Raw genomic sequence first — 176,680 nt, 5'->3', positions numbered from 1 at the left:
GGACCAATCGAACGCAACCTCTTGGCCGTTGCGCCCGTCTTAAGGAATTCCGGGTGGGTGGCGGTAAATGCAGTAAATACGGCCGCGGAAATGAAGCCTTCGGCCGTATACGGAAGGGGGACCGGAGGACGTCCCTCCGTATTGTTCCAGCCTGTGACGGTGGTGTTCACCACCTCGGGGGTCCCCGTCACGTCACGGTGGCGTTCGCCACTCTGGCCGGCCCCTCGCCGTCCCACCGGGCGTCCGCCAGGCGATATCGGCACGCGCCGGCGGGCCGCACTGCCGTAGATTGCGCCCGTAGGGACGTGTACGGGACGGTCGGGGACCACCCGTACGGCGGCCGGGAAACAGGCGAGCAGTACAGGGGTACAGCAGGTGGCAGGCGCAAGGCAGGACGTCGCTCACGCCCGGCGGATCGTGGTGAAGGTGGGCTCGTCCTCACTGACCACGGCCGCCGGCGGACTGGACGCGGACCGGGTCGACGCGCTGGTGGACGTGCTGGCCAAGCACCAGGACAAGGAGATCGTGCTGGTCTCCTCCGGTGCCATCGCGGCCGGCCTGGCCCCCCTGGGCCTGGACCGGCGGCCGCGCGACCTGGCCCGCCAGCAGGCCGCCGCCAGCGTCGGCCAGGGCCTGCTGGTCGCCCGCTACACCGCCTCCTTCGCCCGCTACGGCCGGCGCGTCGGCCAGGTCCTGCTGACCTCCGACGACACCAGCCGCCGGGCCCACTACCGCAACGCCTACCGGACCCTGGACCAGCTGCTGGCCATGGGCGCCGTGCCGATCGTCAACGAGAACGACACGGTCGCCACCGACGAGATCCGCTTCGGCGACAACGACCGGCTGGCCGCGCTGGTCGCCCACCTCGTCCGCGCCGACCTGCTGATCCTGCTGTCCGACGTGGACGGCCTCTACGACGGCGACCCGGCCACCCCGGGCACCTCGCGGATAGCCGAGGTCCGTGGTCCCGAAGACCTCGAAGGCGTCTCCATCGGGAGCGCGGGCAAGGCCGGCGTGGGCACCGGCGGCATGGTCACCAAGGTCGAGGCGGCCCGGATCGCCGCCGCGGCAGGCATCCCGGTCATCCTGACCTCCGCCGTGCACGCCGCGGAAGCGCTGGCCGGGGGGCCCACGGGCACGCACTTCCTGCGGACCGGGCGCCGCTCCGCCGACCGGCTGCTGTGGCTCGCGCACGCCTCCACACCGCGCGGCGCCCTCGTCCTGGACGACGGGGCGGTCCAGGCCGTCGTGGAGCGGCACTCCTCGCTGCTGCCCGCCGGTATCGCGGCGGTGGAGGGCGAGTTCACGGCCGGCGACCCGGTCGAGCTGCGGGACGGCGGGGGCCGGGCGATCGCCCGCGGACTCGTCAATTTCGACGCCCGGGAAATCCCCCGATTGATTGGCCGTTCGACCCGCGATCTCGCCCGTGAGCTGGGACCCGCCTACGAGCGGGAGGTCGTGCACCGCGACGATCTGGTGCTGCTCCACCACTGACGCCGCCGGAGCCCCGCCGACGCCCGTCGCGGCACCGGCACACCGCCCCGCCCGCGGTGCACCGGCCGGTCTTTTCCCGCGAGAGCTTCGCAAAAACGCCCCCGCGACGGCCCGCGGACTGGTCAACTTTGTTGCGGGGCGCCACAGGGGAGGGGTGCCCACCGCGCGCAAGCGCACCCGTCGACGTACCACCCAGTCGGCCCCGCAACCGCCCGGGGCCGAGCAATTCGCCACACAGGAGGCCGCCGGTGAGACGAGGGCGCCCAGGGGCACCGCCCCGAGGGACGGCGGAGCGCACACTGACCAGCGTCGGACCCGGGCCGGCCGCCGGCCGGCCCGAGGACGAGGACCTGGGGGAGCGCAGCGGGACCGCGCGGCCAACCGCGGAGAGCGACCGCGAAGAGGCGTCCCGGCTCTGGCACATCACCCTCAGCGTCTCGGGGGCCGAGGCCCCGCTGCGGGAGGTCCGGCGGGCGCTGGAGCAGCTCGCGCACGACCACCCCTTCCTGCTGACCAGCCGCTACGCCAACGACCACGCCGAGATTCGCTACTGGGAGGAGGCCCGCGACCTGCACGACGCCGCGGCGGTCGCCCTGCGGCTCTGGGGCGAGCACCGTTCGACGGCCAAGCTGCCCCCGTGGGAGATCGTCGGCCTGGAGGTCATCGACCGTGAGACGTACCACCAGCGCATCGCCGAGGGTTACGGACCGCCACCGGCCGCACCCGTAGGCGTACACCCCTTCTGACGGGCGGCCCGATGCGTTCCGCGCTGTGAGATGGACCCTGGCCGCGGTCTGCCCGCCCGATAGGCTGCGGCCATGACCAGCAGCGCATCGCAGACCTCGCCCGTCCTCGACACCGCCCGCCGTGCGCGGGAGGCGGCCGCCGTCCTGGCGCCACTGCCGCGGACGGCCCGCGACGCCGCGCTGCTCGCCATCGCCGACGCCCTGGTGGAGCGGACCGGGGAGATCGTCGCCGCCAACGCCCGGGACGTCGCCAAGGCCCGCGAGGCCGGCACCGCCGAGTCGATCGTGGACCGGCTCACCCTCACCCCGGAGCGGATCGCGGCGATCGCCGCGGACGTCCGGCAGGTCGTGGCGCTGCCCGACCCGGTCGGCGAGGTGGTCCGCGGCTCGACCCTGCCCAACGGCCTCGACCTGCGCCAGGTCCGGGTCCCGCTCGGCGTGATCGGCATCATCTACGAGGCCCGGCCCAATGTGACGGTGGACGCCGCCGCCCTCTGCCTGAAGTCCGGCAACGCCGTGCTGCTGCGCGGCTCGTCCTCCGCCTACGCCTCCAACAGCGCCCTGGTGGACGTGCTGCGCGACGCGGTCCAGAGCGCCGGGCTGCCCGCCGACGCCGTCCAGCTGGTGCCCGGTGAGAGCCGCGACTCGGTGCGCGAGCTGATGCGCGCCCGCGGCCTGGTCGACGTGCTGATCCCGCGTGGCGGCGCCTCGCTGATCCGTACGGTCGTCGAGGAGTCCACCGTCCCGGTGATCGAGACCGGCACCGGCAACTGCCACGTCTACGTCGACGAGGCCGCCGACCTCGACATGGCGATCGACATCCTGATCAACTCCAAGGCCCAGCGGCCCAGCGTCTGCAACGCCGCCGAGACCGTGCTGGTGCACGCCGGGATCGCCGAGAAGTTCCTGCCGCGCGCCCTGGAGGCGCTCACCGAGGCCGGGGTGGTCGTGCACGGCGACGCCGCCTGGCAGCAGGCCGGACCCGGGCTGGTCGCCCCCGCCACCGACGAGGACTGGGCCACGGAGTACCTCTCGTACGACATCGCGGCCGCCGTGGTGCCCGACCTGGAGGCGGCGGTCGCGCACATCCGGCGCTGGACCTCCGGGCACACCGAGGCGATCGTCACCACCTCGCAGGCCGCGGCCCGCCGGTTCACCCAGTTGGTGGATTCCACCACCGTCGCGGTCAACGCCTCGACCCGCTTCACGGACGGCGGCCAGTTCGGTTTCGGTGCCGAGATCGGCATCTCCACCCAGAAGCTGCACGCCCGCGGCCCCATGGGCCTACCGGAACTGACCTCCACCAAATACATCGTCACCGGCGACGGCCACACCCGCTGACGCCGATCGCGGATCTCCCGTCCCCGCAGCCCCGTTCTCTGTGCTTTCTCCCTGCCCAAAATGGTCCCCCGGGGCTAACCTGGACGGGTGCCGGACGACGTGGGGGGCACGCCGTTCCCGGACGGCGAAGAGCCCGACGAGCACCACCACGGGAGCCACGGAAAAGCGGATGAGGAATTCGCTTCCGTGGTCTTCGACGAGGAATTCGTCCGGTCCGCGCGGATCCACGAGCCCTCGGCGGTCGAGCGGATGCTGGCCGCCGCCGAGGCGCGCGCCGAGGCCGAAGCGGCCCGCTCGGCCCCCGGTTTCGGCCCCGACGGCGACGGCCCGGACGACCCCGACGCATACGGCGACCCGCGGCGGCACGGTGCGTACGGCGGGTACGAGGACGAGTACGACGACCGGCCGCACGGCCCGTACGGCCCCTACGGCGGCTCGCTGCGGCCCTACCGCGGCAGTACCCGCTGGCACCGGCCGGTGGCCTGGGTGCTGGCCGTGGTCATGGGCATCGGGCTGGTCGCGCTGGCCTTCACCGCCGTCTTCCGCGGTGCGTCCGGGCGCAACCAGAGCCCGGCGCCGGCCCCCACCTCCAGCGGTGTCGACGCCCCGGCCACCGGCGGCGCGGACAGCGTCCGCACGGCCCGCCCCGGCCTGCCGTCGCTGCCGTCCGCCGAGACCGTGCGCCCGTCGTTCTCCGCCGGCACCCGGGCACAATGACGCCGTCGCGCGCTGCCCGCATCCGGGGCGCCCGAAACGGAACGGTGCGCTGAAGTTGCCCGCCGCCCCGGCGTTTACCTTCGCCCCGGCCGACCTACTCTTGTTGTATGACCGGGCCTGGTGACCCTCCCGAAGGGACGCCCAACGGCGCCCCGGGAGGCGGTGAGGACGAGTACCGATCCGTCGTCTTCGACGAATCGTTTGTGCGCGCTGCGCGGCTGCAGGAATTCTCCGCCGACGAACGGCTCGGCGAGCACCATGCACCCGCGGTGAAGACCCGCCGCGCCTGGATGCGGCTGGGGGGCTCCCGGCAGGCGATCCTCCTGGTGCTGCTGATCGTGCTGGCCTTCGGCACCGCCGTCTACATGGGCATCCGGCACCCCTACAAGACCCCGGAACCGCCCCGGGTGCAGCCGCTGCGGTCGGCCGTCGTGCCGCTCGCGCCGAGCGGCGAGGTGCCCGGCGGCACGCCCGAGGACCTCTTCGCGCACAGTCCCGCGGCGACTTACCGGATCGGCGCCGCGGGCGTGAACCTGCCCACGGTCTCCCGCACCGACCACTTCTCCGACGGCCAGATCGTCTCCGCGCTGACCATCGCCAAGGACTACCTCGTCCGCTCCTCGCTGGACCCGAACACCCTCACCGGCGGTTCCGTGCGGCCGCTGCGGCTGCTGCTCGACACCGGCCAACTCGACCAGTTCGACCGCAGCTTGGCGCACCCGGACGACAACGGCCGGAACGCCGCCACCGGCTGGCTGGTCCGCTTCGACCCGAAGCAGACCCGGCTCGCCGACCGGAACGTACGGGTCGACGGCACGCTGTCCGCCGCGGAGTTGAGCCCGGACGCGCTGGAGGTCACCGCGGACTACACCTTCGTCTACGCCGTCCGGCCCGCCCCCGGCACGCAGCAGGCCGCGGCCGGCCAGGACGTCGGCAAGGCCACCCCGGGCGCCGCCTCGCTGGTCACCGTGCGGCGCGAGATGCACTTCCGGCTGGGCCGCGACGACCTGACCGACCACCGCCTGGAGGTGCTGCAGAGCAGCCTGCAGGCCGGGCCGCTGGCCTGCTCCTCGCAGTCGGCCGACGCGCTGCACCCGCTCTTCGCGGGACAGCACGCCGGCAGCGACCGCCCGGCCGGCACCGACCCCTACGCCAGGGACCGGGCCAACCCCTCGCTGTGCGGTCAGCTGGCGCCGTCCGCCGAGCCGAAGCCGGCCCACCCGATCCGCTAGGCGTCCCAGGGCCCGCCGGGCGTGCGAGCCGCTCCGCCGGGCGTGGTGTGTGTCCTTCCCTCAGGCTTCCGAACCGTTGGTCCGGTCCGTGCCGTTGGCGCCGCCCTGGCCGCCGCGCGCGCCGCCGCTGCCGAAGACCGTGTCCCGCAGCTTGCCGCCCAAGTCGCCCGCCCCGCCCGCGATATCGCGGACCAGGCCCATCAGCGGGTCCTTGCTGTTGCGGACCGACTCGGCGTAGTGCGCCGCCGAGTCCCGGAACGAGTCGGACACCGAGGCGTCCTTGTCCTCGTCGCGGCGGGGGTAGTGGCCGTCCATGATCCGCTGGTAGTCGCGGCTGGCCGCCCACTTCTTCAGCTCGGCCGCCCGCACGGTCGTGAACGGGTGGCTGCGCGGCAGGAGGTTGAGGATCTTCAGCACGGAGTCGCGCAGATCGCCGCCCGACTCGTACTCGTCGGCCTGCTTGAGGAAGGCGTCGACGTTCATCTCGTGCAGATGATTGCCGCCCGCCAGCTTCATCAGGCCGCGCATCGAGGCCTGCAGGTCCTGCCCGACCAGCAGCCCGGCGCGGTCCGCCGACAGCTCGGACTTGCGGAACCACTCGCGCAGCGCCGTCACGATCGCCATGATCGCGACGTTGCCCAGCGGGATCCAGGCGACCTTCATGGCGAGGTTGGTCAGGAACAGCAGGATCGTGCGGTAGACCGCGTGCCCGGAGAGGGCGTGGCCGACCTCGTGGCCGACGACCGCCCGCATCTCCTCCTCGTCGAGCAGCTCGACCAGACCGGTCGTCACCACGATGATCGGCTCGTCCAGACCGATGCACATGGCGTTGGGCTGCGGGTCCTGATTGACGTACATCGGCGGGACCTTCTCCAGGTCCAGGATGTAGCAGGCGTCGCGCAGCATGTCGTTCAGGTGCGAGAACTGCTGGTCGCTGACGCGCACCGAGTCCGACAGGAACAGCAGCCGGAGGCTGCGCTCCGGCAACAGGCCGCTGAGCGTCTTGAAGACGGTGTCGAACCCGCTGAGCTTGCGCAGGGCGACCAGCGCCGAGCGGTCCGCGGGGTGCTCGTACGACCGCGAGGAGATTCCGGGGAATCGCCGCCGGTCCCGGCTCGGTACACGCGCGCTGCCGTCTGGGCTCTCCGTCATTGGGGCCTCCCCCTCTTCGACTGCGTGAGTTTCAGACTAGAGGACGCCACTGACAGGCGAATGGATGCTCGGGCGTACGCTGGCGATCGCACCAATGACCGCACAGGCCCGTACAAAAGACCCGCCGGGCCGTACCCGAGGAGCGCCGCCATGCCGCATCCGAGCCTGCTGCTCGCCGCAGCCGAGGAGACCGCCAGGGACGGCGGCCCCGGATGGATCCTGCGCACCGTGATCATCGTAGGCGTGCTCGGCGCTGTCCTGCTCGCGTGGTTCCTGCTGCGCGGCTACGGACAGGACTGACCGGCCGGGACCGGCCGGCCGGGACCGCGTCCTGTCGGGCGTGCGGACGCGGCCGGGCGCATCCGGGTGGAGTCGCCGTGAGCCCGCAGTGGGCCGACGCATACGATGTGGTGGAAGTCTCTGCCCGCACCCGAGCCCGGATTGGTCCTGCTGACGATGAGCCTGCACACCACCGCACAGTCCCTGGTTTCCCTCGCCGCCGAACCCGGCCACGAGGGCGGTCACGCCAGCCTCAGCCCTTTCGTGACCGGCGGCGGTGCCCTGTTTGTCCTGCTCCTCCTGCTGTGGGTCACGACCCGCTTCAACCGGGACCGCTGAGCGCCGGCACCCGGCCCCCGGCATCGCGCGCCGCCCAGTAGGGTCTGCACGCATGGGAGAGCACACAGGGCCCGTGAAGCGGCGACTCGGAGTGATGGGCGGGACGTTCGACCCGATCCACCACGGACACCTGGTCGCCGCCAGCGAGGTGGCCAGCCAGTTCCACCTCGACGAGGTCATCTTCGTGCCGACCGGACAGCCGTGGCAGAAGAGCCACAAGAAGGTGTCCCCGGCCGAGGACCGGTATCTGATGACGGTCATCGCGACCGCGTCGAACCCGCAGTTCTCCGTCAGCCGCATCGACATCGACCGCGGCGGCAAGACGTACACGATAGACACGCTGCGTGATCTGCGCGCGGAGCACCGTGACGCGGATCTGTTCTTCATCACCGGCGCCGACGCGCTCAGTCAGATCCTGACCTGGCACGATGCCGCGGAGCTGGTGTCGCTCGCCCACTTCATCGGGGTGACCAGGCCCGGCCACGTCCTCGCGGACCCCGGGCTGCCCGAGGGGGCGGTGTCCCTGGTCGAGGTGCCCGCGCTGGCCATCTCCTCGACCGACTGCCGGGCGCGCGTCGCCCAGGGGGATCCGGTCTGGTACCTGGTGCCGGACGGTGTGGTGCGCTACATCGACAAAAAGCAGCTGTACCGCAACGACCGCTGACGGGGCTGACGGAAAGGGGCACCGGTGAGCGACCGACACGATCCGTACGGGCCGCAGGACCCGTATGCCCGCGACCCTTACGCCCAGGAGCAACAAGGGCAGCAGGGACAGCCGGGCTACACCTACGACGCCTACGGGCAGCCGGTCTACCACGACGCCGCCCGGCCGCCGTACGAACAGCACCACGACCCGTACGGCGGGCACTCCGCCCCGCCCGCCTACGAGGGCTACGACCCGTACGGCACGGCGCAGGGCCACCAGGCGCAGCAGGCCTACCAAGGTGACCAAGCACACCAGGGGCACCAGGGACAGCAGACCGGCGCGGACTACGGCTACGACCCGTACGGCCGCGGCCAGGTCCAGGCCGAACCCGGCTACCCCCAGCAGTACGACCCGTACGGCCGGCCGCAGCAGGCAGCCCCCCAGCAGGCGCCCCCGCAGCAGGTCCCCCCGCAGGAGTGGATCCCTCAGCAGACCCAGCAGTCGCCCTACGAGCAGCTCTCCTACGAGGAGCAGCGCCACGGCGCGCCGGCGCCTGGTGGCCGCGAGGACGGCCGGCAGCCGGGCGACGGGCGCCGCGCTCCCTCGGGCGGCCCGGCGGCGGAGACGGCGAACGACCCGGCCGACCGGGCCGGCGGTGCCTCTTCCGACGACCCGGACTACCGCACCGAACAGTTCTCCTTCATCGAGGAGCCCGACGAGGACTCCGAAGACGTCATCGACTGGCTGAAGTTCACCGAGAGCCGCACCGAGCGGCGCGAGGAGGCCAAGCGGCGCGGCCGCAGCCGGATCATCGCGCTGTCGGTCGTTCTGGTCCTCCTGGTGGCCGGTGGTGCCGGCTATCTGTGGTGGGCGGGCAAGCTGCCCGGACTGGCCGGGCCGGGCACCGGCCCGGCCGCCGCGGCCGGCGGCCAGAAGCGCGACGTCCTCGTCGTGCACCTGCGGGACACCAAGACGGGCAACAGCTCGACCGCGCTCCTGGTGGACAACGAGACCACCCACAAGGGCACCACCGTCCTGCTGCCCAACAGCCTCGTGGTCCCCAAGGACGACGGCAGCGCCACCACGCTCGGCAAGTCCGTGAAGGCCGACGGCGCCGAGCCCACCCGGGACGCCCTCAACAGCCTCCTGGGCGCCGACCTGAAGGCCACCTGGCGGCTGGACACCCCCTACCTGGAGAACCTCGTCGAGACGGTCGGCGGGATCACCCTCGACACCGACGCCACCGTGCCCGGCGCCAAGAAGGGCGCCTCCCCGGTGGTCAAGCAGGGCCGTGCCCAGGACCTGGGCGGCCAGGCGGCCGTCGCCTACGCCACCTACCAGGCGCCCGGTGAGCCGCAGACCCGGCAGCTGCAACGCTTCGGCCAGGTCATGCAGGCGACGCTGAAGAAGGTCTCCAGCGATTCGGACGGCGCCACCGCCACCGTCAAGGCCCTCCTCCAGGTCCTCGACCCGCCGCTCACCGAGGCCCAGCTGGGCAGCTCGCTGGCGCAGCGCGCAGAACTGGCGAAAACCGGCGCCTACCGCACGACCCTGCTGCCCGTACTGGCCGACGGCACGCTCAGCCAGACCACCGCGGCCGGCGTCGTCAAGGACGTGCTCGGCGGCACGGTCAAGAAGACCGCCCCCGACACCACCGCCCGGGTGGCCGTCCGCAACGCCACCGGCAACAAGGCGGCGACCGGAAAGGCGCAGGTCGCCCTGCTCAACGGCGGCTACACCTTCGTCGACGACGGCACCCAGGGCGCGGCCCGGGCCGCCTCCCAGGTCACGTACGCGGACGCCGCCTCCAAGGCGAAGGCCACCGAGGTCGCCAAGACGCTGGGCCTGCCGGCGGGCGCGGTCCGGCAGGGCAAGGGCGCCGGGAACGCCGACATCACGGTGGTCCTCGGCCAGGACTACAAGGGCTGACGGGAGGGGCGGGCGGTCCGCCGCAGGACCGGCCCGCCCCCTCCGTCACCGGCGGCCCGGAGCCGCCGCCACCGCTCTGACCTGCCCGGATGCGCGATCTGACCCGCTGGTTCGAAAACCCTGCCGGGAGTGTCGGTGGTCCGTGAGACCCTTGAGGGGTACCTGACCGCCGATCCGGTTGCCGACGGGGACCGCGGCGCGCGCCGCGGCGGGGCCCAGCCCCCCGCCCCGTGACCGGCCGGAGAAGCAGCCCTCGACCCGGAAAGCCGCTTGTGACCGCCACGGACCGCTCCATCGAGCTCATCAACGCCGCAGCCCAGGCCGCGGCCGACAAGCTCGCGCACGACATCATCGCGTACGACGTCAGTGACGTCCTCTCGATCACCGATGCCTTCCTGCTGGCCTCGGCCCCCAGCGACCGCCAGGTGAAGTCGATCGTCGACGAGATCGAGGAACGCCTCGCCAAGGAGCTCGGCGCCAAGCCGGTCCGCCGCGAGGGCGACCGCGAGGCCCGCTGGGTGCTGCTCGACTACGTCGACATCGTCGTGCACGTTCAGCACAGTGAGGAGCGCGTGTTCTACGCGCTCGAGCGGCTGTGGAAGGACTGCCCGGAGATCGGCCTCCCCGAGGACGCCGAGGCCACCCGCGGCAAGGCTGCCGCGCACGCCGAGGCCGCAGCGGGCCGGCAGGACGGAGAGCTGCTCTGAACGGCGCGAAGCGGGTGCCGGGCCGCCGCATCGTCCTGTGGCGGCACGGCCAGACGGCCTGGAATCTGGAGCGCCGCTTCCAGGGCTCCACGGACATCGAGCTGACGGACGCGGGGCTGGCCCAGGCCCGGCGCTCGGCCCGGCTGCTCGCCGCCCTGCGGCCGGACGCGATCATCGCCTCCGACCTCAGCCGCGCGGCCGCCACGGCGAACGAGCTCGCCGCGCTCACCCGGCTCGACGTGACCCACGACGCGGCCCTGCGCGAGACGTACGCGGGCTCCTGGCAGGGGCTGACCCACGAGGAGATCGTCGCGCGCTACGGCGAGGAGTACACCGCCTGGAAGCGCGGTGAGCCGGTGCGGCGCGGCGGCGGCGAGCTGGAGACCGAGGTGGCCGACCGGGCCGCCCCCGTGGTGCTCAACCACGCCGACAAGCTGCCCGAGAACGGCACCCTGGTCGTCGTCAGCCACGGCGGCACGATCCGCACCACCATCGGGCGGCTGCTCGGCCTGGAGGCCCACCACTGGGAGGGCCTGGGCGGTCTGTCGAACTGCTGCTGGTCCGTGCTCGGCGAGGGCGCCCGCGGCTGGCGCCTGTTGGAGCACAACGCCGGCACCCTGCCGGAGCCGGTGCTCGGCGACGACGTCTGACCCCGCCGGCGGCCCGGGCGGACCCGGATTTCACATCTGGGCAGGTCGCAGGCTAAAGTTCTTCTTGTTCGCGGCGCCGCCGGGGAAAACCCGGAGGAGCGGAACAAGACCCGGGGCTATAGCTCAGTTGGTAGAGCGCCTGCATGGCATGCAGGAGGTCAGGAGTTCAATTCTCCTTAGCTCCACAACCCGGATGATCCCGCCTCCAGATGGAGGCGGGATCATTGCGTATGTGCGTAACCCGCGCAGGGCCCGGCCCGCTGTGAAGACGGACCTGACCTGGTGGGCCGTCCGTGGCAGAATCGGACGGCGCCGCCAGGGGAGGAGAAACAGCGATGCCCACGAGCATCCTCGGGGAGGTCGACGACCTGCTCGACGTCTCTGCGGCGGGCGCCTGCTACGGCTCTGCCCTGCAGTGCCCCTCGTGCGGGTCGTCGCACGTCGCCCAGGTGCTGGGCGACAACGGCGGCATCTCCTTCGTTTGTACGGCCTGCGGCCACAGTTGGAGCTGATGGATGGGCGCCCACAGCAGGAAATGTGACTGGTGCGGCAGCGGAACGCCGATCGTGCGCGACATGGAACCGGTCAACACCGACTACCAGTACTGGTGCGAGGAATGCGCCCGCGCCCTGGTCATAAAGGGCGACCCGATCGAGACCTACCGGGAGCTCGACGGGGAGCCGATCTACGGGCGGCTGCTCGACGAGCACTGCACGCTCAAGCGCTTCTACTCGTTCGCCACGGCCTGACCGGCGTCGCCCGCCAACTGGCGCCCGTTCCGTCCACCTTGGGACGGATGAGCGCGACGTCCTGACCTCCTTCCGGGCATCTCCGGAGGCTTCCGGGCACTTCCGTGCGGTTCCGGTCGGTTCCGGTCGGTTCCGGTCGGACGGAACTGCCGTGGGCTCGCCCGGCGTTGGACGGGTCGACGGCGTACCGACCGGCGCCCCGGCCGCGTCAATCGCGGGTGGCGGGGGCGCGGTTGGCCCGCCACAGCCGGGTCCCGGCCAGCGCCAGCACGGCCAGCCCGGCGAGCGGATAGACGTCGGAGAGCAGCATCTGGAGGCCGTTCTGGTGCAGTTCCTGATGCTGGTGCCAGCGGTGCGGTACCCACCACAGCGCGAAGGAGCAGAAGAGGAGGCCGAGCGTGACGGTGATCACCCACCAGCGGCGTGCGCCGGTGCCGGTCCGGTCGAGCGCCTCGGATCCGAGCAGGACCAGCATCGGCACGCACCACACCCAGTGGTGGGACCAGGAGACCGGGCTGATGAGGAGGGCGGTCGCGGCACAGGCGACGGCCGCCCAGGCGCGCCCGCCGTCGACCGGGGCGGCCTGTGGCCCGCGCAGCAGGGCTCCGGCGGCCAGGACCAGGCCCGCGAGTGCGGTCAGCCCGGCCAGTACGGCCCAGGAGGCGCCGGGGTCATGGGTGTGCAGCAGCCGGGCGAGCGCGCCGCGCAGCGACTGGTTCGCGGTGATCTCCACCTCACCGACCCGGTCGGCGGCGAACACGATCCCGGTCCAGAAGCGGTGCGAGTCGCGGGGCAGTGCGAGGGCGGAGAGGAGGGCGGTGGCGAGGAAGGTCGCGACCGCGACGGCGGCCTGCCGCAGCCAGGGGTTCCAGGCGGCGCGTGGACCGGCGCCGGAGCGCAGGCGCTGCCCGGCCCGTACGGCGCCGGCCACGGCCAGGAAGACGGCGAACAGTGCCGGTGTGAGCTTGATGCCGGCCGCGATACCGATGCCGATACCGGCGAACCGGTGGCTGTCCTTGCGGGTCAGGTCCCACAGCACGAGCGCGGCGAGCAGCAGGTTGATCTGGCCGTAGCGCAGCGTCGTCCACACCGGTTCGCACCACACCAGCAGCGCCGAGACGGCCAGGGTGGCGGCCGGCCGGGGCAGCCGGCGGGGCCGGTCCGCCAGGCGCAGCGAGAAGCCGACGACGGCGACGAGCAGCAGCAGGTTCCCGGCGGTGGCCAGGGTGCGCATCGCCGGGACGCCGAGGAGGGTCAGCGGGGTGAAGAGCAGTGCCGCGAAGGGCGGGTAGGTGTTGGGCAGGTGGGCCGAGGTGGCCACCATGTCGTAGAGGGACTCGCCGTTGCGGACGGTCAGCCCTTCGGCCCGGTAGACCATGAGGTCGATCATCGTGACGTGCGCGAGCCGCTGGGCGATCCAGAAGGCGGTGAAGGAGACCAGGCAGGCCAGCGCCGCCGCGGCCGTCGGGTGGCGGCGCAGGACGCCCTTGCCGGGGTGCGGGCCGCCGGGGTCGGTGGGCTGTTCCAGCTCCAGCGCGGTCACGGCGTACGGCTCCCCAGGACGAATCGGGCACGGCCTGCCGACAGTACCGCGCGCCCCCTCCGCGGGCCCTCGGGAGAACGATTTGGCAGAAGGCGGGGAGGTCCGTGTAATGTAGGCGATGCCGCAGCGGGGAACCGGGCGGAAAACAAAATCTGGGGCTATAGCTCAGTTGGTAGAGCGCCTGCATGGCATGCAGGAGGTCAGGAGTTCAATTCTCCTTAGCTCCACAAATACAGAGCAGGCCGTCCATTGCGGACGGCCTGCTCTGCTGTGTGCACCCGACTCCCGGATGGGGCGAGTACTCGACATCCGGAGTGACGGTCGGTCAAGTACCTGTCCGCTATGGCGGATTCAGTGTTCGCCGGATGGTCATTCCTGACCAGTCCTTGTCATTCCTTGGCCTCTTCTTGGTGATCACATTCCCCTGACATGAACAGTTCACCGAAAGAGTGGCGACTCGCGTGAGCGTCACATCCACCGCATGCACCGCTCGTGAGGTGCCGCGCATCGGCGCATCGGCGCACCGCGTCACCCCGCAGCGCAGCGCATCGCCACAGCAGGGGGTTACATGAGATCAAGCCACACCGGATCACCGCGCGTCCGCGCCGGTCTGGCCTGGGCAGCCGCGCTGCCCCTGGTCGCCGGCGCGCTCGCACTCGGCGCGCCCGCCGCCGACGCCGCGGGCCACGACGGTGGCCGGCACGCACTGCTGGGCACCAAGCCGCTCTGGGCCACCCAGAAGGCCGACCAGGGCGCCACCGCGGACTCCGCGGCCGTCAACGCCCGGGTCTACCTCGCCGGCCGCGACGCCAAGGGCCTGGCCGCCTACGCCCGGGCCGTGTCCGACCCGCACTCGGCCGCGTACGGGAAGTACCTGAGCCCCGCCCAGACGCGGGCGCGCTTCGGTGCCACCCGTGACCAGATAGCCAAGGTGACCGACTGGCTGACGAAGTCCGGCCTGAAGGTCACCGGCTCCACCAACCGCTACCTCACGGTGCAGGGCGACGCGGCCGCCGCCGAGCAGGCCTTCGCCACCGACCTGCACAACTACCGCAAGGGCGGGCACACTTACCACGCCCCGTCGACCACCGCCTCCGCGCCCGCCACGCTGGCCGACGCGGTGCTGACGGTCACCGGCCTGGACAACGCGCCGAAGCTCGCCAAGCACCACTCCGGCGAACTGCCGCCCCCGGAGGGCGTCTTCCGGAACTCCGGCCCGTTCTCCTCGTACTACGGCTCCCGCACCAACAAGGACCTGCCGTCCGCCTACGGGAGCAAGGCGCCGTACGCGGTCAAGGGCTACACGGGCAAGCAGCTGCGGGCCGCCTACGGGGCGAAGAAGTGGACCGGCAAGGGCGTCACCGTCGCGATCACCGACGCCTTCGCCTCGCCGACGATCTCCAAGGACGCCGCCACGTACGCCGCCCGCAACGGCGACGCCGCGTACCGCCGCGGCCAGCTCTCCCAGGTGCTGCCCAACAAGTACACGCACATCGACGAGTGCGGCGCGGCCGGCTGGTACGGCGAGGAGACCCTCGACGTCGAGGCCGTCCACGCGGTCGCCCCGGCCTCCGACGTCGTCTACGTCGGCGCCTCGTCCTGCATGGACGACGACCTGATCGACTCGCTCGGCAAGATCGTCGACGGTCACCTCGCCGACATCGTCTCCAACTCCTGGGGCGACATCGAGGCGAACGAGACCCCGGACGTGGCCGCCGCCTACGACCAGCTCTTCCAGCAGGGCGCGGTCCAGGGCATCGGCTTCTACTTCTCCTCCGGCGACAACGGTGACGAGGTCGCCAACACCGGCAGCAAGCAGGTCGACACCCCGGCGAACTCCGCCTGGGTGACCGCCGTCGGCGGCACCTCCCTGGCCGTCGGCAAGCACGACAAGTACCAGTGGGAGACCGGCTGGGGCACCCAGAAGGCGCTGCTCTCCAAGGACGGCAGCAGCTGGGCCGGCTTCCCCGGCGCCTTCAACGGCGGGGCCGGCGGCGGCGTCAGCAAGACCGTGGCGCAGCCCTTCTACCAGCGCGGAGTCGTCCCGGACTCGCTGTCCAACACCCTGCTGAAGGGCCGGATGCGCACCGTTCCGGACATCTCGGCGGTCGCCGACCCCAACACCGGCTTCCTGGTGGGCCAGACCCAGACCCTGCCCGGCGGCAAGCTCGGCTACGACGAGTACCGCATCGGCGGCACCTCCCTGGCCGCCCCGGTCATCGCCGGCGTCCAGGCGCTCGCCCAGCAGGCCCGGCACGGTGTGGCCATCGGCTTCGCCAACCCCGGCATCTACCAGCGCTACGGCACGTCCGCCTACCACGACGTCACCGACCACCCGCTGGGCGCCGGCCGTGACCTCGCCGTCGTCCGCGTGGACTACGTCAACGGCACGGACAGCAGCGCGGGCACCACGACGTCGCTGCGCAGCCTCGGCAAGGACAGCTCCCTGCACGCCGTCGTCGGCTACGACGACGTCACCGGCGTGGGCAGCCCCAGCGCCGGCTACGTGAGCTCCTACCGTCCCTGACGGACCGGCGTGGCCCGCGCCGGGGGCAATCCTCGGCGCGGGCCCCGTACGCCCTGCGGTACCCTGGCGCCATGCGTGCCGTACGCCTTCTGCTTAGCGGGCCGCGCTGATCAGTGCCGACGGATGACAGACCCGTCGGAATCGGCGCGGCGTCCCCTCCTGTGCGAGGGGTCTTTTTGTTTCCGGAGTTCCGGGGACAAGGTCCGGGACAAGGCGCGTTTCCGCAGGCAGAGACGATCGATGGAGCTTTGAGACGATGAGCGAGACGACCACCGCTGCCGAGGTGGCAGCGCCGCACCGCTATACGGCCGCGCTGGCCGCCGACATCGAGGCACGCTGGCAGGACTTCTGGGAGAAGGACGGGACCTACGAGGCCCCGAACCCGAGCGGGGATCTGGCCGGCGACCCGGAGCTGGTGGCCCGCCCCAAGAAGTTCATCATGGACATGTTCCCCTACCCGTCGGGCGCCGGCCTGCACGTCGGCCACCCCCTGGGGTTCATCGCCACCGACGTCTACGCCCGCCACCAGCGCATGACGGGCCACAACGTCCTGCACACCCTGGGCTTCGACGCCTTCGGCCTGCCCGCCGAGCAGTACGCCGTCCAGACCGGCACCCACCCGCGGGTCTCCACCGAGGCCAACATCGTCAACATGCGCCGCCAGCTGCGCCGGCTGGGGCTGGGCCACGACCCGCGCCGCTCGGTCGAGACGATCGACCCGGCGTACTACAAGTGGACCCAGTGGATCTTCCTGCAGATCTTCAACTCCTGGTACGACCCGGAGGCGGACGCCGCCCGCCCGATCGACACCCTGGTCGCCCAGTTCGAGGCCGGCACCCGCCCGACCCCCGACGGCCGCCCCTGGGCCGAGCTGAGCATCACCGAGCGCGCCGACATCCTGGGTGAGTACCGCCTGGCGTACGCCTCGGACGCGCCGGTCAACTGGTGCCCCGGCCTGGGCACCGTACTGGCCAACGAGGAGGTCACCGCCGAGGGCCGTTCCGAGCGCGGCAACTACCCGGTCTTCAAGGCCAAGCTGCGCCAGTGGAACATGCGCATCACCGCCTACGCCGACCGGCTGCTGCGCGACCTGGACGCGCTGGACTGGCCGGAGGCCATCAAGCTGCAGCAGCGCAACTGGATCGGCCGCTCCGAGGGCGCCCGGGTCGACTTCCCGGTGGGCGACGACAAGATCACCGTCTTCACCACCCGTCAGGACACCCTCTTCGGCGCCACCTACATGGTGCTGGCCCCCGAGCACCCGCTGATCGCCGGCTCCGAGGACGGCGACATCACCGGCACCCTCGTCCCCGGCGCCTGGCCCGAGGGCACCCACGACGTGTGGACCGGCGGCCACGCCACCCCGCGTGAGGCCGTCGCCGCCTACCGCAAGCAGGCCGCCGCCAAGTCCGACCTGGAGCGGCAGGCCGAGGCCAAGGACAAGACCGGCGTCTTCACCGGTGTCTTCGCCACCAACCCGGTCAGCGGCGAGCAGGTCCCGGTCTTCATCGCCGACTACGTCCTGATGGGCTACGGCACCGGCGCGATCATGGCCGTGCCCGCGCACGACACCCGCGACTTCGCCTTCGCCCGCGCCTTCGAGCTGCCCATGCGCTGCGTCGTCGAGCCGACGGACGGCCGCGGCACCGACCCCGCCACCTGGGACGACGCCTTCGCCTCGTACGACGCCAAGATCATCAATTCGTCCGGCGACGGCATCTCGCTGGACGGCTTGGGCGTCACCGAGGCCAAGGCGAAGATCACCGACTGGCTGGCCGAGCGCGGCATCGGCGAGGGCACCGTCAACTTCCGGCTGCGCGACTGGCTGTTCAGCCGCCAGCGCTACTGGGGCGAGCCGTTCCCGATCGTCTACGACGAGGACGGCGTGGCGCACGCGCTGCCCGAGTCGATGCTGCCGCTGGAACTGCCCGAGGTCGAGGACTACTCCCCGCGCACCTTCGACCCGGACGACGCCGACACCCAGCCCGAGACCCCGCTGTCCCGCAACGAGGACTGGGTCAACGTCGAGCTGGACCTGGGCGACGGCCGGGGCGTCCGGCGCTACCGCCGCGAGACCAACACCATGCCCAACTGGGCGGGTTCCTGCTGGTACGAGCTGCGCTACCTGGACCCCCGCAACGACGACGCGCTGGTCGACCCGGCCGTCGAGCAGTACTGGATGGGACCGCGCGACGGACAGCCGGCCGGCGGTGTCGACCTGTACGTGGGCGGCGCCGAACACGCCGTGCTGCACCTGCTGTACGCCCGTTTCTGGTCCAAGGTGCTGCACGACCTGGGGCACGTCTCGTCCTCCGAGCCGTTCCACAAGCTGTACAACCAGGGCATGATCCAGGCCTTCGTCTACCGGGACAGCCGCGGCATCGCCGTCCCGGCCGCCGAGGTCGAGGAGCGGGACGGCGCCTACTACTACCAGGGCGACAAGGTCAGCCGCCTGCTGGGCAAGATGGGCAAGTCCCTGAAGAACGCCGTCACCCCCGACGAGATCTGCGCCGAATACGGTGCGGACACCCTGCGCCTGTACGAGATGGCGATGGGCCCGCTGGACGTGTCGCGGCCGTGGGACACCCGGGCGGTCGTCGGCCAGTACCGCCTGCTGCAGCGCCTGTGGCGCAACGTCGTCGACGAGGCGACCGGCGAGGTCACCGTCGTGGACGTGCCCGAGTCGGACATCGACGTGGACACCCTGCGCGCCCTGCACAAGGCCATCGACGGGGTCGGCCAGGACCTGGCGAACCTGCGCTTCAACACCGCCATCGCCAAGGTCACCGAGCTGAACAACCACCTGACCAAGACGGGCGGCCCGGTCCCGCGCACGGTCGCGGAGCGGCTGGTCCTGCTGATCGCCCCGCTGGCCCCGCACATCGCCGAGGAGCTGTGGCGCAAGCTGGGCCACACCGACTCGGTGGTGCACGCGGACTTCCCGGTCGCGGACCCGGCGTACGTCGTGGACGAGACCGTGACCTGCGTCGTCCAGATCAAGGGCAAGGTCAAGGCCCGCCTGGAGGTCGCCCCGTCGATCTCCGACGCCGACCTGGAGGCGACCGCACTGGCCGAGCCGGCGGTGGTCGCGGCGCTGAACGGCGCGGACATCCGCAAGGTCATCGTCCGCGCCCCGAAGCTGGTGAACATCGTCCCGGCGTGAGCCACCGACGGCCTGCCGGTCCGTGAGGGCGTGAGCTGGCGACGGCGCCTGCCGACCCGTGGGGAACGGAGCGGCGGGCGCCGGCCGGGGCGGGCAGCAGGCCGGATGAACGCGGCATAGGGGTTTTCCCCTACGGGCAGGTTGGGGGTTCTTCAGGAACCCGCAACCTGCCCTTTCCGTTTACGGTGGAAGGACAGGGCGCGGGCGAAAGTCCGGCGCCACCGACACGCCTGGGGGAGATCCCATGGAAGCCGCCGCCGCCATCATCGGACTGCTCTTCGTGCTGTTCGTCCTGGCCGGTGTGCTCCTGACGGTCAAGGCGGTGAAGGCGACCAAGCGCGGCGTGGACCGTACGGTCGCCCAGGCGCGCAGAAGGGTCGAGGACACCACCCTCCGGGCCCGGCAGCTCGCCCAGCCCGGCGTGGTCGGCGAGCTGGCCCAGCTGCGGCTGTCGCTGCGAACGTCCATGCGGGCCACGCAGGACGTGCTGTACGGGGGCCCTCCGGACGATGCCTCCCTGAGCGAGGCGATCGGTCTGTTCGAGCGGCTGAGCGCCCATGGGCACGAGTTGGACGCCGACCTCAAACGCCTGGAACGGGAGCCCGACCGGGCCACCATCGCCGCCCGCCTCCCGGAGCTGAGGGAGCGCATGGAGCGGATCACGCACTCCGCCGAGTCGCTCCGCTGGGCCGCCCGCGACCGGGCACGCAAGTTCGCCGACGACGACCTCGCGTCCCTGACCGACCAGATCGACGTCGAGGCGGGCGCCTTGCGCCACTGGACCCAGGCTCCCGAGGAGCCGGGGAGAGATCGGGACGGCCGGGGTGGGGACTGGGGTCGCTCCGGGGACGTTCAGGGGGCGGGGCAGGCGGCGTCGTCCGACGGTCACCGCCCGTGGGGGCCGGATGGCGAGGACGAGCAGCAGCGGGCGATCACCGCGCGCGACGGCCGCACCCGGCCGACGTACCCGTGGGAGAAGGCCCCGCGGGCGGAAGGCATGGCGACTCCGCGGCCGGAGGGCAGGGGCGGGAGCGGGGGTACGGGAGGGGGCACCGGTACCGGTACGGGCGCGGGCAGCGGTACGACCAGGGGCACCGGTACGACCAAGACTTGAGCGATGAGTGGTGGAGGAGGTGGGTGGGGGCGGGGCGGGGCCCCGGGGGCGGCCTAGCCCACCCGCGGCCATAGCAGGGCACTTGGCAGAGCCTTGGGGAAACCTGGAAGATCTTGGGGACGGACCCGCACTGTGCGACGTCCCGATCCCCGGATAATCTCCCAGTCATGTCCCGCCATGTCGCGATCGTCACCGATTCCACGGCCTACTTGCCGCGGACGGCCGTCGAGCGCCACCGCATCACGGCCGTACCGCTGACCGTCGTCCTGGGGGACCAGGCCCTCGAAGAGGGCACCGAGATCTCCGCGAGATCCGTCGCCCAGGCCCTGCAGAAGCGGCGCAGCGTGACGACGTCCCGGCCCAGCCCGGCCACCTTCGCGGACACCTACCGCGAGGTGGCGGCGGCCGGAGCGACCGGCATCGTCTCCCTCCACCTCTCCTCGGAATTCTCCGGCACCTACGATGCGGCCGTGATGGCCGCCAAGGACGCCCCGGTCCCGGTGCACGTCGTGGACACCGGGATGGTCGCCATGGCCCTCGGGTTCTGTGCCCTCGCCGCCGCTGAGACCGCGGAAGCCGGCGGCGACGTGGACGAAGCGGTCGCCGCGGCGGAGAAGCGGGCCTCGGGAACCTCCGCCTACTTCTATGTCGACACCCTGGACTATCTCCGCCGCGGTGGCCGGATCGGCGCGGCCCAGGCCCTGCTCGGCTCGGCGCTGGCCGTCAAACCGCTTCTCCAGCTGGCGGACGGACGGATCGAGCTGCTGGAGAAGGTCCGTACGGCGTCCAAGGCCATCGCACGGCTTGAGGAGATCGCCGTGGAACGGGCGGGCGAGGGCCAGATCGACATCGCGGTGCACCACCTCGCCGCCGCGGAACGCGCGGACGCGCTCGCCCAGCGGCTCCGTGAGCGGATCCCGGGGCTGAACGAGCTCCATGTGAGCGAGGTCGGCGCGGTGATCGGCGCACACACCGGGCCGGGGCTGCTGGGGGTCGTGGTGTCACCGCGCTGAGCGAGGCGCGAGGGGCATGGCAGGACACGTGTGGGTGACGAAGTTATCCACAACTGCGGGGTTGTCCACGGGATTTGACGCCGCTCAGCAGACTCTGCCTCGGTCACTTAGCGTCATGAGCTATGAACTCCTCGCAGACTGCTCGACTCGACTCGCCCGTATCCGTCTCCACGTGGGCCGCGCCGCCTGACGGCCCTTCCTCGACTCCGGAAGCCTCTGCCGAACGTTCCGGCTGGCCATGGGCGTCCGACTCAACAGCCCCGTACGAGCAAGACGGACGGTCTGATACTCCATCTCCTCCTGACGCTCCGGCTCGTCCTGATACACCACCTCGTCCTGACGCTCCGTCCAGTTCTGGCTCGTCATCCCTTTCCGGCTCATCACTCACTCCAGACTCCGTGGGCGCATCTGTGGCGCCCTCGCCAGAGCTGGTGGGTGAAGCTGTGCCGCCCTCGCCGGAACCTGTGCGCGAACCCGTGGCTCCTTCTCGTGCGAGGGCGCGTGAGGGGCGGGAGCGTGAGCGGGTACGGGCCCGGGTGGCGGCGATCTTCGGCGATACGGAGCGGGCGTCCGCGATCACCGGACCCCTACCACCCGGACACGATCCCCCGCCCCAGCCCCAGCCACAGCCGCAGCTCCCGCGCCCGCGCCGCGTGGAGCGGGGGTGGCTGGCGGTGCGTGAACGACTCCCGCTGTGGCTGCAGTCACGCTGCGGTACCGACCCCAGGGCGTTGGCTGCCCTGGCATTGGTGCTGATCGTGGCGGTGGCGTTCGCGGTGCACCACTTCTGGATCGGGCGCCCGGAACCGGTACGCGCCCCGGCCGTCGAACGGTCCGCCACGGGTCCGGACGACCAGCACCACGGACCTGGCGCGGCCGCCGGCCGGCACTCGTCCGCACTCCCGTCACCCGCATCCTCGTCGACCTCCTCGACGGGCGCGACCGGTTCATCGGGTGGCGTCGGGCGCCAGTTGGTCGTTGATGTCACGGGCAAGGTCCGGCATCCCGGCATTCACCGGATGCCGCCGGGCTCACGAGTGATCGACGCACTGCGGGCCGCGGGCGGCGTACTGCACGGGGCGGATACCAGCGGGCTCAATCGGGCGCGGCTGCTGACCGACGGCGAACAGATCGCGGTCGGCGTGCCGGGCGCCGCGGCCGGGAGCGGTGCCGGCACCGGTGGTGCCGGGACCGGTGGTACGGGCAGCGGGACGGCGGGCGGCGGAACCGGTCCGGGCGGGCCGGTGAGCCTCAGCACGGCGACGGAGCAGCAGCTCGACGCCTTGCCGGGGGTCGGGCCCGTACTGGCGCGTCACATCATCGAATTCCGTACCCAGCACGGCGGCTTCTCCTCGGTGGAGCAGCTTCGGCAGGTGACCGGTATCGGCGACCGTCGCTTCGCCGATCTCCGGCCCTTGGTGGAGCCATGACCACCACCCGGCCCTCGGTGCACGCCACGGCCCCCTCGCCGCGCGGCGCTTCGGACCCGCATCAGGAAGGGCCGCCCGATCTGCGCCTGGCCGGACCGGCATTGGCGGCCTGGGCCGCCGCGGCGATCGGATTGGGCGCATCCGGCGGGGGCGTGGCGGTGGCCTGTGCCGTGGGGGTGGCGCTCGCGGCACTCGCGCTACGGGTGGCTGTCCTACGGCGCCGAGCGGAACGCGGGGGAGGCGGGGAGTGCGAGGGGACGGAGGAGTACCAGCGGACGGAGGAGTACGAGCAGTACAAGGAGGAGGAGGGGCACGGGGAGGATGAGGAGGGCAGGGAAGGCAGGCAGAGCGGGGCAGGCCCGGGTGGTGAGGCGGCGGGCGGGGACGGGGGCGCTCGCGGCGGCGAAGCGGGTCGCGTGCGCCGGTCCGGCTCCTCCCGTCGATGGTCCTCCGGGGCGTGGGTGGCGCTGGCCGCCGTGCTGCTGGGTGCTGTCGCAGGGGCGGCGTCCGCGGCGTTGCATGCGGCGGACGTCCGGCGTGGTCCGCTGCCTGACCTGGCGGACCGCTATGCACGGGTGACGGTGGAGCTGGAGGTGACGGATGATCCTCGGCTGACCCGGCCCCGGGTGCGTGGATCCCAACGGACGCCTGCGGCCGTGGCGTTCCACGCCGATGCCGTGCGGGTGACCGCTCCGGACGGCGCGGTCACCGCCGTGCGTACCCCGACTCTGGTCCTCGTACGGCAGGGCGGAAGGGACGAAGGCGCGCCGTCCGACGGCGGCGGAGGCGAGGGGAGAGGTGAAGGGAAGGGCACCGGTGCCGGGGCCGACGGTACCGACGGCGAGGGCTCCGGCGGTGAGCGGAACCGGCAGGGCGGGCCCTCGGCGTCAGCGGCCTCGTCGCTGTCGGAGGCTTGGCGCGGACTGTTGCCGTCGACGCGGATCCGGGTCGTGGCGCGGGCCGTAACGCCGCTCCTGCCGGGTGATCAGGTCGCCGCGGTGCTGCGGGTCGACGCCGACGCGCCGCCGGTCAAGGTCGGTGGCCCGTCCGTGTTGCAGCGGGTGGCTGGCCGCGTGCGGGCCGGGTTGCGTGAGGCCACGGACGGGCTCCGGCCTGACGCCCGTGCGCTGCTGCCCGGTCTGGTCGTAGGGGATACCTCGCGCGTGCCACCGGATCTGGACGAAGCCTTCCGGGCCACCGATCTGACGCACCTGCTCGCTGTCTCCGGCAGCAATCTCACGATCGTCCTCGCCCTGCTGATCGGCCCGCCGCACCTCGCCACGCGTGCCGAACGGCGTGGGCTGGCGCCCCACCTGAGGCTGTCGTTGCGCGGCACCGCCGTCATCGGGGGCACGCTGGCGCTGGCCTTCGTGGTCGTGTGCCGCCCGGACCCGAGCGTGCTGCGGGCTGCCGCCTGCGGCCTGATCACCCTGTTGGCGATCGGCACCGGCCGCCGCCGTTCGCTGCTCCCCGCGCTGGCCGCCGCGGTGCTGCTCCTGGTGCTCTACGACCCTTGGCTCGCGCAACGGTACGGCTTCCTGCTCTCCGTACTGGCCACCGGCGCACTGTTGTTGCTCGCACCGCGCTGGAGCGCCGCCCTCCAGCGGCGCCGGGTGCCACCCCGGCTCGCCGAAGTGCTCGCCGCCGCTGCGGCGGCACAGGCGGTCTGTGCGCCCGTCGTCGTGGTGCTCGCCGCCCGCGTGGGCCTGGTGGCGGTGCCGTGCAATCTGCTGGCGGAGCTGGCGGTGGGCCCGGCCACGGTCCTCGGGTTCGCCGCGCTCGTCACCGCCCCGTTCGCCCTGCCGGTAGCCAAGGCGCTGGCGTGGTGTGCCGGCTGGCCCACCGAGTGGATCGCCGGTGTCGCCCGTACGGGTGCGGCGTTGCCCGGAGCCGAGATCGGCTGGCCCGGCGGCTGGGTGGGTGCGCTGGTGCTGGCGGCCGTCATGGTGGCGCTGGTGCCGGTCGGGCGACGCGTGGTGCGCCGGCCCTGGCTCTGCGTCCTGTGTGCGTTCGCCGTGTTGCTGGCGGTGTGCCGTCCCGCTCCGTTCACCCGGGTCATCACCGGCTGGCCGCCGCCCGGGTGGCGTGCCGTGGTCTGCGACGTGGGGCAGGGCGACGGCCTGGTGCTGGCCGCCGGCGACGGTACGGCTCTGGTGGTGGACACCGGCCCCGAACCGCGCGCCATCGACCGCTGCCTCACGGAGCTGGGGATCCGCCGGATCCCTCTGCTCGTCCTCACCCACTTCCATGCCGACCACGTGGACGGACTTCCCGGCGTGCTCCGTGGCCGGTCGGTCGGCGCGATCGAGACCACGACCCTGCAAGATCCGCCGGGTCAGGCCCAGTTCGTACGGGAGACGGCCGCCCGGGCCCGGATTCCGCTCGTGCGCGCCGTTCCGGGGGAGCGGCGGCGCCTCGGCCCGCTCAGCTGGGAAGTGCTCTGGCCTCCGGCCGTGTCGTTCGCCCCGGTGCTCGACGGGCCCAACGACGCCAGCGTGACCCTGCTCGTACGGACCGGCGGGCTGACGTTCCTGCTTCTCGGTGATCTCGAACCGCCTGCTCAGCAGGCGCTGCTGGCGGCGCATCCGGAGCTGGCCGGGGTCGACGTCCTGAAGGTGGCGCACCACGGTTCCGCACACCAGGACCCGCCGCTGATGCACCGGCTGGCGCCGCGCCTTGCGCTGATCTCGTGCGGCACCGGAAACCCCTACGGCCATCCGGCACCGCGGACGATCGCCGCGCTACGGGCCCAGGGCGCCCGGGTGCTGCGTACCGACACCGACGGTGCGATCGCGATCCTCGGCACTCCGGGCAAACTCGCCGCCACCGTGACCGGCCGTCGGACGGGGGCCCGCCCGCCGGGCGGCCGAGGCGGTGGGCGCGGCCGGGGGAGGCGGCGCGGCCGGCGCATACGCAGCCGAGCGCCGGCCGGTCGGCAGAGGCCGGTCCGCCGGCCCGCGGAACACACCCGACAGACGTTTGCGGACCGCCCGAGCCGCCGGTTCGCCAGTTCCTCTCGGGCGCTTCGGTTGCCCGCGGGCGGTTTCACGGTTGGGCTCGTCGCGGCCGTCGTCGCCCTTGCTCTCCCGTTTCGGCCGGTCCTGGCTCTGTAGGCTCCGGAATGAGGCCCGGAATAAGGCCCACCGGTGGGGAGGGCAGCGCTGCATGGCGGCATGGCGGCATGGCGGTGCAGAGATACGGGATGAGCGGAGGCGGGGTAGATGGACGAGGCGGCGGCCGATGCCTATCTGGAGCGCATCGGGGCGGTACGGCCCGGGACCCCTGACGCGAGGGCGTTGGCTGCGCTGCACCTCAGGCATCTGAGGGCGGTGCCGTTCGAGAACCTCGCCATCCACCTCGGTGAGGAGATCGTGCTGGCGGAGCAGCCGTTGCTGGACAAGATGGTCGGGGCCCGGCGCGGTGGGTTCTGTTACGAACTCAACGGGGCATTCGCCGGGCTGCTCCGGGCCCTCGGGTACGAGGTCGAGTTGTTGTCGGCGCGCGTGTTCGGTGCCGAGGGGCGCCTCGGCATCCCGTACGACCACCTTGCGCTGCGGGTCCACACGCCGAGCGGGCCGTGGCTGGCGGATGTCGGCTTCGGCCGGCACAGCCACCTTCCGCTGCGCTGGGACAGCCGCGAGGAGCAGGCCGATCCCGGCGGGACCTTCCGGCTGCAGGAGACGGCGGAGGGGGACGTGGACGTATTGAGGGACGGTTCGCCGCAGTACCGGCTCGAACAACGGCCGCGTGCGCTGGCGGACTTCGAGGTCGGCTGCTGGTGGAACCGCACTTCGCCGACCTCCCACTGCACCCGTTCCCTGGTGTGCTCACGGCTGACCGGGACCGGCCGGATCACGCTCTCCGGCCGCACACTCGTGATCACCGGGGCGAGCGGTGTGCGGGAGGAACGTGAGCTGGCGGCGGGGGAGGTACTGGCCGCCTACCGGGAGCACTTCGGGGTGGTGCTGGACCGGGAGCCGGTGGTGGGAGCCGCGGCAGGGTGAGAGCCTCCCTCGGCCGCCTCGCCCGCTTCACTCGCTCCAGGCGCCTCGGCTGCCTGAGGATGGGCGGGGTGGGACCGTAGGAGCGCGTCGGCCGGAGCAGTGAGCCCTGGCCAGCCGTGGAGCAGGCCGGTGGCCGCCGGGGGGCTTACTCGGCCTCGCGCCAGCCCTCGAACTCCGCCGCGAGGTCGTTCAACCGTGCCGGGTCATGGCGGGCGTCCGGGTCTTCGACCACCACCAGCCACTGGGCGTCCTCGGCGTCGTCCTCGCCGGCCAAGGCGTCCCGTACGAGCTGGGGCTCCTCGGTGACGCCGAAGCGTTCGACGAGGGCCTCGGCGACCTCCTCCGCGGCGTCGCGGTCGGGCAGGACCAGGACGTGGCGCACCTGCCCGGGGGAGGGAGCCGGGGCGGAGGGAGAGGCGTGGTGCTCGTGGTGAGCGCGGTGCCGGGGCGCGGCGGCGTGGTCGTTCATCAGGCCATTGTCCCCGTTCGAGAACCCGGCTCTCGGTGCTCGGGTCCGTACGTCACGCCGAGCCCTCGACGCCAGGGCCGTAGCGACGTCAGGGCGGAGCGACGTGAAGGCCGTGGTGACGTCAGGGCCGTGGCGAGGTGAAGACCGTAATGACGTCAGGGTCGTAGCGACGCCAAGGCCGTAGCGACGTCAGAGCAGTGGGGGAGCGGGCGTAGGTGGTCCGGCCGGAGGTGGTCCGGGCGGCGTTGTCGGTGGGGCGTGGGATGCTGGATCGCGATGGCCAGGAAGACAGCTAACGACGATTTGCTTGCCCCCGTGACGATCGCGGTCGGGCAGGAAGACCTGCTGCTGGAGCGTGCGATGCAGCAGGTGGTGGCGGCTGCCCGCGCGGCCGATGCGGACACCGATGTGCGCGACCTCACCCCCGACCAGCTCCAGCCCGGCACCCTCGCCGAGCTGACCAGTCCCTCGCTGTTCGCCGAGCGCAAGGTCGTGGTGGTGCGCTCGGCCCATGACCTGTCCGCGGACACGATCAAGGACGTCAAGGCGTACCTCGGCTCGCCCGCGGAGGAGATCACGCTCGTGCTGCTGCATGCCGGCGGCGCCAAGGGCAAGGGGCTGCTCGACGCCGCCCGTAAGGCCGGGGCGCGGGAAGTGGCCTGTCCCAAGATGACCAAGCCGGCCGACCGGCTGGCGTTCGTGCGGGGGGAGTTCCGTACGGTCGGGCGGTCGGCGACGCCGGAGGCGTGCCAGTCGCTGGTCGATGCGATCGGCAGCGATCTGCGGGAGTTGGCCTCGGCGTGTGCGCAGCTCGCCGCCGACATCGAGGGCACGATCGACGAGGCGATCGTCGGGCGGTACTACACGGGTCGGGCCGAGGCGTCGAGCTTCACCGTCGCGGACCGTGCCGTCGAGGGCCGGGCCGCCGAGGCCCTGGAGGCGCTGCGCTGGGCGATCGCGACCGGTGTCGCGCCCGTCATGATCACCAGCGCGCTCGCCCAGGGCGTCCGGGCCATCGGCAAGCTGGCCTCCGCACCGCGCGGCGCCCGCCCCGGCGACCTCGCCCGCGAACTCGGCATGCCGCCGTGGAAGATCGACCGGGTGCGGCAGCAGATGCGAGGCTGGTCGGCGGACGGTGTGGCGACGGCGCTGCGTGCGGTGGCGGCGGCCGATGCGGGGGTCAAGGGCGGTGGGGACGATCCCGAGTACGCCCTGGAGAAGGCGGTCGTGACGATTGCCCGGGCGGCGCGGTCCCGCTGAGGCGCGTACGGCTACGGCCGGGCCTGCTCAGGCGTGGTCCTGCTCAGGCACGGTCCCGCTGGGTCGTGATCCCGCTGAGGTCCGGAGCTTGGGCTTGCGCCAGGGGAATTCCGTTCGTCTTCCATCAGCCCAGGCCGACCGACTCCGCTGGCCCAGCCCAGCCCAGCCCAGCCCAGCCCAGCCCGGTCGAGCCCTGGTCCCGCCCATCCCAGCCCTGCCGCGCCCGGTCCGCTCCCACTCGGCTCAGCGTGCGTTCTGCAGGCGTCTGAGGGTCTCCGTCGCGCTGGTTTTGAGCATCGTTGCGACCTCGTCTGCGGTGGGCTGCTTGCCGCCCGAGCTGCTGCTTGAGGTGTAGCTCGACCACGTCGACTGGAAGGTCATCCAGCCGTCCCGCACCCCGAGGATCACGTAGGAACCGCTGTCGCTGCTCGTGTCGTTCCGCGTCACCAGGTAGGCCTCGTCGCCGATGCCGGGAACGGATTCGACCTTGTAGCTGACGGAGGTCTCCTGCTTCTCGTACGCGCGGTAGTTGTCGGCGAATTCCGGTGCGGGGTCGGCCTTCCGGTGCAACGTGGCGCTGGTGTAGAGCCAGGTCGAGGAGTAGGCGGCGGAGCTCGCGTTCTCCTGCTCCAGTGAAACGTTGCACCACATGGTGTCCATCGACTTCTGCCGGGCCCCGCTGTGCTGGGGGTTGGCGTCCTTCGAGGAGGAGCCGGTGTTCGCCTTGGTCTTGTAGTGGGCGTTCTCGAAGGGCGTCATCGAGGTGGCCGCGCACAGGTCATCGGTGTAGGCGTAGCCCGCGAGGTCGGGGCTGGGCTCGGAGGAGAAAGCACCGGTGGCGAACAGCAGCGAACCCCAGACCGCGGAGGCGGCGACCGCGCCACCGATCGCCCACAGCCAGCCCGAGGCACCGCGGCCGCTGCCGCCACTGCCGGTGGGGCTGCCGCCGGGGGCACCGCCCGTCCCGGCGGGTGCACCGGGCGCGCCCATGCCTGCCGGCGGGTAGCCGTAGTGGCCGACGGGTGGCTGCGACGGTGGGGGCACCGGCGGCTGCATCGGCGCCGGCTGCCCGGCGGCCGGACCCGGTGGCCCGGGCGCGGGATTCTGCTGCGCGTACGGATTCTGCTGCGCCGGCACCGGATTCTGCGGTGGTGCGGGGACCTGGCCGTAGGGGTTGGGCTGCGGCAGGCCGTATGGCTGAGAGGGCTCCCCCGGGGTGGACATGGCCGCAGAGTAGCGGACCGGTCGCACACGAGCCCCGGTCGGCGGACGCCCCTACGACGAATAACCCCACGACAGCGGAGATGCGTCTGCACACGTCGCTACGACGAGGTGACCCCGACTCTTCGGCGGGTCGAGCCCGGTTCTGCGACGGGCTGAGGCCGACTCTTCGACGGGCCGTCCCCGGCTCTCCGACGGGTCGTTCCCGGCTCGGAGCCCGCTCAGCCGAATGACGGGTGGCCCCCGCTCTACGACGGCCCCCGGCCCAACGCCACGGCCCCCGGCCCAAGCCACGGCCCCCGGCCCAACGCCACGGCCCCTGGCCCAACGCCACGACCCCCGGCCCAACGCCACGGCCCCCGGCCCAACGACAGGGCCCCTAACTGCACAACCACAACACCCCAACAACCCCAACCCCAGCAACTACAACAACCCCAGCAACCCCAACAACACGACAAAGGCCCCCCACCCCGGGGAAGGGGGCGGAAGGGCCTTGTCTTGGAAAGGTGGGCTCGGTCGGCGGCGGAGGCCGCCGGTGAGCCGGGGGCGCCGCACCCGCGTGGCGAACGCAGGCCGCGTGCGGCGCGGTGGTGCACCGGTCAGGGAGCGGTGAGAGGGGCCGCTGGATCCCTGTCGGCAGGGTCGTGCAGTGGTGCAGGTGCAAGTGCAGAGGCAGCGGAGCTGCGCAACTGCGGGGTGCGGGGGAAGATCCCCGCGGAGGTCGGGTCAGCCCTTGAGGGTCGCGACCTTCTTCGCCAGCGCCGACTTCTTGTTGGCGGCGGCGTTCTTGTGGATGACACCCTTGCTGACGGCCTTGTCGAGCTTCTTGGCCGCCTCGGCCTGGGCAACGGTGGCCTTCTGCAGGTCGCCGGCCTCGATGGCCTCACGGGTGCGACGGATCGAGGTCTTCAGAGCCGACTTGACAGCCTTGTTGCGCTGACGAGCCTTCTCGTTGGTCTTGATCCGCTTCATCTGGGACTTGATGTTCGCCACGAAAGAGCCTTTTCAGGTTCGTTGGAGTTTCGAGTTGCGCCGCGCACCAGAGAGGGCACGAAGCGCAGTGGACCAGGCTACCAGCAGGGTCTACGGCCTCCCAAACCGGACCGGAGCTCCGCCCCGACGCCCCCGCCTGGAGCTCCTCCCCACGGGGCAGACCCGCCCGAACCGGACCGTGGCCGTCGCGCATGGGACCATGGGGGGAGACGTCACATACCCGAGTCCTGCCTACCCGCGTTCACTGAATGGACCCTGCGTGCCCGCGACCCCTACGAACGTGCCGGAGCCGAGCCGTACCGATCCGGCCCTCCTCCGTAACTTCTGCATCATCGCGCACATCGACCACGGCAAGTCGACGCTCGCCGACCGGATGCTCCAGCTCACCGGTGTCGTCGACCAGCGGCAGATGCGCGCGCAGTACCTCGACCGCATGGACATCGAGCGCGAGCGCGGCATCACGATCAAGTCCCAGGCGGTCCGGCTGCCCTGGGCCCCTTCCGAGGGCGAAGAGGGAAGTGGCACGACCCACATCCTCAACATGATCGACACCCCGGGCCACGTCGACTTCACGTACGAGGTGTCGCGCTCCCTCGCCGCGTGCGAGGGGTGCATCCTCCTGGTCGACGCCGCCCAGGGCATCGAGGCGCAGACCCTCGCCAACCTCTACCTGGCGATGGAGCACGACCTCACGATCATCCCGGTCCTCAACAAGATCGACCTGCCGGCCGCGCAGCCCGAGAAGTTCGCCGCCGAGCTGGCCAATCTGGTCGGCTGCGAGCCCGAGGACGTGCTGAAGGTCTCCGCCAAGACCGGCGTCGGCGTGCCCGAGCTGCTGGACAAGGTCGTCCGGGAGGTGCCGGCCCCGGTCGGCGTCAAGGACGCCCCCGCCCGCGCGATGATCTTCGACTCCGTCTACGACGCCTACCGCGGCGTGGTGACGTACGTGAAGGTCGTCGACGGCACGCTGGGCAAGCGCGAGCGCATCAAGATGATGTCCACCGGCGCCGCGCACGAGCTGCTGGAGATCGGGACGAACTCGCCGGAGATGAAGCCGGCCGACGGTCTCTCGGTGGGTGAGGTGGGTTACCTCATCACCGGCGTGAAGGACGTCCGGCAGTCCAAGGTGGGTGACACGATCACCCAGCTCGCCAAGGGGGCGGAGGAGCCGCTCGGCGGTTACAAGGACCCCAAGCCGATGGTGTTCTCGGGGCTGTACCCGCTCGACGGTTCGGACTACCCCGAGCTGCGCGACGCCCTCGACAAGCTCCAGCTCAACGACGCGGCGCTGGTCTACGAGCCGGAGACCTCCGCGGCGCTCGGCTTCGGCTTCCGCGTCGGCTTCCTGGGGCTGCTGCACCTGGAGGTCATCCGGGAGCGCCTGGAGCGCGAGTTCGGCCTCGACCTGATCGCCACCGCCCCCAACGTGGTCTACCGCGTGGACATGGAGGACGGCGCCGAGCACGAGGTCACCAACCCGAGCGAGTTCCCGACGGGCAAGATCGACAAGGTGCACGAGCCGGTCGTCCGGGCCACGATCCTGGCGCCCAGCGAGTTCATCGGCGCGATCATGGAGCTGTGCCAGAACCGCCGCGGTGCGCTGCTGGGCATGGACTACCTCTCCGAGGACCGCGTCGAGATCCGCTACACCCTGCCGCTCGCCGAGGTCGTCTTCGACTTCTTCGACCAGCTCAAGTCCAAGACCCGTGGCTACGCCTCGCTGGACTACGAGCCGACCGGCGAGCAGGTCGCCGACCTGGTGAAGGTCGACATCCTGCTGCACGGCGACAAGGTCGATGCGTTCTCCGCGATCACCCACAAGGACAAGGCGTACGCCTACGGTGTGCGGCTGGTCGCCAAGCTGCGCGAGCTGATCCCGCGGCAGAGCTTCGAGGTGCCGATCCAGGCCGCCATCGGCAGCCGGGTCATCGCCCGTGAGACGGTCCGCGCCATCCGCAAGGACGTCCTCGCCAAGTGCTACGGCGGTGACATCTCGCGTAAGCGGAAGCTGCTGGAGAAGCAGAAGGAAGGCAAGAAGCGGATGAAGATGGTCGGCAGCGTGGAGGTCCCGCAGGAGGCCTTCATCGCGGTGCTGTCCTCGGACTCCGACGGCGACGCCAAGGCGAAGAAGTGACCGCCGGGCAGTAGCCGTAGCCGGCGGCACACGAAGAAGACGAAGCGGCGAGGGGCGCCGGGTCCGGTACGGGACCCGGCGCCCCTCGCCGTCTCCGCGGCCGCGGGCCCCTCATCAGCCGCGGAGCCCTCATCGGGATGAATGCGGAGCGTGGCGTTCCGCGAGGGCGGCAGCCGGGGGCGCCGGGTGTGGTCTCGTGGGGGCGATCGGCGCGGCTCGCAATCGGGCGATGCGCGTGCTACGTACACCTATCGCACTGGTCACATCGCGAACCAGTCGGTCGTAGCCCCTTACGCGTCGGCGCAACGCGCTCTAGTCTGATCTCTGCTCAAAGGTTACTCGCGAGTCACCAGCAATGAAGCGGGCCCCGGAGGACGCCGTGACGGACACCCACACGCTGATCGAAAACCGGCCGCCTTCGGTGGCTCACCTCTTCCTGGAGCGGGTCGCGGCCACTCCCGACATCGAGGCCTATCGCTATCCCGTCCCCGCTGTCGCCGGCCAGGGGCCGGACGACTGGAAGGCGATCAGCTGGGCCGAGGCCGCCGACCGGGTCTACGCCGTGGCCGCCGGGCTGATCGCACTGGGCGTACGGCCCGAGGAGCGGGTCGCGCTGGCCGCCAACACCCGCGTGGAGTGGATCCTCGCCGACCTCGGGGTGCTGTGCTCCGGCGCCGCCACCACCACGGTCTACCCCAGCACCAACGCCGAGGAGACCGCGTACATCCTGGCCGACTCCGGCAGCCGGGTGCTGATCGCCGAGGACGCCGGCCAGCTCGCCAAGGCCCGGGAGCGCCGCGCCGAGCTGCCCGACCTGGCGCATGTCGTCGTCATCGACGCGGCCGCCGCCGAGGCGTCCCCCGATGACCCCGAGGGGTGGGTGCTCAGCCTCGCGGACCTGGAGAAGCGCGGTCACGCCTATCTGGAGAAGCACCCGGAGTGCGTCAAGGAGCGGGTCGCCGGGCTGCGCGCCGACCAGCTGGCGACGCTGATCTACACCTCCGGCACCACCGGCCGGCCCAAGGGCGTACGGCTGCCGCACGACTGCTGGGCGTACATGGCCCGCGCGATCCAGGCCACCGGAATGGTCGCCGAGGAGGACGTGCAGTACCTCTGGCTGCCGCTGGCGCACGTCTTCGGGAAGGTGCTGACCGCCGGGCAGATCTCGGTCGGGCATGTGATCGCGGTGGACGGCCGGGTCGACAAGATCATCGAGAATCTGCCGGTCGTCCGGCCCACCTACATGGCCGCCGTCCCGCGGATCTTCGAGAAGGTCTACAACGGCGTCGCGGCCAAGGCGCGCGCGGGCGGCGGGGCCAAGTACAAGATCTTCCAGTGGGCGGCCGGGGTGGCCCGCGAGTACGCCAAGACCTCGCAGGACAACTTCCGGCGCACCGGCAACGCCTCCGTGCCGTTCGCGCTCGGCGCCAAGCACAAGATCGCCGACGCCCTCGTCTACGCCAAGCTGCGCGACGCGTTCGGCGGCCGGCTGCGCGCCGCGGTCTCCGGCTCGGCCGCGCTCTCCCCGGAGATCGGCTACTTCTTCTCCGGCGCCGGCATCCACATCCTGGAGGGCTACGGCCTGACGGAGTCCAGTGCGGCCAGCTTCGTCAACCCCGGCGAGGCGTACCGCACCGGCACGGTCGGCAAGCCGCTGCCCGGCACCGAGGTCCGGATCGCCGAGGACGGCGAGATCCTGCTGCGCGGCCCCGGCATCATGCAGGGCTACCACGGCCTGCCGGAGAAGACCGCCGAGGTCCTGGAGGAGGACGGCTGGTTCCACACCGGCGACATCGGCGAGCTCTCCCCGGACGGCTATCTGCGGATCACCGACCGCAAGAAGGACCTGATCAAGACCTCGGGCGGCAAGTACATCGCACCGGCCGAGGTGGAGGGCCAGTTCAAGGCGGTCTGTCCGTTCGTCTCCAACGTCCTGGTGCACGGTGCCAACCGGAACTTCTGCACCGCGCTGATCGCCCTCGACGAGCCGACGATCATGGGCTGGGCCGCGGAACACGGCCTGGCCGGCAAGACGTACGCCGAGGTCGTCGCGACCGACCAGGTCCGCGAGCTGATCGACGGCTATGTCGAGCGGGTCAACGAGGGGCTGCAGCGCTGGCAGCAGATCCGCAAGTTCCGGCTGCTGCCGCGCGACCTGGACATCGAGCACGGTGAGGTGACCCCGAGCCTCAAGATCAAGCGGCCGGTGGTGGAGCGGGCGTTCAAGGACCTGCTGGACGACATGTACGCGGGGACGCGGGAGTCGTGACCGCCCGCCGCACCGTCCTTGGGTGAGCGTGCGGGGTGGGCCGCCGGGCCTGCCCCGCACCGCTACTGCCGCGCGCCGCGGCATTCCGGCGCGACACCCCGGCGCCGTGACCGCCCCGCCGCCCCGTTCGGCCAACTCCTCCGGCGTGTCAGCCCAATTGGCTGCTTCGACCGCCCACTTCCGTGACTCACTGCTTATGACTGCGCCCTTTCTGTCACTCTGTCGGTGGCGCATCCGGCGCTGCAGCGGAGCTGTTCGGGAGTTGCTCAATGAGGACGACAACTTCGTCTCCACGGGACGACGTCAGGGCGACGCGCGCGACGACGGCCGGCCCCGGGCTCCCCGCCGCCCGCACCCGGCGGGCCGGTCTGCCCGGGGACCCGCAGGCCGCGGTCGCCGCCCGGCGGTTCGTCCGGTCCGCCTTCGCCGAGTGGGCGGACCGGCGGCTGCCCGGCACCGAGCGGTTCACCGACCGGCTCACTGACGAAGCGGTTCTGCTGGTCAGCGAGTTGGTGACGAACGCGGTGGTGCACGCGGGCACCACCATCGAGCTGAGCTGCCGGCTGGACCCCGCCGCGGAACCGGACCCGGGCGCCGGGCCGGACCCGGACGACGCCCCCGCGCCCGCCGTCGTCATCGAGGTCTCCGACCGCCACCCCACCCAGCCGATCCGCGCCCGCGACGAGACCGCCCGGAACGACAGCGGCGGCCACGGCCTCCAGCTGATCAGCGCGGTCGCCGAATCCTGGGGCATCACCTATCGCCGCGACCTGAAGACCGTGTGGTTCCGGCTCCCGCTGCCGGCCCCGGAGGTCGCCGCCCGCCCGCTGCCGGAGACCGCGTACGACGAGAGGCCGTACGAGGGGGCGCGGTACGAGGGGGCGCACAACGAGGGGGCGCGCCCTGAGGGAGCGCCGTACGGCACCCCGCACGCGCACGCCCCCGACGGCCCCGCGGGCCCGTACGACGCCGCCGGCCCGGCCGCGTACGACGACGCAGCGGCCGCGTACGCCGACGAGGTGCTCCAGCGCGGGCTGCGGGCCGCCGAACTCCTCGCCCCGGCACCCCGCCGCGCCGACCGCCGGGAACTCGACGCCGACCGGGTCGACAACGGCGCGCTGTCCTTCCTCGCCGAGGCCTCCGACCTGCTCTCCGGTCAGCTCGACGCCGATCAGGTCGCCGCGCTCGCCGCTCAGCTGATCGTGCCGCGGCTCGCCGACTGGTGCGCGGTGTGGCTGCACGACGGCGACGGCGGCGCCCCCGGCCGGGGCATCGCGACCGGCGGCGACGAACAGCGGCTGGCCCGCGTCTGGCACAGCTCCGAGAGCCGCATCGACACCCTGCGCGCCACTCTGGAAAAACAGGCGCCGGACTTCTGGGGCGACGTCCCGCCGGGCGCCGCACCCGCCGCCGTCCCCTGGCCCTGGCCGCACGACCCGGACGGCGAGGACCAGGACCACGAGCACCCGGCCCACGACCCGGACGGCGTGCACCCGGGCGGCGATCCCCTGGGCGGGCACGGCCGGCCGGAGCTGCCGGGTCAGGCTCCGCCGGACGTGCCGGGTCACGCCCTGCCGGCCTACGCCCTCCCGGGCGGTGACCGCCCCGACGGCGACGAGCCGGGCGGTGCCGCCCTCGCCTGCCCCCTGGTCGCCGGTGGCCGCCGGCTCGGCACGCTGCTGCTCGGCCGCGGCGGCCTGCCGCGCTTCCCCGACGAGGTCGTCGGGCTGATCGAGGACCTGGGCCGCCGGGTCGCCCGCGCGGTGGCCACCGCCCGCGCCTACAGCCGCCAGGAGCGCATCAGCCAGGTCCTGCAGCGCCGGCTGCTGCCCCGGGGCCGGGCGCAGGTGCCCGGCGTGGCGTCCGCGGTGGTCTACGAGCCGCGCGAGGGCGCCTGGGCGGGCGGCGACTTCTGGGACCTCTTCAACGCCGGCGACGGCCGCTGGTGCTTCGCGCTCGGCGACGTCTGCGGCAGCGGCCCGGAGGCGGCCGCGGTGACCGGGCTGGCCCGGCCGGTGCTGCGGCTGCTGGCCCGGGACGGCTTCGGCGTCGCCGCGGTGCTCGACCGGCTCAACAAGACCATGGCCCGGGAGGCCGCGGACTCGGTCGCGGCGGTCGCCGCGGCGGTCGCGGCGGCCGGCGCCGGGGCCGAGGCACCCGTGGAGATCCGCGAGGAGGGCGAACAGGCCCGCTTCCTCTCCCTGCTCTACGGCGAGATCGTCCCGTACCCGGGCGGGGCCGGCGGCGCCCGCTGCACCCTCGCCAGCGCCGGCCACCCGCTGCCGCTGGTGCTGGGCACGGACGGCACGGTCCGCACGGTCGCGGCACCGCAGATGCTGCTGGGGGTCGTCGAGGACGCGGCGTACGTGAGCGAATCGTTCGACCTGCGTCCGGGGGAGACGCTGCTGTGCGTCACCGACGGGGTCACCGAGCGGCGCTCGGGCCACCGGCTGTTCGACGACGAGGACGGCCTGGCCACCGCCCTCGCCGCCGGTGCCGGGCTGGGCGCCACCGCCCTCGCCGAGCACCTGCGCACCACCGTGCACGCCTTCGCCCCGGACCCGCCCGACGACGACCTGGCCCTGCTCGTCCTCCAGGCGGCGGGCGGCCCGGCGTGAGGCACCCCCGGGCCGCACCGCCCGGGCGGGGGCCGCGCAGCCCGGGGCCATGCGGACGCCGGGCTTCCCGCCGCCCGCGCGCACCGCGTTGTCGGTGCGATGACGGACAATGGTTCCCATGCCTTCCGCACTGCCTGATGGTGAGCCGATGCCCGACGACGGGGCGCTGCCCGGTCCTGCGCTGGCGGCGGCGGCCGGCCGGCCCCTCGGCTTCTATCTGCACGTGCCGTACTGCGCCACCCGCTGCGGCTACTGCGACTTCAACACCTACACCGCGAGCGAGCTGCGCGGCTCCGGCGGGGCACTGGCCTCCCGTGACAACTACGCCGACACCGTCGTGGAGGAGATCCGGCTGGCCCGCAAGGTGCTGGGCGACGACCCCCGCCCGGTCGAGACGGTCTTCGTCGGCGGCGGCACGCCGACCCTGCTCCCGGCCGCCGACCTGGGCCGGATGCTCGCCGCCGTCCGGGAGGAATTCGGCCTGGCACCCGGCGCCGAGATCACCACCGAGGCCAACCCCGACTCCGTCGACCCGCGCTACCTCTCCGAGCTGCGCGCGGCCGGCTACAACCGGGTCTCCTTCGGCATGCAGAGCGCCCGGCAGCACGTCCTGAAGATCCTCGACCGTACGCACACCCCCGGCCGCCCCCAGGCCTGCGTCGGCGAGGCCCGCGCCGCCGGTTTCGAGCACGTCAACCTCGACCTGATCTACGGCACCCCCGGCGAGTCCGACGACGACTGGCGGGCCTCGCTCGACGCCGCGCTCGGCGCCGGCCCCGACCACATCTCCGCCTACGCCCTGATCGTCGAGGAGGGCACCCAGCTGGCCCGCCGGATCCGCCGCGGCGAGGTCCCGATGACCGACGACGACGTGCACGCCGACCGCTACCTCATCGCCGAGGAGCGGCTCACCGCGGCCGGCTTCTCCTGGTACGAGGTCTCCAACTGGGCCACCACCGAAGCCGCCCGCTGCCGCCACAACGAGCTGTACTGGACCGGCGCCGACTGGTGGGGCGCCGGCCCCGGGGCGCACAGCCACGTCGGCGGCGTCCGCTGGTGGAACGTGAAGCACCCCGGCGCGTACGCCCAGGCCCTGGGCGAGGGCCGCTCCCCGGGCGCGGGCCGCGAGATCCTCGCCGACGAGGACCGCCGGGTGGAACGCATCCTGCTGGAACTCCGCCTCGCGGACGGCTGCCCCCTGGACCTGCTCGCCCCGGCGGGCGCCCGGGCGGCCGAGCGGGCGCTGGCGGACGGGCTGCTGGAGACCGGGCCGTACGCGGCCGGCCGGGCCGTTCTGACACTCCGGGGGCGGCTGCTGGCCGACGCGGTGGTGCGGGATCTGGTGGACTGATCATCACTCGACGGGGTGACCACCTCTCGGGATCCGTTTGCCGGATCGCGCCCGCTCCTAGGCTGTCGACAACCCCTCGGCAGGCAGCGGAAGTTGGGCGGTTGTCGCAGTGCGCGATCAAGGCATCGAGGAGTACTTCGCGGAGTTCGAGCCTCCGGAGGGGTTCAAGGCGGAGCTGCTGCGCCGCGAGATCGTGCTCTCGGGTGGGGAGGACATCGTCCACAACCTCATCGTTTCTGACGTGGCGGACCAGATTCCGCGTGGCGGCTGGCATGCATTCGCCACGCAGCACATTTCGATCGACGGAGAACTGAGCAAGCCCCGGCCCGACCTCGTGGTCTTCGAGCGCGGAGGGGATGACCGCTCCGGATGGCTCGTACCGGCATCGGACGTGGCGCTGCTGCTGGAGGTGGTCTCCGTGCGCAGCGCCGACCGCGACTACGGGCTGAAGCGTTCCGTCTACGCGGCCGGGAGCATCCCCGCGTACCTGATCGTGGACCCGTACGACGCCCGCTGCGTACTGCTCACGGAGCCATACGGCGCGGGCGAGGACGCCGAGTACGAGGTGCGGCGCACCGTTCCCTTCGGCACGCCCCTCCGCCTCGACATCCTCGGCATCACACTCGACACCACCGAATTCGGCACCCTCCCCGCCATCAAACGGCACCGCCGACCGTAACAAAGTCGATCAACTCCTCCACCCGCCCCAGGAGTTGCGGCTCCAGGTCCTTGTAGGACCGCACGCACGACAGGATCCGCTGCCACGCCGCGCCGGTGTTCTCCGGCCAGCCCAGCGCCCGGCACACGCCCGTCTTCCAGTCCTGCCCGCGCGGCACGGACGGCCAGGCCGGAATCCCCACCGAGGACGGCTTCACCGCCTCCCACACGTCGATGTACGGATGGCCGACCACGAGCACATGCTCGCCCGTCACCTCCGCCGCGATGCGCGACTCCTTCGAGCCCGGTACGAGGTGGTCCACCAGTACCCCCAGCCGGGCGTCCGGCCCGGGTGCGAAGCCGCCTACGATCGCCGGGAGGTCGTCGATGCCCTCCAGGTACTCCACGACGACGCCCTCGATGCGCAGATCGTCGCCCCAGACCCGCTCGACGAGTTCGGCGTCGTGCCGCCCCTCCACGTAAATGCGCCCGGCGCGCGCGACCCGGGCGCGGGCGCCGGGGACGGCGAGTGAACCCGATGCCGTACGGGCCGGGCCGCTCGGGGCCGGCCGGTTCTGCGGCCGGACGAGCGTGACGACCTTGCCCTCCAGGAGGAAGCCGCGCGGGACCATCGGGAAGACCCGGTGTTTGCCGAAGCGGTCCTCCAGCGTGACCGCCGGGCCCTCGGCGGTCTTCTCACAGCGGATCACCGCACCGCAGAAGCCCGTCGCGACCTCCTCGACGACGAGATCGGGCTCGGCCGGGACCTCCGGCGCGGGCCGCTGCTTCTTCCAGGGCGGGGTGAGGTCGGGGCTGTAGCGCTTGCTCTGCATGGGCCCTTTTCTATCCGGTTCCCTCCGGTCCCACCCGGAAACGAGCGGGGGTCCGGTCAGGACGACGGCGGAACGCCGTAGCGGGCGGCCAGGGCGTCCCGCTGGGCGCGGACGAAGGCGGCGTCCACCACGGCGCCGTGGCCGGGTACGTACCGCGCGTCGTCGCCGCCGAGGGCCAGCAGCCGGTCCAGCGCGGCGGGCCACTGCCGGGGCAGCGCGTCGGGGCCGGCGCTCGGTTCGCCGGACTCCTCGACCAGGTCGCCGCAGAAGACGATCTCCGCCTCGCCGTGCCGGCCCGGCACCAGGACGGCCAGGTCGTGGGCGGTGTGGCCGGGCCCGACGTTGGCGAGCAGCACCTGCCGGTCGCCGAGCTCGACGGTCAGCTGGCCGTGGACGGGGTGGTGCGGCACGACCAGCAGGTCGGCGGCCTCCGCGGCCGCGTCCCGGTCGACGCCGTGCCGGACGGCGTCGTGCCGCAGCGCGTCCTTGTCACGGCGGAACAACTCGGCGAGACCGGCCGCGCCGAACACCGCGACCCCGGCGAAGGCGGCGGTGCCCAGCACATGATCGAAGTGCGGATGGGTGAGCGCGACATGCGTCACTTCCCGGCCCAGCACACCGCGGATCGACCGGCGCAGGTCCGCGCCGTCGCGCAGGGTCGCGCCGGTGTCGACGATCATGACCCCGGCCGACCCGGCGATCACCCCCACGGTCTCGTCCCAGCCCGGCATACGGCGCCTGGCGACACCGTCACCGAGCCGTTCCCACCCGGCCTCTTCCCAAGCTGTGCGCATACCGAGACGCTAGCTCCATCGCGATAGCGTTGCCCGGCAGATCGCCCGAAGAAGGTCATCGGGTGCGTGCTCCGCGCGGCCACCCTTGCCGTGGTCGTGCTACCCGGCCGTACACTGGCTCAGGGTCTGGCACTCGGCCCGGGTGAGTGCCAGGAGAGCAACGAGACGGCGACTGCCGGCTGGAGGTGCGCGGGATGCTCAGTGAACGCAGGCTCGAAGTGCTGCGCGCCATCGTCCAGGACTACGTCGGGACGGAGGAGCCGGTCGGCTCCAAGGCACTCACGGAGCGCCATCAGCTCGGGGTGTCCCCGGCGACGGTCCGCAACGACATGGCGGCCCTGGAGGAAGAGGGCTTCATCGCCCAGCCGCACACCAGCGCCGGGCGGATCCCGACGGACAAGGGCTACCGCCTCTTCGTCGACAAGCTGGCCGGCGTGAAGCCGCTGTCCAGCCCCGAGCGGCGGGCGATCCAGAACTTCCTCGACGGCGCGGTCGACCTCGACGACGTGGTGGGGCGCACGGTCCGGCTGCTGGCGCAGCTGACCCGGCAGGTCGCGGTCGTGCAGTACCCGTCCCTGACGCGGTCCACGGTCCGGCACGTCGAGCTGCTGGCGCTGGCCCCGGCCCGGCTGATGCTCGTCCTGATCACCGACACCGGACGGGTCGAGCAGCGGCTCATCGACTGCCAGACGCCGTTCTCCGAGACCTCGCTGGCGGACCTGCGGGCGCGGCTGAACAGCCGGGTCGTGGGACGCCGTTTCGCGGATGTGCCCCAGTTGGTGCAGGATCTCCCGGAGTCCTTCGAGCAGGACGACCGCGGCACGGTCTCGACAGTGCTGTCGGTGTTGCTGGAAACTCTGGTGGAAGAGACCGAAGAGCGGCTGATGATCGGCGGCACCGCCAATCTCACGCGCTTCGGGCACGACTTCCCCCTGACCATCCGTCCCGTGCTGGAGGCGCTGGAGGAGCACGTGGTGCTGCTCAAGCTCCTCGGCGAAGCCAAGGACTCGGGCATGACCGTACGTATCGGGCATGAGAATGCCCATGAAGGCCTGACGTCCACATCGGTCGTCACGGTCGGCTACGGTTCGGGCGACGAGGCAGTCGCCAAACTCGGCGTGGTCGGACCGACCCGCATGGACTACCCCGGAACGATGGGAGCGGTACGCGCAGTGGCACGTTACGTCGGACAAATCCTCGCGGAGTCGTAAGTGGCCACGGATTACTACTCGGTCCTCGGCATCAGCCGTGACGCCTCGCAGGACCAGATCAAGAAGGCCTTCCGTCGGCTGGCGCGCGAGCTGCACCCGGACGTGAACCCGGACCCGAAGACCCAGGAGCGGTTCAAGGAGATCAACGCCGCTTACGAGGTCCTGTCGGATCCGCAGAAAAAGCAGGTCTACGACCTGGGCGGCGACCCGCTCTCGCAGGCCGGCGGCGGTGGCGCGGGCGGCTTCGGGGCCGGCTTCGGCAACTTCTCCGACATCATGGACGCGTTCTTCGGCACGGCGTCGCAGCGCGGTCCGCGCTCGCGCACCCGTCGCGGCCAGGACGCCATGATCCGGCTCGACATCGAGCTGAACGAGGCGGCCTTCGGCACGACCAAGGACATCCAGGTCGACACCGCCGTGGTCTGCACGACCTGCAGCGGCGAGGGCGCCGCCCCCGGCACCTCGGCGCAGACCTGTGACATGTGCCGCGGCCGCGGTGAGGTCTCGCAGGTCACCCGGTCCTTCCTGGGCCAGGTCATGACGTCCCGCCCGTGCCCGCAGTGCCAGGGCTTCGGCACGGTCGTGCCGACGCCGTGCCCGGAGTGCGCGGGCGACGGCCGGATCCGCTCCCGCCGCACGCTGACCGTCAAGATCCCGGCCGGTGTCGACAACGGCACCCGGATCCAGCTCGCCGGCGAGGGCGAGGTCGGCCCCGGCGGCGGCCCGGCCGGCGATCTCTACGTCGAGATCCACGAGCTGCCGCACCCGGTCTTCCAGCGGCGCGGCGACGATCTGCACTGCACGGTCACCATCCCGATGACAGCGGCGTCGCTGGGCACGAAATGCCCGCTGGAGACGCTGGACGGGGTGGAGGAGATCGATGTCCGGCCCGGTACGCAGTCCGGCCAGTCGATCCCGCTGCACCAGCGCGGTGTGACCCATCTGCGCGGCAACGGCCGGGGCGACCTGATCGTCCACGTCGAGGTCCAGACGCCGACCAAGCTCGACCCGGAGCAGGAGGAGCTGCTGCGGCGGCTCGCCAAGCTGCGCGGCGAGGAACGCCCGACGGGCCAGTTCCAGCCGGGTCAGCAGGGGCTGTTCTCGCGCCTGAAGGACGCGTTCAACGGGCGGTAGGCGGTCGGCGGCCGGCCACGCGTGAGCGGGCGGCAGGCCGTACGCGAGCAGGAACGCGTCAGAGCGTGAGGTGCCGGGCGGGATACGGAATACCCGCCCGGCACCTCGACGTTGTGGCCCCGCAGGGGGGCCTCGCATCCCCTAGGGGATCTGTTCGATCACCCCCTACGGGCCCCGGCCCCGGCCCCGTCCCCCCGCCGAGCCCCTGATGCGGGGTGCCGGGGCGTCCCGTGACACGATGTGGTCATGCCCAGCGCACTGACCGATCTCTGCCGCTGTCCGATCGTGCAGGCCCCCATGGCGGGCGGCGGCTCGGGACCCGAACTGGCCGCCGCCGTCTGCGGCGCCGGCGGTCTCGGCTTCCTCGCCGCCGGCTACAAAACCGCCGACGGCATGTACCAAGAGATCAAACAGCTGCGGTCGCTGACCGACCGGCCGTTCGGCGTCAACCTCTTCATGCCGCAGCCGTCGCTCGCCGACCACTCCGCCGTCGAGGCGTACCGCGAACAGCTCGCCGGCGAGGCCACCTGGTACGAGACCGAGCTCGGCGACACCGAAGGGCCCACCGACGACGGCTACGAGGCCAAGCTCGCGATCCTGCGCGAGGACCCGGTGCCGGTGGTGTCGTTCACCTTCGGCTGCCCCTCGCGCGCGGTCCTCGACGCCTTCGCCAGGGTGGGCACGTACACCATCGTCACGGCCACCACGGCGGCCGAGGCACAGGCCGCGCAGTGGTCGGGTGCGGACGCCGTCTGTGTGCAGGGCGTGGAGGCGGGCGGCCACCAGGGCACCCACCGCGACGACCCGCACGCCGACGGGACCGGCGCGGGGCTGGGCCTGCTGGCGCTGCTCGGGCAGGTCCGGGAGGCCGTGCAGATCCCGGTGATCGCCGCGGGCGGGCTGATGCGCGGGGCGCAGATCGCGGCGGTGCTGGCCGCCGGGGCGACCATGGCGCAGCTCGGCACCGCCTTCCTCGCCACCCCGGAGTCGGGCGCCAACCCGCTGCACAAGCAGGCGCTGACCAACCCCCTCTTCACCCACACCGAGCTGACCCGGGCGTTCTCCGGGCGGCCGGCCCGCGGCCTGGTGAACCGTTTCCTGCGGGAGCACGGCCCGTACGCACCGGCCGCCTACCCCGCCGTGCACTACCTCACCTCCACGGTGCGCAAGGCGGCCGCCAAGGCCGGCGACGCCCAGGGCCTGAACCTGTGGGCGGGGCAGGGGCACCGGCTGGCCCGGGAGATGCCGGCCGCCCGGCTGGTCGAGGTCCTCACGGCCGAACTCGACGCGGCGCGCGCCGGGTTGAGCCGCACCGGGACCGGGACTGCGGACACCTGGGCCGGAAGCGCGGAATCCGGCGACTCACCGGCTGCCGGGGGCACCGCATGACCGCGCCCGTGTTCCTCGTCGAGTCGCTCGCGCACGTACGGGCGGGCGGCACGGTCACCGTCGACGGGCCGGAGGGCCGGCACGCGGTGTCGGTGCGCCGGCTGCGGGTCGGCGAGGAGGTCGTACTGACGGACGGTCAGGGCACCGGCGCCCACGGCACGGTGGCCGCCGCCGAGGGCAAGGACCGGCTGACCGTCGCGGTCGCCGAACTGCGCACCGAGGAGGCGCCGGACCCGACCATCACGGTCGTCCAGGCGCTCCCCAAGGGCGACCGGGGCGAGCTGGCCGTCGAGACCATGACCGAGACCGGGGTGGATGCCGTCGTGCCCTGGCCGGCGGCGCGTTGCGTCACCCAGTGGAAGGGCGAACGGGCCGCCAAGGCGCTGGGCAAGTGGCGGGCCACGGCCCGTGAGGCGGGCAAGCAGTCCCGCCGGCTGATCTTCCCGGAGGTCGCGGACCCGCTGTCCACCAAGCAGGTGGCCGCCCTGCTCGCCGACGCCGACTTCGCGGCCGTGCTCCATGAGGAGGGCAGCACCCCGCTCGCCACCGCGGAACTCCCGGCCACCGGCCGGATCGTGCTGGTCGTGGGGCCCGAGGGCGGTGTCTCCCCGGAGGAGCTGGCCCTCTTCGCGGAGGCCGGCGCCAAGCCGTACCGCCTGGGCCGGACCGTCCTGCGCACCTCCACGGCCGGCACCGCGGCCACCGCTCTCCTGCTGGGCCGTACGGGACGCTGGAGCTGAGCCCCGCCCGCCCTCAGCGGCTCACTTGCCGCTGTCCTCGGCGAGGGTGTGGGCCACCAGGGCGTTGGCGTGGCCGTGGCCGAGGCCGTGCTCGGTCTTGAGCCAGGTGACGAGTTCCCCGTGCTTGGCCGGCGGCGCGGCGCGGATGAGCTCCTTCCATTCGGCTATCGGGCGGCCGTACTTCTTCTCGATGGAGGGGAAGTAGCTGGCGGGGCCCTTGACGGCGTCGGTCATGTGACGGTCTCCGTTCTTCTGCCGGGGTGCGTAGGGTTCGCTCGGGGTGTGTCAGGACGGCAGGTTCGCCGGCCGGTGGCGCAGCAGGACCACCTGGGAGTCGAAGGTCCTGGATTCGACAAGGCTCAGGCTCATCCGCTCCTGCGGCGTGCTGAAGACGGGCCGGCCGCCGCCCAGCACGACCGGGTGGACGAAGATCTGGTACTCGTCGATCAGCCCGTGCCGGGTGAGGAAGCCGGCGAGGTCCGAGCCGCCGAACAGCAGCAGGCGGGCCCCGCTCCGCTTGAGGGCGGTGAGTTCCTCGATGACGTTCGTGCCGATCACGCGGGTGTTCCAGTCGGCCTTCTCCAGCGTCGAGGAGACGACGATCTTCGGTGCGCTGCGCCATACGGGGGCGAAGGCCAGGTCGTGCGCGTCGGTGGAGTACTCCTCCGCCCGGGGCCAGAAGCCGGACATCATGTCCCAGACCTTGCGGCCGTACAGGAACTGGTCGGCCTCGGTGGTCAGTTGGAGTGAGTGGGCGGAGAGGTCGGGGCCCATGAGGGGCCAGTCGAAGGCGCCGTCGGGGCCTTCGATGTAGCCGTCCAGTGACTGGTGCACGAAGTGGGTGATCTTGCCCATGGGGTTCTCCTGGTCGTGACCGGCCGTCAGCGGGCCGCAGCGGGGGCGGTGGCGGGAGCGTACGTGAGGACCTGCGCGCCGCTGCGGAAGGTGGTGGTACCGAGCGGCCGGAGTGTCTTCTTCGGGGAGCTCTCGGTGAACAGGCGCTTGCCGGTGCCTTCGACGACCGGGTGCGTCCACAGGCGGAGTTCGTCGATCAGGTCGTGCGCCAGGAGGGTGTTGACGAGCCCGCCGCTGCCGTAGACGAGCAGGTCCTGGCCGTCCTGCTGCTTCAGTCCGGCGACGGCGGTGGCGAGGTCGCCGGTGAGGAAGGTGGCGTTCCACTCCGGTGTGTCGAGCGTCGTGGTGGCGACGTACTTGGGCAGGGCGTTCATCCGCTCGGCGAAACCGTCCTCGTCGGTCATCGACGGCCAGGCGGCGGCGAATCCCTGGTAGGTCACCCGGCCCAGCAGGAGGGCGTCGGCGGCGAAGAGCTGGCCGCGGGCGAACGCGGCGGCTTCCTCGTCGAAGAACGGGGCCGTCCAGGCCGGGTTCTCCACGACCCCGTCGAGCGTGATGTAGAGCGATGCGATGACCTTGCGCATGCGAGGCTCCCCCTTGATTGCGGGCCCGGAACTGCCCATGTGTACGATGTCCACAAATGGGGAACGCGGCGATCCGCGGCCCCCGTTCGATCATGCGGAAGCCTAGACGAGCTAAGTGGATGCTGTCCACATTGGATGCCCCCTCTGATGTCCACACCGGAGGGGCGTCCCCATGGACGTCCACGTTGGAGGGGTAATGGCGGCGGAGAGCGGCAGGACGAAGCGGACCACCTACCGCCACGGCGATCTCCGTAACGCCCTCGTCGAGGCCGGACTCGAACTGGCCCGGGAGGGCGGTCCCGAGGCGGTGGTGCTGCGCGCCACGACCCGTCAGGCGGGCGTCGTGCCCAACGCCGCCTACCGGCACTTCGCCGACCGCGGCGCCCTGCTGCACGCCGTCTCGCAGGCCGCCATGGCCCGGCTCGCCCGCACCATGGAGGCCGAGCAGTCCGCGCTGCCGCCGGCCCCGGACGCCGCGGCCGCCGCACGGGCCCGCTTCCGGGCGGTGGGCACCGGCTATCTGCGCTTCGCCCAGGAGGAACCGGGCCTGTTCCGCACCGCGTTCCACGTCCCCGGCGACATGACGTACGCCGCCGACGACACCGCCGCGGGCGGCAGCGGCAAAACCCCCTTCGAGCTTCTGGGCGCGGCCCTCGACGACCTCGTGGAGAACGGTCTGCTGCCCGAGGACCGGCGCCCCGGGGCGGAGTTCCTCGCCTGGTCGGCCGTCCACGGCCTCGCCGCACTCCTCATCGACGGGCCCCTGCGCGGCCTGTTGCCCTCCCAGGCCCACGACGCGGGTCAGCACGTCATCGACATGCTCGAGCGGGGCATCTGAGCCCGCCGCATCGCGCCCGCCCCTCATGCAACGGTGCGCCGACCGGCCTCAACGACCGTTCGGCGCACCGCAGTTCACGAAAAGGAAGACCGGCCGCCCGTCAGCTCAGCAGCTCGGCCGTCAGCGTGATGTTCTTGACGCCGGCCAGCGCCTGGCTCACCGGGCAGTTCTTCTTGGCGTCCTCGGCCGCGGCCTGGAAGTCCTCCTCGGAGAGGCCGGGGACCCGGGCCTTGACGGTCAGCGCGATCGCGGTGATGCCCTCACCGGGCTGGAAGGTGACGTCGGCCTGGGTGTCCAGGGCCTCGACGGTGTGGCCCTTGCCCGCCAGGCCGTGCGAGAAGGCCATGGAGTAGCAGGACGAGTGGGCCGCCGCGATCAGCTCCTCGGGGCTGGTCACGCCGTTCGGCTGCTCCGCACGGGCGGGCCAGTTCACGTCGTACGTACCGACCTTGGAGGACTCCAGGGCGACGGTGCCCTTGCCCTCCAGGAGGTTGCCTTCCCAGTGGGTCTTGGCGGTGCGCGTGGTTGCCATGGTGCATAACTCCCGGTTGTGGGCGAAAGCGATCAAGGCCAGCTTAGTGATCCCGGTCCCCCCGTCGCTGCGACGCCCCACACGGCTCGCCCGGTAGCATCCGAGGCCGTGCGCACCGTGCGTACGAGGGACGAGCCGGGAGGACCAACGGTGGCGGGAGAACCGCAGGCCGATTGCCTGTTCTGCAAGATCGTGGCCGGGGAGGTGCCGGCGACCATCGTCCGCGAGACCGCGACCACCGTCGCGTTCCGCGACATCAACCCCCAGGCCCCGACGCACGTCCTGATCATCCCCAAGGTGCACCACCCGGACGCCGCGGCCCTCGCCGCCGCCGAACCGCAGGTCATCGCCGACATACTGCGCGAGGCCCGGGAGGTCGCCGCCGGGGACGGGGTCGAGGACACCGGCTACCGGGTGGTCTTCAACACCGGCTCCGGCGCGGGCCAGACCGTCTTCCACGCCCATCTGCACGTCCTCGGCGGCCGCGGCCTCCAGTGGCCCCCCGGATAACCAGCCATGTCCGTACGTGAACTGGTCGTCCTCGGCACCGCCAGCCAGGTCCCCACCCGGCACCGCAACCACAACGGCTATCTGCTGCGGTGGGACGGCCAGGGGCTGCTCTTCGACCCCGGCGAGGGGACGCAGCGCCAGATGCTGCGCGCCGGGGTCGCGGCCCACGACCTCAACCGGATCTGCATCACCCACTTCCACGGCGACCACTCGCTCGGACTCGCCGGGGTGATCCAGCGGATCAACCTCGACCGGGTGCCCCACCCGGTCACCGCCCACTTCCCGGCCAGCGGTCAGCACTTCTTCGAGCGGCTGCGCTACGCGACCGCCTACCGCGAGACCGTCCGGCTGGTCGAGCGGCCGGTCGCGGCCGACGGGGAGCTGGACCGCTGCGCCTCGTACACCCTTCAGGCGCGGCGGCTGTCGCACCCGGTCGAGTCGTACGGCTACCGGCTCGTGGAGCCGGACGCGCGCCGGATGCTGCCGGAGCGGCTGGCGGCGCACGGCATCACCGGGCCGGACGTCGGGCGCCTGGCGCGGGAGGGGGAGCTGAACGGCGTCACCCTCGACGAGGTGAGCGAGCACCGGCCCGGCCAGCGGTTCGCGTTCGTGATGGACACCCGGATGTGCGAGGGCGTCGAGGCGCTCGCGGAGGGCGCGGACATGCTCGTCATCGAGTCCACGTTCCTGGACGATGATGCTCAACTCGCTGCCGATCACGGGCACTTGACGGCGGGGCAGGCCGGCGGGGTGGCGGTGCGGGCCGGGGTGCGGCATCTGGTGCTGACGCACTTCTCGCAGCGGTACGACGACCCCGCGGAGTTCGCGCGGCAGGCCCGTGCGGCGGGGTACGACGGTGAGCTGACGATCGCCAGGGACCTCATGCGCGTGCCCGTGCCCAAGCGACGCTGAGCACGGGCACGAGGCCCCGGCCCCTGCGGTGACGACAGGCGCCCCGGCCCGTCGTCACGGCAGGCCCCGGCCGTCGTTACGGCAGGTAGTACATCGGGTTCGGCATCTTGAACGTCCGGTGGGCGTAGCCGCCCTCCAGGTCGCTGTACTGGTCGCCGAAGTTGGCGACGATGTCGTAGCCCAGGGACTCGATGTGCTTGCGGGTGCCCGACTTGTACTCGACGGTCGTGCAGGTGCTGCCGCAGGGCAGGTAGGCCGGCGGGTGCTCCTTGTCCTTCAGGTAGACGTGCGTCCGGTCCAGCGGGACGCCGTAGCCCACGTTCTTGAGGTTGCGCACGCTCCAGTCGCGCTGGGCCTCCTTGCGGCCGGTGATGAAGAAGACCTCGGCGCCCTTGGCGCGGGCCTGGTTGACGAGCCGGTTCATGCCGAAGACCGGGTCCATGTCGGTGTGCTCCAGGTACGCGTCCTGGCTCTGCGGGGTGAAGGCGAAGCCGACCCGGAGCTCGTAGTTGTACGTGAGCAGGGTGGTGTCGTCCATGTCGAGGACGATCGCGGGCCTGGTCTTCTTGCCGGCCCGGGCCTGGCGGGCGAGCGCCTTGTCCAGGTAGGTGCGGGCCTTGGCCTCGATGCCGCGGACCTGGCGGGCGTAGTTGCTGTGCGGGGAGGCGTAGTGCTCGCCGTCGGCCGTGACCGTGTCGCCGTAGTACGCCTTGATCTTGCCCTGGACCTGCGTGAGGTTGGGGATCTCCTTGTCGGTCCGCGGGACGGAGTGCTCGGCGGTGGCCTGACCGATGCCGAAGACGGCGGTGCCGGCGACGAGGGCGGCGACCGTCGTGGCACCGAGGCGGGCGCGGCGCGACAGGGCGGGGCGGAGGCGACCGGAACGGAAGCGGTCGGGACGGGGCATGCGCGGCTCCTCTGGGAGAAATGGGGGGTGGGTCCCAGGACTTGAGCGGCTGACGGCCCCTCATTCCTTGGTCTACGCGCGCAGATTCAACCCTTGGCGCGAAGTTCCCGCAAGAGGCGAGGTCTTGACGGTCCGCAGGGGCCTCCGTAGCCTCCACCTGCATGCATGGACACTGTTTATATGTGTGAATAGCGTGTTGCCGCTGACCACGCCACCGGCCCTGTCACCGACCGTGCCACCGATCCGGCCGCGGGCCGGTCGTACCCCGTAGGAGCCCCGGATGACCGACGACCCGCACCCCCTCACCATCGCCGAGGTCCGGCTCACCCCGGTCCTGGTGGCCGACCCGCCGCTGCTCAACACCCAGGGCGTACACCAGCCGTACACCCCGCGGCTGATCATCGAGCTGGTCACCGAGGAGGGGGTCACCGGGCTCGGCGAGACCTACGGGGACACCGGCTATCTGGACCTGGCCCGGCCGCTGGCCACGGCGCTGATCGGCCGACGGGTCACGGATCTGAACGGGCTGCCCGCGCTCGCCGCCGAGGTGTGCGGGGAGTCACCGGCCGCCACCGACGCCGACACGGTGCACGCCGGCGGGCTGCGCGGCGTCCGGACCGCCGAAAAGCTACGGCTGTCGGTCCTCTCCGGCTTCGAGGTCGCCTGCCTGGACGCCTGGGGCAGGGCCACCGGACTGCCGGTCCACGCCCTGCTCGGCGGCAAGGTCCGGGACCGTGTCGAGTACGGCGCGTACCTCTTCCACCGGTGGGCCGAACACCCCGGCGGCCGCGGCGAACGGGACGACTGGGGCGCGGCGCTCGACCCGGCCGGGGTGGTGGCCCAGGCCCGCCGGTTCGCCGACACCTACGGCTTCACGTCCTTCAAGCTCAAGGGCGGCGTCTTCGAGCCCGCGCGGGAGGTCGCCGCGATCCGCGCGCTGGCCGCCGCGTTCCCCGGGCGGCCGCTGCGGCTCGACCCCAACGGCGCCTGGAGCGTGGCCACTTCGCTGCAGGTCGCGGACGAGCTGGCGGACGTGCTGGAGTACCTGGAGGACCCGGCCGGCGGGACCGCGCGGATGGCGGAGGTGGCGGCCGGCACCCGCCTGCCGCTGGCCACCAACATGTGCGTGACGACCTTCGACGAGATCGCCGAGGCGTTCCGCCGCCGCGCCGTGCAGGTGGTGCTCTGCGACCACCACTACTGGGGCGGACTGCGCGCCACCCGCGAACTCGCCGCCGTCTGCCGCACCTTCGGCGTCGGCCTGGCCATGCACTCCAACACCCACCTGGGCATCAGCCTGGCCGCGATGACCCAGGTGGCGGCGACCGTGCCGGACCTCCACCACGCCTGCGACACCCACTACCCCTGGCAGACCGAGGACGTCCTCACCGAGCGGATCGCGATCCGCGACGGCAGGGTGGCGGTCGGCGACGCCCCCGGCCTCGGAGTCACCCTCGACCGGGACCGGCTCGCCGCGCTGCACCACCGCTGGCTGGCCGACGACGGGGGCCTGCGCGACCGCGACGACGCCGCCGCGATGCGTGACGCCGACCCGGACTGGACCGTCCCGGCCGTCCCGCGCTGGTGACCGCGGCCGGCGGCGGACACCGGCCGGACCCGGCCGCCGCCCGCCGGGGATCATGAACCCGGCCGTGGTCCTGTGCGCGGTCGCCCGGCACGCGTACGGTGAGGCACGGCTCAGTGGCAGCGCGCCACAGTGGTCCCGTAGTGATCTTTGAAAGGGGCTGTTCCGATGGCACAGGAAGTGCGCGGCGTGATCGCGCCGGGGAAGAACGAACCGGTCCGGCTGGAGACGATCCTGGTGCCGGACCCGGGTCCCGGCGAGGCCGTGGTGAAGGTCCAGGCGTGCGGGGTGTGCCACACCGATCTGCACTACAAGCAGGGCGGTATCAACGACGAGTTCCCGTTCCTGCTCGGCCACGAGGCGTCCGGCGTCGTGGAGTCGGTCGGCGCCGGGGTCACCGACGTCGCGCCGGGGGACTTCGTCATCCTCAACTGGCGTGCGGTGTGCGGCCAGTGCCGGGCCTGTCTGCGCGGCCGCCCCCAATACTGCTTCGACACCCACAACGCCCGCCAGAAGATGACGCTGAAGGACGGCACGGAGCTGACGCCGGCGCTGGGCATCGGTGCGTTCGCCGACAAGACGCTGGTCGCCGCGGGGCAGTGCACCAAGGTCGACCCGGAGGTGTCGCCCGCGGTGGCCGGTCTGCTGGGCTGCGGGGTGATGGCCGGTATCGGCGCGGCGATCAACACCGGCGGGGTCACCCGCGGGGACTCGGTCGCGGTCATCGGCTGCGGCGGGGTCGGCGACGCGGCCGTGGCCGGCGCCCGGCTGGCCGGCGCGGCCCGGATCATCGCCGTCGACATCGACGACCGCAAACTGGACCTCGCACGCACCATGGGCGCCACCCACACCGTCAACTCCCGCACCACCGACCCCGTCGAAGCGATCCGCGAACTGACCGGCGGGTTCGGCGCGGACGTCGTCATCGAGGCGGTCGGCCGCCCCGAGACGTACAAACAGGCCTTCTACGCCCGCGATCTGGCCGGCACGGTCGTCCTGGTGGGCGTGCCCACCCCGGACATGACCCTCGAACTGCCCCTCCTGGACGTGTTCGGCCGCGGCGGCGCGCTCAAGTCCTCCTGGTACGGCGACTGCCTGCCGTCCCGCGACTTCCCGATGCTGATCGACCTGCACCAGCAGGGCCGGATCGACCTCTCCGCGTTCGTCACCGAAACCATCGGCATCGACGACGTCGAGCGGGCCTTCGACCGGATGCACGCGGGCGACGTGCTGCGTTCGGTGGTGACGCTCTGATGGCGGCGCGGATCGACCACCTCGTCACCTCGGGGACGTTCTCGCTCGACGGCGGCACCTGGGACGTCGACAACAACGTGTGGATCGTCGGGAACGACGACGAGGCGATCGTCATCGACGCCGCGCACGACGCCGACGCCATCTTCGAGGCGCTGGCCGGCCGGACGCTGCGCGCGATCATCTGTACCCACGCGCACAACGACCACATCGACGCCGCCCCGGCGCTGGCCGCCCGCACCGGCGCCCGGATCCACCTGCACCCGGCCGACCTGCCGCTGTGGAAGATGACCCACCCCGGTACGGTGCCGGACGCGGACCTCGCCGACGGCCAGGTCCTGACCATCGCCGGTACGGACCTGACCGTGCTGCACACGCCCGGTCACGCCCCCGGCGCGGTCTGCCTGTACGCCCCCGACCTGCGCACCGTCTTCACCGGCGACACCCTCTTCCAGGGCGGCCCCGGCGCCACCGGACGGTCCTTCTCGGACTTCCCGACGATCGTCGCCTCGATCCGGGACCGGCTGCTGACCCTGCCACCGGAGACGGCGGTACGCACCGGGCACGGCGACCCCACGACGATCGGGGACGAGGCGCCGCACCTGGACGAGTGGGTCACGCGGGGGCACTGAGGGCGGGGTGGGTCCCTGTGGGCGCGGACCCGTAGGGGGCGGTCGAACAGATCCCGTAGGGGATACGCGGGCCCCCTGCGGGGCCACAACGCCGCGCGGGCGAGGGGTATTCCGCGCGCGGTGGGCGTTCCGGCCCGGGAGGCCGGTGCGTCGGAGGCCGGTGCGTCGGAGGCCGGCCGTGCGTCGGAGGCCGGTGCGTCGGAGGCCGGCCGTGCGTCGGAGGCCGGGGCGGCACCTCAGTCCTCCTTGGCCGCCCGTTCCAGGATGCGGGCGGCCACCGCGGGGGAGTCCACTAGGGGGTGCAGCGCCAGGGCGCGCAGGGCCGCGCCGCGGTCCTTGCGGGTGGCGGCCACCACCGCCGCCCGTTCGACCGCCTTGACCTGGAGCATCAGCCCCAACTGGTCCTCCCGCAGCGGGGCGCAGGGCAGCGGCCGGGCGCCGTGCGCGGTCACCTCGCACACCGTCTCCACGATCGCGTCCGGCGCCAGTTGGGGCACCGTCGTGCCGTTGCGGACGTTCAGGATCAGCCGGGTGCCACTGTTGCGCACGATGGCGTGCATCAGCGCCAGCGCCACCCGGTCGTAGCCGCCGCCCTCCAGGTCGTGGCTGTCGCGCTGCCAGCCGCCGGTGGCCTCCCGGCTGTGCGCCATGTACGTCTCCTCGCGCTCCAGCCGGGTCCGCTCCCACAGTGCGTACACCGCGTCCGGACCGCCGGCCGCCGAGGCCCGCTCGAAGAAGCCGCCCTGCTGCTGGTCGAGGAACTCGCCGCGGGTCTCCCGGGTGTCCCGGAGGGAGTCGAGGGTCTCGCGGCGGAAGTAGTAGTAGTGCAGGTACTCGTTCGGGAGCGCGCCCAGGGTCTGCAGCCATTCCGCGCCGAACAGCCGGCCCTCCTCGAAGGAGGCCAGCGCGGAGTCGTCGGCCAGCAGGCGCGGCAGCAGTTCGGAGCCCTCGAACGTCAACGACCGCAGCCAGCCGAGGTGGTTGAGGCCGACGTAGTCGTAGCCGACCCGGCCGCTCTCGAAGGCCGCCGGTCCCAGGCCCGCCGCCCGCGCGGCCCGGCGCACCAGCCCGACCGGGGAGTCGCAGATCCCGATGACGCGGTCGCCGAGCACCTGGGACATCGCCTCGGTCACCATGCCCGCGGGATTGGTGAAGTTGATGACCCAGGCCGCCGGCGCGAGCTGGGCGACCCGCTCGGCGATGTGCAGCGCCACCGGGATCGTCCGCAGGCCGTACAGGACCCCGCCCGCGCCCACCGTCTCCTGGCCCAGCACGCCCTCGGCCAGCGGGATCCGTTCGTCGCGTATCCGGCCGGCGGTGCCGCCCACCCGGATCGCCGAGAACACGAAGTCCGCCCCGGCCAGCGCCTCGTCCAGGCTCTGCGCGACCCGGACCGGTACCGGTGCCGGATGCCCCTCGCCCAGCCGCGTCAGCACCTCGGCGATGACCGCCACCCGCCGGCTGTCGGTGTCGTGCAGCACCACCTCGGAGACGGAGTCCGCCGGGTCGGCCAGGAGCGCGCGGTAGACCAGCGGCACCCGGAAGCCGCCACCGCCGAGAATCGTGAGCCTCATGGGGCGGAACGTACCGCAGCATCAGGCACACTGGCGGCACGTGCCGATACGAGAGGGGCGTGCACGGTGACCAGCCGACGTGATGTCCACCCGCCCACGGGCCCGGCCGGGACGCCACCGGGCCTCGACCCGCTGGCCGAGGTACGGGCGGACGGCGATCCGCGCACCGACGTCTACCTCACCGGCACGGTCTTCCTCGACATCATCTTCACCGGCCTGGACTCCGCACCGGTCCGCGGCACCGAATCCTGGGCCCGCGGCATGGGTTCCAGCCCCGGCGGCGTCGCCAACATGGCCACCGCCCTGGCCCGGCTCGGGCTGCGCACCTCCCTGGCCGCCGCCTTCGGCGACGACAAGTACGGCGAGTACTGCTGGGAGGCGCTCGAACAGGGCGAGGGCATCGACCTGGCGCTGTCACGCACCGTCCCCGGCTGGCACTCCCCGGTCACCGTCTCCATGGCGTACGAGGGCGAGCGCACGATGGTCTCGCACGGACATCAGGCGCCGCCCCCCGACTTCACCTTCGACGGCCGGCACGCGCCGGGCTGCCCGCCGCCGTCCCGGGCCTGTGTCGCCTCGCTCGTGCCCGGCCGGCGGGAGCCCTGGCTGGAGTGCGCGGCCGGCCGCGGCAGCCGGATCTTCGCGGACGTCGGCTGGGACGACAGCGGCCGCTGGGACCCGGCCGACCTCGCCGACCTCGAACACTGCGAGGCGTTCCTGCCCAACGCCGAGGAGGCGATGCGCTACACCCGCACGACCTGCCCGCGCGCGGCCGCCCGCAAGCTGGCCGACCGGGTGCCGCTGGCCGTCGTCACGCTGGGCTCACAGGGCGCGTACGCGGTGGACGGGCGGACCGGCGAGACCGCCGAGGTGCCCGCGATCGCGGTGGAGGCGCTGGACCCGACCGGCGCCGGCGACGTCTTCGTCGCGGGCTTCGTCACCGGCACCCTGGCCGACTGGCCGTTGACCGACCGGCTGGCGTTCGCGGGGCTGAGCGCCGCGCTGTCGGTGCAGGAGTTCGGCGGGTCGCTGTCCGCGCCGGGCTGGGCGGAGATCGCCGCCTGGTGGCAGCAGGTGCGGCTGTGCGAGGCGGGTGCCCCGGGCGCGCTGCGCCGGCAGTACGCCTTCCTCGACGAGGTGCTGCCCGCGGCCTACCGTCCGGCGCCGCTGGCCCGCGCGGTCCCCACGATCGGCTTCCGCCGCCCGGCCTGAGCCCCGCGCCGGGTCCCCGAAGCGGCATCGGAAGCGGTTCCGGACCGACTGCCGTCCCTCGGCGAACACCCAGGTCAGGGCGGCCGCCGGGAAAAGCTCTCGGGCCTGTCGGTGCCCCGTCGTACTCTTGTATCGCAAGGAGGCCGTGCCGGCAGGCACCTCCTCGGCACGTCTTCATGAGCAAAGGATGGGGGTTGAGCAGGCCACCGAGCCGCCCTATGACGCAGACACCCATGGAACCGCAGGCGAGCGCCCAGTTCACCGTCCCGGCCAAGCACCCGATGGTGACGGTCCTGGGGTCCGGCGACTCGCTCCTGCGAGTGATCGAAAAAGCCTTCCCGGCGACCGACATCCACGTCCGGGGCAACGAAGTCAGCGCGGTCGGCGACGCCCGGGAAGTGGCCCTCGTCCAGCGCCTTTTCGACGAGATGATGCTGGTGCTCCGCACCGGACAACCGATGACGGAGGACGCGGTGGAACGCTCGATCGCCATGCTGCGCGCGGCGGAGAACGGCGAGGGCGCCGGGAGCGAGACGCCCGCCGAGGTGCTCACCCAGAACATCCTGTCCAACCGCGGCCGGACGATCCGTCCCAAGACCCTCAACCAGAAGCGCTACGTCGACGCCATCGACAAGCACACCGTCGTCTTCGGCATCGGCCCGGCCGGTACCGGCAAGACGTATCTCGCGATGGCCAAGGCCGTCCAGGCGCTCCAGGCCAAGCAGGTCAACCGCATCATCCTGACCCGCCCCGCGGTCGAGGCCGGCGAGCGGCTGGGCTTCCTGCCCGGCACCCTCTACGAGAAGATCGACCCGTATCTGCGCCCGCTCTACGACGCGCTGCACGACATGCTCGACCCCGACTCCATCCCGCGCCTGATGGCCGCGGGCACGATCGAGGTCGCGCCGCTGGCGTACATGCGCGGCCGGACGCTGAACGACGCGTTCATCATCCTCGACGAGGCGCAGAACACGAACCCCGAGCAGATGAAGATGTTCCTCACCCGCCTCGGGTTCGAGTCGAAGATCGTCGTCACCGGTGACGTCACCCAGGTCGACCTCCCCGGCGGCACCAAGAGCGGTCTGCGTCAGGTCAGGGAAATCCTGGAGGGCGTCGACGACGTGCACTTCTCCCTGCTCACCAGCCAGGATGTGGTCCGGCACAAGCTCGTGGGCCGTATCGTCGACGCCTACGAGAAGTACGACAGCCGCAACGGCCAGTGAGCCGGACGCACCGCGCGAACGAGAAGCGAGACGCAACGCCCCATGTCCATCGACGTCAACAACGAATCCGGCACGGAGGTCGACGAGCAGGCGATCCTGGACGTCGCCCGCTACGCCCTCGGCCGGATGCGCATCCACCCGCTCTCCGAGCTGTCCGTGATCGTCGTGGACGCCGAGGCCATGGAGCAGCTCCATCTGCAGTGGATGGACCTGCCCGGACCGACCGATGTCATGTCCTTCCCGATGGACGAGCTGCGTCCGCCGGCCAAGGACGACGAGGAGCCCCCGCAGGGCCTGCTCGGTGACATCGTGCTCTGCCCGGAGGTCGCCAAGAAGCAGGGCGAGGAGGCGCCGACCGCGCACAGCATGGACGAGGAGCTCCAGCTGCTGACCGTGCACGGCGTCCTCCACCTCCTCGGTTACGACCACGAGGAGCCCGACGAGAAGGCCGAGATGTTCGGCCTCCAGGCGGCGATCGTCGACGGCTGGCGCGGTGAGCGGGGTCTGACCGGCCCCTCGCCCGCGCCCACCGTGACCTGACGGGCGTCCGCCATGACCACCCAGCTGATCGCGGTCGCGGTCCTGCTCGTCGTGATCGCCTGGCTCGCGGCCTGCGCGGAGGCCGGCCTGGCCCGTACGACGAGTTTCCGCGCCGAGGAGGCCGTCCGTTCCGGCCGCCGCGGCAGCGCCAAGCTCGCCCAGGTCGCCGCCGACCCCACCCGCTACCTCAATGTCGCCCTGCTGGTGCGGGTCGGCTGCGAGATGGCCGCCGGCGCCCTGGTCACCTACGCCTGCCTGCGCTCGTTCCACGAGACCTGGCAGGCGCTGACCGTCGCCATCGCCGTGATGGTGCTGGTCAGTTATGTCGCGGTCGGCGTCTCGCCGCGGACGATCGGCCGCCAGCACCCGCTGAACACCGCCACCGCGGCCGCCTACGTCCTGCTGCCGCTGGCCCGCGTCATGGGCCCGATCCCGCAGCTGCTGATCCTCATCGGCAACGCCCTCACCCCCGGCAAGGGCTTCCGCAAGGGCCCCTTCGCCTCCGAGGCCGAGCTGCGCTCGCTGGTCGACCTCGCGGAGAAGGAGTCGCTGATCGAGGACGACGAGCGCCGGATGGTGCACTCCGTCTTCCAGCTCGGCGACACCCTCGTCCGCGAGGTCATGGTGCCGCGCACCGACCTGGTCTCCGTCGAGCGGTTCAAGACCATCCGGCAGGCGCTGACCCTCGCCCTGCGCTCCGGCTTCTCCCGTATCCCGGTGACCGGCGAGAACGAGGACGACATCGTCGGCGTGGTCTATCTGAAGGACCTGGCCCGCAAGGTCCACATCAGCCGCGACGCGGAGACCGAGCTGGTCTCCACGGCCATGCGGCCCGCGGTCTTCGTGCCCGACACCAAGAATGCCGGTGATCTGCTGCGCGAAATGCAGCAGGACCGCAATCACGTCGCGGTGGTCATCGACGAATACGGCGGCACCGCCGGAATCGTCACCATCGAGGACATTCTCGAAGAGATCGTCGGCGAGATCACCGACGAATACGACCGGGAATTGCCGCCGGTCGAGGACCTCGGTGACGGCCGCTACCGCGTCACCGCCCGCCTCGACATCGGCGACCTCGGCGAGCTCTACGGCCTGGCGGAGCTGGACGACGAGGACGTCGAGACGGTCGGCGGGCTGCTGGCCAAGCTGCTCGGCCGGGTCCCGATCGCCGGCGCCACGGCCGAGGTCGACCTCTCCGACACGGCCGCCGACCCCGAACTGAAGGGGCTGCGGCTGACCGCCGAATCACCGGCCGGCCGCCGGAACAAGATCGTCACGGTGCTCTGCGAGCCGGTGCGGGCCACGGACGCCGGAGAGCTCTCCGCATAATTCCGGCACATCCGGGAAATGACCCGACGAGACCCCACGGGACAACGCCGCGCTCCCCCTTTCCGGCGTTAGTTATCTCCAGTGCAGCAGAAATGTTCTGGAAGCCATTTCCGGTGGGGCTGGATTCTTTGCGACGGGCCATGGAAGGATCTTCGGGCGGTCGCCGAAAGGCGGCCGTCCTGCGGGAGAGAAATCGTCCGAGAAATCTTGCCGCGCAGGTTGCCCCGGCCACGGGGGACCGGGGCAGCCACCTTCTTCCTCACGTCGCGGGGCCGGCGCATATGCTCGCCGGTATGACCGACGCCGCACCGCTGGACCCCGAAGACCGCAAGATCATCACGCTCGCGCGCTCGGCGCGGGCCCGTAACGGCGTGCCCGAGGGCGCCGCCGTACGCGACGAGACCGGCCGCACGTATGTCGCCGGCACCGTCGCGCTGGACTCGTTGCAGCTCAGCGCCCTGCAGACGGCCGTGGCGATGGCCGTCGCCAGCGGCGCCACGTCCCTGGAGGCGGCAGCCGTGGTCACCGACGCCGAGCGCGCCACGGACGCGGACCGCGCGGCCGTCCGGGACCTCGGTGGCCCCGGGACGCCGGTCCTCGTCGCGGGCCTCGACGGCACCCTGCGCACCACCGTCCCGGCGGGCGAGGCGTAAACCGGGCGCACCGGACCGTGGGGGGGCGGGCTCCCGCCCCCACTCCCTGCGGCAGGCCATCTCGCCATCGGCGCTCCATAACCATCGGCTATCACCACGCGTCTTGGACGGGTCCGGGCCGGGTCGGCAAAGATCATGGGTATCAGCAGCCGTCGCCGGCCCCGCCGCCGGCCCGCGCCCACCAGGAGCCCGCCGTGACCGCCGCACCCGCCCTCCCCGCCCGCACCCTGGGCGGCCTCACCAGCTCCGCCATCGGCTTCGGCGCGATGGTCCTCTCGCCCGGCGTCTACGGCGAGACCGACGAGCAGCGCGGCACCACCGCCCTGCTCTCCGCCCTCGACGGGGGCGCCACCCTGATCGACACCGCGGACGGCTACGGCCCCGACGGCCACAACGAGCAGCTGATCGGCCGGGCGCTGCGCGGCCGCCGCGACGAGGTCGTGCTCGCGACCAAGTTCGGCTTCCGGCTCCCCGAGGGCGTCGCACCGCACCCCTTCCCGGTCAACTACGGCTTCGGCGAACTGGCCGTGAACGCCGACCCCCGCCACGTACGCGGCTACGCCGAGGCATCGCTGCGCAATCTGCGGACCGACGTCATCGACCTGTACTACCCGCACTACCCGGACCCGCAGGTTCCGTTCGAGGACACCGTCGGTGCCGTCGCCGAGCTGATCGACGCCGGTCTGGTCCGTCACCTGGGCCTGTCCAACGTGACCGCCGACCAGCTGCGGCGCGCGCACGCGGTCCGCCCGGTGGCCGCGGTCCAGGTCCAGTGGTCGATGTGGCAGCCGATCGACGCCGAGCTGCTCGCCACCGCCCGCGAGCTGGGCGTGGGCGTCGTCGCCTGGAGCCCGCTGGGCAGCGGATTCCTCACCGGCACCGTCCAGCAGGTCGCCGGGGACGACTTCCGCCGTCATCTGCCGCGCTTCGACGCCGCCAACCTCAAGGCCAACCAGGACCGCTTCGCGCCGGTCCGGGGCCTCGCCGAGGACCTCGGCATCTCCTCCGGCCAGCTGGCGCTGGCCTGGCTGCTGCACCAGGACGAGCACGTCGTGCCGATCCCCGGCAGCCGCACCCCGGCGCACATCGCGGAGAACCTCGCCGCCGCCCGGATCACCCTGTCCGCCGACGCCCTCGCCCGGATCGACGCCGCGCTGCAGGACACCACCTTCGAGGGCACGGCGGCGGTCGTCGACTGAGCGTCCGGCCCGGATGGTCGGAGCGGCGGCCGGGATCGGGGAGAATGGGCGCCATGAGTGTTCGTACAGACTCCTCCGCCGCCCACCGGGCCGGCTTCGCCTGCTTCGTCGGCCGCCCCAACGCGGGCAAGTCGACCCTGACGAACGCTCTCGTGGGTACGAAGGTGGCGATCACCTCCAACCGCCCGCAGACCACCCGGCACACGGTCCGCGGCATCGTGCACCGCCCCGACGCCCAGCTGGTCCTCGTCGACACCCCGGGCCTGCACAAGCCGCGCACTCTGCTCGGCGAGCGGCTCAACGACGTCGTCCGCACCACTTGGTCCGAGGTCGACGTGATCGGCTTCTGCCTGCCGGCGGACCAGAAGATCGGCCCCGGCGACCGGTACATCGCCGGTGAGCTGGCCGAGATCAAGAAGACGCCCAAGGTCGCCATCGTCACCAAGACCGACCTGGTCGACTCCAAGACGCTGGCCGCCCAGCTGATCGCCATCGACCAGCTCGGCAAGGAACTGGGCATCGAGTGGGCCGAGATCATCCCGGTCTCGGCCGTGGGCGACACCCAGGTCTCCCTGCTCGCCGATCTGCTGGTGCCGCTGCTCCCCGAGGGCCCGGCGCTCTACCCGGAGGGCGACCTCACCGACGAGCCCGAGCAGGTCATGGTCGCCGAGCTGATCCGCGAGGCCGCGCTGGAGGGCGTCCGCGACGAGCTGCCGCACTCCATCGCCGTCGTCGTCGAGGAGATGCTCCCGCGCGCGGACCGCCCCGCCGACAAGCCGCTCCTGGACGTGCACGCCAACGTCTACATCGAGCGCCCCAGCCAGAAGGGCATCATCATCGGCCCCAAGGGCAAGCGCCTGAAGGAGGTCGGCACCAAGTCGCGCAAGCACATCGAGGCACTGCTCGGCACGCCGGTCTTCCTCGACCTGCACGTCAAGGTCGCCAAGGACTGGCAACGCGACCCGAAGCAACTGCGGAAGCTGGGCTTCTAGTTCGTCGTGCGACGCGGCCGCCGAATCCGATGCCGAGCAGCGCCGCGGCGCACAGTGCGCCCGGCCAGGTCTGCCAGACGGCGAGCAGCGCGGTGGCCACCGTCATGATCACCCCGGCGCCCAGGACGAACGGCTGCCGTCGCCCGACCCGGTCGGACCAGATCCCGCCGACGACGACCGTGGTCAGCAGCATCACGCCGTTCACGGCGGTGAGCACCAGCACCCCGCCGTCCGGGTCCGCCCGCCGCAGCACATCGCGCAGGTAGTACAGCAGGTACAGCAGCACCAGCGCGTTGCCCAGGTTGATCAGGAACCGGGTCAGCCAGGCCCAGCCCAGGTCCGGATGGCGCCGCGGGCTGATCCAGAAGCCGCTGACCAGGGCCCGCCAGGACAGCTCCGGCCGCCGCTCGGCCGGCAGCACCGCGTCCCGGTGCCCCAGCACGTACGGCAGGGTGCCCAGCACCACGAACCCGGCGCAGGCCGGATAGCCGGCCCCCGGCCCGCCCGCGACGGTCGCCAGGCCGGTACCCGCCACGACCCCCAGGATCTGCGCGGCGCCCAGCCAGCCACCCACCGCTCCCCGCTGCCGGTGCGGCACCCGGTCGGGCACGGCCGCGGTGATCGCCGCGAACGCCGCGTTGAGCGCGAGCTGTACGGCACCCCAGGCCAGCGCCATCGCCAGGACCGTACGGGCCGTCGCCAGTGCCGCCAGCGCGGCGGCGCCTGCGACAACTCCCATAAGGATCCAGGGGGTTCGGCGCCCGTAGCGGGAGGTCGTGCGGTCCGACAGCGCGCCGAAGAGGGGATTGGCGACCAGGGAGACCGCGGCTCCCACGCCGGTCACCCAGGCCAGCACGGATTCCTTGGGCATCCCGGCGGCCGGTGCCGCCACCTCCGCCGCCTGCCACGCGAGCAGTATTTGCAGCGGCCCGTACCAGCCCGCCCAGATCGCCCCGTTGGCCACCGCCAGGGACGCGGTCCACCCGGACCCGACCGGCGCGGAGGGCTCGGCCAGCGGATCCGGCGCCGCGACCCGGTCCTGCCACCGGCCCGCCCCCGTGGCCCGGCTCACCCGCCCGCCTGCTCCCGGAGCACCTCGCGGAACCAGCGGTACGAGGATTTCGGCGTCCGCGTCAGCGTCGCGTAGTCGACGTGGACGAGCCCGAAGCGCCGCGCGTACCCCTCCGCCCATTCGAAGTTGTCCAGCAAGGACCAGACGAAATATCCCCGGACGTCCACGCCCGCCGTCATGGCGGCGTGCAGGGCCCGCAGATGTCCGTCCAGATAGGCGATCCGCTCCCCGTCCTCGATGCCCTCGTACGAGCAGCCGTTCTCGGTGATCACGATCGGTGGCAGCCGCTTTCCGTACCGTTCGCGGAAACCGACCAGCAATTCGGTCAGTCCCTCCGGAATCACCGCCCATCCGAAATCGGTCCGGGGACATCCCTCGATGTCACGGGGTGCGAAAGGCAGCCCCTCGGGTATGCGCGTTCCGCCGACTTCCGTCGCCTCGCCCTTCGGCCGCCCCACCAGCGACGGCTGGTAGTAATTGATCCCGTACCAGTCCAGCGGCGCGGAGATCACCTTCAGGTCGTCGTCGACGTTTCCCGGCAGCAGTTCCGCCACGTCGTCGTCCGGATAGCGGCCCAGCAGGACCGGCTCCGCGAACAGCCGGTTCAGCAGCAGGTCGTAGAGATCCGCCGCCGTACGGTCTTCTTCCGCGTCGGACGCGGCCCAGGTCGGCCCGTGGGAATTCGCGATCCCGATGGACCGGGCGTCCCGGGCCCGCAGTGCCTGTACCGCCAGGCCGTGCCCCAGCAGCTGGTGATGTGCTGCCGGTAACGCGCCGAACAGCAATTCCCGCCCCGGCGCGTGCTGCCCCAGCCCGTAGCCCAGCAGCGTCAGTTCCGCCGGCTCATTGAGCGTGATCCACCGCTCCACCCGGTCCCCGAGCCGGGCCGCCACGGCATCCGCATACGCGGCGAACCACTGTGCCGTGTCCCGTACGAGCCAGCCCCCGCCGTCCTCCACGACCTGCGGGGTGTCCCAGTGGAAAAGCGTCGGCACCGGTGCGATTCCGGCCGCCAGCAAGGCGTCGACCAGCCGGTCGTAGAAATCCAGCCCGGCCGCGTTCACCGCCCCGCGGCCGTCCGGCACCACCCGCGGCCACGCCACCGAAAACCGGTACGCGCCGACCCCGAGTTCCTTGAGCAGCCGTACGTCCTCCGGATAGCGGTGGTAATGGTCGGTCGCCACCCGCGCGTTCGACCCGTCCTTGATCCGCCCGCTCTCCGCGGCGAAGACGTCCCACGTCGAGGTGGCGCGCCCCCCTTCTTCCACCGCGCCTTCGATCTGTGCGGCGGACGTCGACACCCCCCACAGGAAATCCTTCGGGAAGCGCGGCAGGGGCCTGGGGAACTCCGGCACGGCAGTCATGCCGGGATCTTTGTAACCGGCGGTAACAGTGTCAAGGGGCAGAATACGTACGGAAGTTGGCGGGCAGCCGGCGATGCGCCGCCGCCACGGCCCCGCTGTGCCCTCTGACGGCTTACGCCCCTTCCTTCATCACCTTCGTGATCAAGGTCCGCTGGTCGTCCGTGAGGCGGGGGTCGGAGAGGTACACCGTGCGGCCGTCGACGGTGATCTGGTAGCTGAAGCCGTCGGGGACGCCGACGGGGGGTTCGGTGCGGGCGGTGGCGAGGGCGCGTTCCGTGAGGGACTGCCACTCGGCGGAGTCGTCGCGCCCCGCGGTGTCGATCTCGGCCCGGCGGTCGATGGCCGCGAAGCCGCCGGTACGGTGAACGTAAATGCGCATAACGGGCTCCTCCGACGTCCTGCGACGGACTTCTTCCCCGTTTGGGGGGGCCATATGGCCACGGTAGCCGGGGGCGGGGGGTGGGCGCCTGCTGGTCGCCGACGCCCGTACACCGCCCCCGTTCTTTCGGGTAACCGGCACACCCCCGAGGTACGCCGGTCACTTTCCGCCGTGCTGAGGAACCACGTCCTACGTCGTCACTTCGCCGAGATGCCGACCTGCGACCAGGCCTTGACCACGGCCTCGTGTTCGTCGCCGGTGCCGAAGCGGGCCTGGGCGGCCTTGATCGTGAGCTTGGCGAAGTCGGCGAACGTGGCGGTCTGGGGCAGTTCACCGCCGGTCAGGACGTCGTACCAGACCTGGCCGGCCCGCTCCCACGCCTTGCCGCCGAGCTTGCTGGCGACGAGGTAGAAGGCGTGGTTGGGGATGCCGGAGTTGATGTGGACGCCGCCGTTGTCGCTGGGGGTCTTGACGTAGCCCTCCATCGTGGCCGGCTGCGGGTCCTTGCCCAGGACGTCGTCGTCATAGGCCGTTCCGGGGGCCTTCATGGAGCGCAGGGCCTTGCCGGTGACGTTGGGGCCGAGCAGGTCGGCGCCGATCAGCCAGTCGGCCTGGTCGGCGGTCTGGCCGAGGGCGTACTGCTTGATCAGGGAGCCGAAGACGTCGGAGACGGACTCGTTGAGGGCGCCGGACTGGCCCTGGTAGGCCAGGTTGGCGGTGTACTGGGTGACGCCGTGGGTCAGCTCGTGGCCGATGACGTCGACGGAGATGGTGAAGTCCTTGAAGAGGTCGCCGTCGCCGTCGCCGAAGACCATCCGCTCGCCGTCCCAGAAGGCGTTGTCGTACTTCCGGCCGTAGTGGACGGTCGCGTCGAGGGCCAGGCCGGCGCCGTCGATGGACTTGCGGTGGAACGCCTTCAGGTAGAAGTCGAAGGTCGCGCCCAGTCCGGCGTGGGCGCGGGTGACCGAGGCGTCCTTGGAGGGGCCGTCGGACTCGGAGTGGACCTTGGTGCCGGGAAGGTTCTCCTGGTGGCCGGCGTCGTAGATGGTGCGGTGGGGCTTGTTGGCGGAGGTCCGGGCCTCCTGCGGGGCGACGGCCTGGGCGGCCCGGGTCATGCGGCGGACGCGGTGGGCGCCGTCGTGCCCCAGGGTGCGGCGGGCCGGCTCGAAATGGGCCGGGTCCTCCGACCGGGCGAGGTTGTCGAGGATGTGCGGCGGGACGATCGTGCAGAAGACGGGGTGGTCGGGGGCGGTCGGACCGGACGCCTTGCGGTTCCGGTCGCTGCTGAGGTCCGAGTTGAGGTCCATGGACAAACGGTGGCACTGTGTAGTGCGGCTGTCACTGCCTGCGGTGGAGATTCCTGCATATGTGTGGTTCGTCGCATTTAGGGCGTAACGTCCGCCCCGGTCCCGCATACTGATACGCGACCGCCACTCAGGGCGTACCTCGGTTAGGGTGCTGAGCATCATGCGTTACGGGCTGCTTCTCCTTAGCTGCCGCGGCGAGGGCCTGTAGTCGAGGCCGACCCCCTCCCCGCGGAGTCCGGTGTTGCCCACCGTCGGCCGTCGAAAGCCTTCGACAGGAGCCCCGCGCAATGACCTCCGAAATCTCCGTCGGTCGCCCCACGCCGATCACCGCCGCGACCGTCACCCAGCGGCCCTCCGGGATGCCGATCCACAAGTACGGCCCGTACGAGGCCGTGGACCTGCCGGACCGGACCTGGCCGGACAAGCGGATCACCAAGGCGCCGCGCTGGCTCTCCACCGACCTGCGGGACGGCAACCAGGCGCTGATCGACCCCATGTCGCCGGCCCGCAAGCGCGAGATGTTCGACCTGCTGGTGCGCATGGGCTACAAGGAGATCGAGGTCGGGTTCCCGTCGTCCGGCGAGACCGACTTCAACTTCGTCCGGTCGATCATCGAAGAGGGCGCCATCCCCGACGACGTCACGATCTCGGTGCTGACGCAGGCCCGCGAGGATCTGATCGAGCGGACCGTCGAGTCGCTGCGCGGCGCCAAGCGCGCCACCGTCCACCTGTACAACGCGACCGCGCCGACCTTCCGCCGGGTGGTCTTCCGCGGCTCCAAGGACGACATCAAGCAGATCGCGGTGGACGGCACCCGGCTGGTGATGGAGTACGCGGAGAAGATCCTCGGCGACGAGACGGTCTTCGGCTACCAGTACAGCCCGGAGATCTTCACCGACACCGAGCTGGACTTCGCCCTGGAGGTCTGCGAGGCGGTCTGCGACGTCTGGCGCCCCGAGGAGGGCCGCGAGATCATCCTCAACCTGCCCGCCACGGTGGAGCGTTCGACGCCGTCCACGCACGCGGACCGGTTCGAGTGGATGGGGCGCCACCTGACCCGGCGCGAGTACGTGTGCCTGAGCGTCCACCCGCACAACGACCGGGGTACGGCCGTGGCCGCCGCCGAGCTGGCGATCATGGCGGGCGCCGACCGCATCGAGGGCTGCCTGTTCGGGCAGGGCGAGCGCACCGGCAACGTCGACCTGGTGACCCTGGGCATGAACCTCTTCAGCCAGGGCGTCGACCCGCAGATCGACTTCTCGCAGATCGACGAGATTCGCCGGACCAGCGAGTACTGCAACCAGATGGAGGTCCACCCGCGCCACCCCTACGCGGGCGACCTGGTCTACACCGCCTTCTCCGGCTCCCACCAGGACGCCATCAAGAAGGGCTTCGACGCCATGGAGGCCGAGGCGGCCGCCGCCGGCAAGACCGTGGACGACATCGAGTGGGCGGTGCCGTACCTGCCCATCGACCCGAAGGACGTCGGCCGCTCCTACGAGGCCGTCATCCGGGTCAACTCGCAGTCCGGCAAGGGCGGTATCGCCTACGTCCTGAAGAACGACCACAAGCTGGACCTGCCGCGCCGGATGCAGATCGAGTTCTCCCGAATCATCCAGGAGAAGACCGACGCCGAGGGCGGCGAGGTCACGCCGGCCGCCATCTGGTCCGCCTTCCAGGACGAGTACCTGCCCAACCCCGAGAACCCGTGGGGCCGCATCCAGGTCAAGAACGGCCAGACCACGACGGACCGGGACGGCATCGACGCGCTGACCGTCGAGGCGGTCGTCGACGGCCGGGACACCGTGCTGACCGGTTCCGGCAACGGCCCGATCTCCGCGTTCTTCGACGCCCTGCAGGGCATCGGCGTGGACGTACGGCTGCTGGACTACCAGGAGCACACGATGAGCGAGGGCGCCTCCGCGCAGGCCGCCTCGTACATCGAGTGCGCGATCGGTGACAAGGTCCTGTGGGGCATCGGCATCGACGCGAACACCACCCGCGCCTCGCTGAAGGCCGTGGTCTCGGCCGTCAATCGCGCCGGCCGCTGAGCCTCCGGGCCGCCACGGCCCCGGCCCCCGCGATTTCGGCCATATCGGCGGCACGCCAGTGCTCCTGGCGTGCCGCCGAGCCGTAGTTGTCCGATACCAGGTGCTGACGGCGCATCAATGATGTGGCTAACATCACGTCCAACACGGCGACGGTGGCGTGGGGGTCTCTCCTGGGCCTGGACGGCAACGGGGAGTTACGGAGGCTGACGGAATGCACAAGGTGTGTGTGATGGGAGTGCGCACGTCCTGGCGTACCGTCGCCGACGGCGAGTTCTTCTGTCCGGGCTGCGGCGGCGACCGCAACTACCTCCGACGCACCGGCCACCGCCGCCTCACCCTCCTCGGCCTCCCGCTCCTCTCCCGCGGCCGCACCGGCCCGGTGCTGGAGTGCTCCGCCTGCCACGGCCGCTTCGGCCTGGACGCCCTCGACCACCCCACCACCGTCCGCTTCTCCGCGATGCTGCGGGACGCCGTCCACACCGTCACGCTCGCGCTGCTGGCCGCCGGCGGGACCTCGTCCCGCGCGGTCCGGGAGACCGCCGTGGACGCCGTCCGGGCGGCCGGCTTCCCGGACTGTTCCGAGGACCAGCTGCTGACCCTCCTCGCCGCCCTCGCCGCCGACACCGGGCGGCTCACCGGCACCTACGACGCGGTGACCGGCGGGCACTGCGGCCACGCCGGCCTCGACCCGTGCGGCACCGCGCTGGCCATAGAGCTGCACGAGGCCCTGGAGCCGCTCGCCGCGCATCTCGCGCCGGCCGGGCGGGAGTCGCTGCTCCTCCAGGGCGCCCGGATCGCCCTCGCGGACGGCGCCTACACGCCCGCGGAGCGCGAGGTGCTCACCACGGTCGGCGGTGCGCTGACCCTCGGCCCGGCGGACACCGAGCGGCTGCTCGCCGCGGCGGCGCGTACGCCCTCGTAGAGCCCGGGCCCTCCCGCCGTTCCTAGCGGGTGCCCTTCGCGGTGATCTTGATCGCATAGGACTTCGGTGCCGAGACGCCGCACCTGCCGTGGCCGTCGCAGAAGGTGGCGAGGGCGGTGAGGGTGGCACGACTGCCGGGACGGGCGCCCGCCGTGAGCTTCAGGCGCATGGGCTTGCTCAGGTGCTCGCCCGGCATGAGGTCGGCGTAGCGGAGGAACCGGCCCTTGTGCAGGTCGACGGTGTGCCAGGTGCCGCCCGCCGCGTTGTCGAGGAACTGGACGGTGACCGGCGCGGTGCCGGTGAGCGAGAGGGTGACGGCCGGCAGCGTGCCGTCCGTGGTGTTGCGGACGGAATCGGCGAAGCCGTGCCAGACGGAGCCGACGGCCACGGTGCGGGGGAGGTCCAGGAGTTCGGTGCCGACCCCCGGCGTGCCGGTCGCGGCCGCGGCCGGGGTGGTCGGCAGGGCGGCGGGCGCCAGCAGGGCGGCGGCGAGGACGGCCGGCAGGGCGCGGCGGAGCTTCATCGGGAAGGTCCCTCTCGGTCGGAAGGCGGTTGCCGTTACCGACCGGTGAGGGGGCGAGAAGGTTGCGGCCCCCGTCGCTGCCGGGGCGGTGACGGGGGCCGGACCCGCTGGGCGCCGCCGGGCGGTTACGCGCCCGCCGGAGCCGGAGCCGTCGTCGGGGCCTCGGCCGGCGTCAGGCGCACCGGAAGCCCCCGCAGGCCGCCCGAGATGAAGCCGCCCGCGGGCTGCAACTCCTCGGCGGATACGGCCAGTTGGAGGTCCGGGAAGCGGGCGAAGAGCGCCGGGAGGGCGATCCGGGCCTCCATGCGGGCCAGCGGGGCACCGAGGCAGTGGTGCACGCCGTGGCCGAAGGCCAGGTGCTCCTGGACGCCGCGCCGGACGTCGAACGTGTCCGCCCCGGGGCCGTGGAACTCCGGGTCGCGGCCGGCGCCGGCGTACCCGGGGAGGATCGCGTCGCCCTTGCGGATGGTGATCCCGTCCGGCAGCTCGATGTCCTCCACCGCGAAGCGCAGCGGCAGGCTCGCGATGCTGGGGGCCCAGCGCAGCGTCTCCTCGATCACGTCGCTCCACGGCACCTGGCCCGACAGCACCAGCTCCCGTTGGTCGGGGTGGGTGAGCAGCGCCGTCACCGCGTTGCCGATGAGGTCGACGGTGGTCTCGTGACCGGCGCCGATGACCAGCAGCAGGGTGTCCAGGAGCTCCTGCTCGGTCATCCGCTCGCCGTCGTCGTCCCGTGCGGAGACCATCAGGCTGGTGAGGTCGTCCGCCGGCGCCTCGCGCTTGGCGGTGACCAGACCGGTCAGCAGGGCGTGCACGGCCGCGGCGGTGGCGCCGGCCTGTTCCGGCGTGGCGGTGGTGTCCATGATCGCCTCGACCAGCCGGGCCAGTTCGGCGCGCGGCTCGCCCTCCGGGAAGCCGAAGAGCTCGCAGATGACCTGCATGGGGAGCGGGTGGGTGAACACCTCGCGCAGGTCCACGACCGAGCCGGCCGGGCGGCCGGCGAGATCGTCCAGCAATGCCTGGGTGATCCGCTCGACGCGCGGCAGCATGGCGTCCGTACGGCGGGCCGTGAACGCCGGCGCGATCAGCTTGCGCAGCCGCCGGTGGTCCGGGCCGTACGCGGTGAACATGTTGGAGACGCCGATCCACGACTGCAGCCAGCTGCTGCGGATCTCCTCGCGCTGCCAGGCCGGCCAGTGCTCCCGGGGGTTCTTGGAGACCCGGTCGTCGGTCAGCAGCGACTTGAGCAGGGCATGGCCGGTGACCGCCCACGCCTCGATGCCGCCGGGCAGCTCGATCCGGGCCGCCGGACCTATCGCGCGGAGGCGGGCTGCCTCTCCGTGGATGTCGCTTCCGACCGGGTCGATGACGTAGGGCTGCTGTCCCTGTTGTGCCATGGAGTGGCTCCTGCCTGGTCGGGGGTGATGGGGGAGAAGCGGGCCGGCAGTGCGACCAGGGCCCGGTGGAAGGCGCCGTGCCGCCACTCCAACTCCTCGGTGGGCACGGCGAGTTCGATGTCGGAGAGCCACGCCGTGAGCCGCTCGATCGCGGTGGTGGCGATCAGCAGTGCGTGCCGCTTCACGGGGCAGGCGTGCGGGCCGGCCGACCAGGACAGGTGCGAACCGCCGCCCGAGCCCGGCACGTCCAGCGAGGTGGTGTCGAACTGGCTGTTGGCGGCCGCGTACGACACCATCACCAACTGCCCCCGGCGCACCCAGGTGCCGTGGAAGAAGACGTCCCGGACCGGGAAGTGGGCGGAGTAGTTGGTCAGCGGCGGGTCGTTCCACAGCACCTCGTTGATGGCGTCCTGAGCGGTCAGGGCGCCACCTGTGAGGGTGTTGTAGTAGCGGTCGTCGGAGAGCATCCGGGACAGCGCGTTGCCGATGAGGTTGGCGAGCGGCTCGTTGCCGGCGCCCATCACCAGGATGATGTTGTGGATCAGTTCCTCGTCGGACAGCCCGTTGGGATGGTCCATGAACCACGAGGTCAGGTCCGCGCCGCGCTGCGCCTTCTTCGAGCCGACCAGCTCCATGATGTACGCGGTGTACGCCTCGTTGGCGGCCGCCGCCTCCTCGGGCGAGGTGCCCTCGATCATCCCGGCGAGGGCCTCGACGAGCCGGTCGCTGTAGGAGTCGGGCAGCCCGAAGAGGTTGTTGAACATCAGCAGCGGGATCAGCCGCGCGTAGTCGGCGATCAGATCGACCTCACCGCGGGCGCCGAACCGCTGGATCAGGGTGTCCGCGGCGTGGTGCACGCGGGCCCGCAGCTCGTGCGGTTCCACCAGCTTGAAGCTGTCGACGATGACGTCCCGGTAGCGGACGTGCGCCGGCCCGTCGCTGTAGAAGACGTTCGGCCGCCAGCCGAGCATCGGCAGGATCGGCGAGTCCGGCGGGACGGTCTGCATCCACTCCCGGGAGTCCTTCGACCAGGTCGAGTCGTCGTGCAGCAGGTCGAGCGCCGCGCGGTAGTCGGTGACCAGCATCGCGGTCACGTCGGGCGCGATCTCGACCGGCGCCAGCGCGCCGTACTGCCGCAGCCGGCCGTAGACGCAGCCCGGGTCGGCGGCGAACTCCGGTCCGTAGAGCTTCACCGGCTCGTGCGCGTCGGGCCGGGCCTGCGGGTACCCCATGGCCTGCTGCGGCGGAGCGGAGTGGGCCGGGCAGCCCGGTGGCGGCGCGGCGCCCTGCTGCGGCAGCGTCCCCGCGCTCTCGGCTTCGCTGGAGCGGGGGAGACCCCATTCTTCCGGCTGGTGCGGGGAAGTCACGGGTTCGGGTTCTCCTCGGGAGTGTGGGCCAGAACGTGGCCGACGAGCGCGATCAGCGCATCGACGGACTGGTCGCGGTCGCGGGCGTCGCACAGCACCAGCGGTGTCTCGGGGTGCAGGTCGAGCGCCTCGCGGAGCTTCTCGACGGAGTACTGGGGCGCGTCGGGGAAGGTGTTGACCGCGACCGCGTAGCGCAGCCCGGCCTCCTCGACGATGTCCATCACCTCGAAGGAGTCCGCCAGCCGGCGGGTGTCCGCGAGGACCAGGGCGCCCAGCGCACCGCGGGCGATGTCCTGCCACAGGGGCCGGAAGCGCTTCTGCCCGGGCGTGCCGAACAGGTAGAGCACCAGGTCCCCGGGCAGCGTCAGCCGCCCGAAGTCGATCGCGACGGTGGTGGTGGTCTTCTCCCGTACGCCGGCGAGATCGTCGACGATCGCGCCGGACTGGGTCATGACCTCTTCGGTGTGCAGCGGCGGGGTCTCCGACAGCGCCCGGATGAGCGTCGTCTTGCCGACCCCGAACGGACCCGCGACCAGCAGTTTGACCAGGGTCTGGTGCTCGCCGGAGAGGTACATGTTGCCGGTGCCGGTGCCGGTACCCGTACCGGTCGCGCTGCTAGGACTTGAGAGAGCGGAGTCCATCGAGAACCCTCTCCAGAATCTGCCGGTCGAATTGCTCGGCTTCGGGGATGGGGACACGGGCGTGCAGCCGCCCGGCATCGACAAGGTCGGCCACCAGCACCTTCACCACGCTGACGGGGAGGTGAAGGTGGGCGGCGACCTCGGCCAGAGACAGCGCCCCGGGCTGCAGCAGCTCCAGGATGCGGTGCTCTTCCGGGCGTACCTCACTGGTGATCGGCATCCCCACGCTGTGCAGCAGGGTGAGCCGGTCCAACGTGTTGCGGCTGGGGCGGGCGCGTCCGCCGGTGGCCAGGTAGGCCGGGACGAGGCGCCTGCCGCTGCTCTGGCGGGGCGTCATGCCGGGTTACCGAGGTCCCGGGCCGGGCTGTTCATCACCTTGCTGCCCAGCGTCGTCACCTGGATCTGCATGTGGTGTGCGACGACTCCCATGTTCACCTCCGGGTCGGCGAAGACGGCCAGGCAGGTGTTCTCGCCGGCCGGTATCGCGAAGACGAAGCCCTCGTCGGACTCGATGACGGTCTGCCGCAGCCGGGTGTCGTCCTTCTCGGCGAACGCGGCGGTGACGGCGCGCGCGGCGCCCTGCAGTGCGGACATCATCGCGGCGACACCCTCGCCGGCCTCCCGGGTCAGGCCCGGCGAGGCACCCTCGATGAAGCCGTCACCGGAGATCACGGCTGCGTGGATAACATGCGGCAACTCCAAGAGCGGCGCCAGCACCCAGGACTTGTCCTCGGCGACACGGCGGCGGGCGGGGTTGTTCATGACTGGGCGTTCCCTTCGGGACTGCGAGGGGGTTCTGACTGGGCGGCTGCCCGGCCGGATTCGGTGCCGCGCTGGAGGGCGGCCCAGCGGGATCCGGTCTCCTCCGGGGAGCGCGGGGGAATCGGTTCGGTGCGCGGGGCCTGTTCGGCCTCCGACGCGGGCTTGCGGCGGCGCCGGCGCGGCAGTTCGCCCTCGGTGGCCGGCGCGTCGTACGAGGCGTGCACGGCAGGCGCTGTGGGCGCCGCGGGGGCGGCCGGCGCGGCCGGGGCCGGAGCCGGCTGACCGGCGGAGGACGGTGCCGAGGAGGGCGCCGCCCCGGTCGGCAGGGCGGAGGAGGATCGTTCCGTCATTCCGGAACGGTGCGGCAGCGGAGCCATCACGGACATGGGCTGGGCGCTCTCGTCGAGGACGGTGAGGAGGGGGTCACCCGGCATGTACACCACGGCCCGCACGCCGCCGTACGGCGACGGCTCGACGTGCACTCCGAAGCCGTACTGGCGCACCAGCTGCCCGGCCGCGGCGAAACCGGACCGCGGCGGGTCGCCGAGCTGGGTCAGCAGCAGATCGCCGTCGCCGGCCAGCAGCTCCATCGCCGCCTTGATCTCGTCGTCGTGCATGCCGACGCCGTAGTCGTCGATGATCACCGAGGCGCCGCGGTTGCCCTGCTGGAGGGTGATGGTGACCGGCAGCTCCCGGTGCGAGTGGTGCAGCGCGTTGGCCAGCAGCTCGGTGACGGTGATCGCGATCGGCTCGACGGCCCGCGCGACGACCGCGATCGGGTCGCGCAGCTGGTTGCTGATCTGGACGCGCTCGTAGCCGCGCAGCCGGGACATGGCGCCCACGACCAGCTCGGCCAGGTACGAGTCCTCGCGGGTCAGGCCCGGCCAGGCGCCGCAGACCACGCCGGTGGCCTGCACGCGCCGCAGCGCCTGCTCGTTGAGGAAGTCCGCGTTCAGCAGGTCCTGCGCGATCTCCGGGTCGTCGTAGCGGTGCTGCATCTCCTGCAGCGCCGTCTGCAGCCGGTAGAGCAGCGCCTGGATGGTCGTGGTCGCGCCGCGGAGCGCCGACTGCGCGGCCGCGTCGACCCGCGTGCGCTCCTTGGTGATGGCGTCGCCGACCTGCTCCAGTACGGCGGTGAGCGCCTCGTCGGTCTCCGACCCGGCGAACCGCGCGTCGAGCAGACCGCGCACCGGCACGTGCGGATGGGCCAGCGCCATGGTCAGGTCCGGGAGCCGGGTATCGGCCAGGTGCCGGATCTCGGCCTCGGTGGCGCGCAGCCGGGCCGACAGCTCCGTATTGCTGTGGAGCGTGGCGCTGTTCTGTTCCTCAGCGGCGGTCAGGCGCGCTCTCAGGGCCTTGCGTTGTCCGCTGGCCCGGACGGAGAACGCCGCCAGGACCACGGCGGCGGCCGTACCTGCGCTGAGGCACCACAACAGCGCCTCCGGTATGGATGTCATCGAGATCCTCATGTGGGGTACTGACTTCGTCGGCCGGCCTTCACGGCTACGAACGTGTTGCCGAGCATCACGGGATGCTACCGGGCAGTTGACGAGCCGTGAGGGCCGATCCCAAGGGGCGACTGAGAAGTGCGGAAGGTCGTATTCCCCCCGCGATGACCGGACCATAACGTGATGTGGCCCCGTCATCCAGGCGAGATGACGGGGCCGTGTGTGCCTGTTGTAGGCACTTGGTGAAGCTCGGTCAGGCAGCGACGAACCGCGCGTTCTTGACGGCGTCGACGAAAGCGGACCAGGCGGGCGCCTGAATCACCAGGGCGGGGCCCTGGGGGGCCTTGCTGTCACGGACGGGGACGACGCCGGGGTGGCCGTCGGCGACTTCGAGGCAGTCGCCGTTGTTGTGGTCGCTGTAGCTGCTCTTACGCCAGGTGGCGGCGCCGGGGAAGTCTTGGGCGACCTCAACGCAGCTGCCACCGTTGGTGTCGCTGTAGCTGCTCTTACGCCACTGAGCAGCGCTCAGGTCGTACTCGCGCATCGTCTGAAGTCCTCTGCCGTCGATTCGATCAAGGCCAGGGACGCCTCCCGCGACAGCGCGGCGGCCCTGACCAGATCGTAGTCCTGCTGTACGCGCTTCACTTCGGCCGGTTCGTCCAGCAGATTCCCCGAATAGACGCCTTCGGTATAGGCGGTTGGCGGCGCGTCCTGGAATTCCATGAGGGTCAGCATCTTGCCGATGAGAGGGTGCGCACCTGCTGCGAAGGGGAGGACCTGCACCAGGATCTTCCGTTCGCGGGCGAGTCGTGCGATGTGCTCCAGCTGCTCTGCCATTACGGACGGTCCCCCTACGGGAACCCGTAGCACGGCCTCGTGCAGCACGGCCCAATACACGGGACGTGCAGTGTCCTTGAGGATGAGGGATCGGTCCAGGCGAGCACGGACCTTCTCCTCGATGTACTCGTCCGATGCGAGTGGGTTCCCCGCGAGCATGAGCGCTTTCGCATACGGGGCCGTCTGCAACAGCCCGGGCACGATCATCGGCTCAAAGTCGCAGATCCTCGTCGCCAGCCGCTCCAGCTCCGCCGCTGCCGCGAAATAGTGCGGGTACCGCTTGTCGTCGATCAGCTTTCGCCACGTGCGCTCGAAAAAACCGTCGGTTTGCAGTACCTCGTCGATCCGGATCGCGACATCCAGCTGTGGCTTGCGGATCGCCTGCTCGAACTGTCCGATGTACGCGCCGGACACGAACACCATTCTCCCCAGCGCATCCTGGGTCAGCTTGGTGTCCTCGCGCCGTCGCTTGAGTTCCGTTCCCCAGAATTCCCACGCTGCCTGTCGCGAGGCGTTGGCCATGACCTAACTCCCTTGTGCTGCCCGGCAGTTGTAGTGCCGACGTACCGCCGATCTCCTTGCTCAGCGTAGTTCCGCAGCGTCACGCTCTGCATGCAATCAGTGAAACCCCTCACGGAAGGTGCGGACGATGATGCAGCAGTTTCAGGAAGTGGAGACCGTGACGACGGAATTGCGGGAGGCGCTCGCCCGGGCCGGGGTCGTGCTGCCCTCCCTCCGGCCCGACCCCGTATCGATCGCGCACCGGTACATGCCGCCGCTCGTGGAGCTGGGGCGGTGCTCGATGGAGGTGGCCCGGCAGCTGACCGCCGCGCTGGCCGAGCCCTCCCGGGGGGAGCGGCCCTGATATCGGCCGGGGGAACGGCGCCCCGCCGCGATGCGCGAGAATGGGCGCCATGAGTCTGTTCCGCGACGACGGCATCGTGCTGCGCACCCAGAAGCTGGGTGAGGCGGACCGGATCATCACGCTGCTCACCCGTGGCCACGGCCGGGTCCGTGCCGTGGCCCGGGGCGTGCGGCGGACGAAGTCGAAGTTCGGGGCGCGGCTGGAGCCGTTCTCCCATGTGGACGTGCAGTTCTACGCCCGCGGCAGCGAGCTCGTCGGGCGCGGCCTGCCGCTCTGTACGCAGAGCGAGACGATCGCCGCGTACGGCGGTGGCATCGTCACGGACTACGCCCGCTACACCGCCGGTACGGCCATGCTGGAGACCGCCGAGCGGTTCACCGACCACGAGGGCGAGCCGGCGGTGCAGCAGTACCTGCTGCTGGTCGGCGGGCTGCGGACGCTCGCCCGCGGGGAGCACGCGCCGCATCTCGTGCTCGACGCGTTCCTGCTGCGCTCGCTGGCCGTGAACGGTTACGCGCCGAGTTTCGACAGCTGCGCGCGGTGCGGGCTGCCGGGCCCCAACAGGTTCTTCTCGGTCGCGTCCGGTGGCGTCATATGCGGTGACTGCCGGGTGCCCGGGAGCGTCGTACCCTCCTCAGAGGCCATCGGGCTCCTCAGCGCGCTGCTGACCGGCGACTGGGAGACCGCGGACGCCTGCGAGGCCCGTCACGCCCGGGAGGGCAGCGGACTGGTCACGGCGTATCTGCACTGGCATCTGGAGCGGGGCCTGCGCTCCCTCCGGTACGTAGAGCAATAGCAGCGAAGCAGAAGCACACCCTGATACATAGGAGACGTGGGCCGCATGGCACGACGCGGAATTCTGGGCCGTAACCGACGCGAGTACGTCACGCCCGAGCCGCACCCTTCCGGCGCGCGGCCGCCGAAGATCCCCGGGGAGCTCGTCCCGAACCATGTGGCCGTGGTCATGGACGGCAACGGCCGGTGGGCGAAGGAGCGGGGCCTGCCGCGCACCGAGGGTCACAAGGTCGGCGAGGGCGTCGTGCTGGACGTCCTCAAAGGCTGCATCGAAATGGGCGTGAAGAACCTTTCGCTCTACGCCTTTTCCACCGAGAACTGGAAGCGGTCGCCGGACGAGGTGAAGTTCCTGATGAACTTCAACCGCGATGTCATCCGGCGGCGGCGTGACGAAATGGATGCGCTGGGTATTCGCATCCGGTGGGTCGGGCGGATGCCGAAGCTGTGGAAGTCCGTGGTGCAGGAGCTCCAGATCGCCCAGGAGCAGACCAAGAACAATGACGCGATGACGCTGTATTTCTGCGTGAATTACGGAGGCCGGGCGGAGATCGCGGACGCCGCGGCGGCGATCGCCCGGGACGTACGGGCCGGGAAGCTGGACCCGTCGAAGGTCAACGAGAAGACCGTCGCGAAGTACATGTACTACCCGGACATGCCGGACGTGGATCTCTTCGTCCGGCCGTCCGGTGAGCAGCGCACCTCGAACTACCTGATCTGGCAGAGCGCGTACGCCGAGATGGTCTTCCAGGACATCCTGTGGCCGGATTTCGACCGGCGGAACCTGTGGGCCGCGTGCCTGGAGTACGCCAAGCGGGACCGGCGGTTCGGTGCCGCGCCGGTGGCGGAGGGCGAGTCCGCGACCTGACGGCCAAAGGACGGTCGGCCCGGCTTCCTGTGCGCCAGGAAGCCGGGCCGTTCCCTCCCGTGTGCGCACCAGGGGGAGAAGCCCCCTGTCGGGCCCCTAGAGGCCGTTGCGGCGGTAGGGCACGTACGGCTGGCCGATCGACCGCTCGTGCGCCGCGTCGCCCGAGTAGTACGGGTACGGGATGACGTGCGAGACGGTGCCCTGGGAGCCGTTGTCCTCCAGGGCGATGTACTTGGTGTGGGCCTCGTCGGCCCAGCCGCCGAAGAGGACGGTGTGGTCGCCGGCGATCAGGGCGTCGCCCGGCTGCAGGTCGTCCTTGGTGATGACGTGGGCGGTGTTGCCGCCCATCAGGCCGTACGTGTTCAGGCCGGGGGGTTCCAGGCCCCAGGCGGCGGAGACGAAGCCCGAGCAGTCGTCGCGGTAGCCGTTGGTGGTGGCCGACTGGCTGTAGCCGATGCGGTGGTTCACCCGCTCCAGGGCCCGGTCGATGATGTCCTTGCGCTCCTTGGGGAGCCCGGAGGTGTCGGGGGCGTCCTGCACGCCGGCGCCGGTGGTGGTGTGGTGCTTGCCCGGCGACCAGGCGTCCCAGTCGCCCTTCGTCTCCCACTTGCCGTCGCCGTGGCCCTGGGAGGGGGCCGGACCGCCGGCGCCGCCGCCACCGCCGTGCCCGCCGCCGCTGGCACCGCCGCCGCCACCACCGCCACCGCCACCGCCTCCGGAGCCGGATCCGGCGCCGTGCGAGCCGGTCTGCGGTGACTTGGGCGTGTCGTGGTGCTTGCCGTCCTTGATCTTCTTGAGGTCTTCCTCGATCTTCTTTTCGTTGGCCTCGTACTCGGCCTTGACCTGCTTGATCTTGTCGGCGTCCGCCGCGAGCCCGTCGAGCAGCTGGGACTTGGCCGCGGCGAGGCGCCGGCTCACCTCGGCGATCTCCTCGACGTCGGCCTGCACCTGGTAGGCGATGCCGAAGCCGGGAAGGGACGCGAGCGGCGCGGTCGCGAGGTCGATGCTCGCCGCGGCGGCCATGGTGTCCTTGACCTCGCACAGCCGCCGGTGCAGCTCCAGCATCTTCTCGGCGGCCGAGCGCCAGTCCTTCTCGATGGTGTTGAGCTCCGCCATCTCGACACCGAACGTGTCGCCTGCCATCCGTACAACCCCCGTGTCGTCGTGGCTCGTCAGTAGACCTGGGACGTGGCTCGTCAGTAGACCTGGGACAGCCGGGTGACGGCCTGGCCCAGCGTGGTGAGATCGTCGGAGATCTTGTTCATCTCCTTGACGCGGCCGTGCGCGACGGCGACGAAGGCGTCGGAGGCGGGGCCGTGCCAGGTCAGCTTTCCGAGCGCGGTATTGACCTCCTGGGTCAATCCGTCCAGCTCCTTGCTGAGCTTGGCCAGTTCGGCCGCGATCTTCTGCAGGTCCGCGTCGCCGCCGCCGAACATCTGGGTCAGCACCCAGTGCGCGATCTCGGCGGGCGCCATCATGACGTCCTTGCCGACCTCGACCACGTCGCCGACGAGCTGCTTGCCGTCTTCCCAGAGATCCCCGAGACCCATTTACTACCCCCCGTGTGGGCGCGAGCACAGCGCCGATAGCCCACCGAGGCTACCACCAGCGTGTACCTGTCATATATGCGCTGTTCCGCCGGGCACACCAGCCGGCACACGGGCCGGGCATACGAAGGGCCGCCCCGATCAACTCGGCGGCGGCCCGGCGTACTTGCTGCTCCTGCGGCTACTTCTCCTCGGCGGTCCGCTCCGCGCACTCGCCGCAGGTCCCGAAGATCTCGATGGTGTGCGCCACGTCCCGGAAGCCGTGTTCGGCGGCGATCTGGTCGGCCCACTTCTCCACCGCGGGACCCTCGACCTCGACGGCCTTGCCGCAGCTCCGGCAGACGAGGTGGTGGTGATGGTCGTCGGTGCTGCACCGGCGGTAGACCGCCTCGCCCTCGCTGGTGCGCAGCACATCGACCTCGCCGGCGTCGGCGAGCGACTGCAGCGTCCGGTAGACGGTGGTCAGTCCGACCGAGTCGCCCCGGTGCTTGAGCATGTCGTGCAGCTCCTGGGCACTGCGGAACTCGTCCACCTCGTCGAGTGCGGCGGACACCGCGGTCCGCTGCCGCGTCGACCGGCCGCGTACCGGAGATCCCGCGCTCGTCGCCACCGTTGCCTCCCTTAGGACGTCAGGTCTTCCCCCTGCGCATGCGTCCCGCCATTGTGCCAGGTGATGACCGGCGCCCTGGGGGGACGCTTACCGGCGTGCGGCTATCCGGCCACGCTCACATCGTCCGGGGCGGTGCGACCGGCGGGTACCTCCAGGGTGCACCCCGCACCGGGCTGTGCGGCAGCCCTGGCGCGCTTTTTCGCGAGCGGCGTGGCGAGCGCGGTCAGCACGACGAACAGGCCGATGGCGAAGAGCACGATCGTGGCACCGGACGGGACGTCCACGTAGTACGAGGTGGTGGTGCCCGTAAGGGTGACCGCGACACCGATGGCGACGGCCACCGAGAAGGTGACGGCGAAGCTGCGGCTGATCTGCTGGGCGGCCGCGACCGGGATCACCATCAGGGCGCTGACCAGCAGCAGGCCGACCACCCGCATGGCGACGGTGACGGTGACCGCGGCGGTGACCGCGATCAGCAGGTTCAGCAGCCGGACCGGCAGGCCGGTCACCCGTGCGAACTCCTCGTCCTGGCAGACCGCGAACAGCTGGCGGCGCAGCCCGACGGTGATCGCCAGGACCAGCGCGGCGAGCACGTAGATCGTCGTCATGTCCTGCGGGGAGACGGTCGTGATCGAGCCGAAGAGGTAGGTGCCGAGGTTGGCGTTGGAGCCGGCGTCGGAGAGGTTCATCAGCATCACGCCGCCCGCCATACCGCCGTAGAACAGCATGGCCAGCGCGAGGTCGCCGCGGGTCTTGCCGTACCAGCGGATCAGCTCCATGACGACCGAGCCGGCGACGGCGACGGCGGTGGCGACCCAGACCGGGCTCTGGTTGAGCAGGAAGCCCAGTCCGACGCCGGTGAGCGCGACATGGCCGATTCCGTCGCCCATCAGGGCCTGGCGGCGCTGGACGAGGTAGATGCCGATGGCGGGGGCGGTGATGCCGACGATCAGGGCGGCGATCAGGGCCCGCTGCATGAAGGCGTAGGTCAGGATGTCCATCAGGTGAGCAACCCCGTCCGGATCGGTTCCGCGGCCGCGTCGGCGTGCGGGTGGACATGGTCGTGGCCGGGGAGGGCGTGCTGGCCCACGGCCTCGGGCGGCGGGCCGTCGTGGACGACGCAGCCGTCGCGCAGCACCACCGCGCGGTCGATCAGCGGCTCCAGCGGGCCGAGCTCGTGCAGCACGAGCAGGACGGTGGTGCCGCGGGCGACCTGCTCGCGCAGGGCGGCGGCGAGCACTTCCTGGCTGGCGAGGTCGACGCCGGCCATCGGCTCGTCCATGATCAGCAGTTCCGGTTCGCCGGCCAGCGCCCGGGCTATCAGCACCCGCTGATGCTGTCCGCCGGAGAGCGCGTTGACCGAGTCCTTGGCGCGGTCGGCCATGCCGACCAGCTCCAGTGCGCGGTGCACCGCGGCCCGGTCGGCCTTGCGCAGCACGCCCAGCTTCGTACGGGCCAGCCGGCCGGCCGTGACGACCTCGCGGACGGTGGCGGGCACCCCGCCGGCCGCGGTGGTGCGCTGCGGGACGTATCCGATGCGGGCCCAGTTCCTGAAGCGGCGGAACTCCGTGCCGAACAGCGACAGCGAGCCGCCGCTGAGCGGGACCTGGCCGATCACCGACCGGACGGCGGTGGACTTGCCGGAGCCGTTCGCGCCGAGCAGCGCGACGACCTCGCCGGAGCGCACCGTCAGGTCGACGCCGCGCAGCACGGGGCGGGCGCCCAGCGATGCGGTGGCGCCGCGCAGGTCGATGACCGGCTCGGGGAGCGGTTCTTTCACGGTGACCTCCGTGGGGTGCGGGGCGGGCTGGCCGGTGCGGTTCACGTGCTGCTCACTTGCTGCCGAGCGCCTTCTGCAGCGCCGCGAGGTTGGCGCGCTGCACGCCGAAGTAGTCCCTGCCGCGGGACTTGGCGGTGATCCCTTCGAGCGGGTCCAGCACGTCGGTCCTCAGGTGGAGATCGCCGGCCAGGGCCTTGGCGGTGGCCGGGTTGGCGATCGTCTCGAAGAAGACCGTGGAGACGTGGTGGTCGGCGGCGAGGGTGTGCAGGGCCTTCATGCGGTGCGCGCTGGGCTCGGACTCGGGGTCCAGGCCGCTGATGGCCTCTTCGGTCAGGCCGTAGCGCTCGGCGAGGTAGCCGAAGGCCGCGTGGGTGGTGAGGAAGGTGTCCGACGCCCGGTTCTTCAGACCGTCCTTGAACTCCGTGTCCAGCCCGGTCAGCTTCTTCACCAGGGCGTCGGTGTTCTTCTGGTAGTCGGCCTTGTGCTTCGGGTCGGCCTTGGCGAGGGTCGTGTTGACGCCCTTGGCGACCTCGGCGTACTTCACCGGGTCGAGCCAGACGTGCGGGTCGTTGCCGCCCTCGGAGTCGGAGTGCGAGTCGTTGTCGCCGGTGGTGTGGTGGTGGCCGTCGACCTCGGTGCCGTGCTTCTCCAGGGAGGTCAGGGCGGCGGCGTCGGCGATGTTCTTGACGCCGGACTGGGCGATCGCCTCGTCCACGGCGGGCTGCAGGCCCTTGAGGTAGACGATCGCGCCGGACTCGTCGAGCTGGGCGGTCTGCTTGGCGGTGAGCTCCAGGTCGTGCGGCTCGACGCCCGGCTTGGTGAGGTCGGTCACCTCGACGTGCTTCCCGCCGATCTGCTCGGCGAGGAATTCCATGGGATAGAAGGACGCTGTCACCCTCAGCTTACCGTCGGCCGTCCTGCCACTGGCGGTGGGGGAGCAGGCGGAGAGGGCCAGCAGGCCGAGCCCCGCGGCTCCGGCGACCGCGGCGGTGGTGAGGTGACGGCGTATGTTCATGACACTCATTTTCAACAAACCTGGAAACGATTGTCAATAAACCTGGGGCCGGTGTGAGCGGGCCGACAGTGGCCGGGAACCGATTTGGTCCCGGGGCGGCGCCCGCCGGTACCCTGAACTATTCGCCCAGCCGTCTTGCGACCTGCACCCCCGACGAGACGCGAGGGCGCCGCCCAATTCATCGTTCGTCGTCGTAATGAAGAGAGCACCGTGGCCGCCGACAAGATCGATACCATCGTCAGCCTGAGCAAGCGCCGTGGCTTCGTTTACCCCTGCAGTGAGATCTACGGCGGCTCCCGGGCTGCCTGGGATTACGGTCCGCTGGGCGTCGAGCTCAAGGAGAACATCAAGCGGCAGTGGTGGCGCGCCATGGTCACCTCGCGCGAGGACGTCGTCGGCCTCGACTCGTCGGTGATCCTGGCACCCGAGGTGTGGCAGGCGTCCGGCCACGTCGCCACCTTCACGGACCCGCTCACCGAGTGCACCTCCTGCCACAAGCGCTTCCGCGCCGACCACCTGGAGGAGGCGTACGAGGCCAAGCACGGCAAGCTGCCCGAGAACGGCCTCGCGGACATCAACTGCCCGCACTGCGGCAACAAGGGCGGCTTCACCGAGCCCAAGCAGTTCTCCGGCCTGCTCTCCACCCACCTCGGCCCGTCCCAGGACACCGCCTCGGTCGCCTACCTGCGCCCCGAGACCGCCCAGGGCATCTTCACCAACTTCGCCCAGGTCCAGCAGACCTCGCGCAAGAAGCCCCCGTTCGGCATCGCGCAGATGGGCAAGTCCTTCCGGAACGAGATCACTCCGGGCAACTTCATCTTCCGCACCCGCGAGTTCGAGCAGATGGAGATGGAGTTCTTCGTCAAGCCGGGTGAGGACGAGCAGTGGCAGGAGTACTGGATGGAGCAGCGCTGGAACTGGTACCGCGACCTGGGCCTGCGCGAGGAGAACATCCGGTGGTACGAGCACCCGAAGGAGAAGCTCTCCCACTACTCCAAGCGCACCGCTGACATCGAGTACCGCTTCAACTTCGGCGGCACCGAGTTCTCCGAGCTGGAGGGCGTGGCCAACCGCACGGACTTCGACCTGTCCGCGCACTCCAAGGCGTCCGGCCAGGACCTGTCGTACTTCGACCAGGAGGCCGGCGAGCGCTGGACCCCGTACGTCATCGAGCCGGCGGCCGGTGTGAACCGCGCGATGCTCGCCTTCATGCTCGACGCCTACGTCGAGGACGAGGCGCCCAACGCCAAGGGCAAGATGGAGAAGCGCACGGTCATGCGCCTCGACCCGCGCCTGGCGCCGGTCAAGGTCGCGGTGCTGCCGCTGTCCCGCAACCCGCAGCTCTCCCCGAAGGCCAAGGGCCTCGCCGCGGACCTGCGGAAGAACTGGAACATCGAGTTCGACGACGCGGGCGCCATCGGCCGCCGCTACCGCCGCCAGGACGAGATCGGCACCCCGTTCTGCGTGACCGTCGACTTCGACACCCTCGACGACAACGCGGTCACCGTCCGCGAGCGCGACACCATGAAGCAGGAGCGCGTCAGCCTGGACCAGATCCAGCCCTACCTGGCCACGCGCCTGCTGGGCTGCTGAGTCCGGCATCGGACAGCTGCCGGCTGCTGAGTCGGTCAGTCAGTGAGTAGGTGAACGGGGCCGGTTCCCTTGCGGGGGCCGGTCCCTTCATCGTTTTCGCCTTGAGGTGCCTTGAAATACCTTGCGGTGCCTTGCGGTGCCTTGAGGTGACGGGGAATACCCCACCGCTGTTTGTGGGTTGTGGACCCGCAGGGGGGGCCTCGCGTCCCCTACGGGATCTGTTCGACGGACCCTTAAGGGTTCGGCGGGGTGCCCGGCCTCTGGGTGCGCCCCACCTCTGGGTGGCCCCGCCAGGTGTTCCGTTGGGCGTACGTGCCCCGTTGGGCTTATGCGCCCCGTTGGGTGGCCCGTCTCTCACGTGCCCGGGCGTTCAACGGCCCGCATCGGCCGGGTGGTGAGCCAGGCGCAGACGGTGGCGAGGGGGAGTTCGGCGGCTACGGCCATGGCTATTGCGGTGGCCAGCTCCGGGCCGGGGGCGGCGGTGGCGAGGTCGATGCAGGCGTCGGCGAGCAGAAGGACGGCCGCGGCGCAGGCGGGGGCGCGGTGGCGGGGGTCGGCGCGCAGGATGCGGAGGCCGGCGGTGAGCAGTGCGACGGCCTCCAGGGCGTCGAGGGTGACCCAGGCGGTGGCCTCGGCGGGCGGCAGGGTGCCGGCGAGGTAGCCGAGCCAGGGCAGCAGCGCGAGCCCGGCACCCGCGAGGACGCGGCCCTGCCAGCGACGGGCGCGGCTCAGCCGCAGACCCCCGAGCGCGGCGCCGTTCGCCGTGCAACGTCCTTTGTCGACAGGGGGGTTGAAGGCGATCAGGGCCATGGCGGAGGTCTCTTTCAAGGTCACGAACCCGGCCTTCGGGCTCGTGATCAAGACTCCGGTTTTTGCCGGTCACGGTCAGTAATGCGGCTGTCCGACTTGGGGTGGCACCAGTTGCACCCCTGGTCCGGCAACGGGCTTCATGGCAGGTCGCAGCGGTCGACGCATAACGTTGCATCATGAAGATTCCGCCCCGGACGCGGCGCGCGCTCACCCGGCTGACCCGCGATACGTACTTCCTCGCCCTCGGGGCGCCGTTGCACCTCCTCATCGGGTTCCTGCTGTTCATGGCCTTCGGTCTCGTATGGGAGATCGTCGAGGGGAACGACAGCAGCGTGCCGGTGGTCCTGGGGCTCACGCTGGTGCTCACCGCGGCGTCCGTGCCGGCGCTGACCGCCGCCCAGCGCTGGCGCTTCCGGCAGTTCCTCGGGATCGACATCCCCGCACCGGGGTGGTGGCGGCGGTGGCAGCGCCGGTTCGGCTACCACTGCCTGGTGGGGGCACTGCTCGGCGGGCTCGAAGTGCTGGTTCTCGGCCTGCTGTTGGCGGGTCTGGCCGCCGTCACGGTGTACGCGTGGATATGGGCGCTTCCCTGGGGGTGGCGGGTCAGCCACGCCGGGTATTACACGCAGGCCCTCTACGTCACCCTCGCCGGCCTCGCCGCGCTAGCCGCCGTTCCCTCTCTCGCCGCGGTCGTGGTGCGCCTGGAGACGCACCTCGCGCCCGGTCTGCTGGGGCCCGACCGGAACGAGGACCTGGCGCGGCGGGTGATCGACCTGACCGAGAGCCGGGCCGGTGCGGTCGACGCCGCGGATGCCGAACGACGCCGCATCGAACGGGACCTGCACGACGGCGCCCAGCAGCGCCTGGTGTCACTGGCCCTGAACCTGGGTCTGGCCAAGGCGACGCTGACCGACCTGCCGCCCGAGGTGCGCGAGGTGATCGACACCGCGCACCGGGAGGCGAAGGAGGCCATCGAGGAGCTCAGCAGTCTGGTGCGCGGTCTGCACCCGGCCGTCCTGGACGAGTTGGGGCTGGACGCCGCGCTGTCCGGGCTCGCCGCCCGGGCGCCGCTGCCCGTACGGCTGCGGGTGGATCTGGCGCAGCGGACCGTGCCGGCCATCGAGGCGGTGGCGTACTTCGTGGTCTCCGAGGCGCTGACGAACGTGGCCAAGCACGCGCCGGAGGCGACCCGGGTGGATGTGACGGTCACCCGGCTGGGCGAGATACTGCGGGTGGTGATCGCCGACGACGGTGCGGGCGGGGCCGATCCGTCCAAGGGGAGTGGTCTCACCGGGCTCGCCCAGCGCGTGCGGTCCGTGGACGGAACATTCCGGATGAGCAGCCCCGTGGGGGGCCCGACCATGATGAGCGTGGAGCTGCCGTGCCCGAAGTGAGGCGTGAGGTGGGGCGTGACGTGGGGCGTGATGTGGGGGGCGAGATGGGGCGTGCGGCGGAGGCGGCGGTGGCTGGTGGGCAGGGCGGCAGGCCGGGCGCCGTACGGCGTGCCGTGATCGCGGAGGACTCCGTTCTGTTGCGGATCGGTCTGGTCAAGCTCGTGGAGATGGCCGGGTTCGAGGTGGCCGCCGAAGCGGGGGACGCCGAGGGGCTGCTGGAAGCGGTCGCCGAACACCGGCCGGACCTCGCGGTGGTGGACGTGCGGATGCCGCCCGGCTTCACGGACGAGGGGGTGCGCGCCGCCCTGTCGATCCGCCAACGGTGGCCCGGCACCGCGGTGTTGATGCTGTCGCAGTACGTCGAGGAGCGCTACGCGGCCGATCTGCTGGCCTCGAACACCAGCGGTGTGGGCTATCTGCTCAAACAGCGGGTGGCGGACGTCGAGGAGTTCATCGAGGCGCTGCGGCGGGTGGCGGACGGCGGCACCGCGCTGGACCCGCAGGTCGTCGCGCAGCTGCTGGTGCGGCGGTCGAGCGATCCGCTGGAGCGGCTGACGGCCCGTGAGCGGGAGGTCCTCGCGCTGATGGCCGAGGGCCGGTCCAACGCGGGGATCGCCGCCGGGCTCGTGGTGAGTGAGAGCGCGGTCGCCAAGCACATCAACAACATCCTCGCCAAGCTGGACCTTCCGAAGGCGGACGCCGACCACCGCCGGGTCCTGGCGGTGCTGCGGTTCCTGGGGGTCGGCGGCTAGGGGTCTTGCGGTCACCCAGGGGGCCTTGGCGGCCATCCAGGGGGGTCCCGGCGGTCATGGCGGTTCGAACCGTGGTCCGCCGGACGCCGGGGTGTTCGATCCGGGCCACGCTTTCCCGTGAAAATCCGGCCCGGAACGCATTTCCTGTCCCTTCCCGTGCATCCATTGCCTCTTTTCCCGCGTCTCACAGGCGAGCGGCTTTCTCCTATGGGCCGCGCCGCAGGGGTATTTGGAGTATTCAATTTGAAAACCGGCATTAAGGGCATTCGTCGCGTCTCCGCGGCAGTCGTCACCGCGGGTGCCGTTCTGACGGCCGGGGCGTTCGCCGCTCCGGCGCAGGCCGCCACACTCCCGACGCCCACGATCACCGCCGCGGGCGGGTTCGTGATGAACGACAGCACGGGCAAGTCCCTGTTCACCAAGGCTGCGGACACCCGTCGTTCCACCGGCTCCACCACGAAGATCATGACCGCCCGGGTGGTGCTCGGGCAGTCGAACCTCAATCTGGATTCCAAGGTCACGATCCAGAAGGCGTACAGCGACTACATCGTCGACAACAACTGGGCCTCCTCGGCCCACCTGATCGTCGGCGACAAGGTCACGGTCCGTCAGCTGCTCTACGGGCTGATGCTGCCGTCCGGCTGTGACGCCGCCTACGCGCTCGCCGACAAGTTCGGCAGCGGCTCCACCCGGGACGCGCGGGTCAAGTCGTTCATCGGCAAGATGAACAGCACGGCCAAGAGCCTCGGCCTGACGAACACGCACTTCGACTCGTTCGACGGCATCGGCCACGGCGCGAACTACTCGACGCCGCGCGATCTGACCAAGCTCGCCAGCAACGCGATGAAGTACTCCACGTTCCGTACGGTCGTGAAGACGAAGTCGACGAAGCAGAAGGTCACGACCAAGAGCGGTGGCTACCGCTACATGGAGTGGACCAACACCAACCCCCTGCTGGGCACTTACGCCGGCACCATCGGCGTGAAGACCGGCTCGGGTCCGGAGGCCAAGTTCTGCCTGGCCTTCGCCGCCACCCGTAACGGCAAGACCGTCATCGGTACCATCCTCGCCTCCTCCTCGGTTCCCAACCGCACGGCGGACGCGAAGAAGCTGTTGGACTACGCCTTCAAGAAGTAGTCCGTACGGCCCGGGTCGGTACGGCCCGGGCCGGTACCGCTCGGGTCGAGGGGGCCTGTCGGCGGCCGGGAGGCCGTGGGCGGGCCCCCTGTCGTTTCCGCTGGGTCCTGCCTGCCGTTTCCGCTGGGGCTACGTCCGGTCCGCCTGGCCCGTCGGGGCGGGGCGCAGGCCGCGGAGGACCAGATCGCGGACCGCCTCGAAGTCGGCGGTGATCTCCGGCCGGGACCACTCGGCCGCGTAACACGGGTCGTGGAAGCGGCCGGTGGCGTCGAAGACGGCGCGCGCGGTGACGGCGGGGGAGGGGGTCTGGAAGGTGCCCTCGCCGACGCCGTCCTCGATGATCCGGGTCAGCTGGGACTCCAGGTCCGTGACGTGCCGGTCGACCACACCGCCGCTCTCGCCGATCAGCGCCATGTACGTCGCGAACAGCTCGGGATCGTCGCCCGCCTTGTGCCGCTTGGCCTCGAAGAGCGCGGTCAGCCAGCGGTCCAGCCGCTCGGCCGCCGGTCCTTCCTCCGTCACGATGCCGGACAGCTGCTGGCTCGTACGGTCCAGCCAGCGCGCCGTGACCGCTTCCCGCAGCGCCGTCTTCGTACGGAAGTGGCGGTAGACGCTGCCGTGGCTGACGCCCAGGGCGCGCGCCACGTCCACGACCGTGGCCTTCGCCGGGCCGTAGCGGCGCAGCACCTCCTCGGTGGCTTCGAGGATGCGCTCGGGGGTCAACGACTCGGGGGGCATGGCGCGGACGGCCTTTCGGGAGGAGCGGACGGGCGGGTACGGACGACGGTGGGCGGGCGCCGGGCGGCACCCGTACCGGATCCGCGGGCGGGGCCGGTGGCGCACCCAGGCGCACCGGGTCCTTGCGCGGTACCTACGGACGGTACCTGGCCGCTCCCGCAAGCCGCCGCCCCGCCGGTGGTCAGTGCTCGCTGTCGAGGTGGGCCATCTGCGCGGCGGGGTACCGGTCGCCGGCCGCGGCACCGGCCGGGACCGCCCGCTCGATCGCGGCGAGGTCCTCCGCGTCCAGCGTCACGTCCAGGGCCCCGAGCGCCTCGGAGAGCCGGTCCCGGCGGCGCGCGCCGACCAGCGGGACGATGTCCTCGCCGCGGGAGAGCACCCAGGCGATGGCTATCTGGGCCACCGAGACGCCCTTCTGCTCGGCGATCTTGCGCAGCGCGTCGACCAGGTCGAGGTTGCGGTCGAGGTTCTCGCCCTGGAAGCGCGGGCTCATCCCGCGGAAGTCGTTGGCGGCGAGCTTGCGGTCCCGATCGAAGTGCCCGCTGATCAGGCCGCGGGAGAGCACGCCGTAGGCCGTGATGCCGATGCCCAGGTCGCGGGCGGTGGGCAGGATCGCGTCCTCGATGCCGCGGGAGATGAGGGAGTACTCGATCTGGAGGTCGGAGATCGGGGCCACGGCGGCCGCGCGGCGCAGCGTCTCCGCGCCGACCTCGGAGAGGCCGATGTGCCGGACGTGTCCCGCCTCGACCAGCTCGGCGATGGCGCCGACCGTCTCCTCGATGGGGACGTCCGGGTCGAGCCGGGCGATCCGGTAGATGTCGATGTGGTCGGTGCCCAGGCGTTGGAGAGAGTAGGCGGCGAAGTTCTTCACCGCGTTCGGCCGGCCGTCGTAGCCGGTGAAGCCGCCCTCGACGGTGCGCAGGGCGCCGAACTTCACGCTGATCTGCGCCTGTTCGCGGGCCGCGGCGGGGGCGGTGCGCAGTGCTTCGTTGATCAGCAGTTCGTTGTGACCCATGCCGTAGAAGTCGCCGGTGTCGAGCAGGGTGATGCCGGCGTCGAGGGCGGCGTGGATGGTGGCGAGGGATTCCGTGCGGTCGCTGTCGCCGTAGAGGGCGGACATGCCCATGCAGCCGAGGCCGAGGGCGGAGGTCTGCGGGCCGGTGGTGCCCAGGGTGCGGGTCTGCACTGGGTGCTCCTGAATGGATGACGAGGGGAAGGGGCGGGCGAGGGAGGCGGCCCGGGCTGCCGTCCGGCGGGGCCGGTCCGGATCCCTCACGCAAGCAACTATGGCATGACGACTGACAGATTTCAATATTTGTCAGTCGTCGCGATGTGGAGCCTGCTCGTCCCCCGCGCTCCCTCCCCCCTTCCCGCAGGTCAGCGCAGTGCGCGCGGCAGTCGGAGGGCGAGCGCCGTGGTCCCCGCCACGATCGCCAGCTGCGTCAGCAGGGCCGCCAGCAGCGCATCGCGGATGCCGACGGACGGCAGCAGCGCGAGGAAGAGCGTGCCGAGCGTGGCCACGCCCAGCGCCAGGCCGGACTGCTGGGTGGTGACCATGACCCCGCCGCCCACGCCCGCCTGCGCCACCGGCAGCTCGCTCAGCACGATGCGCAGCAGGACCGGCAGCACCAGCCCCTGGCCGAGGCCGAGCAGCGCCATGCTCGGCGCGAGACCGGCCACCGAGAGGCCCGGCCAGCCCGCGTGCACGGTCAGCGTCAGCGCGATCAGCCCGGCCCCCTGGATCAGCGAGCCGGCGAAGACCACCCGCCGCCCGAACCGCCCCACCAGCCGCGGCCCCGCCAACGAGGCGACGAAGAAGGTGACGCAGAGCGGCAGCAGGGACAGGCCGGCCGCCAACGGGCCGTAGTGCAGGCCGGTCTGGAGCGCGACGGCCACCACGAACATGAAGCCGCCGAACCCCACCGAGAACGGCACGATCATGGTCAGGCCGCTGTTCACCGACGGGATGCGGAGCAGGGACGGCGGGACGAGCGGGGTCCGGCCGCTGCGTTCGGCGCGCCGCTCCACCAGGAAGAACGCGACGCCGGCGCACGGGAAGACGGCCAGCAGGAGCCACGACCACAGGGGCCAGCCGGCCGCCCGCCCCTCGGTCAGCGGCAGCAGCAGCGTGATCAGGGAGAGGGCCAGCAGAACGGTGCCGGGGCCGTCGACCCGGGTCGGGTGCGGCGAGCGGGTCTCGGGGACCGTGCGGGCGGCCAGCAGCCAGGCCGCCGCGGCGATCGGGACGTTCACCAGGAAGACCGCGCGCCAGCCGGAGCCCGCCAGGTCCACCGAGACCAGCAGCCCGCCGACCACCTGGCCGACGGCGCTGGAGACCCCGGCCGTGCCGCCGTACAGGCTGACCGCCTTGGCGCGCCGCTTCCCGCTGGTCGTGGCCTGGATGGTGGCCAGCACCTGGGGCAGCAGCAGTGCCGCGGACGCCCCCTGGGCGACCCGGGCGGCCACCAGCGTCGCGGCGTTCGGGGCGAGGCCGCACGCCAGCGAGGTCAGGCCGAAGGTGGCCAGGCCCCACAGGAACAGCCGGCGCCGGCCGATCATGTCCCCGAGCCGCCCGCCCAGGACCAGCAGCGTGGCGTAGGCGACGCCGTAACCGGCCACCACCATCTCCAGCATCGCGGGTCCCGCGTGCAGGTCGTGGTCGATGGTCGGCAGGGCGACATTGACGATGAAGAAGTCGATCATCGGCAGGGCCGCGCCCAGCAGCACGGTCAGCAGGCCGAGCGGAGTCAGGGCGGCGGTGGCCGATGCCTGTCGCGGGGCGCCGGCCGGGGTTTCCACCGGCGTTTCCACCGGGGTTCCAACAGGGATGGTCTGTGCTCGGGTTTCGCTCACGGAGACGACGATCGTCGAGCGCTCAGCCGGGTACCAGAGTGTCCTTATCCTGGTATCACTGCTACCTGGCAACCGGCTGGGCGCTGCGGCACGCTGGAGGCATGACCGTCGACGCGACCCTGACGCAGGCTGCCACACCACCCGGCGCCGCCACGACCCCGCCGTCCGGGGCGGCCCGCCCCACGGGTGCCGCACCCCCGCGCGACGACGCCGCCCGCCGGGCCGAGCTGGCCGCCTTCCTGCGCAGCCGGCGCGAGCGGATCACCCCCGAGCAGGTCGGCCTGCCTCGCGGTGCCCGCCGCCGTACACCGGGACTGCGCCGCGAAGAGGTCGCGCACCTCGGCGCGGTCGGCGTGACCTGGTACACCTGGCTCGAACAGGGCCGGGACATCCACGTGTCGCCGCAGGTCCTCGACGCGGTGGCCCGTGCGCTGCTGCTCGACCGTGCCGAGCGCAGCCACCTCTTCGCGCTCGCCGGCGCCGTCGACCCCGTGCCGGGCAAGGAGTGCACCGGCGTTCCGCGGGCCCTGCGCCAGGTCCTCGACCAGCTCGCGCCGTGCCCCGCCGTCATCCAGAACTCCCGGTTCGACATCCTCGCCTACAACAGCACCTACGGGCAGCTGCTGTGCGACCTCGACGCGCTGCCCGAGGAGGACCGCAACTGCATGTGGCTGGCGTTCACCCACCCCCAGTGGCGGGCGAGCGTGGTTGACCTGGACGCGACGATGCGGGTGATGGCCGCCAAGTTCCGCGCCTCGATGGCCGAGCACGTCGCCGAGCCGGCCTGGAAGGCGCTGGTCGCCCGGCTGACGGAGGCCTCGCCGGAGTTCCGCGAGATCTGGGCCCAGCACGAGGTCGTCCGCCCGGTCAGTGCGGTCAAGCTCTTCCGCCACCCACGGGTGGGCGTGCTCGAACTGACCGCCACGAGCTTGTGGACGGGCCCCAATCCCGGGCCCAAGCTGGTCTCCTACACGCCCGTCGACGAGACCTCCCGCGAGCGGCTGGAGCGGCTGGAGAAGTTGGCGCTCGTCCCGGCCTGACCGGGGAGACGCCCCGGGCGCCGCGGCCTCAGGCGCTCCGGCCCGCCGCCCCGGCCGCCGCGGCGCTCCGCTCGTCGTCCCCGAAGAGTTCGGCCGTGTGCCGCGCGGTGGCCTTGGCCCAGCGGCCCGTGGTCAGCGCGCCGAGCAGCAGGACCGCCACGCCGCAGCCGGCGATGATCCACCAGGCCGGGCGGCCGGCCGCGAGGAACTCGTCCGCGGTGGCCGCCGCATGTGCCCCGCTCGCCAATACGGCGCCGATCACCGCGACGCCGAGCGACTGCCCCACCTGACGGCTGGTGGAGGCCACGGCCGCGGCCACCCCCGCCTGGGCGCGCGGCATCCCGGACACCGCCGTATTGGTGATCGGCGCGTTGACCAGGCCGAAGCCGATGCCGAAGAGGACATAGCCGGGGAACAGCAGCCAGTTCGTCGACTGGGCGTCGAACCCCGCGAAGAGCAGCCCGCTCGCGCCCATCGTCGTACCGGCCAGCAGCAGCGGCAGCCGGGGGCCCCGGCCCGCGACCAGCCGCCCCGACAGCGGCGCGAAGATCAGCGTCATCCCGGCCATCGGCAGCATGTAGAGCCCGGCGTCCAGGGCGGACAGCCCGCGGATGTTCTGCAGGTAGAGCGTGTTGATGAAGAGGAAGCCGCCGAGTGCGGCGAACGCGCTGACCGCCACGATGGTGGCCCCGCTGAACGGCGCGCTGTGGAAGAACCGCAGATCGATCAGCGGCTCCCGCCGGCGCCGCTCGTAGCCGATCAGTGCCCCCAGCGAGACCAGCGCCACCAGCACGAACCCCAGGATCTCCGCCGACGCCCAGCCGGCGTCCGGCGCCTCGATGATCGCGTACGTCAGCGAGCCGAGCAGCGCGATCACCAGCAGCTGGCCGACCGGGTCGAACCGGCGCGGCTTCGGGGCGCGGGACTCCGGCACGTACCGCAGGGTGAGGAAGAGCGCCAGCGCGCCGATCGGGACGTTGATCCAGAAGATCGAGCGCCAGCCGACGCTCTGCACCAGCAGCCCGCCGATCACCGGCCCGGCCGCCATGCTGATGCCGACGACACCGCCCCACACCCCGATGGCGCGGGCCCGCTCCCGGGGGTCGGTGAAGGTGTTGGTGATGATCGACATCGCGACGGGGTTGAGCATCGAGCCGCCGACCGCCTGCACCATCCGGAAGACGACCAGCCATTCCAGGTCGGGCGCCAGGCTGCACAGCAGCGAGCCGAGCGCGAAGACCACCAGCCCGACCAGGAAGATCCGCCGCCGGCCGAGCCGGTCGGCGGTCGAACCGGCCAGCATCAGCAGCGACGCCAGCACCAGCGTGTAGGCGTCGATCGTCCACTGCATCCCCGAGACCGAGGCGTGCAGCTCGCGTTGCATGGACGGCAGCGCGACGTTGAGGACGGTGTTGTCCAGGCTGACGATCAGCAGGCTCATACAGCAGATCGCCAGCACGAGCAGACGCCGCCGGCGGCTGAGATCGGGCATCCTTGAACGCTACAACGATCCCGGCGGTCCGGCCCTGGCGGGGCCGCGGGCACGGTGCGGGACAATGGGAGGCCGCAGCCCGTCGTCCGTGGCGCGTCAGGCTGCCGGGCGCCGGCCCGCCCGCCCGTACCGCCGCCCCGGAACCAGGGCACACCCGAAGAGAACCGCCGGAGAAAGTCGAAGGTATCGCTCCATGTCGCTGCTGCAGATCGGTCCGCACACGGTGCAGCCGCCCGTGGTCCTCGCGCCCATGGCCGGGATCACCAATGCCCCGTTCCGGACGCTCTGCCGGGAATTCTCCGCGGGCAAGGGCCTGTTCGTCAGCGAGATGATCACGACCCGGGCGCTGGTCGAGCGCAACGAGAAGACCATGCAGCTGATCCACTTCGACGCGACGGAGAAGCCGCGCTCGATCCAGCTGTACGGCGTCGACCCGGACACCGTCGGCAAGGCCGCCCGCATGATCGCGGAGGAGGACCTCGCCGACCACATCGACCTGAACTTCGGCTGCCCGGTCCCCAAGGTGACCCGCAAGGGCGGCGGCTCGGCCCTGCCGTACAAGCGCCCGCTGCTCCGCTCCATCCTGCGCGAGGCGGTGGCGAACGCCGGTGGGCTGCCGGTGACCATGAAGATGCGCAAGGGCATCGACGACGACCACATCACCTACCTGGACGCCGGCCGGATCGCCGTCGAGGAGGGGGTGACCGCCATCGCCCTGCACGGCCGCACGGCCGCCCAGCATTACGGCGGCACCGCCGACTGGGACGCCATCGCCCGCCTGAAGGACCACGTCGGCGAGATCCCCGTCCTGGGGAACGGCGACATCTGGTCCGCGGACGACGCGGTCCGGATGATGCGCGAGACCGGCTGCGACGGCGTCGTCGTCGGACGCGGCTGCCTGGGCCGGCCATGGCTCTTCGGCGATCTCGTGGCCGCCTTCGAGGGACGCCCCGAGGACTACGCCCGGCCGACGATGAAGCAGGTCGCCGACGTCATGCTGCGGCACGCCACCCTGCTCGGCGAGTGGCTGAACGACGAGGCGCGCGGCGTCATCGACTTCCGCAAGCACGTCGCCTGGTACACCAAGGGCTTCTCGATCGGATCGGAGATGCGCAAGAACCTCGCGGTCTCCTCCTCCCTCAACGAACTCTCCGACCTGCTGGGCGAGTTGGACCTCGACCAGCCCTGGCCCACCGGCGCCGACGGCCCCCGTGGCCGCACCTCCGGCCGCAACCGCGTGGTCCTCCCCGACGGCTGGCTGGACGACCCGTACGACTGCGCGGGCGTGAGCGTGGACGCCGAGCTGGACACGTCCGGGGGCTGAACCCCCGCTTCCCGCCTGCCGTCCCTACGGCCGGTACACGCACGCCGCCAGCGGTGCGTGCCGCTTCCAGTCCAGGGACTCGTAGAGCGCCCGGCCCTCGTCGGTGGCGCCCAGGATGCCCAGGCGGGCGCCCTCGGTCACGGCGCGGTCGGCGAGGGTGCGCATGACCACGCTGCCGAGCCCGCGGCGGCGGTGGGCGGCATGGGTTTCGACCCGGTCGACGACCGTGGCGTCCCCGAGGACGGCCATCTGGCCCTTCGCGGCGAGCGTGCCGGCCGCGTCGTGCACCCGTACGTAGGTGACGCCGGCGTGCTGCTCCACGGAGGTGGCGTAGCCGTCGGGCGTCACCGGATGCGTGGTCCGCAGATCGGCGGCCATCAGGTGGCCGGCGTCCTCCCGGTCGGCGTACCAGCCCGCCGGGAGCCAGCGCTCGACCTCCGCGTCCTCCAGGCACACCTTGAGCCAGGTGTCGGGCACGGTCACCGACGCGGTGGCCGCCCGCACCGCGGTCTCGGTGGCCTCGGGCAGCACGTGCCGTCCGACCTGGCCGGGCGCGCCGACCTCCAGGTACAGGCCCCAGGGCTTGGTGACCGGCTCCGGCGTGCCGCGCGATATCGCCCAGCCGGCTCCCCAGTTGCTGACGAGTTCCGAAAGCATCAAGTCCTCCCCGAATGGCGGTCGTTGACGGTGTCAGGTAAGAGGCGCCGCCCGGGTGCGCACATTACGCGATGGGGAACGTCGAAGCACCTCTTTATGCGGACGGGCCGGAGTCGGGCGCGGCGCGCGGGGATATCGGCGGCATCCGCGTACCGTTTGAGGCCGAATGCCGGATTTGCGGCATGCCGGATGTGAAGGAGCAGCCGTGGCGAGGACGCAGTCGTGCTGAACGGGGACCGTTCGCCCGGGGAGGTGGAGCGGGCGGTCCGGGCCCGGGTCGGGGACCTGCCCGTGCGCTCCGAGCAGATGGCCGCGGTGGCGGGCATCTACCGGGCCGCGGCCGCGGTGCGCCAGCACTTCGAGAACTCCGTGCTGCGCGGCGCCGATCTGACCTGGACCGGTTTCGTCGTGCTCTGGGTGGTGTGGATCGGCGGCGAACGCGAGACCCGCAAGGTCGCCGAGGAGGCCGGCATCTCCAAGGGCACGCTCACCGGTGTCGCCCGCACCCTCCAGAACCGCGGCCTGCTGGAGCGCCGGGCGCACCCCACCGACCGGCGGCTCGCGCTGCTCTCCCTGACGCCCGAGGGGGAGCGGTTGATGGCCCACCTCTTCCCGGAGTTCCACGACGAAGAGGTCTTCGTGACCGGGGGGCTGAACGACGACGAGGCACTGGACCTGGCGGAACTGCTGCGCCGGATCGTGGCGCAGGTCGAGCGCCGCGGCGCGGAACGGCGGCTGGAACTGCTCGACGGCCGTGACCCGCCGCCCCGCCGCAGCGGCCGCCGGCCGAAGAGCGCCGGTGCGCTGTGAGGCCCCGTCCGCCGGGTCGTATACGACCCCCGAGGTCCGGGCGGCGTTCCGGCCCGGCCGGGAACTATGGCCTGATAGCGATGCCCCCTCCCGGCAGGCCCTCCCGAAACCCGGCTTCCGGGCGCCGGGTGGCCGAATTGCGTAGCGAGCGGCCTACCGCGTGCGCGTGGACGACTGCCCGGCCGGGCGGTTTTCTTGATCGTTTCGAGCTCCGGAGGGTCCAAATGATGGGACCCCAGCACACATGAGCGCGTGATTCTCGCCACCCCTGATAGGGGTTGCGCTCAGATGAGCGAATAGGGCCGGGCTCCACCTCTCGGAAAGGTGGCACCGGGTGCCACCCCTCATGTGTTCGAGTGATGTATTCATTCGTCGCGCTACGTATCACATTCCCTGGTTATGATCACGCTCCGCAGTAGTGCATTCAGGTAATGAACTACCTGCTGGGCGGGTGATCACTTTCGATCTGCTGGCTGACGGCCGGTTACGCAGGTATGTCGACCAAGTGGACGTACCCATACGCCTTCGATCTGGGTATGTTCCTCGCCGTCAGGGCAGCCCGTCGGCGAGGAGTCAGTGCCGTGCCGGAAACACAAGATCCCCACGTAACCCAGCCTTCGTCCGCGAAGTTCGTCTACGACTTCACCGAGGGCAACAAAGACCTCAAGGACCTCCTCGGTGGCAAGGGCGCGAACCTCGCCGAGATGACCAACCTGGGACTTCCCGTCCCTCCGGGGTTCACGATCACCACCGAGGCCTGCAAGGTCTACCTGGAGAGCGGCACCGAGCCGGCGGCACTCCGTGCCGAGGTCTCCCAGCACCTCGATGCCCTTGAGCAGAAGATGGGGAAGAAGCTCGGCCAGGCCGACGACCCGCTGCTCGTATCGGTGCGTTCCGGGGCGAAGTTCTCCATGCCCGGCATGATGGACACCGTCCTCAACATCGGCCTCTCCGATGCGTCGGTTTCCGGCCTCGCCGCGCAGGCCGGTGACGAGCGGTTCGCCTGGGACTCCTACCGCCGCCTGATCCAGATGTTCGGCAAGACCGTGCTGGGCGTGGACGGTGAGCTCTTCGAAGAGGCGCTGGAGGAGGCCAAGCGGGCCAAGGGCGTCCGCGTCGACGTCGAACTGGACGCCACGGACCTCAAGAGCCTGGTCGCGCACTTCAAGGACGTCGTCGCCAAGGAGACCGGCCGGGACTTCCCGCAGGACCCGCGCGAGCAGATGGACCTCGCCATAAGGGCCGTCTTCGACTCGTGGAACACCGACCGCGCCAAGCTCTACCGCCGCCAGGAGCGCATCCCCGGCGACCTCGGCACGGCCGTCAACGTCTGCTCCATGGTCTTCGGCAACCTCGGCCCGGACTCCGGCACCGGCGTCGCCTTCACCCGCGACCCCGCCTCCGGCCAGCAGGGCGTCTACGGCGACTACCTGCAGAACGCGCAGGGTGAGGACGTCGTCGCCGGTATCCGCAACACGGTCCCGCTCGCGGACCTGGAGCAGATCGACAAGGCGTCGTACGACCAGCTGATGCAGATCATGGAGACGCTCGAAACGCACTACAAGGACCTGTGCGACATCGAGTTCACCATCGAGCGCGGCAAGCTGTGGATGCTGCAGACCCGGGTCGGCAAGCGCACCGCCGGTGCCGCCTTCCGGATCGCCACCCAGCTCGTCGACCAGGGCCTGATCGATGAGGCCGAGGCGCTGCAGCGGGTCAACGGCGCGCAGCTGGCGCAGCTGATGTTCCCCCGCTTCGACCTCGGCGCGAAGGCCGAGACGATCGGCCGCGGCATCGCCGCCTCCCCGGGCGCGGCGGTCGGCAAGGCCGTCTTCGACTCGTACACCGCCGTCAAGTGGTCGCGCTCCGGCGAGAAGGTCATCCTGATCCGCCGCGAGACCAACCCCGACGACCTCAACGGCATGATCGCCGCCGAGGGCATCCTCACCTCCCGCGGCGGCAAGACCTCGCACGCCGCCGTCGTCGCCCGCGGCATGGGCAAGACCTGTGTCTGCGGCGCCGAGGAGCTGGAGGTCGACACCAAGGCCCGCAGGATGACGACCCAGGACGGGACCGTCATCGAGGAGGGCGACGTCGTCTCCATCGACGGCTCCACCGGCAAGGTCTACGCCGGCGAGGTGCCGGTCGTGCCGTCCCCGGTCGTGGAGTACTTCGAGGGCCGGATGCACGCCGGCGCCGAGGACGCCGACGAGCTGGTCAAGGCCGTCCACCGGATCATGGCGTACGCGGACCGGGTCCGCCGGCTGCGGGTCCGCGCCAACGCCGACAACGCCGAGGACGCCGCCCGCGCCCGCCGGTTCGGCGCCCAGGGCATCGGCCTGTGCCGCACCGAGCACATGTTTCTCGGTGAGCGCCGCGAGATGGTCGAGCGCCTGATCCTGGCCGACACCGACGCCGACAAGGACGCCGCGCTCGAAGAGCTGCTGCCGCTCCAGAAGGCCGACTTCATCGAGCTGTTCGAGTCGATGGACGGACTGCCGGTGACGGTGCGGCTGCTGGACCCGCCGCTGCACGAGTTCCTGCCCGACATCACCGACCTGTCGGTGCGGGTCGCGCTGGCCGAGGCCCGCCACGAGAAGCACGAGAACGACCTGCGGCTCCTCCAGGCCGTGCACAAGCTGCATGAGCAGAACCCGATGCTGGGTCTGCGCGGTGTGCGCCTCGGCCTGGTCATCCCCGGTCTGTTCGCGATGCAGGTGCGGGCGATCGCCGAGGCGGCCGCCGAGCGCAAGAACGCCAAGGGCGACCCGCGTGCGGAGATCATGATCCCGCTCGTCGGCACCGTCCAGGAGCTGGAGATCGTCCGCGAGGAGGCCGAGCAGGTCATCGCCGAGGTCGAGAAGACCCACGGCGTCGAGCTCAAGCTCACCCTCGGCACGATGATCGAGCTGCCCCGCGCCGCCCTCACGGCCGGCCAGATCGCGGAGTCGGCGGACTTCTTCTCCTTCGGCACCAACGACCTGACGCAGACCGTCTGGGGCTTCTCCCGGGACGACGTCGAGGCCAGCTTCTTCACCGCGTACCTGGAGAAGGGCATCTTCGGCGTCAGCCCGTTCGAGACCATCGACAAGGACGGTGTGGGCTCGCTGGTCCGCAACGCCGCCGCGGCCGGCCGGGCCACCCGCCCGGACCTCAAGCTCGGCGTCTGCGGTGAGCACGGCGGCGACCCGGAGTCCGTCCACTTCTTCCACGAGGTGGGCCTGGACTACGTCTCCTGCTCGCCGTTCCGCATCCCGGTCGCACGACTGGAGGCGGGCCGGGCGGCGGCCGAGTCGAAGGGCAGCGACAGCCGCTGACCCAGGAAGGCACCGCGGGCGTGGGCGCGTCCGCGGTGCCGTACGAGAACCACCGGAACCGGCGGCGGGTCACCTCAAAAACCCTCACCAGCCCGGCCGTCGGCTCCGGAACCCCACGAGGGCGGCACCTGTGCGGAGGTGCCGCCCTCGGTCGTGCTGCCGGGAACCCTCGGTCCGCTCAGGCGATCTGCTGGGCGGGGGTGGCGTCACCGCGTCGCCGCTCGAGCGCGGCGATCAACCGCGGCAGGAGTTCCTCCCCCTTGGCGACGGAGCTGAACAGCGGGATCACCTTGGTCAGCCCGGAAATCCGGAGGGCCTTCAGGATGCGGGGCGGGGGGTTGACGACGCCGATCAGGCCGCCGTGGGCCCGGGTCCGCTTCAGGGCGCCGACCAGCACACCGGTTCCCGTGCTGTCGAGGAAGTCCACCTCGCTCATGTCGAGGAGCAGTTGGAAGTGCCCGTGGTTGATGAGCTCCACGAGGGCCTCCCGCAGCAACGGGGCCGTATAGACGTCGATCTCGCCGACGATCGTGACCACGGTCATGACATCGGAGAGGTGCTCGTGGGTGATGCTCCGCCCACACCGGTCCACGATCGGGTCCATGTATCCCCCGTTTCCTCCCGCTCGGCGCGCGTTCCCGGGCTCAGCGTACGCCGCCTATGCCCTGCCCCGCGCGGCCAACGACCGTGTCCAGACGATCAGTTGGCGGATGATCCGGTCGGCCCGGCGGCTGCCGTCCGGCAGGAACGGCAGCACCACGAGCGCCGGCACGCTGGCCAGCGTGACCAGCAGGAGGGGAAGGACGAGGAGGGCCGCGGTCAGGGCCCGGTACAAGGTGTTGGCCGTGCCTCGCGTGATGAGGGTGGCGAAGGGGTTCAACTCTGCCTCCGAAGTGAGCGTGCGGCGTCGCCTGCTGGACGCGCTGTCGTCGTCGGGATCAGGATGGCGGCGGGCGGGAGGCCGCCGACGGGTGGCGACGGGATGCGGTGGGGAGCGGGGGAACAGCGATGGGAAGCGACGAGAACCGCGCTCCGGGGCGCCGGCCACGGCCGCTGGCCCCGCCGCGGCTGCCGCCGGGCGCACTGCGGGAGTTCAAGCGCTTCCTGTACCGCCTCTACCTCGCCGCCGGGACCCCTTCCCTGGAGGCGATCGTGGACGCGATCGGCCAGGACGACGGCCTGCCCGGCTCGCCCTTGAAGGACACCGTCAACCGGATCCTGGGCGGTGCGAAACTGCCCGGTCTGCACGACGCGGAGTCGGTCGCCGCGGTGCTGGCGCGGTCGGGCGGGGCCGAGGACCCGGAGCATGTGGTCGTACGGACCAAACAGCTGTGGATCGCGGCCCAGGAGAACCCGGGCCCGCCCCCGCGCACGGCCGAGGACTGGGGCGCCTTCGCGCTCGGGGTGCACCGTGCGGTCGCCGTCGACGGCAGCGGCGTCGACGACCTCACCCCGTACATCGCGCGCAAACACGACGAGCTGCTCCGCGACCGGCTGCGGCACGCGGCCGAGGGCCGGCAGTCCGTCTTCGCCCTCCTGGTCGGACAGTCGTCGACCGGCAAGTCGCGGGCCGCTTTCGAGGCCGTCCGGAGCGAACTCCCCACCTGGCCGGTGCTGGTGCCGCGGGGTGCGCACGAGCTCGTCGAGTGGGTGGCGACGGACTCCGTCGACGCGCGCACCGTCGTCTGGCTGGGCGAGGCACAGCGTCATCTGACCGAGCCCGCCGGGGAGGAGGCGGCCCGGGCCCTCGCGGAACTCCTCGCCCGGGTCACGCCGGTGGCGGTGATCGGCACGATGTGGCCGGAGTACGCCCGCAAGGTGGCCTCGCGCGCGCTGGAGACGGCCGACCGGTACGCCCATGCGCGCGCCCTCCTGGAGACGTACCGGGCCGAGATCCATGTCCCGGACGGCCTGGGGGACGGCCTCGGGCAGGCCCGGAAGATCGCCGTCCGGGACCCGCGGATGCGGGCGGCGGTCGCGGCCGCGCAGTGGTCCGGCGACGGCGCACGGGCCCGGGTCATCCAGCAACTGACCGGCGGTCCGGAGCTGGTCCGGCGGTACGCGACCGGGCCCGGCAACGCCTTCTCGGAGATCGAGCACGCGGTCGTCACGGCCGCCGTCGACGCCCGCCGCCTCGGGCACGGCAGCGCACTGCCGGGCGAACTGCTCGCCGAGGCCGTGGCCGGCTACCTGCCGACGACCGCCCGGGTCACGCACGACAGCGGCTGGTTCGCCACCGCCCTGCGCAGCCTGTGCGCCCAGGAGACCGGCTCGCTGTCCGCCCTGGTGCCGGACCGGGTCGCGCCGGGCCTCGGGGCGGCGGACGGCTATCACCCCGCCGACTACCTGGACCAGAGCGTCCGGCTGCGGCGCGCGCACCTCGCCCCGCCCGAGCAGCTGTGGGAGGCCGCGGCGGCGCATGCGCGCACCGTCGACGACCTGTACGCGATGGGGCAGGCGGCGCAGGACCGTCGCCGCCACGACCATGCCGTACGGCTGTACCGGTGCGCCGTGGAACGGGGCGGCGATGTGGCGCGGCCGGCGCTCGCGCAGCTCCTGGAGGAGACCGGTGACCGGGCGGGTGCGGAGGCGGCCGCGGCGGACAGCGCGCGTGCCTGGGCCGTGCTGGGGGCCGTACGCGAGAACAGCGGGGACGGGGACGGTGCCTGCCACGCCTACGCGCGGGCGGCCGGCGCGGGGGAGCGGCAGGCATGGTCGGCCCTGGCCCGGCTCCGGGAAGCGGCCGGGTGCCGGGAGGGCGCCGACGAGACCGCTGCCCGGGCGGCGGAGGCGGGCTGCACCCGGGCGTGGCTGACGCTCGCTCGGCTGCGGGACCACGCCGGGGACACCGCGGGCGCCGGTGCGGCGTATGCCCGGGCGGCCCGCGCGGGAGATGCCTGGGGGCTGCTGGGGCAGGCCCGGCTGGCCGAACGGGCGGGTGACGGCGCCGCGGCGGAGACGGCCTACGGCGAGGCCGGCGCCGCCGGGGTCACCACGGCCCACGTCCATCTGGTGCGGCTGCGCTGGGCCGGCGGGGACGAGGCGGGGGCGGAGCGGGCGGCCGCGCAGGCCGGCGAGCGCCGGGACGCCGAGGGCTGGTGCGTACTGGCCCGGCTCCGCCGGGAGCGGGGCGACACCGAGGGGGCGGCGCACGCCTGGGGGAGGGCGGTCGCCGCCGGGTCGGTCACCGCGCAGGCCCAACTGGCCCGGCTCTGCGAGGAGAACGGTGACCGCGCGGGCGCCGAGCGCGCCGCCCGCAAGGCCGCCTGGCAGGGCGACGCGGAGGCATGGGTGGCGCTCGCCCGGCTGCGGGCGGAGGCGGGCGATCCGGAGGGGGCGGACCTGGCGGCCGAAGCGGCCGCCGCCGCGGGGGACACCGACGCCTGCACGATGCTCGCGCGGCTCAGGGAGGCGGCGGGCGACCGGCCGGGCGCCGAACGGGCCGCGAACGCCGCCGCCGAGACCGCGGATCCGGAAGCCTGGGCCGCGCTCTCCCGCATCCGTGAGCGGGCCGGCGACCGGACGGGTTCGGAGGCGGCGGTGGCCAAGGCGAGGGAGGCCGGCGCGACCGGGGCGTGGACCGCCCTGGGCCGGGTACGCGAGCAGGGCGGCGACCATGAGGGCGCCGAACGGGCCTATCTCACGGCGACCGCCCTGGGAGACGTCGATGCCTGGGGTGCGCTCGCCCAACTCACGGAGGAAAAGGGTGACGTGCGACGCGCGGCGGAGCTCTACGGTACGGCGGTGGACGCCGGGGACACGGAGGCGTGGGAGGGGCTGCTGCGGACCCGGGGATGAGCCGGTGAGGCACCCGGACCGCCCTGGTGCGGTCCCGACGGGCAACCGGACGAGGGCGGCACCTGTGCGGAGGTGCCGCCCTCGCTTTCTCCGGACTCCCCCCTCGGGAGCTGCCGCCACCCCGGTCGGCGCGGGAAGGCGGCCTTCGACGGGGCTGCCGAACGGACGGTTCTTTGCCCATCACCCCCCACGGGATCGAGCAATCCGAGCCGTTCGTGCCGCCGTCGAATTGAGTACAAGCATTCCTGCCGCCCCCCGGGCGGCGCGAGGACTTTCAAGTCTGGCCAAAAGGGCATGGTGACCGCGCGTGTTGGCGTGCATACTCAGGCGTGCCGGGGGCCGACGGAAGAAACCAAGGGTGGGGGTTCGGTGTTACGCGTCCATTTCAGTGGACTCGATCTGGCCCGTGTGCGCATTGCGGCACGCCCGGACGCGCTGTGGGAGACCGTCTTGAGCTTTCACCGGCTGCGTGACCGACGGGACGATTCGGCGTTCGGCAAATGGCGATCGGAAACACGGGGAAAGTTGAATGGCGAAGCGCGTCTGCTGGCGCCGCTGGTGCCCACGCGCGGCTATTTCCCCGATTTCCTGACGCCCGCCGAAGGGCTCCTCGGGCTGTCCGACGCGCTCGCCGCGCTGCGCGAGACACCGGCCGAGCGGCTGCACACCGAGCTGTCCCGGCTCTCCGCCGCCGCCCGTCCGCTCCCGTCGTGGATCCGGGCGATGGCCGACGGCGAGACCCGCGCGCTCGGCCGCCTCGCCACCATCCTGCAGGGCTACTACGAGGCGGCCGTCGCTCCGTACTGGCCGCGCATCCAGGGCCGCATAGAGGCCGACCGGGCCACCCGGGGCCGGGCGCTGCTCGACGGCGGCGCGGACCGGCTGCTCGCCTCGCTGCCGCCGATGATGCGCTGGCGCCCGCCGGTCCTGGAGGCCGACTATCCCATGGACCGCGATCTCCATCTCAACGGCCGCGGCCTGCTCCTGCTGCCCTCGTACTTCTGCCGCCGCACCCCGGTGACCTTCCACAACCCGGACCTGACGCCCGTCCTGGTCTACCCGGTGGAGCACCCCACGCCGAGGCTCACCCCGCACGTACCGCCCGAGCGATGTCTCGGCCGACTCGTCGGCAAGACCCGCTCGGCGATACTGCACGGCGTCGGCGTCGGCTGCACCACCAGCGAACTCGCCCGCCGGGCCGACGTCTCGCTGGCCTCCGCCAGCCAGCACGCCACCGTCCTGCGCGACGCCGGTCTGCTGACCACGCTCCGGCAGGGCAACGCGGTGCTGCACACCCTCACCCCGCTGGGCGCGGCCCTGCTGCGCGGCGCCCGGCCGGCGGAGGAGGCGGCGTACGAGCGGCTGGCGTGAGGCCGGGGCCGGGGCAGGGGTGGTGACGGTGCGGCCGGGGCCCCGGACGCGCGGTCGACGCACCGAGCGGACCGGGTACGCCGGACGGAGACCGGCACCCTCCTGCACCGTACGGGCGCGGGCTACGCCATCAGGACGGGCGGTCCCCCGCGACGGCGACCCGTTCGGCGACCCGGCGCCCGGTCCCGTAGTCGTTCACGGCATAGTGCTGGGTGGCGCGGTTGTCCCAGAAGGCGACGTCGCCCGCCTGCCAGCGCCACCGCACCTGGAACTCCGGCACGTGCGCCTGCTGGAACAGCAGCCGCAGCATCCGATCGCTCTCCGCCTCCGCCCAGCCCGCGATCCGGGTGGTGAAGGAGGCGTTGACGAACAGCGTGCGCCGCCCGGTCTCCGGGTGGCGGCGCACCACCGGATGCTCGACGGGCGGGAACTCCTCCTGGAATGGCGCCAGTTGGGCCGGAGAGTAGAAGCGCGCGAAGCCCGGGAGATAGTCGTGTACCGCCCGCGCCCCGTCGATACGTGCCCTGATTTCCGACGGCAAATTGTCGTACGCCGCGGCCATATCGGCCCACAGGGTGTCTCCTCCGGAGGCCGGCACCTCACGAAGCTGCAACACCGCGCCGAGCGCCGGGCGTTCCCGGAACGTGACGTCCGCGTGCCATACGTTCTCGAACGTAGGAACCGCGCCGGCCGTCTTGTCGAACCGCACCACCTCCTTCGTATCCCCCTGCGCCAGGAGCGGATTGGTCTCCAACTCCCCCCAATTCGCGGCGAATTCGCGTAGTGACTCGGAAGTCAGGTGTTGCCCGCGGAAGAACAGCACCTTCCACTCCAGCAGTGCCCGGTTCAGCTCCGCCCGCAGCGGTGCGGTCAGCGGGCGGGACAGGTCCAGCCCACGGATCTCGGCCCCGAGGACGGCCCCCTGCGGTACGACCTCGAAGCGCTCGTAGGGCCGGTCGGTCCATCCGTCAGGCGTACGACGCAGAATCCGCGCGCCTTCGTAGAGGCCGTCGGCGGGGATGCGGTGGCGGCGAAGGGGAGGGAGAGGGGTAACGGGGGAGGGGGCGAGGGGCGTCATGGGGCCTCCTTGGGGAAGGGGAGACGGCGAGACCGGAGGGAGGGAAGGTGCCGGCCGCAGGCGGAGAAGCGGGCGAGAGCCCGACAGGGGAAGTGAGCCAGACCGTACGGAAGTGACTCAGGCCGTACGGAGACAACAGGCCGGGGGAGAGCCCACCCGACCGCGGCGGCGCAGGAAACTCAGGCCGCGGGGCGCGCACCCACCGTGGGGGCCGCAGTCGCGCGGCGCCACCTCACGGGGCTTCGGGTGCGTGCTCATGCCACGCACCGTACCCCGTACGCCGGCGACCCATGCCGTCCTCAGGCGCTCCATGCCGTCCTCAGTCATCGATCCCGCTGCGCTCCACCCCCGCGACGATGTACCGCTGGAGCAGCAGGAAGACGGCCACCAGCGGCACGATCGACACCGCCGCCGCCACGAACAGCTCGTGCAGGTTGAGGTTCTGCGCCGTGGTGAACGTGGACAGCGCCACCTGCACCGTCCAGGCCTCCTGGTCCTGGCCGATCACCAGCGGCCACAGGAACGCGTTCCAGGCGCCGATGAAGACGATCGTGCCGACCGCGGCGAACACCGGACGGGAATTGGGGACGACGATGCGCCAGTACGTCCGCCAGTACCCGAGCCCGTCGACCCGCGCCGCATCCTCCAGCTCCCGGGGGAAGCCCAGGAAGTACTGGCGGAAGATGAAGCAGGCGAAGGCGCTGAACAGCGTCGGGATGATCAGTCCGCGCAGGGTCGAGATCCACCCCAGCGTCGACACCAGCACGAAGCTCGGCACGAAGGTCACGGCCGCCGGCACCATCAGCGTCCCGAGGATCGCGTAGAAGACGGCATTGGCGTGCCGGTACGGAATCCGCGCCAGCCCGTAGCCCGCGAGCGAGGCCAGGACGACCGTACCGACCGTCGTCGACACCGCGATCAGCGTGGAGTTGAGCAGGGCCCGCCCCAGCGGAAGGCTCGGGTCGCGGAAGACCTCGGTCAGGTTCGACCACCGCAGGTCGTGCGGGAAGAACGTCCACCCGGGCGAGGTGATGTCCTGCTCGCTCGCCAGGCCGTTCCGTACCAGCAGGTAGAACGGGACCAGGAACAGCAGCGCCAGCGCCACCAGCAGCACCACCCGCAGCGCCCGCCCGGCCTTCGTCAGGGCGTCCCGCGTCAGCGGATCTCTTGTGGGGTTCCGCATCCCGCTCAGTCCTCCCCCTTGCGCCCCAGGCCGAACCAGCGGGCCTGCAGCACCGTCGCCACCGCGATGATCAGCGCCAGGATCACCGCGCCGGCACTGCCCAGCCCGAGATTCTGGTCCTGGCCCAGCGCCGTGTAATAGAGATAGACGAGCGGCGGCCGGGCGTACGGCGGATAACCACGGGCATCGCTCAGCAAGTTGTAGAACTCGTCGAACGCCTGGAACGCATTGATCACCAACAGCAGCACCACGGCCACGGACGTGGCCCGCAATTGCGGAAAGGTGATGTGCCGGAAGGTCTGCCAGCCGGGCCGCGCCCCGTCCACCGCCGCCGCCTCGTACAACTGCGGGGAAATCCGCTGCAGCCCGGCCAGGAACAGAATCATGTAGAACCCGGCCTGCAGCCACAGCCGTACGGTCACGATGACCAGCCAATACCAGGGTGGATCCGTGGTCGACAACCAGGCGATGTCCTCGCCGCCGAGCCATCCGAGCACGGTGTTCGCGAGCCCGAACCGCACCCCGTTGAAAATCGACAGCTTCCAGATCACCGCCGCGACGACGTACGAGCACGCCGTCGGCAGGAAGAACACCGACCGGAAGAATGCCTGGGCGATCCGCAGCCGGTTGACCATCAGCGCCAGCCCCAGCGACAGCGCATACGTCGCCGGCACGATGAACGCGGTGAACACCAGGAACGTCCCCAGGCTGCCCAGGAACGCATCGTCCCCCAGCATCGCGCCGTAATTGCCCAGCCCGACGAAATCCGAACCGCTCGGACTCACCGTGTTGTGCGCATCGAAGAAGCTGAGATAAACGCTCCACGCCAACGGCACATACGTGAACAACCCGAGCCCGACGGCGAACGGCCCGACGAACACCCAGAACCACAGATTCCGCCGCTGCGGGCCGAGGATGCGGCCTGCGCCCACCGCCTGGCCCCTCACTTCTTCTTGGCCCGCTGCAGCTCGGCGATGACCTTCCGCACCACGCCCTTCAGCTCACTCTCCGGGTGGGCGCCGTCCTTGATGATCCGGCTCAACGCGTCCTGATAGGCCGTACGGTCCGCCGACGTCCACAACAGCGGCTCCGCATACCCGTGCTCCGTCGCGAACCGCACCGCGTCCGCGGCCGCCCCCTCCTGCAGCTGCTTGGCCTTCTTCGCCAGCGAGATCCGCGCCGGGATGTGGAATCCGTACGACAACGCGAAATCCTGCTGGAAATCCGTCCGCTCCACCCACAGCCACTTGGCGAACGCCTTCGCCTCCGCCTTCTTCTTGCTGCGCGCACTGACCGCGGACCCATAAGCACCCACCGGAACGGCCGGCTTCCCGCCGGAGCCGTCCTTCGGAAAGGGCAACACCCCGAAGTCGTCCCCCAACGCCTTCTTGATCTGCGGCAGTGCCCACAAACCCGACCACTGCATCGCGGTCAGCCCCTGAATGAAGGCGGACGGATCCGACCAGTCCGTGGGCGCCCCCAGAAGAAGCGACTTATCGGCATACAACTGCCGGATCTTCCCCAGCACCCGCGCCGCCGCCGGATCGTCGAAACCGACCTTCCCGTCCTCACCGATCAGACTCAATCCGGCGGCGAAGAGCGGCGTCCCACTCAGCACCCCCACCCCGCCGTCATTCCCCAGAAAAAGCCCCTTGGACTTCTTCGTCGTGAGCTTCCCGGCCGCGTCCACCAACTCATCGACCGATGCCGGAGGTTCCACCCCCGCAGCCTTCAACGCGCTCTTCCGGTAATAGAGCATCTGCATGTCGATGACCTGCGGAATGCCCCAGACCTTTCCCTGCCAGATCTTCGGCGCCAGCACCGCCTGGTTGAAGTCGTCCTTCACCGGCTCGACCTCGGCCGTCAGATCGACGACCTGCCCGCCCTGGATCTGGTCCAGCAGCGGCCCGTTGACCTCGAACACATCGGGCCCCGAGTCCGTGAGCAGCGCGGCCGCCGTCTGCCGGTCGTAATCCCCCGGCCGCCACTGCACACTGACGTGAGCCTTCTCGTACGCCGCCGCATACCGCTTCACGGCCCGCTCGGTGCCCGGCTCCCCGTACTGGTGGTACCACTGACTGATCCCCGGCCCGGAACCACCGCCCCCACGCCCGGTGTTGGACCCGCACGCACTCGCCAGCGCCGCCGTCAGCGCGACCCCGCTCCCGGCCGCCAGCACTCTCCGCCGCTCGATCCCCGCCATGATGCGCTGCCCCCTGTCTCGTCACCTGCGTCTGCCCTGCCTGGCCCGCCGCTGATCGTCGATCACCGCACGGCCCGACCGTCCACTCTGCCGCACGACCGTGACACGCGCATTGCTTCTCATTGCTTCTCCGCGAACCGGCTGGATGACCGAACGGCCGCCGCCGCCCGTGCTACCTGCCTGGTGTGATACCCGTCAGCGCCCCCACGGCCGCCTCCACCGCCTCCTCCCAGGCATACGGGTACCCCTCCACATACATCTCCTGAGAAAGCCCCGGCCCCACCGCAACATCGGGTATCGACACCCTGACCTTCCTCCCCTCCAGTGCGAGGTGGTACGTCACACACGAGTCACCGCTCGCATCCGGATCGCTGTCGACATCCTCGTCCCCCAACGGAAGCCCCCGCCCTACGAGTTCGGCCACCAGCCGGTCCCGGTTGGCCCAGATCGTGCGCCGAGCCGCATCGAACGCGGAGAGCTCGTCCACAAGGTCACTCCAGGCATACGGCACCCCGTTGTGCACCACCTCCCAGCTGCCGCCGCTCTCCCCACCCTTCACGACCTCAAGTGGCACCCCGGGCATCACGATGTCCCCCTCATAACCCGGCGGACACTCGAAGGAGAACTGGAGGCAGTCGGGCCACTCGTCATCGGCCTCCCCGTCATCGATCCCGGCCCAGGGCTCGTCACACCCACGCGCCACGAGCTCGGCCACCAACGCCGCCATATTCGCCCGCGCACAGGCCGCGACCTGGTCCTCATCGGCGAGAATGGCCTCCAGGTCGTGGCCCTCGCGGTGGGCGTGGCCACTGTCAGTCGTCATGAACCCATTCTGACCCGGACCACTGACAACGGGAGTCGACCCGTGACGACGTCACATGTCCCGTGACGACGTCGCACGACCCCATGGCGACGTCCCATGACCCCGGGACGACATCACACGGACCCGTTACGAGGTCAACCCTCGCCGACTGCGGTAGAGCGCGACGGCCGAGGCGGTGGGCAGGTTGGGGACCCACATCGTTTCCCCGCTGTCCTTGGCCACCACGACCTTCGATCCACCGAGCGGCCCGAGCCGCGACCGGCCGGAAGCTGCGTCGGGGCGGGGGAACACGGGGTACACCAGATAACCGATGTCGAACTCATGGACCTTCAGGGGCGCCGGAGTCCCGTCCGGCAGCTTGGGCGCGGCACAGCGACTACGGACGATGGCCAACGCATCCTCGGCACTTACCGGCGGCGCCGGCGGGTCCGCTGCGTTCACTCGCTCCCTCACTCGTTGTGGAAGACGTAGGACCAGGCGGGCGCCTCGGCTCCCGTGCTGTCGACGGTTGATTGTGCGATCGCCACGTACTGGGGCAGCAGGACGGCTTCGAGGTCGTTGTGGACGGTCTGCCTGGTGCGCAGACCGGTGACCCAGAGGCCGACCATGGTGAGGAAGCCCTCGACGCTGCACGCGGCGGGGAGGGCTGCGAGGTGATCCTCATCAGGCTCGGTCGGGATGCGGAGGACGTGCCCGGTGGGGCCGTCGACGACGAGTTCGCCACCCATCCAGAAGCCGATCTGGAAGAACGGTCCGGTCTCGTCCGCGGGCGGGACGTCGTCGGGCCAGAAGACCTCTTCCATGACCTCGAAACGGTGATCCCCGTACGGATAGAGGCCCATCCCGCCCTCCCGCAAGTCGGGCAGGCCGAATTCGAGCAGGGTGCGGCGGGCCGCTTCGTCCGTGAGGCCCTCGGGAATCTCTTCTTCCTCCAGTGCGAAGATCTCCTCGTCTCCGTACAGCTCGATGAGGTCCTTCGGCCCGGGCGGAGGGGCGTCCAGCGGCGCAGTGGGCCCCACCATGGCGTAGGGGCCGGACAGGGGCAGGCCATTGTCGGACCCGAATCCGGAGAACTCTTGTCCCTGCCCCGGCTCGATCGCGAAGAGCCCGCCCGAGCCGCCGAGTACCACCAGATCACCGACCCGCAGCGGCGGGCTCTCCAACAAGCTGGGGTGCGGTCCGCGACCTGCGGGGACGCCGTTGTGCAGATCCTGGAAGGTCAGCGGGCCAGGACGTCCCTCGGCGTCGTTCGACGATTCGGCGCCGGCCGGGAGCGGCCATGAGAGGGCGCCCCGATGCCCTTCAGGAATGCCGTCTCCCTGCCAGGGGCCGGCGAGCAACGCACCGGTCTCGGCATCCCAGATCGCGGCGTCCGGCTGCTTGCGCTCACAGAGACCGGCAACGGCCGCTCGGTCCTGCCAGCGCACTTCCGCCAGTGCGGTCAGCGGCATCGCCTTCGTGTAGCTCACGTGATATCCGCCGGGCGGCCGCCAGCGCGTCCACTTCGTCGTCCACGGGAGCTGGACCCCGGATCCGGCAACTCCGACGGCGAATGCCGTGTCCTTCCGGGCGGTTGCCATGAGGTGCATCAGGGCCGCCCAATCGGACTGACGGGACGGGACCATTCCGTAGGACCACAGGTGGATCCCGTCAGCGGCGGCGGAATTTCCCGGGACCCTTCCGCCGAAGGCGCAGCATGCGGCGTCCATAAGGGCAATTGGGGGAATGCTGGCGAGCAACTCGCCGTGGCGGAGCAGCTCTTTCAGCGCATTCGCCTGTACTGCGTGGGCGGCCAGTCCCGTTGCCGCGTACCGGCCTTCGGGACCGTGCGCAGCCCATCCCTCAGGGTGCCGGAATTCGTGTGAGACGCGCCGCAGCCAATCGCAGAGGTGCCGATTGATCCGCGCGACCTCCTCGGGGGCCGTCTTCATCCGCAGTCTCTCCGCCACACCCTCATCAAGGAAGAACACGCCGTTCCGGCCTGCCTGGATGACATCCGGGCGCTCAATCACCAGCTGGGCGAGCGCCGCTCCGGAAACCGGTTCACCGGTCAGCGCACGCGCCAACTCGGCCCAGACACGGATCGGTACTTCGCGCGGCTCGGCCAGCGCCAGGGCCCGCAACTCAGGGGATTCCAGCCGCTCTGACACCACGTTCTCAGGGAGCCGCAGGACAAGGGGAGACCGATGAGGGAGGTCACGCGGAGTGGTGTGGGCCAGCACTGCCACATTTCTACCGGTCATGGCCAACCCGGCCAGCACTCTGGAAATCAAACGGTCGGGTTCAAACGAGTGCCGGGTCCGGCCCGCTCTGTGCGCGTTGGCAATGAGTACCAGGCGCGCTTCGGTGATCTGCCGCAGGGAACTCCGCCAGCGGCTCCGGCTGCCCGGCGCCAGATCAACTCCGAGAGCGAGCAGGACCCTTTCCTGTACCTCCTCCGCGGTGAGCCCCTGGGCGTCGACGAGCACACTCCCCGCGACGCGTCGATGGACCTCCCGCAGAACCGACGTACCGCCCGCACCGGACGGGTCGACCAGAAAAGTCGGGCGGCCGCCGGGGCGCTGCTCCCGCCACCAGGCGCCGATCAGGTCGACGGCTGCGGGAAGCGAGGAGGTTCCGGTGGCGTCTTCGTGATGCGTCATGGCGCGCCCACTGTCCCAGGAAGATGGGCATCCAGCAGCCCGGCTACCCGCCAACCAACTCGAGACGCCTGCTGTCCGGCGAAGGGCACCCGACGGTGCCAAGGCTCCGATTCACTCTTGGCGGATGACCTCGAGCGGGGAACTTCCTGGGCCCGTTGTGTGAAGTCCAGTGACCAATTTCTGCCGGCGCCGAGGATGTACGGCCTTTGAGACTCTGCGGAGCGCGCTGTTAGGCAGCGAAATCGGCTGGTAGTCGACGTGCCGAGGCGTTGGTTAGGGTTCCCGCTATGAACGATGACATCCAGAGGCTTACCCAGCAGCTCTGCGCAGATGATCCTGACGAAAGGGACGCGGCCGAACAGGCATTGTGCGCGCTCGGCGCTCGTGCGGTGCATGACCTGTTGCCCCTGTTGAGGGATCCGGCGGGGCCTGGTCGCATTCGGGCACAGAACTGCCTTGAAACGATCGGATCTGAGGCTGTCCCTGTCCTTCAGAGGATTCGACAGGAGGGCCCAGGCCGACTGCGGCGCCCCGCGCTGGAGGCCCTGGCCAGCCTGACTGGTGGGGAGGGTCTGACCGAACGCGACCTCAAGGCCGTGGACAGACTGGTGCGCATCAAACTCATCGACGAACAACCTGACGACCTGCCAACGGGGCGCTGGCTCGCTGTGCACAACGCCCAACTCCAAGACATCGTCGCAGCCTTGGGCCTCCACGATGCCCGTCCCGCGACCGTCACCATGGGAATTTGTGCTGCTGTGGAGTTTGAGAACTCCATTGAGTTCCAGGGCGCTGATGGGAATGCGGAGCATGCCTACCGCGTGTTCATCACCCCTAGTTTCGATGGTTGGCGTCTCATTTATGGTGATGACTTCATCAACGACCATTGGGCAAACGCCGTAGAGAAGCTGAGTGCACGATGTGGAGAGGCCCACTTCTACCTGGTAGATGACTTTGACGGCGCCAACGTGTGGTGGGTTGCCCAGAACGGATCGGATCGCCGAGGGTATCGAACGTATGGAGATCCTGAATGGGTCGGCGAGCCCATGGATTTCGAGCGCTCGCTGATGGTGGACGAGGACGACCCTCTCTATGATCCTGACGAGCACGCTGATTACGCCGAGGGCGTCACTGACCCGGAAAACGTGGCCTCTTGGATCTCGATTCCTCCCACCACGGTCGGTATCGCCGAGAAGGTGGACCACGGTTGGCTTGCCGTGACGCACCGTGGGGTACCACACGAAAGGTTCAAGGGCGCGCTGCGCATCTGACCCGGTGCCAGGGCACCGAGCCGGCCTCTTGAGTCCGGTACCGAGAAGTAAACCTTGAACCGGACTCAAGAGGCACTGCGCAGGTCAGCTGACTAGCTGCGGGTAGACCTTGTGCCAGGTCTCTTCCAGCGCGTCAACATGCCTTTCCATTTCGCGTACGATCGCATGTTCCTTTTCGGTTCGCTCTTCTTCCTTCAGCTTCTTGTAGTCGCTGTCAATGACCTTCTTGAGCTTTTCTCGGGCGCCGGCGGCGTCTGCATCGGCAAGTTCCTTCAAGTGATTCGCCGTTCGGCCCGAGTTCTCGCCGTATCGTTCGGTGACTCGTCGGGTGACTTCGGCTCTCACTTCTGCGTCGGAGAGGGAGGGAATGGCCTTGATTACGGCACGCTTCTGGGCGTCGAGCGCCTTTCGGGCGGCAACGCCTTCGGGGTCGGTCCGGTATGTCGTGCTGTAGTAGATCGGAATGCCCTTGAGGTGCTTTTTGAGCTCGTTGGAGCACTTGGCGTGCCCCTGGCCCTGACCGCAAGGCTCGCGTTCTGTGTACAGGCTCTGCGCCGTGTACGACTGCCCGGCGGGTAGGCCCTCGTTGCTCCGCTTGAGCCATTCGATCAGGTGCTTTTCCGAGTGGCGACCCGAGACATACTTCTCGCCTGTCGGGACCGACGAGTCGACGATGAATGTGGTTTCCCCGTCAGGACCCTTGACTTCCAGAACGGCGTAGTTTCGGTCTGTGAAGTCAGGGCCGTGCTTCCAGATGTCGTTCGTCTGAGCTTCGTCAGCTTCTGGAATATCCGACAGGTACTTGTCCCCGGAAGCCTTGTGCCCCTTCACGCCCAGTGACCCGTCGGCATTTTTGGCGGCACTGTCCCGTGTGCCTGGAGCCGGTGCCGGCTTGCCTTCTCCGAGGTACGGCTTTTCGATGGGCCGGGGGTTGTTGCCGACGCCGTGCTGTTCATGGAAGGCGAGGCTCAGACGCGCCATCGTAGAAATCACGGCGACTTGTTCGCCGTGCTCCATCTTGTCGAAGCCCGGCAAATACTTGATCAGGTCCTTTTTGTTGAACCTGAGGGGATCACTTCCTGCGTCCTGCTCAGACGGATGGGCATCGCCTGCGGCCGTGCGCAGCGCGTGCGCCAGACTTCCGTCGTCTGCCCACTGGTTGAGGTGGTCATGGACGTTGTCCAGGCGAACCCTGTGTACGGCCTGTTGCGCCCGCAGTGCCTGCTGCAGCGCGTCCGGCTCCAGCCCGTATTCCTTCGACTTCTCGCCCTCGCGCGCGAAGACCGATTTCTCACCCGTCTCCTGCGCCGAGGTGTCACTGTCGCCACGGTCATGAGGATGGCTGTACTGCGACGTCGAAGACGTCTCGTCGACGTCCATCGTGTCCGGGTCCAGCTTGGGCTTTTTGGTGTCGTGACCGTCGTCCCCGTCGACGTCCATGTCGTCGGGGTGTTGGTGTTTTTTGCCGCCGCCGGCGGGTTCGGCGGCGGGACGGCGCGGAGGCTTGGGGCGCGTGTCGCCGGGGCGGTGGTCGTTCGGGGTGGGCGTGGGCGTGGGGGTGGTGGGGCGGCGGTCGGCGTTGAGGGGGATGGCGTGGACGCCGTTGCTGCCGTTGTGGAGGGGTTTGTTGCTGGTTTTGCCGGTTTGGGCGTCGACGTAGGTGATGTTGCCGTGGTGGTTGACGACGTTCCAGGCGTGGGCGCGGCCGTTGTTGTCCTGGGTGACGATGACGGCTTGGGAGCCGTGGCCGTTGTTGCGGAGGTCGTTTTCGAGGCGGTGGAAGGCGTCGGGGCCGTTTCCGTAGTCGTGGAAGGGGGCGCCGAGGGTGTTTTCGATGCGGTTGCGGCCGTTGGTTTCGCCGCGGTCGGAGGGGGTGCCGTCGGGGTGGGTGTCGGGGGTGCGGTGGGCGGCGGCGGTGGGGTTGCCGGCGTAGGTGTCGGCGGTGGCGAGGGCGGCGTCGACGCAGTTGTTGTTGCGGCCGGGGGCGTCGGGGCCGGGGTGGTTGATGGTGCCGACCCAGTTGCTGTTGTGGGGGTCGGGGTGGCGTTGCGGGTCGCCGTTGTCGTCCTTGGGGATGGCGTCCTCGACGTGCTGCTGGTGCTCGTCGGTGGGGCCGTCCAGTCCGCCGGGGCGCTCGCGGTTACGGGTGTCGGAGGCGGCGGGTGGATCGTCGTGGGAGCGGTCGTGGTCGCCCTGGTCGCTGGGGTCGCCCTGCTCGGGGTGGTGAGGCGTCTCGGAGTGGTCGGCCTGGTCAGGCTTGTGGGAATCGTGGGACTGGTCGGCAGGCGCGTGGTCCCGGTCCTGGGAGTTCTCCTCCGGGGTGGGGGAGTGGCCGGCGGTCTCGGGACGTTCTGCGTCCTGGGGCCGCTGGGCGTCGTTGGGTCGGTCGGAATCCGGCGTGGGCGAAGTACCGGCGGTGCTGGGGGCGCCTGCCGGGTGCTGCGGGTTCTGGAAGTTCTGGGGCTGGGGGTAGTGCGGTGCCTGCTGCTGGTACGGGTTGGGCTGCTGCTGCGCGTACGGCTGCGGCTGGTACGGGTTGGGCTGCTGGTTGTAGGGGCCCGGCTGTTGCTGATGCGGCTGCTGCTGGGCGTACGGCTGCTGGTGGGGCTGCTGCGCGTACGGGTTCGGTTGCTGCTGCTGCTGGTGGGGCTGGGCGTACGGGTTCGGCTGCGGGTGCTGCTGGTACGGCCCAGGCTGTTGCTGCGGGGCCGGCTGCTGAGCGTAGGGGCTCTGCTGCTGGTACGGCCCGGGCTGCTGCTGGTGCGGCTGAGGCTGGGCGTACGGGTTCGGCTGCTGCTGGGGCTGCGGCTGCTGGGTGTACGGGTTCGGCTGCTGCTGCTGGTGGGGCTGCGGCTGTTGGTTGTAGGGGCCCGGCTGCTGCTGTGGCTGTTGCTGGGCGTACGGGTGCTGCTGGTACGGGCCGGGCTGCTGCTGGTGCGGCTGCTGTTGCGCGTACGGGTTGGGCTGCTGAGCCTGCGGGCTCGGCTGCTGCTGGTGGGGCTGGTTGTACGGGCCAGGTTGCTGTTGCTGCTGGTGGGGCTGGGCGTACGGGTTCGGCTGCTGCTGCTGGTGGGGCTGAGGCTGGGGGTGCTGCGGCTGCTGTTGCTGCGGGTTCGGGTGTTGCTGCGGCTGCGGCTGCGGCTGCGGCTGTGCCTGCTGCTGGGGATTGGGCTGCGGCTGCTGCGGCTGTTGCTGCTGAGGCTGGGGGTGCTGCGGCTGTTGCTGCGGCTGTGCTTGCTGCTGGGGGTTGGGCTGGGGCTGTTGGTTCTGCGGCTGCGGCTGCTGTTGGGGCTGGGGGGTTTGCTGCTGTTGCTGGTGTGGCTGCTGGGTCTGGGGGGTTTGGTTTTGGTGGGTGGCGGGGTCGAAGGGCTGGCGGTTGGCGTCCAGGACGAGGTGCCAGACGCCGTCGGCGGCGGTGTTGATGGGCTGGTGGCTGACCTCGCCGGTCTGGCTGTCGACCCAGACGACCTTGCCGTTGTGGTTGACGGCGTTGAAGACGTGGGCGCCACCGCCGGAGCCGTCGGGGTTCTTCGGCCAGGTCACGAGGACGGCCGCGGCCGCGCCGGGGCCGGCCTGGCGGAGCTCGTCGGCTATTCGGTCGTAGCCGTCCTTGGAGTTCGGGCCCGAATTGCGGAACTTCGCGCCCGTGTACTCCTCGATGTTGCGGGTGCCCTCACGCTCACCTGAAGCGCGGTCGATGCCGCCCTTGCCGTCCGGGTCGTACGTGCGGACCGCGGACACCTGCGGGTTGCCGTACCAGGACTCCATGAAGGAGCGGGTGCAGTCGGCGCAGTTGTTGGAGCGGCCGAGAACGCTGGGGCCGCCGTCGTTCTGGAGCTGGGCCCAGGGCTGGAAGGGGTCGTTGAACGCGCGCGGGGTCCCGTCCGGGTTCCGCGGGAAGTTCGACTCCAGAGCCTGCTGGTCGTGGGGGAACGGCGAGTACAGGCCGCTGGGCTGGTGGTTGAGGCCGACCCGCACATCGGTGTGGCTGCGGAGGTTCGCGGGCTGGGGGATCGGCGGCTGGTGTTGTTGCTGGGTGGGCTGCTGCTGGTGAGGGGTGGGCTGGGCCTGGTTCTGGTGGTGGGGGGACTGTTGCTGGTGGGGTGCCGGGACCGGCTGTTGGTGGACGAACGGCTGTTGCTGTTGCTGTGGGTGGGGTTGCTGCGGCTGCTGGGTCTGCGGCTGCTGCTGGTTCTGGGGCTGGGGCTGAGGCTGGTTTTGCGGGGTTTGTTGCTGCGGCTGCTGCTGTTGCTGGTTTGGCTGCTGGGCCTGGGGCTGGGGCTGCTGCTGGGGGTTCGGCTGCTGCTGCGGCTGCTGATGGGGGACGTTGGGGGTGGGGGCAGCGGGAGTCTGGGCGCCGGGGGTGGTCGGAGCCTGCGCGGGGGCATCGGTCCGGGGGCGGTCCGAGCGGTTGGGGGCAGGCTGCTGCTGTCCGTCCTGCGGGCGTGACGCGTCGGGACGCGATGCGTCGGGACGTGACGTCTCTGGGCGTGACGCGTCCGGGCGTGTGGCGTCGGGGCGGGTGGCGTCCGGGCGTGCTGAGTCCGGGCGGGGGGTGTCGTTGCGGGGGGTGGGGGCGCCCGGGGTTTCGGGGCGGGTGGGGTCGTCGCGGCGGGGGCCGTCCAGGCGGGGGTTGTGCGGGGGGCGCTCGGGGCTGGGCTGTTGGGTGTGGTCCTGGACGATCTGGGAGCCGTCGGGGCGGCGGTTGGTGCCCGGCGGCGTGGAGGGGGCGTCCTGGCGGGGCCCGTCCAGACGGCTGTCGTGCGGGGGTGGCGTCTGGTCGCGGCGGGGGCCGTCGAGGCGGGGGTTGTAGGCGGGGCGGTCCGGGGCGGGCCGCTGGGTGTGGTCCTGGACCGCCTGGGAACCGTCGGGGCGACGGTTGGTGGGGCGTGCGGAAGCGTTTCCGCCGGTGGGGGAGGGGCTGGTGGGGTTGGTGGACGGAGTGCTGGTGCGGGGCGGGGTGGCGCTGGGCGGGGTGCTGGTGGCGCGGGGTGCGGTGCCGGCCGTCGGGGCACCGCCCTGATGGGGGACTCCGCCCATCATCATCGGGCCGTTGGCCTGGGGGGAGTTGGACGGGGCCTGGGGGGTGGTGGGGCTGCTGGGGGCCGAGTTGGTGGGGTCGGCGGTGTGCTGGGTGGGCGGGGGGAGGGTGGCGGTGCCTGCGGACTGGGTGGTGACGGTGGTGTCGTCGCTGCCGTCCACGGTCGGCATGGGGTCACCGGGGGCCGGGTCGCGCTGCTGGATGGGCTGGCTCGACGGCGCGTGCTGGACCGGGGCGCCCTGCGGGGTGCTGAGGTGCGGTACGGAGGGGCGGCCGCCGGCGCCGCTGCTGGAGTTGTCGCCGTTGGTACCGGAACCGTCGTGGGAGCCGGGGGAGTTGTCGCCGTACGAGGGCGGGTTGCCGGCTACCGCGTCGGTGGCCGGGGAGGGTGCCGCGGGGGTGGGCTGGGTGCCGACGTGGTCGCTGTCCGGGCGGAGTGCGTCGGGCGTGGTGTCCCGGGCGGGCTGGGTGCTGATGCCGTCGGGGTCGGGGCGGGCCGCGTCCGGGGTGGTGTCGTGCGCGGGCTGGGTGCTGATGCCGTCGGGGTCGGGGCGGGCCGCGTCCGGGGTGGTGTCGTGCGCGGGTTGGGTGGTGATGCCGTCGGTGTCCGGGCGCGCGAAGTCGGGCGTGGTGTCCCGGGTGGGGTGAGTGCTGACGCCGTCCGTGTCGGGGCGAGCTGCGTCCGGGGTGTTGTCGTGCGTGGGCTGGGTGCTGACGCCGTCGGTGTTCGGGCGGGACGAGTCCGGGCGGGCCGCGTCCGGGGTGTTGTCGTGCGTCGGCTGGGTGCTGACGCCGTCCGTGTTCGGGCGGGAGGTGTCCGGGCCGCCGTCGGGGGTGTGCGAGGGGGACGAGCCCTGGGAGCTGCTGTCGTTGCCGCCGGCGTAGCCCTCGTCGAAGGGGGAGCGCTGGTCCGGGGGCGGCAGCGGCTGGGCCGGGGGGACGTCGTGCCTGGGCTGCGAGCCGTTCGGGGAGGAGCCGGAGCCGTCGGAGGGCTGGGAGTTGCCGGAGTGAGGGGAGTTGCCCGCGTCACCGGAATGACCAGCATCACCGGAATTGCTGGAGTTACCGGAATTGCCGGAGTTGTTGTCGGAGGTCGGGGTGGTGTCCGACGGGCGGGGGGTGTGGCTGCCGCCGCCATCGCTGGGGCGGTTGCCGTCCGAGCCGCCGTTGCCCGAGTCGTTGGAGGAGGAGTGGCTGCCGGAACCCGCGCCGCTGGAGCTGCTGCCGGCACCCCCCTCGCTGGAGCCGCCGTCGTGCGACCCGCCGGATCCCGACCCGGAGCCGGATCCCGACCCGGAGCCGCTGCCCGACGACGAGCCGCTGCCGGAGCCCGAGCCCGAGCCCGACCCGGAACCCGACCCCGAGCCGGACCCGGAACCCGACCCCGAGCCGCTCCCGGAATCGTTGGAGTGGCTGCCGCTATCACTGCCGCTGTCGCTGCTGCCGTGGTCGCCGTCGCTGCCGTGGCTGTTGCCGTGGCCGGCGGCGGAGTCGAGGCCGCCGCGGGCTCGGTGGCCGGCTCGGTGGCCGGCGCCGTCGCGGAGGCTCTCGCCGAGGGACTCGCCGGTGTTCTTGATCGCGTCGGTGGCGGCGCTCTGGCCCTCCTTGAGGGTCCGGCCGAGGTTGTAGCCGTTCTGCGCGCCGAAGTTCTGGTTGACGGTCTGGGCGATGATGTCCGAGACCATGGCCTCCAGGGCGGAGATCACCGGCTCCTTGGCGGCCTCCAGGATCGCGTCGAGCAGCTGCTTCGCGACCTCCTTGAGGATCTTGCGGACCATCTCGCGGGTGGCCAGGGTCGCCGCCGCGCCGCCGATTTCTGATAGGCCCAGCGTGAAGGGTGCCGCGGCTTGCGCGGCGATGATTTCGGCCGCCAATATCGCCAATTGGACGATGACGGCGATCTTCATGCCGATGACGAGGGCGGCGGCGGCCTCGAAGGTGAAGGCGATGACCTCGGCCGCTTCACGGGCGTCGTTGAAGTAGCCCGAGCTGCCGCCGAACTTGTCCCATGCCTTGCTGAAGCCCTCGATGGAGTCGCCGGCGTTCTGGCTGAGCACGTTCGACGCGGCGGTCGTGCCGGTGGCCTGGTGGCCCTCGACCTCCGAGGCGAACGTACGCCAGACATTGGCGCACTCGATCAGCTTGTCCTCGTCGGCGGTGGGCCAGTTGAAGCCGAGCATCTCGAGGACCCACTCAAGAGCGTTCGGCAGCATCATGGACAAGGTGGAGCTCCCCCGTGAAATGTGCGCATATCGGCGTGGTGCGGATGAGGGCCTCGCGGGGAGGCTCTCGTCAGAAGGGCGTCAGGAAGGCGTCAGCAGGGCGCCGGAACGGCGGGGCCGGCTGGGTGTGCGGTCCGGCCAGGCGGGTGTTCCGGCTGGTGGGCTCAGTTCTTGGCCGGGTACCAGGCAGTTCTGACGACCTCGTCGGGCTGCTGCTGCTTCGTCGGGTCCTGCCAGGCCTGTTTGTTGTCGACGTGCTGCTTTATCAGCGCCTCGTTGAAGTCCTCGTTCTCCGCGTGGTTCTTGGACATATCGGTCAGTGCCTTGCCGATTTCCTGGAGCTTCGCGGAAAGGTGGCCCATCGACTCGTACATGCCGTCACGTACGCCCTCGTAGGCCACGCCGAACTTCTCGCCGAGGTCGTCGTCACCCCACGGCGGAGCGCCGTCCTTGCTGTCGAAGGTCGTCAGTCCGCTCATGAACTGCTGGCCGAACGACTTTTCCTCCGGCTTGGGCGCATTCGAGGGGTCGGCCGGCGGGCCCGCACCCAGCGCACTCAGGCCGTTCATCAGCCGCGCCACGGACTGGTAGAAGTCCTCACCGAGCTTGGTGAAGTTCGTGCCCTCGGACTTGAGGGACTCCACATCGGTCTGAAAACCGCCTGCCCCGGCCACAACGCCCCCCGCGTTCGTAATGGTTACCCAATGAGATATTCAAGGTAAAGCTTAACTGCCGCCACTGACATGCCGACAGGTGCTGACGGTCCAGCCCTGTTCTGGCCTTGTCCCGGCCGTGGCCCGGTCCTGTCCTGCCCCGGTCCTGTCCTGCTCCTGTCCTGGCCCGGTCCAGGCCGTGGCCTGGTTCTCTCTTGGCCCGGTCCCGTGCCGGTCGCGCGTCAGGCCTAGGCGGACGGGCGGTAGATGCGGTGGTAGAGCTTCTCGGCCGCGGCCGGCGGGAAGTTGGGCAGGAAGGTCACATCGCCGTTCTCCTTGTTGATGACGATGTTGCTGCCACCGGGTGAGGCGGGTGGGGCGGTGGGGTCCTCGGGGAGGGGCCAGCCGGCGTAGATGAGGTAGCCGAGGTCGAATTCGTGGACGTGCAGGCTGGCAGGACCGTTGGGCGAGCCGACCTCGGGGAAGTGCTGGCGGCCGATTTCGAGCGCCTCGTCCGCATTCGCCGGGACGGGCCGCGGCCCCTCGTCCGCCGCCTGCGGGGGCAGCGGCGGAGGCGTGGGCGGCAGCGACGCGTTGCTCCCCGTCAGTCCGTTCCCTGCCGGGGTGCCACCCGCCGGGGTGCCGTCTGCCGGGGTGCCACCTGCCGGGTTGCCGCCCGCCGGGCCGCCGCTGGCCGTCGGGCCGCCTGCCGTCGGGTCGCTTCCCGTCTGATCGGAATCGGTCATGTGGCTGTCTCCTCGGCGCTGATCCTGTCGGTGATGGTCAACTTAACTCACGCGCTGAAGGCTTGATTGGTTCGCCCGGGGTCGTGACCGTCCGCCGGTTGCCCGGGGTGTCCGCTGCGCGGATGCCGAACGGAGACCCCTCGGAAGGCCCCTCGGAAGGCCCTCGGAAGCCCCCTCGCAGGCCCCTCGCAGGCCCCTCGGAGGGGCACCAGAGGGGCAAGGGAAGCTCAACAAGTTCAACGGATGCTCACTCGAAGTTGACCAGAGACAGCCAGAACTCCAGCAGGTCCGCATCGCCGGTGACGGTGAAGCCCTCCTGGTCGAAGGACCGGCGGCCGTAGATGAGGAGCAGGAGGTCGGTGAGCGGGGCGCTGACGGAGACGGCGGCCGGCTCCTTGGCGCGTCGCCAGGCCAGGGCGTCGCCGGTGAGGTCGACGAGCCAGTCGGCGGCGGCCTCCGGCGGGGTGTCCGTGGCGTGGAAGTGGAGCGTGCGGCCGGGGGCAAGGAGGGCGCGCCGGTCGGGGTGGTAGTCGAACATCTCGGGCAGTGAGCCGAGTTCCATCCACTCGTCGAGGGCGTCGAGGGCGACCGGCTGGGTGACGGAGAAGTCGGTGTTCAGGGCGAGGGTGGCGTCGGCCCGGTGGATGACCGTCTCGTGGCACATACGGCGCGCGAAGAAGCGAGGGCTCCCGGAGGGCAGCGGGGTCCAGATCCTGGCGTCGGGGCCGGCGGTGCGGAGTGTCGCGGCGAGCAGCTCCGCACCGTCGATGAGCCAGCCGGCGAGGGCGGCGGGCGGCTCGGTGGTGTCCCGGGAGAGGACGCGCAGGGCGGTGTCGGGCGGCGGTGCGGTGGCCCGGGTCCGTACGACCTCCGCGACCCAGCGGTGGGCCTCGCCCAGGTGGCGGACCAGCTGGGCGAGGTTCCAGTCCGGGCAGGACGGTACGAGGGGGCTGAGGTCCGTGTCCTCCGTGAGGGCGGAGCCCAGCAGGAGGGACTGGGTGACGATTTCGGTGCAGTGGCTGTCGTAATCCATGGCTGGAGGCATGACGTCACCGTAGGCGGCATTACTGGCTACGCCCGGCTACGACGTCACCGGGGCGGTGGGTCCTGGCGGTGCTCCGACACGCCACCGTTCGTCAGCCCTGAAGCGGGCACATGCGGGCACATGCCGCACGGCCGGATCCCGCGCCTCCCATGTCCGCTTTCCGGCGCCCGTGTCAACGCCACGTCATCGGCGCGTCAAGGTTGGGAGCGGCCGCATCAGTGCCCTGTAAACGCCTGGGGAGGGCCCGGTGCACCGCCCTAGCGTCGAGGCATGGGACGGCGACGGGGCCTGGGGCCCGGCTTCACGAAGGACGGGGACGGCGGGGGCGACGACGGAGGACGACGGGTCGTGTGGCGGCTGCCGGCCGCCCGGTCGGCGGTCCCCCCGCCGTTGCCCGCGAACGGCACCGTTCACGACCGGACCTGGCTGCCCGAGGTGCGCGCCACGCTCTGCTGCACGGCCGGGCTGCTCGTCGTCATGCTGCTGGTCGACCTCGCCAACGGGACGCTCACGCCGTGGCGCGCCGGGTGCTGGGTGGCCGTGGCGCTGGTGCTGTTCGCGGTCCTCTTCCCGCCACGGGTGACGGCCGGGGACGGCTGGCTGAGGTCCCGTGGGCTGGTGCGCGGGCACCGGGTCGAGACCGACCGGCTCGTCGTCGTGCGGCGTACCGACGGGATGGCGCCGCGGCTGGTGCTCCGCGACGCCCGCGGCGGCCGGGTCGAGCTGGATCCCAAGGTCCTCAGCGCCAACCCCGTGCTGTGGCACCGTCTCGACCAGGGCGTCCGCCGGTCCCGTGAGCGCGGACTGCTGCGCTGCGGCGCGGCGACGCTCCAGGTGCTGGCGGACCGGATCGATCAGGACGGCGCACGGGCGGTGTTCGAGGCGTCCGGACTGGAGTGAGCGCTCAGTCGGTCGGCAGGGGCCGGGCTGGAGTGAGTGCTCAGCCGGTCCACACGGGTGGACCGGACCGAGTGCTCAACTGGTCGACGCGGTCGGGGGAGTGGGCCGGAGTGGGCGCTCAGTCGCTGCTCAGGACCCGCTGAAGTCGTAGTGCACACCGGTCAGTTGCTCCGAGGCGGTCCAGAGGCGCTCGCCGTTCGCGTCCTTCTTCGTCCAGGGGGCGCGGAAGGACTGCGCCGGGGCGCCGCGCAGCCCGTTGCGCGGGCCGACGAAGGAATCCGGCCGCATGTGCGGGGCGGTGGCCGCGCAGAGGGTGCCCAGCGCGCCGCCCTCCGCGGGCTGGGCGATCAGGCGGTTGCCCAGCTCGATGACCCGTTCCGCCGCGTTGCGGCCTTCCATCCGGGCGCCCGCGGTCTGCAGGTTGGTGGCCGCGTAGCCGGGGTGCGAGGCGGCCGCGACGAGCGGCGAACCGGCCGCCGCGAGCCGCCGGGTCAGCTCGTGGACGAAGAGCAGATTGGCGCTCTTGGAGCGGCCGTAGGCGATCCAACGCCCGTACGAGCGCTCGCTGTTGAGGTCGTCGTAGTCCAGGTCGGCGAGCGCGTGCAGCATGCTGGAGACGGACACGATGCGGGCTCCCGGGGTGGCCAGCAGCCGGGGCAGCAGCAGTCCGGTGAGCGCGAAGTGGCCGAGGTGGTTGGTGCCGAACTGCATCTCGAAGCCGTCGGCGGTGGTGCGGTACGGCAGTGCCATCACGCCCGCGTTGTTGATGAGCAGGTCGAGGCGGTCGCTGGTGACGTCGTCGAGGGTGGCCGCGAAGTCCCGTACGGAGGTCAGGTCGGCGAGGTCGAGCGGCCGGAACTCGGCCTCGGCGGTGGGGACTTCGGCGCGCAGCCGGTCCAGGGCCGCCTTGCCGCGCGAGGCGTCGCGGCAGGCCAGCACCACGCGGGCACCGCGCCGTGCCAGTTCGCGCGCGGTGATGTAGCCGATGCCGCTGTTTGCGCCCGTGACCACCGCCGAGCGGCCGGTCTGGTCGGGGATGTGGCTGGTGTTCCACCGGGTCACGCCTGCACTCCTCCCTAGGGGGCCGGCGGCCGGGGGCGTGGGGCCAGCGGCCGACGAGCCGACGGATCATCCACCCTACGCCCGAGTAGCCTGACCCGCGGCGGCGGGCCCGGGGCCGCCCGCGCGGGGCTCCCCGGGCCGCAGCGAAGCGCGGTCAGTCGTCGCCTTGCCCCCGCTCCTGCGCCCGCACCCGCACCCCGTACACCGGGACCGACGCCGACGGATCGTCGAGGCAGCCGCCCGACTCCAGGTCGAAGCGCTGCTTGAGCAGGGGCGAGGCCACGAACGGGCGGCCGTCGAGGCTGCCGGTCAGACCGCGGGAGAGGACCTGGGCGCCGGTGAACGGGTCGCGGTTGCCGATCGCGTACGGCCGGCCGGCCCGGTCCGCGAAGAGCGCGGCCTGGCTGCCGTCCGGGAGGAGGGCGGCCACTCCGCGCCCCGGAGTGAGGTCCTCCGGCGCGCAGACCGGGAGCCAGCCGCCCTCCGGGCAGCGGATCTCGACGAGGGCGGCCGCCGTCCCGTCGGACGTGCCGGTGGCGGTACCGGTGGCCGTGCCGACGGTGGCTTCCGGCGGAACGGGAGCTGCTTCGGACGAAACGGTGGTGGTCATCAGGCTCATCGGGCAGAGGTCCCTTCCAGAGTGCGAACGGGCAGGGTCGGTCCGGCCAGCAGCGTCAGATCCGGCTTGACCTGGTCGCGCTCCGGGACGAAGCGGACCGACGGGTCCGGCGCGCCGGGCGCGTTGACGAACGAGACGAACCGGCCGAGCCGTTCGGGGTCGGCGAGGGTCTCGGCCCATTCGTCGCGGTAGTGGGAGACATGGGCGGCCATCAGCGCCTCCAGTTCGTCGCACAGCCCGAGGGAGTCGTGCACGACGACGTCGCGTACGTGGTCGAGGCCGCCCTCGATCCGCTCCAGCCAGGCGGAGGTGCGCTCCAGACGGTCGGCGGTGCGGATGTAGAACATCAGGAAGCGGTCGATCAGCCGGATCAGCTCCGCGTCGCTCAGGTCCTGGGCGAGCAGATCGGCGTGGCGCGGGGTGGCACCGCCGTTCCCGCCGACGTAGAGGTTCCAGCCGCCGGCGGTGGCGATCACGCCGAAGTCCTTGCCGCGGGCCTCCGCGCACTCCCGTGCGCACCCGGAGACCGCGGACTTCAGCTTGTGCGGTGCGCGCAGCCCCCGGTAGCGCAGCTCCAGATCGATCGCCATCCGGACGGAGTCCTGCACGCCGTAGCGGCACCAGGTCTCGCCGACGCACGACTTCACGGTGCGCAGCGCCTTGCCGTACGCGTGGCCCGACTCGAAACCGGCATCCACCAGGCGCGCCCAGATGGCCGGCAGCTGGTCGACCCGGGCGCCGAAGAGGTCGATCCGCTGGCCGCCGGTGATCTTCGTGTAGAGGCCGAAGTCGCGCGCCACCTCACCGATGACGATGAGCTTCTCCGGGGTGATCTCACCGCCCGGGATCCGCGGCACGATCGAGTAGGAGCCGTTCCGCTGGAGGTTGGCGAGGAAGTGGTCGTTGGTGTCCTGGAGCGCCGCCTGCTCACCGCCCAGTACGTAGCCGTCGGCGCCGACCGCCGGGGCGAGCGAGGCCAGCACCGAACCGACCGCGGGCTTGCAGATCTCGCAGCCCTCGCCGCCGCGCGCCTCCTGGCGGCCGTACGCGTCCAGCAGCTCGGCGTACGAGGTGATCCGGCGGACCCGGACGATCTCGTAGAGCTCGGCGCGGGTGTGGGGGAAGCAGCCGCACAGGCCCTGGTCCTCGGACTGCGGCAGCAGCTGGCCGATCAGCTTCACACAACTGCCGCACCCGGTACCGGCCTTGGTGCACTGCTTGACCTCGGGCAGCGTGGCGCACGCCTGGATGGCGTCCTTGGTGACGTTGTGGCAACTACAGATCACCGCGTCGCCGGGCAGCGCGTCCGGGCCCAGTGCGGCGCCGCCGCCCTCCGCGAGCCCGGCCGGCAGCACCAGCTGCTCGGGCGCCACCGGGGGCACCGTGCCGGTCAGCGGACGCAGCGTGCCGTACGCGTCGGCGTCGCCGACCAGCACCCCGCCCAGCAGCGCGCCGTCGGCGCCGATCACCAGCTTCTTGTAGACGCCGCTGCGGGCGTCGGAGTAGACCACGTCGAGACAGCCGTCGGCGGCGCCGTGCGCGTCACCGAAGGAGGCCACGTCCACGCCGAGCAGCTTCAGCTTGGTGGACAGGTCCGCGCCGGTGAAGCCGGGGCGCTCCCCGGCGGGCTCCGTCGGCCCGTCGGCGAGGGCGGCGGCCTCGGCCAGGCGCCCGGCGAGGTCGGCGGCCGCCACCCGGGCCATGTCGTAGCCCGGCGCGACCAGCCCGTAGACCCGGCCGTCGACGGCCAGCGCGCACTCGCCGATGGCGTAGACGGCGGGGTCCTCGGTGCGGCACTGCGCGTCGATGACGATGCCGCCGCGCTCCCCGACGGGCAGCCCGCAGTCCCGGGCGAGCTGGTCGCGCGGGCGGACGCCGGCCGAGAAGACGACCAGGTCGGTGTCGATGCGGGAGTCGTCCGACAGGCCCATGGCGGTCACCGCCCCGGCCCCGTCCGCGACGATCTCCTTGCCGCCGACGCCGGTGTGGACCGTGAGGCCCATCTCCTCGACGGTACGGCGCAGCGCGCGGCCGCCGCCCTCGTCGACCTGGAGCGCCATCAGCCGCGGCGCGAACTCCACGATGTGGGTGCGCAGTCCGAGCCCCTTGAGCGCACCGGCCGCCTCCAGGCCGAGCAGTCCGCCGCCGACCACCACACCGGTGCGCGCGTTCTTGGCGTACTCCTCGATGGCCAGCAGGTCGTCGAGGGTCCGGTAGACGAAGCAGCCCGCACTGTCCTTGCCGGGCACCGGCGGGACGAACGGGTACGACCCGGTGGCCAGCACCAGGGCGTCGTAGCGCACGGTCCGCCCCGAGCGGGCGGTGACCGTGCGGGCGGCCCGGTCGACGGCGGTGGCCGGGTCGCCGAGGAGCAGTTCGATGCCGTGCCGGGCCAGGAAGTCGGGATCGGTCAGGCTCAGATCGTCCGCGCTGCGGCCGGCGAAGTACGAGGTCAGCTGGACCCGGTCGTAGGCCGGGCGGGTCTCCTCGCACAGGACGACCACCCGCGCCCGTGCGGTGACGCCGCGGTCGGCGAGCTCTTCCAGGAAGCGCTGGCCGACCATGCCGTGGCCTACCAGGGCGATGGTGGGGGCGGTGTCCGGTGAGGTGGCCGGTGCGGTGTCCGGGAGCGAGGGAGTGGAGGTCATGGTCGTCAGCCTGCGGGGCCGCTGTTACCCGCCGGCATCTGGTCTGTTTCCCGGGCGGAACGCCTGCCTCAGTGCGGGGGTGGCGGGCGTGTGAGGCACGGTCCCGGTTCTCGCACCGGGGTTGCGGCCCGGTGAGTACCCCTACTCATGCCGCCCTCGGGTCCGCCCGCCATCATGGGCGCATGAAGATACCGGGGACACCCACGGCGGCCGCCGCCGTGCTGCCCGTGGCCTTACCGGTCGCGGTGTGGGGGCTGCTGGGGCAGGACGACTACCAGGGCGTACCGCCGTCCCGGCTGGACTATTTCGTCCGGCCGCCGGAGCTGCCGCCGGGCCTGGACACCGCGCTGGGCGTGCTGGCCCTGACGGCCGTGGTGGTGAGCGCGGTGACGCTGGCCCGCGCCACCTGCCACCACGTCTTCGACCGGCGCTGGTGGCAGGTGCTGTCCCCGCTGCTGGCGGCCGGGCTGCTGGCCGGCTGGGGGTGGCGGGTGCTGACCGCCGGGACCATCGGCGCGAACATCGGGGCGGGCGTGGTCCTGATGGCCTTCGGCCCGGTGGTGGCCGCGCTGGTGCTGGCCGCCGCCGGCCGCGGGATCTGGCTCGCCCGCCACTCCGCTTGAGTACGGCCCTGCCGGGTGCCGCAGGCTCCACGGGCCCCGCGCCCCGGGGCCGTCCCCTGCGCACCGTCCTCACCGCGCCCTTCACCCCCCGCAGCCTGGCGGCCGTGGCCCACGCCCTGCTCGCCGCGCCCCTCGCGCTGTGCGGACTGGTCCTGGTGCCCGGCGGGCTGGCGCTGGGCGCGGTGCTGTCGTGGACCGCCCTCGGGCCCTGGCTGCTGGCGCTGACCGTACGCGGCGCCCTCGGCCTCGGGCGCATCCAACTGGCCCTTGCGCGGCGCCTGTTGGGGGTGGCCATCGAGCCGGCGGGGCGTCGCGCCGCGCGTGGGGCGTTCGGCTGGCGGCGCGCGCTGCTCGGCGACCCGGCCGGCTGGCGGGCCGTCGCCGCCGCGCTGCTCGCCCCCTTCACCGCCCTGCTGCCGCTGCTCACCGTCCTGGTCGGCTACGTCTACGGGCTGCTGGCGCTCGCCCACCCCGTCCTGCGCCGCTGGAACTATTCCACCCTGCGCGGCGCGGACGGCTCGGTGCGCCGGGTGTCGCTGCAGATCCACGGCGTCGAGTTCGACAGCTGGCCGCGCTGGACCGTGGTGGTCGCCGCCGGTGCGCTGCTCGTGCTGCTCGCGCCCTGGCTGGTGCGCCGGGCGGGCGCCCCGCACCGCCTGCTGCTGCGCGCCCTGCTGGGGCCGAGCGCCGCGGAGGCCCGTATCCGCACCCTGGAGGAGACCCGCGCGCACGCCGTCGACGACGCCGTGGCCACCCTCCGCCGCATCGAACGCGATCTCCACGACGGCACCCAGGCCCGGCTCGTCGGCCTGGGCATGCACCTGACCCTCATCCGCGAACTGATCACCCAGGACGCCGACCGGGACCGGCTGCTCACCGTGGTGGAGACGGCCCGGAGCAACGCCACCCAGGCCGTCACCGATCTGCGCCACCTCGTACGGGGCATCCACCCGCCCGCGCTCGACCAGGGCCTTGCGACCGCCCTGGCCACCCTCACCGCGGACACCCCGCTGCCGGTCGCCCTGCACACCGCCCTCGGCCCGCGCCCCTCCCCGGCCCTGGAATCCCTCGCCTACTTCTGCGCGGCCGAACTGCTCGCCAACGCCGTCAAACACAGCGGCGCCTCCCGGGTGACGGTCGAGGCGCGGCACGAGCCCGCGGACGCCGGGCCGGAGGGCGCGGCCCTCCTGCTGGCCGTACGGGACGACGGGTGCGGCGGTGCGGTGGTCGGCGCGGGCACCGGCCTGACCGGGCTGCTGGGCCGGATCCGTACCGTCGACGGCACGCTGACCTGCGACAGCCCGCCCGGTGGCCCTACGGTGATCACCGTCCGCCTTCCCTACCCGGCAACCGGCCGGGCACCCACGTGAAGGGCGCCCGCGGGAGGGCGGACGGGGCAGACACGACGACCAACGACCCGAACGACCATGACGGGGTACCCATGCGCATCGTCATAGCCGAGGACTCCGCGATCCTGCGCGAGGGCCTGGTCCAGCTGCTGGAGCTGCGCGGGGTGACCGTCGCGGCCGCCGTCGCGGACGCCGAGGCGCTGCTCGCGGCGGTCGCCGCGCACCGCCCGGACGCCGCCGTGGTGGACATCCGCCTGCCGCCCGGCCATACGGACGAGGGCCTGCGGGCGGCGGTGCAGCTCCGCCGCGACCACCCCGGTACCGGCGTGCTGATCTTCTCCCAGTACGTGGAGACCGCCTACGCCGACCGGCTGTTCGGCGCGGGCTTCGCCGGCGTCGGCTACCTCCTCAAGGAACGGGTGATGGACATCGGCGAGTTCGTGGCCGCGCTGGAACGGGTGGCGGCCGGCGGCACCGCGCTCGACCCGGACGTGGTGTCCCAGCTGTTCGGCGCGAGCCGCCGGTCCCGGGCGCTGGACGCGCTGACCCCGCGCGAGCACGAGGTGCTGGCCCTGATGGCGCAGGGCCGCACCAACCAGTCCATCGCCACCGCCCTGACCGTCTCCGAGCGGGCGGTGGAGAAGCACGTCGCCCATGTTTTCGCCAAGCTCGGCCTCCCGCCCTCGGAGACGGACCACCGCCGGGTGCTCGCGGTGCTGCGTTACCTGGAGGCCGCGGGCCCCGCCGGCGTGAGCTGAGCCGGGCACAGCCGGCGCGGCTGCGCGTCGGTGCGCAGCCGGGCGTCGACGCAGCCGCCCGGCAGCCCGTCGTGGGCCGTGCGGCCGAAGTTGGCGGTGACGGTCAGGGTGCCGTTGCCGAAGACCGTGCGCTGGACGGTGCGGTCGCCGGTCAGCCACCGGAAGGACGTCATCCGCTCGGTCCCCGCGGCCCGGTGCAACGGCGCGAAGTACCGCTGGAGAGCGGCGAGTTCACGCCCGTGCTCGGCCAGCGAGGGCCCGTCCAGTACGTAGTTCAGCGGCGTGTTGTAGAGCATCGCCAGCAGCGCCCGGGTGGTCTTCTGCGCCGGCAGCTTCTCGTACGACAGCTCCCAGCGTTCGGCGTTGACCAACGAGCCGTGCAGCGCGGTCTCGTACAGCGGCACCCGGTACTTCGGGTCGTACATCGCCTTCGCCACCTCGGCCGGCAGCCGCACCGGCTTGAAGAACGCCTTCGGCGCGTTCTGCGGGTAGTAGCCGCCCCAGGACGGCTTGTCGCGCTCCAGCTTCCACAGGCCGTCGGCGACCGGCGTGCCCGAGCCGTGGTCGTATGCCAGCACCTCGTTGGCCCACGGCTGGGCCGACTCGGAGCCCAGCACGAAGTCCCGGGACAGGCGCCGCATCCGGGCCAGCCGGTCGGCCCGGTCGCCCGCCTTCGTCATCTCGTGTCCCGCGGCGTGGTCCCGGAAGACCTCCCCGGTCGCGTCGACGTCGAGGAAGTAGCTGTCCGCCCCGTTGGCGGTCATCGTGCGCGTACGGTCGGCCAGATAGTGCTTCGTCGGCTCGGCCTTCTCGAAGGCGCGCGAGCTGAGGTAGCAGCCGCGGCCGCCGAAGCCGGTCTCCGGGGTGCCGTCCGCCTTTCGTATACAGAAGTCGGGATACACCCGGTCCGGCCAGGCCGAGGTGGGACTGTCGGCGGTCTTCGGGTCCTGCCCGTTGGCGAACGAGTCGTACGGGCCGACGAGATAGCCCGCCTTCTTGGCGGCCCGCACCGCCGCGGCATCCATCGCGCCGGGGCCGGAGTCGTACCCGAGCCACATCCGCCCCACCCCCAACCGCTGGAGCTTCTCGACGCCGGCGGCGGTCCGCGCCTCCCCCCACACATACGCGTGGAAGGCTCCGAGCAGCTTGGCGGTGGCCGGGTTCCGCCGGATCTTCCGCCCCAGACTGCCGAGCTGCCCGCGCTGGGCCAGGTACGCGCGGTAGTCGTTCGCCGGCGCGACCGGATCGCCGTCGGTGAGCGCGAACGACACGTCGTACTCCCGGGTCCCTTCCCCACCGTCGAACGCATGGACGGCGGTACTCCGCAACCGCCCGCCTACGGAAGCGAACCGCAACGACGTCCCGATGTCCGTCGGCACGAGATAACTCACCCCGTGTCCCTGCCCGTCGCCCTTGCCGCCACCACTACGGCCGCGGGAGCCGTCCAGTGCATACCCCCACAGCGGCAACGCCAGCTCCGCCCCCACATCGACGCTGCTCCCGGCCAGCCCGCCCTTCTCCGACTCCCCGTTCCAGAAGGCGTCCCGCACGGGAATGTCCAGCCCTTCCCCGCGCGGCAGTTGGACGGACGAGGCGGCCCGGTCCGTCCCGGTCACCGGCCAGCTGACCGACCCGTCCCGCTCCGCCCGCAGCCGGATCCGCAGCCGCCCGTGCTCCACGCCGGCCGTCACCGCCAGCCCCTTCGCGGGATAACTCCAGCGCGCCCCGTCCGCCGTACGCGTCACCGCCCCCGGCTTCCCGAGCCCGCCCCCGGCCGCCGCGGCTGCCTCGGACAACACCATCCGCCGCCCGTCCCCGGCCCGCGCAGTCACCGCGAGCGTCCCGGTGTCCACGACGGCGGTACCACCCGCCACGGGCAGCTCCAGCTTGCTCCCGTGCAGCGTCCCGGCGGCGGCCCGGTCACATCCGGTCACACCGAGCGCGGTCGAGGCGAGAGCGAGGGAGGCGGCGAGGACGCGAGTCGTCCGGGCCCGGGAGAGACGACGGCGACGCGGGCCGCCCGTGGGGGAGTTGACGCCCCGGGGGATCGTGAATGATGAGGTCATGCCCCCTGGATAGTGAGGGCTTTTAAGAGCCTTCTAAGAAGCCTTCCGAGAACCGCTCACCGAGCCTTGCTCGTCGTCCTGCTCCGGCTCGCCCGCAGCGCCTTCCGCTGCCCTCGAAGCCCGTTCCCGCATCCACCCGAGCAGGGCCGTGCCCCCGACGACCATCCCGATGGCGATGATCCGGCCCGCGCGGTAGTAGCCCATCGCCTGCCCCTGCGCATCCTCGGGCAGCCGCAGGAACGACCACACGGCCCACCCCACCCCACCCACGATCAACACCACGGCCCCGACCGGCCCCAGCCCCGCCCACCAGGGGCTGGAGTCGTAGACCTGGTCTTCGGGGCGGTGCGGGGTGTCGCGTGGGGTGGGGGTCATGCCGGAGCTCTCCGTACGGGTTTCGTCAGGCCGGGGCCAGTCGCCGGGCCGCCAGTTCAGCGTAGACGGCGGCGCCGTCCGCCAGTACGGCGTCGTCGAACTCGGCGAGCGGGGAGTGGTTGTTGGGGCTGCGTTCCGGGTCGGCGCCGCGAGGTGGGGCGCCGAGGAAGAGCATGGCGCCGGGCACCTCGGCGAGCACGCGGGAGAAGTCCTCCGAGCCCTGGAGCGGCTGCGCCTGCGGCACGTAGTGCTCCTCGCCCAGTGCCTCGCGGATCGCGCCCGCCGCGAAGTCCGCCTCCGCGTGGTCGTTGACGGTGACCGGGTACATCTCCACGAACTCCGCGTCCACGGCCACCCCGTAGGCCGCCGCGATGCCCCGGCACACCTCCACCGTGCCGTCCTTGACGCGGGCCTGCGCCGCGTCCGAGAAGCTGCGGACCGTCGCCTCGAAGACGGCGGTGTCCGGAATGACGTTCTGCTTCGTACCGGCGTGGAAGGTGCCCACCGTCAGAATCACCGGGTCGAAGACGTCGAAGGTGCGGGTGATCCACGCCTGCAGCGCGGTCACCATCGCGCAGCCCGCCTGCACCGGGTCCTTGGCGCGGTGCGGCATCGACCCGTGCCCGCCCTCCCCGCGCACCGTCACCCGCAACGTGTTGGACGCGGCCATCGCCGTCCCGCCGCGGGTCCGGAACACGCCGCTGGGCAGCCCCGCGGAGAGCACATGGATCGCGTACGCCGCCGCCGGCCGCTGCCCGGACGCGTCCAGCAGCCCCTCGGCGAGCATGTGCCGCGCCCCGTCGTAGCCCTCCTCGCCCGGCTGGAACATGAAGAGCACGTCCCCCGCGAGCCGGTCACGGTGCGCGCTGAGCAGCCGCGCGGCGCCGGTGAGCATGGTGGTGTGCAAGTCGTGACCGCAGGCGTGCATCCGCCCGTTGTCGGCGGCGAAGTCCAACCCGGTCCGCTCGGCGACCGGCAGCGCGTCCATGTCGCCGCGCAACAGCACGGTGGGCCCCGGGCGTCCCCCACGCAACACCGCCGTCACCGAACTGAGCCCGTCGCCGGTACTGACCTCCAACGGCAGCCCGTCGAGCGCCGCCAGCACGGTCTCCTGCGTGCGGGGGAGTTCGAGCCCGGTCTCCGGGATGCGGTGCAGCGTACGGCGGAGCTGGATGAGGTCGTCGGACAGCGCCCGGGCGTCGTCACGGAGGTTCACGGGCTCGTTCCCTTCAGGCGCCGAACGTGCCTTGTTTGACGGCGGAGATGAACGCGGTCCAGTTGGTGGCGGGGAAGAGGAGGGCGGGGCCGTCGGGGTTCTTGCTGTCGCGGACGGGGACGAGTCCGTGGGGGTGGGTGAGGGTGCGGCTGAATTCGAGGCACTGACCGCCGTCGCCGTCGCTGTAGGACGACTTGGTCCAATCGGCGTCCGTCAGATCAAAGTCAGTGCTCATGGTTCGTACTCCTTCAGCAGGGACTTTACGAGGGCCAACGACCCTTCGGGGGACAGCGCGTGGGCCCGCAGGCGATCGTAGCTGTCGAGGTGCAACCCGATGGTCTCGGCGGAGTCATACACCTTTCCTCCCTGCGGTCCATCCGTGTAAAGCACAGTGGGGGAGCTGGCAAACGTCAGGAGCGTGAAGGGCCTTGTATGCGCCCCTGGGGCGCCTGCTGAGAACGGCAGTACTTGAAGCACGATGTGAGGTGAGCCAGCTGCCGTGAGTAGGTACTCAAGCTGCCCAGTCATCACCTCGATGCCACCTACGACTGTCCGCAGGCACGCCTCGTGCAGGATGACCCAAAGAAGCGGCGGATTGTCCAGATCGAAGAGCTCGCGGCGCCGTAGACGTGCGGCGACCCGGCCTTCGATGAGGTCCGCATCCTCGCGCGGGTGGGACGCTCTGAAAACTGCCCGCGCGTACGCCTCGGTCTGGAGGATCCCCATCACGAGGTTCGCGGAGTAGTCCAGTATCCGCGACGCCTTCCGCTCCAGGTTGAGGTACGGAACGAACCACGACGGGTGGTCGCCCTCGTCGATCCTCCGCAGCAGGCCGGTGAATAACTCGCCCGTCCCGAACGCGGTGTCGCAGCCCTTGGCGAACTTCTCGCTCGGCCGGGGCAGCAGGGTGCCGGATTCGACCTTGCTGACGTAGCCCTCGGAGTAGCCGGTGGTCTTGCCTAGGTGCTTCTGCGTGAGCTTGCGGGCCAGGCGAACCTGTCGGACGTCGCGGCCGAACCGCTGGAGTGGATTCAAGTGCTCGGGTGGAGTTGTTTCGTCCAACGCAGTGGCCTCTCGTCATGTGGGCATACGGCGATGTCATGGCAGATCGTGACCTTGAACGCTGCCCGTTCAACCGCCTCGATTCTATTGCCCGTCGCGTTGTCAGCGTGACCGAATGACTACATCCGGTTACGCGACAAGGGAGCCCCAGGAGGCCGACGCATGACGGACGAAACCCCCACTCACACCCCCACCCCCCGACTCCTCCCCTGGACGAGCCCAGACGGGAAGCCCTGCCTACTCCTCGGGGACGGCGACGGCTTCGTCTCGCGGCTCGCCGACGACATCGAGGCCGAGCAGCTCTGCTACAGCACCGAACTGCGCAAAGAGGCGCGGCGGATGCTCGACGGGCGGAGCTGGACGACCGGGGAGCTCCAGTTGCTGACCGTGGAGCTCGCCGAGGCGCTCGACGCGGTGCAGCGGATCGCGGAGAGCCGGGGTGAGCGGCTGGCTCTTAACCAGCGGTCAGGCCACAGCCTCCCGGCCCCGCAGGCCGCGCCCTGAAGGTGAGGCCACTGATCGTGGAATGCAGTCGCAGGCGTACTGGGGACTCGGTTACGGTCCCGCCATGTTCGTTGTCACAGTGACCTATACGGCGCCCCTGGCGGAAGTGGACCCGTGGAGACCGGCCCACGGCGACTGGCTGAAGGACCTCATTTCGCGGCGGCTGCTGCTGGCAGTCGGGCGCCAAGTCCCTTTGGTGGGTGGCATCTACCTGACCGCCAAGATGCCCGTCGAGGACCTCGACCAGATCCTCGCGACCGATCCCTACGTGCTCAACGGCGTTGCCTCGCACAGCGTCGTCGAGTTCGAACCCTTGCTGGTCGCGCCCGGTTTGGAGGACCTCAAGCGCCATGGGTGAGTGCGCCCTCGGCAGCAGTGGCGCGAGCACCGCCCCCACGCACACGCAGACACACCGATTCACACCGAGACACACCGAGGCACTTCGGGGGACGCCGTGTACAGCTTCTACGTGTTCGAGGGCTCGCTCTGGCAGGGCGGCGGTGGTTGGGAGCACCTTGAGGTGTGCAGCGACCTCGAAGAGTTCGACGCCTCGGTCGCGTACTACGTGCGCACGGGTTCGTGGGCGGCCGGCGATGCGTTCGTTATCAGGGTGTACCAGCGCGGGGAGCTGCTGGCGGAAAGGGAGCTGGGCCCGTTCGTGACGGTGAAGGTCCCCGGGCTGACGGCGATGCGGTCCGGGGCGGACATGCGGACCAGCGGCGGTGTACCGGAGCCCGGTGGGCGGTACGACGGCATGGAGGAGTACGCGATCTGGGAGGACCTGCCCCAGGACATGTACGAGATCGCGACGGAGTCTCCCGAGCGCATCCAGGTGAGCGTCGACCGGGACGGCCTTGCTCTGCCGGCGCTGGTCCCGCCCGTACTGCCGCCGGGGGTCGGTGTCGTGATCGACGGGCGCGAGTTGCCCTACGGCCGCACCTCGACCCTGGACGGCTGCCTCTGATCCGGCGGACGTACGCCCCTCCCGCGGACGCACGTCCCTCCCGCGGACGTACGTCCCTCCCGCGGACGCACGTCCCTCCCGCGGACGTACGTCCCTCCCGCGGACGTACGTCCCTTCCGCAGACGCATGCCCCCGTCCCGGCGGCGTTCGTCACAGCGGCCGTAATTCCGGGCCCGGCCCGCAAGCCGCTTCTTAAGATCAACCGGTGCCCGCTGACATATCGCTCTTCGCCCTGACCCTGCTCTGCCTGGCCGCGCTCGCGGCGGGCTGGATCGACGCCGTGGTGGGCGGGGGCGGACTGTTGCTGCTCCCGGCCCTGCTGGTCGGCCTTCCGCACACGCCCGCCGCGTACGTCCTCGGCACCAACAAGTCCACCGCCATCGTGGGCACGACGGCCGCCGCGGTCACCTACGTGCGCAAGGCGCCGATCGATCTGCGGACCGCGCTGCGGATCGGGCTGGCGGCGGTGGCCGGCTCGCTGGGCGGGGCGTTCTTCGCGGCCGGGATCAACAGCGAGGTGCTGCGCCCGCTGATCATGGCGGTCCTGCTGGGCGTGCTCGCTTTTGTCCTCTTCCGCCCGGCCTTCGGGACCGCACCGGCGCCGTCCGGACCGGTCTCCCGGCGGCGGGTGCTCGCCGCGGTCCTCGTCGCCGGTCTGGGCATCGGCTTCTACGACGGCCTGATCGGGCCGGGGACCGGCGCGTTCCTGGTCATCGCGCTCGCCGCGGTGCTGCACATGGACCTGGTGACCTCGTCGGCCACGGCCAAGGTCGTGAACGTCTGCACCAACGTCGGCGCGCTGACCATGTTCGCCGTCCAGGGCACCGTGCTGTGGCAACTCGGCGCGCTGCTGGCGCTGTTCAACCTCGTGGGCGGCCTGGTGGGTGCCCGGATGACGCTCAAGCGCGGGGCCGGGTTCGTCCGCGGGGTGCTGGTGGTCGTGGTCGTCGCCCTGCTGTGCAAGCTGGCGTACGACCAGTGGATCGCGGTCTGAGCGACGCGATGCGAGCGGCGACGGGGGCCCGGAAACGACAGTGGCGGACGGGGGCCCCGGAGCCGGCCGTGGCGCGACAGCGGGCTCAGAACCGGCAGTGGTACAGCCGCCAGGTGTTCCGTACCGCCGGCACCTTGGCCGCGGCCCTGGCGGCCAGCCGGGAGGCGGGCGGCAGTTGCTCGATCCCCGGGAGGTCCAGTGCGCTGACGTCCTCGACGATCCGCAGGCGCGGGCTCAGCGCGGCGATCCCCGCGCGGTCGGTGCCCCAGCGCACCCGGGCCCCGGTCTTCCTGAGCACGCGGCTGAACCGCTGGGTACGGATGGCGAGGCCGCTGAAGGCGTCGAAGGCCGCGGCGCCGTGCGGCGCGTGGACGATCAGCCGCCGCAGCAGCGCGGTGGCGTCCGCCTCGGTGAGGTACATCAGCAGCCCCTCGGCGACGATCATCAGCGGCCGGTCCGCGGGCACCTGGGCGATCCACGCCGGGTCGGTCACGGACGACGGGACGGCCGTGTAGTCGGCCGCCGGCTCCGGGTACAGCTGGCGGCGCAGGTCGATGACCTCGGGGTGGTCGACGTCGAACCAGCGCACTCCGGGGCCCGGGTCCAGCCGGTGGACGCGGGTGTCGAGGCCGCAGCCCAGATGCACCACCACCGCGTCGTCGTGCCGGTCCAGGAACTCCGCCGTCCAGCGGTCCAACTGGCGTGCGCGCAGGGCCACGGTGACGGCGTCGCCGGGGCTCAGCCGCATCGCGCGGAAGTCGTAGTCGATCCGGCGGACGGTGTCCAGGGCCATGGTGTCGCCGAGGATCGGGTCGGGGGAGAGGCAGTCGACGGCGCGGGCGTAGAGCGTGGGGAGCAGGGTCTCCTTCTCGCCGGTCAGCCGCACCTTGATGCCCGGCCCGCCGCGGGCGGGGTCCTCTCCGGCGGGGCCGTCACCGGGCCTGGAACTCGTCATGCTCCTCAAGCTACATAAGATTCAGAAGTACGTGAAGGTCGTGGACGTGTGGCGGGCACCTGTCGCGGGCCCTACCCCCGCGCCGCCCCCGCCGTCTCCGCACCGCGGACGTCCTCGCCCTTGAACTCCGTGACGGACGTCAGCAGCACTGCCGAGTCCTCGACGGCCTCCACGCCGTGCCGCTCCTGGAGCACGGCGATCTGACCCGCTTTCAGCTCGGTGCCGTTGCCCGGCCCGGTCAGCCGGACCCGTCCCTTGAGGACCTGAAGGCTCGCCGCCGGTGGCGCCTGGTGCTCGTCCAGCGAAGCCCCGGCGATCAGCGCGATCACGGTCTGCCGCAGCGGACCGTCGTGGAGGAAGAGATGGGCGCTGCGTCCGTGCGCGGAGGCCCTGGCGTCGTCGAGCTGCTGGCGGGTGAGTGCGTCGAGGTCGTCCATGGTGCTGGCCTTTCGATGCGTGCCGGCGGCTGGCTCCCTTCCATCGTTGCCGCTGTACCAGCGGATGCAACCGGGGAATTCGGCCCCGTGCGTCCGGGTGCGTGCCCCTGCGGGGGGCGGCCCGTCAGCTGAGGGATGATCATCCCGGTCCGTACGATGCGGGGAGCGTCCGTTTGTCCCCCCACCGGGTGCCCACCACGTGCCCCCGCCATGTCCCCCACCATGAAGGATGCCACCGTGGCCGATCCCACCGACCCGACCTCCCGACCTGGAGACCCCACCTCCCGGCCTGGTGACCCCACCTCCCGGCCTGGTGACCCGGCCTCTCGCCGGGGTGAACCGCCCGTATCCACCGAGTTCCTGACCGTCATGACCACCACGGACAGCGAGGAGGCGGCCGAGCGCCTGGCCCGCGGTGCGATCGAGGGCCGGCTCGCCGCCTGTGCCCAGGTCGGCGCCCCGGTGACCTCGGTCTACCGCTGGAAGGACGCGGTGGAGACCGCGCGGGAATGGCAGGTCTTGTTCAAGACGTCGCAGGTGCGCTACCCGGAGCTGGAGCGGTACCTCCTCCAGGCGCACGACTACGACACCCCCGAGATCATCGCCACCCCGATCACCCACGGCGGGGCCGGCTATCTGTCCTGGGTCGCAGAGGAGACGAGCTGACGTGGCGCGACACGCGAGGCGGCGGACCCCGGGCCCGCTGCGCACCCCCCTGCTGACCCGCGGCGGCAAGGCCGTGACGACGGCCCTCGGCATGGCGTTCTGCCTGGCCGCGGCACCGGCCGTGCACGCGGCAGAGAGCACCCGGGGCAGTGCCGCCGCCGGTGACCTGCCGACCCGGGCCCCCGACGCGCCCTGGACCAGCCGGGACGCCGCCGCCTACTGGACGCCCGAGCGGATGGCCGCCGCCGCACCGGCCGCGCACGCCACCCCGGTCGCGACCAAGTCCGCCTCGGCCGCCCAACCATCCGCTGCCGCCGCCCGACTCCCCGCCACCGCCCGGCACTTCGACGGCGTCCCGACCGTCGGTGTGCTGTTCTCGGTGGACGGTGACGCCCGGGCCCACCACTGCACCGCCAGCGTCGTGCACAGCCCGCACCGCAACCTGATCCTCACCGCGGGGCACTGCAACCCGGGCGACCGTGCCGCATTCGTCCCGCAATATCGTTCCGGCGCGCAGACCCAGCCGCACGGGGTGTGGGCGATCGACGAGTCCTTCGCCTACCCGGACCGCGGTACGACCGGCGACGGGGCCGACCTCGACTTCGCCTTCGCCACCGTCGAGCCCGACGCGGACGGCCGCGCCCTGGAGGACGTCACCGGCGGCAACGTCCTCGCGCCGACGCCCGGTTACACCAACGACGTCACCGTCATCGGCTACCCCAATGTCCGCAACGACCCGGAGGACCGGGCGGTGCGCTGCGCCACCCGGACCTCCCGGCTCACCGGCACCGACCAACTCCGCATGGAATGCGGGGGCTTCTACGGCGGCACCTCGGGCAGCCCCTGGCTCGCCGGCTTCGACGAGCGGACCGGGACCGGCCGGATCATCGGGCTGATCGGCGGTCTCAATGGCGGCGGCCCCAAGGGCCCGAACAGCGACCGGGTCTCCTACAGCCCCTACTTCGGGGCGAAGATCCTCAGCCTGTACGCCCGCGCGGCCAAGGCCGGAGACCGGGACTGAGACCGGACTGAGACCGCGCCTGAGACCCGGATTGAGACCGGCACCGGGACTGAGACCGGGACCGGGACTGAGACCGCGCCTGAGACCGGCACCGGGACTGAGACCGGGACCGGGACTGAGACCGCGCCTGAGACCGGGACCGGGAGTGAGACCAGACCGGGACAGGGGTCAGAGGCGGAGGCGCGCGCCGGCCGTGGCGTAGCGCCTCCGCGGCCTCAGCGCAGCGCCTCCGTCACGCCCTTCTCGCGCGGGCCGAGGAACTGCGGATCGGGCCGCAGCAGCGCGTCCGCCGCCGCCTTCCCGGCCGCGAAGATCTCCCGCACACCGCCGTACGCCCAGGTCACATCGCGCTTGGCGGCGACCCCGACCCCGTAGGAGTCGATCCCGGCCGCCGTGCAGAGCGCGAGCGCGCGCCGGATGTGGAAGCCCTGGCTGACCAGCACCGCCCGGTCCACGCCGAAGATCCGGCGGGCCCGGCTGCAGGAGTCCCAGGTGTCGAAGCCCGCGTAATCGCTGACGATCTTCCGGGCCGGGACGCCGTGGTGCAGCAGATAGCCGCGCATGGCGTCCGGTTCGTCGTAGTCGTGGCGGCTGTTGTCGCCGGTGACCAGGAGGGCCCGGACGGTGCCCCGCCGGTAGAGCGCGGCGGCCGCGTCCAGCCGGTGGGCGAGGTACGGGGACGGTTTGCCGTCCCACAGGCCCGCGCCGAAGACGATGGCGACCGGTGCGGCGGGGGCGTCGGCGACGGTCCGCACCCGGGGGCCCGCGGTGGCGTTCAGCCAGGTCGCCGGGGCCAGCGCGAGCACCGTTGCGGCCACCAGGGCCTGATAGGTGCGGCGTTGCCCGCGCCGGGTCCGCGGCAGCCGCAGCCGGGACACCCCGCCCCGTATGCGCCGCACCAGCCCTGCCACCGGCTCTCGCATGCCGCCCCCGTCCCCGTTCCCCTCCGCAAGTGATCGCTTCTGCTCACGACCGATTGCGTGCGATCGCGTCTGATCGCGATCGTGTCTGCAGGCACCGACGCCCACCGGCCGATGATGGTTGCAGGGCCACCTGGCATCGTGGCCGACGACGCACCGCCCGCAGCCGCAGGCCCGACGCCGAACGGCCCCAGCGAGGACCCCACCACCGGGAGGACCGCGCCCCATGACCACCGAGCCCGAGCCCGAGCGCCTGCCCTTCTTCGTCTACGGAACGCTGCTCCCCGGCCAGGCCAACCACGCCTGGGCGCTCCGCGGCCGGACCGCCCACGAGGAACCGGCCCGGATCGCCGGCGCGCTGCTCTACGACGGCCCCGGCTACCCGTACGCGATACCCGGGCCGCCGGAAGCGGTGGTGCACGGCGCGCTCGTCCACCCCCGGGCCGCCGATTACGACGCGGTGCGGACGGTGCTGGACCGCCTGGAGGACTACGCGCCCGGCGACCCGCGGAACCTCTACGAGCGGGTGGTCACCGACGCGGTCCGCCCGGACGGCCGGACCGTGCGGGCCTGGGTCTATCTGGCCGCCGAGCCGCTCGCCGCCCGCCTGCGCGCGACCGGCACCCCCATCGAAGGCGGCGACTGGCTGGCCGCCCCCGCCGAGCGCGTCCCCCGCCCGGTCGGTTCCGGGGCTCCCCACCACCCGGTGGCCCCCGGCACTCCGGCGACTAACCTGGAAGATCCCTCCTGTAGTACCGAGGGCCCTTCACCTACCGCAGAACAGGTCTGACCAGCGTGGCTTCCTCCCCGAACCCCTCCACCGACCGGCCGGCCGCCGGGCCGCTGCCCAAGGCGGAACTGCACCTGCACATCGAGGGCACGCTGGAGCCCGGACTGGCCTTCGCGCTCGCCCGGCGCAACGGCGTGCGGCTGCCCTACGCCACCGAGGACGAGCTGCGCCGCGCCTACTCCTTCGAGGACCTGCAGTCCTTCCTGGACCTGTACTACGCGCTGATGGCCGTGCTGCGCACCCAGGACGACTTCGCCGACCTCGCGCACGCCTATCTGGCCCGCGCCAAGGAGCAGGGCGTACGGCACGCCGAGATCTTCTTCGATCCGCAGGCGCACACCGCGCGCGGCGTCGCGATCGGCACGGTGATCGACGGTCTGGCCCGGGCGCTGGACGCCGCCGAGGAGACGTACGGCATCAGCACCCGGCTGATCATGTGCTTCCTCCGCGACGAGAGCGCCGAGTCGGCCCTGGCCACCTTCGAGGCGGCCCGGCCGCACCTGCACCGGCTCACCGCCGTCGGGCTGGACTCGGCCGAGGTCGGGCATCCGCCGGTGAAGTTCCGGGAGGTCTTCGCGCTGGCCAAGGAGGCCGGGCTCAAGTGCGTGGCGCACGCGGGCGAGGAGGGCCCGCCGGCGTACGTCTGGGAGGCCCTGGACGTCCTCGGTGTGGACCGGATCGACCACGGGGTGCGCTCCATGGAGGACGAGCGGCTGGTCGCGCGCCTGGTGGCGGACCAGGTGCCGCTCACGGTCTGCCCGCTGTCCAACCTCCGCCTGCGGGTGGTCGACGACCTCGCGGACCACCCGCTGCCCGCGATGCTGGACGCCGGACTGCTGGTGACCGTCAACTCCGATGACCCGGCGTACTTCGGCGGCTACGCGGACGACAACTTCACCGCCGTACGCGACGCCCTCGGCCTCGACGAGGCGACGCTGCGCACCCTCGCCCGCAACTCCTTCCGCGCGTCCTTCCTGGACGGGCCGACGCGTGAGCGCTACCTGAAGGAGATCGACGCCCACGAGGCCGCCGCCCGGCAGGGCCACGCGGCGAGCGGCGGGCACGGCGCGGAGGACGGCGCGCACGGGGCGTAACGCCGATGCCCGCGGGCGTGACGCCGTCGCACACGGCAGGTAGCGCCGGCGGCAGGCACCCGGAACACGGAGTTCCCCGCGAAGAAACGGCAGCGCAACGCCCGGCTGCCAGGCTCGGATCATGACGGTGCCGATACCGCAGCCCTCCGCCTCCGCCTCCTCCGCGCCGATCGGCGCGGGGGAGCTCGCCGCCGAGATCACCGCCCAGCTCAGCAGAGGGCTCCGCACGGTCCGGCTGCACGGCTTCCGCCCCCCGGGCCCGGCCGCCCCCACCCTCGTCGCCGTCGCGCACGGCAGCCGGGACCCGCGCGCCCTGCCGGCCGTCCGTGCGCTCCTCGACCGCGTCCGCGCGCTCCGCCCCGGCCTCCCCGTACGGCTCGGGCACATCGAGCTCAACCACCCGCTGCTCGCCGACACCCTCGCGGACCTCCGTGGCGACGCCGTCCTCGTCCCGCTGCTTTTCGGCCACGGCTATCACGTCACCCACGACCTGCCCGCCGCACTCGCGGCCGCACCCCATCTGACCGGCCGGATCGCCGCACCGCTCGGCCCGCACCCGCTCCTCGCCGAGGCGCTGCACGGCCGGCTGCTGGAGGCCGGCGCCGCCGCCGGGCTCGGGAGCACCGCCGTGGTCCTGGCCGCCGCGGGCTCCCGGGCCGCCCGCTCCGCCCGGGACACCGAGCACACCGCCCGCCTCCTCTCCGCCCGCCTCGACGGCCTCCCGGTCGTCCCCGCCTACGCGTCCGCCGCCGCCCCGACCGTCGCCGAAGCCGTCCGGACGCTGACCGCCGCCGGCCACGAGCGGATCGCGCTGGCCGGCTGCTTCACCGCCCCCGGCCGCTTCGCCACCCAGTGCGCGGCCGCCGCCCCCGGCGTCGCCGCCGCGCCCCTGGGGGACCACCCCGCGCTGGCCCGCCTCGTACTGCACCGCTACGACCAGGCGCTCCTGACCCGCACCGGATCCGGTCCCGAAAGCATCAGGGCGGCTACCGTCGCTGTATGACGGGCACACGACCGACCATCACCGGCTACACCGCGGCCGATACCGAACGCTGGGTCCCCGAGCCCGACAAACGCCCGGGCCGCACCGCCTTCCAGCGCGACCGCGCCCGGGTGCTGCACTCCGCGGCGCTGCGCAGACTGGCCGGCAAGACCCAGGTCGTCACCCCCGGCACGCTCACCCACGCCTGGGACGCCAGCCCGCGCACCCGGCTGACCCACTCCCTGGAGTGCGCCCAGGTCGGCCGGGAACTGGGCGCCGCCCTCGGCTGCGACCCCGATCTGGTCGAGACCGCCTGTCTGGCGCACGACCTCGGCCACCCGCCCTTCGGGCACAACGGGGAACAGGCCCTCAACGAAGTCGCCGCCCCTTGCGGCGGCTTCGAGGGCAACGCCCAGTCGCTGCGGCTGCTGGCCCGTCTGGAGCCCAAGCGGTTCGTGCCCGCACCGGACGGCACGGCGGTCAGCGTCGGCCTCAACCTCACCCGCGCCGCCCTCGACGCCGCCACCAAGTACCCCTGGCCGCGCGGCGCGCACCCCACCGACCCGGACTCCCCGAAGTTCGGGGTCTACGAGGACGACCGGCCGGTCTTCGCCTGGTTCCGGCAGGACGCGCCCGACGCGGCACGCAGCTTCGAGGCGCAGGTCATGGACTGGTCCGACGACGTGGCGTATTCGGTGCACGACGTCGAGGACGGGCTGCACGCCGGCCACCTCGACCCCAACCTCCTGCTCGCCGACGCCGAGCGCGCCGAGATCTTCGCGGTCGCCGCCGAGCGCTACGCCCCGGGCGCCGGCCCCGAGGAACTGGCCGCGGCCCTGGACCGCCTGCTGGAGCAGGAGTGGTGGCCGCACGGCTACGACGGCAGCGCGCTCGCCCAGGCCCGCCTCAAGGACGCCACCAGCCAGCTGATCGGCCGCTTCTGCCTCGCCGCGGAGGGCGCGACGCGGGCCCGGTGGGGGAGCGGTCGGCTGACCCGGTACACCGCGGAGCTGGTGGTTCCGGCCGAAACGCGGCTGGAATGCGCCGTTTTGAAAGCGGTCGCCGACCGGTACGTGATGCAGCGCCCGGACCAGGAGGCCCTCCGCGCCGACCAGCGCATCGTCATCGCCGAACTGGCCGAGGCCCTGCTCGCCCGGGCCCCCGACGGCCTTGACCCACAGTTCCGTTCGCTGTTCGAGACGGCCCCCGACGACACCGCACGGATGCGGGCCGTCATCGACCAGATCGCGGCCTTGACGGACACGACGGCCCGCTCCCTGCACGCCCGTCTCACCCGACGGCCCGGTAACGCGCCGGGCAACCCAGGGTGACCCTAGGGGGGATGCCCCTCTTCCCCCCTCACGCTCCGTGCGGGACGCTCGAACCCGACCGTTATCGAACGGCGACCAGAGAGAACCCCGCCAACACCGCACACATCTACGAGGGAAAGCACCACCGCCCACACCTACGGGGACAGCACACCGGGACAGCGCATCGGGACAGCACACCCGGTCAGCACACGGGGGAAGGCACACCGGAAAAACCACACCGGGGGCACATCGGGGGCGTTTACGGACGCGGACGCGGACGTACGGCACCGCAACGAGGAGGAAGCAAGTGGTCGACGCACACCAGACGTTCGTCATCGTCGGGGGTGGCCTGGCCGGGGCGAAGGCCGCGGAAACGCTCCGTTCCGAGGGCTTCACCGGCCGGGTGATCCTCATCTGTGACGAGCGCGACCACCCGTACGAGCGCCCGCCGCTCTCCAAGGGCTACCTGCTCGGCAAGGAGGAGCGCGACAGCGTCTTCATCCACGAACCCGCCTGGTACGCCCAGGCCCACATCGAGCTCCACCTGGGCCAGCCCGCCGTCCACCTGGACCCGGCCGGCCGGACCGTCCGCCTCGGGGACGGCACCCTCATCGCCTACGACAAGCTGCTGCTCGCCACCGGCGCCGAACCGCGCCGCCTGGACATCCCCGGCACCGGGCTGGCCGGCGTGCACCACCTGCGCCGCCTCGCCCACGCCGAACGGCTCCGCGGCGTGCTGGCCTCCCTCGGCCGCGACAACGGCCGGCTGGTCATCGCGGGCGCCGGCTGGATCGGCCTGGAGGTCGCCGCCGCGGCCCGCTCCTACGGCGCCGAGGTCACCGTCGTCGAACCCGCCCCCACCGCCCTGCACGGCATCCTCGGCCCCGAACTCGGCGCCCTCTTCACCGACCTGCACCGCGAACACGGCGTCCGCTTCCACTTCGGCGCCCGCCTCACCGAAATCGTCGGCCAGGACGGCATGGTCGTCGCGGTCCGCACCGACGACGGCGAGGAACACCCCGCCCACGACGTGCTCGCCGCGATCGGCGCCGCCCCGCGCACCGCCCTCGCCGAACAGGCCGGCCTCGACCTCGCCGACCCCCACACCGGCGGCGGCATCGCCGTCGACGCGGCGCTGCGCACCTCCGACCCGTACGTCCACGCCGCCGGTGACGTCGCCGCCGCCGACCACCCCCTGCTCGACACCCGCATCCGGATCGAGCACTGGGCCAATGCCCTCAACGGCGGCCCGGCCGCCGCCCGCGCCATGCTCGGCCAGGACATCAGCTACGACCGCGTCCCATACTTCTTCTCCGACCAGTACGACGTCGGAATGGAGTACTCCGGCTACGCCCCGCCCGGCTCGTACGCCGAGGTCGTCTGCCGCGGCGACGTCGCCAAGCGGGAGTTCGTCGCCTTCTGGCTCGCCACCGACGGCCGACTGCTGGCCGGCATGAACGTCAACGTCTGGGACGTCGCCGACACGATCCAGCAACTCATCCGCAGCGGTGCCCCGTTGGAGCCCGCCGCGCTGGCCGATCCGGATGTTCCGCTCGCCTCGCTGCTCCCGTAGCGTGCGCATATGACGCAGAGCCCCACCGGCCCCAGCGGCCACCCCCGCCCCGTCGATCCCGCCGGCCCCGGCGCCCCGGACACCGTCACCCTCGACGACGTCCGGGACGCCGCCCGGCGGCTGGCGGGCGTGGCCCACCGCACGCCCGTCCTGCGCTCCCGCACCCTCGACGCGCTGGCCGGCACCGAGGCCCACCTCAAGTGCGAGAACTTCCAGCGCATCGGCGCCTTCAAGTTCCGCGGCGCCTACCACGCCCTCTCCCGGCTCGCCCCCGACCAGCTCGCCCGGGGAGTGGTCGCGTACTCCTCCGGCAACCACGCCCAGGCCGTCGCCCTCGCCGCCCGCGAACTCGGCAGCCACGCCGTCATCGTGATGCCCGAGGACTCCCCGCGCTCCAAGACGGACGCCACCGCCGGCTACGGCGCCGAGATCGTCCGCTACGACCGCTACACCGGCGACCGGGCCGCCCTCGCCCGGCAGCTCGCCGAGGACCGCGGGCTGGCCCTGATCCCGCCGTACGATCACCCGCACATCATCGCCGGCCAGGGCACCGCCGCCCTGGAACTGCTGGAGGAGACCGGCCCGCTCGACGCGCTCCTGGTGCCCGTCGGAGGCGGCGGCTTGATGGCCGGCTCGGCCACCGCCGCCACCGCCCTCGCCCCCGGCATCCGCATGATCGGCGTGGAGCCGGAGGCCGGCGACGACACCCGCCGCTCCCTGGCCGCCGGCCACCCCGTCACCATCCCCGTCCCGCGCACCATCGCCGACGGCCAGGCCGTCGACACCCCCGGCGCCCTGACCTTCGCGATCAACCAGCGCCTCCTCGACTCGGTGGTCCTGGTGACCGACGACGAGATCCGCGCCGCCATGACGTTCGCCTTCGAACGACTCAAGATCGTCACCGAGCCCAGCGGCGCCAGTGCCCTGGCTGCCCTCCTCAGCGGCAAGGCCGGACCGCTCCCGCCCCGCACCGGCGTGATCATCTCCGGCGGCAACATCGGCCTGGACCGGTTCCTGGCGGTGATGGCGGGCGCGGGCGGGTGACGGCCCGACCGCGGTGCGCAAGGAATCCGGCCCCCGCCGCGGTGACCTGGCCCGATGTCCGCCGCCCCGCGCCCGGCCGGCCGGTCCCGACGCTCGGGCGGCCGGGACTGTCCGACCCCGGCCGTAGAATTCACGCGTGGCAGGCAGGATCAACGATGACGATGTGAAGGCGGTACGGGACGCGGTCCCGATCGACGCCGTCGTGTCCGAGTACCTCCAGCTCCGCAACGCCGGCGGTGGCAACCTCAAGGGCCTCTGCCCCTTCCACGACGAGAAGTCCCCGTCCTTCCACGTCAGCCCCGCCAAGGGCCTCTACCACTGCTTCGGCTGCCAGGAGGGCGGCGACACCGTCGACTTCATCATGAAGATCGACCACCTCTCCTTCGCCGAGACCATCGAGCGCCTCGCCTCCCAGGCCGGCATCACCCTGCGCTACGAAGAGGGCGGCTACACCCCCGGCCGCCAGCAGGGCGAGCGCACCCGCCTGGTGGAGGCCCACAAGGCCGCCGCCCAGTTCTACGCCGAACAGCTCGACAGCCCCGAAGCCGAGATCGGCCGCCGCTTCCTCGCCGAGCGCGGCTTCGACCAGGCCGCCGCCCAGCACTTCGGCGTCGGCTACAGCCCGGCCGGCTGGGACCACCTCACCCGCTTCCTGCGCGGCCGCGGCTTCAGCGACAAGGAGCTGATCGTCTCCGGCCTCTCCCAGGACAGCCGCAGCGGAAAGCCCATCGACCGCTTCCGCGGCCGCCTGATGTGGCCGATCCGCGACATCGCCGGTGAGGTCGTCGGCTTCGGCGCCCGCAAGCTCCGCGACGACGACAACGGCCCCAAGTACCTCAACACCCCCGAGACCCCCCTCTACCGCAAGTCCCAGGTCCTCTACGGCATCGACCTCGCCAAGAAGGAGATCGCCAAGGGCAATCGCGCCGTGGTCGTCGAGGGCTACACCGACGTCATGGCCTGCCACCTGGCCGGCGTCACCACCGCCATCGCCACCTGCGGCACGTCCTTCGGCGAGGGCCACATCAAGATCCTCCGCCGGCTGCTGATGGACAACTCCGGCTCCGAGGTCGTCTTCACCTTCGACGGCGACGCCGCGGGCCAGAAGGCCGCCCTGCGCGCCTTCGAGGACGACCAGAAGTTCGCCGCGCAAACCTCCATCGCCATCACCCCCGGCGGCATGGACCCCTGCGACCTGCGCCTCCACAAGGGCGATGACGCCGTCGCCGACCTCGTCGAGTCCCGCACCCCGCTCTTCGAGTTCGCCCTGCGGCACGTCGTCTCCCGGCACAACCTCGACACCGCCGTCGGCCGGGCCGCCGCGCTCGACGAGGCCGCGCCCATCGTGGCGAACATCAAGAACAGCTCCATCCAGCACGAATCCGCCGTCCAGCTCGCCGGCATGCTCGGCATCCTGGACACCCAGTTCGTGGTCAAGCGGGTCGCCCAGCTCGCCCGCTGGGCCCGCGAACGCGGCCGCGACGGCACCGGCCCCGACCAGGGCCGCCGCCCCCGCCCCGGCGCGGCCCCGGCCGCCGCCGAGGCGCCCCACCCGGCCGTTCCGCGCGGTCCCGCCCTCAACCTCCGCAGCCCCGCCCACCGCGTCGAACGCGAACTCCTCAAGCTCGCCCTGCAGCGCCCCGACCTGGTCTCCCCGGCCTTCGACGCCTACGGAGCCGACGAGTTCACCGCGCCGCCCTACGCCGTGGTCCGCCAGTGCATCGAGGAGGCCGGCGGCGCCACGGCCGGCGCCGCCGACAACGGCTACATCGCCCGGGTACGCGAGGCCGCCCCCGACGACACCGTCCGCGCCATGATCACCGAACTCGCCGTCGAGCCCCTGCACACCCGCCGCGACCCCGACGAGGCCTACGCCGGCGTCCAGTTGGTCACGGTCCGCCTCGCCGCGGTCAACCAGCGCGTCACCGAAATCCGCGGCACCCTCCAGCGCCTCGGCCCCCGCGCCGACCCCGAGCACCTGGCCGCCGTCCAGAACGAACTCTGGGTCCTCCAGCAATACGGCCAATCCCTCCGCGAACGCGGCTACGCGGCGCTGTAGGACGCGACTACACCGGGAAACCCCTCTGGGACGCCGGAGCCGGAGCCGGAATACCCCACCACCCCGCCATGTTGTGGCCCCGCAGGGGGCCCTCGCGACCCCTAGGGGATGCGTTCGAACGCCCCCTAGGGTCCGGCAGACCCCATCGCGCATTCCCAACGGCCCCCGCCGCCGCATCCCCCACCGCGTCCCCACACGCCCCCGCCACCCCGCCCCCGGCTCCTCCTGGCCGCCACCCCGTAACACCCCGTGGTAGCCGTCCGGTCACGGACCGGACTCAAAAAGTGGTCGCACGCCCCTCGTGGCGGGAGTGTGTCGTACTCCACACTGAGGAGCGGTGCCTGAGTCCTCGGAGCGCGGCGGGTCCGGTCGTACGCCCCCGGAAACCCCCGCGGAACCGCTCTTGACGTACGGGACGGACGGCGGCTCGGCCGCAACCGTCCCCGGCCTTTCTGCCGCCACCGCAGCGATCACCCTGGAGGTCGCCCCCGTGCAGACCCAGACCCTCGCCGACGCGCCGGCCGCCGCCCCCACGCTCCCGCCACCCGTCCCGCCACCGGCCGCGGAGCCGGTCGCCGGGCCGCTGCTGGAAGCGGAAGCGAAGGCGGAAGCGGAAGCCGACCCGGAGGCAGAGGCAGAGGCAGAGGCCGAAGCCGACCGGGAACCGGAGGCACAGCCCGAGCCCGAGTCCGAGCCCCCGCCCGAGCCCGGACCGGTGCCCCGTGCCGACACCAGCAGCAGCCCGTCCTCCGACCTCTTCCGCCAGTACCTCCGCGAGATCGGCCGGATCCCGCTGCTCACCGCCGCCGAGGAGGTCGAACTCGCCCGCCGCGTCGAGGCCGGCCTGTTCGCCGAGGAGAAGCTCACCAGCACCCCCGACCTGTCCTCCCAACTCGCCTACGACCTCGACCGGTTGGTGGTCCTCGGTCGGATGGCCAAACGCCGGCTCATCGAGGCCAACCTCCGCCTCGTGGTCTCCGTCGCCAAGCGCTACGTCGGCCGCGGCCTGACCATGCTCGACCTCGTCCAGGAGGGCAACCTCGGTCTGATCCGCGCCGTCGAGAAGTTCGACTACGCCCGCGGCTACAAGTTCTCCACCTACGCGACCTGGTGGATCCGCCAGGCCATGTCCCGCGCCCTCGCCGACCAGGCCAGAACCATCCGCGTCCCGGTCCACGTCGTCGAGCTGATCAACCGCGTGGTGCGGGTCCAGCGCCGGATGCTCCAGGAACGCGGCTACGAGCCGACCCCCGAGGAGGTCGCCACCCACCTCGACCTGACCCAGGAACGCGTCAGCGAGGTGCTCCGGCTGGCCCAGGAACCGGTCTCGCTGCACGCCCCGGTCGGCGAGGAGGAGGACGTGGCGCTCGGCGACCTCATCGAGGACGGCGACGCCGCCTCACCCGTCGAGTCCGCGGCGTTCCTGCTGCTCCGCGAGCACCTCGACGCGGTGCTGTCCACCCTCGGCGAACGCGAACGCAAGGTCGTCCAGCTCCGCTACGGCCTGGCCGACGGCCGCCCCCGCACGCTGGAGGAGATCGGCCGGATCTTCGGCGTCACCCGCGAACGGATACGGCAGATCGAGTCCAAGACCCTCAACAAACTCCGCGACCACGCCTTCGCCGACCAGCTCCGCGGCTACCTGGACTGAGCCGCCCCCTACCCGGCCGCCCGCCGGCCCGGGCCGTGGACGGAGCCATGGACGGACCGTGCACGGCCCCGCGCGCCCCTCACCCCTCCCGCTGGAACGCCCCCGGATGGACCTCGTCCCGCACCGCCGCGTACTGCTGTCGCACGGCCTGGCCGACCGGGAGTTCGTCGCCCGGTTCGAAGACCTGGCTCGCGGCGGCCGGCCACTGCGGCGGATCGACCCAGGCGGACCCGCTGCCCGGCGCGGCCGGTGCCCCGGCGGCCGGCGCGAGCGTGCCGTGCGCCACCCCCCACGCCCAGGCCGCCTGCCGCGCCGCGCCCAGCGCCGCGTACTCGGCCGGCTGCGGCACCACGACCTGCACCCCGAACAACGCCGGCGCGACCGTCTGCACCGCCGCCAGCTCCGCCGCCGCGCCCAGCAGGAACACCCGGCGCACCGCCACGCCCCGCCCGCGCAGGACGTCCAGCGCGTCGGCGAGCCCGCAGAGCATGCCCTCGACGGCGGCCCGCGCCAGATGCTCCGGCTTCATCGACTCGCGCCGCATCCCGTGCAACGACCCGGCGGTGTGCGGCAGATGAGGCGTCCGCTCGCCCTCCAGATAGGGCAGCAGCACCATGCCGTACGCACCGGGCGACGACTTCAGCGCCAGGTCGGACAGGCCCTGGAGGTCCGTCCCCAGCATCTCCGCGGCACCCCGCAGGACCCGCACCGCGTTGCTGGTGTGCACCACCGGCAGATGCCGCCCGGTGGCGTCGGCGAACGAGGTGATCGTGCCGCTCGGGTCGACCAGCGCCTCGTGATGGATCCCGAACACCGATCCCGAGGCGCCCAGCGACATCACGGCGTCCCCCTCGCCGACGCCCAGCCCAAAGGCGGCGGCCATGGTCTCGCCCGTACCGGCCGAGATCAGCAGCCCCTCCGGGGTGAATCCGGCAGTCCCGGACGGACCCAGCACCTCCGGCAGCCGCACCTGATGGCCCAGCGCCAGCTCGACCAGATCCGGCCGGTACGAGGCGGTCGCCGCCGACCAGTACCCCGTGCCCGAGGCCGCGCCCCGGTCCGTGGTCCGCCGCGCCGGCCGCCCCAGCAGCTGCCAGACCAGCCAGTCGTGCGGCTGCATGGCCTCCGCCACCCGGGCCGCGTGCTCCGGCTCGGTACGCGCCAGCCACCGCAGCTTGGTCACCGGGTGCGCGGCCTGCGGCACCGCCCCGACGGCCTGCGCCCAGGCGGTGCGGCCGCCCAGCGAGTCCAGCAGGTCCGCCGCGGCGCTCTGGGCCCGCTTGTCGTTGCCGACCAGCGCCGGCCGGACGAGGTTGCCCTCGGCGTCCAGCGGCAGCAGTCCGTGCTGCTGCGCCGTGACCCCGATGGCCTGTACGCCCTCCAGCAGCCCGTTTCCCGCGGCCTCCCCGAGTGACATCAGCCATGCCTGCGGGTCGGCTTCCGGTCCCTTCTCGACCGGGTGCGGGGCATACCCCTGCCTGATGACGGCGCCCGTGTCCGCGTCACAGACGACGATCCGTGTGCTCTCGGACGAACTGTCCAATCCGGCGACTATCCCCATGGACCCAGATGATGCCCCATGGGCCGCATAGGGAAAGAGTCAGGGTTTGCCCCCGGCGACCGCCGCCCGCCGGCCGCCCCGGATGCCCGTCGGGCCCGCCCCTTCAGGTGTTACTGGTTCCCCACTCGTCCTCGTCGGCGGAACGCTGCTCCCGCAGGGAACGGACCCGGTCGCTCACGGACGCCGGAAGCCGGTCCTCGACCTTGGCCGAGACCTTCCCGAACGCCTTGGCCGCCGCGTCCCGTCCGGTCAGCGCCACCGACTCGGCGCTGTTACGGACGGCCGGATTCTGCGTGACCCGCTGGGCGGCCTTGCGAAGCTGCTCGTACCGTTCCCGGCCGGCCCGTGCACCGAGCACGTAGCCCGTGGCCAGTCCCGCAATGAAAGTGAGCCGGTAGCGCATCGCTCCACCTTTCCCTGTGTTCGGTCCCGTCCGGTGTCGGTACGCACCGGGATGCCGGGCTGTGCCGCGCGCCTACCCTCCGGGGCCGGAGATCACCCGAGGTGACCTGAGGCGATACCGATTGGCGGAGCACCCCCCTGCTTGCGCTAATGTATGTGTCGCAGCGAGCGCCCGCCGTCCGGAGGCCCGGACAGCGACGCATTCGAGGCACACAGAGCAATCCCCTGTAGCTCAATTGGCAGAGCAGCCGGCTGTTAACCGGCAGGTTACTGGTTCGAGTCCAGTCGGGGGAGCTCAATCCCCTGTAGCTCAATTGGCAGAGCATTCGGCTGTTAACCGGAGGGTTACTGGTTCGAGTCCAGTCGGGGGAGCAGAGCGAGGAAGGGTCCCGGAAGGGGCCCTTTTTCGTGCGCCGTGGAACCGAACCCCCGGTGATCGAGGTCTTCTTGGGCGTGCATGGTCGCGGAACGGCAGCCCTCACGGGCAGCAGATCGTATGAGCGGCTATGCTGCGGCAGACGGCGCGCACAAATGTGCGCGACGCGCCGTGAGGGGGCGGTAGCTCAGCCGGTTAGAGCAGCGGACTCATAATCCGTCGGCCGTGGGTTCGAGTCCCACCCGCCCCACCACACGGCAAGGTCTGGAGAAGCGCACTGGCCAGCGTGTAGCTGGTCAGAGGCGTGGACGGTAGGACCGTGGTGACGCGCCTCGATCAAGATCTCACGATCGTCAGGACACATGCGGGACGCCGGCCACGTGGCTGGCCGCAGACCCTCGTCCGAGCCATCGCCGCGATCGCCCTCCTCGGCCGCGCCCCGCCCCTGGACAGCGTCACCTGGCCTCGTCCGGCCTCGTCGCGGAGACTGCCTCTGGGGCAGCGGCACGACCGCATGCGTCGATTCCGCCTCGGCGGACAGGGCGTCAGCTGCGGCAGGACGCTTGTGTACGTGTCGGAGGCGATCTGGCGGGAGCTGGGCCCCAACCGCTCTACGAGTCGGCTCAGGAACGACCTGAGGGTGGCCGTTGACGCGGCGCATCGTGGTGGCGCTGGTGATCTTCGACAGCGACGTCGATGCCGCGCCTGCATCCGCTCCGCAGTCGGCCACCGCGGAGGACACCTGCACGTGACCACCGGTTGTGGTCCTGCTCTTGTCGCGAGGCAGGGTCATGGGGGCTCAGCGTTGAATTCCAGCGTCACTTCCACATCACCACCTTAATCCTGACGTACAGGGGATTAGCCGGATGCGGACCCACGGAATCAACGGAAAATACGCCGATCGCCCCTTCGGTTGAAGCGAAGCAAAATGTGCCGATGGGTTGATTTCCTCGCCATACGTCGACCCATTCTTCCTCCCGAGCCGACGTCGGCAGCTGCGCAACGCAGGTGTCCCTGTGCACGGTATCCGCAGTCCCTGCGACTTCGACCACCCGACCGCTGTTGACAACGATCGCCTCGGAGACGGACCAGCCCGTATTGAGATCGGCCCCGACGCTTACCAGTGAGGGATCAGGCTTATCCACGTCCAACCCAAGATCCGACACGCCGTCTCGCTCCAGTGGCAGATCAGCCTTACCCTCCCACCGTTTCGCAGCGGGCGGATCGGGCTTGGGGGATTTCGTCGGGGCGCCTGACGCCGACGGCGAAGTGGTCGGCGTGGTCTGGCCTGACGTGGCGGGCGATGGGGGCGATGCAGGAGGAACCAGACGTGAGGGGTCGGATGTCACTGGTCCGGGGGGCGGCGAAGGCTCCTTTTTGTCATCGCTCGTTGCCAGCCCGAAAATACCAGCGACAATCGCCGCGATAACGGCCGCGCCGGCAGGAATGCTGGCAAGTACGAGCGCACGCCGATGTTTTTCGCGCTCATTCGATGGTGGTGAGTCGGGAGAAGCCCCTGCCCCGTTATGAGAAGAGTTTTGGTCGCTTTGCGCCATCAAAGCCCCCTGTTGCGCGACGCTGCTCACCGCACAGAGTAGAGGGCCAGCGGTCCGGGGTTATGACACTTGTCAGTGCTACCAGCTAGTAGTCGCGAACCCTTCAACTCGCGCTGGAATAAGGGGTACAGCCGGACAGGCTGATGCGGCAGGGTTCGAGCCCCTCCCCCTCACGAACGAGCGTGGACAGACAAGGGCTGCCAAGATCCTCAAAGGACTCATAATCCGTCGGCCGTGGGTTCGAGTCCCACCCGAATCGAAGTGATCTGCCGCGAGCTGTGCCCCAGCCGCCTCCTGGACAACCTCGAGGTCGTTCCCCTGGAGCAGAGAACGGCTTGCGGAGCTGCGCCGGAGGGCGACCCATCGGACACCGCCCGGATGTCTCGCGTCCGGCCCCGCACCGTGGCCGGAGCTGTGGGGAGGGCATGTTTGACCTCCCTGAGAGTCGTGCTTACGCTCGAAAGTGACATCTGCTTGAGGTTGCAATGATGTCCGCGCAGCAGGTTTCCGAGTCCTGCTATGTCGCCTCCCTACGCTGCGTCAGGGTCTCGCGCGTTCCCGGCGCACAGCGGTGAGGTCAGGGGAACTCACATCGACATGCCGATGCATCGGCAACGCACCAACCCCGAGAGGGACGATCATGCGCGCGAAGATCAGGTCCCACCGCATAGTCGCGGCACTGTGCGCAGTGCCCTTCCTCGTGCTCGCCGGAGCCGGCGCCGCCAGCGCGGCTCCCGCCGCCGCACCGGCGGCCGCACCCACCCACGCCTCCGCCCACGGATGGAGCTGTGACGACAACTGGCGCTGGGGTGGGGACTGCTACGACCACTTCGGCTACGACCACGGAATCAGCGTCATCATCATCGGCTGACCATCCGAGCCGCTGGACGCCCGAAGACCTCCTACCGCAGGGGGCCGGCCCGCACGCCGGCCCCCTGTCGTCGTGCCGGGCCGCCGGACGTTGGGCGACGCGTGCGGGCAGCGCCGATCGCGTTCCGCTCGGCGGTGGCGGACGGGCCTGACGTCAGGTGGCCTGTTGCAGTCGGTACAGGGAGGCCACCAGCTCATCCACGTCGGGGCGTCAGATGATCGGGGGGCGGCCGAGGCGGGTCATGCGCCAGACCGTGCGCCAGCGCATCGGGCGGCGCGGGCCGCAGGGGGTGCGGACGCCCTCGGTGAAGCCGGCGGCCCAGGCCCGTAGACCGGCCACCGAGCGGCTGCGGGCGGCCGTCAGTGCGGCCCATACGCCGAGGTAGACCGGCACCAGGAGGGCCGGGAGGTGGCGTTTGGCGAGCCAGACGCGGTTGCGGGCGACCATGCGGTGGAAGACCGCGTGCCGGGTGGGGGAGGTGTACGGGTGCTGGAGCACGAGCTCCGGTGCGTAGCGGATGTGCCAGCCGTCGTCCAGGGCGCGCCAGGCGAGGTCGGTCTCTTCGTGCGCGTAGAAGAAGTCGTCCGGCCAGCCGCCGATGCGGTCCAGCATGCGCAGGGAGAGGGAGTGCCCGCCGCCGAGGAAGGTGGTGACCAGGCCGCCGCGTGCGGGGTCGCCGACCCGTAGGCGGGGGACGTGCCGGCGCTGCGTACGGCCCCGCTCGTCGGCGATGCGGAAGCTGACGATGCCCAACCGCGGGTCGGCGGCGTGCAGTTCCGCGAGTCGGCGGAAGACGTCGGGGCTGATCAGCAGGCCGTCGTCGTCGAGGTCGACCACCAGGTCGATGTCCCCGAGCTTGCGCAGTTCGTCCAGGGCCACGTTTCTGCCGCCGGCGATGCCGAGGTTCTCGCTCAGCTCGATCCCCACGGCGCCGTGCGGAAGGGGCGGCAGCGGCGTTCCGCTCCCGACCACCACGATGTGGGCCGGTGCGAGGTCCTGCTTGGCGACCGAATCCAGCAGTGCCTGGAGTTCGGCGGGGCGGTTTCCCATGGTGAGGATGGCGACGCCTACGCGCAGATGGGGCACGGGGCGAGACTCCGTTCTCGGCGGCCCCCGGAGGGTCCGGAATGTGGGCTTCCGTTCCGGTGGTCCCGGGATGGTCCCGGGGTGGTCCCGACGGGTCGGTCCGGGGTTTCCGGTGGGGCGGTCCGGGGCGGTTCTGGTGGGGCGTTCCGGGCGAATCGCTCCGGATGCTAGCCGTCGGGCGGGGCGGCTGCGGGCCACGGCACCGGTGTGGCGACATTTCGTCCGGGGGAGCGCGGGCGCACGATGGAAGGGGTGGGGCAATCCGGGAACGACAGGGGGCGGAGGGAGGCAGTCCTCATGATGGAGGTCAAGCCGATCGACAAGCCCGATGAGCGGCGGGACTTTCCCCGGGGCCACCTGGAGGCCCTGCACCTGACCGGCCTGGACTTCGCCGTGGCCACGTTCGAGCCGGGCTGGCGCTGGTCGGAGTCGGTGGCGCCGATCGCCGGGACGGACAGTTGCGAGGTCCACCACAACGGCTTCGTGGTCAAGGGGCGGATGCGCGTCCGGATGAACGACGGCGCGGAGACCGAGGTGGGGCCCGGCGACGTTTTCGTCTGCCCGGCCGGTCACGACGCCTGGGTGGTCGGAGACGAGCAGGTCGTGGTGTACGACTTCGCGGGCAGCATGGCGAAGAGCTATGCGAAGGAGGGTGGGTGAAGCGTCGGCTGCTGAACCGCTGGGCTGCTGAACCGCCGGACTGCTCGACCGCCGGACCGCTGAACTGGCGGGCTGCTGAGCTGCTTAAGGGCTGGCCGTCGGTGGTTCGCTGGGCGTGATCGTGATCGTTTGGCGCCTGGCTTGGTTTCTCTTCCTCTCGGGATGCGGCATTCTGTTTCCACTTAACGGAATGTCGTGTGGGGAGGCTGGGGCAGGCGTATGGCCATGAGTGGGAGTGGGACCGGGAGCGGCGACGGCGGGCGTGCGGCGGGGGACTCCGGGATGACGCGGGAGGAATTGCGGGGGGCGCTCGATGCGTCCGTGGCGCGGCTGGCCGGCACCGTCGCGGCGCTGACCGACGAACAGGTCGGTGGGGCGACGCTGATCCCGCCGTGGACCCGGGGGCATGTGCTCACCCATCTCGCGCGGGCCACCGACAGTCTTTGCCGGCTGCTGGAGGGCGCGCGTACGGGAGCGGCGGTTCCGCAGTACCCGAGCATGGCGGCCCGCGCGGCGGAGATCGAGGCCGGGGCGGACCGCACGGTTGCCGCGCTGGCGGAAGACCTGGCCGCGAGCACGGAACGGTTCGCGGCGGCCCTCCGGGCGCTGCCCGAAGCGGCCTGGGAGGCGCGGGTGCGGATGCGTACGGGGGAGACGCGGACGCCGGCCGGCCTGATGGAGACCCGGCTGCGCGAACTGGAGATACACCACGCGGATCTGGACGCCGGCTACACCTTCGCGGACATCCCGGCGGCCACGGCGCGCTGGATCCTGGACGACGTCGTCGCGGCCCTCGCCCGCCGGGCGGCGGATGCGGACCCGGGCCCGGGCGGGGACGGGGGCGGGGACGGTGCGGGGCGGCCGTCGGCGGTGCGGATCGAGGCGACGGATGCGGAGTTCGCCCGCACCATCGGAAGCGGTCGCGGTGGTCCGGTCGTGCTGGGCCGATCGGCTGATCTGCTGGCCTGGCTGACGGGGCGCAGTCCGGCCGGGGCGGGGCTGGCCACCTCCGGGGGAGAGGGCGTGCCGACGCCGCCGTATTGGATATGAGGCCATCGCTACCGGGGAGGCGGGCGCCGGCGTGTGTCTTCCCACGGGGATCGGGATGTCTAGGAATGCTGTCGGTGGGCAGGGGAGCGGGGCGGTCCGGCGTACGGATGCGTCGCGGTGTACGGAATACGTGGCGGGGCGAATCCGTTTCCGCAGCCGGAGACCGTGCGAACAGCAGCACATCCTCGACAGAAGCAGGGACATACATGAGCACCGTTGAGCTCACCAAGGAAAACTTCGACGAGATCGTCTCCGGGAACGATTTCGTGCTGATCGACTTCTGGGCCGAGTGGTGCGGCCCCTGCAAGCAGTTCGGCCCGGTCTTCGAGCGCTCCTCGGAGAAGCACGACGACCTGATCTTCGCCAAGGTCGACACGGAGGCGCAGCCCGAGCTCGCGCAGGCCCTCCAGATCCAGTCCATCCCGACGGTGATGATCGTCCGGGACAACATCGCGGTGTTCGCCCAGCCGGGTGCGCTGCCCGAGGCGGCCCTGGAGGACGTGATCGGCCAGGCCCGTGCGCTGGACATGGACGAGGTCCGGGCGTCGGTCGCGGAGGCCCAGAAGGGCGAGCAGGCGCAGGGCGGGGCGGGCCAGTAGGCTCAGGGCTCGTGAGCGAGCTACTTCTGGTCCGGCACGGCGAAACCGAGTGGAGCCGGGACGGTCGGCACACCAGTTGGACCGATCTGCCGCTGACCGCCGTCGGCGAGGAGCAGGCCCGCGCACTGCGGCCGCTGCTGTCGGGCCGGAAGATCGCGCAGGTCCACGCCAGCCCGATGGTGCGGGCACTGCGCACCGCCGAGCTGGCGGGCCTCCCGCAGCCGCAGATCGACCCCGACCTGCGGGAATGGGACTACGGCGGCTACGAGGGCGTGGCCACCGCCGACATCCACCGCAGCCGGCCCGGCTGGTACCTCTTCTCCGACGGTGTCGTGCCCGGCCCCGACGGGCACCCCGGTGAGTCGCCCGAGCAGGTCGGGGCGCGCGCCGACCGGGTGCTGGCCCGGATCGCCCCGGAGCTGCGGGCCGGCCGGGGCGATGTGCTGCTGGTGGCACACGCGCACTTCCTGCGGGTGCTGGCCGCCCGCCGGCTCGGCCTGCCGGCCGCCGCGGGTGGGCTGTTCACGTTCGAGACGGGCGCGGTCGGCGTCCTGGGGGCGGAGCACGACCGCCCGGCCGTGGTGGCCTGGAACACCCGCAATCCGTAGCACCGCGCGCTCACCGCTGTTCCGGACGACGCCCCTACGGCGCCATCGGGTCCAGGTGCAGCGGCTGCACCTTGCCCTCGATCATCGCGCCCAGCCCCATCACCGCGCAGGTGTCGGGACGGTCCGCGGTGTGCACCGGCATCGAGGTGGCCTGATGGATCATCGGCTCCAGGCCGGGGATCAGCGCGCTGCCGCCGGCGAGCATGATGCCGCGCTCGCCGAGGTCGGCGACCAGGTCGGGCGGGCAGCGGCGCAGTACGGCACCGATCCCGTCGAGGATCGCGGTCAGCGGGGCGGTGATGGCGTCCCGTACCCGCTCGGTGTCGACGTGCACCGAGCGTGCCATGCCGCTGACCACATCCCGGCCGTGCACCTCGGTGGAGCCCGGGGTGAGCCCGTCGCCACCGGTGAGGATCAGATGCAGCGGGCGTACGGACTGGCCCGCCAGCATCAGTTCGTGGTGCCGCCGCAGGTGCTGGACCACCGCGTGGTCGATGGCGTTGCCGCCCACCGGTACGGTCTCCGCGGCCACGATCGAACCGAGCGAGAGCACCGCGACCTGCGTCGTTCCCGCACCGCACACCACGATCATGGTCGCCTCCGGCTGCTCCACCGGCAGCCCGCAACCGACGGCGGCGGCCACCAGGGTGTCGACCAGTTCCACCCGGCGCGCGCCCAGCCCGGTGAGCGTCTCGACCGCGGCCCGCTGCGCCAGCGGCTCACTCCCGTACGGCAGGCAGACCGCGGCCCGCATCGTGGGCCGGCGGCGCCAGGACTTGCGCAACTTGTCGCCCACCAGGGTGCGCAGCAGCCGCTGGGCCATGTCGATGTCCACGACGGTGCCGCCGGAGACCGGGCGCACCACGCGGATGTAGTCCGGGGTGCGGCCGTCCATCACCTCCGCCTGGGCGCCGACGGCCAGCAGCGCACCGGTGCGGGTGTTGATGGCGGCGACGGTCGGTTCATCGACCACCAGCCCCTGGTTCTTCACGTACACCCTGGTCCGGGCGGCACCGAGGTCGACGGCGGCCGAGCAGCGCCGCAGTTGGGCGAGGCTGATGGTCATGGGTGATTCCTCCCCGGTGGGCCGGTATGAACGAAAGGGCTCGGACGGCCCGTTCACCGGACCGCTGATACGGCCCGATCACACGGACCGCTCGTGCGCCATCCTCCGAGCGCCCGCACAACTCCGCCCGCCGAGAGCGTCCGGTCGGGGGACGGGCCGGGGTGGAACGGGGCGAACGGGTGACCGCGGAGCGGTGCGCGGACCGCTCAGTCGACCCGCCGCTGATACAGCCCCCAGGTGAATTCCGCGACGAGATCCTGGGCCGCGCCGTCGGGCCCGGGGGCCTTGCAGGCCAGGCGCCAGCGGGTCGGGGCGCTGCCCTCCATCGGGCGGGCCGGAGGGAACGCGCGGGCGACCTCGTCGACCGTGCACGACCACGGAGCCAGGTCCGCGGTGGTGCGCAACTCGGGGGCGGCGGCTCCGGGTGCGCGGACCAGCCAGGCGTTCCAGACGGTGCCCCGGGCGGCGGTGAGCACCTCGAACCGCAGATCGGGCCAGAGCGGGACCGGCCAGAGCAGCGCCTCACAGGTCAGATCGCCGATGCGGCGAGGGGTGACGGACTCGGGCGCGCCCAGCAGCGCCCGGTACGGCTGGACGCCGCCCGCCCGCGGGGCGTGCATCCGCGCCTGCCAGCGACGGTTGGCCTCCCGCATCTGCGCCCGCGAGGCCCCCAGCTCCCGCAGCGCGTCCTCGACCAGGCCGGGGTGGTGGTCGGCCATCCGGCGCAGCAGCACGAGCTGGAACGCGAGCGGTCCGGGCAGGTCAGAGGGGGTGCCGGAGCCGGCGGGCGGGTCGTTGTCAGTGGTGGGGTTCATGATGGACATGGTCGTGGACGACGGGGGCCGCGGGAGGTCCGGGGCGCTCGCCGTCCGGAAGGAACAACACCGAATTGACGTAGCGGCGGTGCGGGGCGAGGGAGCGCCTCAGCAGGCCGTGTTCGGCGACGTGGGAGGTGCGGGACTGATGGGCGGACAGATCGAAGTCGGCCAGCGGGAGCCAGCGGTCGTGCGGCAGGACCCAGCCGCGATAGCCGCGCGCCGCCGTCCAGTCCAGCACGGGCCGGAGCGGCTGGATGCGGGCCTCCAACTCCACGAAGAGCGCCGGGAGTTCGCGCTCGACGGTCCGCGCGGCGCCGCGCAGCACCGCCAGCTCGGCCCCGTCCACGTCGATCTTGATGAGCGTGACGGACGTCAGATCGAGCGCGTCCAGCGGCAGGCAGGGCACGTCGAGGGCGGCCGTGTGCAGGTCGCGGCGGACGAGCGAGGAGACCCCGCGGTCGCCGCGGCCGTCCGGGGGCAGCCAGAGGGTGGCGCAGCCGGCGTGGTCGGTGGCCGCGGCGGAGAGCACCTCGACGTGAGGGGGCGTCACGGCCGCGAGGACACGGGCAAGGTGGGGTACGGGCTCGAAGGTGACGACCCGGTTCGCGCGCCGGGCCAGCCGCCGGGTCCAGGGGCCGTACCACCCGCCGACGTCGACGGCCGTGCCGCCCGGCGGGCAGAAGTCGCCGAGGCGCCGCAGCTCCGGCTCGAAGCGCGGATAGAGCCGGGCGGCCAGCGCCGACACCAGCCGGGCGGGCAGCCGGGGTCCCAGCCGGGCGGCCAGCGTCACGGCCGCGGCTCCTGGTCCGTGAGGCGGCGCAGCAGACGGGCGTGTTCGGCGTCGGTGACCTGTTCGCCGGAGGAGGGCAGGAGCTGGGGGATGCCGTCGAGGATCGGATAGCGGCGGCGCAGCCGGGGGTTGTAGAGGGCGCCCTCGGGGGTCAGGAGGGAGAGCGGCCCCTTGTCGAGCGGGCAGACGAGGATCTTGAGCAGCGGGTCATCGGGCTTCATGGCTCAACTCCTGGAAGTTCGGGGGAGGTTGCTGCCGAGCTGGGGGCTGAGGGCTGGGGGCTCGGGGCTCGGAGTTCGGGACGGGGGGTTGGTGCGGCGGCTCGGCGTGCTCGGCGGCTCGGGGGATCGGGGGGCCGGGAGGCGTGTCATGGCGGGGGAGGGCGAGCAGGACGGTCACCGCGACGGCGGTGCCGCCCAGCCGGAGCGCCAGCCGTAGCGGATCGGCGGGCAGTGGCTCGCCGAAGGCGACGGTGCCGCAGACGACGGTGAAGACGCAGGTGACGGTGGTGCAGACGGGGACGATCACCGAGGCGCGGCAGCGTTGCAGCGCGGTCTGGGACAGCACCAGGCCGGCGGCGCCGGTGAAGAGCAGGAGGTAGGGGTACGGCGACCGGAACAGCTGCCCGGCGGCGGCCGGGACGTCATGCGTGGTGAGCAGGCCGGAGACGCCCTTGATGGCCAGTGAGCTGACGCCGTAGAGCAGGCCGACGGCCACCCCGTAGGGGACGCCGGTGGTCGGCAGGCGGTGGCGGCGCCGGGCCCGCCGTTCCGCCGAGCGGTAGAGCAGCAGCCCGGCGGCCAGCGAGGGTACGGCGATGACCAGCAGCGTCGCCGGCGGGGCGGTGCGGGCGACGGCCCGTGCGTCCTCGCCGCGGAGGGAGGCGACGACCAGGACGAGCGCGACGAGGATCGCCACGATGCTCTGCCGCTCCCGGCCACTGGTCCGCTCGCCGAGCACGACCGAGGAGAGGAGCAGCAACAGCACCAGGCCCGAGACGAAGATGCCCTGCGCGGCGGCGAGCGGCAGGGTGCGGTAGACGGCCAGCTGGGCGGCGAACCCGGCGGCCAGCGCGAGCGAACCGCCCAGCCACAGCGGACTGGACAGGAGGTGACCGACGACCCGGACGGGCTGCCGGGTGCTCAGCGCGGGCAGCGCCGCCAGTGCCCGTTTCTCCAGCACGAAACCGGTGCTGTACAGGACGTTGGCGAGCAGCGCGGACGCCACGCCCCACCACGGCATCGCCCTACTCCCTTCTCCGGCGGGCATGGGCGAGCAGGATGGAGGCCAGCGACGGGAGGTGGCACGCGGCCCGGTCGAGGGGGCGCAGCGGGCGCGGTACGTCGTGGTACGGCGCACCGGCGATCCGTACGACCTCGAAGCCGGACGCGGCCAGGAAGCCGCGGAGAGCGCGGGCGGTGTAGAGGCGCAGATGGCCGACGACCTCGGTGCCGGGCCGGCCGTGGATCCGGCGCATGCTCACCTCGGAGAAGACGGGCTGGACCCCGGCGAGCAGGAGCCCGCGGTTGTACCAGGCGGCGAGATTGGGGGTGGAGAGCATCAGATGGCCGCCCGGGCGCAGTACCCGGTGCAGCTCGTCCAGCGCGGCATCGGGGTCGACGAGGTGCTCGACGACCTCGCTGAAGAGGACGGCGTCGGCACAGCCGGTCGCGAACGGCAGCCCGCCGTCGGTGAGTTCCCCGCGTACGACATGCGGAATACGGGCCTGGGCGCGGCGCAGCGCGTCCTGTGACCAGTCGACGCCGATGAGGCGATGGCCGGCCAGGACCTCCGCCGCGGTGGCGGCCGCGGTGCCGTCGCCGCAGCCGATGTCCAGCACGGTGGCGCCCGGCGCCCCGGCCCGAACGGGGCCCAGGGCGTGCGCCAGCAGCCGCGCCTGCCGCCGGCTGCGCCCGGCCCCGGACGCCACCGGCACGGCGGGATCTTCGTAGAAGTCCCGCAGGCCACCTACCGGGCTCACCGAGCTCATCGAGCTCACCTGCTTCATGGAGCGCACCGGCTTTGTGGGGCTCACCCGCCTCAGGGGGCTCACCGGGCGCCGCCCTCGGCCGGGGGCGTGAGCGGCGGTGGGTCGGGCGGCGGTGGTGGCGGGGTGGGTGGGCTTGGGGGAGGGGGCCCAAGGACCGCCGTGGCTCCCGGCCAGGCGGTGGCGGCGAGGGCGGTGCGGAAGAGGCTGGCGAGGCGGGCGCCGGCGGCCTCGTCGAGCAGGGCGTGGGACCAGCGGAGCGCGAGTTGGATGCGGCCGCCGACCGAGACGGTGGTGACGGTGAGTCCGCGCGGCATCCGGGCCGGTGCGGAGAACCACACCGCGGTCGGCCGGCCGGCGTCGCCGAAGTCCAACGGGTAGGGGAGCCGCCCGATGTTGGAGAGCAGGGTGGTGGTGGTCCAGGGAGCGGCGGTGCGGCGCAGGGCACGGGTGACCGCACCGCGTACGCCCACCGGCAGCACCGGGGCGGTCAGTACGGTCCCGGCGAGGCCGAGCGGTGGGCCGGGCGGCGCCGCCTTGAGGGCGCGGGTGCGTTCGGCCGTCCGCCGCAGCAGCCGGGCCACCGCGTCCGGGTCGGGTGACCCGGAGGTGAGCAGTGCCGCCTCCCGGCGTTCCTCGGGGCCGAAGCGGACCGGGACCAGCCGGGTGCCATTGCCGATGGGCATCTCGGCGCCGCGCGGCCGGTCGTCCATGGGCATGGTGATGACGACGGGTGCCGGGCGGGCGCCGTGCAGCCGGTTCCAGCGCGCCACCATCAGGCAGGTGGCGACGAGGAGTTGATCGTTGACGGTGTACGGCGCCCGGCCGCCGGTCCGTGGCGGACGGGCCGGTACCGGCAGTTCGGTCAGCAGCATGCCGTTGCCCTTGCCGGGACCGGAGCCCTTGGCCCCGCCGCGGCCCTGGTGATCGGCGGCGACCCGGGCGGGACGGGCGGGCCGGGCGAGGCGGGCCCGGGTGCCGCGCGGCCGGCCGCCGTCCTGGCCGCCGTCCGGGTCGCTGTCCTGGCCGCCCGTCGGGACCGTGCCCTCCCCGCCTGCCGGGCCACCCACGGCACCCGTCCCCGCCCCCGCGCCCCCGTAGAGCTCCGCCGTGGTGGCCAGTACGCGGAGGCAGGCCGGGCCGTCCAGCGCGGTGTGGTTGAGGGTGAGCAGCAGTACGGTGCCGCCGCCCGGCACCGCGGGGCCGAGGATCTCCAGGCGTACGGGCGGTGAGCAGTCCAGCGGCGGGCAGTCGGTGAGGGCCCGTTCCCTGGCCCGCAGGAGGGCATCGGGACCGGGCGGCGGGACGACCACCGGATCCCGGTCCGGGCCGGCGGTGAGGTGCCAGGTGTACGAGCGGTGCCACCAGCGCGTCGGCGCCTGCCGCATGAGGATGCGCGGATGCCGGGTGAGCGCCTGGTGGAACGCGGTGCGCAACCGGGCGGCGTCCACCCGTCCGGGCAGCTGCACCTCGATGTGCACGGTCTCCGGTTCGTCGTCGTCCAGGCAGTGCCGGGCGATCTCGTCGACGGCGGGGAACGGTACCCGGCCGAGGGCGCGTTGACGGCCGACGGCGGCATCGGTCCCACCGGGGCCGCCGGGGCCCCCGTGCGGTGCCGGGGCCCCGGCCGTCGGATGCAGTGCGGTCATCGGGCAGTACCCTCCCCCTCGTCCGACGCCTTGCTGTACGTGTTGCGGTACGTGTCGCTGTACGTGCGGGACGGCAACGCCCGGGACCCCACCGGCCGGGCCGGCGGCGCCGTCACCACCGCCGCGGTCAGTGCCAGCAGCGCCAGCGCCTGTGCGGCGCCGCTGAACGCGCCCCGGCCGGCGGCGACCGGGTCGCCCGCGCCCACCGCCGCGATGACTCCGGCGCCCGCCATCGCCACCAGCGCGAGCGGCCCGAGCAGGGCGGGCCGGAAGCGGGCCGCCAGCGCGAGCAGCGGCACGAGCACGGCGTACGGCCCGGCCGCCAGCACCATCACCCCGGTCAGTGCCACCACCCCGAGCACCCACGACGGTGCGGGCGGCGCGGGTTCGGCAGGCGGCCCGGCCTGCGAGGTACGGCGCACCAGCGCGCAGACGGCCAGCAGCGCGACGGCCGCCGCGCCGCCGATCAGCCCCGCGTCGTACAGGCCGGCGGGTGCGTAGGAGAGCTCGACCGTGCCGCCCGCGCCCGCCGGTACGAGGAAGCCCTGTTGCCAGCCGTCCACCCGTAGCGGGGTGAGCCGGTGGCCGTTGAGGGTGGCCTGCCAGCCGTCGTTGGCGTTCTCGTACATCTGCAGGTAGACGGCCCGACCGGGGCCGATGTGGACGGTGCGCCGGTCCCCCGACCAGTCCTGCGCGGTGGCCGTGCGGTCCGCTGCGGCCGCCCGGGTACCGACCGTTCCACTCCTCTCCGCCGTCGCACCCGGCGGTTCCCTCTCCGCCGTCGCACCCGTCGGCCCCCTCCCCAGCGTCACGTCCGTCAGCGCCAGCGGTCCCTGGTCCCCCGACTCGACCCGGTGGCGGCCCGCGGCCAGCTCCAGTCGTCCGTCGCGCGCCTCACCGGCGCACAACTGCACCGGGACGGGGCGCCGTTCGGTCAGGTCGCGGACGTGTCCCGAGGCTTTCGTCGCGTGCAGAACGCCGTCGACGGCGAGCATCGGGCCCTGGCCGCAGCCGAGCGTGAAGCGGGCGCCGGCCGGTGGCCGCGGGGTGCGGTACGTGTCCAGGGCCGGGAGGTAGACCTCGCTGAGGCCGACCGGGAGTTGCAGGGCCTGCCCGGCGACCGGGTTGTGGAGCGTGAGTTCCTTCACCTTGCTGAGGGTGATGTCGAGGCGGTCGGTGGTGATCGGGTCGAAGCGGGCCTGGCCGTTCTCGTCGACGCCCGCGGTGGCCGCCCCGTCGGGGGAGTTGATCAGGATCTGTTCCGGCCGGGTGGAGATTCCGCCGGCCGCGGCCAGCACGATCTGGTCGATCTTCTTCTTGCCCGGCCAGCGCAGGTGCAGGACCGGTGTGTCGCCGGCGATCCATGCGGTGGTCAGATCGCCGTCGACGAGGTTGCGGGGGCTGAGCGACCGGCCGAAGCCGAAGCTGGTGGAGTCGGCGGTGGCGGTGATCCGGTCCTTCTGTTCCGGGGCGATGCGGTCCAGCAGCCGGTCGAGTTCCGGGCCGGGCACGGGCAGCGCGGTGCCGGAGACCGCGTAGGGCGCGGGTGAGCCGGTGCGGAACTGGCGGTGCAGTCCCACCTCGGCGGAGACCGGCGACAGTCCGCCCGGGTCGCTGCCGCGGTGCAGCGAGATCGTCTCGGCGGGGGCGCCGGATCCCTGGGCGTCGGTGGGGAGTTGCAGCAGCCGGGTCACCTGTACGCCCGGTACGCCGATCTCGGCGAAGCCGGCACCGGACAGCCCGGCGCGCGGTGTCTGTGAGCCGAGGATCGTCACCTTCAGCCATTTCGTCGGCCCCGCGGGGGCCTTGACCTGCTGTTTCGTCCCGTCGGGGCGGAGCGGGGCGTCCGTGCTGCCGCGGTCGGTCCCGATCCGTACGGAGGTGGGGGCGGCGCGCAGGCCGTCCCCGGGGAGCGGGGTGAGGGACAGCGTGGCCGGGAGGGTGGTGCGCCGGGTGAAGGTGATCTTGATCCATTGGCCGACCGGGTCGCCGGCGCTGCCCTCCGCCCAGGCGGTGCCGGGGTCGCCGTCGAAGGCGTTGACCGGGTCGTACTGCGGCAGGTGGAACAGCCAGTTGCCGCTGGTGGAGGCGGTGACCGAGGCGGCGCCGCGGAGCACGGCGGTGGTCTGGTGGCCGATGCCCGGGGTCGGCAGGATCTGCCGGGGTGGCCGGCCGGGGTCCTGCACGCTGTCGGGGTGGTTGGTCTCCGAGGCCGTGTACGTGTAGGAGGTGTTGCTGTTGACCAGCCCGAAGCGGGTGTCGGCGCGGCGCAGTCCGTCGGCGGTCAGCTGGAGCGGTGGGGTGCCGAGCCCGGGGTGGTTGTCGCCGGTGAGCACGGTGGGCCGGCGGCGCAGCGCGGGGTCGGCGGACAGCTGGAGGAGGGCCTCCGGGCCGCCGCTGAGCTGGGCGGTGTCCGCGACGGCCCGGGCGGTGACCGGCCCGGGGGCGGGGGTGTCGGTGGGCCGGTAGATCTCGACGGCGCGTCGGCGCGGATAGAGGCCCTGGACCTGGAGCGGGGTCTCGGCGGGGATCCGGCCGCCGGTGGTGAGCGGGCCGAAGGCGGCCGCCTTGCGGTAGCCGGACGCCTCCAGGGTGCGGGTGACGGTCTGCGGCGGGACGTAGCCGATCTGGTCCGGGTCGAGGTCGTTGCGGACGACGACGTCGTGCAGTCCGGCCCGGTGCAGGTAGTCGCGCAGGCCGGGGACCTCGGCGCCGGTCAGCAGGGCCTGTTCGACGGCGTCCAGGGCGCGCCGGGCGCCGGGGGTGCCGAAGGGGACGAAGTCCCGTTGCGTCCATGGCGAGTTGGCCAGGACGTCGAGGGGTTCGTCGATGGGGGAGCCCCAGGTGTAGATGCCGTGCGCGGTGGCGGGAACCACCAGGGCGCGGCTCTGCGGGGAGTGCGCTTTCAGCCACCGGGCGGTCTGCGTCCAGTAGGCGGGCAGCTTGGTGAAGGCGCCTGGCTGGAGGACGGTGCCGGTGAGGAACGGCAGGGCGAGCGCGGGCAGGACGAGGAGCGCGGTCAGCAGGGGCAGCCGGTGGCGGGCGGGGGTCCGGCGGGTGGCGTGCCGTCCGCCGGCGGCCGCGAGCAGATGCGCCAGGCCCAGGGTGAGCGCGAGCGCCAGGCCGGGGGTGAACTTGTAGATGTTGCGGAACGGGCGCAGCCAGCCGTTCAGCCAGTCCTGCCACAGCCCGTGCAGCGGCCCGCCGAGCGCGCCGCCGTATCCGGCCAGCGTGATCAGCGCGACGGACAGCACGGTCAGCAGCAGCCAGCGCCGCTCGGGCAGATCGCGGCGGGCCAGGCCGGCCAGGCCGAGCGCCGCGGCCAGTGCCGAGCCGAGGACCGCGTACGGCCGGGCGGTCAGCGTCCAGCCGGCCGGCAACCACGGTTCCCCGAAGTTCAGATAGCCGACCCAGTTGCCGGCGCCCCGCAGCATTTCGGTGGCGGACATGGTGCCGGTGGTGGTGTCGGCCTGCTCGATGAACGGCATGAAGTTCTCGCCGTGGAGGCCCAGCAGGAGCAGCGGCACCACCCACCAGGCGGTGGCCAGCACGACGCCGGGCAGCCACCAGGCGAGCAGCCGGGTCCGGCGCGGCCCGGTGCGGGAGAGCAGGTACAGCCCGGCGGGCAGCAGACAGGCCAGCGTCGAGGCCGCGTTGACGCCGCCCATGAACGGGATCAGCAGCGCCGAACGGGCCGCCGCGATCCGCGGGTTGACCTGCGTGTTCGTCAGCGGCAGCAGCACCCACGGCAGCATCGCCCCGGGCAGCGCGGCGGCGGAGGTGGAGCCGATGACGAGGGTGAAGGTGGGCCACAGCGCGTAGCAGGCGGCGGACAGCAGGCGGGAGGCCGGGGAGCCGCACCGCAGCCGTTCGGCGAGCCGGAGGGCGCCCCAGAACGCGGCGGTGACGATCAGGGACATCCACAGGCGTTCGGCCAGCCACACCGGTAGGTGGGCGAGGTGGGTCAGCCCGTAATACGGGAGGGCCGGGAAGGCGTAGCCGATGTACTGGTCGGCGAGGCCGCCGAGGCCGGCCCGGTCGTGCCACAACTGCCCGAGGTCACCGAGGAACCGCCAGGGGTCGGTGGTGACCCCGAGCTTCGTCTCGAACGTCATCCTGCCCGGCGCGGGCGCGAGGAAGCCGATCAGGGTGAGTGCCCAGAAGGCGAGCAGCCAGCGCCGGGACCGCGGCCGCCCGGGCGACGGGGCCGGGACGGGCGCGGTCCGGCCGCCGGCGTCGGGCGACCCCGGGGACGGGGAGGGCCTGAGGGTCTGGGTCATGGCAACCGCCGCAGGATGAGGAGGAGGTTCCAGGTGGCGACCTCCCGGATGCCCGGGAGGCGGGGGACGGCCTCGGCGAGGAACGGTGCGTAGCGGGAGCGTGCGCTGATGAGCGCGACGTCGTCCCGGGCCCGCACCTGGCGCAGGGTGCGGCCGACGTGCACCGCGAACAGGTTGACGCCCAGGGTGTGTTTGGCCGGTCTGCCGGTGCGCCGCCGGTAGCGGCGGCGGGCCCGCTCGGCGCCCAGGTAGTGCCAGGGTGCGGTCTCGTGGCCGCCCCAGGGGGAGAACCAGTTGGTGAAGGCGACGTAGACGAGCCCACCGGGGCGGGTGACCCGGATCAGTTCGCTGAGGAAGGTCTGCGGGTCGGCGACGTGCTCCAGGACGTTGGACGAGAAGCAGACGTCGGCGGCGCCGTCGGCGAGCGGCAGCAGATAGCCGTCGGCGATCACCGCGCCCTCGGGCCGCCGCCCGCGGGCGGTCAGTTCGGCCGGATCGGGCTCGAAGAGATAGCCGTGGGCGCCGCGCCGCCGGAACTCCTCGGTGAAGTGGCCGCAGCCGCCGCCGACGTCGGCGACCACCGCGCCGTTCAGCGGAAGATGGCGTTCGACCTGGTCGGCGGCGTCCCGCGCGAGCAGCCGGTAGCAGTGCTCGGGATCGTCCTGCTCCCGCAGGAAGGCCCGGAACAGGGCCCAGGACCGGCGCAGTGAGGGATCGCGCACGTCGGGCCTCACCGCCCGGGGGACGCGGTGCGGAAAGCCTCCGCGGCGACCGCGCGGAAGCTGCGGACGGTGTGGCTCCACCGGAAGCGGGCGGCGCGCTCCTGTGCGGCGAGCCCCAGGGCGGTACGCCGCCGCGCGCCCAGCCCGAGGGCGCACCAGTGCGCGGCGAAGGCGCTCTCCCCGCGGGCGAGCAGACCGGTGACGCCGTCCTCGACGGAATCCCGCAGTCCGGGGATGTCGA

The 176,680-nt window shown here is 71.8% G+C and carries 155 protein-coding genes, 5 tRNA genes and 3 pseudogenes (1 of these 163 cut by a window edge); 87 read left to right on the top strand and 76 right to left on the bottom strand.

All coding sequences use genetic code 11. From position 1 onward, the window contains the following. The first annotated feature begins 375 nt into the window (after positions 1–375). The 5 genes from proB (at position 376) to ACZ7MX_RS22100 (ending at position 5,530) form a co-directional block, all read left to right on the top strand. Positions 376–1,494, top strand: a complete 1,119-nt coding sequence (proB, locus tag ACZ7MX_RS22120; RefSeq protein ID WP_472134528.1) for a glutamate 5-kinase — start codon at positions 376–378, stop codon at positions 1,492–1,494. 248 nt (positions 1,495–1,742) lie between these two features. Continuing rightward, on the top strand, positions 1,743–2,240 hold the full coding sequence (locus ACZ7MX_RS22115; protein ID WP_472134526.1) for a hypothetical protein: 498 nt from the start codon (positions 1,743–1,745) through the stop codon (positions 2,238–2,240). Positions 2,241–2,312: 72 nt separating this feature from the next. After that, on the top strand, positions 2,313–3,581 hold the full coding sequence (locus tag ACZ7MX_RS22110; protein WP_472134524.1) for a glutamate-5-semialdehyde dehydrogenase: 1,269 nt from the start codon (positions 2,313–2,315) through the stop codon (positions 3,579–3,581). An 87-nt stretch (positions 3,582–3,668) separates the two neighbouring features. Then, the gene (locus ACZ7MX_RS22105; RefSeq protein ID WP_472134522.1) at positions 3,669–4,298 is read left to right on the top strand and encodes an SCO2584 family spore wall biosynthesis protein; all 630 of its coding nucleotides are present in this window, start codon (positions 3,669–3,671) and stop codon (positions 4,296–4,298) included. A gap of 107 nt (positions 4,299–4,405) precedes the next feature. Next, positions 4,406–5,530, top strand: a complete 1,125-nt coding sequence (locus ACZ7MX_RS22100; protein WP_472134520.1) for an SCO2583 family membrane protein — start codon at positions 4,406–4,408, stop codon at positions 5,528–5,530. A gap of 60 nt (positions 5,531–5,590) precedes the next feature. Here ACZ7MX_RS22100 and ACZ7MX_RS22095 read toward each other — a convergent pair whose 3' ends face one another. Then, complete coding sequence (locus ACZ7MX_RS22095; protein WP_472134518.1) at positions 5,591–6,682, bottom strand: M48 family metallopeptidase; 1,092 nt, start codon at positions 6,680–6,682, stop codon at positions 5,591–5,593. Positions 6,683–6,832: 150 nt separating this feature from the next. On the opposite strand from ACZ7MX_RS22095, the gene ACZ7MX_RS22090 reads away from it, so the two are divergent. From ACZ7MX_RS22090 to ACZ7MX_RS22050, 9 genes are all read left to right on the top strand, one after another. After that, a complete protein-coding gene (locus ACZ7MX_RS22090) occupies positions 6,833–6,982 on the top strand; it encodes a hypothetical protein (protein WP_472134516.1) in 150 nt (49 codons plus the stop codon). Positions 6,983–7,138: 156 nt separating this feature from the next. Continuing rightward, the gene (locus ACZ7MX_RS22085) at positions 7,139–7,300 is read left to right on the top strand and encodes a hypothetical protein (RefSeq protein WP_030809529.1); all 162 of its coding nucleotides are present in this window, start codon (positions 7,139–7,141) and stop codon (positions 7,298–7,300) included. Between the two features lie 52 nt (positions 7,301–7,352). Continuing rightward, positions 7,353–7,964 (top strand): nicotinate-nucleotide adenylyltransferase, encoded by a 612-nt coding sequence (gene nadD, locus ACZ7MX_RS22080; RefSeq protein WP_051798734.1) that lies wholly within the window; start codon positions 7,353–7,355, stop codon positions 7,962–7,964. Positions 7,965–7,988: 24 nt separating this feature from the next. After that, positions 7,989–9,875: an LCP family protein gene (locus ACZ7MX_RS22075; RefSeq protein ID WP_472134514.1), complete on the top strand. Its 1,887-nt coding sequence runs from the start codon at positions 7,989–7,991 to the stop codon at positions 9,873–9,875. 272 nt (positions 9,876–10,147) lie between these two features. After that, a complete protein-coding gene (gene rsfS, locus ACZ7MX_RS22070; protein WP_472134512.1) occupies positions 10,148–10,582 on the top strand; it encodes a ribosome silencing factor in 435 nt (144 codons plus the stop codon). Positions 10,583–10,596: 14 nt separating this feature from the next. After that, a complete protein-coding gene (locus ACZ7MX_RS22065) occupies positions 10,597–11,232 on the top strand; it encodes a histidine phosphatase family protein (RefSeq protein ID WP_472134510.1) in 636 nt (211 codons plus the stop codon). Between the two features lie 112 nt (positions 11,233–11,344). Continuing rightward, positions 11,345–11,417 (top strand) — tRNA-Ala (locus ACZ7MX_RS22060). A 150-nt stretch (positions 11,418–11,567) separates the two neighbouring features. Next, entirely contained in the window at positions 11,568–11,744 is a 177-nt protein-coding gene (locus ACZ7MX_RS22055) for a hypothetical protein (protein WP_472134508.1), read from the top strand. 3 nt (positions 11,745–11,747) lie between these two features. Next, the gene (locus tag ACZ7MX_RS22050) at positions 11,748–11,981 is read left to right on the top strand and encodes a hypothetical protein (protein WP_030413843.1); all 234 of its coding nucleotides are present in this window, start codon (positions 11,748–11,750) and stop codon (positions 11,979–11,981) included. Positions 11,982–12,189: 208 nt separating this feature from the next. On the opposite strand, the gene ACZ7MX_RS22045 is transcribed toward ACZ7MX_RS22050, so the two are convergent. Next, positions 12,190–13,524: a glycosyltransferase 87 family protein gene (locus ACZ7MX_RS22045; protein WP_472134506.1), complete on the bottom strand. Its 1,335-nt coding sequence runs from the start codon at positions 13,522–13,524 to the stop codon at positions 12,190–12,192. A 154-nt stretch (positions 13,525–13,678) separates the two neighbouring features. Between ACZ7MX_RS22045 and ACZ7MX_RS22040 the strand changes: the two genes are divergently transcribed. The 8 genes from ACZ7MX_RS22040 to ACZ7MX_RS22005 all read left to right on the top strand — a co-directional run bounded on the left by ACZ7MX_RS22040 (position 13,679) and on the right by ACZ7MX_RS22005 (position 26,775). Continuing rightward, positions 13,679–13,751 (top strand) — tRNA-Ala (locus ACZ7MX_RS22040). A 341-nt stretch (positions 13,752–14,092) separates the two neighbouring features. After that, a complete protein-coding gene (locus ACZ7MX_RS22035; RefSeq protein ID WP_472134504.1) occupies positions 14,093–16,051 on the top strand; it encodes a S53 family peptidase in 1,959 nt (652 codons plus the stop codon). Positions 16,052–16,307: 256 nt separating this feature from the next. Beyond that, positions 16,308–19,214, top strand: a complete 2,907-nt coding sequence (locus ACZ7MX_RS22030) for a leucine--tRNA ligase (protein ID WP_472134502.1) — start codon at positions 16,308–16,310, stop codon at positions 19,212–19,214. 244 nt (positions 19,215–19,458) lie between these two features. Beyond that, positions 19,459–20,328, top strand: a complete 870-nt coding sequence (locus ACZ7MX_RS22025; RefSeq protein ID WP_472134500.1) for a hypothetical protein — start codon at positions 19,459–19,461, stop codon at positions 20,326–20,328. A 167-nt stretch (positions 20,329–20,495) separates the two neighbouring features. After that, positions 20,496–21,341, top strand: a complete 846-nt coding sequence (locus ACZ7MX_RS22020; protein WP_472134498.1) for a DegV family protein — start codon at positions 20,496–20,498, stop codon at positions 21,339–21,341. Positions 21,342–22,015: 674 nt separating this feature from the next. After that, on the top strand, positions 22,016–22,771 hold the full coding sequence (locus ACZ7MX_RS22015) for a ComEA family DNA-binding protein (RefSeq protein WP_472134496.1): 756 nt from the start codon (positions 22,016–22,018) through the stop codon (positions 22,769–22,771). After that, the gene (locus ACZ7MX_RS22010) at positions 22,768–25,884 is read left to right on the top strand and encodes a ComEC/Rec2 family competence protein (protein WP_472134494.1); all 3,117 of its coding nucleotides are present in this window, start codon (positions 22,768–22,770) and stop codon (positions 25,882–25,884) included. The genes ACZ7MX_RS22015 and ACZ7MX_RS22010 overlap by 4 nt, the downstream gene beginning before the upstream one ends. Positions 25,885–25,992: 108 nt before the next feature. Continuing rightward, positions 25,993–26,775, top strand: coding sequence for an arylamine N-acetyltransferase family protein (locus tag ACZ7MX_RS22005; protein ID WP_472134492.1), 783 nt, complete (start codon positions 25,993–25,995; stop codon positions 26,773–26,775). Positions 26,776–26,920: 145 nt separating this feature from the next. On the opposite strand, the gene ACZ7MX_RS22000 is transcribed toward ACZ7MX_RS22005, so the two are convergent. After that, positions 26,921–27,157 carry a hypothetical protein gene (locus tag ACZ7MX_RS22000; protein ID WP_472134562.1) on the bottom strand — a complete coding sequence of 79 codons (237 nt, stop codon included), beginning with the start codon at positions 27,155–27,157 and terminating at the stop codon, positions 26,921–26,923. 363 nt (positions 27,158–27,520) lie between these two features. Here ACZ7MX_RS22000 and holA point away from each other — a divergent pair, with 363 nt between their 5' ends. Then, positions 27,521–28,504, top strand: coding sequence for a DNA polymerase III subunit delta (gene holA, locus ACZ7MX_RS21995; RefSeq protein ID WP_472134490.1), 984 nt, complete (start codon positions 27,521–27,523; stop codon positions 28,502–28,504). 243 nt (positions 28,505–28,747) lie between these two features. On the opposite strand, the gene ACZ7MX_RS21990 is transcribed toward holA, so the two are convergent. Together ACZ7MX_RS21990 and rpsT are read right to left on the bottom strand one after the other, a co-directional pair. Next, complete coding sequence (locus tag ACZ7MX_RS21990; protein WP_472134488.1) at positions 28,748–29,728, bottom strand: hypothetical protein; 981 nt, start codon at positions 29,726–29,728, stop codon at positions 28,748–28,750. A 723-nt stretch (positions 29,729–30,451) separates the two neighbouring features. Beyond that, positions 30,452–30,718, bottom strand: coding sequence for a 30S ribosomal protein S20 (gene rpsT / locus ACZ7MX_RS21985; RefSeq protein WP_030415161.1), 267 nt, complete (start codon positions 30,716–30,718; stop codon positions 30,452–30,454). A gap of 259 nt (positions 30,719–30,977) precedes the next feature. Between rpsT and lepA the strand changes: the two genes are divergently transcribed. The 5 genes from lepA (at position 30,978) to ACZ7MX_RS21960 (ending at position 39,769) form a co-directional block, all read left to right on the top strand. After that, the gene (lepA, locus tag ACZ7MX_RS21980) at positions 30,978–32,852 is read left to right on the top strand and encodes a translation elongation factor 4 (RefSeq protein ID WP_472134486.1); all 1,875 of its coding nucleotides are present in this window, start codon (positions 30,978–30,980) and stop codon (positions 32,850–32,852) included. Positions 32,853–33,231: 379 nt separating this feature from the next. Beyond that, complete coding sequence (locus ACZ7MX_RS21975; protein ID WP_472134484.1) at positions 33,232–35,121, top strand: AMP-dependent synthetase/ligase; 1,890 nt, start codon at positions 33,232–33,234, stop codon at positions 35,119–35,121. 269 nt (positions 35,122–35,390) lie between these two features. After that, positions 35,391–37,739: a SpoIIE family protein phosphatase gene (locus ACZ7MX_RS21970; protein ID WP_472134482.1), complete on the top strand. Its 2,349-nt coding sequence runs from the start codon at positions 35,391–35,393 to the stop codon at positions 37,737–37,739. 118 nt (positions 37,740–37,857) lie between these two features. Further along, positions 37,858–39,090, top strand: coding sequence for a radical SAM family heme chaperone HemW (gene hemW, locus ACZ7MX_RS21965; protein WP_472134480.1), 1,233 nt, complete (start codon positions 37,858–37,860; stop codon positions 39,088–39,090). A gap of 109 nt (positions 39,091–39,199) precedes the next feature. After that, on the top strand, positions 39,200–39,769 hold the full coding sequence (locus ACZ7MX_RS21960) for a Uma2 family endonuclease (protein WP_472134478.1): 570 nt from the start codon (positions 39,200–39,202) through the stop codon (positions 39,767–39,769). On the opposite strand, the gene ACZ7MX_RS21955 is transcribed toward ACZ7MX_RS21960, so the two are convergent. Together ACZ7MX_RS21955 and ACZ7MX_RS21950 are read right to left on the bottom strand one after the other, a co-directional pair. After that, positions 39,747–40,580 (bottom strand): DUF3097 domain-containing protein, encoded by an 834-nt coding sequence (locus ACZ7MX_RS21955; RefSeq protein ID WP_472134476.1) that lies wholly within the window; start codon positions 40,578–40,580, stop codon positions 39,747–39,749. The two genes, ACZ7MX_RS21960 and ACZ7MX_RS21955, sit on opposite strands and share 23 nt — an antisense overlap. 56 nt (positions 40,581–40,636) lie before the next feature. Further along, positions 40,637–41,374, bottom strand: coding sequence for an MBL fold metallo-hydrolase (locus ACZ7MX_RS21950; protein WP_472134474.1), 738 nt, complete (start codon positions 41,372–41,374; stop codon positions 40,637–40,639). Between the two features lie 194 nt (positions 41,375–41,568). Between ACZ7MX_RS21950 and hrcA the strand changes: the two genes are divergently transcribed. The 4 genes from hrcA to ACZ7MX_RS21930 all read left to right on the top strand — a co-directional run bounded on the left by hrcA (position 41,569) and on the right by ACZ7MX_RS21930 (position 45,848). Beyond that, the gene (hrcA, locus tag ACZ7MX_RS21945) at positions 41,569–42,585 is read left to right on the top strand and encodes a heat-inducible transcriptional repressor HrcA (RefSeq protein ID WP_472134472.1); all 1,017 of its coding nucleotides are present in this window, start codon (positions 41,569–41,571) and stop codon (positions 42,583–42,585) included. Then, the gene (gene dnaJ / locus ACZ7MX_RS21940; protein ID WP_472134470.1) at positions 42,586–43,719 is read left to right on the top strand and encodes a molecular chaperone DnaJ; all 1,134 of its coding nucleotides are present in this window, start codon (positions 42,586–42,588) and stop codon (positions 43,717–43,719) included. A 246-nt stretch (positions 43,720–43,965) separates the two neighbouring features. Then, on the top strand, positions 43,966–45,108 hold the full coding sequence (locus ACZ7MX_RS21935; protein ID WP_472134468.1) for a nitronate monooxygenase: 1,143 nt from the start codon (positions 43,966–43,968) through the stop codon (positions 45,106–45,108). Further along, positions 45,105–45,848 (top strand): 16S rRNA (uracil(1498)-N(3))-methyltransferase, encoded by a 744-nt coding sequence (locus ACZ7MX_RS21930; protein WP_472134466.1) that lies wholly within the window; start codon positions 45,105–45,107, stop codon positions 45,846–45,848. The genes ACZ7MX_RS21935 and ACZ7MX_RS21930 overlap by 4 nt, the downstream gene beginning before the upstream one ends. Positions 45,849–45,869: 21 nt before the next feature. Here the strand turns inward: ACZ7MX_RS21930 and ACZ7MX_RS21925 are convergent, their stop codons facing one another. The 3 genes from ACZ7MX_RS21925 to ACZ7MX_RS21915 are packed head-to-tail and all read right to left on the bottom strand — an operon-like array spanning position 45,870 to position 47,287. After that, positions 45,870–46,082, bottom strand: a complete 213-nt coding sequence (locus ACZ7MX_RS21925) for a DUF4287 domain-containing protein (protein ID WP_472134464.1) — start codon at positions 46,080–46,082, stop codon at positions 45,870–45,872. A 51-nt stretch (positions 46,083–46,133) separates the two neighbouring features. Further along, positions 46,134–46,703, bottom strand: coding sequence for a dihydrofolate reductase family protein (locus ACZ7MX_RS21920; protein WP_472134462.1), 570 nt, complete (start codon positions 46,701–46,703; stop codon positions 46,134–46,136). Between the two features lie 26 nt (positions 46,704–46,729). After that, positions 46,730–47,287 (bottom strand): dihydrofolate reductase family protein, encoded by a 558-nt coding sequence (locus ACZ7MX_RS21915; RefSeq protein WP_472134460.1) that lies wholly within the window; start codon positions 47,285–47,287, stop codon positions 46,730–46,732. Between the two features lie 172 nt (positions 47,288–47,459). Here ACZ7MX_RS21915 and ACZ7MX_RS21910 point away from each other — a divergent pair, with 172 nt between their 5' ends. Further along, positions 47,460–48,125 carry a TetR/AcrR family transcriptional regulator gene (locus ACZ7MX_RS21910; protein WP_472134458.1) on the top strand — a complete coding sequence of 222 codons (666 nt, stop codon included), beginning with the start codon at positions 47,460–47,462 and terminating at the stop codon, positions 48,123–48,125. A gap of 100 nt (positions 48,126–48,225) precedes the next feature. Here ACZ7MX_RS21910 and ACZ7MX_RS21905 read toward each other — a convergent pair whose 3' ends face one another. Beyond that, positions 48,226–48,657, bottom strand: coding sequence for an OsmC family protein (locus tag ACZ7MX_RS21905; protein ID WP_472134456.1), 432 nt, complete (start codon positions 48,655–48,657; stop codon positions 48,226–48,228). Between the two features lie 150 nt (positions 48,658–48,807). On the opposite strand from ACZ7MX_RS21905, the gene ACZ7MX_RS21900 reads away from it, so the two are divergent. Then, entirely contained in the window at positions 48,808–49,167 is a 360-nt protein-coding gene (locus ACZ7MX_RS21900) for a histidine triad nucleotide-binding protein (RefSeq protein WP_472134454.1), read from the top strand. Positions 49,168–49,173: 6 nt separating this feature from the next. After that, positions 49,174–50,079: a ribonuclease Z gene (locus ACZ7MX_RS21895; protein ID WP_472134452.1), complete on the top strand. Its 906-nt coding sequence runs from the start codon at positions 49,174–49,176 to the stop codon at positions 50,077–50,079. A gap of 76 nt (positions 50,080–50,155) precedes the next feature. Here ACZ7MX_RS21895 and ACZ7MX_RS21890 read toward each other — a convergent pair whose 3' ends face one another. Next, positions 50,156–50,986, bottom strand: a complete 831-nt coding sequence (locus tag ACZ7MX_RS21890) for an HAD family acid phosphatase (protein WP_472134450.1) — start codon at positions 50,984–50,986, stop codon at positions 50,156–50,158. A 280-nt stretch (positions 50,987–51,266) separates the two neighbouring features. On the opposite strand from ACZ7MX_RS21890, the gene ACZ7MX_RS21885 reads away from it, so the two are divergent. The 3 genes from ACZ7MX_RS21885 (at position 51,267) to ACZ7MX_RS21875 (ending at position 54,454) form a co-directional block, all read left to right on the top strand. Next, positions 51,267–52,574 carry an enolase C-terminal domain-like protein gene (locus ACZ7MX_RS21885; protein WP_472134448.1) on the top strand — a complete coding sequence of 436 codons (1,308 nt, stop codon included), beginning with the start codon at positions 51,267–51,269 and terminating at the stop codon, positions 52,572–52,574. Between the two features lie 165 nt (positions 52,575–52,739). Then, positions 52,740–53,825 (top strand): S-(hydroxymethyl)mycothiol dehydrogenase, encoded by a 1,086-nt coding sequence (locus tag ACZ7MX_RS21880; RefSeq protein WP_472134446.1) that lies wholly within the window; start codon positions 52,740–52,742, stop codon positions 53,823–53,825. Further along, positions 53,825–54,454 carry an MBL fold metallo-hydrolase gene (locus ACZ7MX_RS21875; RefSeq protein WP_472134444.1) on the top strand — a complete coding sequence of 210 codons (630 nt, stop codon included), beginning with the start codon at positions 53,825–53,827 and terminating at the stop codon, positions 54,452–54,454. Before ACZ7MX_RS21880 ends, ACZ7MX_RS21875 begins: the two co-directional genes overlap by 1 nt. A gap of 236 nt (positions 54,455–54,690) precedes the next feature. On the opposite strand, the gene ACZ7MX_RS21870 is transcribed toward ACZ7MX_RS21875, so the two are convergent. Then, complete coding sequence (locus ACZ7MX_RS21870) at positions 54,691–56,028, bottom strand: family 4 glycosyl hydrolase (protein WP_472134442.1); 1,338 nt, start codon at positions 56,026–56,028, stop codon at positions 54,691–54,693. 66 nt (positions 56,029–56,094) lie between these two features. Between ACZ7MX_RS21870 and ACZ7MX_RS21865 the strand changes: the two genes are divergently transcribed. From ACZ7MX_RS21865 to era, 7 genes are all read left to right on the top strand, one after another. Beyond that, positions 56,095–57,240, top strand: a complete 1,146-nt coding sequence (locus ACZ7MX_RS21865) for a carbohydrate kinase family protein (RefSeq protein ID WP_472134440.1) — start codon at positions 56,095–56,097, stop codon at positions 57,238–57,240. Positions 57,241–57,458: 218 nt separating this feature from the next. After that, on the top strand, positions 57,459–58,463 hold the full coding sequence (locus tag ACZ7MX_RS21860; RefSeq protein WP_362144401.1) for a PhoH family protein: 1,005 nt from the start codon (positions 57,459–57,461) through the stop codon (positions 58,461–58,463). 42 nt (positions 58,464–58,505) lie between these two features. Further along, on the top strand, positions 58,506–59,003 hold the full coding sequence (gene ybeY, locus ACZ7MX_RS21855; protein WP_030415187.1) for an rRNA maturation RNase YbeY: 498 nt from the start codon (positions 58,506–58,508) through the stop codon (positions 59,001–59,003). A gap of 12 nt (positions 59,004–59,015) precedes the next feature. Further along, on the top strand, positions 59,016–60,332 hold the full coding sequence (locus ACZ7MX_RS21850; RefSeq protein WP_472134438.1) for a hemolysin family protein: 1,317 nt from the start codon (positions 59,016–59,018) through the stop codon (positions 60,330–60,332). 293 nt (positions 60,333–60,625) lie between these two features. Continuing rightward, positions 60,626–60,985, top strand: coding sequence for a cytidine deaminase (locus ACZ7MX_RS21845; protein WP_472134436.1), 360 nt, complete (start codon positions 60,626–60,628; stop codon positions 60,983–60,985). A gap of 194 nt (positions 60,986–61,179) precedes the next feature. Continuing rightward, on the top strand, positions 61,180–62,184 hold the full coding sequence (locus tag ACZ7MX_RS21840) for an aldo/keto reductase (RefSeq protein WP_472134434.1): 1,005 nt from the start codon (positions 61,180–61,182) through the stop codon (positions 62,182–62,184). A 53-nt stretch (positions 62,185–62,237) separates the two neighbouring features. Then, complete coding sequence (era, locus tag ACZ7MX_RS21835; RefSeq protein ID WP_472134432.1) at positions 62,238–63,176, top strand: GTPase Era; 939 nt, start codon at positions 62,238–62,240, stop codon at positions 63,174–63,176. Here era and ACZ7MX_RS21830 read toward each other — a convergent pair. The 4 genes from ACZ7MX_RS21830 to ACZ7MX_RS21815 all read right to left on the bottom strand — a co-directional run bounded on the left by ACZ7MX_RS21830 (position 63,118) and on the right by ACZ7MX_RS21815 (position 67,298). After that, a complete protein-coding gene (locus tag ACZ7MX_RS21830) occupies positions 63,118–64,248 on the bottom strand; it encodes an MFS transporter (RefSeq protein ID WP_472134430.1) in 1,131 nt (376 codons plus the stop codon). The two genes, era and ACZ7MX_RS21830, sit on opposite strands and share 59 nt — an antisense overlap. Further along, the gene (locus ACZ7MX_RS21825) at positions 64,245–65,612 is read right to left on the bottom strand and encodes a GH1 family beta-glucosidase (RefSeq protein ID WP_472134428.1); all 1,368 of its coding nucleotides are present in this window, start codon (positions 65,610–65,612) and stop codon (positions 64,245–64,247) included. Before ACZ7MX_RS21825 ends, ACZ7MX_RS21830 begins: the two co-directional genes overlap by 4 nt. A gap of 112 nt (positions 65,613–65,724) precedes the next feature. Further along, complete coding sequence (locus ACZ7MX_RS21820) at positions 65,725–65,991, bottom strand: protealysin inhibitor emfourin (protein ID WP_201809558.1); 267 nt, start codon at positions 65,989–65,991, stop codon at positions 65,725–65,727. Positions 65,992–66,188: 197 nt separating this feature from the next. Next, positions 66,189–67,298, bottom strand: a complete 1,110-nt coding sequence (locus ACZ7MX_RS21815) for a M4 family metallopeptidase (protein WP_472134426.1) — start codon at positions 67,296–67,298, stop codon at positions 66,189–66,191. 287 nt (positions 67,299–67,585) lie between these two features. Here ACZ7MX_RS21815 and leuA point away from each other — a divergent pair, with 287 nt between their 5' ends. Together leuA and ACZ7MX_RS21805 are read left to right on the top strand one after the other, a co-directional pair. Beyond that, entirely contained in the window at positions 67,586–69,349 is a 1,764-nt protein-coding gene (gene leuA / locus ACZ7MX_RS21810; protein ID WP_472134424.1) for a 2-isopropylmalate synthase, read from the top strand. Positions 69,350–69,560: 211 nt separating this feature from the next. Next, a complete protein-coding gene (locus tag ACZ7MX_RS21805) occupies positions 69,561–70,271 on the top strand; it encodes a TerB family tellurite resistance protein (protein WP_472134422.1) in 711 nt (236 codons plus the stop codon). Between the two features lie 22 nt (positions 70,272–70,293). On the opposite strand, the gene ACZ7MX_RS21800 is transcribed toward ACZ7MX_RS21805, so the two are convergent. From ACZ7MX_RS21800 to ACZ7MX_RS21760, 9 genes are all read right to left on the bottom strand, one after another. Further along, entirely contained in the window at positions 70,294–70,794 is a 501-nt protein-coding gene (locus tag ACZ7MX_RS21800; protein WP_472134420.1) for a hypothetical protein, read from the bottom strand. Positions 70,795–70,919: 125 nt separating this feature from the next. Then, positions 70,920–72,191 carry a cytochrome P450 family protein gene (locus ACZ7MX_RS21795; protein ID WP_472134418.1) on the bottom strand — a complete coding sequence of 424 codons (1,272 nt, stop codon included), beginning with the start codon at positions 72,189–72,191 and terminating at the stop codon, positions 70,920–70,922. After that, entirely contained in the window at positions 72,107–73,558 is a 1,452-nt protein-coding gene (locus ACZ7MX_RS21790) for a cytochrome P450 (RefSeq protein WP_472134416.1), read from the bottom strand. Before ACZ7MX_RS21790 ends, ACZ7MX_RS21795 begins: the two co-directional genes overlap by 85 nt. Beyond that, positions 73,555–74,133 (bottom strand): GTP-binding protein, encoded by a 579-nt coding sequence (locus ACZ7MX_RS21785; RefSeq protein ID WP_078866169.1) that lies wholly within the window; start codon positions 74,131–74,133, stop codon positions 73,555–73,557. The genes ACZ7MX_RS21790 and ACZ7MX_RS21785 overlap by 4 nt, the downstream gene beginning before the upstream one ends. 40 nt (positions 74,134–74,173) lie before the next feature. Then, entirely contained in the window at positions 74,174–74,536 is a 363-nt protein-coding gene (locus ACZ7MX_RS21780; protein WP_030413708.1) for a DUF742 domain-containing protein, read from the bottom strand. Further along, a complete protein-coding gene (locus ACZ7MX_RS21775) occupies positions 74,533–74,961 on the bottom strand; it encodes a roadblock/LC7 domain-containing protein (protein WP_472134414.1) in 429 nt (142 codons plus the stop codon). The genes ACZ7MX_RS21780 and ACZ7MX_RS21775 overlap by 4 nt, the downstream gene beginning before the upstream one ends. Further along, positions 74,958–76,418, bottom strand: coding sequence for an ATP-binding protein (locus ACZ7MX_RS21770; protein ID WP_472134412.1), 1,461 nt, complete (start codon positions 76,416–76,418; stop codon positions 74,958–74,960). The genes ACZ7MX_RS21775 and ACZ7MX_RS21770 overlap by 4 nt, the downstream gene beginning before the upstream one ends. 244 nt (positions 76,419–76,662) lie before the next feature. Further along, entirely contained in the window at positions 76,663–76,953 is a 291-nt protein-coding gene (locus ACZ7MX_RS21765) for a DUF397 domain-containing protein (protein ID WP_472134410.1), read from the bottom strand. Next, positions 76,935–77,768 (bottom strand): helix-turn-helix domain-containing protein, encoded by an 834-nt coding sequence (locus tag ACZ7MX_RS21760; protein WP_472134408.1) that lies wholly within the window; start codon positions 77,766–77,768, stop codon positions 76,935–76,937. The genes ACZ7MX_RS21765 and ACZ7MX_RS21760 overlap by 19 nt, the downstream gene beginning before the upstream one ends. Positions 77,769–77,895: 127 nt before the next feature. Here ACZ7MX_RS21760 and ACZ7MX_RS21755 point away from each other — a divergent pair, with 127 nt between their 5' ends. The 3 genes from ACZ7MX_RS21755 to ACZ7MX_RS21745 are packed head-to-tail and all read left to right on the top strand — an operon-like array spanning position 77,896 to position 79,771. Next, positions 77,896–78,111: a hypothetical protein gene (locus tag ACZ7MX_RS21755; RefSeq protein WP_472134406.1), complete on the top strand. Its 216-nt coding sequence runs from the start codon at positions 77,896–77,898 to the stop codon at positions 78,109–78,111. Positions 78,112–78,160: 49 nt separating this feature from the next. Then, on the top strand, positions 78,161–78,907 hold the full coding sequence (recO, locus tag ACZ7MX_RS21750; protein ID WP_030413705.1) for a DNA repair protein RecO: 747 nt from the start codon (positions 78,161–78,163) through the stop codon (positions 78,905–78,907). Positions 78,908–78,952: 45 nt separating this feature from the next. Further along, on the top strand, positions 78,953–79,771 hold the full coding sequence (locus tag ACZ7MX_RS21745) for an isoprenyl transferase (RefSeq protein WP_030808521.1): 819 nt from the start codon (positions 78,953–78,955) through the stop codon (positions 79,769–79,771). A 96-nt stretch (positions 79,772–79,867) separates the two neighbouring features. On the opposite strand, the gene ACZ7MX_RS21740 is transcribed toward ACZ7MX_RS21745, so the two are convergent. From ACZ7MX_RS21740 to ACZ7MX_RS21715, 6 genes are all read right to left on the bottom strand, one after another. Beyond that, on the bottom strand, positions 79,868–80,914 hold the full coding sequence (locus tag ACZ7MX_RS21740) for an NlpC/P60 family protein (RefSeq protein ID WP_472134404.1): 1,047 nt from the start codon (positions 80,912–80,914) through the stop codon (positions 79,868–79,870). 53 nt (positions 80,915–80,967) lie between these two features. Further along, on the bottom strand, positions 80,968–81,321 hold the full coding sequence (locus ACZ7MX_RS21735; protein WP_472134402.1) for a WXG100 family type VII secretion target: 354 nt from the start codon (positions 81,319–81,321) through the stop codon (positions 80,968–80,970). A 178-nt stretch (positions 81,322–81,499) separates the two neighbouring features. Continuing rightward, a complete protein-coding gene (locus ACZ7MX_RS21730) occupies positions 81,500–81,928 on the bottom strand; it encodes a Fur family transcriptional regulator (protein WP_030413701.1) in 429 nt (142 codons plus the stop codon). Positions 81,929–82,029: 101 nt separating this feature from the next. Further along, positions 82,030–82,929 (bottom strand): metal ABC transporter permease, encoded by a 900-nt coding sequence (locus tag ACZ7MX_RS21725; protein WP_472134400.1) that lies wholly within the window; start codon positions 82,927–82,929, stop codon positions 82,030–82,032. Continuing rightward, positions 82,929–83,708: a metal ABC transporter ATP-binding protein gene (locus ACZ7MX_RS21720; RefSeq protein WP_472134560.1), complete on the bottom strand. Its 780-nt coding sequence runs from the start codon at positions 83,706–83,708 to the stop codon at positions 82,929–82,931. Before ACZ7MX_RS21720 ends, ACZ7MX_RS21725 begins: the two co-directional genes overlap by 1 nt. Positions 83,709–83,760: 52 nt before the next feature. Next, a complete protein-coding gene (locus tag ACZ7MX_RS21715) occupies positions 83,761–84,723 on the bottom strand; it encodes a metal ABC transporter substrate-binding protein (RefSeq protein WP_472134398.1) in 963 nt (320 codons plus the stop codon). A gap of 210 nt (positions 84,724–84,933) precedes the next feature. Here ACZ7MX_RS21715 and ACZ7MX_RS21710 point away from each other — a divergent pair, with 210 nt between their 5' ends. After that, positions 84,934–86,316, top strand: coding sequence for a glycine--tRNA ligase (locus ACZ7MX_RS21710; RefSeq protein WP_472134396.1), 1,383 nt, complete (start codon positions 84,934–84,936; stop codon positions 86,314–86,316). Between the two features lie 354 nt (positions 86,317–86,670). Here ACZ7MX_RS21710 and ACZ7MX_RS21705 read toward each other — a convergent pair whose 3' ends face one another. Beyond that, the gene (locus ACZ7MX_RS21705; protein ID WP_472134394.1) at positions 86,671–87,150 is read right to left on the bottom strand and encodes a hypothetical protein; all 480 of its coding nucleotides are present in this window, start codon (positions 87,148–87,150) and stop codon (positions 86,671–86,673) included. A 152-nt stretch (positions 87,151–87,302) separates the two neighbouring features. Here ACZ7MX_RS21705 and ACZ7MX_RS21700 point away from each other — a divergent pair, with 152 nt between their 5' ends. The 3 genes from ACZ7MX_RS21700 to ACZ7MX_RS21690 all read left to right on the top strand — a co-directional run bounded on the left by ACZ7MX_RS21700 (position 87,303) and on the right by ACZ7MX_RS21690 (position 90,409). Further along, complete coding sequence (locus ACZ7MX_RS21700; RefSeq protein ID WP_472134392.1) at positions 87,303–88,520, top strand: sensor histidine kinase; 1,218 nt, start codon at positions 87,303–87,305, stop codon at positions 88,518–88,520. Between the two features lie 113 nt (positions 88,521–88,633). After that, positions 88,634–89,272 carry a response regulator gene (locus ACZ7MX_RS21695; RefSeq protein WP_472134558.1) on the top strand — a complete coding sequence of 213 codons (639 nt, stop codon included), beginning with the start codon at positions 88,634–88,636 and terminating at the stop codon, positions 89,270–89,272. A 243-nt stretch (positions 89,273–89,515) separates the two neighbouring features. Further along, a complete protein-coding gene (locus tag ACZ7MX_RS21690) occupies positions 89,516–90,409 on the top strand; it encodes a D-alanyl-D-alanine carboxypeptidase family protein (protein ID WP_472134391.1) in 894 nt (297 codons plus the stop codon). Positions 90,410–90,538: 129 nt separating this feature from the next. On the opposite strand, the gene ACZ7MX_RS21685 is transcribed toward ACZ7MX_RS21690, so the two are convergent. The 3 genes from ACZ7MX_RS21685 to ACZ7MX_RS21675 all read right to left on the bottom strand — a co-directional run bounded on the left by ACZ7MX_RS21685 (position 90,539) and on the right by ACZ7MX_RS21675 (position 94,000). Next, positions 90,539–91,147, bottom strand: coding sequence for a TetR/AcrR family transcriptional regulator (locus ACZ7MX_RS21685; protein WP_472134390.1), 609 nt, complete (start codon positions 91,145–91,147; stop codon positions 90,539–90,541). 181 nt (positions 91,148–91,328) lie between these two features. Beyond that, complete coding sequence (locus ACZ7MX_RS21680) at positions 91,329–92,333, bottom strand: aldo/keto reductase (protein ID WP_472134389.1); 1,005 nt, start codon at positions 92,331–92,333, stop codon at positions 91,329–91,331. Positions 92,334–92,524: 191 nt separating this feature from the next. Further along, entirely contained in the window at positions 92,525–94,000 is a 1,476-nt protein-coding gene (locus tag ACZ7MX_RS21675; protein ID WP_472134388.1) for an MFS transporter, read from the bottom strand. Between the two features lie 101 nt (positions 94,001–94,101). Here ACZ7MX_RS21675 and ACZ7MX_RS21670 point away from each other — a divergent pair, with 101 nt between their 5' ends. Then, positions 94,102–95,040: a helix-turn-helix transcriptional regulator gene (locus ACZ7MX_RS21670; protein WP_472134387.1), complete on the top strand. Its 939-nt coding sequence runs from the start codon at positions 94,102–94,104 to the stop codon at positions 95,038–95,040. A 28-nt stretch (positions 95,041–95,068) separates the two neighbouring features. On the opposite strand, the gene ACZ7MX_RS21665 is transcribed toward ACZ7MX_RS21670, so the two are convergent. Beyond that, positions 95,069–96,532 carry an MFS transporter gene (locus tag ACZ7MX_RS21665; protein WP_472134385.1) on the bottom strand — a complete coding sequence of 488 codons (1,464 nt, stop codon included), beginning with the start codon at positions 96,530–96,532 and terminating at the stop codon, positions 95,069–95,071. A 193-nt stretch (positions 96,533–96,725) separates the two neighbouring features. Here ACZ7MX_RS21665 and dusB point away from each other — a divergent pair, with 193 nt between their 5' ends. Further along, positions 96,726–97,856, top strand: a complete 1,131-nt coding sequence (gene dusB / locus ACZ7MX_RS21660; protein WP_472134383.1) for a tRNA dihydrouridine synthase DusB — start codon at positions 96,726–96,728, stop codon at positions 97,854–97,856. A 24-nt stretch (positions 97,857–97,880) separates the two neighbouring features. Here the strand turns inward: dusB and ACZ7MX_RS21655 are convergent, their stop codons facing one another. Continuing rightward, complete coding sequence (locus ACZ7MX_RS21655) at positions 97,881–98,513, bottom strand: GNAT family N-acetyltransferase (RefSeq protein WP_472134381.1); 633 nt, start codon at positions 98,511–98,513, stop codon at positions 97,881–97,883. Positions 98,514–98,738: 225 nt separating this feature from the next. Between ACZ7MX_RS21655 and ACZ7MX_RS21650 the strand changes: the two genes are divergently transcribed. Together ACZ7MX_RS21650 and ppdK are read left to right on the top strand one after the other, a co-directional pair. Then, entirely contained in the window at positions 98,739–99,323 is a 585-nt protein-coding gene (locus ACZ7MX_RS21650) for a MarR family winged helix-turn-helix transcriptional regulator (protein ID WP_472134556.1), read from the top strand. Positions 99,324–99,859: 536 nt separating this feature from the next. Further along, entirely contained in the window at positions 99,860–102,640 is a 2,781-nt protein-coding gene (gene ppdK / locus ACZ7MX_RS21645) for a pyruvate, phosphate dikinase (protein ID WP_472134379.1), read from the top strand. A gap of 265 nt (positions 102,641–102,905) precedes the next feature. Here ppdK and ACZ7MX_RS21640 read toward each other — a convergent pair. Beyond that, a pseudogene (locus ACZ7MX_RS21640) lies at positions 102,906–103,184 on the bottom strand (STAS domain-containing protein); the annotation flags it as partial. Between the two features lie 114 nt (positions 103,185–103,298). Beyond that, positions 103,299–103,520: a hypothetical protein gene (locus ACZ7MX_RS21635; RefSeq protein ID WP_472134377.1), complete on the bottom strand. Its 222-nt coding sequence runs from the start codon at positions 103,518–103,520 to the stop codon at positions 103,299–103,301. A gap of 128 nt (positions 103,521–103,648) precedes the next feature. On the opposite strand from ACZ7MX_RS21635, the gene ACZ7MX_RS21630 reads away from it, so the two are divergent. After that, positions 103,649–106,438 carry a hypothetical protein gene (locus tag ACZ7MX_RS21630; protein WP_472134375.1) on the top strand — a complete coding sequence of 930 codons (2,790 nt, stop codon included), beginning with the start codon at positions 103,649–103,651 and terminating at the stop codon, positions 106,436–106,438. Positions 106,439–106,963: 525 nt separating this feature from the next. Continuing rightward, positions 106,964–107,809, top strand: coding sequence for an ArsR/SmtB family transcription factor (locus tag ACZ7MX_RS21625; RefSeq protein ID WP_472134373.1), 846 nt, complete (start codon positions 106,964–106,966; stop codon positions 107,807–107,809). Positions 107,810–107,939: 130 nt separating this feature from the next. On the opposite strand, the gene ACZ7MX_RS21620 is transcribed toward ACZ7MX_RS21625, so the two are convergent. The 7 genes from ACZ7MX_RS21620 to ACZ7MX_RS21590 form a co-directional block, all read right to left on the bottom strand. Beyond that, positions 107,940–108,887, bottom strand: a complete 948-nt coding sequence (locus ACZ7MX_RS21620) for a TauD/TfdA dioxygenase family protein (protein ID WP_472134371.1) — start codon at positions 108,885–108,887, stop codon at positions 107,940–107,942. A gap of 319 nt (positions 108,888–109,206) precedes the next feature. Further along, positions 109,207–110,070 (bottom strand): carbohydrate ABC transporter permease, encoded by an 864-nt coding sequence (locus ACZ7MX_RS21615; RefSeq protein ID WP_472134369.1) that lies wholly within the window; start codon positions 110,068–110,070, stop codon positions 109,207–109,209. 5 nt (positions 110,071–110,075) lie between these two features. Further along, the gene (locus ACZ7MX_RS21610; RefSeq protein ID WP_472134367.1) at positions 110,076–111,002 is read right to left on the bottom strand and encodes a carbohydrate ABC transporter permease; all 927 of its coding nucleotides are present in this window, start codon (positions 111,000–111,002) and stop codon (positions 110,076–110,078) included. 11 nt (positions 111,003–111,013) lie between these two features. Continuing rightward, entirely contained in the window at positions 111,014–112,273 is a 1,260-nt protein-coding gene (locus ACZ7MX_RS21605) for an ABC transporter substrate-binding protein (RefSeq protein ID WP_472134365.1), read from the bottom strand. A 172-nt stretch (positions 112,274–112,445) separates the two neighbouring features. Beyond that, a complete protein-coding gene (locus tag ACZ7MX_RS21600) occupies positions 112,446–113,096 on the bottom strand; it encodes a hypothetical protein (protein WP_472134363.1) in 651 nt (216 codons plus the stop codon). A gap of 126 nt (positions 113,097–113,222) precedes the next feature. Continuing rightward, positions 113,223–113,537 carry a hypothetical protein gene (locus ACZ7MX_RS21595; RefSeq protein ID WP_472134361.1) on the bottom strand — a complete coding sequence of 105 codons (315 nt, stop codon included), beginning with the start codon at positions 113,535–113,537 and terminating at the stop codon, positions 113,223–113,225. A gap of 8 nt (positions 113,538–113,545) precedes the next feature. Next, complete coding sequence (locus tag ACZ7MX_RS21590) at positions 113,546–115,738, bottom strand: SUKH-4 family immunity protein (RefSeq protein ID WP_472134359.1); 2,193 nt, start codon at positions 115,736–115,738, stop codon at positions 113,546–113,548. Between the two features lie 287 nt (positions 115,739–116,025). Here ACZ7MX_RS21590 and ACZ7MX_RS21585 point away from each other — a divergent pair, with 287 nt between their 5' ends. Continuing rightward, positions 116,026–117,009 (top strand): HEAT repeat domain-containing protein, encoded by a 984-nt coding sequence (locus tag ACZ7MX_RS21585; RefSeq protein ID WP_472134357.1) that lies wholly within the window; start codon positions 116,026–116,028, stop codon positions 117,007–117,009. Between the two features lie 84 nt (positions 117,010–117,093). Here ACZ7MX_RS21585 and ACZ7MX_RS21580 read toward each other — a convergent pair whose 3' ends face one another. The 4 genes from ACZ7MX_RS21580 to ACZ7MX_RS21565 form a co-directional block, all read right to left on the bottom strand. Beyond that, positions 117,094–124,266 (bottom strand): toxin glutamine deamidase domain-containing protein, encoded by a 7,173-nt coding sequence (locus ACZ7MX_RS21580; protein ID WP_472134554.1) that lies wholly within the window; start codon positions 124,264–124,266, stop codon positions 117,094–117,096. Positions 124,267–124,436: 170 nt separating this feature from the next. Beyond that, positions 124,437–124,916 (bottom strand): hypothetical protein, encoded by a 480-nt coding sequence (locus ACZ7MX_RS21575; protein ID WP_472134355.1) that lies wholly within the window; start codon positions 124,914–124,916, stop codon positions 124,437–124,439. Positions 124,917–125,173: 257 nt separating this feature from the next. Continuing rightward, positions 125,174–125,671 carry a hypothetical protein gene (locus ACZ7MX_RS21570; RefSeq protein WP_472134353.1) on the bottom strand — a complete coding sequence of 166 codons (498 nt, stop codon included), beginning with the start codon at positions 125,669–125,671 and terminating at the stop codon, positions 125,174–125,176. 247 nt (positions 125,672–125,918) lie between these two features. Further along, positions 125,919–126,716, bottom strand: a complete 798-nt coding sequence (locus tag ACZ7MX_RS21565; protein ID WP_472134351.1) for a maleylpyruvate isomerase family mycothiol-dependent enzyme — start codon at positions 126,714–126,716, stop codon at positions 125,919–125,921. 270 nt (positions 126,717–126,986) lie between these two features. On the opposite strand from ACZ7MX_RS21565, the gene ACZ7MX_RS21560 reads away from it, so the two are divergent. Continuing rightward, entirely contained in the window at positions 126,987–127,616 is a 630-nt protein-coding gene (locus ACZ7MX_RS21560; RefSeq protein WP_472134349.1) for a hypothetical protein, read from the top strand. Positions 127,617–127,745: 129 nt separating this feature from the next. On the opposite strand, the gene ACZ7MX_RS21555 is transcribed toward ACZ7MX_RS21560, so the two are convergent. The 3 genes from ACZ7MX_RS21555 to nirB form a co-directional block, all read right to left on the bottom strand. After that, positions 127,746–128,678, bottom strand: a complete 933-nt coding sequence (locus ACZ7MX_RS21555) for an oxidoreductase (RefSeq protein WP_472134347.1) — start codon at positions 128,676–128,678, stop codon at positions 127,746–127,748. Positions 128,679–128,832: 154 nt separating this feature from the next. Continuing rightward, complete coding sequence (gene nirD, locus ACZ7MX_RS21550; protein ID WP_472134345.1) at positions 128,833–129,288, bottom strand: nitrite reductase small subunit NirD; 456 nt, start codon at positions 129,286–129,288, stop codon at positions 128,833–128,835. Positions 129,289–129,293: 5 nt separating this feature from the next. Continuing rightward, positions 129,294–131,945: a nitrite reductase large subunit NirB gene (gene nirB, locus ACZ7MX_RS21545; RefSeq protein WP_472134343.1), complete on the bottom strand. Its 2,652-nt coding sequence runs from the start codon at positions 131,943–131,945 to the stop codon at positions 129,294–129,296. Positions 131,946–132,127: 182 nt separating this feature from the next. Here nirB and ACZ7MX_RS21540 point away from each other — a divergent pair, with 182 nt between their 5' ends. The 3 genes from ACZ7MX_RS21540 to ACZ7MX_RS21530 all read left to right on the top strand — a co-directional run bounded on the left by ACZ7MX_RS21540 (position 132,128) and on the right by ACZ7MX_RS21530 (position 134,675). After that, positions 132,128–132,568, top strand: a complete 441-nt coding sequence (locus ACZ7MX_RS21540) for a hypothetical protein (RefSeq protein ID WP_472134341.1) — start codon at positions 132,128–132,130, stop codon at positions 132,566–132,568. Between the two features lie 104 nt (positions 132,569–132,672). Beyond that, positions 132,673–133,938, top strand: a complete 1,266-nt coding sequence (locus ACZ7MX_RS21535; RefSeq protein WP_472134339.1) for a sensor histidine kinase — start codon at positions 132,673–132,675, stop codon at positions 133,936–133,938. A 71-nt stretch (positions 133,939–134,009) separates the two neighbouring features. Continuing rightward, positions 134,010–134,675, top strand: a complete 666-nt coding sequence (locus ACZ7MX_RS21530; protein WP_472134337.1) for a response regulator — start codon at positions 134,010–134,012, stop codon at positions 134,673–134,675. On the opposite strand, the gene ACZ7MX_RS21525 is transcribed toward ACZ7MX_RS21530, so the two are convergent. The 5 genes from ACZ7MX_RS21525 to ACZ7MX_RS21505 are packed head-to-tail and all read right to left on the bottom strand — an operon-like array spanning position 134,639 to position 139,394. Then, positions 134,639–136,741 (bottom strand): glycoside hydrolase, encoded by a 2,103-nt coding sequence (locus tag ACZ7MX_RS21525; RefSeq protein WP_472134336.1) that lies wholly within the window; start codon positions 136,739–136,741, stop codon positions 134,639–134,641. The two genes, ACZ7MX_RS21530 and ACZ7MX_RS21525, sit on opposite strands and share 37 nt — an antisense overlap. Positions 136,742–136,774: 33 nt before the next feature. Beyond that, entirely contained in the window at positions 136,775–137,116 is a 342-nt protein-coding gene (locus ACZ7MX_RS21520) for a hypothetical protein (RefSeq protein WP_472134334.1), read from the bottom strand. 25 nt (positions 137,117–137,141) lie between these two features. Continuing rightward, positions 137,142–138,332, bottom strand: coding sequence for a M20 metallopeptidase family protein (locus ACZ7MX_RS21515; RefSeq protein WP_472134333.1), 1,191 nt, complete (start codon positions 138,330–138,332; stop codon positions 137,142–137,144). A 13-nt stretch (positions 138,333–138,345) separates the two neighbouring features. Further along, positions 138,346–138,567, bottom strand: coding sequence for a DUF397 domain-containing protein (locus ACZ7MX_RS21510; RefSeq protein ID WP_472134331.1), 222 nt, complete (start codon positions 138,565–138,567; stop codon positions 138,346–138,348). Further along, the gene (locus tag ACZ7MX_RS21505; protein ID WP_472134329.1) at positions 138,564–139,394 is read right to left on the bottom strand and encodes a helix-turn-helix domain-containing protein; all 831 of its coding nucleotides are present in this window, start codon (positions 139,392–139,394) and stop codon (positions 138,564–138,566) included. The genes ACZ7MX_RS21510 and ACZ7MX_RS21505 overlap by 4 nt, the downstream gene beginning before the upstream one ends. Before the next feature lie 162 nt (positions 139,395–139,556). Here ACZ7MX_RS21505 and ACZ7MX_RS21500 point away from each other — a divergent pair, with 162 nt between their 5' ends. From ACZ7MX_RS21500 to ACZ7MX_RS21485, 4 genes are all read left to right on the top strand, one after another. Continuing rightward, positions 139,557–139,898 (top strand): hypothetical protein, encoded by a 342-nt coding sequence (locus ACZ7MX_RS21500; protein WP_472134327.1) that lies wholly within the window; start codon positions 139,557–139,559, stop codon positions 139,896–139,898. Positions 139,899–139,962: 64 nt separating this feature from the next. After that, on the top strand, positions 139,963–140,256 hold the full coding sequence (locus ACZ7MX_RS21495) for a YciI family protein (protein WP_472134325.1): 294 nt from the start codon (positions 139,963–139,965) through the stop codon (positions 140,254–140,256). Between the two features lie 96 nt (positions 140,257–140,352). After that, complete coding sequence (locus ACZ7MX_RS21490; protein ID WP_472134323.1) at positions 140,353–140,862, top strand: hypothetical protein; 510 nt, start codon at positions 140,353–140,355, stop codon at positions 140,860–140,862. 205 nt (positions 140,863–141,067) lie between these two features. Beyond that, entirely contained in the window at positions 141,068–141,856 is a 789-nt protein-coding gene (locus tag ACZ7MX_RS21485; protein WP_472134321.1) for a sulfite exporter TauE/SafE family protein, read from the top strand. 85 nt (positions 141,857–141,941) lie between these two features. Here the strand turns inward: ACZ7MX_RS21485 and ACZ7MX_RS21480 are convergent, their stop codons facing one another. Next, on the bottom strand, positions 141,942–142,811 hold the full coding sequence (locus ACZ7MX_RS21480; RefSeq protein ID WP_472134319.1) for a class I SAM-dependent methyltransferase: 870 nt from the start codon (positions 142,809–142,811) through the stop codon (positions 141,942–141,944). A gap of 71 nt (positions 142,812–142,882) precedes the next feature. After that, entirely contained in the window at positions 142,883–143,248 is a 366-nt protein-coding gene (locus ACZ7MX_RS21475; RefSeq protein WP_472134317.1) for a cupin domain-containing protein, read from the bottom strand. A 369-nt stretch (positions 143,249–143,617) separates the two neighbouring features. Here ACZ7MX_RS21475 and cutA point away from each other — a divergent pair, with 369 nt between their 5' ends. Both cutA and ACZ7MX_RS21465 read left to right on the top strand, forming a co-directional pair. Continuing rightward, positions 143,618–143,914 carry a divalent-cation tolerance protein CutA gene (gene cutA / locus ACZ7MX_RS21470; RefSeq protein WP_472134315.1) on the top strand — a complete coding sequence of 99 codons (297 nt, stop codon included), beginning with the start codon at positions 143,618–143,620 and terminating at the stop codon, positions 143,912–143,914. A gap of 1 nt (position 143,915) precedes the next feature. Beyond that, positions 143,916–144,935 carry a trypsin-like serine peptidase gene (locus ACZ7MX_RS21465; RefSeq protein WP_472134313.1) on the top strand — a complete coding sequence of 340 codons (1,020 nt, stop codon included), beginning with the start codon at positions 143,916–143,918 and terminating at the stop codon, positions 144,933–144,935. Between the two features lie 215 nt (positions 144,936–145,150). Here ACZ7MX_RS21465 and ACZ7MX_RS21460 read toward each other — a convergent pair whose 3' ends face one another. Continuing rightward, complete coding sequence (locus tag ACZ7MX_RS21460; protein WP_472134311.1) at positions 145,151–145,858, bottom strand: SanA/YdcF family protein; 708 nt, start codon at positions 145,856–145,858, stop codon at positions 145,151–145,153. Positions 145,859–146,081: 223 nt separating this feature from the next. Here ACZ7MX_RS21460 and ACZ7MX_RS21455 point away from each other — a divergent pair. The 8 genes and pseudogenes from ACZ7MX_RS21455 to ACZ7MX_RS21420 all read left to right on the top strand — a co-directional run. Next, a pseudogene (locus tag ACZ7MX_RS21455) lies at positions 146,082–146,516 on the top strand (gamma-glutamylcyclotransferase family protein); the annotation flags it as partial. 125 nt (positions 146,517–146,641) lie between these two features. After that, positions 146,642–147,667 (top strand): annotated as a pseudogene (locus ACZ7MX_RS21450) (adenosine deaminase); the annotation flags it as partial. A gap of 193 nt (positions 147,668–147,860) precedes the next feature. Beyond that, positions 147,861–148,742, top strand: a complete 882-nt coding sequence (locus tag ACZ7MX_RS21445) for a sirohydrochlorin chelatase (protein ID WP_472134310.1) — start codon at positions 147,861–147,863, stop codon at positions 148,740–148,742. Next, positions 148,739–150,052, top strand: coding sequence for a deoxyguanosinetriphosphate triphosphohydrolase (locus tag ACZ7MX_RS21440; RefSeq protein WP_472134308.1), 1,314 nt, complete (start codon positions 148,739–148,741; stop codon positions 150,050–150,052). Before ACZ7MX_RS21445 ends, ACZ7MX_RS21440 begins: the two co-directional genes overlap by 4 nt. 286 nt (positions 150,053–150,338) lie before the next feature. Beyond that, on the top strand, positions 150,339–151,604 hold the full coding sequence (locus tag ACZ7MX_RS21435) for an NAD(P)/FAD-dependent oxidoreductase (RefSeq protein WP_472134307.1): 1,266 nt from the start codon (positions 150,339–150,341) through the stop codon (positions 151,602–151,604). 9 nt (positions 151,605–151,613) lie between these two features. After that, a complete protein-coding gene (locus tag ACZ7MX_RS21430) occupies positions 151,614–152,648 on the top strand; it encodes a pyridoxal-phosphate dependent enzyme (protein WP_472134305.1) in 1,035 nt (344 codons plus the stop codon). Positions 152,649–152,784: 136 nt separating this feature from the next. Beyond that, entirely contained in the window at positions 152,785–154,707 is a 1,923-nt protein-coding gene (dnaG, locus tag ACZ7MX_RS21425) for a DNA primase (protein WP_472134303.1), read from the top strand. Between the two features lie 337 nt (positions 154,708–155,044). After that, positions 155,045–156,358: an RNA polymerase sigma factor gene (locus tag ACZ7MX_RS21420; protein ID WP_472134301.1), complete on the top strand. Its 1,314-nt coding sequence runs from the start codon at positions 155,045–155,047 to the stop codon at positions 156,356–156,358. 79 nt (positions 156,359–156,437) lie between these two features. Here the strand turns inward: ACZ7MX_RS21420 and ACZ7MX_RS21415 are convergent, their stop codons facing one another. Continuing rightward, complete coding sequence (locus tag ACZ7MX_RS21415; RefSeq protein ID WP_472134299.1) at positions 156,438–157,919, bottom strand: FGGY family carbohydrate kinase; 1,482 nt, start codon at positions 157,917–157,919, stop codon at positions 156,438–156,440. A 103-nt stretch (positions 157,920–158,022) separates the two neighbouring features. Further along, a complete protein-coding gene (locus ACZ7MX_RS21410; RefSeq protein ID WP_030416956.1) occupies positions 158,023–158,322 on the bottom strand; it encodes a hypothetical protein in 300 nt (99 codons plus the stop codon). Positions 158,323–158,542: 220 nt separating this feature from the next. Between ACZ7MX_RS21410 and ACZ7MX_RS21405 the strand changes: the two genes are divergently transcribed. The 3 genes from ACZ7MX_RS21405 to ACZ7MX_RS21395 all read left to right on the top strand — a co-directional run bounded on the left by ACZ7MX_RS21405 (position 158,543) and on the right by ACZ7MX_RS21395 (position 158,950). Continuing rightward, positions 158,543–158,615 (top strand) — tRNA-Asn (locus ACZ7MX_RS21405). A 5-nt stretch (positions 158,616–158,620) separates the two neighbouring features. Further along, positions 158,621–158,693: transfer RNA gene (locus ACZ7MX_RS21400), tRNA-Asn, on the top strand. Positions 158,694–158,873: 180 nt separating this feature from the next. After that, positions 158,874–158,950 (top strand) — tRNA-Ile (locus ACZ7MX_RS21395). A gap of 565 nt (positions 158,951–159,515) precedes the next feature. On the opposite strand, the gene ACZ7MX_RS21390 is transcribed toward ACZ7MX_RS21395, so the two are convergent. Next, complete coding sequence (locus ACZ7MX_RS21390; protein WP_472134297.1) at positions 159,516–160,283, bottom strand: hypothetical protein; 768 nt, start codon at positions 160,281–160,283, stop codon at positions 159,516–159,518. Between the two features lie 610 nt (positions 160,284–160,893). Between ACZ7MX_RS21390 and ACZ7MX_RS21385 the strand changes: the two genes are divergently transcribed. Continuing rightward, positions 160,894–161,124: a hypothetical protein gene (locus ACZ7MX_RS21385; RefSeq protein ID WP_472134296.1), complete on the top strand. Its 231-nt coding sequence runs from the start codon at positions 160,894–160,896 to the stop codon at positions 161,122–161,124. 210 nt (positions 161,125–161,334) lie between these two features. On the opposite strand, the gene ACZ7MX_RS21380 is transcribed toward ACZ7MX_RS21385, so the two are convergent. Next, positions 161,335–162,210 carry a glycosyltransferase family 2 protein gene (locus tag ACZ7MX_RS21380; protein WP_472134294.1) on the bottom strand — a complete coding sequence of 292 codons (876 nt, stop codon included), beginning with the start codon at positions 162,208–162,210 and terminating at the stop codon, positions 161,335–161,337. A 297-nt stretch (positions 162,211–162,507) separates the two neighbouring features. On the opposite strand from ACZ7MX_RS21380, the gene ACZ7MX_RS21375 reads away from it, so the two are divergent. The 4 genes from ACZ7MX_RS21375 (at position 162,508) to ACZ7MX_RS21360 (ending at position 165,127) form a co-directional block, all read left to right on the top strand. Then, the gene (locus ACZ7MX_RS21375; RefSeq protein WP_472134292.1) at positions 162,508–162,870 is read left to right on the top strand and encodes a cupin domain-containing protein; all 363 of its coding nucleotides are present in this window, start codon (positions 162,508–162,510) and stop codon (positions 162,868–162,870) included. 282 nt (positions 162,871–163,152) lie between these two features. Then, a complete protein-coding gene (locus tag ACZ7MX_RS21370; RefSeq protein WP_472134290.1) occupies positions 163,153–163,920 on the top strand; it encodes a maleylpyruvate isomerase family mycothiol-dependent enzyme in 768 nt (255 codons plus the stop codon). Between the two features lie 206 nt (positions 163,921–164,126). Then, entirely contained in the window at positions 164,127–164,519 is a 393-nt protein-coding gene (gene trxA / locus ACZ7MX_RS21365; RefSeq protein ID WP_472134288.1) for a thioredoxin, read from the top strand. Positions 164,520–164,530: 11 nt separating this feature from the next. Continuing rightward, complete coding sequence (locus tag ACZ7MX_RS21360; protein WP_472134286.1) at positions 164,531–165,127, top strand: histidine phosphatase family protein; 597 nt, start codon at positions 164,531–164,533, stop codon at positions 165,125–165,127. Between the two features lie 34 nt (positions 165,128–165,161). Here the strand turns inward: ACZ7MX_RS21360 and ACZ7MX_RS21355 are convergent, their stop codons facing one another. The 10 genes from ACZ7MX_RS21355 to ACZ7MX_RS21310 all read right to left on the bottom strand — a co-directional run. Next, the gene (locus ACZ7MX_RS21355; RefSeq protein ID WP_472134284.1) at positions 165,162–166,193 is read right to left on the bottom strand and encodes a rod shape-determining protein; all 1,032 of its coding nucleotides are present in this window, start codon (positions 166,191–166,193) and stop codon (positions 165,162–165,164) included. A 206-nt stretch (positions 166,194–166,399) separates the two neighbouring features. Beyond that, positions 166,400–167,008, bottom strand: coding sequence for a hypothetical protein (locus ACZ7MX_RS21350; RefSeq protein WP_472134283.1), 609 nt, complete (start codon positions 167,006–167,008; stop codon positions 166,400–166,402). Next, the gene (locus ACZ7MX_RS21345) at positions 166,992–167,801 is read right to left on the bottom strand and encodes an FkbM family methyltransferase (RefSeq protein WP_472134281.1); all 810 of its coding nucleotides are present in this window, start codon (positions 167,799–167,801) and stop codon (positions 166,992–166,994) included. Before ACZ7MX_RS21345 ends, ACZ7MX_RS21350 begins: the two co-directional genes overlap by 17 nt. Further along, positions 167,798–168,022, bottom strand: a complete 225-nt coding sequence (locus ACZ7MX_RS21340; protein ID WP_472134279.1) for a Trm112 family protein — start codon at positions 168,020–168,022, stop codon at positions 167,798–167,800. The genes ACZ7MX_RS21345 and ACZ7MX_RS21340 overlap by 4 nt, the downstream gene beginning before the upstream one ends. Then, positions 168,009–169,028 carry a DMT family transporter gene (locus ACZ7MX_RS21335; protein WP_472134552.1) on the bottom strand — a complete coding sequence of 340 codons (1,020 nt, stop codon included), beginning with the start codon at positions 169,026–169,028 and terminating at the stop codon, positions 168,009–168,011. The genes ACZ7MX_RS21340 and ACZ7MX_RS21335 overlap by 14 nt, the downstream gene beginning before the upstream one ends. A gap of 19 nt (positions 169,029–169,047) precedes the next feature. After that, positions 169,048–169,791 (bottom strand): class I SAM-dependent methyltransferase, encoded by a 744-nt coding sequence (locus ACZ7MX_RS21330; RefSeq protein ID WP_472134277.1) that lies wholly within the window; start codon positions 169,789–169,791, stop codon positions 169,048–169,050. A 59-nt stretch (positions 169,792–169,850) separates the two neighbouring features. Beyond that, positions 169,851–171,437, bottom strand: coding sequence for a condensation protein (locus ACZ7MX_RS21325; RefSeq protein ID WP_472134276.1), 1,587 nt, complete (start codon positions 171,435–171,437; stop codon positions 169,851–169,853). Then, the gene (locus ACZ7MX_RS21320) at positions 171,434–175,717 is read right to left on the bottom strand and encodes an alpha-(1->3)-arabinofuranosyltransferase domain-containing protein (protein WP_472134275.1); all 4,284 of its coding nucleotides are present in this window, start codon (positions 175,715–175,717) and stop codon (positions 171,434–171,436) included. Before ACZ7MX_RS21320 ends, ACZ7MX_RS21325 begins: the two co-directional genes overlap by 4 nt. Then, positions 175,714–176,439 (bottom strand): class I SAM-dependent methyltransferase, encoded by a 726-nt coding sequence (locus ACZ7MX_RS21315; RefSeq protein WP_472134273.1) that lies wholly within the window; start codon positions 176,437–176,439, stop codon positions 175,714–175,716. The genes ACZ7MX_RS21320 and ACZ7MX_RS21315 overlap by 4 nt, the downstream gene beginning before the upstream one ends. An 8-nt stretch (positions 176,440–176,447) precedes the next feature. Continuing rightward, positions 176,448–176,680: the end of a glycosyltransferase family 4 protein gene (locus ACZ7MX_RS21310; RefSeq protein ID WP_472134271.1), read on the bottom strand. Its footprint extends 928 nt past the window's final position; 233 of the gene's 1,161 nt are visible here — the last part of the coding sequence; its start codon lies off the right edge, out of view; its stop codon occupies positions 176,448–176,450.

The sequence above is a fragment of the Streptomyces sp. NPDC107765 genome, assembly GCF_055657085.1.
The sequence above is the reverse complement of the archived record's forward strand: the minus strand, read 5'-3'. Positions and strand labels throughout refer to the sequence as shown.

Excerpts from the sequence above, each read along its gene's own strand:
- ACZ7MX_RS22110 (WP_472134524.1), top strand. The coding sequence starts at position 2,313 with ATGACCAGCAGCGCATCGCAGACCTCGCCCGTCCTCGACACCGCCCGC.
- ACZ7MX_RS22100 (WP_472134520.1), top strand. The coding sequence starts at position 4,406 with ATGACCGGGCCTGGTGACCCTCCCGAAGGGACGCCCAACGGCGCCCCG.
- ACZ7MX_RS22095 (WP_472134518.1), bottom strand. The coding sequence starts at position 6,682 with ATGACGGAGAGCCCAGACGGCAGCGCGCGTGTACCGAGCCGGGACCGG.
- ACZ7MX_RS22090 (WP_472134516.1), top strand. The coding sequence starts at position 6,833 with ATGCCGCATCCGAGCCTGCTGCTCGCCGCAGCCGAGGAGACCGCCAGG.
- ACZ7MX_RS22085 (WP_030809529.1), top strand. The coding sequence starts at position 7,139 with ATGAGCCTGCACACCACCGCACAGTCCCTGGTTTCCCTCGCCGCCGAA.
- nadD (WP_051798734.1), top strand. The coding sequence starts at position 7,353 with ATGGGAGAGCACACAGGGCCCGTGAAGCGGCGACTCGGAGTGATGGGC.
- ACZ7MX_RS22055 (WP_472134508.1), top strand. The coding sequence starts at position 11,568 with ATGCCCACGAGCATCCTCGGGGAGGTCGACGACCTGCTCGACGTCTCT.
- ACZ7MX_RS22050 (WP_030413843.1), top strand. The coding sequence starts at position 11,748 with ATGGGCGCCCACAGCAGGAAATGTGACTGGTGCGGCAGCGGAACGCCG.
- ACZ7MX_RS22035 (WP_472134504.1), top strand. The coding sequence starts at position 14,093 with ATGAGATCAAGCCACACCGGATCACCGCGCGTCCGCGCCGGTCTGGCC.
- ACZ7MX_RS22030 (WP_472134502.1), top strand. The coding sequence starts at position 16,308 with ATGAGCGAGACGACCACCGCTGCCGAGGTGGCAGCGCCGCACCGCTAT.
- ACZ7MX_RS22025 (WP_472134500.1), top strand. The coding sequence starts at position 19,459 with ATGGAAGCCGCCGCCGCCATCATCGGACTGCTCTTCGTGCTGTTCGTC.
- ACZ7MX_RS22020 (WP_472134498.1), top strand. The coding sequence starts at position 20,496 with ATGTCCCGCCATGTCGCGATCGTCACCGATTCCACGGCCTACTTGCCG.
- ACZ7MX_RS22010 (WP_472134494.1), top strand. The coding sequence starts at position 22,768 with ATGACCACCACCCGGCCCTCGGTGCACGCCACGGCCCCCTCGCCGCGC.
- ACZ7MX_RS22005 (WP_472134492.1), top strand. The coding sequence starts at position 25,993 with ATGGACGAGGCGGCGGCCGATGCCTATCTGGAGCGCATCGGGGCGGTA.
- holA (WP_472134490.1), top strand. The coding sequence starts at position 27,521 with ATGGCCAGGAAGACAGCTAACGACGATTTGCTTGCCCCCGTGACGATC.
- ACZ7MX_RS21990 (WP_472134488.1), bottom strand. The coding sequence starts at position 29,728 with ATGTCCACCCCGGGGGAGCCCTCTCAGCCATACGGCCTGCCGCAGCCC.
- ACZ7MX_RS21970 (WP_472134482.1), top strand. The coding sequence starts at position 35,391 with ATGAGGACGACAACTTCGTCTCCACGGGACGACGTCAGGGCGACGCGC.
- hemW (WP_472134480.1), top strand. The coding sequence starts at position 37,858 with ATGCCTTCCGCACTGCCTGATGGTGAGCCGATGCCCGACGACGGGGCG.
- ACZ7MX_RS21955 (WP_472134476.1), bottom strand. The coding sequence starts at position 40,580 with ATGCAGAGCAAGCGCTACAGCCCCGACCTCACCCCGCCCTGGAAGAAG.
- ACZ7MX_RS21950 (WP_472134474.1), bottom strand. The coding sequence starts at position 41,374 with ATGCGCACAGCTTGGGAAGAGGCCGGGTGGGAACGGCTCGGTGACGGT.
- hrcA (WP_472134472.1), top strand. The coding sequence starts at position 41,569 with ATGCTCAGTGAACGCAGGCTCGAAGTGCTGCGCGCCATCGTCCAGGAC.
- ACZ7MX_RS21935 (WP_472134468.1), top strand. The coding sequence starts at position 43,966 with ATGCCCAGCGCACTGACCGATCTCTGCCGCTGTCCGATCGTGCAGGCC.
- ACZ7MX_RS21930 (WP_472134466.1), top strand. The coding sequence starts at position 45,105 with ATGACCGCGCCCGTGTTCCTCGTCGAGTCGCTCGCGCACGTACGGGCG.
- ACZ7MX_RS21925 (WP_472134464.1), bottom strand. The coding sequence starts at position 46,082 with ATGACCGACGCCGTCAAGGGCCCCGCCAGCTACTTCCCCTCCATCGAG.
- ACZ7MX_RS21920 (WP_472134462.1), bottom strand. The coding sequence starts at position 46,703 with ATGGGCAAGATCACCCACTTCGTGCACCAGTCACTGGACGGCTACATC.
- ACZ7MX_RS21915 (WP_472134460.1), bottom strand. The coding sequence starts at position 47,287 with ATGCGCAAGGTCATCGCATCGCTCTACATCACGCTCGACGGGGTCGTG.
- ACZ7MX_RS21910 (WP_472134458.1), top strand. The coding sequence starts at position 47,460 with ATGGACGTCCACGTTGGAGGGGTAATGGCGGCGGAGAGCGGCAGGACG.
- ACZ7MX_RS21905 (WP_472134456.1), bottom strand. The coding sequence starts at position 48,657 with ATGGCAACCACGCGCACCGCCAAGACCCACTGGGAAGGCAACCTCCTG.
- ACZ7MX_RS21895 (WP_472134452.1), top strand. The coding sequence starts at position 49,174 with ATGTCCGTACGTGAACTGGTCGTCCTCGGCACCGCCAGCCAGGTCCCC.
- ACZ7MX_RS21890 (WP_472134450.1), bottom strand. The coding sequence starts at position 50,986 with ATGCCCCGTCCCGACCGCTTCCGTTCCGGTCGCCTCCGCCCCGCCCTG.
- ACZ7MX_RS21885 (WP_472134448.1), top strand. The coding sequence starts at position 51,267 with ATGACCGACGACCCGCACCCCCTCACCATCGCCGAGGTCCGGCTCACC.
- ACZ7MX_RS21880 (WP_472134446.1), top strand. The coding sequence starts at position 52,740 with ATGGCACAGGAAGTGCGCGGCGTGATCGCGCCGGGGAAGAACGAACCG.
- ACZ7MX_RS21875 (WP_472134444.1), top strand. The coding sequence starts at position 53,825 with ATGGCGGCGCGGATCGACCACCTCGTCACCTCGGGGACGTTCTCGCTC.
- ACZ7MX_RS21870 (WP_472134442.1), bottom strand. The coding sequence starts at position 56,028 with ATGAGGCTCACGATTCTCGGCGGTGGCGGCTTCCGGGTGCCGCTGGTC.
- ACZ7MX_RS21860 (WP_362144401.1), top strand. The coding sequence starts at position 57,459 with ATGACGCAGACACCCATGGAACCGCAGGCGAGCGCCCAGTTCACCGTC.
- ybeY (WP_030415187.1), top strand. The coding sequence starts at position 58,506 with ATGTCCATCGACGTCAACAACGAATCCGGCACGGAGGTCGACGAGCAG.
- ACZ7MX_RS21850 (WP_472134438.1), top strand. The coding sequence starts at position 59,016 with ATGACCACCCAGCTGATCGCGGTCGCGGTCCTGCTCGTCGTGATCGCC.
- ACZ7MX_RS21845 (WP_472134436.1), top strand. The coding sequence starts at position 60,626 with ATGACCGACGCCGCACCGCTGGACCCCGAAGACCGCAAGATCATCACG.
- era (WP_472134432.1), top strand. The coding sequence starts at position 62,238 with ATGAGTGTTCGTACAGACTCCTCCGCCGCCCACCGGGCCGGCTTCGCC.
- ACZ7MX_RS21825 (WP_472134428.1), bottom strand. The coding sequence starts at position 65,612 with ATGACTGCCGTGCCGGAGTTCCCCAGGCCCCTGCCGCGCTTCCCGAAG.
- ACZ7MX_RS21820 (WP_201809558.1), bottom strand. The coding sequence starts at position 65,991 with ATGCGCATTTACGTTCACCGTACCGGCGGCTTCGCGGCCATCGACCGC.
- ACZ7MX_RS21815 (WP_472134426.1), bottom strand. The coding sequence starts at position 67,298 with ATGGACCTCAACTCGGACCTCAGCAGCGACCGGAACCGCAAGGCGTCC.
- leuA (WP_472134424.1), top strand. The coding sequence starts at position 67,586 with ATGACCTCCGAAATCTCCGTCGGTCGCCCCACGCCGATCACCGCCGCG.
- ACZ7MX_RS21805 (WP_472134422.1), top strand. The coding sequence starts at position 69,561 with ATGCACAAGGTGTGTGTGATGGGAGTGCGCACGTCCTGGCGTACCGTC.
- ACZ7MX_RS21800 (WP_472134420.1), bottom strand. The coding sequence starts at position 70,794 with ATGAAGCTCCGCCGCGCCCTGCCGGCCGTCCTCGCCGCCGCCCTGCTG.
- ACZ7MX_RS21795 (WP_472134418.1), bottom strand. The coding sequence starts at position 72,191 with ATGGCACAACAGGGACAGCAGCCCTACGTCATCGACCCGGTCGGAAGC.
- ACZ7MX_RS21785 (WP_078866169.1), bottom strand. The coding sequence starts at position 74,133 with ATGTACCTCTCCGGCGAGCACCAGACCCTGGTCAAACTGCTGGTCGCG.
- ACZ7MX_RS21780 (WP_030413708.1), bottom strand. The coding sequence starts at position 74,536 with ATGACGCCCCGCCAGAGCAGCGGCAGGCGCCTCGTCCCGGCCTACCTG.
- ACZ7MX_RS21775 (WP_472134414.1), bottom strand. The coding sequence starts at position 74,961 with ATGAACAACCCCGCCCGCCGCCGTGTCGCCGAGGACAAGTCCTGGGTG.
- ACZ7MX_RS21770 (WP_472134412.1), bottom strand. The coding sequence starts at position 76,418 with ATGACATCCATACCGGAGGCGCTGTTGTGGTGCCTCAGCGCAGGTACG.
- ACZ7MX_RS21765 (WP_472134410.1), bottom strand. The coding sequence starts at position 76,953 with ATGCGCGAGTACGACCTGAGCGCTGCTCAGTGGCGTAAGAGCAGCTAC.
- ACZ7MX_RS21760 (WP_472134408.1), bottom strand. The coding sequence starts at position 77,768 with ATGGCCAACGCCTCGCGACAGGCAGCGTGGGAATTCTGGGGAACGGAA.
- ACZ7MX_RS21755 (WP_472134406.1), top strand. The coding sequence starts at position 77,896 with ATGATGCAGCAGTTTCAGGAAGTGGAGACCGTGACGACGGAATTGCGG.
- recO (WP_030413705.1), top strand. The coding sequence starts at position 78,161 with ATGAGTCTGTTCCGCGACGACGGCATCGTGCTGCGCACCCAGAAGCTG.
- ACZ7MX_RS21745 (WP_030808521.1), top strand. The coding sequence starts at position 78,953 with ATGGCACGACGCGGAATTCTGGGCCGTAACCGACGCGAGTACGTCACG.
- ACZ7MX_RS21740 (WP_472134404.1), bottom strand. The coding sequence starts at position 80,914 with ATGGCAGGCGACACGTTCGGTGTCGAGATGGCGGAGCTCAACACCATC.
- ACZ7MX_RS21735 (WP_472134402.1), bottom strand. The coding sequence starts at position 81,321 with ATGGGTCTCGGGGATCTCTGGGAAGACGGCAAGCAGCTCGTCGGCGAC.
- ACZ7MX_RS21725 (WP_472134400.1), bottom strand. The coding sequence starts at position 82,929 with ATGGACATCCTGACCTACGCCTTCATGCAGCGGGCCCTGATCGCCGCC.
- ACZ7MX_RS21715 (WP_472134398.1), bottom strand. The coding sequence starts at position 84,723 with ATGAACATACGCCGTCACCTCACCACCGCCGCGGTCGCCGGAGCCGCG.
- ACZ7MX_RS21700 (WP_472134392.1), top strand. The coding sequence starts at position 87,303 with ATGAAGATTCCGCCCCGGACGCGGCGCGCGCTCACCCGGCTGACCCGC.
- ACZ7MX_RS21685 (WP_472134390.1), bottom strand. The coding sequence starts at position 91,147 with ATGCCCCCCGAGTCGTTGACCCCCGAGCGCATCCTCGAAGCCACCGAG.
- ACZ7MX_RS21670 (WP_472134387.1), top strand. The coding sequence starts at position 94,102 with ATGACCGTCGACGCGACCCTGACGCAGGCTGCCACACCACCCGGCGCC.
- ACZ7MX_RS21665 (WP_472134385.1), bottom strand. The coding sequence starts at position 96,532 with ATGCCCGATCTCAGCCGCCGGCGGCGTCTGCTCGTGCTGGCGATCTGC.
- dusB (WP_472134383.1), top strand. The coding sequence starts at position 96,726 with ATGTCGCTGCTGCAGATCGGTCCGCACACGGTGCAGCCGCCCGTGGTC.
- ACZ7MX_RS21655 (WP_472134381.1), bottom strand. The coding sequence starts at position 98,513 with ATGCTTTCGGAACTCGTCAGCAACTGGGGAGCCGGCTGGGCGATATCG.
- ppdK (WP_472134379.1), top strand. The coding sequence starts at position 99,860 with ATGTTCCTCGCCGTCAGGGCAGCCCGTCGGCGAGGAGTCAGTGCCGTG.
- ACZ7MX_RS21630 (WP_472134375.1), top strand. The coding sequence starts at position 103,649 with ATGGGAAGCGACGAGAACCGCGCTCCGGGGCGCCGGCCACGGCCGCTG.
- ACZ7MX_RS21620 (WP_472134371.1), bottom strand. The coding sequence starts at position 108,887 with ATGACGCCCCTCGCCCCCTCCCCCGTTACCCCTCTCCCTCCCCTTCGC.
- ACZ7MX_RS21615 (WP_472134369.1), bottom strand. The coding sequence starts at position 110,070 with ATGCGGAACCCCACAAGAGATCCGCTGACGCGGGACGCCCTGACGAAG.
- ACZ7MX_RS21605 (WP_472134365.1), bottom strand. The coding sequence starts at position 112,273 with ATGGCGGGGATCGAGCGGCGGAGAGTGCTGGCGGCCGGGAGCGGGGTC.
- ACZ7MX_RS21600 (WP_472134363.1), bottom strand. The coding sequence starts at position 113,096 with ATGACGACTGACAGTGGCCACGCCCACCGCGAGGGCCACGACCTGGAG.
- ACZ7MX_RS21590 (WP_472134359.1), bottom strand. The coding sequence starts at position 115,738 with ATGACGCATCACGAAGACGCCACCGGAACCTCCTCGCTTCCCGCAGCC.
- ACZ7MX_RS21585 (WP_472134357.1), top strand. The coding sequence starts at position 116,026 with ATGAACGATGACATCCAGAGGCTTACCCAGCAGCTCTGCGCAGATGAT.
- ACZ7MX_RS21580 (WP_472134554.1), bottom strand. The coding sequence starts at position 124,266 with ATGATGCTGCCGAACGCTCTTGAGTGGGTCCTCGAGATGCTCGGCTTC.
- ACZ7MX_RS21570 (WP_472134353.1), bottom strand. The coding sequence starts at position 125,671 with ATGACCGATTCCGATCAGACGGGAAGCGACCCGACGGCAGGCGGCCCG.
- ACZ7MX_RS21565 (WP_472134351.1), bottom strand. The coding sequence starts at position 126,716 with ATGCCTCCAGCCATGGATTACGACAGCCACTGCACCGAAATCGTCACC.
- ACZ7MX_RS21560 (WP_472134349.1), top strand. The coding sequence starts at position 126,987 with ATGGGACGGCGACGGGGCCTGGGGCCCGGCTTCACGAAGGACGGGGAC.
- nirD (WP_472134345.1), bottom strand. The coding sequence starts at position 129,288 with ATGACCACCACCGTTTCGTCCGAAGCAGCTCCCGTTCCGCCGGAAGCC.
- nirB (WP_472134343.1), bottom strand. The coding sequence starts at position 131,945 with ATGACCTCCACTCCCTCGCTCCCGGACACCGCACCGGCCACCTCACCG.
- ACZ7MX_RS21540 (WP_472134341.1), top strand. The coding sequence starts at position 132,128 with ATGAAGATACCGGGGACACCCACGGCGGCCGCCGCCGTGCTGCCCGTG.
- ACZ7MX_RS21530 (WP_472134337.1), top strand. The coding sequence starts at position 134,010 with ATGCGCATCGTCATAGCCGAGGACTCCGCGATCCTGCGCGAGGGCCTG.
- ACZ7MX_RS21525 (WP_472134336.1), bottom strand. The coding sequence starts at position 136,741 with ATGACCTCATCATTCACGATCCCCCGGGGCGTCAACTCCCCCACGGGC.
- ACZ7MX_RS21520 (WP_472134334.1), bottom strand. The coding sequence starts at position 137,116 with ATGACCCCCACCCCACGCGACACCCCGCACCGCCCCGAAGACCAGGTC.
- ACZ7MX_RS21510 (WP_472134331.1), bottom strand. The coding sequence starts at position 138,567 with ATGAGCACTGACTTTGATCTGACGGACGCCGATTGGACCAAGTCGTCC.
- ACZ7MX_RS21500 (WP_472134327.1), top strand. The coding sequence starts at position 139,557 with ATGACGGACGAAACCCCCACTCACACCCCCACCCCCCGACTCCTCCCC.
- ACZ7MX_RS21495 (WP_472134325.1), top strand. The coding sequence starts at position 139,963 with ATGTTCGTTGTCACAGTGACCTATACGGCGCCCCTGGCGGAAGTGGAC.
- ACZ7MX_RS21480 (WP_472134319.1), bottom strand. The coding sequence starts at position 142,811 with ATGACGAGTTCCAGGCCCGGTGACGGCCCCGCCGGAGAGGACCCCGCC.
- ACZ7MX_RS21475 (WP_472134317.1), bottom strand. The coding sequence starts at position 143,248 with ATGGACGACCTCGACGCACTCACCCGCCAGCAGCTCGACGACGCCAGG.
- cutA (WP_472134315.1), top strand. The coding sequence starts at position 143,618 with ATGACCACCACGGACAGCGAGGAGGCGGCCGAGCGCCTGGCCCGCGGT.
- ACZ7MX_RS21460 (WP_472134311.1), bottom strand. The coding sequence starts at position 145,858 with ATGCGAGAGCCGGTGGCAGGGCTGGTGCGGCGCATACGGGGCGGGGTG.
- ACZ7MX_RS21445 (WP_472134310.1), top strand. The coding sequence starts at position 147,861 with ATGACGGTGCCGATACCGCAGCCCTCCGCCTCCGCCTCCTCCGCGCCG.
- ACZ7MX_RS21440 (WP_472134308.1), top strand. The coding sequence starts at position 148,739 with ATGACGGGCACACGACCGACCATCACCGGCTACACCGCGGCCGATACC.
- ACZ7MX_RS21430 (WP_472134305.1), top strand. The coding sequence starts at position 151,614 with ATGACGCAGAGCCCCACCGGCCCCAGCGGCCACCCCCGCCCCGTCGAT.
- ACZ7MX_RS21415 (WP_472134299.1), bottom strand. The coding sequence starts at position 157,919 with ATGGGGATAGTCGCCGGATTGGACAGTTCGTCCGAGAGCACACGGATC.
- ACZ7MX_RS21410 (WP_030416956.1), bottom strand. The coding sequence starts at position 158,322 with ATGCGCTACCGGCTCACTTTCATTGCGGGACTGGCCACGGGCTACGTG.
- ACZ7MX_RS21385 (WP_472134296.1), top strand. The coding sequence starts at position 160,894 with ATGCGCGCGAAGATCAGGTCCCACCGCATAGTCGCGGCACTGTGCGCA.
- ACZ7MX_RS21375 (WP_472134292.1), top strand. The coding sequence starts at position 162,508 with ATGATGGAGGTCAAGCCGATCGACAAGCCCGATGAGCGGCGGGACTTT.
- ACZ7MX_RS21370 (WP_472134290.1), top strand. The coding sequence starts at position 163,153 with ATGACGCGGGAGGAATTGCGGGGGGCGCTCGATGCGTCCGTGGCGCGG.
- trxA (WP_472134288.1), top strand. The coding sequence starts at position 164,127 with ATGAGCACCGTTGAGCTCACCAAGGAAAACTTCGACGAGATCGTCTCC.
- ACZ7MX_RS21355 (WP_472134284.1), bottom strand. The coding sequence starts at position 166,193 with ATGACCATCAGCCTCGCCCAACTGCGGCGCTGCTCGGCCGCCGTCGAC.
- ACZ7MX_RS21350 (WP_472134283.1), bottom strand. The coding sequence starts at position 167,008 with ATGAACCCCACCACTGACAACGACCCGCCCGCCGGCTCCGGCACCCCC.
- ACZ7MX_RS21340 (WP_472134279.1), bottom strand. The coding sequence starts at position 168,022 with ATGAAGCCCGATGACCCGCTGCTCAAGATCCTCGTCTGCCCGCTCGAC.
- ACZ7MX_RS21330 (WP_472134277.1), bottom strand. The coding sequence starts at position 169,791 with ATGAGCTCGGTGAGCCCGGTAGGTGGCCTGCGGGACTTCTACGAAGAT.
- ACZ7MX_RS21325 (WP_472134276.1), bottom strand. The coding sequence starts at position 171,437 with ATGACCGCACTGCATCCGACGGCCGGGGCCCCGGCACCGCACGGGGGC.
- ACZ7MX_RS21320 (WP_472134275.1), bottom strand. The coding sequence starts at position 175,717 with ATGACCCAGACCCTCAGGCCCTCCCCGTCCCCGGGGTCGCCCGACGCC.